Raw genomic sequence first — 230,686 nt, forward strand, 5'->3', positions numbered from 1 at the left:
GCGCAGTGCGAACCGCCGCTGGGCGGTGGATCCCGACGGTCCGGCACGGCGGACGGGCAGCGGTCCGAACTGATCGAGCACCCTTGAGGGGGGAGGGCGCAGCTGCGCCCACGTCGCGCGCAGTGCTCCGGCTTTCAGGCCGAACGCTGCGCGCGGCGTATCGCGCGATACTCGCCGGGCGTGATTCCGTAGCGCGCCCGGAACAGCCGACCGAAATGCGCGGCATCGCAAAAGCCCAGTTGCTCCGCCACGGCAGCGATCGACGCGACCGTCGCCACATCGCCGATCAGCGCATGTGCGCGGTCGAGACGCCGGTCGCGGATATGCGCCATGACTCCGCCATCCTGTGCAAACAGCCGATACAGGGTTGAGCGCGAGATACCGAGCGCCTTCGCAAGCGTGGCGGCGGTCAGCGTGGCAGAGGTGAGCCGGGCGTCGATCAGCATCTGCGCACGCTGGCGGAGCGCCCGATCGACAGCATCCGCGCCGGGCACCACCGGTCGCCCGTCCATCGCGAGCGCAACCGCGACCAGATCGACCAGGCCGCCTGCCAGCCGCCCGCCCTGGCTGACCGGAAGCCGGTCTGCCATGTGCGACAATTGCCGCAGATGCGCGCGCAGCAGCGCCGATCCCTCGGCCGAGATCACCGTTCCGTGAAGTTCGCGCACCGGCCCGAGCACCGCCTCCGCGATCGGGCGGGGGATGGTCAGCAACGCGGTCTTTGATGCCTGAGACACATGGTCGGACGCCTGGCTCATGTCGATCAGGATGGCGCTGGTGCCTGATGCCGAAAAGCCGCTGCCGCCAGCATCGCCCTGCGCAGCACCATAGTCGCGGACATTGACCGTCAACCAGTCGACCCCGTCGCGGCGCGCCCTCGCGGCGCTCCGCTCCCAGCGCTGTGCGGTAATCGTCGAATAGCCGAGCTGGAGATCGCCGAGCGCGAATCCGGTCGAGGCGACGGCAAAGGGTTCCTCGGGAGTCGTTTCAAACAGGCGACCGAGCGTCGAGACCCGATCGCACCACGCCTCACGCGCCGCGACCTCACCCAGCCCGCCGGTCGAGAAGCGCCGAACGTCGATAAATGGTCCCATCATCCGGCCTCCTTTCCGATCCTGCCACCTATCATATTGAGAAAAAACGGCTGAACCATGTTCTTCGGCATCGCAAAAGTTCGCCTTCCGCGTGCCCAAGCAACCCTCGGTTGCCGGTAACGTCACATCGGCCCATCTGCCAGTCATGGTTTCCCTTCTCGATCCCCAGGCGCGTGGGCGCGTGATTCTGGTCGGTGCCGGCCCCGGCGATCCGGGCCTGCTGACCGTCCGCGCGGTCGAGGCGCTCAAGACCGCCGATGTGCTCGTCCATGACGGGCTGGTCGATCCGCGCGTGCTCGACCTCGCGCCGCAAGCGCACCGCATCTGCGTCGCCAAGAAACGCTCCAAACACACTGTGCCGCAGGAGGGGATCAACGCCCTGATCATTGCGCATGTGAAGACCGGCGCAATCGTCGTGCGGCTGAAGGGCGGCGACCCGTTCATCTTCGGCCGCGGCGGCGAAGAGGTCGAGGCAGTTCGCGCCGAGGGTCTGCCTGTCGAGGTGATCCCGGGCGTCAGCGCGGCGCTGGGCGCGGCGGCCGAAGCGATGCTGCCGCTCACCCATCGCGACTGGTCGAGCGCGGTCAGCTTCGTCGCGGGCCAGTGCAAGGGGCTGAAGGATCAGGACTGGTCCGGCCTTGCCGGCAAGGGCCGCACCTTGGTCATCTATATGGGCGTCGCGACCTGCCCCGACATTGCCGAGAAGCTGATGGGCGACGGCGTTGCGCCGGACATGCCGGTCGCGGTGCTCGAACGCGCGACGCTGCCGGGCAGCCGCGCGATCCGCACCCTGCTCGCCGACCTTGGCCCGATGGTCGAGCGCGAGAAGGTGCAGAGCCCGGCGATCATCGTGGTGGGCGAAGTGGTCGCTTTGTCCGACGCCGAAGACAGGCTCGCCAACTGGGCGAAGAAGGCCGAACTCATGCATGGATTTGGCCTGTGAAACTGCTGACCGGAAACGATCTCGCCACCGGCGACGTCACCTGGTGGACCGGCAATGGCTGGTCGCGCCATGTCGAGGACGCCGTCGATGTCGGCGAACAGGGCGAGGCGATCGCGCAGGCCGAGGAAGGCGCGCGCCGGGTCAACGGCCCCTATGTGATCGACGCGACCGAAACGCCCGAGGGGCCGCGCCCCGCGCATATCAAGGACCGCATCCGCGCGCTCGGCCCGACCGTCCGCCCGGACCTGACGCTCAAACCCGCCGACCCCAATGCCGGCAGCTGGGTGATCTGACATGTACAAATATGACGAATATGACCACGCGATCGTCGCGGCCCGCGTCGAGGAGTTTCGCGATCAGGTGAACCGCCGCCTTGCGGGCCAGATCACCGAGGACCAGTTCAAGCCGCTGCGGCTGATGAACGGCCTGTATCTTCAGCTCCACGCGTACATGCTGCGCGTCGCCGTGCCCTATGGCACGATGGACAGCCGCCAGATGCGGATGCTCGCCCATATCGCGCGCAAGTACGACCGCGACTACGGCCATTTCACCACCCGCCAGAATATCCAGTATAACTGGATCAAGCTGGAGGACGCGCCCGACATCCTTGCCGATCTGGCGACGGTCGAGATGCATGCGATCCAGACGTCGGGCAATTGCATCCGCAACATCTCGTCCGACCAATGGGCGGGTGCGGCGGCGGACGAGCTGACCGATCCGCGTCCCTGGGCCGAATTGCTGCGCCAGTGGAGCACCTTCCACCCCGAATTCAGCTATCTGCCGCGCAAGTTCAAGATCGCGGTGATCGCGGCGGACGAGGATCGCGCGGCGATGCGGTTGCACGATATCGGGCTGCAGGTGGTCGAGCGCGACGGGCAGCACGGCGTTGCCGTCTATGTCGGCGGCGGCATGGGCCGCACCCCGATGATCGCGCCGCTGATCAACGAATTCGTGCCGTTCGACGACTTCCTGTCCTACATGGAAGCGTGCCTGCGCGTGTACAATCGCTATGGCCGCCGCGACAATATGTACAAGGCGCGGATCAAGATCCTGGTCCATGAGATCGGCGCCGACAAATACCGTGACGAGGTCGCGGCGGAGTTCATCGAGGTCAAGAAGCTCGGCATCGACCCGCCGCGCGCGGAGTTCGACCGGATCGCCGCGCATTTCGCCGATCCCGCGTTCGAGAGCGGGCTGTCGGATGAGATCGACCGCAGCGATCCCGATTTCGCCGTGTGGCTCGACCAGAATGTCGCCGCGCACAAGACGCCCGGCTATGCCATCGTCAACATCAGCCTGAAGCCGGTCGGCGGCATCCCCGGCGACGCATCCTCGGCACAGATCGACGCGATGGCCGACCTCGCCGAACGCTACAGCTTCGATGAGCTGCGCGTCACGCATGCGCAGAACATCGTGCTGCCGCATGTCCGCAAGGCGGACCTTTATGCGGTGTGGCAGAAGCTGGTCGAAGCCGAGCTCGCCGACGCCAATCTCGACCTGATCAGCGACATCATCGCCTGCCCGGGGCTGGACTATTGCAGCCTCGCCAATGCCCGCTCGATCCCGGTGGCGCAGAAGATCGCGACGCGCTTTTCCGATCTCGGGCGGCAGCGCGAACTGGGCGAACTCAAGCTCAAGATCAGCGGCTGCATCAACGCCTGCGGCCACCACCATGCCGGGCATATCGGCATCCTCGGCGTCGACCGGAAGGGCGTCGAGAATTACCAGCTGTCGCTCGGCGGATCGGGCGCGGAGGACGTGTCGCTTGGCCAGATCACCGGGCCGGGGTTCAGCGAGGACGGCATCGTCGACGCGGTCGAACGCGCGACCGACGTCTATCTGCGCGAGCGTGCCGAGGGCGAACGCTTCCTCGACACCTATCGCCGCATCGGCATGGCCCCGTTCAAGGAGGCGATTTATGGGTAAACTGGCTCCGACGCTCGCCTTCTTCGCTCCCCTCCCGCTTGCGGGAGGGGTCGGGGGAGGGCCTGTCGTGGAGAGTGCGTCGCCCGTGGACACGCCCTCCCCTAGCCCCTCCCGCAAGCGGGAGGGGGACAAGTGATCCGCTATCGCACCGATGATGCCCATGACGAACCGGCAGTGACGCTCGACGCGTTCCTCGGCCAGTCCAACGCGACCGCCGTCCGCCTCGAATCGAGCGACGATGCGCGGGCGCTGATCCCGCATCTCGACCGGCTGTCGCTGGTCGAGGTGAGCTTCCCCAAGTTCCGCGACGGGCGCGGTTATTCGGCTGGGCGCATCCTGCGCGAGGCGGGCTATACCGGCGAACTGCGCGCGCAGGGCGATGTGCTGGTCGACCAGATCCCGCTGATGCGCCGCTGCGGCTTCGACAGCTTTGCGCCGGAGGCCCCGGTGGACGAAGCGGTGCTCGCCGCGAGCCTCGCGCGCTACGACGCGGTCTATCAGATGGCAGCGGACGGGGCGGTCCCGGTCTGGAAACGGCGGCATGGCTAGCGTGACCGCCCGCAAGATCGACCGCATCGATACCGGCCCGGCCTTCACCGAGCGCGACGCGTTGCGGCTGAACAACCTGTTCCGCGGCGTGTCGACGCAGGAGATGTTGCGCACGGTGCTGGCCGAACAGATGGTCGGCGATGTCGCGCTGGTGTCCTCCTTCGGTGCGGAGAGCGCGGCGCTGCTGCATCTGGTCGCGTCGATCGACCCGAAGGTGCCGGTGCTGTTCCTCGACACCGGCAAGCATTTCCCTGAGACGCTGGCGTATCGCGACACGCTGGTCGAACGGCTCGGGCTGACCGGGCTGCGCGTGCTGACTCCCGATGCGGCGGTGCTGGCGAAGAAGGACGAGAGCGGGCTGCGCTGGTCGTATGACCCCGATGGCTGCTGCGAGATCCGCAAGGTGATCCCGCTCGACGCCGCGATGGCCGGGTTCGACGCGAGCATCACCGGGCGCAAGGCGTTCCAGGCGAGCACCCGCAACGCCCTGCCCCGGTTCGAGGTCGATGCTGCGGGCAAGCTCAAGGTCAACCCGCTAGCCGACTGGACCAAGGCGGATATCGAGGCGTATTTCGCTGCGCACGACCTGCCCCGCCATCCGCTTGAGGCACAGGGCTACCTGTCGATCGGCTGCGCGCCATGCACCAGCAAGGTCAAGCCCGGCGAAGACCCGCGCTCGGGCCGCTGGGTCGGGTGGGACAAGACCGAATGCGGCATCCATACGCCGGTCGCGGACGGCGACCCGGATCTGCCGGTCTTCTGAGGCAATCGAGACGACGATATCCCCCTCCCACTTGTGGGAGGGGGGCGGGGAGGGCCTGTCCGATCTGGCCGCACCCCTGGAGGACAGGCCCTCCCTAGCCCCTCCCGCAAGCGGGAGGGGGACTTTGCTCACTCATATGGTTCGGCCACCATGTCGCCGGCATAGTCGCTGAACTTGGTGTAGCTCGGCTCGAACTTCAGCAATGTCTTGCCGGTCGCGCCGTGGCGCTGCTTGGCGATGATCAGTTCGGCCAAGCCATAGACGCGCTCCATGTCGAGCGCCCATTTGGCGTGATCCTCGAACGTCTTGGGATCGTCGCCTTCACGCGGGCGCTTGGGTTCGCGTGCGGCGACGTAGTAATCCTCGCGGAACACGAACCACACCATGTCGGCGTCCTGCTCGATCGAGCCGGATTCGCGCAGGTCGGACAGCATCGGGCGCTTGTCCTCACGGCTTTCGACCGCGCGGCTGAGCTGCGACAGCGCGATCACGGGGACGTTGATGTCCTTGGCCAGCGTCTTCAACCCGCGGCTGATTTCCGAGATTTCCTGCACCCGGTTGCCGTCGCGGTTGTTGCCGCTTCCGGTCAGCAGCTGGAGATAGTCGATGATGACGAGGCCCAGTTCGCCGTCATGCTTGGACTGGAGCCGCCGAACGCGGCTGTGCAGCGCGCTGATCGTCAGGCCGGCAGTGTCGTCGATATAGAGCGGCAGCTGTTCGAGGTCCGCCGCCGCCTGTGCCAGCTGGCCGAATTCGGACTTGCTGATATTGCCCATGCGCAGTGATTCGGACGGGATTTTGGACTGTTCGGACAGGATGCGCAGCGCCAGCTGGTCCGCCGACATTTCGAGGCTGAAGAACGCGACCTTGGCCCCGATCGACTCCTTCGGACTGATGCCGAGGCGGATATCGTCCATCAAGCGGCGCGCGGCATTATAGGCGATGTTTGTGGCGAGCGAGGTCTTGCCCATGCCGGGTCGCCCGGCAAGGATGATGAGATCGCTGTGGTGCAGGCCGCCAATCCGGCTGTTGACCGAATCGAACCCGGTGGTGACGCCCGCGACGCCACCGCCCGCGCTTTGCGCGCGCTTGGCGTTTTCGAGCGCAATCTTGGTCGCTTCGTTGAACGATTTGACGGTGTTGGCGGTGCCGCCGTCCGCCGCGACCTTGAACAGCGCCTCTTCGGCGCGGTCGATCTGTTCGCGCGGGTTGACGTCCTCGCTGGTGTCGAGTGCTTTCTCCACCATCGTGCGGCCGACCGTCACCAGCTCGCGCAGCAAGGCGAGGTCGTAGATCTGGCGCGCGAACTGGCGCGCGCCGATCAGACCAGCACCCGACCCGGTCAGCTGGGCGAGATAGGCGGGGCCGCCCAGGCTCGCCATGCCCTCGTCCTTCTCGAACAGCGGCTTCAGCGTCACCGGGGTCGCAAGCATGTCCTGCTTGCGCAGCGTCTTGATCGCCTTGAAGATGCGGCCGTGCACCGGCTCGAAGAAATGCTGGTCCTGCAGCACTTCGACGATGTCGTCGGCCAGGCGGTTGTCGATCATCATCGCGCCGAGCAACGCCGCCTCCGCCTCCGCATTCTGGGGCAGGCGCGGGGCGGCATCCGCCGGGGCGGGGGTGAGGGTTGCTAGCGTGGCCATCTGTCCCCTTTCCCATTCCCGTCGCCGTGGCTCAAGTCACGACAGCCTGTTTATCCTGTGGACGAAAGGCCGGGCTCCCCCCTAGATGCGGCGCATGGCCGATCCCCGGATCATCGACGTCACGCTGGACGAGCGCACGATATTGTGGCGCTCGGCGGATATCGAGCAGGAACGGCGGATCGCGATCTTCGACCTGATCGAGGAAAATCGCTTCGTCCCCCAGCGCGGCTATCCCGATGGCTATGCCGGGCCGTACCGCATCGCGCTGTCGGTGCCCGAGGGGCGATTGCAGCTCGACATCAAGCGCGAAGACGACACGCCGCTCGAGACGCTGATTCTCAGCCTCGCCGCGTTCCGTCGCCAGATCCGCGACTATTTCGCGATCTGCGACAGCTATTTCCAGGCGATCCGCAGCGCGACCCCGGCGCAGATCGAGACGATCGACATGGCGCGGCGCGGCATCCATGACGATGCGGCGCGGCTGTTGATGGACCGGCTCGACGGCAAGATCGCGGTCGACCACGCCACCGCGCGGCGGCTTTTCACCCTCATCTGCGTTCTCCATATCAAGGCATGAAGGTATTGCGCATCTGGGCCGGGATCATCCTCGCGCTGGCGCTGGTCGGCGTGTGCGGGTGGATGTGGGCGATCGCCTGGGCGCCGCCGCGCAGCGATTATGCCCAGCAGGGCATCGACGTGTCGGACGAGGCGGGAAAGATCGACTGGTTCACCGCACGCGGCAGCGATCTCGACTTCGCCTATGCTCGCGCGACCGTCGGCGCGGATGTGCGCGACGCATTATTCGCGGAGAATTGGGCCGGCATTTACGAGGCCGGAATCAAGCGCGGCGCGCTCCACGCCTATTCGCTGTGCCAGCTGGCGAGCGATCAGGCGGGCAATTTCACCGCGACCGTGCCGCGCGATGCCGATGCGCTGCCAGTGGCGATCGACCTGTCGTTGCGCGACGACTGTCCCGCACGGCCCGAGCGCGACGTGGTGCTGGGCGAGATCCGCCAGCTCGCCGCGACGCTGGAAACGCATAGCGGCAAGCCGGTGATCCTGCGCGTCACCCCCGAGTTCGAGGACGCGTATCAGATCAGCGCCGCGATCGACCGCCCGCTGTGGAGCACCGGCATGTTCTTCCCGCCTGCCTATTCGGCCCGCCCCTGGCGGTTGTGGCAGGCCAGCCGCATCCGCCGCATCGAGGGGGCCGAGCGCCCCGTGAACTGGAATGTGATCGCCCCATGAGTGACATCGACGCCCCCCGCCTGATCGCTGCCGCGCGTGCGGCCGCGCGCAACGCGCACGCGCCCTATTCGAACTTCGCAGTCGGCGCCGCGCTGCTGATGACCGATGGCAGCATCGTGACGGGGTGCAATTTCGAGAACGCGAGCTACGGCCTGTCGCTCTGCGCCGAGACGGTGGCGACCGCGAAGGCGAACGCCGAAGGGCGGCTGCGCGATGTGGTCGCGGTGGGGATCATCGGCGGGATGATGACCGACGGCGTGGCGCATGGCAGCGACCCGATCCGCCCGTGCGGGCGGTGCCGTCAGGTGCTGAACGAGGCGGCGCAGTTGGGGGGCCGCGACCTCGCCGTCTATTGCGCGGGCGCGGAGGGTGAGGCGTATGAAGCGCATCGGCTGAGCGACCTGTTGCCGCATGCGTTCGGGCCGGGTGATTTGGGGATCGGATGATGCGTGCCGCGATCTTTGCTCTAGCCCTAACAGCGACCGGATGCAGTGATCGCGACCCTCATCGAAGCGGTACAATTGACGGACCATTGAGCGGTTCCCATGCGATCTCCGAACGCGCATCCGGGGGCGAAACGCTCGCGGGCGTGGGGCAGGAAGGATTGCGGGTGCTCATCGCCCCGTCATTCGGTCGATATGCCTATTATCTTTCGCTCCGCAGACTTCCCAAGGGCTGTGTGACCCCTGATGATCCGCCGAAAGAGAGCAGCGTCGGGCGCATTTGCGGGCCGAGCCGCATAGATGTTCGACGGTTCGATCAGTTCGACAGGACGGTGACAACGGCCCGGTTCTTCCTACCGCCTTGGGAAACCCACCATCTGCTGGAGGAACTCGACGCTAGACTGGACGGATGGAGCGGGAGAAATTCCGGCGGTACAGATGGCACTTGGGTGAAGCTCGAGCGCGTGCGAAACGGGCAGGTCACATCCATGTCCAGCAATGATTTGCCCGATCCGGGCAACCCGGCGGCGCAACTCAGCGGCGACCTTTTGCGTATTCTCCTATCCTACGGCCCCTCTGGTTTTGCACCGCGCTCGGGCTCGTGGGACGTCCGGGCACCGGGTGAGAGCGCGGGTCCCTGCGATGTGACTGACCTCGCCACGCCGCTCGACCGCGGCTTCGGGTCCGGGAACAGCGACTGCGACGCAACGAAGCGCTGGCCCTAGCCAAGCCCCCTTGCCCCACGCGCGCATTCCGGCGATGCCGGGCGCGCACATCAGGAGCGCCCATGTCCATTCTTTCCGACATCTGGATTCGCGAACAGGCCACGCAGCACGGCATGATCGAGCCGTTCGTCGAGGCGCAGCGGCGGGAGGGGGTGCATCTCCTACGGCCTGTCTTCTTATGGCTATGACGCGCGGGTGGCAGACGAGTTCAAGATCTTCACCAATATCGACAGCGCGGTGGTGGACCCGAAGGACTTTTCGTCGACCAGCTTCGTCGATCGCCAGACCGATGTCTGCATCATCCCGCCCAACAGCTTCGCGCTGGCGCGGACGGTGGAGTATTTCCGAGTGCCGCGCGACGTACTGGTCATCTGCCTCGGCAAATCGACCTATGCGCGGTGCGGGATCATCGTGAACGTGACGCCGCTGGAGCCCGAATGGGAGGGGCATGTCACGCTGGAGTTTTCCAACACCACGCCGCTGCCCGCGAAGATCTATGCGAACGAGGGTGCGTGCCAGTTCCTGTTCCTCAAGGGGAACGAGCCGTGCGAGACCAGCTATGCCGACCGCGCGGGCAAATATATGGGCCAGCGCGGCGTGACGCTGCCGCGGTTGTAAGAGCGCGCGGACTCATCACTGGAAACAAAAGCGGCGGCCGAGGCATCGAGCCTCGTCCGCCGCTGCACCCAGCCCTGGCCCCTCCCATCAGAGAGGGGAATTGGGCTGCTTATTCCCCTTATCGACCCGCCATCTGCGCAGCGTCGAGCAGGCGCATGCCGCGCTGCGCCACGACGTGCGACGCCGCGACCTGGCCATCGGCGACGTCCATCGCGACGGGCTTCGTCGCCAGCACGCGATGATACATTGCGCGCGCCTCGGCGACGCGGCCGGTCTTTGCATAGACCGCAGCGAGGTTCAGCATGATCTCGGGACGCGCGGGAAAGATGCGCTGTTCGGCGAGCAGCTGGCGCTCCGCGCTCGCATAGTCGCCGGCCGCGATCGCGAGATGGGCGTTGGGCTGTTCTGCAGTCTGGGCCTGCGCCGCCGGGATGAGCGCCAGCGGCGCGGCGACGGCAATCGCGGCGAGGAACTTACGCATTTGCAGGCTCTCCTAATGTTACAATTCAATGACACAGATGTGTCACTAATGTTGCATCGGAGCAAATGCGTTGATTGCAATCGAAATACTGCGGAGCAAGGTGCTGAGAACGAACAAAAAAAGGGCGACCCGAAGGCCGCCCCTTGATGTTTGCACTGGTCGCCGGAGCGATCAGAAGTCGTTGCGATACTGCTCGTTGCCGACGAAGCCGAGCTTCGTGACGGCCGACCGCTTGATCACCGCGAGCACCTCGTCGACGCGCTCATAGCGGGCCAGCGGGTTGGGCTGGAAGTGCAGCTCGGGCTCGGGGACAATCGTCACGCTCTGGTCGAGATACTGGCGCAGCGTGACGAGGTCGATCTCGCTGCCGTTCCAGTAGATCTTGCCATCGGGCTCGATCGTGATCTTGTTCTTTTGCGGCTCCACCGGAGGCGGAGTCTGCGGCCCCTGATTCTGGGGAAGGTCAACCTTCACCGCGTGGGTCTGGGGCGGGATGGTGACGATCAGCATAATGAGGAGCACGAGCATGACGTCGATCAACGGCGTCGTGTTCATCTCCATCATCGGCTCGCCATCATCTGTGCCGGCGCTCATTGCCATGATGTGTACTCCTGAACTTCGGGCTTACTGGGCGACGCCCAGCTGCGGCTGCGAGATGAAGCCGACCTTGACGAAGCCCGCATTCTGCATCGTGTAAACGACGCCACCGATGCACTTGTACGGCGTGTTCACGTCGCCGCGAATGTGCACTTCGGGAATGTCGTCCGGCTTGATGTTGTCCTGGCCGACGCGATCGACCACCGCCTGCAAATTGTCGCTCGCGCGCTTGAGCAGTTCGGTGCTGGTGATCGGCGTCATCTGCCAGAACACCTGACAGGTGCCGGCCTCGTCCGCGCGAACGGCGAGCAACACGTTCTCCGGCTTGGTTTCGGTCGGTTCGAACGCCACCTTGGGCAATTCGAGTTCGACCGACTGAATCGCGACGGGAATCGCGATCAGGAAGATGATGAGCAGAACCAGCATGACGTCCACGAGGGGCGTCGTGTTGATGTCCGACATCGGTTTTTCTTCGGCGGAGTCGCCGCCTACACTCATCGCCATTGGCGCAATCCTATCTTTCGCATCCTGTCCCCGGACCAATCTGGCCCGGCGGGTGACCGTGCGGCGCGGCGAGCCGCCACCGCACGGTCGTCAGCCGAAGCTTCAGGCCTTGGCAGTGGTCGCGACCGGCGGCGCCTTCGGGGCCGGCTTGACACCCTTCACGGCCGGACGGACGCGGCCGTCCGAAGCCAGGTAACCGAGCACATCGTTCGAGAAGCCGCTGAGCTGCTCGGCGATCGTCTTGTTGCGACGCTGCAGCCAGTTATAGGCAAGCACGGCCGGAACCGCGACAACCAGGCCGAGCGCGGTCATGATGAGCGCTTCACCGACCGGACCGGCGACGGTGCCGATCGACGCGTCACCCGCCGCACCGATCTTGATCAGCGCGCGGAAGATGCCGACGACGGTACCGAACAGACCGATGAACGGCGCGGTCGAACCGACGGTCGCGAGGAAGGCGAGGCCGGTGCCGAGCTGCGAATTGATCGAATCTTCCGAACGCTTGAGCGAGCCATGCAGCCAGTCATGCGCTTCGATCGGATCGGTCAGTTCCTTGTACTGGTCCTGGGCGAGCAGCGCGTCGTCGACGATCTGGCGATAGGCCGAGTTCTTCTCAAGCTTCGCGGCGCCTTCACGCAGGCTGCCGGACTGCCAGAAGGCGGCACGGACGCGCTTGTACTGGTTCAGGACCTTCTGCTGCTCGAATACCTTGGTGAACAGGATGTAGAGCGAGAAGAAGAGCATGACGGTCAGGATGATCGCGGTACCCCATGCGATCACGCCGCCTTCGTTCATGGCGTGCAGGATGTCGAAGTTCGCGGGCGGTGCGCCTGCTGCGGCTCCGGCGAGGATGGTGGTGAACATGTGCGGTTCTTTCCCTTGAGATAAAGATTGTGATGTCAGTATCGGGGTACGGCGCGCCAGGCGCGCCCGCCCATCAGTCTTCGAGACGCCAGGTGAACCTCAGCGACTTGTTTCCGCCCGAGACAGGGTTTCCGGCGGCGTCGAGTGCCGGTGAGTAGCGCGCACGGCGCGTCACCAGGCTGCACGTCGCGGCGTCAAGCGAGGACGAACCCGACGAGGAGGTTACCCGACAATTCTCGATGCGCCCCTGGGCGTTGATCGTGAACGTGATACCAACCGACCCTTCGTCACCAGCGCGGCGCGCGGCGGGAGGATAGTCGTCGGAGGTCACCCACGAGGCCGGGTTGCCGCGTGCTGCCGCAGCCTTGCTGATCGCAGGCGGAGGCGGAGGCGGCGGTGGCGCTGGCGGGGCCGGCGGCGCGGGCGGCGTCGGCGGCTGGCTCGGCGGGATCACGGCCGACACGCTCACCGGCGGCGGCGGCGCAGGCACCTGAACCAGCGGCTTCTGCACAACGACGGTGGTGGGCGGCGGCGGGACCGGCGAGTCCGGCGGCGGCGGCGGCGGAGGCACTTCCTCGGGTGGAGGCGGCGGTTCCTGGACGTCAAAGACATCCATCTCCTCGGCCTTTTCCTTGATATATTTGTAGGCGAGCCCGGTCACGAACACGTAACCGAGAACGGCGAGGATGATTGAGACGACTGCGATCGCCACAACCCGACTGCCTCCTACCTCACGATCTGCGTAGGCCATTCAGCAACTAAACTCCTTCATTCGCCGCGCCGTTGCCCGGCACCCTGGCATCATTATCGGCGTGGCTCATCCGGTCGGGCAATCGGAAGACCGACCGGTGGCGGCGCGAGTCCTATCGCGGCGGTTTGCGCGACGCAAACGCTTTGTCGGACGCAATAAACGTATAATCCCGACGTGGCAGAAATATTTCTGTATGCGTGTGGGACATTCCCGTAGAATGAACTGCATGTTTCGTATCCGTATCGTTTCGCTTTTCGCCGCATTTTGTGCGGCTTCCCCGGCGCTGTTGCCGCACGCCTCGGCACAGGTGGTCGCCGAATCAGGTGTGGTGCTTCCACCCTATGCTGCGGTCGCCGACCTGATCGTCGGTGCCCCCGCGATCGTCGATGCGCGCATCCGAAGCGCGACGCGAATCAAGGGACCGGAGGCGGCGAACGTCGCGGCGGGGCGGATGCGATTCTATGTCGAGGCCGATGTGCTGGCGCTGATTCGCGCCGACGCGCCGATGCCCGCCCGGGTCGGTTATGTCGTCGACGTTCCGCTCGATGCACGCGGTCGCGCACCCAAGCTCAACAAGCGGCGCGTGCTGCTGTTCGCCCGCCCCGTCGCGGGGCAGGCGTCGATGATCCAGCTGACCACGCTCGACGCCCAGCGCGACTGGAGTGCCGAGCTGGACACGCTGATTCGCCGGATCGCCCGCGAGGTGGCTGCCCCCGACGCGCCGCCTGCGGTCACCGGGCTCGGCAATGCCTTCCACGTCCCGGGAAGCCTGCCCGGCGAGGGCGAGACCCAGATCTTTGTGCAGACCGCGACCGGCGCGCCGATCTCGCTGTCGATCCTGCGGCGACCGGGCGAGCAGAAACGCTGGGCGGTGGCGCTGGGCGAGATCGTCGACGATGCTGCGGCCGCCCCGGCGCGCGACACATTGCTGTGGTATCGCCTTGCCTGTGGGCTCCCGCGCAGCCTTCCCGCGACCAGCCTGGCCGACGAGGATCCGGCGAACGTCGCGGCGGCGCGTGAGGATTACCGTTTCGTGCTGGACCAGCTGGGGCCGTGCAAGCGGTAGGGACCGGCTGGGCGAAACCGCAATTCGGCCTACTTCCGGTACCGCACCAGCGTGATCCCGATCCGCTCGTCAGCCTCGGCGATGGCGAGCTTGACGATCTCGACCTCAACCCGCCGGATGCGGGCGTCGCCGGTCATCAGCGTTTCAACGATATGGTCGGCGACGCCTTCGATCAGGGTGAAATGGACGCCCGGTGGCAATGCCCCGGTCGCGGCGTGCTTGAGGTCGAGATAGGATTTCGAGGCGCTGAGCGGCGTATCGGGCGCGAACGGGTCGCCCGGCAGCAAGTCGACCGTGATCGAGATGCGCAGCGGCTGGGGCAAATGCGTCTCTTCGGAATAGACGCCGGTAAGGACCTGGACCTCGAGATCGCGGACCTGAAGCTGAAGAAGATCGTGCAACGCAGCTGCCTCTGGGGAAAATGATCGCGCGCCAATAGGCCGCGCCCCCGGAAACGGCAATGGTGGTCAGGCCGCCGCGCTGGGCCGCGCGCTCGCCGTTTCATGCCAGCGACGCAGATTCGCGAGCTGCTCGGGCACTGCCAGCTTCGCCGCACGCGCGAAATCGATCGTCACCAATGCGGTGATGTCGGCGAAACTATACGCGTCCCCCGCGATCCACGGCCGGTCGGCGAGCCGCGCGTCGATCGCCTCGACGAACCCCTCCCACATGATCGCGCCGCGTGCCGCGAGTTCGGGAATTTGCGCGACGCTGAGCCCGGCATCGGGGATCGCGCGGTCCTTGAACGCGGGGGCCGTGTTGCGCAGCACATAGACCACGGCGGCATAGCCATCGCCCTCGATTCGCCGGGTCCAGCTCTCGATGCGCCCGATCTGGATGGGGGTGCGCCCGAACAGCGCCGGCTCGGGGTGCAGTGCCTCGAAATAGCGACAGATCGCTGCCGATTCGCACAGCACTTCGCCGTCATCCAGCTTGAGCGCCGGCACCGCGCCGCGCGGGTTGATACGCAGATAGGCGTCGGCGAGATGCTCGCCGGTGCGCAGGTCGATCGCCTCGCACGGCACCTCGATGCCCTTTTCGGCGAGGAAGATGCGTACCCGGCGCGGGCTGGGTGCCCAGGGCGCGTCATAGAGCTTCATCGCCGGTCTCCCATATTCCGCTATGCCGGGTTTCGTTTCGGGGCTAAAGGCGCGCGCCCCCGGCGTCCATCCCCCGGGCCGCTGGAGATTGCCCTGTTCGAGCTGGTGCCCCTGTGCGACGTCTATTCCGACGCGGTCGAACATCTGCTCGACCGGGTGTTCGGTGCCGACCGCCATGGCCGCACCGCCTATCGCCTGCGCGAAGGGGTGAGCGCCGTTCCCGACCTCAGTTTCGCGGCGGTCGAAGCGGGGACGCTGGTCGGCTCCATCCAGTGCTGGCCGGTCGAGCTGGCCGGCGACGATGGCGGCGTCACGCCCATGATCCTGGTCGGCCCGGTCGCGGTGTCGCCCGAACGACAGAATGTCGGCATCGGTCGCGGGCTGATGTGGCGCGCCATCGAGCAGGCAGGCGACGCCGTGCTGATGCTGATCGGCGACCTCGATTATTATGCGCAGTTCGGATTCGACGCGGCGCATACCGGGGCATGGCGACTGCCCGGCCCGTTCGAGCGCGACCGCCTGCTCGCGCGCGGACCCGCGCCGGATCGTGCCGGAATGATCGGGCCGCGCCGCTGACCCTTTACCGGGGCCGTCGAAAGCGCCTACGGGATTTCCAATGCCGATGACGCCTCCTCCCGACCTCGCCAGCCTGTCGCTCGCCGAGATCGCGCGGCTCGCCGACGAACAGAAGCTGCCCCCGGTGGACAGCTGGAACCCCGCGCATTGCGGGCATAGCGACATGCGCATCGCGCGCGACGGGACATGGTATCATCAGGGGTCGCAGATCGGACGGGCGGCGATGGTGCGGCTGTTCGCGTCGATCCTGCGGCGCGAGCCGGATGGCCGCCATGTGCTGGTCACCCCGGTCGAAAAGCTCGACATCGATGTCGAGGATGCCCCGTTTGTCGCGGTCGAGATGAAGGTCGAGGGCGCGGGCGAGACCGCACGAATCGCGTTCCGGCTCAATACGGGCGATCTGATCCCCGCCGGACCGGACCATCGGTTGCGGTTCGAGCAGCGTGACGACGGCCCCCACCCCTATCTCCATGTCCGGCGCGGGCTGGAGGCGCTGGTTGCACGGTCGGTCTATTATGAGCTGGCCGCACTGGCGCTGGACAATGGCTCGAACCCGCCGGGCATCTGGAGCGACGGCGAGTTCTTCGCGATGGCCCAGGCATGACGCTGGCTGAACGGTTGCGCGTGGCGCTCGACGCCGAGCATGACCATCGGCCCGAGCTGATCGTCGGCGATGTGCTCGACGAACCTGCGGCGGCGGGCGGCGTACCGGTGCCTGCTGCGGTGCTGGTCGCGGTGACCGACCGGCCCCGCCCGGGCCTGATCCTCACCCAGCGCACCGACACGCTGCGGCGGCATGCCGGGCAGGTCGCCTTTCCCGGCGGGCGGATCGACGCCGACGATGCCGATGCGACCGCTGCCGCGCTGCGCGAAGCGCGCGAGGAGATCGGGCTCGATCCACATTCGGTCGAACTGGTCGGGCTGGCCGACCGCTATCGCACCGTCACCGGGTTCGAGGTCCAGCCGATCGTCGCGGTGATCCCGCCCGATCTGGTACTGACGCCCCAGCCGGGCGAGGTCGCGGCGATCTTCGAAGCGCCACTCGACTATGTGCTCGACCCCGCCAACCAGCTGCAGTCGAGCGTCGAGTGGCAAGGGCGCGACCGGCATTTCTACGAGATTCTATGGCAGGATTTCCGGATCTGGGGGCGACGGCGGCGATGCTGGTCAATCTGTCGCGGCGGCTGAAATGGCTAACATGAAACCGGATGGTCTGACCCTGCCCGATGCGCCGTGGCGGCACTGGCCGGGGCTCGACCGGCTGACCGCCGCGCTCGGGACCGGCAACGCCCGCGTGGTCGGCGGCGCGGTGCGCGATACGCTGCTCGGCATCCCCGTCTCCGACCTCGACATCGCGACGCCGCTCGATCCGCAAGAGGTGATGCGGCGGCTGGAACGCGCGGGGATCAAGGTGATACCCACCGGCATCGTGCATGGCACGATTACCGCAGTCAGCAGCGGGACGGTGGTCGAGGTGACGACGCTGCGTCGCGACGTGACCACCGATGGCCGCCGCGCCACCGTCGCCTTTACCGATGACTGGAAGGAAGACGCCGCGCGGCGCGACTTCACGATCAATGCGCTGTACGCCGACCCGGATACGGGCGAAGTCTTCGATTATTTCGGCGGGCGCGCCGATCTCGCGGCGCGGCACGTCCGCTTCATCGGCGATCCGCTGCGCCGCATCGCCGAGGATCATCTGCGTATCCTGCGCTTCTTCCGATTCCTCGCACGGTTCGGGGACAGCCCCGACGCGGCGTCGCTCGATGCCTGCACCGCGCGCGCCAACGACCTGATGGCCCTGTCGCGCGAACGAATCGCCGACGAGTTGCTCAAGCTGATGGTCGCGAAGGACGCGGTGCGGGTGATCGCGCTGATGCTGGAGCGCGGCATTTTTCGACCGGTGCTACCCGAAATCGCGTCGGTTGAGCGGTTCGCACGAGTGGAAGCGCTCGAATCTGAAGCGGGAATTGAGGCGGACCCGATCCGCCGCCTCGCCGCCTTGCTCCCCGCCGACGCAAGCATCGCCGAATCGGTCGGCGGGCGGCTCAAGCTCTCGAATGCCCAGCGCAAAAGGCTGATCGCTGCGACCGACGCGGACCTGTTCGGTGCTCCCCGCGCCGCCGCCTATCGCCTCGGCCGCGACGAGGCGATCGACCGACTGTTCCTGTTCGACGCCGAGGACGCGGTGGCGGCCGCGCGCGACCTGATCGACTGGGAAATTCCGCGACTCCCGCTTGCCGGCGGTGCGCTGATCCAGCGCGGGCTGACCAAGGGGCCGGACGTCGCGCGCGCGCTGCGCGCGGTCGAGAGCCAGTGGATCGAGGAAGGCTTTCCGGATGCGGCGCGCGTCGAGCAGATCGCCGACGCGGTGACGGATCAGGCGTTGCGCTCGACCAGCAGCGAATAGGCCGCGTCGATGCAGAGCGGGCGCGAATAGAGGAAGCCCTGCCCATAGTTGCATCCCAGCGCGGCGAGCGTCTGGGCAAGTTCGTTGGTCTCGATCCCCTCGGCGGTCGTCTGCATGCCGAGCGCCTGGGCGAGGCTGAGGATCGCGCGGACGATCGCCACCTTGTCGCGGTCGGCAAGCATCCCCGACACGAAGCTGCGGTCGATCTTGAGCACGTCGATCGGCAGTTTCTGGAGATAGGCGAGGTTGGAATAGCCGGTGCCGAAATCGTCCATCGCCAGCGTGGTGCCGAGATCCTTCAGCGCCTGCATCGTCTGGGCGATCCGATCGGGATCGGTGACCAGCGCGCTTTCGGTGAGTTCGAGCGTGATCTTGCTGCCATCGACGCCATTGGCCTCGAGCGCGGCCTGCACCATCGGCGCGATCTGGTCGCGCTGGAGCTGGATCGCCGAGAGATTGACCGCGACCTTGACTCCGCAGTCGCCGCCGGCGCGCGCATCCCACACCGCCATGGCGCGGGCGGCCTCATGCATCGCCCAGCGGCCGAGCGGAACGATCAGGCCCGATTCCTCGGCAACCGGGATGAATTCGACCGGGGACAGGGCGATGCCGCTCTCGGTCGTCCAGCGCGCCAGCGCCTCGAACGACACGATCTTGCCCGACGCGAGGTCGCAAATCGGCTGGAAATTGAGGGCCAGCGCGCCGTTGTCGATCGCGCGGCGCAGCTCGGTCTCGATGCTGAATTCCTGGCGAACCACGTCAAACGCCCGGGTCTGATAGATTTCGGTGCGACCCGATTTCTTGGCGCGCTTCATCGCGAACTGGGCGTGGCGGATCAGTTCTTCGGCATCGCCGCGCTCGACCTCTCCGATCGCAATGCCGATCGCACAATCGACGCGGATCTCGAAATCCGACAGGCGGAACGGGGTGGTCAGCGCGTTCTGAATGCGCTTGGCGACATGCAGCGCGTCCTGAATCCCCTCGTCCAGCTCCAGGCGAATCGCGAATTCGTCGCCGCCGGTGCGCGCCAGCACGTCATGGCCGCGCAGCGCGCCCTTTACCCGGCGCGCGACCGAGATCAGCAGTTCGTCGCCGGCAAGGCCGCCCATGCACGCATTGATCCGGCTGAACCGGTCGAGATTGATGACGAGGATGGCGAATCGATCGATCCCGCTCTGCTCGATCTCCGACTCCAGATCCTCGCCAAATCCTGCGCGGTTGGGCAGGCCGGTGAGGCTGTCGGTCAGCATTTCTCGCCGAAGACTGCGCTGGGTGCGCAGTTCGGACGTGTGATCGATCAGCGTGACCAGGCAACGGCCGTTCTGCCGCTCGGTGCTGCGGCGCGCGAACCGCACGCGGAAGAAGCGCGCATCGACCGTGTCGCCCAGCTCCCAGTCAAACTCGCAATCATTCGTGTCCGAATCGAGGAAGTTCGCGATTCGCGCGCCAAGCTGGCGAATCACCGGGGAATGGTCGGCGGTGGTGCCCAGCCCGGCGAGGCGGAAGGGGCGATTGACCGATTCGAAGACGAGGCCGCTTGAGTTCCGCTCCACCACTGCAGCGGGAATCGGAAGCAAATTCAACGTCTGAGCGGTGCCCGATGGGCCGAGCGCGCGCGCATCCTCACCCGTCACAGGGACGGGCGCGGGGACTGGCTTGTCCTTCCGGCGGCGCGACAACAGCATCATTCAAGGGGTTAGGCGCATTTGGTTAAGCGGTGCTGAAGGGCCAGCCCCGATTCCGCGTATAGAGCGCCAATCTATTCCCGAAATTAGAAGCGGTTATCGCGCGGGAACCCGACCGGCGGCATCCGCCCGGCCGCCCCGCGCGCGGCGCGCCATGGGGCAAGGTCCGATTCGGTCCGCGTCCGCCCCTGGTCACCGCCCATCCGCCAGCTCAGGCCGTCGGCAAAGCGGAACGTGATCGCGTCCGACAGCCCGCCATCGCGATAACGTTGCAGCTGAACCCCCTGCCCGCGCGCCAGTTCGGCGAGTTCGGTCATCGGGAACACCAGCAATTTGCGATTGTCGCCGATCACCGCGACATAATCATCCTCGGCCCCGACCTGTTTGACCAGCTTGAGCATCGCACCACTGCGCGGGGTCACCACCTGCTTGCCCTTGCGCGTTTCGGCAATCACGTCCTCGGTCTTGACCAGGAAACCGCGACCGTCGGTTGCGGCGACGAGCAGCTTCGGCGCCGCGTTCGCCGGGAACAGCCCGACGATGCCGGTTCCGCCATCCAGATCGATCATCAGGCGCACGGGCTCACCGAACCCGCGCCCGCCGGGCAGCTTGTCGGCCGCCAGCGTGTAGAAGCGCCCATTCTCGGCGGCGAGCAGCAGCTTGTCCGTCGTCTGGGCGTGGAAGGCGATGAGCGGGCCGTCGCCTTCCTTGAACTTCGCAGTATCGGCGCTCGCCAGCTCGGCATGGCCCTTCATCGCGCGGATCCAGCCGCGCTGGGACAGGATCACGGTGATCGGCTCGCGCTCGATCATCGCTTCCAGCGGAATTTCGCGCGCGGGTGCCGCTTCGGCCACCAGCGTGCGCCGCGCGCCGAGCGCGGTTTCGGGACCATAGCGGTCGCGCACCCTGGTCAGGTCGCGCTTCATCCGGGTGCGCTGGCGCGCGTCGCTCGACAACAGCGCCTCAAGCTCGGCCTGTTCCTTGGCCAGCGCCTCGCGCTCCTTGCGCAGCTCCATTTCCTCCAGCTTGCGCAGCGCGCGCAGCCGCATGTTGAGGATCGCCTCGGCCTGGCGGTCGGTCAGCTCGAACTCGGCCATCATCACCGGCTTGGGCTCATCCTCGGTGCGGATGATCGCGATCACCCGGTCGAGGTTGAGGAAGGCGATGATGTACCCGTCGAGCAGCTCCATCCGGTCGGCAATCTTCTGCAGCCGGTGTTCGCTGCGGCGGCGCAGGACGATAAACTGGTGGTCGACCCAGGCGGCGATCGCCTGACGCAGGCTCATCACCCGTGGCGTGCGCGTATGGTCGAGGACGTTGAGGTTGAGCGACACGCGCACCTCAAGGTCGGACAGCCGGAACAGGCTTTCGATCAGCGTGTCGGGATCGACGGTGCGCGCGCGCGGCTCCAGCACGATGCGAATTTCGGCGTCGGATTCGTCACGGACATCGGCGAGGATCGGCAGCTTCTTGTCATTGATCAGCGCTGCGATCTGCTCGATCAGCTTGCCCTTCTGCACCCCGTACGGGATTTCGGTGACGACGATCTGCCAGGTGCCGCGCCCCTGATCTTCAAGTCCCCATTTGGCGCGCACCCGGAAGCTGCCGCGTCCGGTGGCATAGGATTCGGCGATCGCTGCCGGGGTGTCGACGACGATGCCGCCGGTCGGGAAATCGGGGCCGCGCACATGTTCCAGCACCTGCGCGTCACTCGCATTGGGCTGGTCGATCAGCAGGATCGCGGCGTCGATCAGCTCGGCGGCATTGTGCGGCGGGATGCTGGTCGCCATGCCGACCGCGATTCCGCTGGCGCCATTGGCGAGCAGGTTCGGGAACAGGCCGGGAAACAGCTCCGGCTCGTGATCCTCGCCATTATAGGTCGGGCGGAACTCGACAGCGTCCTCGTCCAGCCCGTCCATCAGGTCGATCGCGACCTGGGTCAGCCGCGCCTCGGTATAGCGGTACGCGGCGGCATTATCGCCATCGATATTGCCGAAATTCCCCTGCCCGTCGACCAGCGGATAGCGCAATGCAAAGGTCTGGGCGAGGCGGACCATCGCGTCATAGACCGACTGGTCGCCATGCGGGTGATATTTACCGATCACGTCGCCGACGACGCGCGCGCATTTCTTGTATGCTTCGTTCGGGTTGAGCCGCAGCCCGCGCATCGCCCAGAGCAGGCGACGGTGCACCGGCTTCAGCCCGTCGCGCACATCGGGCAGCGAGCGCGCGGTGATGGTCGACATCGCATAGACGAGGTAGCGTTCGGACAGAGCCGAATCGAAGGGGGCGTCGACGATGGCGTCAAAGGGATCGGGGTCGCTACGGGTGTCGCTCATGGCTGGACTTACTAGGTCACTGTGCCGGGGAAACAATAGCGGAACCATTGCAGCGCTGTTGATCGCGATACCGCCGATTTCCGGCACCGCGCTCGCGGCCCCGGTTCAGCGCTGGCCGCTCCCCGAAAATCTCGAATACGCCTATGGCAAGAGCGATCTCCAGGGTGCGCTTGCAATGGCCGCGGCAGAGATTGCGCGGTGCGAAGCCACTCGACCGACAGACGATCGCTGCTTCGACCTGCTTCGCGCCGGCGGCAAGATCGCCAACGATATTGCCGATTTCGCACGCGGCGAGGCGTTTTCACGCCGTGCGGTCCAGATCGCCGACCGCACCCCGCACCTGTCCGCAGAAGAGCGCGCCTCGGCCTATCGCAACCTCGCCGCAGCGCTGGACGGGCTGGGACGCTGGGACGAGGCCGAGCGTCTGCACGCGAGGATCCTGCCCCTGTACGTCCAGGTTTACGGCGCGGGATCGAACGAGCATCTCGTCGCGACGGTGCGATACGCCAATAATCTGCTGTTTCAGGATAAGGCGGTTGCTGCGCAGCAAGTGCTGATCCCGATGGAGCGGTTCCGCGCGAGCATTGCGCGATCGAACTTCTTCCTGGTCCGGCGGTTCGATCTGCTCTTGGGCGAAACGCTGCAGGCAACGGGCGATTTCGAGCGCGCGGACGCCGCCTTTCGCCGGTTTCTCGCGCGGCTGGAGCACGACCGGGAGGCACCGCGAACCGAGTTCGTCATCGCCTATTCCAGGATCGCCGGCGCGCAGTTCGGCATGGACGAGGTGAACGAGGCAATCCGCTTTCTCAACGCCGCCATCGCAGCGGAACGCGACCTGCACGCCCGCGATCAGATCGTTCTAGCCGAATTTCCGGACATCACCGATTCGGACATCATCCTCGCCCGTCTGGCGACGCGCATCGGCGACCATGCGCGCGCCGAACGCGTGCTGGTCCAACTGGCGCAGCGCCGCAGCCGTCGATTGGGGGCCACCCACCCCCGCACGCTGGCCGTGCATGGTGATCTTGCCGCCGCGCTGCTGGGCGCCGGACGCCGGGCCGATGCGCTGCGCGAAGGGCAACGCTGCATCAGCGGTCTCGAAAGCGGCGGTCGGATCGGCATCGCGAGCGCGCGGTGCCGCGCAATCGCCGCCGAAGCGGCACTGGTCGATGGCCGGGCAGGCCAGGCGCTCGAACTCGCCATGCCGATGCTCAAACCGCTCGACCTGCTGGAGGCCGCTGATCCCGCCCGGATCGATGGCCATGCGCTGATGACGCGAATCGTGAACGCCCAGCGCCCGCCACGGCTGGCGCAGTTGCGCTATCATTACCGGATCGCCGCGCGCGGGACCGTTGCGCGCATGGCGCGATACCGCGACTTCAGCCCGCTCGCACAGAATGAGCTGCGTCGCCGCAGGCCGGTGTTTACCGGTCAAGTCGGCGCGAACTGGGCATTGGGTGCGGGTCGGTAAGGCTCGGTGCGCGTGACAAGCGCCGCCCACTGTATTATATGAACAATACAGGAGGGTAAGCATGAGCTGGATCATGGCGGTCGCGCTGGCCGGACAAGGCGGGGCGGCAGCGGCGGGACCCGCACCCGACGAAACCGGACGCACCTTTCACTATCAGCGATCGAACATCGCGGGTGGCGAAGAGGAACAGATCTATGTCCACCGCGCCGCGCCCGACCGGATCGAGGTGTACAAGATGCGCGCGCGCTGCACCGGCGCGGCGTTCGTCACCGCCCATGTCGACCCGGTGACCGGCGAGGCGTCGAAGCTGATCGCCGGGCGCCTCGCGCCGGGCGCGACCAGCCGGACGATCGGGGTGATGACGCATGACGGCGCGGCAAAGCGGATCGCGATCAGCCTCGATCTCGGCGACCGGAAGCTCGAGCTGGGCATCGACGCGCCCGACCGGCCCTGGCACCTCTACGACTATGACCTGGCGACATTGGGCGCGGCGCTGGTCGCGCGCGGGCCGCAGCGGGCACCCTTTTCATTCGGCATGGCGCTGGTCTGGACCGATCCATCCAGGCCTGACGAATTCCTGCGCTGGCTGGGCAAGGCCGAAGCGACGTTCGTCAGCGCCGAACGCCATCTGGACCGCAACACGCTGCGTTTTGACGTCGCCGGCCCGGCATTCGGCGACAAGGGCGGCGGGCCGATCTGGATCGACGCGCGCGAAGGCCACATCGTCGATGTGCAATGGGGCCGCCCCAACCATGACGGCTATGCCGATTTTCGGCTCCAGCTAAAGGCCGAATTGCCGCGGGGCGATGCGGCGTGGAAGGCGCTGCTCACCCGGCATTTCGCGGGGTGTCCGAAGGAGTGACCCGACAGCTTCCCGATTCGGGACCACGCAGGATGCGCGCCCTTCCGGCCGTTTACCAAAAGCCCTATCGTCGGCGGAACGATTTCGCAGGGGGGATTCGAATGCGATTCGGTGCACTGATTGTCGCCGCGCTGGTGCTGGCCGGGTGCGAGGCCGCGCCCAAAAAGGATTCGGACAAGATCAGCAGCGAAGCCGTGGCCGCGCTGACCGCGACCGGCGGGGCGTTCGATTATCGCTATGCGTACAAGGTACCGGGCAACCATGTGAAGGCAGTGGTCGAATCGCACGCGGCCGGCTGCGACAAGCTCGGCCCGGCACGCTGCCGCATCCTGTCGCTGCGCTATCGCGTCGATGAGGCGAACCGGATCGCCGCGACGCTCACCTTCCGCATCGATCCCGCCGTCGCGCGCAATTTCGGCGAGGCCGCGACCAAGGTGGTGGTCGGTGCCAGCGGCGCGCTGGTCGAAACCGAGATCGCGGGGGCAGACGCAACCGCGACCGCGCGCTCCAACGCGCTGGTCGGGCGGCTGCGCGAACAGCTCGCCAATGCGCAGGCGAGCAACGATCCGGTCCAGCAGGAGCGTGCGCGGCGGCTGCAGACCGCGCTCGACGTGATCGCCGAATCGGAAGCCGATAGCGGCGAGACGATGGCGACCGCGCCGGTGCTGATCACCTATGCCTCGGGCACCCCCGCCCCCGGCCTGAACGGATCGGCGGACGCCAGCTTCCGTGACGCGGGCGACAAGCTGGTTAATTCCGCCGCAGGGATTGCCCAGGTGCTGGCGTCGGTCGGCCCCTGGCTGTTGCTGATGGTGGTCGCGGTGCTGCTGCTGCGCCTGCTGATCCACGGCACCAGTGGCGCGCCCGCCCCCGCGACCAACGAGGATGACGACCCCTATCGCGAGCAGGGCGAACCCGAGCGGCGCAACGCGATCCAGCGCTGGTTCAATCGGGACGACAATCCGGGCTGAATCGACGGCGTCAGATTGTGGCAGAAATGGGGCATTGCTCAATTCCCTCCTTCATGGTGTGATATCGCCAGCGCCGGAGTGAGGCGCCGACGTCGCTGGAGGGATGCCGATGAGCCGGATGTGGACGCGATCGCCGATGCTGCTGGGACTGGCGCTGCTCGCAGCCTGCGGACAGGCCAGTCAATCGGGTGTGGCGGAGGAGCGGATGGTTACCGCCGATGCCGCCGCCGAGCCGATGGAGGCGAAGCCGGACGCCGCCGCCTCACCCGGGGCGGCGACCGATCCGATCGCCGTCACCCTGCCCCGCATCGCCTATATCTACCGGGTCGGGTACCGCCTTCCGGGCGACGCGATCCCGGCGTTGCAACAGGCGCATGTCACGCTGTGCGACAAGATGGGGGCGGCGCGCTGTCAGGTCGGCGGGCTGCAGCGATCCGGCGGCGAGGCCGAGCGCGGCGAGGGCACGCTGAAGCTGCGCGTCGAGAGCAAGAGTGCGCGCGCCTTCCTCGATTCGCTCAACAAGGCCGCGTCGGACAAGGGCGGCCGCCCGGTCGACACCGCGATCGAGGCGGAGGACGTGTCCAAGCAAATGGTCGACGCGGAGGCGCGCATCCGCCAACGCGAATTGCTGGTCAGCCGCCTCACCGAAATCCTGCGCACACGGCAGGGCAGCGTTGCCGACCTCGTCGCCGCCGAGCGCGCGGTGGCCGAAGCGCAGGAGGAGCTGGATCAGGGCAAGGCGTGGCTCGCCGAGCTGAAAGGTCGGGTCGCCTTCTCCACTATCGAGATCGGCTACAACGCACAGGCGGCCGAAGCGGGCGGGTTCGGCGCGCAGCTTGGCGACACATTTGCGGATTCGGGAAGCCTGTTCCTGATCGGGCTACGCGGGTTGCTGACTATCGTCATCGTTCTGGCTCCATGGGTGCTGGTGTTCGGTCCGCTGATCTGGCTGGGAATGCGCTGGCGCCGACGCCGCAAACCGGTCATTCCGCCGACCAGCGATTGATTGCACGCAGGGCTGGCTTCCGATATAGGCCCGCCCCTACAGCCCCGGCGACGCGCGACCGTGCCGCCGGGGCACCGCGTTTCTGAAGGACTCCGCATGGCACGCCGCCGCCAGATCTATGAGGGCAAGGCCAAGATCCTCTATGAAGGCCCCGAACCCGGCACGCTGATCCAGTATTTCAAGGACGACGCGACCGCGTTCAACGCCCAGAAAAAGGGCACGATCAACGGCAAGGGCGTGCTCAACAACCGGATTTCCGAGCATATCTTCACGTTGCTCGGCAATATCGGCATCCCGACGCACTTCATCCGCCGCCTGAACATGCGCGAGCAGCTGATTCGGCAGGTCGAGATCGTCCCGATCGAAGTCGTGGTCCGCAACGTCGTGGCCGGATCGCTGGCCAAGAAGCTGGGGATCGAGGAGGGCACGCCGCTGCCCCGCACGATCATCGAATATTATTTCAAGGACGACGCGCTCGGCGACCCGCTGGTCACCGACGAACATATCCTGTGCTTTGGCTGGGCCGCTCAGGAAGAGCTGCACGACATGGCCGACATGGCGATCCGCGTGAACGATTTCATGTCGGGCCTGTTCGCGGGGATCGGTATCCGGCTGGTCGACTTCAAGCTCGAATTCGGGCGGATCTTCGACGAAAACGGCTATGCCCGCATCATCCTGGCCGACGAAATCAGCCCCGATGGCTGTCGTCTTTGGGACATGGCCAGCGGCGAGAAGCTCGACAAGGACCGGTTCCGCCGCGATCTGGGCGGGGAAGTCGAAGCCTATCAGGAAGTCGCGCGCCGCCTGGGACTGCTGCCCGAAGGCGCGGATTCGGCGGTGCTGGACCTCGAGACGCACCGCAAGAAGCGCGGGAAGTAAGCCTTTGCTTTGTGTTCAGCTGCGCTGAACCGGTACCGGCCCGCTCCCCCACCCGGCCACCCATTCCAGAATATCCTGCCGATGGGTGGCCGGGTGGGGGAGCGGGCCGGTACCGCCTACCAAAAAAAGGTCGCCTTACCCCTTCGCCTTCAGCCCGGCGATGATGCCGAAGATGAACGAACAGATCAGCGCGATCTGAATCTGTCCGCTCGGATCGCTCCACCCGAAATAGTCCCTGCCGAATGCCGCCAGCGCGACGAACAGGGTGATCGCCAGAAATGCCATTACGCCCTTACTCCACGCCAAGGCCCGCCCCCGCGGCGGCGACTCGGCGAGGCCGAGTGTCGCACAACGCGGTAAATGGCCGATGAAATCTTGCGGAGCCGCGCGCATCGGCCCATAGGGCGCGGCAAATCCCCCGGAGGAACACCCATGAAGCTGCGCATCGTCGTCACCCTCAAGAACGGCGTGCTGGACCCACAGGGCAAGGCGATCGAGCATGCGCTCGGCTCGCTCGGCTTTTCGGGCGTGGGCGAGGCGCGGGTCGGCAAGCTGATCGAACTCGACGTTGCCGACGATACCAGCGACGCGGACATCGACGCGATGTGCAGCAAGCTGCTCGCGAACACCGTCATCGAAAACTACCGGATCGAAAAGGCATGAAGACCGCCGTCATCGTCTTTCCCGGATCGAACTGCGACCGTGACCTGGCGGTGGCGATCGAGAGCGTGACCGGGACCAAGCCCCACATGGTGTGGCACGGCGAGAGCGACCTGCCCGACGGCCTTGGCCTGATCGCGCTGCCCGGCGGCTTTTCCTATGGCGATTACCTGCGCTGCGGCGCGATTGCGGCGCGCTCGCCAGTGGTGCGCGCGGTGGTTGATGCGGCGAATCGCGGCGTGCCGGTGATCGGTATCTGCAACGGGTTTCAGGTGCTGACCGAAACCGGTCTGCTGCCCGGCGCGCTGATGCGCAACTCCGGCCTCAACTTCGTGTGCCGCGACGTCGCGCTGACGGTCGAGAACAGCCAGTCGATCTTCACCAGCCGCTATGATGCGGGCGAGACGATCTCTATCCCCGTCGCGCATCATGACGGCAATTACTTCGCCGATGCCGAGACCCTCGACCGGATCGAAGGCGAGGGCCGCGTCGCGTTCCGCTACGCCAGCGACGTCAATGGCAGCGCACGGCAAATCGCGGGCATCGTCAACGGCGGCGGCAATGTGCTGGGCATGATGCCGCACCCCGAACGCAAGGTCGAAGCGGCGCATGGCGGCACCGACGGCCGCCGCCTGTTCGAAGGGCTGCTCGAAGCGGTGATGTAAGGGGATGAGCGGCCCGGCCCCGATCGTCTGCGACACCTGTCCGGTCGCCGATCGCGCCGTCTGCTCTGCGCTGTCGCCCGAGGATCGCGGCGAGCTTGCCCGGATCGGACACCACCGCCGTTATGCGCGCGGCGAGACGATCGTTGCGGCGGGCGACAGCGCCACGGTCTGCGCGACGCTGACCCGCGGCGCGGCGAAGATGTCGACCATCGACCGCGACGGGACCGAACGGATCGTCGCTTTGGTCCACCCCGCCGGGATGCTGGGCCAGCTGTTCGCACCGACCGCGACATTGCACGTCACCGCGCTCACCGAATGCGAGGCGTGCCTGTTCCCTGCGTCGCGGGTCGAGGCGCTAAGCGACACCCGCCCCGCGCTGGCCCGCCGCCTGCTCGCCGAAGTCAGCCGCGAGCTGAACGAGAGCCGCGCGCTGATCGACCTGATCTCCAAGCGTCAGGCCAAGGGGCGGGTCGCGGCGCTGATCCTCGCCTTTGCCCGCGCGGCCAGCCCCGCACCGTGCCATAATGCCGAGAGCTTCGACCTGCCGCTGACGCGGGGCGAGATGGCGCAGTTGCTGGGCGTGACGATCGAGACGGTGAGCCGGACGCTGACCGGACTGGAAGCTGCTGGCGTCATCATGCGACAGGGCAGCCACGGCATCGTGATCCGCGACCGCGCCGCGCTCGACGCGCTCGCTGAGGGCTGAACCGAAAAAAGCGCGGGCGAACCATCGGTTCGCCCGCTGTGAGGTGAGGGTTCGAGGTTCAGACTGCAAAGCGGAATGCAGCGACGATCAGGCCCCAGACCATCAGCATCACCGGCATGATCATGACCTGGACGATCGCGCCGCCTGCGCTGAGATGGCCGGTCCCCGTCTGCAGACCCTGCGCCATGAAATCGGCAAAGCTCGGTGCGCGCCCCTCACCCGGTGCGACGCGCGCCCACCAGGCCGGGACAATGAATGCGCCAGCAAGGAACACGGCGAAGATCGCAAAGGGGATCACCAGCCCCTTCTCCCCGAACGCCGCCCACATGATGCCGAGATAGGCGAAGAAGCCGGCGAACACCCCGATATGCAGCGCGGGATGCAGGTCGAACACATGCGCGCCCCGGGCACGGGGCAGCGCGGTCGCATCGGCGAAAGCGGTCTGGTGAAGCGGCATGTTCATCGTCGGTCTCCTTGTTGAGAGCGACGATGCGTCGGTTATCCCGCGCGCGCTTTGCGATCCGTCAAACCTTGGTGCGGAAAGGGGTAAAGTCGGTGCCCTCGTCGAACACATCCACCCCTTCGCGCTTCTTGAGGAAGCCGACTACGGCATAGGTGACCGGGGTCAGCACGACCTCCCACAACACCTTCAGCCCCCAGTTGGTGACCATCACGACCAGCACCTGTTCGGTCGTCCACACGCCCAGGAATGCGAGCGGGTAGAAGATCAGGCTGTCGACACCCTGACCGAACACGGTCGACCCGATCGTGCGCAGCCACAAATGCCGACCTTGAGTGCGCAGCTTCAGCCGTGCCAGCACATAGGAGTTGACGAATTCGCCCGCCCAGAAGGCGATCATCGATGCGCCGACGATCCGCCATACCTGGCCGAACGCGGCCTCATAGACCTCCTGCCCCTCCCAGCCGGGGGCTGGCGGCATCGCGACGATCACCCAGCACATCAGGGCGGCAAAGAAGGTCGCGGCGAATCCGGCCCAGATCACCCGGCGCGCGCGCGCATAGCCATAGATTTCGGTGAGCACGTCGCCGATCACATAGGACAAGGGGAAGAACAGGATGCCCGCGCCGAAGGTCAGGCCACCGAGCGTCGCGACCTTTGCCGCGCCCACCACGTTGGACAGGACGAGGATGACGCAGAACGCCGCCATCACATAGTCGTAGTAACGGAAATGCCCGCCCGCGACCTGACCCGCATTGATCCGTACCGGCGCCGCCCCGTCGCTCATGCCTGCCCCCCTGATTGACCGCGCGGACTATGATGCCAGTTCCCCGCCCACGCAATCCGCGCTAACGGCAGCAACACGCGCGCCCGTAGCTCAGTTGGATAGAGCACGAGCCTTCTAAGCTTGGGGCCGCAGGTTCGAATCCTGCCGGGCGCGCCATTTCGGTTCAAAGGCACGAACGCCTAGCACCGCCGCCTCTACGCCAGAGGCGGCGGTTAGCGTTCGGAGCAGCTCGCTGCGCAGGCCGCGAATACGGACCTCTTTCCGGCTGACCACCTCGACCCGCTGGGCGACCGCCCGCACCTGATCGCGGGCGAAAGTGCCGTCGCCGTTCCGCAGCTTCTTTTTCAGGGCGGCTGCAAAGGCGCGCAGGCTCTCCGGCGTGATCGCCGGGCCGATCTTCACGATATGGGCAAGTGCGCGCTCAGAATCTCCCTTGGCCTGGTCGCGCGTCGCGGTCAGCTCGGCGATGCGATCCTTGAGCGACGGATCGCTTACGTCGATGACGCCATTCTCGATCGCGTCGTAAAGCCGCTTAAGCTTGGCTTCCGCCTCGGTCGCGCGTCGCTCAAGATCGACGACATGCTCGCGGCGCTGATTCACCCACTCGTCGCGGCGTTCGAGGATCTGATTCATCAGAGCTTCGAGCCGCGCCGGGTCGAGTAGCCGCGCTTCGAGATGATCGACCACGGCCTCATTAAGCCGATCCATAGGAACGGTGATGCCGGGACAGCCGGTGGCGCCCTGCCGCGCCTTCGTCGAACAGGTATAATAGCGATACTCGCGCCCGACGCTGCTGGTGCCGGTGCGCAGCGTCATCGCGCCGCCGCAGCACGCACAGAAGCAGATGCCGGTGAGCAGCGTCGGGCCGCCCACCGCCATCGGCGCCATCATCTTTGGGCTGCGCGCCTTGAGCGAGCGCTGGACCGCCTCAAACTCGGCTTCCGAGACGATCGCCGGCACTTCCATGACGGCGTGCTCGCTTTCCGGTTTCGGCGTCCTCGTCTTGTGATCGCGAGTGTTGAAGCGATGCTGGCCGATATAGGTCGTGCGGGTGAGCACCTGATGGACCGCGCCCAAACCCCAGCGCCCGCCGTCGCGGGTGCGGATGTTGTTCTCGTTGAGCCAGCTCGCGATGGCCTTGAGGCCCATCGGTCCCCGATTATCGACGCCGTTCAGCGCCATCCGGTAGATGCGCCGCACCGTCTCGGCCTGGATCGGGTCGATCTCCAGCTTCTTCTTGATCTTCGCGCCGCGCTCGCCGGCCGCAACCACGCGATAGCCGATCGGCGCCCGCGCGCCATTCCAGAAGCCTTGCCGGGCGTTCTCCTTCATCGCCCGCAACGTGTGCTTGCCGTTCTCCTTCGACTGATACTCGTCGAACAGCGTCATGATCTGGCGCATCATGATGCTCATCGGATCGTCGCCCAGGTCTTGCGTGATCGAGACGAGCTTCACCCCGTTCTTCGCGAGCTTGCGGACGTAGAACTCGAACTGAAACTGGTCGCGGAAGAACCGTGAGAAGCTGTGAACCACGATGACGGTGAACGTCGGCGGCTTGGTTATCGCCGCGTCGATCATGGCTTGAAAGGCAGGTCGGCGATCGTCGGTCGCGGTATTGCCCGGCTCGACGAACTCGGCCGCGACTTCCCAACCTCGCGCCAAGCAATAGCCTTCAATCTGGCGGCGTTGATCGGGAATCGACAGGTCGCTCTCGGCCTGCCGGCCGGTCGAAACGCGCAGGTAGAGCGCGGCACGGGCGGTCGCCACGACCGGCGCCTCATCCTCATCTCGTCGCGGGGCGGCGCCGGTCATCACGCTTCACTCCTCCCTTCACGGCAGCGGGCCGAACAGCTTATCCAGCTCTTGCCGCATATGGCCTTCGATCGCGCGCAGCTCGGCGTCGCCGATCGGAATCTGCTCCGGCCAGTCGTCGGTGACGACGATCGGCCCGTCATCCTCGCGCGGCCGACGCGAAGCCCGGCGCGGTGCAACGCAGTTGGTGTAGTCGTGCAGGTCATCCGGGCTTTCGGCCCAGCGACGAGGCGTGCGGCGACGGACTTTGCGAGGAAGGGCCATCTCGACACGCTGCCGCGTGTCCGCACCTCGCACAAAGGTTTCATCGCGGCGTAGCGCAGATAGGGACGTGCGGCGACGGGTGTCATGCTTCGCCCCACGGATCGACGACCGTTATCCCGCACTCGGCGAAGTCGCGCACATTGCGAGTCGCCAGTCGCGCGCCGCGTGAGCGCACGATAGCGGCGATTTGCGCGTCGATCTGACTGATCGGCTTGCCGCCCTGTTTCCGCCCGGCGGCAATCTCTGGATAGGCGCTGGCCGCGTCGGTATCAAACGGCAGCACGCGCCCGGCAAGATCGACGTCAAACATGGGGCGCGCGGCGGCTAGCAGGTCCTCGCGGCGGCGTCCCTCGGGAAGCAATGCCAGGCCGTAGAAGATTTCCGCTTGCGTCAGCGTTGTCGTGAATACGCCCGCCATCGGCTGCTCGGCGATCCACGCCATGACCCTCGGGTTAGGCTCGCGCCGCATAAGCTCGGAAATGACGTTTGTGTCGAGAACGATCATTGGCCGAAGTCCACCGCCCGGATAGGCTCGCGGGACAGTTCAGGCAGATCGACGCCGCCCAGCGCGCCGAACCTTTCATGGATGGCCTGCCCCAAATTGCGAGGCCGCGGGATTTCGGTCGAGAGCGCTGAACGCAGGATGTCCCGGGCCTCATCTTCCATCGACCGGCCGTGCATCGCAGCGCGCAGGCGCAGACGATTTTTGATCGCATCGTCGATGTTTCGGATCGTCATAACTGCCATACGCATCTCCATAAGTCATTGACTGCATATTAGGCGATGAAGCGAGAAATTGCAAGATTCAGGGGTGGCGCCTCCCTGCGGGACCGCCGCTCTATCTCCGCTGCGCTCCGACCGAGCCCCTAACGGGTCTCGTCCCTGCCGGGTGACGATCAACATGGCGGAATGGCGCTCGCGCGCCGTTCGGGCAATCCGCCGCGCGGATTGTAGTCGTTCCCGTCTGCGGAGATCGGGCCAGGGCTGCGCCGGCCCGATCGCCGTTGGTCGTTTCTCTCCCCGTCGATGGGGTGGGCGACGCTTCCCTCTAGGCCCGCCGCGCCGGGCCGCAACGCGCTGTTGGCGCGTCCTCCACTGCGTTGCGGTCCTGCGGATGCTGCCCGGCTCCGCCGGCGGGCCTGCCGGTCGCTTCTTCGCCGCCCACCCCATTCCGGGGTGAGTGTGGTTTTTAGGAGAAGTGTGATGAACGCTGTTACCGAAACCGTAGCCGCCGAGCCTGTGTCGGGCGTCGAAATCTTCGTGCCGCTCGCCAAGCTCAAGAAGTCCCCGCGCAATGCCCGCAAGGTGCCGCATGGGGAGGCCGCTATCGAGGCGCTGGCCGCTTCGATCCAGCATAAGGGGCTGATCCAGAATCTCGTCGTGGAGCCGGAAACCAAGGACGACGGGACGCCGACCGGCAATTATTTCGTTACCGCTGGCGAGGGCCGCAGGCTGGCGATGCTGCTGCGCGCCAAGCGCAAGCAGTGCAAGAAATCCGAACCGGTGCGCTGCTGGCTGGACACGCAGAACGACCCGTCGGAAATCAGCCTCGACGAAAACGTGACCCGGACCCCGATGCACCCCGCCGACCAGTTCGAGCGATTCCGCGAGCTTGCGGACGGCAAGGGCTGGGGCGCGGAAGAGATCGGCGCGCGGTTCGGCGTGTCGGCTGGCGTGGTAAAGCAGCGGCTTCGCCTTGGCGCTGTTAGCCCGAAGCTGTTGCAGGTCTATCGCGAAGATGGCCTGACCTTGGACCAGTTGATGGCCTTCGCCATTGCCGAGGACCATGCCCGGCAGGAGCAGGTGTTCGAGGGGCTGCATCACAACCGCGAGCCTTGGATCATCCGCCGCGAGATGACCGCCGCCAACGTGCCCGCCGATGATCGCCGCGCGGTGTTCGTCGGGGCCGACGCCTATGTCGAGGCGGGCGGCAACATCATCCGCGATTTGTTCAGCGAGGACCGGGGCGGGTTCTTCGAGGATGCGGGCTTGCTCGACATGCTCGCCATCGAGAAGCTGCGCGAGATCGCCGGGATCGTGCTGTCCGAGGGCTGGAAATGGGCCGAGGCGCATATCGACTATCCCCACGCCCACGGGATGCGGCGCTTTTATCCGCAGACCATCGCCCTGTCCGACGAGGACGAGGCGCGGTTGGAGGCGCTGTCCACCGAGCATGACGAGCTTGCCGAAGGCTATTCGTCCTATGACGAGATGCCCGAGGACGTGGCGGCGAAGCTGGAGGCGGTGTCCGACGAGATCGATGCTATTTCGGCCAAGCGTCATGCCTACGACGCCAACGTGATCGCGCATGGCGGCGTGTTCGTGGTGCTGAACCATGACGGCGTTCCTCGTCTCGAGCGCGGTTTCGCCCGGCCCGAAGACGAGGCGCTGGCCGATCCGCAGCCCGAGGGTGTGGGTGAAGCCATCGACCCGGAGGCCGTGGAGGACGAACAGGCCGAGGATGGCGACGAGGACGAACGGGAAATCGAGGAAGAGGACGAGGAACCGGGCAAGCCGATTTCCGACAGCCTCACCCGCGACCTGTCCGCCCACCGGACGCTGGCCTTGCGCGTTGCCCTTGGCGAGCGGCCCGATCTGGCTTTGATCGCCTTGACCCACACGCTCACGGCGCAACTTTTCTACAGCTACGCCGAGGCCGGTTGCCTTGAGGTTCGTCCGACCGTGACGCCGCTTAGCAGCCATGCGGATGGGATCGAGGATACCCCGCTTGCCGCAAAGGCGAACGAGGCCCGCGAGGTTTGGGCCGAGCGGATGCCGCGTGATGTGGCCGACCTGTGGGCCTTCATCGTCGGGCTGGACGACGAGAAGCGGCTGGCGCTGCTGGCGCATTGCGCGTCGCGCACCGTCAACGCCCTGCGTCTGCCGTGGGACCGCAAGCCCCGCTCGCTACAAACCGCGGATCGGCTGGCGACCGCGCTGGCGCTGGATGTGGCGAAGGATTGGACGCCGACCGTGGACAGCTACCTTGGCCGCGTCACCAAGGCGCATATCGTGGAGGCCGTAGCCGAAGGCGTGTCGGAGGACGCCGCCCGACGCATCGCGGACATGAAGAAGCCGGACATGGCGCAAGCCGCCGAGCAGCTTCTGGCTGGGAGCGGCTGGCTTCCCGCCATACTGCGGACGACCGAGCCGGAAGCGGAGGCCGCCGATGCCGGAGCGGAGGATGGCGAAGCGTCCTATGCCGTCGCTGCCGAATAGCGGCATTGGGCCGGGGCTGCGCAAGCGGTCCCGGCCTTTTCCTTCGACCGAAAATCGCGGCGGCGCGCTGGTTGCGCGCCGCCGCTTTTCCCATGGCGAAGCGGTCGATCAGGTAGCGGCCTGAAGTTCCAGCAGGGTGCGTGCGGCCGCCTCCAGACGGTTGGGCTGTCGGCCTTCCTTCATCATCACTTCGAAATAGCGGGTGGATCGAAGCATCGCATCGAGTGCGAAGGACAGCGCCTTGGGGATCTCCAATTCGAACGGACCCAGAATATTGGTCACGCCACCCTTGCCGTTTCTCTTCTTTAGGCCATCGAGGCTGTTGCTGGACAGATGGCCGTAGAAGGCGCTGACCAGCCGATATTCGAGATAGCCCGACCGCTTCGGCATGGTCTGGGCAATCTTCTTGACGCTGAGACTCTTCCTTTTGGCGAGCTTTGCGGCGTGATGCTCCTGACGCTTCAGCGACGCCGCGATGAGGGCGGCGTCCGTGGGATGCTCCTCGCGCAAGAGCAGCTCCCGCTGGATCGCGTTGTCGTGCTCGTCGATCTCCAGCGCTTCGAGCGCTTTAAGCGGATCGGTGGCGAGCAGGCTCAGCCAGAATCCCACTTCATAGATCGCTCGCACAGCGCCCGCCGCTTCAATGGCCATGCCGCGCTCGGCCAGCATGACAGAAGCCGCGAACGCGTTCATCGCACGCCCGTACATGCGCACCGCCGTTGGAGCCTGTGCGTTGGCCGGCCCGCCATTGCCGGCATCCTGATGTTCCTGGAAAAGCCAGGTGGCGTAACGATTGACGTCCCGCGCCAGCGCGAACCACGGCGCATAGTTCTCGATGTAGATCGTCCGCCAGTCCTCGATCAGGGGCGAGAGCAATCCTTCTTCTGCCAAGCCCTCGCGAGGGTCCCGGTCTTCCTGCTGGCTGCCGTGATTCGTCATCGCACCGGCGTAGCATCTTCGCGGGAATGATGAGCGTTGATCGCCTTTGCGCTCCGCGCCGTGTGCGACGGTCGTCGCGCCTGTCCTGCTATTCGTAGCCCGGCTGCCCAACGGCCTCTCCAATGGCTGGTCTGCCGGAGCCGCTCGCCTTCCCGCAAGGGCGGAGCGCCGCTTTTTTCCGCCGCCTGCGGCTTTGCATCGCGAAGCAAAAAAGCGGCGCTCCGCCTTCCTCCGCTTCGCTGTGGCCCTTCGGGTGCGCGGACGATCGTCCCCGGCCGACGAAACGCCATCGAGGCCGCGATGGGCGCGGTCCGAGCAAGCAGGAGATTACGAAATGGCTACCATCGGCACCTTTACCGCCAACGCCAAGGGCGAGTTCACCGGCGTCATCAAGACGCTCACCCTCAGCACCAAAGCCACCCTTCGCCCGGTTGAAAAGGACGGCGAGAAGTCCCCGGACTTCCGTATCAGCGCCGGAGCGATGGACATCGGCGCCGCCTGGAAGAAGACCAGCCGCGAAGGTCGCGACTACATCTCCGTCAAGCTGGATGATCCGAGCTTCCCGGCTCCCGTCTATGCCACTCTCTCGGAGTCCGAGACTTCCGGCGAATACGCGCTGATCTGGTCCCGTTGACGCGACGTAGCGCCCCGCTCGAACGGAGCGGGGCGCTTCTCTTGTCGCCATACCGTCACTAGCCGGGCAACGAATCGAACAGCGGCAGCGGCATCCGGCGTGGCTCGTGCAGCGCTCCAGCGTCATAAGGTGCGATCGTCACCCATTCGACCGCCCAATCCAGCGTCAGCTCGCTTGGACCGATCCGCGAGATGCCGGCTCCGTCCACCACGACCCGGAAATCGACGCGCTCTTCCTCGACTTCGAGGCGGCCTTCGATCAGCGAACCGTCACTCGCCGCTAGAAGGAAGCGCCCCTCCGCCTCGTCATATGGAACTCGCAGCGTCTTGGTGATGTCGCCAGCGACCGCGATGCGCTGGCCGGGCTGTCCTGTGATCGTGATGCTCATACCGACTCCTTGCGGCTCGTTTGGATCAAAACAAGAACAAATGGCAAGAACTGTTTGCTGGCGCCTTGGCCGGCGCGGTGCTTGGGGCGCTGCCCCCAGCGCCCTTCGGAGCGCTTCCGCCCAGCTTCCTCCACGCGCGAGCGCGTTCCGTGCAGCCGGTTCCCCGCGAAGCCGCCCACTCCGGTTGCACCCCCGGTCTCGCCGACGGGCAGGGTTTCAGCGCGGCGCTCCGCTGCGCGGAAACCCAAGCCCAAGGAGGTCAGAATGCACTATCAGCTTGCCACCCGGTTCGGCCGTAATGCCCATCAGATCAGCGGGCGGGAGCCGCTCGACAATGAGGCGCTCTATCGGCACGTCCCGTCGATCTTCGCCCGCGAGGCGCACGACAGCCGTTCGGACCGCTACGTCTATGTGCCGACCATCGACATCGTCGAGGGGCTGCGCCGGGAAGGATGGTTCCCGTTCTTCGCCGTTCAGTCGGTGCCGCGCGACGGCAGCCGCCACGGCCACGCCAAGCACATGCTGCGTCTGCGCCGGGACGAGGGCATCGGCAAGCCCGAGGCCGCCGAGGTCATCGTCGTCAACAGCCACGACGGGACCAGCGCCTATCAGATGTTCGCTGGCATGCTGCGCTTCGTCTGCACCAACAGCATGATCGCAGGCGAGCGCTTCGAGGAAGTCCGCGTGCCGCACAAGGGCAACATTCAGGACGACATCATCGAGGGCGTTTATACCGTTGCCGAGGATTTCCCCGGCTGATCGACGCCAGCGAAGCGATGAAGGCTGTTCGGCTGTCCGAGGACGAGCGCCGGTTGCTCGGCGAGGTGAGCTTGGTTGCCCGCTATGGCGAGGACGAAAGCCCGTTGCGGCCCGAACAGATCATCGAGCCGCGCCGCCGCGAGGACGTTGGCGACAGCCTGTGGACCACGTTCAACGTCATTCAGGAGAATGTCGTTCGGGGCGGTTTGCAGGGTCGCAAGCGCAACGCCGAGGGTCGCATACGCCGCGCACAGACTCGCGCCATCAACGGCATCGACCAGAACGTGACGCTCAACCGCGCGCTCTGGACGCTGGCCGAGGGGATGCAGCGCCTCAAGGCCGCCTGACCATCCGCCACCGCAGGGCCGGAGCTCCGGCCCTGCGGCTTCGCCGTTCTGCGCCGATCTGCTGCGCCAGATCGGCAGCGGCCGCGCGTCCCAAGGTTCGCGCGGCCGCAATCGCGCTCGCCGGGCTGGCGCCCGGCTCGCGCTCGAGTTCGGCGAAGCTAGTCAGTCTCGGACGGGTCGACTTCGGCCACCAGATCGGCGGGCGTGACGCCAAGCGCCGAGGCCAGGTGAAACAAGGTGACAACAGTCGGGTTACGTCGGCCCCGCTCCAGATCGCTGACATATTGCTGCGTAAAGCCCGACGTCTCCGCAAAGCGCTCCTGGGTAAAGCCCTTATCCTTTCTCAGCCTGGCAAAGTTCAATCCCACGAGGCGGCGCATGTCCATGCGCGGCAAACTGGACGATACACCCTATGCGGTTTATCTCATATAAGGTGTATCGTCTTACGGGCGCTCACCATCGCGGCGATAGGTGCACTGAACGATGCGGGACTTGCGCATAACCGAAGGACGGATTTGGTCTAGGTTGGTTAACCGGGGGACATGACGGGGCACGCCATGAGCAGATGTCAATTCGAGGACCGCGTGCCGGAGGCGGCGCAACTCACACCATACGACGAAAGCCACCTTGCCGACTATCTGCGCCTCCTCGATGCCGATGCCGAAGGGGCGGATTGGCGTCAGGCGGCTGCGTCGGTGTTCGGCATCGACGTGACTGCCGAACCCGATCGGGCGAAGGCGATGCATGAGAGCCATCTTGCGCGCGCAAGGTGGATGACGGAGATCGGCTACGCGCATCTGCTCGGCTGCGAACAGCCGTTAAAAGGTTAGGATTTCAGCAGATTCGGCAGCAATTCATTGCTGACTCAGCCGCGCAGCCGACATGGCTGCGCGCAATGTTCGCGCTATCGCGGCGAAGCGACGCCGCTGATGCTCCATCCACCGAAATCCGCGCGGAGCGCGGTTGGGAGGATGAAATGCCGACGCCGCCTGGGCGTCGCCAGCGACGCGCCGGCGGTCTGTCCGACGCGCTCGGGCGCGCCGACATAGCCGCCGAGTTTCTTCGACGAAACCGCACCTATCGCGCCGAATATACGCAGATGCAGCAGCGCATCGCGAGCGGCGCCGTCGCGAAGAACGCCGCCGAGTCGGCGTTCGCGCGGCGCTGGGGGTTATCCTTTCGCCACGGCGCCCGATGACCTGACCGACCCCATCATCTGGCGTCCGGAACTGTCCGCCGTGACGGTCATTCTCGACGCGGCCCCGGACGGATTTGCGAGCGCTCAGCCGGTCGATCCGCACTCGCTCGGCGCGCTTCTCGCGGACCTGGCGGGGATCGACGGGCGCCACGTCATCGTCGCCGACGCAGCCGGCGAGCATCGGTTATGGCTGCGTGACCCGACCCCCGGCCGACCGCTCGCCGCTATCGTCCCGCTCGACCGGGACTTCGTTACCCGCATCGCCAGCCTGTTGCGCTTCCATCGCCGGTTGCTCGGCCGGGAGGCCGGACCGTTGCCGCGCGGCTGGCCGCTCACACCCTATCGCTTAGCCCGCCTAAACCTGATCCTCCGCGCCCTTGATTTGCGTGATGGTGGTGCAACCTATCGCCAGATCGCGGTCGAGCTGGGGCGCGAGGACGCGACCAAGCTCTCCGCGAGCGACTGGAAAATGTCAGCGTCCCGGTCGTTTGTGGTTCGGCTGGTCCGTGATGGCATCGCCATGATGAAAGGCGACTACCGCAAGCTGCTCCGCATCCGCTGAAACGCCCACCCGGGCACCCAGTTGCGGGGGGTGGTCACATCCGCGCAGCCGCACATCTTCATACCCCACCCGGCCGCTTCCATTCTGACAATTACGCCTCCTGCCGCCAACGTCCGCAGGAGCCGTCACTTGTCCGATACGCCCACCAACTTACCGCCCCGCTTCCTGCGCACGCCGGAAGCCGCACGCTTCCTTGGCCTTTCTGGCCGCACGCTGGAGAAGCACCGCTACTTCGGCACCGGCCCCGCCTACCGCCGGATCGGCGGTCGCGTCGTCTATTCGGTCGATGACCTGCGGGCCTGGGCCGACATCGGCATCAAGCACTCGACCTCCGATCCGGGTCAGGACGACCTCATGCCGCGCGCGGATTCGGCCATCGCCCGGAGCCGGCGATGACCGTCCCGCCGTCACCCATGCGTCACCGCCAGCCGTCCGACGACGGCATGACTCGCGTTGAACTGACCTGGATCGAGAAGCGGATCGAGCACTGGATCAGATTCGGCCGCGTCGCCGCCGACGAGATCGTCGATCGCCGCCGCCGCATCGTCCGCTTCCGGCCTGGCGCGATCTTCGCCTTCGTCCGCTGGGCGGCGAACGACTACGGCACGGTCAGCTCGCGCATCGACATCGTGCGCGCGGTCGACGCGGACGAGCCGTTCACGACGCTTCCGTTCGTGCGACCGGGCGGAGAAATCCTGCTCAAGATCGAGGGCTGGCCCAAAGTCAGTCAGGTTCTCGCCGCGATCGACGCGGCGGAGGCCGCGGGCGTCGATCCGTGCGACGCCGCACCGGATCACTGGCGACACGTCGCCAACCGCATCGCCGCCGGACATCAGCCGCGCCCCTATACGCTGGAGCGTCATCGCGCCTGGCTCAAACGCCGGGAGATCGAAGGATGACGCGCCGTGGATGGACCATCGCGACGACAGCCGCCGCGTCGCTGTTCGCCGTGTCGTTCACCGCCGTTGCGGTGCTTGACCCGCTGCCGCGCCTCATCTGGAACGCCAGCGCCAGCGCACCGCTCGGCCTCTACCGGATAGAGCCGGAACGCGATCCACCAGTCGGCGCGCTGGTCGCCGTCACGCCGCCCGAGCGGCTCGGCCAATGGCTGGCCGAGCGCGGCTATCTCGGCGAGGACGTACCGCTCTTGAAGCACGTCTCCGCCAAGGCCGGGCAGCGCGTGTGTCGGATCGGCGTGACGGTCAGCGTTGATGGACGGGCGGTTGCCGTCGCCGTGATCCGTGACCGGATCGGCCGTCCGCTGCCCGCGTGGCAAGGTTGCCGCACGCTCGCAGCAGGCGAGCTGCTGCTGCTCAATCCCGATCATCCCGACAGCCTGGACGGGCGCTACTTCGGGCCGCTGCCGGCCTCGACCGTGCTCGGCCGCGCGATCCCGATCCTCACCCGCGACGACCCCGAAGCGCCGCTGACGTGGCGTGCCGCCCGGTCCTGACCCGCATCCAACCCGCCAAACGAAAGGACATTCCCATGCAGATCGGCAGCTTTTTCCGCACCGCCAACGGCTATGAAGGCATCATCGAGACAGCGACGCTCGACATCCGCATCTCGATCGTTCCCGCCGACCCGACCGACGCCGAAAGGGCGCCGGACTGGCGCGTCCACCGCGGCGACGGGGGTGAAGGCCCCGAGATCGGCGCCGGATGGAACGAGACCGGCGAGCGCGCTGGCGATTACGTCTCGCTGCGCATCGACGACCCCGCGTTCGCGCAACCGATCCGCGCCGCGCTGTTCCAGAGCGCGAACGACAAATCGGCCTGGTCGCTGCGCTGGAACCGCCAGCCGAAGTCGCGCGAGCAGGACTGATCCGGTGCGCTTCCCCATCATCCCTTTGTTCGCGGGAAAGCCGTCTCATCCCTCCGTCCCGCTCGGTCGCAGGCCGGCCGGAGCGCGCAGCGAAGGTCAAGGGCGGCCGAAGGCCGGCGCTTCGCGCGCACCCTTTACCGCAGCGAGCACGCTGGCAGGCTGGCGGCGAAGCGGAGTCGGATCGGCCATATTGCTTACCGCCGTCCTGCTGTCCGGGGGCGCTGCGCCGGGAGCTGGTTGGGCGCAAGAAGCGCCCGTTGCCGCCCCGGCCGCTGCACATCCCTATGCCGGTCATGTCGCCGACGCCGCGCGGCGGTTCGGGATTCCCGAAGCGTGGATATGGGCGGTCATGCGCGTCGAAAGCCGGGGCAATTCGCGCGCCGTCTCGCGGGCTGGCGCGATGGGACTGATGCAGATCATGCCCGCGACCTGGGCGGGGCTGCGCGCCCGTTACGGTCTCGGCCCGGACCCGTTTGACGTGCGTGACAACATCATGGCGGGTGCGGCTTATCTGCGCGAGATGCACGACCGCTACGGCAACGCGAGCGCGATGTTGGCGGCCTATAATGCCGGACCGGGGCGTTACGACGACTATGTATCGCGAGGCCGTCCGCTGCCCGCCGAGACGGTCAGCTACCTCGCCCAGCTTACAGCCGTAGTCCGCGCGCGGGGAGCGGCCGAAACAGCGGTGAGTGCGCCGCCGGACCGCTTCGCGTGGCGTCGTGCGGCGCTATTCGTCCGCATTACCGGCAGCGGGTCCGCGCCGTCCGCCGCGCAATCGGACGACACATCCGATGCGCCGGGATCGGTCGTGGCGCGCGCCACCGAAGCGCAAGAGAGTGCGGCTTCTTCGTCACCGGACACGCAGGCGGATACGTTGTTCGTCCCCCGCGCCCGCGCGGGCCGACAGCAATGATCGGCGCTCGCTCCCGATCGGCCGCCGGATTCGAGAAGGGAACCGGGAGGGCAGGAAACAGGGGGGAAGTGCGAGGGCAAGATATAAGCCGCACCCCGTTTCGCGGAAAAGCCGGGGCTTTTCCGTGGCTTCACATGGGGGCGTCGGTCGGCGCGCGTGCCGCGCGGAAGGGAAAAGTCAGTAAAAACAGCGCGTCGAATGGCACCATAGGCCAATTTCGGCCGAAAGCGGTCTGGCCGTGAGCAAGGACAGCGATTTCCGCGTCCGGCCCGGCAAGGCCAAGCGCAGCAAGGCGCAGGGCCGCAATGCGCGCGGCCTGGTGGCCGAGGTGCTACGGGTTGCCGCGATCCATAGCGGCGGGCGGCGCAGCGGCGGCGCGTCGCGCCGGGGTGGTCAGTCCAGTTTCGGCCGGGGGCGCACGGCGTTCGCGCGCAACCGCCTGTTCGGTTCTGGCCGGCGCGTCATCGTCAAGATGCTGCCCGTCGCCACCCGAGGCCGTGGCGGGCGACGTATGGCGCCGCTGTCCGCGCACATCGCCTATCTGAAGCGCGAAGGCGTCACTCGCGACGGCTCGTCCACGCGCATGTTCGATGAACATGGCGACCGTGCCGACGATCGCGGTTTCGCCGAGCGGTGCAAGGATGACCGGCATCACTTCCGGGTCATCGTGTCGCCCGAGGACGCAGCCGAGTTGACCGACCTTCGCGAATATACCCGCGACCTCGTTCGCCAGATGGAGTCGGACCTGGGGACGCGGCTGGATTGGGTCGCGGTCGATCATTGGAACACCGACAATCCGCACGTCCATCTGCTCGTGCGCGGCGTCAACGACCAGGGCGGCGACCTCGTCATCTCCCGCGACTACATCAGCCACAACCTGCGCTCGCGCGCCGAGGAGCTGGCGTTCGCCGAGCTGGGGCCGAAGCCTGAACATGAGGTGCAACGTGCGCTGGACCGCGAGGTGACGGCCGAGCGCTGGACGCGGCTCGACGGCGAGATCGGACGCGCCGCCGACGAGCTGGGCGTGATCGACCTGCGCGCCGAGCGGCCCGGCCCGGACGACCCGCGTCTTCGCCGGCTGATGGTCGGGCGGTTGCAGCATCTGGAAACGATGGGACTCGCGGCCGAAGGGGAGCCGGGACGATGGGCGGTCGCCGAAGGCGCGGCGGCGAAGCTGCGCGACCTGGGGACGCGCGGCGACATCATCCGCACGATCGGCGCGGCGCTTAAAGAGCGCGGGCAGGATCGGCCGCTCGACAGCTATGCCGTCGTCAGCGGCGCTCCCGAGAAGCCGATCGCCGGCCGGCTCATCGACAAGGGATTGCACGACGAGCTGGCCGGCACCGCCTATGCCGTGATCGACGGCACGGATGGCCGCACCCACCATGTCCGCCTGCCCGGCATCGAGGCGCTCGAGCATAGCCCGAAGCTCGGTGGCATCGTCGAGCTTCGGGCGATCGGACGACCCGGCGAGGATAAGCCGACGCTGGTGCTCGCCACCCGCTCGGACCTCGACCTTGCCGCGCAGGTCAAGGCGCCTGGCGCGACCTGGCTGGACCATCGCTTGATCGAGCGCGGCGCCGGCGTGGTGGACGGCGGGTTCGGCGCCGAGGTGCGCCGCGCGATGGACGCGCGCACCGATCATCTCGTCAAGGAAGGGCTGGCGCGTCGCTACGGCGAACGCACCGTGTTCGAACGCGGGCTGCTCGACACGCTGCGCAAGCGCGAGCTGGATTCGGTCGGCGCGAAGATCGCCGGCGAGACCGGGCTTGCCTACCGCCCCGCCGCAGGCGGCGAGAAGATCATCGGCGTCGTCCGCCAGCGGCTTGCGCTCGCGTCCGGCCGTTTCGCCATGCTCGACGACGGCCTTGGTTTCCGGCTCGTGCCTTGGGCCAGCACCCTCGAACAGCAGCTCGGCCGGCAGGTATCCGGCGTCGTGCACGCCGGTGGCGGCATCGACTGGACGCTGGGCCGCAAGCGCGACCTCGGCCTGTAACCCCGAAAGGAAAATCCATGTCCGCGACCAAGATATTGTGGGGTCAGGTCATCACCGTGTTCCTGATCGTCCTCGCCGCCGTGTGGGGTGCAACCCAATGGACGGCCGCCGCGCTCGCATACCAGCCGGAGCTTGGCCCGCCGTGGTTCATGGCCTTCGGCTACCGCATCTATCCGCCGCCCGCTTTCTTCTGGTGGTGGTTCAGCTTCGATGCCTATGCGCCCGACATCTTCAAGACCGGCGCGTTCATCGCCGCCTCGGGCGGATTCGTGTCGATCGCCGTCGCCATTGGTATGTCGGTGTGGCGCGCGCGCGAACTGAAGAACGCCGAGACCTATGGCTCGGCGCGCTGGGCAACCGAGCGGGAGGTTCGCAGCGCTGGGCTGCTGGGGCCGAACGGCGTCGTCCTCGGCAAGCTCGCGCGCGACTATCTGCGCCATGATGGGCCTGAGCATGTGCTGTGCTTCGCCCCGACACGGAGCGGCAAGGGCGTCGGCTTGGTTGTGCCGTCGCTTTTGACCTGGCCCGCGTCGGCAATCGTCCACGACATCAAGGGCGAGAACTGGACGCTGACCGCGGGCTTTCGCGCCCGGCACGGCCGCGTGCTGCTGTTCGATCCGACCAACGCGGCGTCGGCCGCCTACAATCCGTTGCTCGAAGTGCGGCGCGGACAGTGGGAGGTGCGCGACGTGCAGAATGTCGCCGATGTGCTGGTCGATCCCGAAGGCTCGCTGGAGCGCCGAAACCATTGGGAGAAGACCTCCCATTCGCTGCTGGTCGGTGCGATCCTTCATGTCCTCTATGCCGAGCCGGATAAGACGCTGGCGGGCGTTGCGGGATTCCTGTCGGACCCATCGCGCACGATCGAGCAGACGCTGGCCGCGATGATGGCGACGCCGCACCTCGGCGAAGCCGGCGTCCATCCCGTTGTCGCCAGCGCCGCGCGCGAGCTGCTGAACAAGTCGGACAACGAACGATCCGGCGTGCTCAGCACCGCGATGTCGTTCCTCGGCCTCTATCGTGATCCCGTCGTGGCGCAGGTCACGCGCGCCTGTCATTGGCGCATATCGGATCTGGTCGAGGGCGATCGGCCGGCGACGCTCTATCTGGTCGTGCCGCCCAGCGACATATCGCGCACCAAGCCGCTCATTCGGCTCATCCTCAACCAGATCGGTCGCCGCTTGACCGAGGAGCTGACGCCGAACGGCAACCGCCATCGCGTGCTCTTGATGCTCGACGAGTTTCCGGCGCTCGGCCGCCTCGACTTCTTCGAGTCCGCTTTGGCCTTCATGGCTGGCTATGGTCTCAAGGCATTCCTGATCGCGCAGTCTCTCAACCAGATCGAGAAGGCTTACGGCCCGAACAACGCGATCCTCGACAATTGCCATGTGCGCGTGAGCTTCGCCACCAACGACGAGCGCACCGCCAAGCGCGTGTCGGATGCGCTCGGCACCGCGACCGAAATGCGGGCGATGAAGAACTACGCGGGCCACAGGCTTTCGCCCTGGCTCGGGCATCTGATGGTGTCGCGGTCAGAGACCGCGCGCCAGCTCCTCACGCCGGGCGAGGTGATGCAGCTCCCGCCCGATGACGAGATCGTCATGGTGGCGGGCGTCCATCCGATCCGGGCGAAGAAGGTCCGCTACTACCGCGACGCCCGGTTCGCCGAGCGGATCATGTCCGCACCCACCCCGGACGCCGGCCAGGTGCGGCCCGATGACTGGACGGGCCGCGCCGTCGTCGCCGATCCCGCCGCCGTGGCGCGGATCGTCCGTTCGGCAGAGGACGCGGCCAACAGTGGATTGCGCCGCGAACCCGAACTGCCGGAGCATGTCGCCATCGCGTCGGAGACTCCGCCGCCGCCCGCGCAGGAGTTTGCGATCGTGGACGACGAACCCGAAGATGCTGCGCGGCAGGCGGCCGCCGTGCGGCGCCGGATGCAGGGGCTCGCGCGGCAGGCGTCGCTCGACCCCGGCGACGGTATCGAGCTGTAGGCGGCGATCATGCGTGTCCGGCTCAATGTCTATTTTCCGCCCGCGCTCGCCAAACAAGTCGACGAGCTGGCGATACGGCGTCGAATCTCACGCTCCGCAATCGTGGAGGCGGCGGTGGCGTCCTACCTGTCGCCCGATGGTGCCGATCGTATGGAGGCGGCGTTCGCTCGCCGGCTCGACCGGCTGTCGCGCCAAGTGCAACGGTTGGAGCGGAACACCGGGCTCTCGACCGAGGCGCTGGCGCTGTTCGTCCGCTTCTGGCTGTCCGTGACGCCGCCGCTGCCCGATGAGGATCAGGCCGCAGCGCAGGTGAAGGGACGCAAGCGCTACGAAGGGTTCATCGAAACGCTCGGCCGGCGCTATGCGAGCGGTAAGAGCCTGATGGACGAAATTCCCGAGGATATATGGCCGCAGAATCAAACTGATTCGGAATAGTCGGCTCCATGCACGGCGTGGTGACAATCGGCTGATCCGCCCCACGCAAGTATATACCGCCGCCTCTACTACGCCCTCAACTAACTGTTGCAGCGGCTGAATTTCTGGCTCTCTTGATGTGCTCCTGACACCGGGCGGCGGTTCGCCCGGTCCATTGCAGGGGCCATGTCTTGACCGTCCACCCGATCCGATCCGAGGCGAGATCACGCGGCGCGCGGATGCTGCGCACGGCGCTCGGGCCGTCAATCGCGGCCTGGCTCGACGATCCCGCCGTCATCGAAGTGATGCTAAACCCGGACGGCCGATTGTGGCTCGATCGGCTCGGCGAAGGAATCAGCGACACGGGTGAGCTGCTGAGCGCCGCCGATGGCGAGCGCATCGTCCGCCTGGTCGCACACCATGTCGGCGTCGAGGTTCATGCCCGTAGCCCGCGCGTGTCGGCCGAGCTGCCGGAAGGAGGCGAGCGGTTCGAGGGGCTCTTGCCCCCGGTAGTAGCCGCGCCTGCCTTCGCGATCCGCAAACCCGCCGTCGCGGTGTTCACGCTCGATGACTATTCGGTGGCCGGCATCATGTCGGCGGCTCAATCTGAGACGCTGCGGCACGGTGTCGAAACTCGTGCCAACATTCTTGTCGCGGGAGGGACCGGGAGCGGCAAGACCACGCTGGTCAACGCGCTGTTGGCCGAAGTCGCCAAAACCGGCGACCGCATCGTCCTGATCGAAGACACGCGCGAGCTGCAATGCGCCGCGCCGAACCTCGTCGCCATGCGGACCAAGGATGGCGTCGTTTCGCTGTCCGATCTCGTCCGGTCCTCGCTGCGGCTGCGCCCCGATCGCATTCCCATCGGCGAGGTGCGCGGCGCCGAGGCGCTCGACCTCCTCAAAGCCTGGGGCACCGGACATCCCGGCGGGATCGGCACTATCCACGCCGGAACCGCGCTCGGCGCGCTGCGCCGCATGGAGCAGCTCATTCAGGAGGCCGTCGTGACGGTCCCCCGCGCGCTGCTGGCCGAGACCATCGACCTCATCGCTGTGCTGGTCCGCGACGGACACGGCCGCCGGCTCGCCGAACTGGCCCGTGTCGACGGGCTCGACCCTGCGACCGGCGACTACCGCCTCATCCCGCTTTCCCAATCCCAGCCAGGAGACCTGCCATGATCCATGCCTTCCGGCGTGGCGCACGCCGCGCCATGCTCGCCGCCACCGCCAGCGTCGTCGCGCTGACCTTCGCCGTCCCGGCCCATGCCGGCGGTTCGTCGATGCCGTGGGAAGCCCCGCTCCAGTCGATCCTCGAAAGCATCGAGGGGCCGGTGGCGAAGATCGTGGCGGTCATCATCATCATCGTGACCGGCCTAACGCTCGCGTTCGGCGACACGTCGGGCGGCTTCCGTCGGCTGATCCAGATCGTGTTCGGTCTGTCGATCGCCTTCGCCGCCAGCTCCTTCTTCCTGAGCTTCTTCAGCTTCGGCGGCGGGGCGCTGGTCTGATGCTGGACGCTGCCGAGCCGATCACGGGCTTTTACGCCCCCGTCCACCGGGCGCTGACCGAGCCGATATTGCTCGGCGGCGCACCGCGCTCGCTCGCCATCGTCAACGGGACGCTGGCGGGCGCGATCGGCCTCGGCCTGCGCCTCTGGATCGCTGGCCTGGTCATCTGGGCGATCGGCCATGCGCTGTCCGTCTGGGCCGCTCGCCGCGACCCGCAATTCGTGGACGTGGCCCGGCGCCACCTCCGTTACCCAAGCTGGATGCGGCCATGATGAACTTGCGCGAATACCGTGGGCAAGCGGCACACCTTGCCGACTTCCTGCCCTGGGCCGCGCTGGTCGGTGAAGGTGTCGTGCTCAACAAGGACGGTTCGTTCCAGCGCACCGCCCGGTTCCGCGGCCCCGATCTTGACAGCGCGACGCCGGCCGAACTGGTGGCAACGACCTCGCGGCTCAACAATTCGCTTCGCCGGCTCGGTTCGGGCTGGGCGATCTTCGTCGAAGCGCAGCGGACGCCCGCGCTCGACTATCCTGAGGACGATTTCCCCGATCCCGTGTCGGCGCTGGTCGATATGGAACGGCGGGAACAGTTCCGCGAGGAAGGCGCGCATTTCGAGAGCGCCTATTATCTGACGCTGCTGTGGATGCCGCCAGCCGCGGAAGCCGCGCGGGCTGAAGGCTGGCTCTACGAGGGCCGCTCCACCACCGGCGTCGATCCGTGGGAGCTGCTCAAAGGCTTCACCGATCGCAGCGACCGCGTGCTGAACCTGGTCGAAGGCTTCATGCCCGAGGTCCGCTGGCTCGATGACGCCGAAACGCTGACCTACCTGCACAGCACGATTTCAACACGGCTCCAGCGCGTGCGCGTGCCGGAAACCCCGATGCACCTGGATGCCTTGCTGGCGGACGAGCCGCTCACCGGCGGGCTGGAGCCGCGCCTGGGCGACCATCATCTCCGCACGCTGACGATCGTTGGATTTCCGAGCGTCACCTTTCCCGGCCTGCTCGACGAGCTGAACCGGCTCGCCTTCGAGTATCGCTGGTCCACCCGCGCGATCATGCTCGACAAGACCGACGCGACCAAGCTGCTCACGCGTATCCGCCGCCAATGGTTCGCGAAGCGCAAGTCGGTCGCGGCCATCTTGAAAGAAGTGATGACGAACGAGGCGAGCACGCTGCTCGACAGCGACGCCTCGAACAAGGCGGCCGACGCCGACACCGCCTTGCAGGAGCTGGGCGCCGACTATGCCGGCATGGCCTATGTCACCGCCAGCGTGACGGTGTGGGACCGCGATCCGGCCATCGCCGGCGAGAAGCTGCGGCTGGTCGAGAAGGTCATCCAGGGCCGCGACTTCACCGTCATTCCAGAGGGCATGAACGCGATCGAGGCATGGCTGGGGAGCCTGCCCGGCCACATCTACGCCAACGTCCGCCAGCCCCCGATTTCCACCATCAATCTCGCCCACCTGATCCCCCTGTCAGCGGTATGGGCGGGGCCGGAACGGGACGAGCATTTCGGCGCTCCCCCCTTGCTTTACGGCAAGACCGAAGGCTCGACCCCGTTCCGGTTTTCCCTTCACGTCGGCGATGTCGGCCACACGCTGATCGTCGGCCCGACCGGCGCTGGCAAATCGGTGTTGCTCGCGCTGATGGCGATGCAGTTCCGCCGCTACGAGAATGCGCAGGTTTTCGCCTTCGACTTCGGCGGCAGCATCCGCGCCGCCGCGATCGGCATGGGCGGCGACTGGCAGGATCTCGGCGGGATGCTCGCCGACGAGACCGGCGACGGCGTGCAGCTCCAGCCGCTCGCACATATCGACGATCCGGCCGAGCGCGCCTGGGCGGCGGAATGGCTGGCGGCGATCCTTGGCAGCGAAGGCGTCGCGGTCGATCCGCAGGCGAAGGAGCATCTGTGGTCGGCGCTCGGGTCGCTGGCGTCGGCGCCAGTCGCGGAGCGGACCCTGACCGGGCTTGCCGTGCTGCTCCAGAGTCAGCAGCTCAAGCAGGCGCTCGCGCCATATTGCATCGGCGGGACGTGGGGCCGGCTGCTCGACGCCGAGGCCGAACGGATCGGCGAAGCCGACGTGCAGGCATTCGAGACCGAGGGCCTGGTCGGCGCAGGATCGGCGGCTGCGGTGCTGTCCTACCTGTTCCACCGTATCGGTGATCGGCTGGACGGCTCGCCGACTCTCCTCATCATCGACGAGGGCTGGCTGGTTCTGGACAGCCCGGACTTCGCGGCCCAACTCCGCGAGTGGTTGAAGACGCTGCGCAAGAAGAACGCCAGCGTTGTCTTCGCCACGCAGAGCCTCGCCGACATCGAGACGAGTGACATCGCGCCGGCCATCATCGAGAGCTGCCCGACGCGCATCTTCCTCCCCAACGAGCGCGCGGCCGAACCGCAGATCGCCGCGATCTACGAGCGGTTCGGTCTCAATGCGCGCCAGATCGAGATACTGAGCCGGGCGACGCCGAAGCGCGACTATTACTGCCAGTCGCGGCGCGGCAACCGCCTCTTCGAGCTGGGACTTGGGGAGGTCGCGCTGGCGTTCGCCGGCGCCTCCGCCAAGACCGATCAGCTCGCCATCGCCGACATCATCGAGGCGCGGGGCCAGTCCGGCTTTGCGGCCGAATGGCTGCGGCGCCGCGGCTGCGCCTGGGCGGTCGAGCTTCTTCCCGAACCCCAACCCTATCCGCTGGCCGGCCGCCGGGAAGATACCGGCCAGCTTCCCCTAGCCTTGAAGGACATCGAACCATGAAGCCCTCCATCCTGCGCCGCGCCGTGCTGGCCGGCGCCATCGCCACGTCGAGCACGATCGGCATCACCGCCGCGACACCGGCGCACGCCCAATTCGGCGGGATCGTCTATGACCCGACGAACTACGCGCAGAACGTGCTGACGGCGGCCCGGTCGCTCCAGCAGATCAACAACCAAATTCAGCAAATCCAGCAAGCAGCGACGAGCCTCACCAACGAGGCGCGCAATCTCGCCTCGCTGCCTTTCAGTTCGCTCCAGCAGCTCCAACAGCAGGTGCAGCGCACACAGCAGCTTCTCGGCGAGGCGCAGCGGATCGCTTACGACGTGCAGAACGTCCAGCAGGCGTTCAACGGCCGCTACAGGGGCGCCGCGCTCACCGGCACCCACGCGCAGATGGTCGCCAACGCCAATGCGCGCTGGAAGGATAGCGTCGGCGCGTTCGAGGACGCGCTGCGCGTTCAGGCCGGCGTCGTCGGCAATATCGACGGCACGCGCACGGCGATGAACGGCCTCGTTTCGTCGAGCCAGTCCGCGACCGGCGCCCTTCAGGCCGCGCAGGCCGGCAACCAGCTTCTCGCCCTGCAATCGCAGCAGATCGCCGATCTCACGGCCTTGGTCGCGGCGCAGGGCCGCGCGCAGGCGCTGAATGCGGCTCGCCATACGGCGGCGGAGGAGGAAGGGCGTGAGCGGCGTCGGCGCTTCCTGACGCCATCCACCGGCTATCAGCCGGGCAACGCCCGCATGTTCCGCGACTGACGCCCGTGGACAGCAAGCTCCTCGCTCGGATCGGTGCAATCGTGTTCGTCGCCATCGCAATCACGATGACGGCGATCGAAATGGCGCGCGCACCCGAGCCGATGCCCGAGGCGCCGGGGTCCGTCGCCGAAACCCCGGCGACGGACCCGCTGCTGATCGAACTGCGCCGTTGCCAGTCACTCGGACAGGCCGGCGCGAGCGATCCCGATTGCCTCCGCGCATGGGCGGAAAATCGCCGCCGCTTCCTCGCGCCTGGTGCGCGTCCCGCCGCCCGCATCGCCGATGGGGCGAACCCGCAGGAGAACTGACATGGGCGGCACCGGCGTCGTCGATCGCTTTCTGGATGTCTTCACCCGCTACATTGACAGCGGGTTCGGTCTGCTCGGCGGCGAGGTGGCGTTCATCGCCACGACGCTGATCGTCATCGACGTGACGCTTGCCGCGCTGTTTTGGACGTGGGGCGAGGGCGACGACATCCTTGCGAGGCTTATCAAAAAGACCCTGTTCGTCGGCGTCTTCGCCTACATCATCGGCAACTGGAACAGCCTGGCGCGGATCGTCTTCGAGAGCTTCGCCGGCCTTGGATTGAAAGCGTCCGGCACCGGCTTCACGGCCGCCGAGCTGCTCCAGCCGGGCCGCGTCGCTCAGGTCGGCCTTGAGGCGGGTCAGCCCATCCTCGAATCCATCTCCGACCTGATGGGTTGGATCGCCTTCTTCGAGAATTTCATCCAGATCGCGTGCCTGCTGTTCGCTTGGGTGCTGGTCATCCTCGCCTTCTTCATCCTGGCTATCCAGCTTTTCATCACGCTGATCGAGTTCAAGCTGGCGACGCTGGCCGGCTTCGTGCTGATCCCGTTCGGCCTATTCGGCAAGACCGCCTTCATGGCCGAGCGCGTGCTGGGGCTGGTCATCTCGTCGGGCGTCAAGGTGCTGGTGCTCGCCGTCATCGTCGGCATCGGCTCCACCCTGTTCGACGAGTTCCGCGCCGGCTTTGGCGGCGCGCAGCCGACCATCGAGGATGCGATGGCGGTCGCGCTTGCCTCGCTCTGTCTGCTCGGCCTTGGCATCTTCGGCCCGTCGATCGCCAACGGCATCGTCTCAGGCGGTCCCGCACTTGGCGCTGGCGCCGCGGCCGGGACCGCACTCGCCGCCGGGGGCGCGCTGGTCGGTGGCGCTGCCGCCGCTCGCCTCGGTGCCGGCGCAGTCGCCGGTGCGGTTGGCGGCGCGGCCCGTGGCGCGGCGTTCACCTCCGGCGCAGCAAACAGCGCCTACGCGCTCGGCTCTGCCGGAAAGACCGGCGCAGCCGCCGCAGCGGGTGGCGCGGCCGGCGTCGGGCGGGCGGCCGTAGGCGCCGCGCTTTCGCCGCTCAGAAAAGCCGCCGGGTCACTCAAGGACAGCTACCGCTCCGGCGGACGCGCCGCCGTCACCGCCACGGGCGGCACGATTTCTGGCGGCGGCGCAGCGCCCGCGCCGGAGGCGTCCGGTGGCCCGCCGACCTGGGCCACCGCCATGAAGCGCCGCCAAACCATGACCCACGGCGCGACGGTCGCCGCCCATACGCTGCGCTCCGGCGACGGCGGCGGCGGCGGCGCGTCGGTCGATGTCAGCCAGAAGGATTGATCCATGTTCAAACGCCCCACCCTCCGCTACGGCCAGACGCCGGAACCGACGACCCCTTACCAGCGCGCCGCGCAAGCCTGGGACGACCGGATCGGATCGTCCCGCGTGCAGGCGAAGAACTGGCGCGTCGCCTTCTTCGGCGCGTTGGCGCTTTCTGGCGGCCTGACCGCCGGCCTCATCTGGCAATCGGCGCGCGGCCATATCGTCCCCTGGGTCGTGCAGGTCGATCGGCTCGGTGAAGCGCAGGCGGTCGCGCCGGCCGAGGCCGGCTATCGCCCGACCGATCCACAAATCGCGTTCCACCTCGCGCGCTTCATCGAGCAGGTTCGCTCGATCCCGGCCGACCCCGTGATCGTCCGCCAGAACTGGCTCCGCGCTTATGACTTCACCACCGATCGCGGCGCGGCGGCGCTCAACGACTATGCGCGCGCCAACGATCCCTTCGCCAATGTCGGAAGGGTGCAGGTCGCGGTGGACGTGTCGAGCGTCATCCGGGCTTCGCCCGACAGCTTCCGCGTCGCCTGGACCGAACGCCGCTATCAAGACGGCAGCCTCGCCACGACCGAGCGCTGGTCCGCGATCCTTACCGTCGTCGTGCAGCCCCCGCGCACGCCCGACGCCCTGCGCAAGAATCCGCTCGGCGTCTTCGTCAATGCCCTCAACTGGTCAAAGGAGCTGTCGCAATGACCGTCAGTCCACATCGCCGTGCCGCATCGGCGGCGCTGCTCGTTTCCGCCACCGCGCTCGCCGGATGCGCCACCACATCGGCGCGGTCTCCAGCCATCACCTATGACGATCCCCCGGCCGAGATCGCTGCGACGCTCGCCCCGGAAGCGCCCCGCGCCGTCGAAGTGGTGACGATCCCCGAACCGCTGCCGCTTCCGGGCCAGTTGATGCCCCTGCCCGACACACGCCGCCCGCCGGAGCCGACCGATCCTCGCCAGCGCGTCGGCGCGGCGAACGCAGCCGCCCGCGTCCAGCCGGTGCGCGACGGCTTCCTTAACGCCATCCAGCAATATCCGTGGACCGACGGCGCGCTCTATCAGGTCTATACCGCGCCGGGTCAGGTGACGGACATCGCTTTGCAGGAAGGTGAGCAACTCGTAGGGCCAGGGCCGGTCGCGGCCGGTGATACCGTGCGCTGGATCATCGGCGACACCATCAGCGGCAGCGGTCTCACCGCGCGCGTCCACATCCTCGTCAAGCCAACTCGGCCTGATCTCACCACCAATCTCGTCATCAACACCGATCGGCGCACCTATCATCTGGAACTGCGCGCCACCTCCTCGACCTACATGGCGTCGGTGAGCTGGACCTATCCACAGGACGCACTGATCGCCTTGCAGGGCCGCAACGCAGCGGCCGCAGCCGCCGCGCCTGTGGCGAGCGGCATCGACCTGTCCACGCTCAATTTCCGCTATCGCATCGACGGCGATCGCGCGCCGTGGCGACCGGCGCGCGCGTTCGACGATGGACGGCAGGTGTTCATTGAATTTCCGGCCGGGATCTCGCAGGGCGAGATGCCGCCGCTGTTCGTAAGTGGCGCATCTGGCGAAGCCGAGCTGGTCAATTACCGGGTGCAGGGCCGCTACATGGTCGTGGACCGCCTGTTCGCCGCCGCCGAACTGCGGCTGGGCGACCGGCGCAGCGCGCAGCGTGTCCGGATCGTGCGCACCGATGGACGGCGGGGGGCGGCCGTGAGCGAGCCCGTAGACACCCCGGCCGCCGCGCCCGCCGCGCCGCGCTCCGATCCGCAGGCCTTCCAGCTTCGCGGAGACCCACCGCGCGTCATGCGCCTGTCGCGCAAAGCGCTCGCCGTCGTTGGCGTCGCCGCCGGCCTCGGGATCGGCGGCTCGCTGATTTATGCGCTGCGGCCGCCCGGCGAGAAGACCGCGCAGGAACTCTACAACACCGACAGTAGGACCACGGCCGAGACTATCACCTCCGGGCCGAGCGACTATGCGCAGGCGCCCCGGCTCGGCCCGCCGCTCCCCGGCGACTTGGGCGGCCCTATTGTCTCCGCGCAGCAGCGCGGCGAGAATGTCCCCGTGCCGCCGGTCGGCGCGCAGCCAGGTCATCCCGATCCCCGCGCTCAGGCCGCCGAGGCCGCCCGCCAGCGCGCGCAACAAGAGCGCGACGCGGCGCGGACCAGTTCGGTCTTCCTCGGCAGCAGCGGCGGCGCGGCGTCATCAACGGCCCCGGCTTCCCTCGGCCTCGCAGCGCCGAACCCGGCACCTCCAGCGACAGCCGATGCAGCGGCGGAAAGCGACCAGGCCGCCAAGCGCGCCTTCATGGCGCAGGCACCCAACCAGCGCACGGTCAGCGTCGAGCGGCTGACGGCACCGGCATCGCCCAACATCGTGCAGGCCGGCAGCATCATCCCGGCTGCGCTCATCACCGGCATCCGCTCAGACCTGCCCGGCCAGATCACCGCCCAGGTGACGGCCAACGTCTATGACAGCCCGACCGGGCGCATCCTCGTCATTCCGCAGGGCGCACGGCTGATCGGCGAGTATGACAGCGAGATCGCCGCCGGGCAGACCCGCGTGCTGCTTGCATGGGACCGCCTTATCATGCCGGACGGGCGCTCGATCGTTCTCGAGCGCCAGCCCGGCGCCGACGGAGCTGGGTTCGCGGGGCTACAGGACCGCGTGAACCAGCATTGGGGTAATCTCCTCAAGGCGGCAGCCGTCTCGACGCTCCTCGGCGTCGGCGCCGAGCTGGGCGCGGACAGCGAGGACGACCTGACCCGCGCCCTCCGGCGCGGCTCGCAGGACACGATCAACCAGACCGGCCAGCAGATCGTGCGTCGCCAGCTCAATGTGCAGCCGACGCTGACAATCCGGCCAGGCCATCCGCTGCGCGTGGTCATCACCCGCGACCTCGTGCTCGAACCGATCGGAGCAACGCGATGACGAAGTTGAAGCTGGGGCCGCTCGCTGACGACCGGCCGGTGAAGCTGACCGTGGAGCTGCCCGCCGCCGTCCACCGCGATCTTGCAGCCTACGCGGCTGCGCTGGCAGCGGAGACCGGCGGCGACGCTGTGACGCCGGAGAAGCTGGTTGCGCCGATGCTCGCGCGGTTCATGGCGAGCGACCGTGGCTTTGCGCGCGGACGGCGTAGCGCGAACGGCTGAGCGCCGCGCGAGGATCAGTTGCCGAGGAAGTGCCTGCGGCGTTCAGCGGCATCGACCTTGATGATCGCTTCTTCGGCCGTGGCGCATTCGCCACCACGCACCGAACCATCACGGCATCCGGCCACGACCTGACGGGCCTCGTCGATATTCGCCATGAAATACTGCGTCCCACGCGCCTCGCTCGATACAGGGGCCGCGGGCGGAACGGCAGCGGCTAGGGCGGCTTGCTGCGCTGGCGCGATCACCGGCCGCAACAAAAATCCGCATGAGAACCCGATGACCAAGGTGACGAGCATGATAATGATTGTCTTGCCTTGACCCATGACAGTCACTCCAAGAACAGGCAGTTTAATTTACTGAAATATCTGGGCGAAATCAAAGGAGAGCGCGTAGCGTGCTTTGATGAATTCAAGGAAACGCCGCAGCGCCGGGTTGTCGTTGTCAGCGCGCCAGCAACCGGAATGGCCCGTTAAGGCCGGCCCCTGTTCGCCGTGTATCGCTCGATAGACGATATCGGGATAGCGCGCTCCGGTGGAGCCTTCGCAAACGATGCTGATGCCGGAGCTCCCACCGAGAACGCTCAGCACTGTCTCGCGGCTCGCCTGGAGCATTCGGATGTCAGGCTTTACGCTCGAAACCGCCAAACGGCCCAGCAACATATCCCGTATCTCCGGGCCGGGATCAGCGGCCGGAAGCAGAAACCGCTCGCCGCGAAGATCCGTCCAGTGAACCACGTCGCGTTCCGCGAGCGGATGCGAGAGTGGAAGCGCGGCCAACATCCGCTCGCTCCAAAGCGGCTCGCAGCGGAATCCGTTATGGCTGGCGGCACCCATGAGGATCGCAATGTCGATCTCCCCTGTATCAAGGCCGGCGAGCAGGATGCTGCGGTCCGCTTCGACGCATCCGACTTCGACGTCGGGGTGCGCGTCGCACCAACTCATCATTGTTGCACGTAAATTGCCGGCGGAAACCGAGCTGTTATGCCCCAGCACGAGACCACCCGCGCGGCCCTGGCCGGCTGCCCGCATCATCGCCACGAGCTTGTCGGCCGTTGCCACCATTGGTTTCGCGCCGCGAATGAAAGCGTTTCCGGCCAGCGTCGTCGTTACGCCGGCGCGCGAGCGCTCAAAGATCGGCATTCCGATCGAGCGCTCCAGCTTCAGGATAGCCCGACTGAGCGTCGATTGCTCGACATCGAGCGTACGCGCCGCTCGATAGAAGCTGCCGTGATCGGCGGCAGCGATTGCGTAGCGTAGTTGGCGGATGTCAAACGACATCATCCCGCTCGCTACTCTTGAATCGCGGCAACGGGGCGTCACGCGAGGCCTTGAACAGCACAATGCCCGCTTCGAGCCGGTCCAGAATGAAATGATCTTTGCTGGCTTTGGCGGATTTGATGTCCGCCTTGGAAAACACAGACAGGGACACCGCGCAGCGGTTTCCCAATTCACGAGCGATGATCGCCTTCGCACGGCACCACCGCGTTTCGTCAGCATAGAGCGTATGATTGACGACAACCCAGAATTCGTAATCCGAGAAATAGAGGGAGGCTTTGTCCTCGTACCAAGTGCGTCGGGCATAGGGACCAATAAGGACGATCTTCAGGATTTTGCCGGAGACCGGAGCCGCCACGCCCTCGAAGGAAGCGGCCGCGCGCAGGATGCGCGTGATACGTTCGATTTCTTGTTGCTTTCTCCGGATGAGGTGCCCGACGCGGGCCATGACCACCTCGCGCGCATAGACATCCTCGATAAACTGGTCCTCTCCGTGCACGTGCGCCCTCAATTGCCGGTTCACGATTTCCGGAAATAGACGGCACAAGGTGATTTCGGGCAATCCCGCTGAACAGAGGGGTGTTCTGATCAAGTCAGATAATTGAGGCTGACATAACCGTCCCGAGCGGCAGCAAGCACGAGCTGACTTCGGGTCTTCACGCCATAACGCCGGCGGGCGGCCTCAACGTATTCATGGATCGTGCTGGGGCTAAGACCGAGGATTTTACCCATTTCCCACTCAGTTTTTCCGGCGGCAATCAGCCGAAGACAGTCAATTTGGCGCGGGGTGAGGGGCGCGCCATGAGCTTTGACCGCGCGGCCTTTGACCAGTGCGCGTCCCGTCTCAAACGCTATTCCGCCAATCAGCTGTGCCGCAATTGCTTCGGAGTAGGTAAAAGGCCGATCTTTTGGGCGGGCTATGCTGAAGAAGGCGCCACGCTCACCAGGAATGCGAAAGGGTACCGTGTAACCCGTGGTCAGACCATGAGCTCGGCCGCGCTCAAGAACCGACAGCTGCGCCCGCGTAGGGGCGATCACCTCGGGAATGCGTTCCCAACAGAGGCCGGTGGGACTTCGGATGCTGGCGGCATGAACCGGATCATCCCTATACAGTCGCGCGCTGATGACCTCGTCTACCCAAGATGACGGGTAGTTGGTCAACATCATGCAGCCCGAACGGTGCTTGTACAGGTCGCCGTCATCGACGAGGGCAAACCAACGAAAACCAAATTGCTGGATTGCCTCGTCGATCACTTCAGAGAGTCGCGCACTATTCTCGGCCGCTTTACACGCCTTGTAGACTTCCTCGAAGTCTCTAAGCTGTGCCGAGTCCAAAGCGTTCGTCATAGATAATCTCACACGATAATGCGCTGTCCTTCAGCTGCAGCGCCTGTCTGATCGTGCCAGCCGGCTCTTGGCTACGCATCAGCCGTGCCTCAGCACGCGGTCAATATGGGCGATGGCTTTCGACATACGCTGCTCGACCGCTTTTACACTCAGACCAGTTTGGTTGGCGATATCCTTGTAAGTCATCCCGTCGCGACGATGGGCAAGAAAGATCGATCGGGTCTTTGGAGACAAACGGGCCAGCGAGGCTTGGAGCCGTTCGATTTGATCGCGCGCCTCAAGCGCGGCAATCGGATCGTGTCCTGCAAGCGGAATCTCGTCGATCGGAATATGCCGGGCCAGCGACCGACTTAGAGCGATCCTGGCCCTGTCCCGCAGCAGGTTGGAGGCGATCGTGCTGAGATAGGCTTCTGGCCGTTCGATCGCCGCGCACCGTTTGGCCCGTGCGCCGGCGAGCCGGGCGAAACTCTCCTGAACGAGATCAGCGGCGTCCTGCCGTGCGCCGTGGCGCGCGAAAAAGCGATGCAATCGCCCACAATGGATGCGATGAAGTTCTGCAAGCTCGATCGGCGGGGTCGTCGGCCTATTCCCACTCGAAAATGAGCGAGCGTCATCTCCGGGCGACGAAGCCGGCTGGCTGAGAGTGGGGACCATCATCATGCTCCAATCGCACCGCGGCGACGTCCGGCGGCAATTTGGCCGAATTAGAAGCGGTGGTAGTGGCGCGGGCAATCCCTCCGAAAGGAGGGATCGGCGCCAGGCTCGTGTATGGAGCTTCATACTGTGGCTTCGAAGTGGACGACCTGCCGATGTACGGCTGCTAGCGGTCGCACTTTCTCTCAATCCAACCGCCACGCCTGCAAATCGCGCTTGACCCTCTAGCGGGTAGAGGGTGCAAACCGCGAACGATTCTTAACAAGAGGCTCGTCGATGCGCCCCGGCTACCCTGCTGCCTCCATCACCGCACCCGTCGCCCGCCTGCCATTCCGGATGGCCTGGATTGTTTTTATGCTCGCGATCCTGCTCCTTTCGTTTCCCGCTCGGGCGCAGGGCAGCGCCGCTGAGGTGCAGACGACCTGGCGGCTGCTCGACTATATCGCGGTCGACTATTCGGGCGCGGTCTCGAACGGCAAAGTCATCAGCGACGCCGAATATGCCGAGATGATCGAGTTCGCCGGGCAAGTCGATGCGCGGATACAGGCCCTTGCGCCGACGTCCGCCAAGCCGGACCTGCTGCGCCGGACCGGGGCACTGCGCAGCGCGATCGGCGCCAAGGCGCCTCCCGCGGCGGTGGCCGAACAATCCCGGGCGCTCGCCTCGGCGCTGCTCGCGGCCTATCCGGTGCCGCTGGCGCCGACCGCACCGCCTGACCTGACCCGCGCCGCCGGGCTCTACGCGCAGAACTGCGCCAGCTGCCATGGTGCCAACGGCGACGGCCGCGGTCCCGATGCCGCCAAGCTCGATCCGCCGCCGATCGCCTTCACCGACAAGGCTCGCGCGGACCAGCGCAGTCTGTTCGGGCTTTATCAGGTAATCGATCAGGGCCTCGAAGGCACCGCGATGCAGAGCTTCGTAGCGCTGCCCGAAGCCGATCGTTGGGCATTGGCCTTCCATGTCGGCCAGCTCGCCTATCCCGAAGCGGCGGCGCGCGAGGGCGAACGGCTGTGGCGCGAGGATGCGGCAGTGCGTGCCAAATATCCCAACCTCGCGGCGCTGGTCGGCGCAACGCCTGCCGCGCTGGCGGCCGATCTCGGCGCCGAAAGGGCGACCGCGCTCACCGCCTTTCTGCGCCGCCATCCCGAGGCGGTGACCGCTCGCGTCGACGGCTCGCTCGCGCTGACCCGCGAGCGTCTCGACCAGAGCCTTGCCGCCTATCGCGCCGGCGATCGCAAAGGCGCGGCGGACCTTGCGCTCTCCGCCTATCTCGACGGCTTCGAGCCGGTCGAGCCGGTGCTCGCCGCGCGCGATGCCGCGCTGATGGGCAGGATCGAGCGCGCGATGGCCGAACTGCGCGCCGCGGTCGGCGAAGGCCGCCCGGTGGGCGAGGTCGAGGTCGCCAACCGGGCGCTCGCCAGCCTGTTCGCCGAGGCCGAAGCCGCGCTGGCGCCCGAGCGCGCGAGCGGCCTGTCGAGCTTCCTCGGCGCGTTCGGCGTGCTGCTTCGCGAAGGCCTAGAGGCGCTGCTGATCGTCATCGCGATGATCGCGTTCCTCAAGAAGACCGAGCGCGGCGAGGTGCTCGGCTTCGTCCATGGCGGCTGGATCGCGGCGCTTGTCGCCGGCGTCGCCACCTGGTTCGTCGCGACCTATTTCATCAGCGTGAGCGGCGCGTCGCGCGAGCTCACCGAAGGCTTCGGCTCGCTGTTCGCCGCGATCATCCTGCTCACCGTCGGCATCTGGATGCACGGTAAGAGCAACGCGGAGGCGTGGCAGCGCTATGTGAAGGAGAAGGTCAGCGCCGCGCTGTCGAGACGGTCGGGCTGGTTCCTGTTCCTCCTGTCCTTCATCGTGGTCTATCGCGAGGTGTTCGAGACGATCCTCTTCTATGCCGCGCTATGGGCGGAAGGGAACGGCGTCGCCATGCTGGCCGGAGCCGGCGTCGCCGCCGGTCTGCTCGCGCTGATCGCCTGGGTCATGCTGCGCTACAGTGCCCGGCTGCCGATCACCCAGTTCTTTTCGTGGAGCGCGATCCTGATCGCCATCCTCGCGGTCGTGCTCGCCGGCAAGGGCATCGCCGGCCTGCAGGAGGCGGGCATACTTGCTATCCGGCCGCTCGACAGCGTGCCGCGCGTCGAGATCCTCGGCCTGTTCCCGACCGTGCAGACCGTGCTCGCGCAGGTCGCGGCGATCGCCATCCTCGCGGCGGGCTTCTGGCTCAGCGGCCGCGGCGCGGCGGCCGCGCGCTCGCCGGCATCACCCTCCGACTAGGCGGCCGATCAGCAAAGCAAGCGCGGCGACATAGCAAGTGAGCGACGCCAGCGCAGTCGTCGCCATGCCGAAGGCGCGTGCCCCGGCACCGCCCGGATAGCCGCGGTAGAAGGCGAGCCGGCCGATCGCGAACAGGACGGCCGACGCGACGAGCAGCGCCAGCCAGCGTCCGCCGGCGGCCGAGGCCAGCGCCAGATGCGCGCCGACGCCGAGGAACGCCTGCTCGAGCGTGTTCTGCAGGAAGGCGGCCTTGACCGCGAGGGCTGGGCTCGGCGGTCCCTTGGCCGACCCGCCGATGTCGGCGGCCGAGCGGTAACGCCCGCTCGACACCAGGCGGACCGCCAGCAGGAGGATTACAAAATGGACGAGGCTGGTCTGGATCGCGAAGGCGAGCCGGGCGCCGATCTCCGACGGGAACGCGATCCAACGGGGAAGGAACAGGACGCATGCCGCAAACACGGCGGCGCACAGCAGAAAGGCCAGCGCGGACTGCTTCCGGATTTGGCTTTGCTCGGCCTTGAGGTCCATCGTGCCACCTCCCCCTGTCAGCCGGGCCGCTCCGCGACGATCAGCGCGATCGTACCCGTTATCGTGTGAATGCGCGCCGCTTCCCGCACGTTCCTGAACCCGGCCGCCGCGACGAGCCCGGGAAGCATGCCGTCGGCATTGGATTGGGTGTCGGCCACGCCGTCGAGTCGCTGGATAGTCAGGCGAAACAGCAGGCGCATCAGCCCGCGCTGGCGGCCATAGTCGGCGATCACGAGCCTGCCGCCGGGACGAAGCGCGGCATGCATCGCCGCCAGCCCTGTCTGCTTCTCGACCATCGGGACCTGGTGGAACATGAGGCTCGACACCACCGCGTCGGCGGATCGCGTGCCGACGTCACGCGCGAAGCCGCGTTCCCAGCGGATGGCGAGGCCGGCGGCGTCCGCCTTGGCCCGCGCAATCGCCAGCGCCTCCTCGTCGGGATCGATGCCGACCACCTCGACGCCCGGCTCGGCAGCCTTGAGCATCACGGCGAAGCTGCCGGTGCCGCACCCAACGTCGACGATGGTTTCGCCGGGCCGCGGCGCGAGCGCATCGACCATCGCGCGACGCCAGCGCATCTCGCGCGTCCAGCGCCGGATCGCGCGGTCGTAGTCCGCGGTATCGCCGGTTCCGAGCGGTGGGGTATAGGCCGCATCGTTCATGCCGCCGCACCACGACGATGCTCGGCCAGCTCCTTCCGCGCATCGCGGATGATGTCGTAGGCCGAATGCAGGAAAAGCAGGGCGATCACCGCGGCCACCACGAGATCCGGCCAGGCGCTCCCGGTCCAGGCGACAAGGCCGGCAGCCGCGATGACCGCGACGTTCGCCAGCGCGTCATTGCGCGAGAACAGCCAGATCGCCCGGGCATTGGCGTCGCCGCTGCCCCGGAACCGGGCGAGCACCAGTGCTGCGGTCACGTTGACGATCAGCGCGACCACGCCGATGCCGCCCATCAAATCGGCCTCCGGCGGAACGGCATTGAACGCCCGCCACCCCGCCGACGCGATCACGCCGATACCGAGTGCGGCCAGGAAACAGCCCTGCGTCAGGGCGGTGCGGCTGCGAGCGGTGGCCGACCAGGAGAGTGCCAGCAGGCCGACGAGCGTGATCGAGCCGTCGCCGAGGAAATCCAGCGAATCCGCCTTCAGCGCCTGCGATCCGGCGACGAACCCGCCGACGAGCTCGCAGACGCCGAATCCGAGGTTCAGCACCACGACGATCCAAAGGGCGCGGCGGTAGGCCGGATCGACGCCGGCCCGCTTGGTATCCGCCTCGCATCCGCAATCGCTCATCATCACCTCCACAGCGAGTCGCGCACACTTTTGCACCCTCTAGCCGCTATAGGGTCAACCCGGCTGTGAGGCGGCTGTGCTTCGGGCGATCGTGCCTGGCCCGAGCGCCTCGATGATCCGGCAATCGGAAATGGCTCCGTGGCGGCATTGCCCGATGATGTCGTCGAGCTCCCGCCGCAGCGCGTGCAGATCGGCGATCTTCTGGTCGATCTGCGCCAGATGCTCGCGAGCGACGACGTCGACCGCCTCGCATGACCGGTCCCTATCGTCCGCGAGTGCGAGCAGCTCGCGCACCTGATCAAGGGTGAATCCGAGGTCGCGGGCGCGACGGACGAAGGACAATCGCGCCAAGTGCGCAGGACCGTAGTCGCGATAATTCCCGCCGGTCCGGCTTGGCTCTGCAAGCAGCCCGATCTTCTCGTAGAAGCGGATCGTCTCGACCTTGGTGGACGTCGCCCTCGCCAACTCGCCAATCTTCATCCTCGCGTCCTTGACCCTAGAGCTACTAGAGGGTGCATATAGCGCCCGTACCGAGTCGGCCACGTCGGATCGGCAGGCGAGCGCACGCTCATTAAATCGCCCTCAGGAGCACCCGAATGCACCGCGTCGTCGCCGCTCTCCTGATGGTTCCGCTCTGCGCCCCTGCAGCAAGCGCCCAAACGCAGGCGGCGACGGAGCCGCTGACGCTCGAGCGGGCGCTGGAGCTGGGCGGCGCGAGCTCGCCGAACATGGCGGCTGCGTCGAGCGGCGTGCGTGCCGCCGAGGCGCAGCGCCGCGCCGCAGGACTGAGGCCCAACCCCGAGGTTTCGGTCGAGACCGAAAATGTAGTTGGTTCCGGACCCTATCGGAGCTTCGACGCGGCCGAGACCACCGCAATGATGTCGATGCCGCTCGAGCTCGGCGGAAAACGCTCGGCCAGGATCGCGGTCGCCGATGCGCAGACCGCTCGCGCCAATCTGGAGGTCGCGGTGGCGGGTGCCGATCTGAGGCTGCGCGTCACCCAGGCGTTCATCGAAGCCGTGGCGGCCGAACGGCGCGTCGGCGTTGCCCGCGACCAAGTAGGGATTTCGTCCGAAGCGCTGAGAGCCGCCCAGGTGCGCGTGCGGGCAGGCCGGGCCTCGCCGCTCGAGGAGCAGCGGGCCGAGGTCACCCGGATCAACGGGGCCGCGGCGGCGGAGCGTGCCGAGCGGGCAGCGGCGCTCGCACGCGCCAATCTCGGCCGGCTGATCGGCCGCGAGCCCGGAACGCTGGCGCTCGACTGGTTCGACCGGATCGGCGGCTTGGGGCCGAGGCTGCCGGCCCGGGCCGAAGGAACGCTTGCCCTCGCTGCGGCGCGGGCAGATGTCGCGACCGCCGACGCCCAGGTCCGGCTTGCGCGCAGCCAGAGAGTTCCCGACCTCACGATCTCGGCCGGCGCCCGCCGGCTCGAGGAGACCAACGACGTCGCCGCGGTGTTCGGGGTCAGCGTTCCCATTCAGCTCTTCAACAACGGGCGGGCTAACCTCGATGCGGCCCGCGCGCAGCGGGACCAGGCGGAGGCGCAGCGGCGCATCGCGCTCCTCGATGCCGACCAGGCCATCGCCACGGCCGAGACTGACTTGGCGAATGCGGAGACGAACGCCCGCACGGCGACGGGGCCGGCGCTGGCAGCGGCCCAGGAGGCGGCCCGCATTGCCCGGATCGGCTACCGCGAGGGCAAGTTCGGACAGCTCGACCTGCTCGAAGCGGAGCGGACCCTGGCCGAAACGCGCGCGACGGCGGTCGACGCAATTGCCGCCTATCACGACGCGCGGGCTCGGCTCGAGAGACTGGTCGCGCCCGCCCCCGACTTCGCGAAGGACTCACAATGAAGAACTTCCGGCGTCGGGCGCTCGCCTCCGCGCTCCTCCCGCTTGTCCTCGCCGCGTGCGGCGGCGCCCCCGAGAACAAGGCGGGCGAGGCGGCCGAGATGGAGGGGATGGAAAAGGGCGAGGCCGGCGAGAACGCCGAGAAGGACGTGGTCACGCTGACCCCACGTCAGATCGCCGATGCCGGCATCGAGGTGGCGAGCCCGACGGTTGGCGGGATTGCCGGCACGATCGAGGTGCCCGGCCTCATCGAGGGTGACCCCCAGGGCGTGCAAGTGGTCTCCGCCACGATCGGCGGGCGTGTCGTTTCGCTCACCCGAAATCTCGGGCAACCGGTCCGCCACGGGGACGCTCTGGCGATCATCGAAAGCCGGGAGGCCGCCTCGCTTCGGGCGGAGGTCGAGGCGGCCCGCGCACGCGCGGCGCTGGCGCAGTCGAATCTCAGGCGCGAGCAGCGCCTGTTCGCCGAGCGCGTTTCGCCGGAGCAGGATCTGATCGCCGCTCGCACGGCCGCCACGGAGGCGAACATCGCGCTGCGGCTTGCCCAGCAGCAACTTGCCGCAACTGGCGGCGGCGCCGGCGCGCTCAACCGGATCGCCATGCGATCGCCGATCTCAGGCCAGGTCATCGCCCGCCCTGCGGTGCTGGGACAGACCGTTGACGCCAACGCGGAGCTCTACCGGGTTGCCGACCTGTCGAGGATTACGGTCGCGATGTCGCTTCAACCTGCCGATGCGGGGCGCGTGCGTCCCGGCACCCGCGTGGAGATCACCGCAGCGGGGCGCCGACAGCAAGGAAGCGTGACGTTCGTCTCTCCGGTGCTCGACGAGACCACTCGCCTCGTGCGGGTCATCGCCACGCTCGACAACGCTCAGGGCGTCTGGCGCGTCGGAGAGCCGGTCACCGCGGCGATCATCCTGCCGTCGAACGGCGCAAGCGGCATCGCGGTGCCTTCGACGGCGATCCAGACGGTCGAGAACCGCACCGTCGTGTTCGTGCGAACGGCGAGCGGCTTCCGCGCCGTACCGGTCACGATCGGGCGCCCTGACGGCGACCAGGTCGTGGTGACGTCCGGCCTGACGGGGCGGGAGCGGATCGCCACGACGAACAGCTTCACGCTCAAGGCCGAGCTCGGCAAGGGCGGCGAAATGGACATGGACTGATGATCGGCCGCCTTGTCACCTTCTCGGTCGAGCGGCGCTGGCTCGTCCTGCTCTTCACGGCGATCGCGGCGCTGGCAGGGGTCTTCGCGCTCCAGCGGCTCCCGATCGACGCGGTTCCCGACATCACGAACAATCAGGTCCAGATCAACGTGATGGCGCCGTCGCTGTCGCCCGACCAGATCGAGCGGCAGGTGTCGTTCGCGATCGAGACGGCGCTGAAGGGCATTCCAGGCCTCGAACATACCCGCTCGCTCAACCGCAACGGCTTCGCCCAGATCACGGCGGTGTTCTCGGATTCGACCGACATCTATTTCGCGCGCCAGCAGGTCGCCGAACGGCTGCGCGCCGCCGAGGAGAGCCTGCCAGAAGGCGTCATGCCCGAGATGGGACCGATCGCCACGGGCCTCGGCGACATCTTCATGTGGACGGTGGAGTATCGGGAGCTCGACAGCGCCCGCCATCGCAACGGCGAGCCCGGGGTCCAGCGCGACGGCAGCTATATCACGCCGGAGGGGGAGCATCTCGTCTCCGAGCGCGACAAGGCAACCTATCTGCATACAGTGCAGGAATGGATCGTGGCCCCGCAGCTTCGCGGAACCGATGGCGTGGCCGGCATCGACTCGCTGGGCGGGTTCGACCGGCAATTTCTGGTGATCCCCGACGTGCAGCGGCTCGCTGCGCTCCGCCTGACGATCGACGATCTCGCCCGGGCGCTGGAACGCAGCAACACGAGCATCGGCGCCGGCACCGTCGATCGCAACGGCGCCGGGCTATTCGTGCGTTCCGATGCCCGTGTCCGGACCGCCGACGAGCTCGCCCGTTCGGTCGTCGCCACGCGCGAGGGCACCCCGGTTCTGCTGAGCCAGGTCGCGACGGTGCGCGCTGGGCAGGGCATTCGCACCGGATCGGCTTCGGAGAACGGCCAGGAGGTGGTCGTCGGAACCGCCGTGATGCGGATCGGGGAGAACAGCCGCACCGTGGCGATTGCCGTGCGCGGGCGACTGGAGGAGATCGGACGGTCGCTCCCGAGGGACATCGTGGTGAAGCCGGTTCTCGACCGCACCGACCTCGTCAACTCGACGATTTCGACGGTTGCGCGCAACCTTGCCGAGGGCGCGGTGCTGGTGATCGTCGTCCTGTTCCTGCTGCTCGGCAATTTCAGGGCGGCACTCATCGCCGCGCTGGTGATCCCGATCACCATGCTGCTGACCGCAACCGGCATGCTCCGCGCGGGCGTATCGGCCAACCTGATGAGCCTCGGCGCGCTCGACTTCGGTCTCATCGTCGACGGCGCTGTGATCATCGTCGAGAACGCGCTGCGGCGCCTCGGCGAGCGACAGCACGAGCTGGGAGGCCGCCTGTCTTTGCGCGAGCGGCTCGACATCGTCGCGGCGTCGGCCCGCGAGATGATCCGGCCATCGGTCTACGGCCAGGCGATCATCATCCTGGTCTATGTGCCGCTGCTCACCTTCTCCGGCGTCGAGGGCAAGATGTTCGAGCCGATGGCGCTCACGGTGATCATCGCGCTCGCCTTCGCCTTCGTGCTCTCGCTGACGTTCGTGCCGGCGGCGATCGCCGCCTGGCTCGGGGGTCGCGTCGAGGAGAAGGAAAGCCGGATCGTCGCCTGGCTGAAGCGGCGCTACGAGCCGGGTCTCGATGCCGCGATGCGCCGCCCGCGCCTCACGATCGGCGGCGCGGTCGCCGCAATCGCCGCATCCGCTCTCGCATTCACCGCGCTCGGGCAGGAGTTCCTGCCGCAGCTCGACGAGGGCAACATCCTCGTCCAGGCTTGGCGTCCGCCCGGCACGTCGGTCGAGCAGAGCCAGCAGATGCAGTTCGCGGTCGAGCGGATGATCTCACGCGAGCCCGAGGTGCGCTACGCCTTCTCGCGCACGGGCACGTCGGAGATCGCGTCCGATCCGATGCCGCCGAACGCCACCGACACGTTCGTGATCCTCAAGCCCCGCAGCGAATGGCCTGATCCCGATCTTTCCAAGGCGGAGCTCGTCGAGCGGATCGAGCGCAAGGTCTCGACCATCCCGGGCAATGCCTACGAGATCACGCAGCCGATCCAGATGCGCTTCAACGAGCTGATCGCCGGCGTGCGGGGCGATCTCGCCGTCAAGGTCTTCGGCGACGACTTCGCGCAGATGAACGCGACGGCCAACCGCATCGCCGCGGTCCTGCGCACGGTTGGCGGCGCAGCCGACGTTCGGGTCGAGCAGACCGAAGGGCTGCCGCTGCTCGACATCCGCCCCAACCGCGATGCGATGGCGCGCGTCGGCGTGACGGCGGGCGACGTGCAGGACGTCGTCGCGGCGACGGTCGGCGGCCGCGAGGCGGGGATGATCTTCGAGGGCGACCGGCGGTTCCCGGTCGTAATCCGGCTCGCCGAGAGCTCGCGCGCGGACCTGCAGGCGCTGGGGCAGATCCCGGTGCCGACCGCCGGCGGCTCGTTCGTGCCGCTCGCGAGCGTGGCCGAGATCGGCATCGGCGAAGGCCCCAACCAGATCAGCCGCGAGAACGGCAAGCGCCGCGTGGTGGTGCAAGCGAACGTGCGCGGCCGCGATGTCGCGAGCGTCGTCGAGGAGGCGCAGCAGGCGATCGCGGCGCAGGTCGAGCTGTCGCCCGGGACATATCTCGAATGGGGCGGCCAGTTCGAGAACCTGGCCTCTGCCCGGGCGCGGCTCGCCATCGTGGTGCCGGTCTGCTTCGCGGCCATCATGCTCCTCCTGTACGGCGCGCTGGGCAGCGTGCGCGACGCCGCGCTCGTCTTCACGGGCGTGCCCCTGGCGCTGGTGGGCGGCATCCTCGCCCTGCTGCTGCGAGGGATGCCGTTCTCGATCTCGGCCGCGGTCGGCTTCATCGCGCTGTCGGGCGTCGCGGTCCTAAACGGTCTGGTCATGCTCAGCTCGGTGCAGGAGCTGGTCCGGCAGGGGCGAACCAGGGCCGAGGCCGCGCGCGAGGGTGCGCTCCTGCGCTTCCGGCCGGTGGCGATGACCGCGCTGGTCGCATCGCTCGGCTTCGTCCCGATGGCGCTTGGACACGGCGCGGGCGCCGAGGTGCAAAAGCCGCTCGCGACGGTCGTTATCGGAGGGCTGATCTCCGCGACGCTGCTGACGCTGTTCGTACTGCCGACGCTGTATACCCGCTTTGGACAGCCGAGGACCAAAGCGGCGCACGATGAGGCTGTAAGCCAGTGATGCTCATAGAATCGAGATTCCCGCTCAAATCGCGCCTTTCCGGGCAGCTCCCGCCTATGCAGTAGCGATCATGGTTAGGCACGGCGGGGGAGGCGGCGTGCTACTGCCTCGGACGGTTCTAGAGTAGTGAAAACGGCGAAATGTATTCGTTATGTTTATCCTGCACGGGGCACCAAATACCGCCATAGTCCGCCGATTCTACGCTAAAGCCGCCAAGGCTACGATCATCGAAAACTGAGGATTGTCATAGTCGTAGGTACGGCGGTGCATGGCGGCGAAAAGTTCGAATCGTGTCGGGTAGAACAGCGGCTAAGCGCTTCCTTGTCGCTATCGACAGGCATCGTGTCGTCGCACGCTGGAGTTATGGATACTGGCAGGGCAGGTAATGGTCCGGGCATAGAGCTAGTGCGGACGAGTCCACTCGACGGACATCGCGTTAACGACTGCACCGACACCGGGGGATGGGGACGATGCACATCAAGTTCGTTGAGATTGCCAATTTTCGGAAGCTGTTGTCGATCCGAGTCGACCTTGCCGCAACGACGACGCTGTTTGTCGGCGCGAACAACAGCGGCAAGACCTCGGCGATGCTTGCCCTGCGACGCTTCCTATCGCCGCGGCGCTGCCCCTTCGAGATCCACGACTTTACCCTCTCCCACTGGCCGACGATCATCGGCATCGGGAAAAGCTGGGTCGAGGCGCGGGACAAGGAAGAGATTGTCGATCTCGTCGTCGAGCCGTGGGCGTCGGCCCTGCCAACGCTGGATCTTTGGCTCCATGTCGAACCCGGCGAGATGCACCATGTGCGCGACCTCATTCCGACGCTCGACTGGGAAGGCGGCAGTCTCGGCGTGCGACTCCGCTATGAGCCGAAGGACCTGAAGCTTCTCTACAAGGACTTCATGGGAGCGCTTAGCGATGCCGAGGCGATGCGGGCGGCGGCGATTGCCGCCGTAATGGCCGAGCACCCGGACGCCGATCCGCCGCCGGCGCCCCCAAGCTGACGATCTGGCCGGAAAGTCTCGTCGACTTCCTCAGTAAGCGCCTGTCGACCTACTTTACGGTTCAGGCTTACTCGCTCGATCCGGCCAAGCTCGTGGAACCGACCAAGTCCCAGGCCCAGCCCCAGGTTCTGCCGCCAACCTCCCTCCCCATCGGAAGCGATGTCTTGGCCGGGCTCATTCGCGTGCACGACATTCCGGCGCAGCGCGGTTTCGGCGAGGAGCAGCCTTCGCAGGAGGACGAAGACGCGCCAGCGGCCGCGGCGGGAAGCCGCCTTTCAGACCAGCTGAAGAGCTACTACGCCAAACACCTCGACCCGACGAAGGGACCGGACCCCAAGGACCTGGGCGCGCTGCAGGCGATCGAAGCCGCGCAGGATGCATTCGACAAGCGCCTCACCGAAAGCTTCAAGGCCGCCTTCACCGAGGTCGAGGGCATGGGCTATCCCGGCGTGACCGACCCCCGGCCGCGCGTGTCGACCCGTTTGAAGGCGATCGACGGCCTCAATCACGGCGCAGCAATCACCTTCGAGGTCGACGTGATCGCCGAGGACGGCGGAATGACGCCGATCCTACGCCTGCCCGAAGCGAACAACGGCTTGGGGTATCAGAATCTCATCTCGATGATCTTTCGCCTGATGAGCTTCCGCGATGCGTGGATGCGCGTCGGAAAGGCCTCGAAAACCATCTCAGCGGTTCATACCGAACCGCTCCACCTTGTGCTCATTGAGGAGCCGGAGGCGCACCTTCACGCGCAGGTGCAGCAGGTCTTCATCAAAAAGGCTTACGCCGTGCTGCGCGCCCATGAGGACCTTGGGGACAATTTGAAGCTGCGCACCCAGCTCGTGGTCAGCACCCACTCTAGCCACGTCGCCCACGAGACCTCGTTCTCGTGTCTCCGCTACTTTCGTCGCCTGCCGGCTGGGATGGCCGCCAAGGTGCCCGTGTCGACGGTGATCAACATGTCGGAGGTGTTCGGGGCCAATGGCGAGACGGAACGGTTCGTAACCCGATACCTTCGCGCGCAACACGCCGACCTATTCTTCGCCGACGCCGCCATTCTCGTGGAAGGGCCGGCAGAGCGTATGCTCGTCCCGAACTTCATCCGGGCGCACTATGACGAGCTGAACCAATGCTACATCACGTTGCTCGAAATCGGGGGAAGCCACGCTCACCGGCTGCGGCCCTTGATCGAGCACCTCGGCCTCCTGACGCTCGTCATCACGGACCTAGACACATTGACGGGAACCGGCGGCGCTTCGGCTCAGCCCGCGAAGGGGACCGGCCAGAAGACCAATAACGCCACACTGAAAACGTGGATTCCGGCAACGGATGACGTTGACGCGCTCATCGATGCTGATGATAAGGCGAAGACCCGGCGATCCGACGGCGATCCGCTCTTTGCAGTCCGCGTCGCTTATCAGGCGCCCGTGAAGGTAACGCCTCCCGGAACCGCAGGCGCGGACACCGCATTTCCGTACACCTTTGAAGATGCGTTTGCGTTCGAGAACATCGCGTTCTTCGCGGCGTTCGAGGGGACCGGGCTGGTGCGGAAGTTCAGGGCGGCGATCGAAGCTGGCGGTGGTGCCGCCGCGATTGGCGGCCGCATGTATCAGGCGTTGAAGGACGGCAAGAAGGCCGAGTTTGCCCTTGATGTGCTGGAGGCCGAGGGGTTCGATGACCTCGTCGTACCACGCTACATCGCCGAAGGCCTGGAATGGCTGTTGGCGCAACTGAAGAAGAAGCAGGTCGAAATCCTGCCCGAGATCGAGCTTGCCGAGCCGAACGCACCGCAGCCAGAGCAGGTCGCGTGATGAGCGGTGCGGACGATCTCCACGACGTCGCGGCCGATGAGACGATTATCGGCTGTCTAGATATCGCCAAGCCACGCAGCTTCTTCGTCTATGCGGGCGCAGGGTCAGGGAAGACGCGTTCGCTAGTCGAGGCCATTCGAACGGTTTGTGAACGGCAAGGTCGCGATCTGTCGCTGAGCGGCCAGAAGATCGGCGTGATCACCTACACCAATGCGGCCTGCGACGAGATCAAGCAGCGCTTGAGTTCGATCCGCGCGTCGAAGTGTCGACTATCCATGCTTTCGCCTGGTCTCTGATCTCCGGCTACGACAACGACATCCGGGGATGGCTAGCCGGCCGGCTGCTCCAGGACATTGCGGAGTTGGAGGAAGCGCAGGCGAAAGGGCGCGCGGCCAGCAAGGCGGCCGCCGATCGAGCCCGTTCGATCGAGAGCAAGCGACACCGACACGAGAACCTGGGGTCGATCATCCGCTTTATCTACAGCCCGACCGGCGACAACCAAACGCGCGACTCTCTGAATCACGCCGAGGTGATCGCCATGACGGCCGATTTCCTCGCCTCCAAGCCGGGCTTGCGTCGTCTTCTCGTCACGCGGTTCCCCGTGCTGTTGATTGACGAAAGTCAGGACACCAGCCGCCAACTCATGGATGTGCTGCTCGACGTCGAGGCGGCGCATCGGGACACGTTCTGCCTCGGGCTCTTCGGCGACATGATGCAAAGGATCTACGCGGACGGGAAAGAGCGCTTGGCGGAAGCCATTCCGGAGGCCTGGGCTCGGCCGCGCAAGAGCATGAACCATCGCTGCCCGACAAGGGTGGTGGAGTTGATCAACCGCGTCCGGCAAGATGACGATGGCGAAAAGCAGCTGCCGCGGAGCGATGCCGCAGCCGGCACCGTGCGCTTGTTCATCGCGCCGCAGAGGGCGGACAAGTCGGCAACGGAAGCGGCGGTCGCCGCTCGAATGCAGGCGATCACCGGCGACGAAGGTTGGTCCGAAGGCTCCGACGCCATCAAGACGCTCGCGCTCGAGCACCTAATGTCCGCTAGGCGTTTCGGGTTCGAACGGTTCTTCGGCCCCCTTTACGCCGTCGAGCGGATTAGAACGAGCTTCCTACAGGGCACGGGGGCCGGGATCGGCTTTTTCACGCGCGAGGTTCTGCCGCTCGTCGAAGCATTACGAGCTGCCGACCGGTTCGCGGTCGCATCGATCGTTCGCAAGACGTCGCCGCTCCTCGACAGCAAGGCGCTTGAGGAGGCTGGCGAAGGCCAGGCCGAGGTACTCGCCGCCGCGAAGGCGGCATGCGATGGTCTGCTGGCCTTGGTTTCGGGCCATGCCATGCCAACGGCGCGAGAGGTGCTGCGCTACATCGCCGAGACGCGGCTTTTCACGATTCCCGACGTGCTGGCCCCCTTCACGGTGCCGGACGAACCCACGGACGACGAAGGAGCCTCGGGCACGGACGAGGAGGAGCTGAATCTAAAGACTGAACTTGGGGGATGGCGTCAGGCGCTCGAAGCGCCGCTTGACGAAATCGAGCGGTACGATCGCTATGTTAGCGGCACTTCCAGATTCGACACGCATCAGGGCGTCAAGGGCTTGGAGTTCCCTCGCGTGATGGTGATCGTCAGCGATGAGGAAGCGCGGGGCTTCATGTTCGCCTATGACAAACTGTTCGGTGCCAAGGGCAAAAGCGATACCGATCTCAAGAACGAGGCGGCCGGCAAGGAGACGACGATCGACCGTACCCGGCGGTTGTTCTACGTCACCTGCAGCCGCGCCGAGGACAGCTTGGCGGTCGTCTATTACGCCGAGACTGTCGACGCCGCGCGGGCTGCGATGGTGAAGCAGGGCTGGTTCGCCGAAGAGGAGATCGAGATCGTCGCCTAGTTCATGATGCGATAGCGTTTTACGCTTCCGGCATGCTCAACTGCGATTTGTCGGCCGGACGTCCGCAAAGTCGAAAGGGCGGCATGCACTGTGTTGGCCTTCCAGCCTGTTTCCTCGATAATTTCTCGGATGGTTGCACCGCTTTTCCGCGACAGCATGGCGACCAGCAGCGCCTGTTTTGTTCCCGTACGCGGCTGGCGTTCTTGGGCGCCGTCGCTGCCCTCCACAAGACGTACGCGAGCCACGCCGTCAGCCGCCCTCGATCTGCAGCGGCTTGCCGCTGAATACGATGAGGCTGTCGGGCTCGGATGCGAACCAAGCGTAACTGCCCCAGGCCAGGTTGCTGACCGTCTTGCGGAATGTCGGTGACGCGCGATCGAGATATGCTGTCACGAACGCCACATGCTGCGGTGCAAAGCCGGCCCCCTCCGTAATCTGCAGGAGCGCCGCTTTACGTGCGTCATTGACGGGGCCGTCTGTATGCACGACTTCGACGAAGATCAGTAGCGGATGCGCTGGGCCGAGATCGACCAGCACGATGTCAGGGAGGCTCTTGTCGGACGGGATCGTCAAGCCAATCGCCTTGGCCAGTTCGTCATCCCTTGCGACCACCTTATTGCCGCTCTCGCTCAACGTGATCACGCCCGGCTTTTGCAGGAACTTGGGCGCGAAAACCTCGATTACAGCCTTGGAAATGTCGGCGCTCGGCCCCGTCGTCATGCGGCGGGTTTCGCCGTTGGGAAACGTCACAAGTTCGTACGCGCCACCGCCGGCCGCGCCCCTGCGGACAATCGCAATCCGCGCTAGCGCACCCGCGTTGAGGTGCTTTTCCCGCCAAGCGGCTGCTTTCGCAATGAACGTGGCATTATCGAGACCTGGCGACAGCAGGCCCGCGAAATCGCCCTGCAGGGCATAGCGCCCCGCCGGCGACGTGGTGGAGAGGCCGGGACGCTCAATCACGGCGCCATTCTGGATAAGCGCATACCGGATCGTGTCGTCACGGATCGATTCCCGCGTGTTCACCGCATACCAGCGGCCGGGCACGTCAGCCTTGCTTGGCTTGATGGAGAACCTCGCCCAAGCGTCGCGTGCCTCATCATCCGTCTGCGCCGCCTGTTCATCGGTCATACGCGTGACCTGATCAGGGCGAATCCAGCGGTCTGCGCCTTCGATAGCGCCAGTGTAGAGCATCACGAAGATTGTCTTGGCCGAGATTTCCCAAATCGAGTGCTCGCGGTTTTGCAAACCCTCCGGGAATATTTCGGGTAGGCGGCCGTGGATCTCATTCCAGGGCAGGAGTGCTGGCAGCGTCATGCTTTGAGGCCATAGAGACCACGCAGGGCCTTTTCGATTGCCCCGCGCGGAGAGCCATTAGCGACAAGCCGCTCAATCGGCGCCATGGCCGACGCGGGCGGTAGCGGAATGGCCTCTAACTCAAACGCCGAGACGGCGACGCTACCGCTAATGCAACGAAATACTTGATCGACCACATCGCTGTTGAGGACGGCGGCGACGGCAGCGGGCGTCACGATCGGCTTTCCGAGCGCCCGCACCATGTTCAGGTGGTTTTCGACAATCACCCCGCCGTGCGTGTCGATGAAGGCCTGCGGCAGTTCGGCCGCGATGAGACGGCGCAGTTGCTCCTTGGCCGTGGTGCGCTGCACGAGGACGCACCGTTGGTTTACTACGAGCCACTCATCCCCCGCTTCCGTCTTGAAATAGGGTGCATGATTCTTCTTCTGCGCCCGGAAGACGAAGCGCCCGTCGGCCGTCACCGCTTCCGCCCAAATCAGTGGATGCAGCCCGCGCGCCGCGCGGGTGCGCATCTGAGACTTGAACCTGTTCCACACGAGCGGGCCGGTCGAAACGCCATATCCCCAATCCGACAGGCGCGCGGCCATGCCTTCGGCCGCCTTGATCAACCCCACATGGCCGGGCTCGCGGGGCGCAAGCCAAGGCGCGCCGGCGTTGATTGGAAGGCCGACCTTGCCATTCTTGGTTAGGCGCGCTTCGCGCTCGTTATCGACATTGAGATAGTGGACTTGGAAACGATCGCGCTTTCCGCCCTTGCGGTAGAGCGCGAGCAGGGTTTCCTGCAACACATCCTCGAAGACGCCACGGCGCGCATGGACGAAATCTATCGCGACGGGCGGAGCCTCGGCGGCGAGAAGCTGACGCAATGCAGTATAATACTGCCCGCCTAGAACGCTTGTAGGCGTCAGGTAGGCGATCACACCGCCTGGCCGCGTCCATCGCAGCGCAACATCGGTGAATACGCCATACAGGTTGGCATGACCGTACAGGCTGCGTGCATAGCGGGCGCGTTGCGCGGCCGAGAGGGTCACGCGCCCGTAAGGTGGATTGCCGATCACCAAGTCATATTGCGCCACGGGCGTCTCTTCGAGCGTGTCGCAGACCTTCACGAAGATCGGCGCGGCGCGGCCGCTCGCCGTACTGAGGTCAGATAGGAAGATTTCAAGCGCGGCCTGTGAGAGCGATGCCGCGTGCGGATCAAGTTCGAGGCCCGAAAGACGAGTGCCGAGCTGCGCAAGGATAAAAGCCGGTTCGCTGCCTTCGAGCGCCCGGCGCATGCGGGACGCGGCTTCCAGAAGAAAGGCGCCGCCGCCACTCGCCGGGTCAAGCACACGCGCGCTTGACCAATCGACGCCACCTTCGCCGGCGAGATCGAGAAGGCGCTGGGTCAGCGCCGGAGGCGTGTAAAATGCCCCGAGGGCGCTACGCTCCCCCCGGCAGTAGCGTCGTGTAGAGGCTGGTCAGGAAGTGGCCACCTTCCACGATCGGCAGCATCGCAGCCTCGCGCCCGACGGATGTGGCGAGCTGGCGCGCGGTCGTGTCGAGCTTTCCGCGCACCGTCACAAAGGGCGGACTGAGGGTCAGCTGGGGCGCCACACAGGCGGCAAATGCCTCAATCGCTGCCCGTGCGAAAAGGGCTGCCTGGTCGGTGCGGCGTGTCTCCGCGATCGTTTCTGCCCAGGCCCGCGCCATGACGCGGGCGCGCGCCAGCTCGACGCGCTTGGAGTCGATGGCAACGGCCGGGTCGATCGGCGCTGGTTTTTTCAAGCGCGCGGATGATCTGGAATTTGTCATCTCTTCCTCCCCCGTCGGCGCCCTAGCCATTGTTGACTTAAAAGGCGCCACCTTGATTTCGTCGGCCCGCTTCCGGACTTCCGCGATGTCAAAGCTGGTCTGCATCTCCATCAGCTGCTCGATAGGCACGCCAAAGGCCTTCTCTATGCGGACAGCCATTTGTGGTGTCAGGTCCGCGCGGCCATTAAGCAGCGCCGAGAGCGCCGGCCGGGTCACACCGAGCACCTGTGCGGCATCCGTCACAGACAGGCCGTTGGCCTCGACTATCTCGCTTTTGACGAATCCACCAGGATGGCCGGGCTCTATCGCGCGGACTGCAGCTCGCATATGACCGCCTCCCCTACTTCTGCGGCATTTCAGCGACTGTGCCCTGTAAAGAGTCGCTTTACAAGCCTGTTGTTCCTCATTCGTTCACATTGGTTGATAGTGTCACCTGCTAGGTGCGCAGAGCGGTGCACGTAGCCGGAGGCCCGCTATTCCTCGATAGCCGCCACAACTAGCCGGTCAGCTAACGGCCTGCGTTTGCCCCTCATAGTGTCAGCGGCACCGCAATGCGGTGTAAACCGGGAACCGGCGTAGAGCGGCGACTCTATAGTAGTGCAAGGGGCGATACATATTCGTTATGTTTATCCAGAGCGGGGCGCCAAATACCGTCGACTGCCGCCGCGCCGTGCCTGAGGACCGCCGCCTCTATGCCGGCATGTTGCAAGCGGCGATCATCGCGGAATGATACTTCAATAGCCAGTTTTGGCGGCCGCTTTGCGCCAGAGACGGGCAGTGGCGGAAGTCGCGGCGAGTGCCGATAGCGGACCTCGATGGGAGCTAATGACTTCATCGAGGGATGTTCTGCAGCTTACGACCTCAACGCCTTCAGGAGCATCTCACGCGCGAAAGAAACGCGAGGGTGCCGCAGAGCGGATCTTGCCCAGACAGAATGGGATTGTTCACGGGCGGAAATCCGGGACGGTGAGGCTTAAAAGATGGTTGTCGATGCCGAACGCCGCATTACCTCGCACTAGGTCGGGAACAGCGTGACCGACTATCCGGAATGTCACCTCACCCCGCGCAATTCCAATCAGCTCAGAAGCGCTTTAACATCGCCTCGGACTCATCGCCGCCGCCTCAGCCAGTCCGCAATGGCCAGGGCCACGGAAAGCAGCGCGAGCAGCGCCGCCAGCCGCGGCTCGGAGGTAAAGACGATGGCCGCGCATATCGCGAGTGCCGCCGGATAAAGCTGCGGATTGCCGCCGCTGCCCCGCCCCCCACCGCGCAACCGCTCGAGGTCTCGGGGGGCGATGCTGATCGGGATCGTACCGGTTCGGGCGACCTTCTCAATCTGCCCCACGAGGCTCGGCGTCGATAGCGCCGCTCTCCCCAGCGCGGCGAGCAGCTTGCCCGCTTCGCCGCGTAGCCGTGCCGGGCTGGTCCGCTCCCGCATCAACTCCCTGGCAAGGGGAGCGAGTTCGCGAGTCATGTCGAACGACGGATCGATGCGCCGGACGAAGCCCTCGGCCGTAAGCAGGGTACGGAGCACCAGGGCCAGATCGGGAGGGAGGGCGAGATGAAACTCGCGCAGGAGCGCAAAAACCCGCTGGAAGATGTCGCCAAGGTCGATCTGTTCGAGCAGGACGTTGCTGAAGCGGTCGATCAACTCGGCAAGGGCCTCTTCCAGCCTGATCCGGTCGACGTCCGGATCGCCCGCCCAAAGCATGAGAATGTCGACGACTCCGGCGGTGTCCTCCGACGCGATTGCCAGCCCGAGCCGGACCAGTTCCTCGCGCCGTTTCGGAAGCAGCGTTCCCACCGCCCCGAAGTCGATGAGCCCGAGCGCTCCGTCCTCTAGGAAGAACACGTTCCCCGGATGAGGGTCGGCATGGAAGTGACCGTTGATGATGATCATGCGCAGCACCACCTGGGCATAGGTGCTGGCCAGCGCGGTGAGATCGAGATTGGCGCGGCGCGCCGCCTCCAGGTCGCTCGCCGGGATGCCGCGAAACCGCTCCTGGATATTGACGCGCCTGCCAGACAGTTCCCAGTCGAAGCGGGCGGTTCGAACGCCCAGGTCCTTGAGGAAAGCGCCGATCGAATCGCTGGAGCGAGCTTCGGCGCTGAGGTCCATCTCGCGGTCGAGGCTTTCGGCGAAGTGGCGCAGCAGCTCATCCGGCTTCAGCCGCGCGATCTCGGGAATGCGGCGCTCGGCAATGCGCGCTAGGCGCCGTAAGAGCCGCAGGTCAGCATCGACGATCCGCTCGATCCCTGGGCGGCGAACCTTGACGATGACGTCCCGCCCGTCGAGCAGAGTCGCGGCGTGGACCTGGGCGATCGAGGCCGCTGCGATCGCCTTCTCGTCGAAATGGCTGAAGCAGTTCCCAATCGGCCCGCCGATCGCTTCCTCGATGAGCGGAAGCACGGTGGCGAACGGCAGTGGTGGAACCCGGTCCTGCAGCTTCGAGAGCGCCGCGATCCATTCCGGCTCCAGCAGGTCGCCGCGCATCGCGAGGATCTGGCCGAACTTGACCGCAACCGGGCCGATGTCGCGCAGTAGCGCGACCACGGCTTCCGGGCGGGCATATTCAATCGGCTCGTCGCGGGCGGACCCCAGGCCGAGGCGCGCGGCCAAGCCCTTGAGGCCGTGGCGCCCGAACAGAACCGCGATCTGAGCGAAACGCTCCCGCTCCTTCAGCGCAGCGCTGTCAGGCTCGTTCACCAGGTCTTGATTAGCCACGGCTCTCCACCGCGCGAGTGGCGCTCGGACCCTGTCGGAAGCCGGCCTCGTCTTCGAGCCCGTCCACGATCCGGCTGAGGTGCGCGATAGCGCCGTCCAATCCCGCAAGCTCTTCCACGGTCAGGCTGCCGAAGGTCTGGGCCACAATGCCGTCGTAGAGCGGCATGCCCTGTTCCAGCATCGCCCTGCCGGCATCCGTGATCTGCACGAGCTTGGCACGACGGTCGCCGGGGACCGGCAACCGCGTGACCAGGCCAGCCTGCTCAAGCGAGTCGATCGCCTGGGTCACAGTACGTGGCGCATGATCGAAAAAGCTGGCGATGTCGGTCGATCGGCGCGGCTGCTCCACAAGGAAAGCAAGAAGCTTCAGCCGGGCCATCGATGCGCCGTGAGCGGCGAGATGCGCGTCGATCAAACGCCGCATCCTGTACCACGTCCAGCCGAAAGTCGTGGCAATCGATCGTAAACGCTGTTCGTGAGGTTCCATATAATACGGTATTGCCTTAGTTTCAGTCGGTGTGGCAAGGGCGCGCGCCTCAATCCCGGAAGTGGACGAATCCTGGCATGGCCGATCAATCGACAGTCGCGGCGGCAGAAACTGAAAACACCGGAGAGCGCCGGAGTTCCCCGCTCAAGTCGCCACGGGTGCGGCTGGCGCTGCTCATTGGCGCAGTCGCGGTCCTCGTTGCCGGCCTCATCTGGTATTCCGATCGCCAGAGCCGCGGAATATACATGCAGGGCACCGATAACGCGTACATTGCCGCAGACCTCGGTTGTCGTGGCGCCGAAGATCGCCGGCTATGTCGAGCGCGTCCTGGTTACCGAGAACCAAACGGTTCGGCAGGGCCAACCACTGGCCGAACTCGACCCGCGTGAGTATCGAGCGCAATCCGAGCAGATCACCAGCCAGATCGGCGCGGCCACAGCGACGGCCGACACCACGCGGTCCCAGATTGCGGAGCAGCAGGCCGCGATCGCACAGGCGCAGGCGCAACTCGACGCCGCACGCGCCGAAGCCGCGTTCGCGGCGCAGCAGGTCGCGCGCTACCAGCCTCTTGCCGAATCCGGCGCCGAGCCGCGCGAACGGCTCGCCCAACTCCAGACACAGGCCAGACAGGCACGCGAGCGGGCCGATGCTGCACGAGCAGGCCTGGTTGGCGCGCAGCGGCGGGTCGGCACGCTCGGCGCGCAGATCCGGCAGGCTCAATCGCAGGCCGACTCCGCGCGGGCGCAACTCGCCGCTGCTCGCCTTAACGTGGAGTCGACCCTGCTCAGGGCGGCCATCAGCGGCCGGGTCGGTGACCTCGCTGTTCGCGTCGGGCAGTTCGTCCAGCCCGGCACCCGACTGATGACCTTGGTGCCCGTCGACCGCTTGTTCATCGAGGCGAACTTCAAGGAGACCCAACTCGGCCTCATGCGGGTCGGCCAGCCGGTCAGCATCGAGGTGGATGCGCTTCCCGGCGTTGAGCTCACCGGGCGCGTGGCAAGCTTTGCTCCGGGTACCGGCGCGCAGTTCTCCGTCCTTCCGCCGCAGAACGCGACCGGCAACTTCACGAAAATCGTGCAGCGCGTGCCAGTTCGCATAGCGATCGACGCGCCTCCCGCAGTGCGGCGACTCCTCGTCCCGGGAATGTCGGTGGAAGTCACCGTCGACACACGGTCGGCCAAAGGAGAGCTGGACAGGATTCGACGGGCCACGAGCCGGGAGCGTTAAGCGGTGGCGACAGCCGCAGCTCCCGCAGGTGCAGCGCGTCCTGAGAGAGCCGACGCGACGGCGTGGATTGCCGTGGCCGCGGGCGCGCTGGGGGCGCTGCTCGCGACCCTGGACATCTCTATCGTCAACTCGGCGCTGCCCACGATCCAGGGCGAGATCGGCGCAACCGGCACCGAGGGAACCTGGATCGCGACCTCTTTTCTCGTCGCCGAGATCGTCGTCATTCCATTGAGCGCCTGGCTCGAGCGTCTTCTCGGACTGAGGACCCTGCTTCTTATCGCCGTGACTGCCTTTACCGGCTTTTCGATCCTGTGCGGCGTCGCGACGGACCTGACGACGATGATCATAGGCCGCACTGGTCAGGGCCTGATGGGAGGGTTGTTGATCCCAACCGCGATGACGATCGTTGCCAAGCGCCTTCCGCCACACCAGCAGCCAATCGGGATGGCCCTGTTCGGGATGACCGTGATCCTGGGGCCGGTTCTGGGCCCGCTTCTGGGCGGATGGCTGACCGAGAATCTAAGCTGGCATTACGCCTTCTTCGTCAACGTACCCGTTTGCGCGCTGCTGCTGCTGCTCCTGCTGCTCGGCCTTCCGCACGAACGAACGAACTGGGTATATCTGCGCGAGGCGGACTGGCTCGGCATCATCGGCATGATCCTCGGCCTGGGAGGGCTGACCGTCGTGCTTGAAGAGGGCCATCGCGAGGAATGGTTCGAGTCGCCGCTCATCGTCCAGCTGACGATTGTGACGGTGGTCGGCTTTGTGCTGTTGGGAATCGGGCAGCTCTGGGCGGCAAGGCCTGTGTTGAAGCTTCGGCTGGTCCTCAGTCGTCAGTTCGGCAGCGTCGTCGTCATGGCGCTGGCGCTGGGAATGGTGATGTACGGCTCGATGTTCGTCATTCCGCAGTTCCTGGCGCTGATCGCTGACTATAATGCCCTCCAGACAGGGCAGGTCATCTTCCTCATGGGTGTTCCTGCCTTCCTGTTGATGCCGTTCATTCCTTTCATGATCCGGCTGATCGACATCAGGATCGCTGTCGGCGCTGGGTTGGCGATCATGGCCATCAGCTGTTTCGTAAGCACCAGCTTAACAGCAGAATCAGGCGGCGAAGCTTTCACGCAAGGACAGCTGATACGCGGAGTGGGCATGATCCTGACCATGCTCTTCTTGAATCAGGCGACGATCGCGTCGGTAAGCAAGGAGGACGCAGGCGACGCATCGGGCATCTTCAATGCCGCCCGGAACCTGGGAGGGTCATTCGCCCTGGCAGCGCTGGCTTCATTCCAGGACCAGCGCATGTGGCTCCACAGCCGCCGCATCGAAGAGACGCTGCCGGCCAACCAGTGGCAGGTCCAGGACTATCTTGGAGGGCTCGCGCATTCACTCGGAAGCATGGAGGCAGCCTTTCAGTCGCTCGCCGGAACCATCCAGCAGCAGGCCTTCGTGATGACCTACAACGACATCTTTTGGGGAATGGGCTTGCTGACGCTCCTGACCGTTCCGCTCGTATTGTTCCTTCGTCCGCTGCCCAAGGGGCTGTCGCTTTCCATGCACTGAGGCTCAAATGTCCAAGTTCCGATTTCTCATCCTTTCTCCACTGCTCCTCGCCGGATGCGTCGTCGGCCCGGATTATGCTGGACCGCCGGAGCTCGGCCGCGCCACCCCCAAAGCCACGTTTGCCCGTCAGGCACCAGGTGCGGTACCGAACGAGCCGGCCGTCGCCACCTGGTGGACGACGCTTCAGGACCCGGTGCTGGACGAGCTTGAGCGGCGCGTGCTTGCGGCCAACCCTTCTTTGGAGGCCGCGCAAGCGAGAATCCGCCAGACCCGAGCGTCGGTTCGTCAGGAGCGCGGCAACCTCTTTCCGACTGCGGGCGCTCAAGGGACAGCCGTGTTCGCCGATCTCCCCGGGATCGACCTCCAGTCAGGCCAGGGAGGCACCCCAACGCCGACGCCAACGCCAGCTCCGGCTCCGGCGCCGTCGGCACAGGACCAGGACACATCCCTGCGGTTCTACAATCTGGGGCTGAACGCCAACTGGGAGATCGACCTTGCCGGCGGGCAGGTGCGAACAATCGAGGCGGCCAATGCGCTGGCCGCCGCGGCCGCCTACAACGCGGCGGACGCGCAGGTCCAGCTGACCGCGGAAGTGGCGCAAACCTACACCAACCTTCGCGACCGGCAGCAGCGCGCCGCCGCCCTGCACCGCGCCCTCGAGCTCCAGCAGCAGCAGCTCGAGCTTGCGCAGCAGCGCTTCCGGCGGGGCACGGTTCCGGCCTTCACCGTCGGCCAGGCGGACCGCGCCGTGCAGGCAACGAGCAGTGATCTCGCCGCTGCCGAAGCCGAGATCGAGATCTACCTCAACGCGCTGGCCGCGCTTGCGGGTGAGGCGCCGGGATCGCTCGATCCGCTGTTGGCGCCTCCGCGGGACATTCCGCTGCCGCCGGACAGCGTCGCCATCGGCGATCCTGTCTCGCTCCTCCGCCGCCGGCCGGACATCCGCGCTGCCGAGCGCAACCTAGCGGCCGCGACGGCGCGCATCGGAGTGGCCGAAGCGGCCCGTTTTCCCAAGATCAGCTTCATGGGAATCCTCGGTATCGGTGGAACGACGATCGGAGACCTGGTCGACCTCGGCAACATCTCGAAGATTGCCGTCCCCCAGCTCCAGTGGGGCCTGCTCGACTTCGGGCGAACGTCGGCTGCGATCGCGCAGACCCGCGCCGGCCGCGACGAGGCCGAGGCGCAGTATCGGCAGGTCGTGCTCGGCGCGCTGCAGGACGCCGAGACGTCACTCTCCCGCTTCGCACAGCAAAGGCGCACCGTCGCCGCCCTCGCCGAGATCAGTCGGTCGGCAGAGCAGTCGGCCGCGCTCATGCGGCAGCGCTACGAGCGTGGCGTCATTTCGCTGGGCGACAGCCTCGACGCCGAGCGCCAGCGTCTGCTCGCAGAGGCCAACCTGCGCAGCGCCGTCGCAGCGCTCACTGCCAGCTACGTCGCGGTTCAGAAGTCGCTTGGGCTGGGATGGAGCGAAGCCAGCGGAGCAACTTGAGAAGCTGCCGCACGAGTAAGACATCAAGGATACACTCGACAGCGACAAGCAAAACCGTCCCCACGTTGGCTTCACTCGAGGGGCAAATTCGCATTTTATTAGAGTTGGCATGCCACCTGTTGCGGGGCGGGGGCAGGTGCATGCAACTTGATTAGGGACGCCCGGGGCGCGCCCGGTCACAGCCAACGGGGTGGAAATATCCGTATAGAGGTCCGCTTCATTGCCTTGCCTTCGCAAAGCGGACGATCCGCTTGGGCCAACCTTTGCTTTTCACAGGGCCAGCGGCGCCGCAGTGCGGCGCATGTCGATAGCCGTCGCCAAGCAGCGGTTCTATGGTAGTGTAAACGGCGATCCGTATTCGTTATGTTTGTCCAGCGCGGGGCGCCAATCAGCCGGTCATCCCGTACACGCCCCCGCCCGACGGACCCTGTTGTCGCGCCGGGCCATCACCGCTCAATCGTAGATGGGCCGCAACTCGTTATCGAGGTGGTAGCGGGTCAGCGCCATGGAGGCGAGGAGATCGGGCGAGCCGTCATACTCGATCGACATCCAGCCCTTGAACGCGTGCTGCTTGAGCAGCCGGTACAGTCCCTTGAGATCGAGTTCACCCAGACCCGGCTCCCAGAACCAGCGTGTGCCATCGTCGGTAATCTCGGGATCGCGTGCGTAGCGGACGCTGTCGGGCTGGCGCGCCGAGCCGGTGTCCTTGAGGTGGAAGGTGCTGATCCGGTCGTGATAGTCATTGTAGAAGGTCAGCAGGTCTTCGCCCATGATCGAAATCTGGGCCGTGTCGATGCAATAATGCACCAGCTTCGGGTCAGTCGATCCGATCAGCTCGCGGTGGTTCTCGATGTTGATCGCACAGAAAAACTCGTTGTGCAGGCCGATCTTGACGCCGTGATCGGTGGCATAGCGACCGATCTCGTTCATCACCTTTGCGCATTGCTGCACTTCGTCCCGGCTCAGCGGCCCGGTCCCGCAATAATTCTGCGTCGGACAGGTGTTCATGTAGGTGCCGCCGAACTTGACGATCGTGTCCACCGCCTCCCGGCCGGCCCGCACGGCTTCGTCGAAATGGCCGGCGTCGTGCGAGGCATGGGCGCCATGGAACATGCCGATCACCTCGACCCCGCGTTCCTTCGCGAAGGCTGTGAACTTCTCGGGCGATCCGAACAGCGGGAGGATATCCGCCAGATCCCAGGGTGCGATCTCGATCCCCTCGAACCCCAGCGCCGACTGGTATTTCAGGATGGTGTCCCAGTCCGAATAATAGGCGGTATTCGTCTTATCCTCATAATAAAATTCGCGAAAATTGTCGATCTGCCGATACGGAATGGTCTTCCAATGGCACATGTTGGCGTAGCGGATATTGGGCATGGCGGAGGCTCCGTCCGACTTAGTTCTGCAACTGGTTGAGAAGGGCGCGGGTGCGCAGCAGCGCGCGGAAGGGATCGCGGGTCTGACGCGCGCTGCACACGACCGGGCCGGTGTAGTTCAGGCGATCGAGCAGCCGAACCACGCCGGCCAGATCGACATTGCCGGTGCCCGGATCGCGGAATACCTGCGTCGCGCGCTGCGCCGGGAATTCAGGGTTCGCGCTTTTCCACACATCGCCCGGATCGACGAATTGGGTGTCGGTGAGGTGCACACAGCCGATGCGGCCCTGCTGCGCTTCGATGAACGCCGCTGGATCGACGCCGGCGATCGTCAGGCTCGCCACATCGACGTCGAGCTTCACGCTGTCGGGCAGCGCGTCGAGCAAGGGCCGGACATCCTCGCCACGGAACAGGCTCCAATATTCATTGCGCAGCACCAGGGTGACGCCCGCTGCGTCCGCCTTTTCCGCCAAACCGCCCAGCAACTGGAGGGTCCGCTCGGTAAAGGTCGCGCGCTTAGCCTCGATATCGGGGTGATAGTGCGCGACGCGCCCGTAACAGGGCGACGGGCTGATCGCGAAATAGTCGGCCCCCAGATCGGCGGCGTGCGCCAGCGCCTCGCCCGCGAAATGTCCGCTCGCGCCGAAGAAGAAATCGAGATTGTCGTTCCGCATGAACAAATTGGGGTCGAACGTCACGCCCGCGACCTGGTCGATGCCGCTGTCGGCCAGCACGGCCCGATAGTTGGCGGCCGACTCATATTTGGTGTTGATGCAATAGCGGTTCATCGGAACGCCGCTGCGCCCGCCAAACTGCCAGACCGGCTCATAGGGGATCTCGATCGATCGAAACCCGCTCGCGCGGATCAGCGGATAGAGTTCTTCCCAGAAATAGCGGCTCTCGAACCGGTTGCGGTTCGGCTCCTGATAGTGGCGGTTGATCAGGTCCAGGCTGATCGCAATCCGATCGAGGTTCATCGCGTCGTCCATCTGAATAATGCGCCGTCGGCGACGGCGGTAGGAGGCTCGGCCCGGCGGGCGTCAGTCGGCGAGCATCCGCTGCGACTGGGCCAGCGACCGGTCCATCGGCATGGTCGGGAAATATTCGAGGCCGATGGCGCCGGTGTAGCCAATGTCGCGCAGCGTGCGCGTGACCTTGGTCCAGTCGAGGTTGCCGGTGCCCGGCTCGTTGCGGTCGGGCATGTCGGCGACCTGCACATGCGCGACGAGGTGAATGCGGCCCGCCAGCACCTCCGCCATGTCCTCGCCCATCACGGCGCTGTGCCAGACATCGTACAGCAAGCGCAGGTTCGGACTGCCCACCGCTTCGACCAGATCGAGGCCGAGCTTGGTGCTGACGAGATACATGGTGGCAAACAATTGCGTGTTGAGCGGCTCGAGCAGCAGCATGACGCCCGCCTCCTCCGCCGCATCCGCCGCCGCGCGCAGGGCGGTGACGGCATTGGCGAAATGCTCTTCCTCGCTCATCCCCTCGACCCGGAAGCCCGAGGCGACGATCAGGTTCGGCTTGCCGAGAATCTCGGTCGCGGCGATCGTTTCGCGCACCGCTGTGACCATCTCATCGCGCTGCGCCGGGTCGACGATCGAGCGGCGCGGGTCGACGCACAGGCTGGTGAGCCGCACGCCGGTTTCGTCGAGCGCGGCGGCGAGCGCATCGATCGGCTTGTCGCGCCACAGGTGGAATTCGGCCAGCGCAAAGCCGGCCGCCTTGGCCGCCCGCACGCGCGCATCGAGCGCGCCGGCGTCGGCGAACTGCCATTCGATGCAGGAGGATAGTTGATAAGCCGCAGACATAGGATCCCTTCCCATTCCACGGCCCCGTGGTGCGTCACGCACTCGTATGCCTGGCGGGCTCAATCCCGCTATTTTGTCGCTCCCCCGATACGGATCTTCGCCAAAAGATCAAGGTCGGAATGGGTGTGACTTCTAAACGTCGAGGCTTGGCGTTAGCTTCGACCCCAGCCGGGCACCAGTCATTCCGCGCGAAGCGGAAGCCCCGGGGGAGGATTCGATGCCGCATTTCGGCGACTATCAGCATGCGATCTATGGCGCGGGGTTGCAGGGCGTGGTGCCGACGATCCCGGTCGATTTCGCGACCCTTGAGAAGCGCGCCGAGGCCGCAATGGCGCCGTCCTTGCTATCCTATGTCCAGGGCGGATGCGGTGACGAGCAGACGCAGCGCGCCAATGCCGACGCCTTTCGCCATTGGGGCATCGTGCCGCGGATGATGGTCGATTGTTCGACCCGCGACCTGTCGGTCGATCTGTTCGGATTGAAGCTCCCCTCCCCGCTGTTCATGGCCCCGGTAGGCGTGGCGGGCATGTGCACGCAGGACGGGCATGGCGACATCGCCGCGGCGCGCGCCGCCGCGCTGACCGGCGTGCCGCTCACCGTCTCCACGCTGACCAACGACCCGCTGGAGGATGTCGCCGCCGCGATGGGCGACACGCCGGGGATGTTCCAACTCTACACGCCCAAGGACCCAGAACTCGCCGCGAGTCTGGTCAGCCGCGCCGAGGCGGCGGGGTACAAGGCGATCGTCGTGACGCTCGACACCTGGGTGACCGGCTGGCGGCCGCGCGACCTCAACACCGCAAACTTTCCGCAGTTGCGCGGGCATGTCCTGTCGAATTACTGGTCCGATCCGCGTTTCCGGAAGATGCTTGCCAAGCCCGCGGCGGAGGACCCGCGCGCGGCGGTGATGACCTGGGCGGCGACGTTCGGGCGGGTGCTGACCTGGGCCGACATGAAGTGGCTGCGGTCGCTGACCAAGCTCCCGATCGTGCTCAAGGGCATTTGCCACCCCGACGATGCGCGCCGCGCGATCGACGAGGGGGCGGACGGCATCTATTGCTCCAATCATGGCGGGCGGCAGGCCAATGGCGGAATCGCGGCGATCGACCTGTTGCCCGATGTGGTCGCGGCGGCGGACACTGTGCCGGTGCTGTTCGATTCAGGCATCCGCTCCGGCAGCGACGTCGCCAAGGCGCTGGCGCTGGGCGCAACTGCGGTCGGCGTGGGTCGCCCCTATTGCTACGGCCTCGCGCTCGGCGGCGCCGAGGGGGCAGCGCATGTGCTGCGATCGATCCTGGCCGAGGCTGATCTGCTGATGGCGGTCGACGGTTTTCCGAGCATCGCGGCGCTGCGTGAGGCGGGTGCCGTGCGCCTTCCGTAATATCCAAACCGTCTCATAAAAGCCCGATTGACCAGCGTTGTCTGATAGCGCTACCAATCTATTCCAATACGGCCCGCTAGTGGCCGGATCGACGAGGAGAGATGCGCATGATGGGCCCGTTGGCGCTCGCCGCCCTGTTGACCGCCACACCGCAAGCGGTTCCCGCCCGCACCGACAAATTGCCGGTCGGCGTCTGCATCAACATCGGCAACACGTTCGAGCCGCCGGCCGAATCCGCCTGGGGTGGCAAGCCGCTGGCCGATGACGATATGGCGATCATCGCCAGGGCCGGGTTCAAGACGGTGCGCCTGCCCGTCCGCTGGGACACGCATGCCGGGTCGGGGCCGGACTTCAAGATCGACGAAGCCTATATGAAGCGCATCCGCACCGCCGTCGAACAAGCGCGCGCTGCGGGGCTCAACGTCATCCTCAACAGCCATCATTTCGGCGCGATCCACAAGGATCCGCTGGGCAGCGCGCCGCAGCTGGCGGCGATGTGGCGGCAGATCGCGGCGCGCTTTGCCGACATGCCGCGCGACCATGTGTGGTTCGAGATCGAGAACGAGCCGCACGAAAAGTTCGACCACAGCAATCTGCTGGCGGTGCTGACGCCGGCGCTGAAGGCGATCCGTGAAACCAACCCGGATCGGCCGGTCATCATCGGCGGCGAACTGTGGAGCGGGATCGACAGTCTGGCGACGCTGCCGCTGCCCGACGATCCCCATATCGTCCCGACCTTCCACTACTATGAGCCGTTCGACTTCACCCATCAGGGCGCGAGCTGGGTCAACCCCGCCCCGCCGGTCGGACGCACCTATGGCACCGCAGAGGATGCGATCCGGCTGAAGCGCGATGTCGAGAAGATCCGCGCCTATATCGCGCGCACGGGCAAGACGCCGTTCATGGGCGAAACCGGGGCGCACACAACCACCAGCCTGGATCAGCGCGTCGCGTACCACCGCGCGGTCACTGCAGCGTTCGGGCCAATGGACATCGGCATGTGCGCCTGGGCGTACAGCAACACCTTCCCATTCTATGACAAGGAGAAGAAGCAATGGCTTCCCGGTCTGCGCGGCGCGATGGGGCTGCCGGAATGAAGCGGGTTCTGATCGCTGCGGTCGCCCTGGCCGCACTGCTCCCCACCGCGGTCATGGCGCAGGACCAGCCAACGGCCGAGCTTCAGGCGCTCGACGATGCGCTGCCCGGCACGCTGATCAACGATCCGTCGCGCATGGACTGGGCCTTTTACGGCGCCGAGCAGAAGACGAAGAACGTGCAGGACCCGTCGATCCCGGGTGGCGGTGCCGCCGTGCGAGTCGATGTGCCGCGCGCCGGCGCCAATATCTATGACAGCGGCGCGAACGTGCCGATCCGGCGCGGGATCGCGGCCGGGCGCGACGTGACCGTCGCCTTCTACGCCCGGACACTGAAGTCCGAGGCTCCCGGCGGCAAGGGCAAGATCGGCGTGCGCTTCCAGCAGAATGCCGCGCCCTATGCCGGCTTTGGCGACACGGTGCTCGACATCGGCAGCGAATGGGCGCTGTACGAAGTCACCGCACGATCGGACAAGGCGCTGCCGACCGGACAGGCGGTGGTCGGCCTCCAACTCGCCGGGGCCAAGCAGACCATCGAGATCGGCCAGGTGATCATCGTCGAGGGCGCGACCAGCATCCGCACGGTGAAGCGCGTCGAGACCGCCGCCGCGCCCGATCCCGAGCTGCCGCCGCAGCTCAAGGACAAGGGCAGGATGCTCAACGATCCCGCCAATCGCGACTGGGGATTCCACGGCGCGGGCCAGACGACCAAGGCGACGGTGACCAATGTCTATGGCCGCGTCGGCACGCTGTTCACCGTCGCAACCGCCGGACCCGCGCCCTATGCCTCGGGCGCGAGCATCGCGCTGAACGAGGAGATCAAGGACGGCGACGTCCTGCTCGTCGCGGTGCTCGCGCGCGCGCTGTCGGCGGGCACGGCGGACGGTCAGGGACTGTTGTCGGTGCGCATCCAGAAGAACGCCGCGCCCTATGACGGTTTCCTCGACAAGCAGGTCCAGGTCGGGCCGAACTGGCGACTCTATCAGTTCCGCACACAGGCCCCGATGGACATCGCCAAGGGTGCCGGCCAGCTGTCGCTCCACACCGGCGGTGCACGGCAGGAGATCGAGGTCGGGCCGGTCTATGTCATCCGCGAAGAGGCGGTGCTGAACCCGTCGGGCAACTGAATGTCGCGGCGGTGGCGGGAAGCTGGTAGCGCAGCGCCATGACCGATCCGGTTTCCAGCATCGTCATCGTCGGCGGCGGCACCGCCGGATGGATGGCGGCCGCCGCCGCCGCGCGCTTCCTCAATGACGGCAAGCGCCAAATCACTTTGGTCGAATCCGATGCGATCGGAACGGTGGGGGTCGGCGAGGCGACGATCCCGCCGATCCGCGAGTTCAACCATCGGCTGGGCATCGACGAACGCGAGTTCGTGCGCGCAACCGGCGCGACGATCAAGCTGGGCATCGAATTCGTCAACTGGGCGCGCAAGGGCGACCGCTACCTGCACCCGTTCGGCGAACTGGGGCATGATTTCGAGGGCGTCGCCTTCCACCAATATTGGCTGAAGCACCGCATCGGGGACCTTGAGGACTATTGGATGGCGGCCCAGGCGGCGCGGCGCGACCGCTTCGCGCATCCCGCCCCCGACCCGCGTTCACCGCTGGGCGGGCTTGCCTATGCCTATCATTTCGATGCGGGTCTCTACGCCACGTTCCTGCGCCGCCGGGCCGAAGCGGGCGGCGTCGCGCGCGTCGAGGGAAAGATCGCGTCGGTCGAGCGCCACGGCGAGACCGGCCATGTCGCGGCGGTGCTGCTCGACGATGGCCGCCGGGTCGCGGGCGATTTCTTCATCGATTGTTCCGGGTTTCGCAGCCTGTTGCTCGGCGACGCTTTGGGGGTCGGCTATCGCGACTGGTCGAACTGGCTGCCGTGCGACCGCGCGATCGCGGTGCCGTGCGAGCGTGCCGATCCGCTGACCCCGCTGACCCGCGCCACCGCGCACGACTTTGGCTGGCAATGGCGCATCCCGCTGCAGCACCGCACCGGCAACGGCATCGTCTATGCGAGCGCGTTCGGCAGCGAGGAGGCGGCGCGCGAGACGCTGCTGGCAAACCTAGACGCCCCCGCGACCGACGCACCGCGCGGCCTGTCGTTCACGGCGGGCGTGCGCGAGCGGCAATGGGAGGGGAATGTCGTCGCGCTCGGCCTGTCCGCCGGGTTCGTCGAGCCGCTCGAATCGACCAGCATCCACCTGATCCAGACCGGCATATCGAAGCTGATGTGGCTGTTCCCGGACCGGAACATGGGTTCGGCGGGGCGCAACGAATATAACCGGCTGATGCATGAAGCGTATGAATATGTGCGCGATTTCATCGTGCTACATTACAAGGCGACGGAGCGGCGCGACACCGATTTCTGGCGGCATGTCGGCGAGATGACCGTCCCCGACAGCCTCGCCGCCAAGCTCGAGCTGTGGCGCGAGCGCGGGCGCATCCGCCGGTACGACCATGACCTGTTCGGCGTGCCGAGCTGGGTCGCGGTGCTGCTCGGCCAGCGCATCATCCCCGAGGGGCACGACCCGCTGGTCGATTCGATGGACGATGCGCGAGTGACCGCCGCGATGCGCCACATCGCCGCGACCTATGCCGATGTGGCAGGACAGTTGCCCGGCCACGCCGACCAGATCGCGGCGATGGTTCGGCAGGGTTAGAGTTTCGTCACCCCGGCCTTGAGCCGGGGTGACGAGAAGGAATGGTCAGGGGCAACCGACCACCCGGTCCGCCGCCGTCCCCAGCGCGACGCGCGACAGGCTGAACGTAAACGCGCCTTCGCTGCGCAGCACGAACGGAGCCTCGACCCGGCCCAGATTCGTCCCGCCCGCGGCGAAGCATTTGAGCGGGACGCCGTAGCTCACCCAGTCTCCCGGCTTCGCCCCTTCGATCGGGGTCGCGCGGACCGCAGCATTGCCGATGCGAAAGTGAAGCGGCCCAGCGGGCTTGGCATCGACGCGCATGGTCGCGACCAGCATGACGTCGCCATTGGTCTCGCGCGTCAAATCGAGCGGTGCCTGGGTCGCGAGCGCGACATCGGCATTGCCCGATGTGATGGCAAAGCGCCGTGCGCCTTCCTGCACGACATGGTCGACTGCGGTCACGCGGACCCGCCCGCTCGCCGCGACCGATGGCACGGTGGTGATCCGCGTCGAATCCGCCGGGTCGCCATAGACGAGCAGCGACCATGACGCGGCCGGAACGCCGCCCGCGAAATAGACATGGCCGGCATCCTCATCGGCGACCCCGCTATCCTCAGACAGCGGCTTCCACGCAGCGGGGCCACCGGCCAGAGTCAGGCCATAGCCGAACGGGAACAACGTCGGACCGTCGGCGCGCGCGGTGGCGGGCCAGGCGACGGGCAGCTTGCCGGTGAAGTCATATGGCGCGCGGCGATCCTTGCGCTGGACCAGCAGGTCGGCGATGCCGCCGCCTTCCGATCCCGGCAGCCAGGCGACGACGAAGGCGTCGGCGACGTTGAGTTCCGGGTTCATGAACAGCGGGCGGCCGGTGACCATTACCGCGACCACCGGAATCCCCTGCGCCTTGAGCGCCTTCATCGTCTCATAGGGCTTGCGCAGTTCGGGGCGCAGCTGGAGCGTTTTCAGGTCGCCCTGGAACTCGGCATAGGGCGTTTCGCCGAACACGACGATCGCCACATCGGGCTTCTTGGCGAACTTGCCGTCCGCCGCCAGCTCCGCGCTGCCGCCGGTCGCGGTCACCGCACTTTGCAGCCCCTTCCAGATCGAGGTCGCTCCGGGGAATTGCTCGTTCGTAACGCCCGTGCCCTGCCAGGTCAGCGTCCAGCCGCCCGACTGACGGCCGATGTCGTCGGCGGCATCGCCGGCGACCAGCACATGCGCGCCTGCCTTCACCGGCAACAGCGCGCCACTGTTCTTGAGCAGCACCAGCGACTTGCGCACTGCGTCGCGCGCCACCGCGCGGTGATCGGCGTGACCGAGCAGCGACCAGTCGCCGGCATATTTGCGCGTCGAGGGTTTGCCGGCCTCGAACAGACCGAGCCGCATCTTGACGCGCAGGATGCGCGCTACGGCGTCGTCGAGCCGCGCCATCGGCACCTCGCCCGACTTCACCTGGGCGACCAGCGAGTTCCACAGCGGCTTCCAGCTGTCGGGTGCCATATACATGTCGAGCCCGGCATTGACCGCCTTGGGGCACGAAGCGTTGGTGCAGCCTTCGACCTGGCCGTGCGCGTTCCAGTCGGAGACGAGGAAGCCTCCGAAATTCATGCGTTTCTTCAGCACATCGGTCAGCAGCCCCTTGTGCCCGGTCATCTTGGTGCCGTTCCAGCTGGAGAAGCTGACCATCACCGTCGCCACACCCTGCTCGATCGCGGGAATATAGGGGGCGCCGTGGATGTCGCGCAGTTCCTCTTCGCTGATCCGCGCATCGCCCTGATCGCGCCCCTCATGTGTGCCGCCATCGGCGAGGAAATGCTTGGTCGATGCGAGGACATAGGGACCGCTGAGCAGGTTGGTGCCGCTGCCCGGGCCCTGCAACCCGCGCACCATCCGCTCGACATAAGAGGCGACCAGATCGGGGTCGGACGAATAGCCCTCGTACGCGCGGCCCCAGCGGAAATCGCGCGGGACGGTGACGGTGGGGGCGAAGGTCCATTCCTGACCCGTGGCGCGGATCTCCAGCGCGGTCGCCTGCGCGATCTTCTCGATCAGGTCCGGATCGCGCATCGCGCCGAGGCCGATATTGTGGGGGAACAGCGTCGCGCCGATGATGTTGCTGTGGCCGTGCACCGCATCGGTGCCCCAGATGATCGGCACACCGACGCGCCCGCCGCTCTTGTCGACCGACGCTTCGTAGAATTCATCGGCAAGCTGGAGCCATTTGGGCGCAGCGGCGAAATCGTCGCCATAGGGGCCGCTGCTGCCACCGTTGAGGACCGAGCCGAGATGATAGGTGCGCACATCCGCCGGGGTGACGCTGGCGATGTCCGCCTGGACGATCTGGCCGACCTTCTCCTCGACGCTCATCTTGGCGATCAGCGCCTTGATCTTCGCCTCGACAGCGTTGTCTGTCCGCTGCGGCCAGGTCGGGCTGGGCCAGATTTCGGGGTTCACCGGGCTTTCTTGCGCGGCCAGCGGTGCGGCCAGCGCGGCGCCGAGCGCCAGGAGCATCAAACGCTTCATCTATTCCTCTCCATGATGCGGATCAGTTGGTCGTGTGGGGACGGCGCGGGCCGTGGGATCGACGCGGGCGGGGCGAACCCCGCGCGCGAACCACCAGCCGACCCATTCGCCGGGGGGTGACGGGATCCCAGTCGCGATAGGGGACGCGCCCGCGTGCGACAAAGCCCGCGCGGAAGGCGGTGAGTTCAACGGTCGGCACGCCGCCCCAACGCTCGATGGCCCAGTCGAGCAGGCGCTGATGGGCAATGGCGGTGCGACGATTATACTCGGCGGCCTCACGCGCGCTCGGGTCGGCGTGCGGCATGAATTCGATCGCGCGCAGGATATCGGCATGGGCTGCGGACAGCGCATGACCGTCGAAACTCTCGGCGACGAGCGCCGCTTCGCCGAGTGCGATGCGGTTGCCGGTGCGTGGCGTCGGGTGACTGCCCGGGGGCAGTCCCTCGCCCCGCTCCAGCCGCCAGCCCCAGGGCGGCGCCTGCCACGCGACGGCGGCACCGGTCGCCAGCGTCTCGCCCTCGGGGCCGCCCGGCGGGATCGCTTCGGCGATCAGGCGCGGTAGCGGGGCGTCGGTCCAGTCGCTCCCCGGAGCCGTGCAGTCGAGCAGCAATTCGGCCTCATCGGCCTCCCCCGTGCGATCCCCAGCGCCGCCGCCATTTCGGCAAGCAGCGCGACATAGGCCGGCATGTCGAAACGCACCCCGAACGGCTCAGCCCCCGGCGCGGTCAGCTCCGCCCAATCGGGCGCGGCATCGAGTCGATCGGCGATGCTGCGCAGCCAGAGCTGGTGCAGCGCGACCCCCTCGACATGCGGGATCGCGCCGGGTGCGCCCAGCGCGATGCCGTCCAGCGTCACGCGACGGATCGCGACCGCACCGGTGCGGCGAATGAACAGCTGCTGGTCCAGCCCGATCGCGCGGTGGAACCCGTCGATCGCGATGGTCGCCGCGCCGATCCGGTCAAGCAGCGACCGGGGATCGGCGGGACGATCGACGAGGGTGATCCGCGCCGTCGGCAATGCACGGCGAAAGGCGATGGCGGCGGACAGCGCGACCACGCCGCTGCCCAGCACCGCGACGCTGGCCGGGCCGCTCACGCCGTCCCCCATGCGCCATGCGCACGGATCGCAGCTTCATGATCGGGCATCGCGTCGACCCGCTCGCGGATCGTGCGCGAGATATCGTCGAGCGCCTTCGCCAGTACGGGAGTCGACGGATTGTCGGCACGCGGATCGTGCCGCGCGGGCATCATACCCTGCCCCAGATAGACCGCGATCCAGCTGGGTTCGAGGAACAGCCCCTCGCCATATTGCTCGATCCGGCCGCTCTCGCGCCACAGCTCCAGCTTGCCCGCGAGACTGTCGGGCAGTTCCATCGTGCGGACATGGTTCCAGAAGTCCGAATCGTCGCGCGTCGTGGCGTGATAGTGCAGGATCAGGAAGTCGCGGACGCGGTCATATTCATAATCGACCGTCGCGTTGAACGCGGCGCGGTCGGCGGGGTCGATCTGCCGTTCGGGGAACAGCTCGATCAGCCGCATCACCGCCATTTGCGCGAGATGGATGCTGGTCGATTCGAGCGGTTCGAGGAACCCGCTGGCGAGCCCGATGCTGACGACATTGCCGACCCAGCTCTCGCGCCGCCGCCCGGCCCGGAAGCGCAGCACGCGCGGATCGACCAGCGGCGTGCCCTCGACCGCGCCCAGGATCGCGTCACACGCCGCATCCTCCGACAGGAAGCTGCTCGAAAAGACATAGCCGTTGCCGACGCGATGCTGCAGCGGGATGTGCCAGCGCCACCCCGCACCCATCGCGGTGGCGCGGGTATAGGGCTCGATCGCGCCGGGCATGCTCTGCGTCGGCAATGCGGCGGCGCGGTCGCAGGGCAGCCAGCGCGACCAATCCTCCCACGCCGCATCCATCGCCCCGCCGATCAGCAAGGCGCGGAAGCCCGAGCAGTCGATGAACAGGTCGCCCGCAACGCGCTTGCCGCTTTCCAGCACAAGTTGCGTGACGTCCCCGTTCTCTCCGTTGCGCTCGACTCCGGTCACCCGACCCTCGGTCCGCACGACACCGCGCGCCTCCGAATAGCCGCGCAGCATCGGCGCCAGCCTGGTCGCATCGAACTGATACGCCCAGCCATAGCTCGTGGCGAGAAAGTCCCCATCCGCCGGCGGAAAGGCGAAGCGATTGGCGCGCGCCGCCATGATCGGCAGCGAATAATCCTCGATGCTGTGGCGCAGGCCCTCCTCGCGCGCGCGCAGCCAATAATGGTGGAATCCGACCCCGGCGAGGTCCACACCATAGGCACCGAACGGGTGGACATAGCGCTCGCCGATCTTGCCGAAATCGCGGAAATCGATCCCCAGCTTGAAGGTCGCGTTGGTGGCGCGCATCATCTCGGCCTCGTCGATGCCGAGCCGCTGGAGGAACGCGCGCAGGTGCGGCAGCGTCGCCTCCCCCACGCCGACGATCCCGATTTCCTCGGATTCGATCAGGCGCACGTCCGCCACGCCCGGCAGGAACCGCGCAAGGGCGGATGCGGTCATCCACCCTGCGGTTCCGCCCCCGACGATGACGACGCGCACCGGATCGGTCATGGTGTTCCCGACGCCGCGTGCGGACCGACGACCAGCCCCATGAACAGCCCGGCATGGATCGTTGCGAGCCGCGACACATCGATGTCGCGCGCGATGCTGCGCCACGCGGTATCGCCGACCGGCCGCCATTCCGCCTGGGCCACGCCCCTGTCGAAGCTCAGCTTCAGATCGACCTGCGTCGCGCCGCCACGCGGGACCGATGCGACCACCACGCCATTTTCAGGCTCATCCTTGGAAATTCGCCGCCGCACGACCAGCTTGTCGCCCTCAAGCCCCGCGAACATCAAGTGATTTTCGTCCGCCACGGCGAGCAGACCCGCGCGATCGGCAGCGCTTCTGGGATCGAACGTCACCCGCGTCGTCCAGCTCGCCTTCGCGTGCCGCATGCGCTTGCCGATATAACTCGGCTGAGCGAGCGCGCCGGCGGCGACCGGGCGCGCGTCGAGCGTCAACGACCCGCTGGCGATCCGCCACCACGGCGACCCCTTGGGCGTACGCAGCATCAGCCAGTCCTGCGTGAGCTTCGGCGTATCGAACTCCTCCACCCAGGACGCGGGTTCGCCCGAGGGGGAGACGGGCAGCTTGGGTCGCGCGGCGCTGGCGGGCAGCGGGGTGCGCGGCGGCAGGATCGATGGCCAGCCATCCTTCCACGTCACCGGCAACAGGAAGGTCTCGCGACCCAGCAGCGTTTCCTGCCCACGGAACGGGCGGGTGGCGAGGAACACCGCCCACCAGCTGCCATCGTCCAGCTTCACGAAATCGGCATGGCCGGTCGCCTGGACCGGGTTCGGGCGATCCTCGGGCAGGTCGCGTTGCGTGAGAATCGGGTTGACCGGGCCGGGGGTATAGGGACCGGTCAGGTTGCGCGAGCGATAGATAGTCTGCGCATGCTGGTCGGCGGTACCGCCCTCGGCGGCGGAGAGATAATACCAGCCATCGACCTTGTAGATGTGCGGCCCCTCTGCCCAGATCGGCTTGGTCGACGGGTCGACGCCCTTGTCGACCAGCAGGTGGCGCGGCCCCTTCATCTTGAAGGTGGTCAGGTCGATTTCCTGCATCCACAGCGCGCGGTGCCCGTCATATTCGGGCCTTCCGGGCGGCGCGTCGTTATTGACGATCCACGCCCGCCCGTCCTCGAAATAGATCGACGGGTCGATCCCGCCGAAGTCGAGCCAGTGCGGCCCGCTCCACGGCCCCGCCGGGTCCTTCGCGGTCAGCACGAAATTGTCGCGGCACCCCACACAGGTGTTGAGGATGTAATAGGTGCCGTCATGATAATCGATGGTCGGCGCGAACACGCCGCGATCCAGCGCGAGTCCGGTGAAATCGAGCATCTCCGGACGGTCGATCGCATTGCCGATCTGACGCCAGTTGATCAGGTCGCGGCTGTGATAGACCGGGATGCCCGGGAACCAGGCGAAGGTCGAAGTGACGAGGTAGAAATCCTGCCCCACTTTCACGATCGACGGGTCGGGGCGGAAGCCCGGCAGCACGGGATTGGCATAATGCCCGGCAGGCAAAGGCCGCGCATCGGAGTCGCCCGAATAGGCGACGAAATCGGATCGCGCGGTGCTCTGCTGCGCAACAGCGGGCGCAGCGATTACCAACGCCAACAAGGCGGCCAAACCCTTCATCTCGCTCCTCTTCTCCTTCTCTCTGCGGCTTTCCCCGCAGCTGCATCGACGTTTTTTCCGCGCGATGCTTGACACCTTCATAGGAGCATGATGTTAGCGCTATCAAGAACAATGATGGCGGAGGGGTGAAGCGCGATGGCCGTCTCGCTTGCGGGCATATTGCCGGACGATTGGCGGACGGGTCGCTTCCTCGGGCGGGTCGATCTGGGCGACGGCCCGGTGCCGGTGCTGATCGCAGATGGCGCGCTGTTCGACCTTACCCCGCATGTCGCAACCGTCGCTGGCGCAATCGACCGTGGCCTAACCAGCCCAGAATTCGGCAAGCGCATCGCCGACCTCGATGCCGCCGATCCGCAACTGCCCGACGGCGTCGCCCTGCTTGCCCCGATCGACCTGCAATGCATCAAGGCGGCCGGCGTCACCTTCGCGGTCTCGGCGATCGAACGCGTGATCGAGGAGCGCGCGCGCGGCGATGCGAGCAAGGCCGCCGAGATTCGCGGGCGACTGGAGGAGCGGATCGGTGGCGGCATCCGGTCGGTCGTGCCGGGTTCGGCCGAAGCAGCATCGCTCAAGGCCGCGTTGATCGAGGACGGCATGTGGTCGCAATATCTGGAGGTCGCGATCGGCCCGGATGCGGAGATCTTCACCAAGTCGCCGGTCCTGTCGGCGGTCGGCCATGACGCGCCGATCGGGGTGCGGTCGGATTCGAGCTGGAACAATCCCGAGCCCGAAATCGTGCTGGCGATATCGCGCCGGGGCGAGGCAGTCGGCGCGATGCTGGGCAACGACGTCAATTTGCGCGATTTCGAAGGGCGTTCGGCGCTGCTGCTGGGCAAGGCCAAGGACAATACAGCGTCCTGCGCGCTCGGGCCCTTCATCCGGCTGTTCGATGGCGGCTTCGCCATCGACGATGTGCGCAGCGCCGATGTCGCACTGACAATCGAGGGCACTGACGGCTTCCGTCTGGAAGGCGCGAGCCGGATGAGCGAGATCAGCCGCGACCCGCTGGAAATCGCGGCCCAGGCGATGAGCGAGCATCACTATCCCGACGGCTTCGTCCTGTTCCTCGGCACCCTTTTTGCGCCGACCCAGGACCGCGATGTGCCGGGCGGCGGTTTCACCCACAAGGTCGGCGATCGCGTGACAATCTCGTCATCGCGGCTTGGTACGCTCGCGAATACGGTGACGACGTCGAAAAATGCGCCCATATGGGAAATTGGAATCGGTGTTCTTGTTCGTGACCTTGCGCGTCGCGGGCTCGCCGACCGGATCTGAACTCTGAATTGCAGGAACTGCGCATCATGAAGCTGACCCACCTGATCAATGGCGAGCGCGTCGCGGTCGACACCCCGCTGGAGAGCCGCAATCCGTCGAACACGGACGAGGTCGTCGCGACCTTTGCTGCGGGCGATGCTGCGGTAGTCGATTCTGCGGTGCAGGCCGCCCGCGCCGCGCAGCCCGGCTGGGCCGCCGCGTCGCCCGAAGTGCGCGCCGACCTGCTCGACAAGGTCGCCGCGACGATCATGGCGCGCGCCGCCGAGCTGGGCGAACTGCTCGCGCGCGAAGAGGGAAAGACCCGCGCCGAGGGCATGGGCGAAGTAATGCGCGCCGCGCGCATCTTCCGCTATTTCGGGGGTGAGGCGCTGCGCCGTCACGGCCTGACGCTCGAATCGACGCGGCCGGGACTCGACGTCGCGACCTATCGCGAGGCGGTCGGCGTGGTCGGCCTGATCACGCCGTGGAACTTCCCGATCGCGATTCCGGCGTGGAAGGCTGCGCCCGCGCTCGCCTTCGGCAACACCGTCGTGATCAAGCCGGCCAACGTCACGCCGGCGGTCGCCAGCGCGCTCGCCGACATCATCCAGGAATGCGGCGCACCTCCCGGTGTGTTCAACATGGTATTGGGTCAGGGCGGCGTCGGGCAGGCGATCGTCGATCACCCGCATGTCGACGCGATCAGCTTTACCGGGTCGCAGGGCGTCGGCGCGAAGGTCGGCATGGCCGCAATGACGCGACAGGCGCGGGTGCAGCTCGAGATGGGCGGCAAGAACCCGCTGGTCGTGCTCGCCGACGCCGATCTCGACAAGGCGGTGGCGATCGCGCTCGACGGCGGCTTCTTCCAGACCGGGCAGCGCTGCACCGCGTCGAGCCGGGTGATCGTCGAGGATGCGATCCACGACCGCTTCGTCGCCGCGCTCGCCGAGCGTGCCAAGGCGCTCAAGGTCGGCCCGTCGCTGGCGGCCGACACCCAGGTCGGCCCGGCGTCGAGCGAGAGCCAGTTCGAGCAGAATCTGCGCTATGTCCGCAAGGCGATCGAAGAAGGCGGGCGCGTCGCCAGCGGCGGACCCGATCCGCTCAAGCTCGACACGCCTGGATACTTCATGGCCCCGACGCTGATCGCCGACACCGATCCCGACATGACGATCAACCGCGAGGAAGTGTTCGGCCCGGTCGTCTCGACCGTCCGCGCGAAGGACTACGAACATGCGCTGGAAATCGCCAATCAGGGCGAGTTCGGCCTGTCGTCGGGTATCGTCACCACCAGCCACAAGTACGCCCGCGATTTCCGCAAGCGGATCCGGGCGGGCATGGTGATGGTCAATCTGCCCACCGCCGGGGTCGACTATCATGTGCCGTTCGGCGGGACCCGCAAGTCGAGCTACGGCGCGCGCGAGCAGGGGTTCGCCGCAGTTGAATTCTACACCACCGTCAAGACGGTCTATTCGGGGGATTGACGTTGTTGCAGAAGTCCACCGGATCAGCCGCGATGCGCGCGATCTATCCCAGCCTGCGTGACCGGCATGTGCTGGTCACCGGCGGCGCGTCGGGGATCGGCGAAGGGCTGGTCGAGGCGTTCGTGGCGCAGGGCGCGCGGGTCAGCTTTGTCGACGTGCAACAGGATGCTGCCGCCGAATTGGTCGCGCGGCTCACGCCCGGCGCGAACCATGCGCCGCATTTCAGCACATGCGATGTCACGGATGTTGCAGCGCTGCAGGCTTGTCTCGCATCGACCATCGCCGAACGGGGTCCGGTGGATATCCTGTTGAACAATGCTGCGAGCGACGACCGCCACGGGATAGAAGAGGTCACGCCGGCCTATTGGGACGAACGGATGGCGGTGAACCTGCGCCATTTGTTCTTCGCGACGCAGGCGGTGGTTCCGGGGATGAAGGATGCCGGCCATGGCGTCATCATCAATTTCGGGTCGATCAGCTGGCATCTCGGTCTGCCCGACCTGACGCTGTACCAGACCGCCAAGGCAGCGATCGAGGGGCTGACCCGCAGCCTGGCGCGCGAGCTTGGCCCGCACGGCATCCGCGCCTGCACCATCGTCCCCGGCAACGTCCAGACGCCACGACAGGAGAAATGGTACACGCCCGAGGGCGAGGCCGAGATCGTGTCGGCACAGGCGCTGAAAGGGCGGATTCAGCCCGCCGATATCGCGGCGATGGCGACCTTCCTCGCCAGCGACGACGCACGCATGTGCACCGCGCATAATTATTGGGTGGATGCCGGATGGCGGTAAACGAACCACGAGTCGTCGCGCGACTGGGCGCGACATTGGGCGAAGGCCCGGTCTGGGATGCGCAGCGTGGCTGCCTGTGGTTCGTCGACATCAAGGGCAAGAAGCTCCACCGCTTCGACCCCCCGTCCGGTGCGCTGAGCAGCGCCGATGCGCCCGGCGAGATCGGCTGGGCGCTGCCCGCCGATAATGGCCGATTGCTGTGCGGTCTGCAGAATGGGCTGCACTGGTTCGACACCGAGACGCGCGCCTTCACCTTCTGGCGCGTGGTCGAGCCGACCCTGCCCGGCAATCGCCTCAACGACGCCTGCACCGACGCGCAGGGCCGCGTGTGGTTCGGGTCGATGGACAATGCCGAAAGCGCTACGACCGGACATTTCTACCGCCTCGATGCCGGGCAGCTCGACCGGGTCGGGCCGGGGCCGGTGAGCATCACCAACGGCCCGGCGGTGTCGCCCGCCGGGGATCGCATTTATTTCACCGACACGATTGGGCGGCGCATCTGGGTCGCGCCGCTGCATGACGACGGATCGCTCGGCGCGGTTCAGCCCTTTCTGACCTTCACCGGCGATGAAGGCTATCCCGACGGGTCGATCACCGATGTTGAGGGAAATGTCTGGGTCGGCTTCTTCGCCGGGCATGGCGCGCGCCGCTTCGATGCCGCCGGGCGCGAGATCGAGTTCGTCCGCCTGCCGGTCGCTAATGTGACCAAGCTGGCGTTCGGGGGCGATGGGCTCAAGACGCTCTACGCCACCACCGCCGCCAAGGGTCTGAGTGCGCAGGAGCGCGCGGCCCAGCCGCATGCCGGCGACCTGTTCGCGTTCGAGGCGAGCGTTCCCGGACACAAGCTCGCGCGGGCGCACGTCGCATGAAGCGCGCGGCGGTCCTGCTCGCCGCGACAATGCTTGCCCCCCTGCCCGCCGCCGCGCAACTCACGTTCAGCCCCGCCATCGGCGATCAGGGCGTGCTCCAGCGCGACAAGCCGATCATCGTCGAGGGTGCGGCCGCGCCCGGCGCGCGCCTGACCGTTACGCTCGGCGACACGATCGCGCAGGCGAAAGCCGGCAAGGACGGCCAGTGGCGCGCGACCCTCCCCGCGATGAAGGCGGGCGGGCCGTATGTGTTGCGCGCCGCGACGCTCGACGCTGCGGTCGAGGCGAAGGGCGTGATGGTCGGCGATGTCTGGCTGTGCTCGGGCCAGTCGAACATGGAATTTCCGGTCCGCCGCGCGCTCGATTTCGACAATCAGATGAACAGCGCCGCCGATCCGATGCTGCGCATGCTGACCGTGCCCAAGGCGACGGCGACCCAGCCGCGCCGCACATTCGGCGAACCGGCCAGCTGGCAGGCATCGACGCGCGAGACGGCGCCCGAATTCTCCGCCGCCTGCTGGTATATGGCGCGCGAGCTGCGCAAGGCCGAGCCGGGGGTCGCGATCGGCCTGATCGATGCGACCTGGGGCGGCACCGCGATCCGCGCCTGGCTCGATCCGGTCGCGACGCGCGCGATCTATGGCGCGGAGGACGCGGCGTTGCTCGCGCTGTACGACCGCGACCAACTCGCCGCGAACGTGCAATTCGCGCCGCGCTGGATCGACTGGTGGCGGTCACGAGAGAAGGTTGAGCCCTGGATTATGCCCGATGCGGTCCAATGGTCGCCGGTGCCCGGAATAGGGCCGTGGGATGGCCTCGGCGAAGCACCGCTGCGCGGCTTTACCGGCTGGGTCTGGTTCCGCCGCACGGTTACGCTGACGGCGGAACAGGCGAAAAGCGGCGGCACATTGTCGCTCGGCATCATCGACGATGGCGATCAGGCGTTCGTCAACGGCAAGCCGGTCGGCAACAGCTTTGGCTGGTCTAACCCGCGCGACTACGAGGTGCCGGGCAGCTATTGGAAAGCCGGCGCCAACGAAGTGCTGGTTGCGGTTTGGAACAGCTATGGCACCGGCGGCTTCATGGGTCCGGGAGAGCGACTGAAGCTGGCCCTCGCCGACGGGTCGAGCATCCCGCTGGGCGACCAGTGGCGCTACTGGATTTCGGCGGCCAAAGGCACGCCGCCGCGCCCGCCATGGGATACCATCGCGGGCCTTGGCCTGATCGGCAACGCGATGGTCGCACCGCTGGGCGGGATCGGGCTGCGCGGCGTCGCCTGGTATCAGGGTGAGAGCGATTCAGGGCAGACCGGCTATGACGTGCGGCTGCGCGGATTGATCGACGGCTATCGTCGCCAGTCGGGTGATCCCGCGCTGCCGGTGCTGGTGGTGGGCCTTGCGGGCTATGGCGCGCCGGGGGGCGACGCCGGTCGAGAGTGGCTGGGGCCGGCTGCGCGACGAACAGCGCCGCGCGGTCGCGACAACACCGGGAACGGCGCTGGTTTCGGCGATCGACCTGGGATCGCGCACCGATATCCATCCGGGGGACAAGAATGAGCTGGGCAAGCGCCTCGCCCGCGCGGCACTCGGCAAGCCGGGACCGCAGGCGGTGTCGGCACGGCGCGACGGCGGCGATGTGGTGGTGTCGTTCAGCGGGGTCGAGGGCGCGCTCACCAGCTGGAGCGGCGCGCCGATCGGATTCGAATTGTGCGCGCAGAGCTGTCGCTTTGCGGCCGCGCGGGTCGAGGGCGGCACGGTCCGGGTGCTGCGCGATGGGCAGCCGGTGACGCGGGTGCGCTATGCCTGGGCCGATACGCCGGTGGTGAATCTGTACGACGTGGCGAACATGACGCCGACCTCGTTCGAATTGGTTGTGGAGTAGACTAAATCCTCCCCGGAACGGGGAGGTGGCAGCGCGCAGCGCTGACGGAGAGGGCCCTCCTCCAAGCGAGGCGCTTGCCTCGGGCCCCCTCCACCAGCTTCGCTGGTCCCCCTCCCCGTTCCGGGGAGGATTTTGACCCTCAATGATTATGCCGCGGCAGCGTCTTCGACGTTTGGCGATACTCCAGCGCGAACTCCAGCACGGCACCTTCGCCCAGCTGCCCGGTCTTTTCGCGCGCCAACTGTTCCCATGGTGTGTTGCTCGCCGGAACCTCCGGCAGCCCATCGCCCTTGCGCCGCTCGATCTCCTCGGGCGCGACCAGCATGTCGCAACGGCGGGTGTTGAGGTCGATGCGGATCGTGTCACCGGTGCGCAGCCACGCCAGCCCACCGCCCGCCGCGCTTTCGGGCGAGGCGTTGAGGATCGACGGGCTGTCGGACGTCCCGGACTGACGGCCATCGCCGAGCGTCGGCAGCCAGTTCACGCCAGCACGGATCAGCGCGTCGGGCGGCTGCATGTTGACCACCTCCGCCGAACCCGGCCAGCCGAGCACGCCGGATGAGCGCATCACCAATATGCAATCCGCGTCGATGTCGAGCGCGGGATCGTTGATGCGATGGTGATAATCGTCCGACCCGTCGAACACGATTGCCCGCGCCTCGAACACATTCTCCGCGCCCGGCCGCGAAAGATAGCGGCGTCGGAATTCCGGCGAGATCACCGACGTCTTCATGATCGCGAAGTCGAACAGGTTTCCGCTCAGCACGAGGAAGCCAGCATTCTCTTGCAACGGCTCCGCGAACCGGCGGATCACCTCGCGGTCGCTGGCTTCGTTATCCTTCAGGTTTTCCGCAATGCTGCGCCCGGTGACGGTCAGGCAATCGCCGTGCAGCTTCCCCCGCCTGCAGCAATTCCCACATGGCCGCGGGCACCCCGCCCGCGCGGTGGAAGCGCTCACCTAGATATTTGCCCGCTGGCTGCATGTTGACCAGCAGCGGCAGGTGATAGCCATGGTCGTACCAGACCTCCGGCTCCAGCTCGATCCCCGCATGGCGCGCCATCGCGACGATATGCGGCTGGGCATTGGACGATCCGCCGCAGACGGTGACCGTGGCGATGGCGTTGAGGAACGCCTCGCGCGTCAGGATCTTCGACGGGCGCAGGTCTTCGCGCACCATCTCGACGATGCGCTGGCCCGTGCGATAGGCGATCTGCCCGCGCTCACGATAGGGCGCCGGGATCGCCGCGCAGCCGGTGAGCGACAGGCCGAGCGCTTCGGCGACGGCGTTCATGGTCGATGCCGTGCCCATCGAATTGCAATGCCCGGCCGACGGCGCACTGCTGGTCGCGCGGCGCAGAAATTCCGCCTCGTCGATCTCGCCCGCAGCCAATGCGCGGCGGCTGCGCCATATAACGGTGCCCGACCCCACCAGCTCGCCCTCATGCCAGCCATCGAGCATCGGCCCACCCGACAGGACGATGGCGGGAATGTCGACGGTCGTCGCCGCCATCACCTGGCTCGGTGTGGTCTTGTCGCAGCCGGTGGTCAGCACCACCCCGTCGATCGGATAGCCATTGAGCAGTTCGACCAGACCGAGATAGGCAAGGTTGCGGTCGAGCGCCGCAGTCGGCCTGCGGCAATTTTCGAAGATCGGATGGACCGGAAATTCGATCGGGATGCCGCCCGCGTCGCGGATGCCATCGCGCACGCGCTTCGCAAGGTCGAGGTGGATGCGGTTGCAGGGGCTGAGGTCGCTGCCCGATTGCGCGATGCCGATGATCGGCTTGCCCGACTGGAGCTCCTCGGGGGTAACGCCATAATTCATGAATCGCTCGAGATAGAGCGCGGTCATGTCCCAGCGGTCGGGATTGTCGAACCAGTCGCGCGACCGCAGCCGCACGGGGAAATCGTCAGGCATCGGGACTCCGTTTGGGCGCGGCGCGGCGGGCCAGGGTTGGCGCCGAGTCCGAATCGCGGCGGACCAACGTATAGGGCAAGGTCTTCTGCTCGACCTCCAGCGGCTCTCCGTTGCGCTTGGCCTTGAGGATGCGCACCGCCGCAGACACCGCCCAGGCAGTCATGCCGCGGATCGGCTGGCGCACCGTGGTCAGCTCGGGCCAGATCGTGCTCGCCATCGCCGTATCGTCGAAGCCGCACACGGTGATGTCGTTGGGCACGTCGAGGTGCAGCCGGTGCGCGACTGCGACGGTCGCCGCCGCCATATCGTCGTTCGACGCGAAGATCGCGGTGGGGCGCGGATCGACCGAGATCAGCCGCTCCGACGCCTGCATGCCTGAGCGATAGGTGAAGCGGCCCTGCGCGATCAGCTCTTCGCGCACCGGGATGCCGGCAGCTTCGAGCGCGGCCTTGTAGCCGTTGAGACGGCGGCCGCTCGACACCTGTTCGGGGTTCCCGATGATGAAGCCGATGCGATTATGGCCAAGGTCGATGATGTGCCGCGTCATGTCATAGGCGGCCTGGAAATCGTCGATCAGCACTGCGGCATGCGAACCGCTCGCCTTGCCCGGCCCGACCGCGATGGCGACGGCCCCGGCGTCGGTGATCAGGTCGAGCACACTCTGGTCGTCGCACAAGGGCGGGGGCAGGATGAAGCCCTTGATCCCGCCGTCGATCAGGTGATGGACCAGCGACTTGGCCTCGGCGACATTCTCGCAATTCTGGACGACGAGGTGGATGTCGGCGCGGCTCGCCTCTTCCAGCGCGCCCATCAGGAATTCGCTGAGGTAGGACGCCGAGGGATTGTCGAACATCAGCGCGATGCGCAGCTGCTCGCCGCCCGCCAGGCTGCGCGCGGCGCGGTTGGGCGCGAAGTTCAATTTGGCGATCGCGGCCAGCACCTGTTCGCGCGTATTTTCGCGGACATTGCCCTCGCCGTTGATCACCCGGCTCACCGTCATCGGCGAGCATTGTGCCTCCGCCGCGACATCGGCGATGGTGGGAGCGCCACCACGGCGGCGCGACGAACGAGGCTTGGCGGATGCAGGTGGGGCCATGGTCACGGCACATACGCCCCGTTTGCCTCTCGCAGCAAGCGCAGCGTGACCTGATTTGGGAGCGCAATCATTCGCCCGGTGCCTCAGGGAAGCTCTGCGCCTGATACCAGCTCAGCGGATGCGGCGGCGCGGCATGGCCTGCCGGCAAGGCGCGGCCGGACGTGGCGGACCAGTAAGCGAGGCTGGCGTCGCGCCACCATTGCGCCTCCTCCACCTGGATCTTCAGGAAATCGGCGACTGGGCGATGACGTTCGGCGTCGACGTGAGGCGCGAGCGTTGCCCAGGTCGCGCGCATCCGCTCGACCGTCGCGACGCCACGGTCGTAGCGGCGTGGCAACTCCTCCCACAAGGTGCGTCCGGTGCTCAGCCGATGATCCCACGGCACCCGGCGAAACCACAGCAGCAGTTCCTCGTCCGCGAGCAGCCGCTTGGCGACATCCGGCGCATATTGGGCGAGCGCGTCGCTGCCCGTCTTCGTCCGGTCGAATCCGATCCCGTCGCGATCGGCGCGATGGAAATAGACCGGGTTCCATTCGGGCCGGGCGAGGTCGGAAACCCATGGCGCAGGGCCATAATGATGGCCGGTGCCCATGACATGCGCGAGTCCCAGCGGGGTCATGTAGTCGACCACGGCCTCACGGCTGCCCAGCATCATCGGCACCACGGCGTTCAGGAAGGCGGTATCGCGGCTGAAGGTCTGCGCCGCCCATTCGCGGGCGATGGTCTCGCTTGGCAATTGGGGGTTCCATGCCAGTCGTCCAAAGGCGTACCAGTTGGCCTGATCGAAATGGGAGCCCGTCCAGTTGCGATCGCTGCCGGTGTTGGCGACCCCGGCGATCACGCTGACCGTCTGAGCGACGCTGCCGCTGCGGCCGGTATCGGCGTCGAGCGCCTCCTCGAACAACGGCGCGAGGAAGGCGAGGTGCGAGGCGAAGCCGAGATATTCCTTTGTGATCTGCAGCTCCAGACTCAGCCGCGTCCTCGGCATCGCGCCGAACAGCGGATGGAACGGCTCGCGCGGCTGGAAGTCGATGGGGCCGTTCTTGACCTGCACCACGACATTCTGCGCGAACTTGCCGTCGAGCGGCTGGAACTCGGTGAACGCCTGTTTCGCCCGATCCTCCTTGTTCTCGGCGGCATAGACAAAGGCGCGCCAGATCACGACGCCGCGCTCGCCGATCGCCTCGGCCAGCATATTCGCGCCATCGGCATGGCTGCGGCCATAATCCTGCGGACCAGGCTGGCCTTCCGAATTGGCCTTCACCAGAAAGCCGCCGAAATCCGGGATTGCGGCGTAGATCTCGTCGGCCTTCGCCTTCCACCAGGCGCGCACCGCCGGATCGAGTGGGTCGGCGGTCTTGAGTCCACCGATGTCGCGCGGCGCGGAAAAGCGCGCGGAAAGATAGATGCGGATGCCCCAGGGCCGGAACGTGTCGGCCAGCGCCTTGACCTTCGCGATGTAGCGCGGCTCCAGCATCATCGCGCGGGCGTTGACGTTGTTGATGACAGTGGCGTTGATCCCGATCGAGGCGTTGGCGCGCGCATAATCGGTCATCCGTGCATCGACATGGCCGGGCAGATGCCACCAGTCGAAGATCGATCGCCCGGCATAGCCGCGCTCGACATGCCCGTCGGGATTGTCCCAATGGTTGAGCATGCGCAGGTCATAGGCCGGGCTTTCGTCGCGCCGGATCGCGGTAAGCGGCTTGCCCTGCCCCAGCTCGCGCAGCAGCGCGAAGGCCCCGTAGAGCAGTCCGGTGTCGCTCGCGGCGGTAATCTGCGCGCCGTTGATGCTGAATGCGCCGGCGCGCTGACCCGGTGTCGCGACCTTGCGGAGGGTGATCGCGGGTGCAAGCCGCAACTCGCCAAGGCCGCGCTGCAACTCGTCGCGCGCCAGTCGCGCAGTCGGCGAATCGCTTCCGACCAGTGTGACGCTCGCGCGTCTTTGCTGCGCAACATCGGTAAGCGGTGCGTTGCGCAGCCAGAGGCGATATCCGTCTTCCGCGCGCGCAGCACCGCCCGTCCCGAACGACGCTGCGATCAGCAACAGGGCGCATAGTCGCGCGATCATCATCCTCACCCTTTCGCCGCGCGCCGATCCGATTGCTGGTCGGTCGCGGGTTGACAAGCTCAACCGCCTCATATCATGTTAGCGCTAACAATAAAGACCGTATTGCGGTCGCGACGGGAGAGTTCGGGATGCGAAAGGCTTGGGTCGCCCTGTTGCTGGCGAGCGCATTGGTGACGCCCGCAGTGCTGGCCAACCCACCCGCCTCCACCGCTCAAGCCGGTGCGCAACGCCCCCCGACCGATGCACCCTATCGCAATGCGAAGCTCCCGCTCGAAGCGCGCGTCGCCGACCTGCTGGCGCGGATGACGCTGGAGGAGAAGATCGCCCAGATCACCTCGGTCTGGGATACCAAGGTCGAGATCCAGGATTCGCAGGACCGGTTCGACCCCGCCAAGGCAAAGGCGAAACATCCGCACGGCATCGGCCAGCTCGCCCGCCCGTCCGACCGCAAGGGGCCTGCATCGCCGCGCGTCACCCCGCCACGCAGCATCGCCGACAGCATCGCGTACGTAAACGCGATCCAGAAATGGGCCGTCGAGGATACGCGGCTCGGCATCCCGGTGCTGTTCCATGAGGAAGCGCTGCACGGCCTCGCCGCGCAGGATGCGACCAGCTACCCGCAGGCGATCGGGCTTGCCTCGACCTGGGATCCCGACCTGATCCGCGACATCAACGCCGCCATCGCGCGCGAGGTGCGGGCGCGCGGCGTGCATCTCGTGCTTTCCCCGGTCGTCGATGTCGCGCGCGACCCGCGCTGGGGGCGGATCGAGGAGACGTTCGGCGAGGACCCGCACCTCGTGTCCGAAATGGGTGTCGCGGCGGTCGAGGGGCTGCAGGGCACCAACCGCGCGCGCATACTCGGCCCGGGCAAGGTATTCGCGACGCTCAAGCACATGACGGGACACGGCCAGCCGGAGAGCGGCACCAATATCGGCCCCGCCCCGATCGCTGAACGCACGCTGCGCGAGATTTTCTTCCCGCCATTCGAAGCGGTCGTCACCCGCACCGGGGTCGAAGCGGTGATGGCGAGCTATAACGAGATCGACGGCGTGCCGAGCCATGCGAGCAAATGGCTGCTGGGCGATGTGCTGCGCGGCGAGTGGAAATTTCCCGGCGCGGTGGTCAGCGATTACTACGCGATCGAACAGATGGTCGGCATCCACCGCATCGCGGGGTCGAACGCCGAAGCGGCCAATCGTGCACTCGCCGCCGGGGTCGATAGCGAGCTGCCCAACGCGACCGCCTATTCGACGCTGATCGACGCAGTGCGCAAGGGCGAGGTCAGCCAGTCGGCGATCGACACCGCCGCCGCGCGGATGCTGAGCATCAAATTCCGTGCAGGGCTGTTCGAAAATCCCTACGCGAAGCTGGCGGATACGAAGATCAACCACAGCCCGGAATCAGTGGCACTCGCACGCAAGGCCGCGGCGAAGTCGTTCGTGCTGCTCAAGAACGAAGGCGCCGCGCTTCCGCTGTCGCTCGACGCGCCACAGACGATCGCGGTGATCGGACCCAATGCCGATGTCGCTCGCCTCGGCGGCTATTACGGCATCCCGCCCGAGACGGTCTCGCCACTCGCGGGGATCCGCGCATTGGTCGGTGACAGGGCCAGAATCGTCCATGCCGAGGGTGTGAAGATCACCGAAAATGACGATTGGTGGGCGGACGAGGTCAAGCTCGCCGACCCCGCCGCGAACCGCCAGCGCATCGCGCAGGCGGTGGAGGCGGCGCGCGGCGCGGACACGATCCTGTTGTTCATCGGCGATACCGAACAGACCAGCCGCGAGGCCTGGGCCGATGCGCATCTGGGCGACCGGGCCAGCCTCGATCTGGTCGGCGAGCAGATCGAACTGTTCGACGCGATGAAGGCGCTGGGCAAGAAGCTGGTCGTCGTGCTCGTCAACGGCCGCCCGCCTTCCTATCCGAAGATCGCCGAGCAGGCCGATGCGATCCTCGAAACCTGGTATGGCGGCGAGCAGCAGGGTCATGCCATCGCCGATACGCTGTTCGGCCGGGCCAACCCCGGCGGCAAGCTGCCGGTGACCGTCGCGCGCCATGTCGGGCAGCTGCCGATGACCTACAACGTCAAGCCGAGTGCACAGCGCGGCTATCTGTTCGACACGACCCAGCCGCTCTACCCGTTCGGCTATGGGCTCAGCTACACGCGCTTCAGCTTGTCCGCCCCGCGCCTGTCGGCCCCGTCGATCAAGGCAGGCGACAGCGTCGATGTGCTGGTCGACGTCACCAACAGCGGCGCGCGCGAGGGCGACGAGGTGGTGCAAGTCTATCTGCGCGACAAGGTCGCCAGCGTCACCCGCCCGGTCAAGGAGCTCAAGGCGTTTCGCCGCGTGACGCTCAAGCCCGGCGAGACGCGGACGGTGAAGCTGACGCTCGCTCCCGACGCCTTCCGGATCTGGAATATCGACATGAAGCGGGTGATCGAACCCGGGGAGTTCGACATCATGACCGGCGGTGATTCCGCGACGCTGCAAACCGTGACGCTGAAGGTGACCCCATGAACCGCCGCGCCGCGCTCCGCCTGCTGGGCCAAGCCTCCGCCGCCACCGTCGCGGTCAGCTTCGCCCCCGCCGCGCACGCACTCGCCGCGCCGCTCTACAAGGATGCGCGCGCGCCGGTCCCCGCGCGCGTCGCCGACCTGCTCGGACGGATGACGCTGGAGGAGAAGGTCGGCCAGATGATCGCCATCTGGGCGCGCAAGGCCGAGGTGATCGACGATCTCGCCTTCAATCCGGCCAAGGCGAGCGCCGCCTATCCCAACGGCATCGGCCATGTCACCCGCCCGTCGGACAAGCGCGGCGTGCCCGGCATCACCGGGGCGTCGGGCGGCACCGCCGCGCGCTGGCGCACCCCGCGCCAGACGGTCGAGTTCATCAACGCGGTGCAGCGCTGGGCGCTTCACGACACGCGGCTCGGCATCCCGGTGCTGTTCCATGAGGAATCGCTGCACGGCTACATGGCGACCGACGCGACGATGTTCCCGCAGGCGATCGGCCTCGCCGGTGCATTCGACCGCGATCTGATGCGGCGCGTACAATCGGTGATCGCGCGCGAGACGCGGGCGCGCGGCGTGCCTTACGTCCTCTCCCCTGTGGTCGATATCGTCCGCGACCCGCGCTGGGGGCGGATCGAGGAGACGTTCGGCGAATGCCCCTATCTGGTCGGCGAGTTGGGTGTTGCGGCGGTCGAGGGGCTGCAAGGGCCGGGCAAGTTCGACAAGCTCGCCGATGGCAAGGTCTATGCGACGCTCAAGCACATGACCGGCCATGGCCAGCCCGAGAGCGGCAACAATGTCGCCCCCGCGCAGCTGTCCGAGCGTGAGCTGCGCGAATATTTCTTCCCGCCGTTTCGCGAGATCGTGAAGCGCACGTCGATCGGCGCGGTGATGCCGAGCTATAACGAGATCGACGGGGTGCCGAGCCACGCCAACACCTGGCTGCTCGGCGATGTGCTGCGCGGCGAATGGGGCTTCGACGGGCTGATTGCGAGCGATTATGGCGCGGTCAACGAACTCGACAGCATCCATCATGTCGCGGCCGACCTCGCCGAAACCGCACGGCTGGCGCTAGCCGCGGGCGTGGACAGCGAATTGCCCGACGGCATGGCGTACCGCACGCTGGTGGACCAGGTGCGCGCGGGCAAGGTCGAGGTCAGCGCAATCGACCGCGCCGTCGCGCGCATGCTGACGCTCAAGTTCCGCGCCGGATTGTTCGAAAACCCCTATGGCGACGTTGCGCTGGCCGAACGCATCACCGGCAACGCCGAGGCCCGCGCGCTGGCACTGGAGGCCGCGCGCAAATCGCTGTGCCTGCTCACCAATGACGGCACGCTTCCGCTGGCCGAGGACAAGGTGCGCAAGTTGGCGGTGATCGGCCCCAACCACGCCATCGCGCGGCTCGGCGGCTATTCGAGCGTGCCGAAGCAGACGGTCAGCCTGATCCAGGGGCTGCGCGCATTGGTCGGCGACAAGGTCGAATTGCTCACTGCGCAGGGCGTGTTCATCACCCGCAGCGAGGATCGCTCCGAAAGCAATGTCCAGCTCGCCGATCCGGCGAAGAACCGCGAACTGATCGCGCAGGCGGTCGAGGTGGCGAAGGGCGCGGACGCGATTGTCCTCGCCATTGGCGACACCGAACAGACCAGCCGCGAGGGGTTCGCGAAAACCCATCTCGGCGACCGCACCAGCGTCGATATCGTCGGCGAGCAGAATGAACTGGTCGCGGCGATGGCGGCGCTCGGCAAGCCGCTGGTGATCGCCGCGATCAACGGTCGCCCGCCAAGCTGGCCGGCGGTGATCGGCAAGGCCAACGCCGTGCTCGAATGCTGGTATCCCGGGCAGGAGGGCGGCACCGCGATGGCCGAGGCGCTGTTCGGCCGGGTCAATCCGGGTGCCAAGCTGCCGGTCACCGTGATCCGCGACGCGGGGCAGGTTCCGTCCTTCTACAACCACAAGCCATCGGCGCGGCGCGGGTACCTGTTCGCCGACAAGTCCCCCCTGTTCCCGTTCGGTCATGGGCTGAGCTACACGACATTCGCGATCGGCGCGCCGATCCTGTCCGCCGCGACGATGAAGCGCGATGGCCAAGTCAGCGTATCGGTCGAGGTCCGCAACACCGGCGCGCGCGCGGGCGACGAGGTAGTGCAGCTCTATATCAGCCGCCGCACCGCATCGGTCACCCAGCCGGTGTTGCAGCTCAAGGGGTTTGAGCGGGTGACATTGGCCCCCGGCGAGGGCGCGGACCGTGCGGTTCGACCTGCCCGCCGAAACCTTTGTCCTGTGGGACGCGAACATGCGCGAGATCGTCGAGGTTGGCGAGGTTGACATCGGTGTCGGAAACAGCTCCGCATCGCTTCAGTCGACCCTGCTCACCATCGTCTGAGGATCATCGCAACATGCCCAGAATCGTTTCCGCGCGCGTCATCGTCACCTGCCCCGGTCGCAACTTCGTCACGCTCAAGATCGAATGCGACGATGGGACCACGGGTCTGGGCGACGCGACGCTCAACGGACGCGAGCTGTCGGTGGCGAGCTATCTGACCGATCACGTCATCCCCTGCCTGATCGGCCGCGACGCGCACCGGATCGAGGATATCTGGGAGTATCTCTACAAGGGCGCGTACTGGCGGCGCGGCCCGGTGACGATGAGCGCGATCGCTGCGGTCGATACTGCGCTCTGGGACATCAAGGGCAAGATCGCTGGCCTGCCGCTCTATCAGCTGCTCGGTGGCGCGGTTCGGGAGGGGTGCATGGTCTATGGCCATGCCAATGGCGCGACGATCGAGGAGACGGTCGAGGCAGCGCTCGACTATCAGCGTCAGGGGTACAAGGCCATCCGGCTGCAATCAGGCGTCCCTGGCCTTGCCTCGACCTATGGCGTCAGCAAGGACCGCTATTTCTACGAACCCGCCGACGCCGATCTGCCGACCGAGAATGTCTGGTCGAGCGAGAAATATCTCCGCTCGGTCCCGCCGTTATTCGCTGCGGCGCGCGAGGCGCTGGGGTGGGACGTGCATTTGCTGCACGACGTCCATCACCGGCTGACCCCGATCGAGGCGGGGCGGCTCGGCAAGGATCTGGAGCCCTATCGCCCCTTCTGGATCGAGGATTCGACCCCGGCGGAGAACCAGGCCAATTTTCGCCTGATCCGCCAGCACACCACCACCCCGCTCGCGGTGGGTGAGATCTTCAATTCGATCTGGGACTGCAAGACCCTGATCGAGGAACAGCTGATCGACTATATCCGCGCGACCGTGGTCCATGCCGGCGGCATCACCCATCTGCGCCGGATCGCTGCGTTCGCCGACCTGCACAATGTCCGCACCGGATGCCATGGCGCGACAGATTTGTCGCCGGTGTGCATGGCCGCCGCCCTGCATTTCGGCCTGTCGGTGCCCAATTTCGGGGTGCAGGAATATATGCGCCACACCGACGAGACCGATGCGGTGTTCCCGCATGCCTACAGCTTCGCCGATGGCCTGATGCACCCCGGCGATGCGCCGGGTCTGGGCGTCGAACTCGACGAGAGCCTGGCCGCCACCTTCCCCTACAAGCGTGCCTATCTGCCGGTGAACCGGCGCGAGGATGGCACGATGCACGACTGGTAACCACAAGGAGCCCCGATGACCCCGAACCGCCGCCAGACGCTCGCCGGCCTCGCCGCGCTCCCGCTCGTCGCCACGACCTCTGCGGGCGCGAGCATCCCGCCGCCGGGTATCGACGCGGTGGCACAGCGCAAGGGACGGCGGTTCGGTACTGCCGTCGCCTGGGCACCGCCGGGTGCTGACCGGGGGTCGTTCAACAATCCCGAATATGCCGCGATCGTTGAGCGCGAATGCGGTGTGATCGTCGCCGAGAATGAAATGAAATGGCAGGCGCTCCGCCCCTCGCCCAGCGAATATCGCTTCGACCGGTTCGACGCGATGGTCGCCTGGGCACGCAGCAAGAACCTGGATGTGCGCGGGCACACCTTGCTCTGGGCGCGCCCAAAATGGTTTCCGAACTGGCTCAACGACCATGACTTCGGGTCGTCGCCCAGGGCTGCGGCAGAGAAGATCCTGACCGATCACGTCCAGACGGTGATGCGCCGCTACAAGGACTCGATTTCCAGCTGGGACGTGGTCAATGAGGCGGTCGATCCCGAGACTTCAGGCCTTGTCGAAACCTCGCTGTCCAGGGCAATGGGCGGCGTCGAACCATTGCTCGATCTCGCCTTCCACACCGCGCGCGCGGAAATGCCGAACGCGGAGCTGGTCTATAACGACTATATGAGCTGGGAGCCCGGCAACGAGAAGCACCGTGCCGGCGTGCTCAAGTTGCTCGAAGGCTTCCGCAAACGGAACGTTCCGGTCGATGCGCTGGGCATCCAGAGCCATATCGAGATGTTCAAGCTCGACCCCGCCACCGGCCTCGGCCCGCGTCAGGAAACCGAATGGCGCAAGTTCGTCGATGAGGCGGTGGGCATGGGCTATCGCCTCGTGATCACCGAACTCGACGTCAAGGACAACGCGCTGCCCGGCGATCCGGCGCAGCGCGACGCGGGCGTCGTCGCGTATTTGCGTGCCTATATGGAGCTGATGCTGTCCTACCCTCAGCTGCGCGACGTGCTCGCCTGGGGCATGGTCGACAAATATAGCTGGCTGCAGGGTTTTGCGCCGCGCAAGGACGGGCTGCCGCAGCGCTGCTGCCCCTATGACAGCAGCTTCCGCGCCAAGCCAATGCGGCACGAGCTTGCGCGCCTTTACGCCGAGGCCAAGCCGATCGCGTAACGACACGAGGCGGCTCCGTTGCGGCGGGGCGCATCGCTCACCCAACCAAGAAACTGACGGCTGCGCAGCCATCGTGCTGCGCAGCATTTTTTGTCGCGCCGCACCGCCATTCCCCACCTCCGCCAGAAAAAAAAAGCCGCCGCCCTGGGAGGGGCGACGGCGGGGAGGTTGGGAAGTCTGACCCGTTAGAAGTTGAAGCGGATCATGCCGGTGACACGGCGATCGTTCATGTACCAGCCGCGCGGAACCAGTCGCACTGCGCCATTCTGGTCGGTCACCGCCGCACTCGTCTTGGTCACCGAGTTGGTCAGGTTCACGCCCTGGATGCCCAGCTTCAGCTGCGGCGTGATCGACACGGTGATCGATGCGTCGAGCTGGCCGTAATCCTCCTGGAAGATCGGATCGAACGGCGTGATCACGTCGCGCAGCGTCAGCAGATACTGCGAACGCCAGCTGTACGATGCACGCGCCGACACCGGCCCGATATCGATGAACGGGGTGATGTTGAACTGATGTTCCGACAGCCCCTGGAGCGGGAAGTTCGCGCCGGTGATCGTCGGCTGACGGCCAGCCGCGACGTCCGGATCGGTCTCCGACAGCGTGCTCTGCGGCACACCCTCGCTCGCCACATAGGTGTAGTTGGCTTGCAGACCGAGACCCTTGAGCGGTCCGGGCAGGAAGTCGAACACCTGCTGATAGGAGATTTCGAAGCCCTTGATCTTGCCCACATCCCGCGAATTGACCGGGGTGGTCACAACCGCTTCGAAGGTCTGGCCGTTGTTGGAGAAGCTCCGCCGCACCGTATCGTTGGTCAGGACGTTGTGCAGTTCCTTGTAGAACAGCGACGCCGTCAACTGCCCGACCCGCGAGAAATACCATTCTGCGGTGACGTCGAAACTGTCCGCCTCGGTCGGCAGCAATTCCGGGTTACCGGCGTTGAACGAGCCCTGGATCAGCACCTGGCCCGGCGCGATGTTACCATCTGAACCAAAGGCCCCCGTACCAGGTGCCGTCGGGGTAACCACAACCGGAATCTGGTTGCCGGTGGCGTCGACCCGCGGGGCTGCGGTGACGCTGACCGGGAAGTAGTTACGCACCAGACCCAGCGAAGGCGGCGAGACCCCCTTCGAATAGGCGGCACGGAACTGAAGCCCACCACCGACTTCCAGCTTCAGGTTGAGGCTGGGTAGCCAATAGTCATAGTCGAGATCGAAGTTGTTCGCGACGGTCGCACCGTTCAGATACGCCCCAATCTGCGTCAGCTGCGTCGGCGTCAGTGCGCACAGCGTGTTCACCGATCCACCCGCACCCGTCAGCGCGTTGTTGATCGAGTCACGGCATGTCGTCGCGTCGGGAAGGTTGGTTGCGAACGGGAATTCGACGAACCCTTCCGACTTGCGGTTGGTCGTCGTGTAACGCACGCCGACATTGCCGCTGAGCTTCATGCCGTTGCCGAACTCGTTGCCGAAGCGCAGCATGACGTAGGCAGCCTTGTTGATCTCCTGCTGCGGATTGACTTCACCCGGGGTGAAGTACGTGCCCGGGATCGCGTTGGGGCGATCCGCGAGCGAACGCCAGCCGCCGTTGATCTGACGTCCACCGGCCCCCGCCACGGTGGGTTCCCACTCGCGATTGATGCGGTTCGCATAGTCGATATAGGCGGGATAGCCCGCCGGGCTTGCCGTGTTGGCGTTATAGAACAGGCGGCACTGACCACCCAGCGGATTGCTGACCGCGTTGCCAAAGAAATTGTCGAAGCAGAAGGGCCGGACGCCCTGCAGCGGCGCGCCGCCGGTGCCGCCGGTGACGTTGTCGACGGGATCATCGGCCCAGATCGGACCGTTATTGCCCCACTGCTCGCTAAGACGACCCCAGTTGTAGGTCGAGAAGCGCGCCGTCTGGTCGCGGTCGGCATAACGACCACCGACACGAACCGATTCAAAGAAGCTGCCTTCGGGGAAGGACAGCTCGGCATCGAGACGGAAGGCGTCCGAATTGCCGTCGCTCTGCTCGATATGGTCCATCGCCGAGCGGTAGAAGCTGTTATACGGGTCGGAGAAGCTCTGGTGCGTGCCCGTATAGTAAGACGGGTAGTTGGCCGAGCTTCCCGGCGCACCCGTGCAGGGCAGCGTCGGGCAGTTCTGCGGCGGGCGGAATTCGACCGTCGGAAAGTCGCTGCCGTTCAGCCGGATCGCCGCGTCCTGGTAGGACGAGAGCCACAGGCCATTGTCGACGATGTCGACGAACGAGTCGACATGCTGATAGTCGAAGCTGACACTGAGATTGTCAGCGACCTGATAGCGGAAGTTGAACGAGTAATCGTCGGTCACCGCACGCTCGTCACGATCGCGGCGGATGTTGTTCGACTGCAGGCCCATTGCCGGGGTGCGGATGTCGCCCGCCGTATTCTGGTCGGCGCGCCAGCCGGTCGGGCCGGTGATCACGCCGCTTTCGAACAGGCCGGTCGAATCGAAGGTGATCGACGTGCCATCACGGGCGCGCGAGTCGCCGTTCGACGCGACGTTGTCGGTCGCGATCTCGATCGTGTGCTCGGTCCACGCCTGACGCGCGTCCGAGCGCAGGAACTGGAAGGTCGCTTCGGCGCGGCGGTCATTGCTGCGCCACTGCGCGGCCGCAGCATAACCGAAGCGGCGACGCTCAAACTCCTGCGTGCCCATCACGGCACCGCGCGGGAACACGCCGCTGCCACGCTGGGTCGCGGTGCCGAACGGGACCACATCAGTGCGCGTGCCGTCCGAATAGATCGGGCGGACACGGAAGCTGGAGACCTGGAAGCGATCCGCGCGCGAGAAGAGCTGCGAATAGGACAGGCTGCCGAGCAGGCCGATCTCACCGATGCCGGTGTCCCAGGTGTTGCTGACAACCAGTGCCGCAGTCGGCGAGGCCTGCTTCACGAAGTCCGAATAGTTGAGCTCGAGCGAGCCGGCGAGGACGAAGCCCTTCTTGTCGAACGGCAGGCGGGTGCGGAGGTTGACCACGCCAGCGATGCCACCCTCGATCCGGTCGGCCGAAGGGCTTTTGAACACGTCCACCCCGCCAAGAAGCTCGGACGGAACGTCGGCAAAGCTCAGTGAGCGGCCGTTATTGGCGGTGAACGCCTCACGCCCGTTGAACTCGGAGCGGACATAGGTGAGGCCGCGCACGACGACGCCCGAACCTTCGACCGAGAAGTGGTCGGGATCGACGCCCGCCGCGAAGCGGTTGATCGAGATGCCCGGGATGCGCTGAAGCGTTTCGGTCACCGACCGGTCGGGCAGCGCGCCGATATCCTCGGCGGTCACCGAATCGACGATCGTGTCCGATGTCCGCTTGCGCGTCTGAGCGCTCTGCAGCGATTCGCGGAAGCCGGTGACCACCACCGTATCCGCGTCGGTCTCCTCGGCAGCCGGCGCATCCTGCGCATATGCCGCCGTCGGCATGGCCAACGCTGTCATCAGCGCGGCGGTCGAAACTCCGAGACCCCATGCGGCGCGACCATCGGTGCGCACACGCTTCCGCCAATTCGACATCCATCCCCTCCTTGTTCGAGAGCCTTGGCGGCTCTTCTGCCAGCTGCGCCAGTAAGGTAGCGCTAACATTTCTTCGTCTTATGCCAATGTGCAGCTTTCGGCAAGAGATGTTGTGCGCTACCACAAAGAAAATGACGCAGATGTTGCAGCGATGCTGCACGGCGATTTTTTGGGGAGGGAAGCAGCGTGGCGGAACGGATCCGGTCGATCGTGATCGTGGGGGGTGGCACAGCGGGGTGGATGACCGCGGCGGCGATGGCGCGCATCCTTGGCCCCGATTATGCGACGATCACGCTGGTCGAGTCGGACGCAATCGGTACGGTCGGCGTGGGCGAGGCGACAATCCCGCAGATCGGCACATTCAACCGGCTGCTGGGTATCGACGAGAATGAGTTTCTGCGCCGGACCAAGGGCAGCTTCAAGCTGGGGATCGAATTCGTCGACTGGGGCGGACTCGGCCGCCGCTATTTCCACCCGTTCGGCAAATATGGCATCGACATGGAGGGCGTGTCCTTCCACGCCTATTGGCAGCGGCTGGCGCATGAAGCGCAATTCGCCGACATCGACGCCTTCTCCCTGATGGCAAGCGCCGGTCGCGCCAACCGCTTCATGCCGCCGATCGACGCGGGCAATTCGCCGCTGTCGGGCATCGCCTATGCCTATCATTTCGATGCGGGGCTCTACGCCCTCTATCTGCGCGAGCTGGCGGAGAAGATGGGCGTCAAACGGATCGAAGGGCGCATCGTCGATGTCGCGCGCGATGGGACAAGCGGCCATATCGCGTCGGTCGCGCTCGAATCCGGCGAACAGGTGGCGGGCGAGCTGTTCATCGACTGCTCGGGCTTTAGCGGGTTGCTGATCGGCAAGACACTGGGCGTGCCCTATGTCGACTGGTCGGCGCATCTGCCGTGCAATCGCGCGGTGGCAGTGCCGTGCGCATCGGTGCCAGGCGGCCTCACCCCTTTCACCCGATCGACCGCGCGCAGTGCCGGGTGGCAATGGCGCATCCCGCTCCAGCATCGCACCGGCAACGGCATGGTCTATTGCAGCGACTATATCAGTGACGACGAGGCGGCGGCGACCCTGCTCGCCAATCTCGATGGCGAGGCGCTGGCCGATCCGCGCTTCCTGCGCTTCACCACCGGGCATCGTACGCATTTCTGGGACGCGAACTGCGTATCGATCGGCCTGTCGGCGGGGTTCATGGAGCCGCTCGAATCAACCAGCATCTGGATGATCCAGACCGGTATCGCGCGGCTGTTGTCGAACTTCCCGGACTCGAGCTTCGCTGAGGCCGAGCGCGCGCGCTACAACCGGCTGATGATCGAGGAGAGCGAGCTGATCCGCGACTTCCTGATCCTCCACTACCACATCACCGACCGCAATGATTCGCCCTTCTGGGACTATTGCCGGACGATGGAGATCCCCGAGCGGCTGGCGGAAAAGATGCGCGTGTTCGAAAGCTCGGGCCGCTGCTTCCGCGAGCATGAGGAGCTGTTCAACGACACCAGCTGGTTCGCCGTGATGGTGGGTCAGGGGATGCGCTGGGCGCGGCACGATCCGGTCGCGGAGCTGCTGACACTGGCGGAGACGCGCGACCGGCTGGCGCATATCGCGAGCGCGGTCGCCAAATCGGTGGAGTACATGCCCGATCACGCCGAATATATCCGGCAGAACTGCGCGGCGGCTTAGGCTTGGCTGAGCTTCGCTGAGCGCGGCACCAGCCCGCTCCCCACCCGGCCGCCCATCTAGTATCCTCTGTTTGGGTGGCCGGGTGGGGGAGCGGGCTGGTGCCGCATCCCAACAAAAAGAAGGGGCGGGAGTTGCCTCCCGCCCCTGCCCCCTTTCTGGAAGGCGGTTCAGCCTTCCATTTCCTCAAGCTCGCGGCCCTTGGTTTCCTTCACATAGCGCTGGACCAGGAAGAAGCTGATCACCGCGCACACCGCGTAGAAGGTGTAGGCACCCGCCAGGCTCCACGTCGCCATGGCCGGGAAGGTCTGGGCGATGAGATAGTTGGCGAACCACTGGAAGAAGCCCGCCACCGCCAGCGCCGATCCGCGGATCTGGTTGGGGAACATCTCGCCCAGCATCACCCACATCACCGGGCCCCAGCTGACGTTGAAGAAGATGACGTACAGGTTGGCTGCGATCACCGCGAGCATGCCGAGCTGGGTCGACAACACCAGCTTGCCGTCCGCGTCGAGCGAGCCCTGGCTGAACGCATAGACCATGATGAACAAGGTCACGGCCATGCCCGCAGAACCAATCAATAACAGCGGCTTGCGTCCGATCTTGTCGATCACCGCAATCGTGATGAAGCACGCCGCGATCGACACGACGCCCGACACGATGTTGATCATCAGCGCGTCATTCTCGGTATAGCCGGCGAGCTGCCACAGCGTCGCGCCATAGTAGAAGATGACGTTGATGCCGACGAGCTGCTGGAACACCGCCAGCATGATGCCGACCCACACGATGCTGCGGATGCCGAGGAAGCCGCCCGCACCCTTCGACAAAATGTCGCTGAGGCGCGGATTATGATCGGTCGAGAAGCTTGCCTTGATCTCGCCGAGCTTGGCGGTGCCGGCGTCCGTACCGAACAACCGGTTCAGCACGGTCAGCGCCTCGGCATCGCGGCCCTTGGCGACGAGATAGCGCGGGCTTTCCGGGATGAAGAACAGCGCGACCAGGAACACCGCTGCGGGCAGTGCCTGCATCAGGTACATCCAGCGCCACGCCTCGATATCCGCCCAGAACAAGGCGAGCGACGAGCCCGCAGCCTGCGCCAGATAATAGTTGACCACGAACGCGGCGGTCAGACCGGTGATGATCATCACCTGCTGCACCGTGGTCATGCGTCCGCGAATATTCGCCGGCGCGACTTCGGAGATATAGGCGGGCGACAACACCGACGCCGCACCGACCGCCATGCCGCCGACGATGCGGGCGATGACGAAAATCGTCTGATCGTGCGCAAAACCCTGCACCAGCGCACCAACGAGAAACAGCACGGCCGCGAGCCGCATCACATTGCGGCGGCCCATCTTGTCGGCCAGCGTTCCGGCGAAGAACGCACCGATGAAACAACCGATGAGCAGCGAACCGACGGTGAAGCCCAGGCTGGTGTCGTTGAGGGCAAAGGCCGTTTTCAGGCCGTCCTGCGTGCCGTTCACGGCACCGCTGTCATATCCGAATAGCAATCCGCCGATCGTCGCCACCGCGACGATGGCGAAGACCAAGCCTGTATTGGCCTGCGCCCCCGATGTCTGGGTCACCCGATTCTCCTCTCCCCTGGCCCGGTCCATCCGCGCCTATGTTAGCGCTACCTAAACGCGAAAGCGTCTTGCGCGCAAGAGAGATGCTGCGCGGAATCTTGCGAAGGATCAACCGTGCCAGTCGAACCATTCGCCATAGGGATGGCAGGTGGCGAGCACGCGGCGAGCACCGTCAGGCCAGCAGGTCAGCGCCAGCTCGACCTTCTCGCGCCCCTCGGTCCATTCGAAGCTGAGCCAGGCGAACGGGCGCGCATCGGTGGCGCGCGCGCCTGCCGCATGGATCGCGTCGATCACCGCACTGCGGGCAGCGCGGCCGAGATACTGGATCACCATCGAGTGGAAGACGACGCGGCACACCCCTTCGCTCTGCGGCGCGGCGACCTGTTCGGGCAGCCACAGAGTCGCGTCGGCGCGGGTCAATTCGGGCGGATGTGCGCGGGCGATGCGCAAAGCGGTCTTCAGCCGTTCGATCCGGCGCGGTTGATCCGCCCAGACAAAAGCGAGCAGGCGCGCGCGCGCGCGCCGGTCGGCGGCGTCGAGCGGGTTCAGATCCACTCCGCGCGCCGCGACCACCTCGATCGGGGCCGCGACCGGTGTCATCCCGCGCCATTCGGGCGCAATCCGCACCGGCGAGGCGGGATCACCGGCAATCACGCCATCGAGATCGTAGCGATAGCGGGCCAGGTTGAGGTTGAGTCCACAGCTCGACCCGATCTCCAGCAGTTCGACCGGCATGCCCGTTCGCACCCGCAGCGCCATCAACGCAGCCGCGAAACCTGCCGCACGTGCGACTTCGTTGGTCTGGGTCGGCTCCTGCATCCAGCGAATGATGAAGTCGTCATGCGCGGCGAGTGCGCCGCCAATCGCGCGGTCGAACTCGTCATGCTCGCGCTGATAGAGCGCGCTAAGGTCCGCGACATTGCCGCCCCGCGCCAGTGCGTGCAGCGCCGCGTTGAACCGCATCGCCAGCGCCGCCGATGAGGGATCGTCGGGCCAGCCGTCGATCAGCGCTGCGGTGTGCGGCGCGCGGTGCAGCTGGCGGTCGCCGGCCTCCAGCACAGAAGCGACGAAATCGGAACCAAGGGCGCGGATGACCCGAGACTGGCGGCGTAGCTCCCCGTGGGAACCGACGCGCGTCATCATGTTCATTCGACTTCCCCCCAACCGCGCAAACGCGGCCCAACATTTCATTTGAATCGGGCCGTGGACGCCACCACGGCCCGGTTCGATCACGCCGCGTTCCACACAGCGGCACCCATCGTCTGCGCGACGCGGCTCTGCATCGCATGGACCGGACTGCGCCCGCCTTCGACGGTGAACTGCGCGGCCTGATCGGCGAGATGGGTCACCTCGTTCACCAGATCGCGCGCGGCGGCCGAGCTCTGCTCGACCATCGTGCTGGTCTGGCGGGTAGTCTGGTCCATCGTCCCGATCGCCGAACTGACTTCGGTGATCGCAAACGACTGCGCGTGATTGTCCTGCGCGATCCGGTCGAGCAGCGAGTGGACCTCGCTCACATCGGTCGAGATATCGACCAGTGCGCTGTCGACCTTCTGGACCATCTCCACTGCAGCCACGATATCGGTCTGGGTCGCGGTCAGCTGGTCACGCGCCCGGCCCGCCTCTTCCTCGGCGCGCATCGCCAGCGCGGAGACGAGGTCGGCGACGACCGCAAAGCCACGCCCGGCTTCACCGGCGCGACCCGCCTCGACCGCCGCGTTCATAGCCAGAACCCGGGTCTGGAACGCGATCTTGTCGAGTCCCTCGATCACGCTGTCGATGCCCTTGGCGCTGTCTGCCACGCGACCCATCGCCTCGACCGCCCCCCTCGGCGACCGATCGGCCATTGGCGACGGTGCCGATCGCGCCGTTCGCACGCTCGACCGTCTGGCCGGCGGCGGCTGCGGTGGTCTTGAGTCGCTGGTCCATCTGGACGATCGCGGCGGAGGTCTGCTCCAGGCTCGCGGCGTTCGCCTCGGTCCGGCGGGCAAGATCCTCTGATGCCTCGGCGATCCGGCCGGAGCCGGAATGGATCGAGGCAGTTGCCTCCATCACCGATGCGATCAATCCGCGCAGGCTGGTGACAGCGGCGTTGAAATTGGCCTTCACCGCCGCATAGTCGGCGGGGAAGTCGGCGTCGATCTGTGCCGTCAGATTGCCCCCGGCCAGCTCGGACAGCTGCGCCGAGACGATCTCGACCACCATCTTCTGCTCGGCCTCGGCCTTGGCCGCCGCCGCGTCGGTCGCCTGCTTGGCGACTGCAGCGTCGCGGAACACCAGCACCGCGCGTGCCATGTCGCCCAGTTCGTCGGCGCGCTCGGCACCCTCGACATCGACGTCGTTGCGGCCCGATGCCAGCGTGCTCATCGTATTCGTCAGCGATGCGATCGGGGTCGCAATGGCTCGGCTGAGCAGCCAGGCCAGACCGATGGCAAGGCCGATCAGCGCGATCCCGCCGACGATCAGCACCGTCGTGGCGGTGTCCATCGCCGATTCCTGCGTCTTCGCGCCCTCTTCGATGATCGCCAGTTCGGCGTCGCGCACGTCGCGCAGCGGCAGTACAGCGGCACTGACCAGCACCGCCTTGCCCGCGCCCTGCACCTCGGCCTGCGCACCCGCAAGATCTCCGCCGTCAACGCGCTTGATCAGGCGATCGCCCCATTTGGCGCGCCAGTCGAGCGTTTCCTTGCGCGACACCCGCACCGCTTCGATCAGCTTGGGATCAGTCAGTTCGGACTCGAGTTCGGCTGACGCCCTGTCATAGTCGACGCGCCCTTCCTCATAGGATTTGAGGTAGGACTTGTCGCCCGTGACGAGATAGCCGCGCATCTGGCTGTTCTGCCGCAGGAGCGCCGTTTCCAGCGCAAGCGCCTTGGCATAGCGGCTCTGCGCGGCCGTGTTCGCGTCGGTCACCGACCGGATCGCCGAAATGTTCGAGAAGAACACCGCCATCATGACCGCCGCGGACGCGCATATGATCAGGAATGAAAGGCCCAGCTTTCTCGGAATCTTCAGGGACTTCAGCATGCGTGCAGCTTCCAGCTCAATCTAGAGATAAGGTCGGTGCCGGGACGCGAACGCCCCGGCACCCCGTAGGTCAGAAAGAGAAGCGAACCGACCCGGCGACCGTGCGTCCGTTGAGCGCGCGGGCAGTGACCACACCACTCGCCGGGATCGCCGGCTGGTTGACGTCGGTCAGAGCCAGCGTGTCGAACAGGTTGTTCGCGGTCACGCCCAGCTGGACATTGTCGGTCAGGCGCACCTGCGCGAAGCCATTGACCAGCGTGTAGCCGGGCAGTCGCAGCTGGTTGCTGTCCTGCGCGAAGCTGCCCGTCGTGCCGACAACATTGGCACCGACGGTGAAACGCTTGCTCTCATATTGCGCGGTGGTCTGATAGATCAGGTCCGGCTGATGGCGCGGCGTGTTGCCCACTGCCGCGGCGTTGAACTGGTCCTTGGCGATCTCCGCCTTGGTCCAGGTCGCGCCCGCCGTCACGCTGAACGGCCCGTACTGATAGGCACCCTCGAACTCGAGGCCATAAGCCTCATAGGTGCGATAGATGCGCTCGACCTGTGTCACGCCACCTGCGCTGGTGTTGATCTGCATGTTGCGTTCGTCGGTGCTGGCCCAGAACCCCGTCAGGTTCAGGGTCAGGTTTGCCTTGCGGAACTTCACGCCACCCTCGGCCTGCTTGACCAGGTCATAGGCGTCGGCCTGATCAACCAGACCGCCCGTCACCGAGTTATGCCCCGGGTTGAACAGCGGGCCAGTCGCAGCCGCGCGCCCACCCTTGCTGTAACGGGCGAACAGCGCCATCTCTTCGGCGACGCGATAGTTCACGCCCGCCGAATAGCTCACGAAGTTATAGTCGAAATCGACCGGTGCCGGGGTGGTGAGCGGGATGATGCCGGAACGGGTTTCCGGTGCCGAAATCACGCCGTCACCATTGATGTCGAACGGCGCGATCGGGGTGCGCCCGCCGCCCAGCTCGCCGCCATAGATCGACCCCTGTGCCTTGCCGCTGTTGAAGCGGACGCTGGCACCGATGGCGACCTTGCCGATGTGGAAGTTCAGCGAGCCGTAGGGCGCGCTGGTGTCGAACTCGACGTCGTATTTGCGGCGATAGCCGGTAGTGACGAGCGCCGCGCTATAGGCAAAGACGCCGTTCTGCGTCTGCGGTACGCCGCCGGCGGTGGTCACGTTGATCAACGACGCTTCGCCATTGCCGCGCACATCGCTAATGACCGAGGTGAACAGCCAGTCGGTGTTCATCCACTGGCGCGACTTGTAGTAGCCTGCAGTGAAGGTCAGCTTGCCGCCGCTCAGGTCCCAGACCCGGCTGGCGCGCAGATCGTTGGTCATGTTGTCGAGGCTGTTGATCTGGATGTTCATCAGCAGCGACGCAGCGAGCAGACCGTTGCCGTTGAGCGCCGATGGCGTGGCAATCGCCTGGCCAGTGTTCGGACCGGAAGCGTAGCTCAGCGTCGCGCCCGGACCGCCCAGCGACTGGGCAAGCGCCGCCGCCGGCGCGACAGTCAGCGGGAAGTTCTGGAGCATCTGGCCCGAAATGTCCGCGAAACGGAACCGTTCGGTGATCGTCCAGCCGGCGATGTCGAACTGCGACTCAAGGCCGATCGCCTTGACCACCGGGTTCAGGCCGTCCTTCATGTCGAACGCGCGCACGGCGTTGTTGCCGTCGCGAGTGACCTGGGTCGGAATATAGGCCGACAGCATCGAATCCTTGCTGATGTCGAAATTGGCGACATTCTCGTAGTTCGGCTTGTCATTGGTGCCGGTCACGCGCAGCGGCGCGAAATAATAGGTCGGCACGCGATCATCGAGATATTTGGCGTGCAGACGGACATAGCCGTTCGGCAATTCCTTGGTGATGTTCGCCTTGATCTGGCCGCCGCGATATCCGGTATAGCCGGTCGCGCGCGGCCCTTCGCCCTCGCGATAGAAGCCGCCGACCTGATAGCGCAGCGTGTCGCTCAGGCGACCGCCATAGGTGAAATCGGCGCGGTACATTTCCTCGCCGATTCCGGTGGTCGCCTGAACTGCGCCACCCTCGGTTTCACCGGTTTTGGTGATGAAGTTGATCACGCCGCCCGGCGCGTTCGACGCGAAGGTCGACGACGATCCACCGCGGATCGCCTCGACCGCGTTCAGCGAGGAATCGACGCGCAGGAACATGTCGGTGCCGAGGAACGAGAAGTCGCCGAATTCGAGGATCGGCAGACCGTCTTCCTGGAACTGGAGATATTTCGAGCCGATCGACGCGAGCGGAAGACCGCGGATCGTGTAGCTGTTGTTGGCGACCCCCGACGAGGCCTCAACGCGGATGCCAGGGATGTTGCGCACGATCTGCGCGACCGAGCTCGGCTCCAGCTTGTGAACTTCCTCGCCGCGGATCGCGCTGGTCGAGGTCGCCTGATCGAGGCGATCACGGCCCTTGGCCACGCCGGTCGAGAACACTTCCTTGCGTGCCTCGGGCGCGTTCTGCGCGGCAGCCGGTTCGGCAGTGTCGGCGTCGCGTGCATGTGCCGGCGCGATCAGTGCCAGCGGCGCGGCGGCCAGGAGAAGAAAATACTTGGTCATTCGTGCGTGCCCACCCTTGAAGATCTGTGCCCGCGCCACCCGGCCGGGCATTACCCATGTTTCCGCCCACCGCAGAACTACGGAGAAGGCGTCGAGGCTATGATAGGAAGGGCGCGCGGTTTCGGTTTTCGAAGTTCAGGAATCTTTGAAGCGCTACAGGCAGATAAACTCTGAATATCGTGGTGAACGGCCGAACCATTTTGAGTAACGAACGCCGCGACTCACGCGAATTCGCCGGTTTTTCGTGCGATCGGCCAGTACGCAGCGGCGCGGGCTAACGATTGCTTGCGCCGCGCCGCCGTAATCTTCCGCAGGCGCGGGTCATCACTGCGCGAAGAGGCGCATGCGGCGCTAAACCGTGAACGTTCAGGCGGTGGCGCCGACCTCGGCCTCGTTCCAGCGCAACGCCTTCAGCACCGTCTCGACAATGTGCGGCGCATTCAGCCCCGCCTCGTCATATTGCAGCTCGGGCTTGTCCTGATCCTGGAACCGGTCGGGCAGCCGCATCGTGCGCAGCTTCAATCCCGCGTCGATCAACCCCTCGTCGCTCGCCATGGTCAGCACATGCGCGCCGAGCCCGCCAACCGCATTCTCCTCGATCGTCACCGCGACCTCGTGCGTGGTAAGCAGGCGGCGGATCAGCGCCTCGTCGAGCGGCTTGGCGAAGCGCAGATCGGCGACGGTGGTCGACAGCCCCTTGGCCTCCAGCGCATCGGCGGCCTTGAGCGCCTCGGCCAGCCGGGTGCCGAGCGACAGGATCGCGACCTTCTTGCCTTCGCGCACGATCCGGCCCTTGCCGATTTCCAGCACCTGCGGCTCGGCGGGCATTTCGACCCCGACACCGTTGCCGCGCGGATAGCGCACGGCAATCGGACCGGAATCGTGTTCGACCGCCGTTTTCGTCATATGTGCCAGTTCCGCTTCATCGGCGGCGGCCATCACCACGAAATTGGGCAAGGAGGCGAGATAGGTAACGTCGAAGCTGCCCGCATGGGTGCAGCCATCGGCACCAACCAGCCCGGCGCGGTCGATCGCGAAGCGGACGGGGAGGTTCTGGATCGCGACGTCGTGGACGACCTGATCGTATGCGCGCTGGAGGAAAGTGGAATAGATCGCGCAAAAGGGCCGCATGCCCTGTGCCGCGAGCCCTGCGGCAAAGGTGACGGCGTGCTGTTCGGCGATTCCGACATCGAAGCTACGTTCCGGGTGTGCCTTGGCGAATTTGTCGACGCCGGTGCCCGACGGCATCGCCGCGGTGATCGCGCAAATCCTCGGATCGGTCTCGGCGAGCTTCGCCAGCGTTTCGCCGAAGACATTCTGATAGGCGGGCGGCCCCGGGGGTGCCTTGGCCTGGGCACCGGTGATGACGTCGAACTTCTGGACGCCATGATATTTGTCCGCCGCCGCCTCGGCGGGCGCATAGCCCTTGCCCTTCTGGGTCACGACATGGATCAGCACCGGGCCTTCCTTGGCGTCGCGGACATTTTCCAGCACCGGGATCAGGTGATCGAGATTATGACCGTCGATCGGGCCGACATAATAAAAGCCCAGTTCCTCGAACAAGGTGCCGCCGGTCGCCATGCCGCGCGCATATTCCTCGGCCTTTGACGCCGCGTTGGTCAGGCGGCGCGAAATCTTGCCGGTGATCTTCTTGGCAAGGTTGCGCAGCCCGAGATATTCTGAGCTGGACACCACCCGCGCCAGATAGGCCGACAGCCCGCCGACCGGCGGTGCGATCGACATGTCGTTATCGTTGAGAATGACGATCAGCCGGTTTCCGGCCTGTTCGGCATTGTTCATCGCCTCATAGGCCATGCCCGCGCTCATCGCGCCATCGCCAATCACCGCGATTCCCTTGCCCGGCGTGCCGGCGAGCTTGTTCGCGACCGCAAAGCCGAGCGCGGCGGAGATCGAGGTCGAGCTGTGCGCCGCGCCGAACGGGTCGTACTCGCTCTCGGCGCGCTTGGTGAAGCCACTGAGCCCCCCGCCCATGCGCAACGTGCGGATGCGGTCCCGCCGCCCGGTCAGGATCTTGTGCGGATAGCATTGGTGGCCGACGTCCCACACCAGCCGGTCGTCAGGCGTGTTGAACACATAATGGAGCGCCACGGTCAGCTCGACCACGCCCAGCCCCGAACCGAGATGCCCGCCGGTGGTGCCCACCGCGCTGATCGTTTCGGCGCGAAGTTCGTCAGCAAGCTGGCGCAATTGCACGGACTTGAGCTTGCGCAGATCGTGGGGGAGTCGACGGTGTCGAGCAGCGGGGTCGTGGGACGTTCGGACATTCGACCGCATTTACTCCAGCGTGTTGGCCCTGTCCAACAACTGACACCGGGCACCGCGCACGGTCATGAGCAAAAACTGAGATGTGCGTGAAAGCGGCGCCGACGCAGCGTCAATCGCGTGCGAGCGTTTCGACCGCAGCCACGGCAGCGGCAAAGCGCGCGTCCCAGGTGCCGCGAATCGACACCCAGTTCACGCCAGCTTCCTCCAGCACATCGCGGGTCAGTCCGGCAAAGCGCGCGCGGCTGGTGTCCGAACCATAGACGCGGGTGCCGTCATCGACCCAGGCAACGTCCGGTTCCAGCAACAGATAGAGGTCGGCGCGGGGATGGTTGAGCAAGGCGGCGGGCGCGCTGCCCAGCATCATCCGCGCCCAGGCCGTGGTCATCAACGCATCGGTATCGGCGAACAGGAAGCGCGTCGCCCAGCGCTTCCACGCCGCGATCGTCGCGCTCTGCGCCTCCCCGATCATCGTGAGGTCGGCGGCGTCCATCTCGATCCCATGCACCTCGGCCTGTGCGCGGCCATATTCGGGCACCCAGACGCTGCCGAAATGCCGTGCCAGCCGCTCAGCCAGCACCGATTTGCCGGTGCTCTCGACCCCGTGCAGCACCACCGTGCGGGTGTAATGCGCGCGCACCGGGCCGGGGAGGAAGGCGGCATGCGCCCAGGGATCGGCGCGCACCGCGCTGCCCGACAGGCCGCCGATCCCTTCGGGGTCCGCCGCCATGATCCGCCCGCCGAGCGGGACGAACAGGCCGCCGACCTCCGCCGCTAGCCGCTTGCCATAGTCCTCGCCCGCGAAGAGCAGGTCGATCGCTTCGGGATGCACCGTGCGGACGATGTCGCGCCAGATCGGCCAGAAATCGAGGCTTTCGTCGGGCGACTGCGGCACCGGCGCGCCATGCCCGATCACCTTGCAATCGGGCAGCAGCTCACGCATCCAGGCGAGCCGCGCTTCGCCGGGGATCGGATCGTCGGGCAGCCAGCAGACCAATACCGTCAGCCGGTCGCACATCGCGCGCGCGGCACGCGCCAGCGTCAGATGCCCGGCATGCGGCGGCATGAACTTGCCGAGCAGGAAGCCGCGCTTCACCGCGCCGCGCCCAGTTTCGCGCGCCACGCAAACAGCCCCCACACCGCCATGCCGAGGAAGATCGCGTAGAGAATCGCGGTGGGATACAAGCCCCGGCTCCAGAACAGCCCGACCGCGACAACATCGACCGCGATCCACAACAGCCAGCTTTCGACGCGGCGCTGCGATTGCAGGATCTGCGCCGCGACGCTCATCCCCGCCACGGCCGCATCGGGATAGGGCGCGACGGCATCGGTAAAGCGCGCCATCATGGCACCCCATGCGATGCTTGCGAGCGCGGTCCCGACGATCCAGCCGATCCGCGCCGAATTGGTCAGCCGCCCGACCGCAACGCCATGATCGACCCGGTCGCTACGGCTCCAGTTCCACCAGCCATAGAGCTGGATGGCGAGGAAGAAGATCTGGAGCAGGGCGTCGCTGTAGAGCTTCGCATCGGCGAACACGAAGAAGTAGAGCGCGACCATCGCGATGCCGAACGGGTAGTTCCACAGGCTGCGCCGCGCCACCAGCGCGACATTGACCAGCCCCAGCGCCGCCGCGGCAAGCTCGACCGGGTTCAAATTGGTGGCTTCAGTCGCAGTCGGCGCACTTGCCGCGCACCTCGATCACCGGGCGCACGGGCGAGAAGCCAGCGCCCTTCGCCGCCGAACGGACGGTGCGGGTGATCGAATCATCGTCGAGATGCGTGGTGTTGCCGCACGAGTCGCACACCAGAAAGATGCAGTCGTGCAGACAATCGGGATGCGCGTTCGCGACATAGGCGTTGGCGCTTTCGACCCGGCGCGCCAGGTTCGACGTCACGAACAGGTCGAGGATGCGATAGACGCTGTTCGCCGCGACCCGCCGCCCTTCGCGCTTCGATACCGCCTCGGCGATGTCATAGGCGGACGCAGGCTTGTCGAACCCGGCCAGCACCTCGAAGATCGACGCGCGCATCGCTGTCCACTGCTCGCCCGCCTTTTCCAGAGTCGCCTGGGCGGCGACGGTCAGGTCGGACCCGTGATGTTCGTGATGATCGTGCGCGTGCATGAGGGAAATGTAGGCGCGTGCGGTGCGCCGGGCAAGCGCCGGACTCAGTAAGTCGCCCGGCGGTTCAGGTCATGCCCCAGCGCCAGAATCGCGACGCCGATCACCGTCCACACGATTTCCGGCCCGCCATGCTCCAACGTCAGCGCGCCGGCCATGATGCCAAGGCCGAAGGCACCGACCGCGGCGGGCATCATATAACCATGCTTCAGAATGCCCCGACCCAGCGCAATGATTCCGAACAGGATCGCCAGCACCAGCCCAACCTCATGGATCAGCGGGTGCATCAGCGATCCGGCGGCTGACGCGAGCGCGAGAAACACCGTCGTCGCCAGGCAATGCGCCAGGCACAGGCTCGACAGCCCGATCGCAAAGCGATCGAAGCGCATGTCGACCTGTTCCCAGAATCGCGGGGCGAGCACGTTGTGCATGGGCGCGATATAGAACGGGAGCGGCAAAGTTACAACATAACATCCGCGCGCGACTCTGGCTTTTACGGTTTTCGGCGCATAGACCTGCGCGGGTGTCAGAGTTCCGCCATCCTATCCGCCCGCGCGCCATCGCCAACTGGCTGACGGTCGTCGCCGCGCTCATCGTCCTGATCGTTGTGGTCGGGGGCATCACCCGTCTGACCGAATCGGGACTCTCGATCACCGAGTGGAAGGTGGTTTCGGGCATATTGCCGCCGCTGTCCGAAGCGGCGTGGCTCGCCGAGTTCGAGAAGTACAAGCAGATCCCCGAATATCAGCAGGTCAACCAGGGGATGAGCCTGGCGGCGTTCAAGTTCATCTATTTCTGGGAATATATCCACCGGCTGCTCGGACGCGTGATCGGCCTTGCCTTTGCAGCGCCGCTGGTCTGGTTCGCGTGGAAACGGGCGATCCCGCGCGGTTATGGCTGGCGACTGGTCGGCCTGTTCGCACTGGGTGGACTTCAGGGCGTGATCGGCTGGTGGATGGTCAGTTCCGGTCTCGCCGAGCGCACCGATGTCAGCCATTTCCGCCTCGCCGCGCACTTGTTGCTGGCGCTGTTCATCCTTGCCGCGCTCACCTGGACCATCCTCGACCTGCGCCTTTTGGCGCGCGACCCCGGCTATCGCCAGGCGCGATTGAACGGGTTTGGCTTCGTCGTCGCGCTGATCCTGTTCGTGCAATTGCTCTACGGCGCCTTCACCGCCGGGCTGAACGCCGGGCTGGTCACCGATCAATGGCCGCTGATGAACGGCAAGCTCTTCCCGTCCGAAGTGCTCGCCGTGCGCCCGTTCCTCGACGCCATCATCAATGACCCGGCGATGATCCACTGGATCCATCGCTGGTGGGCCTGGGTCGCGGTCGCCGCGCTGATCCTGCTCGCCCGCCGCGTCCGTTCGGCCGGAAGCCGCGCGGCTTCGGTGGCGATCCACAGCGCCTTCGGTATCCAGATTGCGCTGGGCATCGCGACGGTGATGACCGGGGTCGATATCACTTTGGGCGTGCTGCACCAGTTTGTCGGCGCATTGCTGGTCATTGCCGCCGCGTGGGGCATGCACGTCACCGGGCGGCGCGTGCGCGGCTATCGCGGATGAGCGACGTCGCGCTGATCCACGTAACCTTTGCCGACGCGGCAGAGGCGGAGCGGATCGGTCAGGCGATGGTCGCCGCGCGGCTCGCCGCCTGTGTCAACCTGCTCGGCCCGTGTACGTCAATCTATCGCTGGCAGGGCGCGGTCGAGCGGGGCGAGGAACATCGCGCGCTGTTCAAGACCACACCAGAACTCGCCCGCGAACTGGCCGATGCGATCGCGGCACAGCATAGCTATGACCTGCCGGTGATCGAGATCTGGCCGGTCGCGGCGGGCAATTCGGTGATCGATTGGGTGCGGGCCGAAACTCGGTGATCGCCGCTGCACTGCTGATCCTGGCCCAGGCCGCGCCGGTCTTCGCGCCGCCGCTCGACCGCGCGCTGACCATGACGACCGAAACAGTGCGCACCGAAGGGCCAACCTCACGCAGTTTTGTCGCCCGCCGCACGCTTCGGTTCACCGCCGCACCGGACGGCTATCGCGTGGCGGTGACTCTGGAGGATGCCGGGGCGGGCGAGGAAGAAAGCGATCCCGCCGGCCTGCTGCGCAGCGGCTTCACGCGGCTGGCGGGACGCACCGTCGTCCTGCACCTCGACCGCACAGGGACCGTGACCGGCGTCGACGATGCCGAAGCGACCTGGCGCGCCGTGGTCGAAGGGATGGCGGCGCTCGCCCCCGATGGCAACGACCCGGACACGCAACGCCGCGCCGCCCGCGTCCGCGCGATCGTCGCGGCGCTGCAGGCCCAGCCCGAAGCGGCGCGACGCAAGATGCTCGCCTCGCTCGTCGCGCCGCTGATCGCGCCCGAGCTGGTGGTCGAGGCTGCGACCCCCGCCCCACCCCGCGCGGTGCGCGTGCCCGCGACATCGGTCTATGGCCGGGCCGAACTGGATGGACTGCGCAGCGTGCGGTCCCGCCCCGACGGGGTCGAAATCTCGGTCAGCGCTACCGGTCCGATCGCGGTCGCCGGGCCAGATGGGCAAGCGAGCGCCACGATCACCCTCGAAACGCTACGCCGGGTCAATCCCGAAACCGGGCTGGTGGTCGAGAGCCGGGAGTTGGTCGAGACGCTCGGGCCGGACGGCAACCTGCGCTCCGAACGGCTGACGGTCACGCGACTTGCGCAATAGGGTATCCCAATACCCGTCAGCAATCCCGCCATTTGCTTGACTTTCGACTCCCATTTCGTCAATTGGCCGCCGTTCGCGCCGTCCTGCGCCAGTCTGGCAAGGGGCGGCGTCATTCATTTCAATCCAAGAGGTCTGGCCCCATGAAGGCGCTCATGAAGACCACCAAGTCGGTAAAGCCGGCCGAAGTGGAAAAGAAGTGGCACATCGTCGATGCCGAGAATCTGGTCGTCGGTCGCGCTGCGGTCGTCATCGCCAACGTCCTGCGCGGCAAGCACAAGACGAGCTTCACCCCGCATGTCGATTGCGGTGACAATGTCATCGTGATCAACGCGGACAAGGTGCGTTTCACCGGCAAGAAGCTGGCGGACAAGGTCTATTACAAGCACACCGGCTATGCCGGCGGCATCAAGGAAGTGACCGCGCAGAAGGTGCTGGAGGGTCGTTTCCCCGAGCGCGTTCTGGAAAAGGCGGTCGAGCGCATGATCCCGCGCGGCCCGCTGGGCCGTCAGCAGATGCGCAACCTGCGCATCTACAAGGGCGCCGAGCATCCGCATGCGGCGCAGAACCCCGAGGTCCTCGACATCGCCGGCATGAGCCGCAAGAACAAGGTGGGCGCATAATGTCCGACAATCGCCAGTCCCTTTCCGATCTGGGTGCGATCGCCGACGGCGCACCTGTTTCCGAAGCCGCCGAAGCCGGCGTTGCGACCCCGGTCGTTTCGACCACCCCGCTGCGCCAGCAGGAAATCGACAAGCTGGGCCGCGCCTATGCGACCGGCCGTCGCAAGGACGCCGTCGCCCGCGTGTGGCTGAAGCCGGGCTCGGGCAAGATCACGATCAACGGTCGCGATCAGGAAGTCTATTTCGCGCGTCCGACGCTGCGTCTTGTCATCAACCAGCCGTTCGGCGTTGCCGAGCGTGACGGCCAGTATGACGTGATCTGCACCGTCAAGGGCGGCGGGCTGTCGGGCCAGGCCGGTGCGGTCAAGCACGGCATCGCCCAGGCGCTGACCAAGTATGAGCCGGTGCTGCGCGCGCCGGTCAAGGCGGCCGGGTTCCTGACCCGCGACAGCCGCGCCGTCGAGCGCAAGAAGTACGGCAAGGCCAAGGCCCGCCGCAGCTTCCAGTTCTCGAAGCGCTGATCGGTCGACAGTCCGATCTTCGGAATGCGAAAGGGCGGCCCATCGGGCCGCCCTTTTTCGTTGTGCGCCAATGTGTTGCCCGAACGCATCGTAAAACTACGCAACGTGACGCTCGATACGATCGTCTCTTGACGCGCGTACAAAGCTGCATAGCCTTCCTCTCTGACCGCGTGCTTTGACGAGGCCCGCGACATTTTATGGGGGAAATCATGATCTTTGCTCGCACCACGCGCGCCTCGCTGCTGCTGTCGGCCGCAGGATTCGGCCTTTGCGCGATCGCCACGCCGGCGCTGGCCAATGACGGCACCGCCGCAGGGCCGCGAATCGACTCGGCCGGTTCGTCGCTGGACGCGCATAGCAGTCGCCCGGATGCGGCGATCGACGTCGCCCACGCTCCCGGCGCCCCGCTGACGAACGGCGGCTTCGTCTCGCCGGACGAAGCGGAGGAAACGCCGCAGATCACGATCAACAACAACTTCACCCCGGTCCAGGCCTATGACCCGACCAACATCACCGGCATTGGCCAGATGGTCACCGACGCCGGCGGTGGCAGTGTCGGCCTGTGCACCGGGACGCTGATCAATCCGCGCACCGTGATCTTTGCCGCGCATTGCGTAAACACCCGCGCGGCCACCGCCTATGGCGCGAACACGGGCGGCGTCGGCATTGGCGTCGGGTTCGAGACCAATACCCGCGCCAATGCGGCTGGACAGACCGACGAACTCGTGCGCTGGCTGTTCGGCACCGGTGCCACCCAGGCGGGCCGTTTCCAGAGCAACACGGCGCAGCATTTCTACAATATCAATCAGGTCTTTTACGATCCGCGCTCGCGGAACGCGGCCTCGTGCACCAGCCCGACCTCCTGCTTCCTTGAGGCCGATGTCGCGACCGCCGTGCTCGACACCCCCGCTGCCGGCGTGCCGACCTGGGCGCTGCTGTTCTCGCCGCTGCCCACCCCCGGATCGATCGATCCGGCGACCGGCACCGGCTATCATGTCAACATCGCCGGCTATGGCAGCTTCGGTACCGGAACCACGGGTGCGGCGAGCAGTGGCAATTTCCGCCGCCGCGCGGCGGAGAACATGCTGGGCGCCCTCGTCTCGATCAACACCCGCAACGAGTTTCTGTTCGGCACCGCTGGCTCGCCCTCGCGGCCGCAGCAGCTCTATTTCCTCGATTTCGACGATCCCGCGCGCGGCACCGCGACCGCCAATCCGCGTGACTTCAACGGTTTCCGCGACAATGCGTTGCCACGCGAAGGCCTGACCGGCCCCGGCGATTCGGGCGGCCCGCTGATCCTCGACCGCCATTTCTCGAAGCAGGTCGTGATCGGCGTGCTGTCGGGCGGATCGACCTTCTTCACCGGTCAGCCGGGCGGCAGCTACGGCACGCAGAGCTTCTATCAGCCGCTGTTCCTCTATTGGGACTGGATCGTCGCCAACAATCCGTATCGTTACGTCACGGCGCTCGCGGGCAACCGCAACTGGGAGGACGGCACGGCCTGGGTGACCGAAATCGATCCCAATTATCAGATCATCTCCGGCGGCCAGCTGGTGAATGGCGTACCGACGCATACCGGTGCCGCCAATTCGGGCAACGGCCCGCAGTTCGGCGAACTCTGCTTCCAGTCGCCCAGCACGTCGGCCAACCCCGCCGTCAACGAGTGCGAGAACATCGCCACGGGCGCGCCGCGCAACAACGTCCCGAACGGTCCTGCTGACGCCAGCGCACCGGCGATCGCCGACGTCACCGGCAGCTACGGCCTGACGATGGGGCTTGAAACCGCTGCCGCCGATCCCGGCTATACCGATACCGTTCGCCCGGCGCCGACCATCGCCAACGGCCTGCCTGGCGCGACCAATTTCGTGCCGAACAATGTCGATGGCGTCCGCACCACCGGGCAGATCGGCCGCTATTACGACGTAACGCTGCGCAACACCGGCGTGATCACGCTGAATTCGGCAGTGGTCGTCGATCGCTTCTCGATCGCGGGCGCGACCTCGCAGCTGAACATCGCGAGCGGCGCACGGCTGACCAGCCTGATGGAGATCCAGCAGCTCACCGGCACGATCCAGAATAATGGCCAGCTGACATCGGTCGGCGATTATCTGCTGCTGTCCGGCCTGCTGACCGGCAGCGGAACAGTCACGGCCCCGTTCACCACCAGCGTGATGGGCAGCATCGCACCTGGCACGATCGGGACGACGGGTACGCTGACCTTCCATGGCGGCCTTGTCCTCTCGTCGGGCTCTGGATATCTGGTCGACCTGGGCGCGAACGGCGTATCGGACCGGATTGTCCTGGGCAGCGGCGGCATCGCCAATATCGGCGGCAATCTGCAGATCAGCTTCTCGGCGGCGACGCTTCGGGGCGGCAACAGCTACACGATCCTGTCCGCACCGGCCGGTGTCACCGGCACCTTCAACGCGCCGGCCGCATTCAGCGCGATCCTGCGCCCGACGCTGACCTATTCGTCGAGCGCGGTGACGTTGAACGTCGTTGCTGGCAGCTATGCCAGCGTGGTCCCGGCGTCGAACCCGGTTGGCTTCGCCTGGGCGCGCATCCTCGATGCGAATCGCGGGCAGGCGGCCAATTATGACGCGCTCTACGGTCCGCTCGACCTGCAGAACGCGGCAACGATCATCAGCACGCTCAGCGGCTGGGCACCGGCGGCCGAAACCACCGCGCGGACGCTCGGCATCGCATCGACCGACTCGACGTCAACCTTCATCCGCAACCGCCTGGCCGGGCTCGATCCGGCCAATCTGGGCGGCTCGATGGCCTATTATGGCAGCCCGGTGCAGGTCGCTGCGGTCGGCTTGTCGCCGATGGGCGCGAACCCGGTGCGCGCGGATATGCCGCCGCCGATGGTTCAGGAGGGCGCGCTCCCCGAAACGATGAGCGGCTTCATCTCGGGCGGCTATCTCAAGGGTGACGGTGCCGCGATGACCGGAATGGGTGGCCGCGACAATTATGACGGCTGGTATGTCGGCGCGGGCCTCGAAGTCGCGATCGACGATACCGGGCTGGTCGGATTTGCCTTCACTTACACCGACACCGACGGCACGGCATCGTTCGGAGCGCAGACCGCACGCGGCGAAGCGTTCCAGGGTACGCTCTATGCCAAGCAGCGATTCGGCGGTGCGACGATCGACGGACAGGTAACCGCTGGTGCGCTGGGCACCACGACGCAGCGTACCGCAGCCTTCCTGGGCACCAACTACACGCTGCGCGCCAAGGACAGCGCAATGGTCGTGGGCGGTGAGGTCGGCCTGGGCTTCGACGCCGGAACCGATGCGATCGAGATCGCACCGCGCGTTGCGGCGCGGGGCACCTGGATCGACTTCGGCAGCGCACAGGAATCGGGCGGCCCTATGGCACTCGACATCAATCGTGCGGACTATAACAGCCTTCAGGGTCGTGCCGGCCTGACCGTCGCTGGCAAGTCGGACGGACTGCGGCCGTTCGTCACCGCCACCTATGTCCATGAGTTCAAGAACCGCTCGCCGATTGTCGGTGCGACGCTGATCGGCGGGATCAACGGCGACGTCGCCTTTGCGCTCAACGGGCAGGACAAGGACTGGGGCGAAGTGTCGGGCGGCATCACCTTCCGCACCGGTTCGGTCGACCTGTCGCTGTCCGCGGACACGACGATCGCGCGTTCCGACCTGTCGGCGCAGAGCTATCGCGGATCGATCACCTTCCGCTTCTGATCGATCACGTTGCCGCATGAGAAGGCCGCCCCTCGCCGGGGCGGCCTTTTTCACGACATTTCGCGAACCTGCGTCTCCAGCATGCCGTCGACGACATGGAGTTCGTTGAACGACGGTCGAGTGTCACGCACCCGCTCCGACAGCGTCCCTGCGCCGATCAGTCGCATCGGGCCGGCGGGAGTCGGGTGGGTGATATCGAAGGGGTCATGGACATGGCCGGTCAGCACGCCGTGCGCGCCCGCATCGGCCAGCGCCTCCAGCGCCGCGCGTCCGCCGCGGGTATGCGACGTGCTGCGCGTCCCCGCTTCGATCAGCGGGTGATGGCAGGCCACCAGCAACAGATGATTCGCGGGCACCTCGGCGATATGCGTCAGCGTGCGCCTGAGTGCGCGGTCGCTGACATGGCCCTTTGACCAGTTGAGCCGGAATTGCGCGCGCGCAGTGGTCTTGAGCGGGACGATCGACACCCCGCGCAGGTCGAGCGGGCGCTCGATCATGCGTTCCAGCGCCTTGAACCGGCGATACGGGGTGACGAACCGTGCCCACAGGTTGAAATAGGGCAGATCGTGATTTCCGACCTCGACAGTCACGGGCCGCCCGAGCGCCTCCAGCCATGCCTGCGCCGCCGCGAATTCATGTCGGCGCGCACGCATCGTCAGATCGCCGGTGACGATTACCGCGTCGGGTCGCTCGGCGGCGACCGTTGCGGCGAACCAGTCGAGCGCCGCGCGATCCTCCGCGCCAAAATGGATGTCGCTGACATGGAACAGCCGGGTCATGCCGCATCCCCCAGCGTCGCAAGGAATATCGGTCGCGTAACGCCGCTACCGACAGGCGTTCCCCATCCAGCGTCACCGGCTCCCCGTCGAACAAGGCAAGCACGGGGTGACGGCTCAGCGGCGCGATGCGCTTCGCCTGCCGCTGGGTGACCGCGCGTGCCGCGACCCAGTCGCCGGTCAGCCAGTTCCAGCCCAGTTCGGCAATGCTCGCCCAGTCGCGCGCGTCGATCGCATCGACTCGCAGTCCGGTGTCGGCGGGGGCTGCGAAAATCGCCTGATAGCGACCGGCCATTCCCGGAACTCCGTCCACCCGCAGCCCCCGACCGAAGGTGCGGCGCCAGGCATTGCGCGCCGCACCCGCCATCCGCGCGATTCGCCCCGCGCGCGCCGCCTCCCGTGCCCGCCCCCAATGCGCGGCAGGGCCAAGGATCAGCCCGACAAAGGCGCGATGGGCTCCGGCCTCGATATAGGGCAACGCTACCCGCTGCGCACCGCGATGCGCGGCATGGACGATAGCCGCTGGATGCGCATCGCCATGCAATATCTTCGCGAGCATGTTCATCGTGCCCCCGGGCAGGATCAGAAAGGCGCCGTCCCATTCGGCCAGCGCGCAGAGCGCCGTGTTGATCGTCCCGTCCCCCGCAAACAGTACGACCGTATCGACATCGGCGGCATCGAGCGCGGCGCGGTCGGGAATGGGGTCGCGTGGAAAGCCGGTGCGTCCGGCCAGCGCCAGCCCGCGCTCCTCGAACACTGCCTCCAGTGCTTCGCATTTCTCCTGACTCGCCGATCCGGATTGAGGATTGGTGATGAACCACAGCCGTTTCATGTCCCGCCAACGCATGAGTGTGCGATTGTTTCGTATCGCGCACGAAAAAGGGGCCGCGCGAGCGACCCCTTCCGATGATTGGACATTCCGGTCAGCGCTGCTGATCGGTCGCGCCACCCTCGTCATCGATCTCGTCCTGGCGGCGTTCGCGCTGCGAATCGGTCTGCTCGCGACGCTGCTGATTCTGCTGCTGGTCGACATTCTGGTTGCGCTGCTGGTTCTGCTGACCGCCTGGGGTCTGGTCCTGCTGACGCTCGTTCATGGCAACTCTCCTCGGATTGCCCCCGCTCATGGCCGAACAACGATCGGATGCCCCGAAACGCTCCCCCGTTCGTCGCAAAACGGACCCACCGAAACAGAAAAGGCCCACCAACTCAATGAGCTGGCGGGCCTCTATATGGTGGGCGTGGCAAGGATTGAACTTGCGACCCCTGCGATGTCAACACAGTGCTCTACCACTGAGCTACACGCCCACTCGCCTGGCGGCGAATCTCGGGAAGCGGCGCTTTAGCGGGGGTCGTCCCCCATGCAAGCGCCGGAATCGCTTGGGCATCAATTCCGGCTGGGGATCTGTTCGGACTCGAACAGCCGGTCGACCTCCAGCACCAGATCGCGCAGGTGGAACGGCTTGGACAGCACCCGCGCCTGCGGCACCTGCTTGCCCGCCTTCAGCGTCACTGCCGCAAAGCCGGTGATGAACATGACGCGCATATCGGGCGCGATCTCGGCGGCACGCTGGGCCAGCTCGATGCCATCCATCTCGGGCATCACGATATCACTGAGCAGCAGATCGAACCGCTCCGCCTCGATCAGCGGGAGCGCGGCAGTGCCACGGTCAACCGCCGTGACCGAATAGCCGGACTTTTCCAGCGCGCGCGCAAGATACTCGCGCATCACCTGGTCGTCCTCGGCCAACAAAATCCTGATCATTCGCCCCTCGCCCGCGGCCGATGCCTGCGTCTGCCCGTCGCGATGTTATGCGCGAAGCCCTTAAGAAATTCCAGCCATACGGGGCGTTGCCGCACCGGCCATGCGGGCATAGATTTGACAGGTGAGCGCGCGCCCCCCTTCGACCGTCACGGCCCCGAGCGTCCCGCGTCGCCGGTTGTCCTTTCGGTCCCGCATGCCGGGCGCGATTATCCGCTCGCATTGCGCGCCGCGCTCAGGGTTCCTGCGATCGACCTGATGCCGCTTGAAGATCGTCATGCAGACACGCTGGCGCTGGCGGCGCGCGGGATCGAGACGATGTTTTCCGCCAGCCGCCCGCGTGCGTGGATCGACCTGAATCGCGCCGAGCATGAGCGCGATCCTCGAATCGACGAGGGGGCCGAACCTGTGCCGGACGCCGCGCAATCGCTCAAGCTGCGCAGCGGCCTTGGCCTGATTCCCCGGCGCGCGGGCGGCGCGGACCTGTGGCGTCGCCGGTTCGCTGCCGAGGAGGTGCGTGCACGGATCGAGCAGGATCACCGACCCTATCATGCTGCGCTGGCCAATGCGCTTGCGGCGGCGCGGGCGCGATTCGGCGTCGCGGTACTGATCGATGTGCATTCGATGCCCCCCTTGCCAGCGGTGCCGCGCGACTGGTGATCGGCGACCGCTTCGGTCGCTCCAGCGCCGCGCGCTTTGTCGCGCGGATCGAGGCGGTGGCACATGCGGCGCGAGTACGCAGCGCGATCAACACCCCCTATGCCGGCGGCCATGTGCTTGAGCGCCATGCCAACCCGGCCAGAAACATCCATGCGATCCAGCTGGAGTTCGACCGCAGCCTCTATCTCGATCGCCGCCGCGACCAGCCGGGACCGGGGCTGGAGGCAACTGCGGCGCTACTGCGCGCGATCCTCGACGCCGTCGCGGACGAAGCATTGCCGCTGGCCAACGCCGCGCAATAGCTTGCCGGATTGCGGCACCAGGCTCCTGTGAAGTGAGGCATCGGCTGAAGGCCGCAGGCCGGTGCCGCGCGTCAGCCAGGCTGAACACACAAAGCATGCCCATAAAAAAACCGCCCGGTGTTGCCACCGGGCGGCCTAGGTTCAGGGAGGAGACACGCCCGAGGGCGTGCCACGCGGGTCCGCGAAAGGGGGGACACGAAACCGCGCTAAAAACAGTATAGTTATGCTTGACCGTGGCTTCAAGGCCACAATCCGAAATGCGATGAATGGAGGGGGTGGATGGGCTAAATCACCCATCTGCAAGCCGAAATCGGCAGAATCAGCCTCCGGAGCCGCGCCTGCGGCTCCGGAGGGAAAGGATCAGACCGCCGGAGCGATCTGCGGCTCGACCGCACCGAGCGCCATCTGGCGACCGAAAATCTCGCGGACCAGGCCCAGCGAGAAGAGGTGAGCATAGATCAGCGGCAGCATGCCGTTCTGCTGAATCTTGCGCAGCTGGTCGCCGCGCATGTCGTTGAGCTTCGCCTCATCGACCATGCGGAACCCGCGATAGATGTACGGCTGTGCAGCGCCTTCCGGCTGGATCGCGACTTCGCCATCCATCAGCAGGCCCATGTCATTGAGTTCCTTGAGGAACGCGCCGGTCTTCTGGCCCGCGATCTCGAACTCTTCGTTGAACTTGAGGACTTGCTGGACCAGTTCGGTCGGCTTGCCGTCCGCGAACAGCGGATCGCCATCGTCGAACGCGCCGATCGTGTCGGTGGTCGGGTCGAAGCACAGCGACAACTCCTCCGACTCGGGACGCAACCGCGCGAGCAGGAACGGATAGCGGCGGATATAGGCCGGGATGTACATCGGCTCGGTCCCGCGCGGCTTGCCGTCGGTGTCGAAGAAGACGTTGACCCCTTCGTTCAGGCCCATCAGCGCCAGCGGCACCGGCTCGTCGCCCGCCGAGAACACGATCGGCATGTGGCGCTGAACCAGCGGGAATTCCTCGACGGTCAGCGGCACCGCGTGCTGCTTGCCCAGGAACGGCGCGGTCGTCGCGGGACGGATGCGGAAATTGCCATGCAACTCGCTCGAGAGCGGGAGGAGGTCGTTGTAGAAAACGGGAAGACCCTGTGCTTGCGGCGCGCTGGCCATGAAATTCTCCTGGATTTAGGTGTGCGCGGTCTATTGGTCGGCGCGCGCGGGCGCAAGCGTAACCAGTTTCCCCGGATTGAACAGATTGTCCGGGTCGAACGCCCGCTTGATTGCGATGAGCGCATGCATCCGCGCGGGCGATGACAGCCGCGCCAGTTCGTCGCGCTTCATCTGGCCGATGCCATGTTCGGCGGAGATCGAGCCACCCGCCGCGACCACAAGATCATGGACGAAGGGGCTGATTCTGTCCGGAATTTTCCGCGACCCAGTTGCGATCCGCCCCGACCGGCGCGCGCACGTGGAAATGGACATTGCCGTCACCCAGATGGCCGAACGCCCCGGCGCTGGTTCCCGGAAACGCCGCCTCGACCGCCGCCGCGCCGTCGATCATGAAATCTGGCATTCCCGCCACAGGTACCGAAATATCGTGCTGCAGCGCCGGGCCGCTCGCACGCTCGGCCTCCGAAATCGAATCGCGCAGCTTCCACAGCGCCTCCGCCTGCGCCTCGCTCGTGGCGATCGTCGCGTCGCGGATCAGACCGCGTTCCAGCCCTCCGGAGAGCAGCCGTTCGAGCAGGATTGCGGGCGGCTCCGCCCCGGCATCGCTTGCCACCGCCTCGATCAGCACATGCCAGGGATGCGGCCCATTGAGCGGGTCGCGCGTCCCCGGAATATGCTCCACGACCAGCGCAAGCGAATGCGCGGGCACGATTTCGAAGCTCTCGATCCGGTCCGTCGCCGCCTCGCACAGCCGCAACAGGTCGAGCGCGGCGTGCGGCGAATCTACTCCAACCCAGCCGACCGCGCGCGCCGCAATTGCGGGGACCAGTCGCAGCGTCGCGGCGGTGACCACGCCCAGCGTCCCCTCCGCACCGACCAGCAACTGGGTAAGGTCATATCCGCGATTGTCCTTCTTCAATGGCGCAAGCCCGTCATGGACGCTGCCATCGGGCAGCACCGCTTCGACTCCCAGCACAAGGGCGCGCATCGTGCCGAAGCGCAGCACTTGGGTCCCCCCGGCATTGGTCGAGACCAGTCCACCGATCGTCGCGCTGCCCTTCGCGCCCAGGGTCAGCGGAAAGCGCCGCCCCTGCGCCAGCGCGGCATCGTGCAGGTCCGACAGGATCACCCCCGCCTCAACCACCGCCAGACCCGCATCGGCATCGATCCGCCGAACCGCGTTCATGCGCCGCAGCGACAGGATCGCGGCCGATCCGTCCTCGGGCGGAGTCGCGCCGCCGACCATCGACGTATTCCCTCCCTGTGGCACCAGCGGGACGCGATGCGCAGCGGCGAGTTGAACGATCGCCGCGACATCCGTCGTAGTACGCGGCTGAAGCAACAGCGACGACGCGCCCTGATAGCGCCCGCGCCAATCAATCAGCCACGGCGCGATGGTGTCGACATCGGTTATCACCGGATCCGCCCCGATTCGCTCCGCGACGGCAGCGGCGAACCTGTGGAGCGCGGTGGTTGGAACAGGCTCTGTCATCCGGGCGCGCTACCATGACGAAACGGCGCGGGGCAATTCATCCACTGTTCAACCCGGCCACGTATAGGGCATGATGGAATGGTGAAGCTGTTGATCGCGTCCGTGTCTGCCGCACTTCTGCTGCCCCCCGGCGCGCCGGGTCAGGGCAAGCCTTCGCCGTCGCCATCTTCGAGCGCCGCGCCGACCCGCCTCGCTCAGGTGCGGATACAACAGCACATCGTCATCCGCGTGCCCCGCCCCGATCCGGTCCGACGCGTTGCCACTCCCGCCCCGGCCCCTCTTCCCCCGATTGCCTGGGTCGAGCAGCGCGCCGACGATTGCGTTGCTGCCGACTCGTTGTCCGGCGCGGCGATCATCCGCTCCGACAGCGTCGATCTAGTCCTGGCCGGCGGGCGGCGCGTGCGCGCGAAGCTGGGCAATGAATGCCCCGCGCTCGACTTCTATACGGGCTTCTATGTGAAGCCCAACAAGGACGGAAAGGTGTGCGCCAAGCGCGACGTGTTCCGTTCGCGTTCGGGGGGCGAATGCCGGATCAAGTCGTTCCGGACGCTGACCCCTGGTCGCTGATCTGCGTTTACCTTGACTTTTTGCGCGGTTTCGCAGAGAGGCCGCGTCAGTTTGCTACAGGGGCGCGCCCCATTTTCCCGGACATCTGAATGAGCTTTGCCGATCTCGGCCTCTCTGACGAATTGCTGAAGACCGTCGAGGCGGCGGGCTATACCGATCCGACTCCGATTCAGACCCAGGCAATTCCTTCAGTCCTGATGATGCGGGACCTGATCGGCATCGCCCAGACCGGCACTGGCAAGACGGCCAGCTTCGTCCTTCCGATGATCGACATCCTGTCCGAGGGGCGCAGCCGCGCGCGCATGCCGCGCAGCCTGATCCTGGAACCGACGCGCGAACTCGCCGCACAGGTGGCGGAGAATTTTGAGAAGTACGGCAAGAACCACAAGCTTTCGATGGCGCTGCTGATCGGTGGCGTGCAGATGGGTGACCAGGTCAAGGCGCTGGAAAAGGGCGTGGACGTCCTGATCGCGACGCCGGGTCGCCTGATGGACCTGTTCGAGCGTGGCAAGATCATGCTCAACGGCTGCAATTTGCTGGTGATCGACGAGGCCGACCGGATGCTCGACATGGGGTTCATTCCCGATATCGAGACGATCTGCTCGAAGCTGCCGACCAATCGCCAGACCTTGCTGTTCTCGGCGACGATGCCGCCGCCGATCAAGAAACTGGCCGACAAGTTCCTGTCGAACCCCAAGACGATCGAGGTCGCCCGGCCCGCGTCGACCAACACCAATATCACCCAGCGCATCGTGCCCGCACCGTCGAGCGCGTTCGCCAAGCGCGACCTGCTGCGCCGCCTGCTGGGTGCAGAGGATGTCCGCACGGCGATCATCTTCTGCAACCGCAAGACGACGGTACGCGAGCTCAACAAGAGCCTTCGGTCGCACGGCTTCCGCTCCGCCGAAATCCATGGCGACATGGACCAGTCTTCACGCATCGCCGAGCTGGACCGGTTCAAGGCAGGGGACGTCAACATCCTGGTCGCGTCCGACGTCGCGGCGCGCGGACTCGACATCAAGGGCGTCAGCCACGTCTTCAACTTCGACGCGCCTTGGCACCCGGACGATTACGTCCATCGTATCGGTCGCACCGGTCGTGCGGGCGCGACGGGCACCGCCTATACGCTGGTGACCAGCGCCGACGCCGAGGCGATCGAGAATATCGAAAAGCTCCAGGGTCAGAAGATCGAACGAGTCGGCGAGCTTCCCCAGGGTGAGCCCGAAGCGGCGAAAAAGCCACGTGGCCGCGCGGCGAAACCGGCGAAGGATGAGGTCGTCGAGACCAAGGTCCGCGAGCCCAAGCCAGTCCGTGAAGCCAAGGCACCGCGCGAGGAAACGCGCCCCGCGGAGAAGACACGCGACGAGCGGCCGCGCGATGACCGCCCCCGCGACCGCCGCGACGAGCGCCCTCGCCGCGACCGCGATCGCCGCTACGAGGGACGCGATGATGGTCCCGACGAGGGCGGCTGGAACGGCCCGATCCCCGATTTCCTGAATTTCACGATTCCAGCGTGACAGCTCAGGAAGACGAGGACGATTTCCTCGCCTTCACGCCGGTCCCCGGCATCGCCAGCCCATGCATCGGCGTATGCCGGATGCGCGCCGACAATGTCTGCGAGGGCTGCCACCGCACGCTCGACGAGATCGCCGAATGGTTCACCGCCAGCGACGATCGCCGCCGCGCAATCCTGGCGCGCATCGCCACCTCGTAACCTGCTGGATCGCGCAACCTGTCGGTTGCGCAATCGGCCCAACGCTCGTTGCCAGCACCCGCAATGACTGTCATTTCGGATTGGAAACAATCACTTGTGGCCAGTGATCCGATCCGCCACAGTCGATCCAAATGCCTCCCCCCAACACCACCCGCAGCTTGTTGCGCAGCGCCACTGCGTCCGCGCACGAGCGGGTCGATCACGCCTTTGGCGGGTTCGACCTGTCCAACCGCGATGGCTATCGCGCTTTCCTGATCGCTCAGGCGCAACCACTGGTGACGGTGGAGGCGGCGGTCGACGCGTTCGATCCGCGCGCGATTCTGCCCGACTGGCCCGAACGCCGCCGCGCACCCCTGATCGCCGCAGATCTGGCCGATCTCGACGCCCCGATCCCCGCTCCCGCAGCGCTCGACCTGCCGAATAATGCTGCGGCACTTGGCGCGATCTATGTCCTTGAAGGCTCCCGTCTGGGCGGCGCGTTGCTCGCGCGTAACGTTCCGATGGACCTTCCGGGCCGGTTCATCCGTTGCCAGCCTGCGCCGAAGCGCTGGCGCAGCTTGATCGAGGTTCTGGACGGGACTCTCACAAGTGGAGACCAGCGTGATGCGGCGGTAGGCGCTGCCCGTGCCGTCTTCGACCTGTTCTGGCGAAGCGCGCGCCAGCATGGAAGGATGCCCGTCGTTGAATGATCCGAACCCCGTCGATCTTACCAATTGTGATCGCGAACCCATCCATATCCTTGGCACGATCCAGCCGATCGGGTTTCTGATCGCTCTGACCGCAGACTGGATCGTCGCACGCAGTTCGGCGAACCTGCCCGAGTATCTGAGCCTTTATCCCGAGCAGATTGTCGGCCATCCGCTCGCCGATCTGCTGCCCGCGCCGGTCATCCACGACCTGCGCAACCGTACCGCGATGCTGCGCAGTCCGGACGCAATCGAGCGGCTGTTCGACGTGGAACTGACCCCGGACGCGGGCCGGTTCGATATCGCCATTCACATGTCGGGCGGACAGATCGTGATCGAGGGCGAACGCTCGTCGGGCGAGATCGGCGACGTCACCGGCATGGTGCGATCGATGATCGCCCGGCTCGACCAGTGCGGTGACATGCTGTCCTTCTTCCGCGAAGGCGCGCGTCAGGTGCGCGCGCTGACCGGCTATGACCGGGTCATGGTCTATCGCTTTGCCGCCGATGGTTCGGGTGAGGTGGTAGCCGAAGCGTGCAAACCCGGCATCGGCCGCTTTCTCGGTCTGCACTATCCCGCGAGCGACATCCCGACGCAGGCGCGCGTCCTTTACACCCGCAACCTGTTGCGTGTGATCGCCGACGTCAACGCGACCCCGGTACCGATCGTGCCCGAGCTGGACGAGAAGGGTGAGCCGCTCGACATGTCGCTGTCGCTGCTGCGATCGGTCTCGCCGATCCATATCGAATATCTGCGCAACATGGGCGTGGACGCGTCGATGTCGATCTCGATCCTGGTCGATGGCAAATTATGGGGTCTGTTCGCCTGCCACCATTATGCTCCCCGCTGCCCCAGCTTCGAGCGGCGCTCAATCTCCGAGCTGTTCGCGCAGATGTTCTCGATGCGCCTCGAAAGCCGCGAGCGGCAGCAGACCGTGGAGTTCGAGCGACGCGCACGCGACATTTCCGACCAGCTGCTCGGCGCGGTCGCTTCCGACGAGACGCTGCTGCGCGACCCCGACTGGCTGGCCGACATCCTCACCAACGCCATCCCCGCCGATGGCGTCGGCGTGTGGCTCAACGGCAGCTACGCCTTTTCCGGGATCACGCCGCCGACCGACGATTTCCGCCGGATCATTCGCGCACTCAACGCGACGGCAGCGGGCAAGGTGTTCGCGACCGATCATATCGGATCGCTGATCGTCGATGCGGAGCCCTTCGCGGGCAGCGCCGCCGGATTGCTCGCGATCCCGATCTCGCGCTCTCCGCGCGACTATGTCGTGCTGTTTCGCAGTGAAATGGTGCGTTCGATCCGCTGGGCCGGCGATCCGCACAAGCCGGTCGATTACGGCCCCAACGGCCCGCGCCTGACCCCGCGCGAGAGTTTCGAGGAGTGGAAGGAACTGGTGCGCGGTCGATCGCGCCCCTTCACCGCGTCGGAACTGCGTGTCGCCGAAACGTTGCGCGCGACGCTGATCGAAGTGGTGCTGCGCCTTGCCGACGAAGCGTCTGCCGAACGTCAGCGCTCGGGCGCGCGTCAGGAACTGCTGATCGCCGAACTCAATCATCGCGTTCGCAACATCCTGGGCCTGATCCGCGGGCTGATCCGCCAGGCGCAGCCGGAGGAAGAAGCGGTGCGCGATTTCGTGCGGGTCGTCGATGGGCGAATCCACGCGCTGGCCCGCGCGCACAACCAGATTACCGAGGATCATTGGGGCCCGGCCTGGCTCCAGGCGCTGATCGACGCCGAAGCCGCTGCCTTTACCGAGGAAGGCGACCGGATCCTGAGCGAGGGCGAGCCGGTGATGCTCAACCCCCAGGCATATTCGACGATGGCGCTGATCCTGCACGAGCTCGTCACCAACTCGACCAAATATGGCGCGCTGTCGGTGCCGGGCGGAACGGTGAAGCTCAACTGGACATGCAATGCGCGCGGCGATCTGCTCCTCCATTGGCGCGAACTCAACGGCCCGCAAGGTGGCGCAGCCGTCGCGCAAGGGATTCGGCACCACGATCATCGAACGCTCGGTCCCCTATGACCTCGGCGGCGAGGCAGCGATGCGCTATGCTGCAGGCGGGTTCGAGGCAGATTTCTGCATTCCCGCACGCCATGTTTCAAAGCCGCGTGACGGTGGCGCACCGCGAATCCACTTTCCGCGCGCACCGCACGGCCATCGCGAGGAGCCGCCCACCGACCTGCTCAAGGGTCAACGGCTGTTGCTGGTCGAGGACAGTCTGATCATCGCGCTCGATGCCGAGGATATCGCCACCCGGCTCGGCGCGACGGATGTGATGACCGCAGCATCGGTCGATGCCGCACTGGACCTGATCGCCGCGTCGCCGCCGACGGTGGCGATCCTCGACATCAACCTTGGTAGCACCACCAGCTTCGCGATCGCGGACGCGCTGCTCGAGCGGGAAATCCCGTTCATGTTCGCGACTGGCTATGGTGAACAGGCGCAATTTCCAGACCAGCATCGCGGCCGGCCGGTGGTGCAGAAGCCTTATACGCTGGAAAATCTCGCCCGCGCGCTGGCGGAGATGCTCGGCTAGCCCAGCACCCGGCCCGCGACAGCGTCGAGCTTTGCGAGGAGTTCCGGATCGCGCACGGACGGCGCGGTGATCAGCGCGGTGTCGAGGCAGGTGTCGATCGGCGACGCCGTCCGCTCGGCGGGCAAGTCGCGGAGCAGGTTCAGCACCATCGCCCGCGCCTTGGTCGCATTGGCGCCGAGCTGCGCGATCACCTGCGCGACATCGACTGCGGCCTCCTCTTCGCGCCAGCAGTCATAGTCGGTGACCATCGCCACCATCGCGAAAGGCAGTTCCGCCTCGCGCGCCAGCTTCGCCTCGGGCATCGCGGTCATGCCGATCACGTCGCAGCCCCAGCTGCGGTAAAGGTGGCTTTCGGCCCGGGTCGAGAATTGCGGCCCCTCCATCACCAGGCAGGTGCCGCCGCGATGCACGCTCGCCCCCGCCGCCTCGGCAGCGTCCGCTGCAAGCGCAGACAGGCGCGGGCAGATCGGATCGGCCATCGAGACATGGGCGACCATGCCGGTGCCGAAGAAGCTCGACGGACGCCCCTTGGTGCGGTCGATGAACTGGTCGACGATCGTGAATGTCCCCGGCGCGCGTTCCTCCTGCAGCCCGCCGACCGACGAGACTGACAGAATATCGGTTACACCCAGCCGCTTGAGGCAATCGATATTGGCGCGCGCGTTCAGTTCCGACGGACTGATCCGATGGCCGCGCCCGTGGCGGGGCAGGAAAGACACGCGGACATGGCCCAGCCGTCCGGTGAAAATCGCGTCCGAGGGTTCACCCCAGGGCGAGGCGACATTGACCCATTCGCCGCCCTCGACGCCCTCGACTTCGTACAGCCCCGATCCGCCGATGATCCCGATATGCCAGTTGCTCATACCACGCCTTGTTTGCTCACTTTAGGGCGGGCGTAGGCGAAGTAGATGACAACCCCGAGGACGTTCCAGATCAGGAAATAGAGCTGAGTCTTGGCCGGCAGGCTGAAGAACAGATAGGCGCAGCCCAGCACCGCGATCGCGCCGACCAGCCACCAGAGTGGCGTGCGAAACATGCGCGGCGCGTCCGGCGCACGGCGGCGCAGCACCATCATGCAGATTGCGACCGCCGCGAAGGCGACCAAAGTCCCGGCATTGGCAAGCGCCGCAATCTCGTCGATCGGCAACAGCCCCGCGATCACGCTGACGATGATCGCGGTGAAGATGGTGATGCGAACCGGCGCGCCGCGCGACGACACCTTCGCCAGCGCAATCGGCAGCATCCCGTCTCGCGCCATGGTGAAGAAGATGCGGCTCTGCCCGAACAGGAAGCCGAGCAGCACCGTCGGGAGCGCGATCACCGCCGAGATGGCGAGGAAGGTGGCGAAACGCGGCTGGCCGAGTTCGCGCAGGATCAACGCCAGCGGCTCCGGGCTGTCGGCGAATTGCGTGTAGGATAGGGCGCCGACCGCCGCGACCGCGACGAGCATATAGATCGCGACGCACGCGACCATCGACCCGACGATGCCGATGGCAAGGTCACGGCCCGGATTCTTGGTCTCCTCCGCGGCGGTCGAGATCGCGTCGAAGCCGTAGAATGCGAAGAAGATGATCGCGGCGGCAGCCATCACCCCGCGCTCGACCCCGTCGGCCGACACGCTCTTGGCGAAGCCGAACGGGGCGAATGGCTCGAAATTGGCGCTGTTTAAGTAGGGCAGCGCGACCGCGACGAAGACGGCCAGCGCAACGATCTTCACGATGACGAGGCCCGCGTTGAGCGTCGCGCTTTCCCGCGTGCCGAGGCACAACAGCCCCGCGACGATCGCGATGATGACGATGGCGGGGATGTTGACGATGCCGCCCGCATGCGGCCCCTGCATCAGCTCCATCGGCACCCCGGCCCAAGATTGCAGCAGCGGCGCGGCATAGCCCGACCAACCGACCGCGACCGCGCTGACCACCAATGAATATTCGAGGATCAGCGACCAGCCGACGACCCAGGCGATAATCTCGCCAAGCACGGCATAGCTGTAGCTGTACGCGCTGCCCGACGCCGGCATCATCGTCGACATTTCGGCATAGGCGAGCGCGGCGGCGGCGCAGATCGCCCCGGCGATGACGAAGGACAGGATCACCGCTGGCCCCGCCTTCCCGGCACCGACGCCGATCAGCGTCAATATGCCGGTGCCGACGATCGCGCCGATGCCGAGTGCGATCAAATGCGGCCAGGACAGGGTCGCCGCCAGCCGATGCTCGGGGGCGTGATCTTCCGCGCCCTTCACGCTTTTCGTCCGAAAAAGTCCGTCGGCCATGCCGTCCCCCCTGATTATTGCACGTGGGTGCGACGGGATTGCCGCGTCGTCAACGGTTCATCCCGGCGACATGCGACGAGGCGCATCGTTGCGACAGCAAAACGGAGTTCGGCCATGCACCGTCGCCTGTTTCTCATCACGCTCGGCGCGACCGCAGCCACGCCTGCACTCGCCCAGCGCAAATTGCCCCAGGAGCCCAATCCGCAGATCGACTATGGCGGATTCGAACAGTTGACCGGCGACGTCCGCCGACTGCGCGCGCAGCGGCTGTTGCCCTTTGCCAAGTTCAAGGAACAGGCTGCATCGCGCGGTACGGTGTTGCTCGACGCTCGGTCCGAAACGGCGTTTCGCGAGGGGCATATTCGCGGCGCAGCCAATTTGCCACTGCCCGACTTCAATGCGGAGTCGCTCCGCAATCTCATTGGGCGCGACCGAAAACGGATGGTCCTGATCTACTGCAACAACAATTTCTCGAACCGCGTCCGCCCGGTTCCGATGAAGGCCGCGCCACTCGCTCTCAATATCCAGACGTTCATCAATCTGGTCGGCTATGGCTATTCGAACGTCTGGGAGCTGGCGGACGTGATCGATTTCGACGATCCCAAGGTGGAGTGGGTGCGCGGGTTGGCGTGACTCTCTCCGTGCTAAACGGGCGCCCGCACGCTCTTCAGCAGCGTCTTGAACCGCGTCCCGTCACCCTCGCGCACGGTGATTGTCACCGAGCCGGTCTTGCTGGTGTTCACATCCTCGACCGTCCCGGCGCGGCCCTTGTGGCGGCCATCGACCACCTCGCACGCATCGCCATTGCCGATCACCCCGGACATTTCGCCCCGCTGTCGATCCACGCCTTGGTCAGCGCGCCGAACTGTGCCTGAGTTCCCGGAGCAGGGGTCCGCCCCGGCCCCGGATTCCAGCCCCAGCCGACCAGCGTATCGCTGGCATTATGCTCGTGGATCTGCGCCAGCGTCTTGCCGCCGTTGCGCTTGCGGTCCTTCAATTGCTCGCAGATTTCGCGCAGCGACTTGCCCTCCCACGCCATCGAGGCCGGGGCGAGATGCCATAGCGGATGCCCCGGAATGCTGCCCTTGCCATCGGCGAACGCGACATTGCGCGGGCCGTGACAGGTCGAACACTCCATTCCCGCGACACCCATCCCGCCCGACCCGCGCTCGACCGGGGGCATGTGAAAGCGCATATCATCGCCCTGCAACGGGCTGTCGGTACGCGGGTGACAGTTGATGCAGCGCGGATGCGTCAGCACCTTGCCCATCTCGGTAAAGATCGCCGCCGACCGCGCCGCCGGATCGGAAATGGTCGCAAAAGCCGCGACGGGCTTCAGCCCGACCGGCGCCGCCGACTGGCTCGATGCCACCACCGCGGCGGGCAGCGCGATCGCGGCGAACCCCAGCGCGATCAGGCCGTAACGTTGCACGCTCATGCATTGTCTCCATGCGCGAAGGGCAGGCGGCGCACCGCCTTTCCGGTCAGCTTGCGCCAGGCATTGGCGACGGCGGGGGCGATCGGGGGGACGCCCGGTTCGCCGACCCCGGTCGGCTTTTCGGTCGAGGGGATGATCGCGACCTCGATATCGGGCATCTCGCCGATGCGCAGGGAGCGATAGCTGTCGAAATTGGTCTGCCGGACGACGCCGCCCTCGCCCAGCGTCACCTCGGCATAGAGCGCGTGGCCCAGGCCATAGCCGATCCCGCCCTCCATCTGCGCGCGGATGATGTCGGGGTTTACCGCGATCCCGCAATCGACCGCGCACCAGACCTTGTGCACCCTGGGCAGGCCGTCCTTGCCCTTCGAGACCTCGGCGACCTGCGCCACATAGGAGTCGAAGCTCTCATGCACCGCAATCCCTTTGGCTCGGCCCTTTTTTGGGGGCTTGGCGAAGCCGGACATCGCCGCGACCTTGGCCAGCACGCCCTTGGCCCGCTCATGCTTGAGCAGGTCCATGCGCCCCTGCACCAGATCCTTGCCGCCCAGTTCGAGCAGCTCGTCGATCAGCGTTTCCTTGACGAACGCGGTGTGGGTGTGGCCGACCGATCGCCACCACAGCACCGGGACGCCGCCCTTCATCATGTGCTGGCCCAGCCGGAAATCGCCGATCTTGTACTGGTTGGTGTCGTTCGCGCCCTCGATCATGTTGCCGTCGATGCCGTCGCGGATGCCCATCGCTTCGAACGGCGTATCCTTCATGATCGACTTGGCGGCGCACACCTGATCCCAGCCGCTGATCGCGCCGGTGGCGTCGATCCCGGCGCGGACGCGATGCACGGTCATCGGGCGATACCATCCGCCGGTCAGGTCGTTCTCGCGGCTCGCCACGACCTTCACCGGCGCGGCAAAGCCGTAGGCGCGCGCGCACGCCGCCGCCTCGCTGCCGTCGGACATCATCGGATTGACGCGGCGACCGAAACTGCCCCCGGCGAAATGCTGGACCAGTTCGCTCTTGTCGAACGGAACCCCGGCGACGCCACAGATCGCGCCCATTTCGCCGACCTGAAACTGGCTGCCGGCATGGACCGAAATCCCTTCACCCTTCTTCTCGATGACATAGTCCATCGTTTCCATCGGCGCATGCGCGAGGAACGGGAAATAATAGATCGCGTCGATCGTCTTCGCCGCGCGGCCCAGCGCCGCAGCGGCATCCCCCGCCGCCTCGACCTGCTTGCCCGGCGTGCGCGCGGCGGCGCTATATTCGGCCAGCATCTGATCCGACGAGCGCGTCTCTGCCTTCGACAAATCCCAGTCGACCTCCAGCGCGGCTGCCGCCCGCTGCGCGGTCCAGGTATCGCGGGCATAGACCGCCACCCCGCTCGGGATCGGCTTGACGTCGAGCACGCCGGGGATCGCGCGCGCCGCACTATCCTCGACTTTCTTGACCGTCGCACCGAAGGCAGGCGGACGCCGCACGGCGGCATGGACCATGCCGGGCAGGCGGACGTCCTGCGTGAACACCGCCGACCCGTCGGTCTTGGCCTTGCTGTCGACCTTCGCGACATGCTTGCCGATATAGACATAGCGGTCGGGGGTCTTGGGCACCGGCTTTTGCGGCACCGGCAGCTGTGCCGCGTCTGCGACCAGTTCGCCGAAGCCAGCCTTGTTGCCGCCAGCACTGACCACGCCCTTGGAGATCGCGACGGCGGAGGGCGCGACACCCCAGCGCTTTGCCGCCGCCTCGACCAGCATCGCGCGCGCGGCCGCACCCGCCATGCGCATCTGGTCCCAGCTTTCGCGCATCGCGGTCGATCCGCCGACGCCCATCGTGCCGAACATCAGGTTGCGATAGAGCGGGTCATTGGCCGGGGCGAAGACGACGTGCACCTGATCCCATGCCGCGTCCAGCTCGTCGGCGATAATCGTCGCCACGCCCGTGGCCGGCCCCTGGCCGAACTCGACATGCTTGGCGATGATCGTCACCCGGCTGTCGGTCCCGATGCGGACGAATGCGTTGGGGGTCAGCGTCGCGCCGCCCCCCTGTGCCTTCGCCGCCTTGACCGGCAGGGTGAAGCCGATGGTGAGCGCGGCGCTTCCAGTCAGAAAGCCGCGGCGATTGGCGACCGCGTTCATGCCTGTGCTCCCTTCACGCCCGCAGCGTCCTTGATCGCCTGACGAATGCGGACATAGGTGGCGCAGCGGCAGATATTCCCCGCCATCGCCGCGTCGATATCCTTGTCGGTCGGCTTGGGCTTGGCGGTCAGCAGGCCGATGGCCGACATCACCTGCCCCGACTGGCAAAAGCCGCATTGCGGCACGTCGATCTGGACCCAGGCGGCCTTGACCGCATCGGCGACCTTGCCACTCGCGCCCTCGATCGTGGTCACGCTCTTGCCCGCGACCATCCCGACCGGGGTCACGCAGGACCGCCGGTTCATCCCGTCGAGATGCACGGTACACGCCCCGCATTGCGCGACGCCGCAGCCATATTTGGTTCCCGTCAGCCCCAAATGGTCGCGCAGGACCCAGAGCAACGGCGTTTCGGGATCGCCGGCGAAGGTTTCGGATTTGCCGTTCAACTGGAAGGTGGTGGCCATCGATGCGCCTCCTGTCTGGGCGCAAGCTAAGCCACCACCATCGTTTCGCGAAATGAATTTATTTCACCCGCGGTTGGTCACTTGGCAACGAACCGCACTGCGGCACCGCCGCCAGGTCCCATCCAGATCGACAGGCTGTCGCCCGCCTTCACCCGCTTCTTCTCGATCACGATCGCGTGACGCTTGTCGGTGCGATAATCCGCACCCTCGCCGTCGCGATAGATGTGCGCCTCATAGCTCTTGCCCGGCTCCAGAAAGTCGAGCTGAACCGTCGTCGTCCGCGACGTGCCGTCGGTTACCGCGCCCAGAAACCACTCGCCGGTCCCCTTGGCCTTGCGCACCACGGTCACATACTCCCCGACCTCGCCGTTGAGCACGCGGGTGTCGGTCCAGTCGACCGCGACATCCTTGATGAACTGGAACGCGCCGGGATATTTGGCGTAATTCTCGGGCAGGTCGGCCGCCATCTGGATCGGTGAGTAGAGCACGATGTACTGCGCCAATTGCTTGGCGAGCGTCGACATGAACGGCGTCCCGCCCTTGCCCTCCAGGCTCAGCACGCCGGGAGTAAAGTCGAACGGCCCGGCGAGCATCCGGGTGAAGAACAGGTTCGCCTCATGCTCGGGCGGATTCTTCGGCTCGCCCCACGCATTATACTCCTGCCCGCGCGCGCCCTCACGGCTGACCCAGTTGGGATAAGTGCGGCGCAACCCGGTATCCTTGATCGGCTCGTGCGGATTGACCGCGACCTTGTACTTTGCCGCCGTCCTGACGATGTTGAGGTGGTGGCGCGACATATATTGGCCGTCATGCCATTCCTGCGTCACCCGGCCATCGGCCCAGACGCGATCGATCTGTCCGGCATCGGTTACGTATCCGGTCTTCACCACCTCGATCCCGTTTGCCGCCGCATAGCGATAGGCGTCGTCGGACTGCGCCTCATACTGCCCCGCGCCGCCGCCGGTTTCGTGATGGCCGACGATATGGACGCCCTTTTTCTTCGCATAGGCCGACAGCACCGCCATATCGAATTGCGCCACCGGCTTGTCGAAGTCCCAGTCATCGCCATTGTCGAACCAGTTGCCGTCCCAGCCGACATTCCACCCCTCGACCAGCACGCCGCGAAAGCCGTTCTTCGCGGCGAAGTCGATGTAGCGCTTCACATTCTCCGTCTTCGCGCCCAGCCGTTCGCCGGTGCCCCAAGTCGCGGTGTCGAGGTGCATTTCCCACCACACCCCGACATATTTGCTGGGCTTGAACCAGCTGACATCGCCCAGCTTGTTGGGTTCGTTTAGGTTCAGTTCGAGCTGCGACATGTACAGCTCTGCCGCGCTGTCGGCGACGCGCAGCGTGCGCCACGGCGTCGTGAATGCACCCTCACGGATCACCGCCGCACCCTGCGACGATCGCGACAGCTCGGCGCGGAAACGTGTCCCCTCCACCCGGCGCAACCACATGCCGGCGTAATCGACCAACGCCGCTTCATGAAACGCGACATGGGTGCCGTCGGCCAGCTTCATCGTCACCGGGGTATGCGCCTGGGTCATGCTGCTGACCGGCGTCTTGTTGTAGAGATATTCGTAGCGATTCCACTCGCCCGCCGGGGTCCACCAGGCGGTGCCGTCGCTGGCCAGCGCGAATTCGGTCAGCTCCTCGACGATGCGGTAGGGCTTGCCGTCAGCCTGGGCGGGCAGTTCGTAGCGGAAGCCGAACCCGTCATCGAACACGCGGAACACCACGTCCATGACCCGCGCCGTCGCAGTGCGATCCTTGAGCCGCACGCGCAATTCGGTGTGGCGGTCGCGGACGCTCTGCCACTCGCCCCAGGGCTGTTCCCAGGTCGAATCCGCGGCGGTCACCTTCTGGCTCTCGAGCGCGAAATTGCGCTCAAGCTTGGGCGCATCGCCGAGGATGAAGCCCATGCGCGACGGCTGGATCAGCGGCTTCCCGTTGCGCGTGACGCTGTAGTAGGGGCGCCCGTCGCCGTCGGTGGTGACAGTGACCTTCAGGCTGCCATCAGGCGATGCTGCGGTCGCGCCGCCCGCCTGCGCCGTCGTCGCTTGGGCCACATCCTGCGCCAGCGCCGGGCCGGCCAGCGCGATTAACGGCAGCGTCAACGCTGTCAGGGTCAAGGTTGCACGCATTTTCACTCTCCTGTCGGCGACGCCACAAGCGCGTCAGTCTGTATGTTCGAGGACCATGCCCGAATAAGGGGGCAGCATGCCGGAGGCCGCACCGTTGACAGCCGCGATCACCCGGACCCGGTCGTGGACCTCGGGATGCCACGCCAGCGCAGTCGTGCCCAGATTGAATGCACAGGTCAGGCGCTGGCCAGCGATGCTGCGGGTGAACACCAGCAGCGCCTCACCCGCCGCGACCACCGCCATCGCGCCCTCACGCAACGCCGGGTTGGCCGCGCGCGTCGCGATCAGGCCACGGGTCAGGTTGAGCAGCGAGCCATTCTCTGCGGTCTGCCGATCGACCGCCAGCGCGGCATGATCCGCCCCGACCGGCAGCCACGGCTCGCCTGCGCCAAAACCGAGATTCTCCGCATCCGCCTGCCACGGCATCGGAGTCCGCACCCCGTCGCGGCTGAGCGTCAGTGGCCAGTTTGCAATCGCCTCGGGATCCTGCAGCTTGTCGAACGGGATCTCGACCTGGTTCAGCCCCAGCTCCTCGCCCTGGAACAGGATCGCATTGCCGCGCAGGCACAGCAGCAACAGCATCTTCATCGCCGCGAATGCAGCGCGATGCTCGGGTTCCACCCAGCGCGACACCGCGCGCGGGGCATCGTGATTCTCGAACGCCCAGCTCGGCCAGCCCGTGCCCGGCGCATCGGGCCAGGTCTCGACCGCCCTCTTCACCAATGCAGGGGTCAGCTTGGGCGCGTAGAGAAAGTCGAAGCCATAGGCGCTGTTGAGCCGCGTCGTTCCCGACGTAAAGGCGTGCATCTCCGCCTCGGGCGTCGGGCCGCCGACCTCGGCGACCGTGAACGCGCCGCCATGCGCATCGGTCAGCGCGCGGTGGCGCTCGAGGAAGCCGACGATATCGGGGTGGCTCTGGTTGTAGAGATGCTGCTGGAAATCGAACGGGCGGGTGCGCGGTCTCCCATCATCGGGCGCGGGCGGATTGTCGCGCAGCTGGGGGTCGTGCATCGCGAAGTTGATCGCATCGACGCGGAAGCCATCGACCCCGCGCTCGAGCCAGAATTGCGCGGCCGCCAGCGCCGCATCCTGAACCTCCGCATTGTGGAGGTTGAGGTCAGGCTGGCTGCTCAGGAAATTGTGCAGATAATATTGCCCGCGCCGCGCGTCCCAGGTCCAGGCCGGGCCGCCGAATACCGACTGCCAGTTGGTTGGCGGCGACCCGTCCGACTTGGCATCGGCCCAGACATACCAGTCGGCGCGCGGGTTATCGCGGCTCGCCCGGCTTTCCTTGAACCATGCATGCTGGTCGGAGGTGTGCGAATAGACCTGATCGATAATGACCTTCAGCCCCAGCACATGCGCGCGGGCGACCAGCGCATCGAAATCGGCCAGCGTCCCGAAGATCGGATCGACATCGCAATAATCGGCGATGTCGTAGCCAAAATCGCGCATCGGCGAAGTGAAGAAGGGCGACAGCCAGATCGCATCCACCCCCAGCGAGGCGACATGGTCGAGCCGCGCAGTGATGCCGGGCAGATCGCCGATCCCGTCGCCATTGGAATCGGCGAAGCTGCGCGGATAGATCTGGTAGATGACCGCTCCGCGCCACCAGTCCTGCTGCGTTTCGGTGATCGTCAACGGTGCGGCCTGATTCACTTGGCAGCTCCCGTGGCGGCGCAGGCAACATAGCCGAATGCGGGGAGCGTGACGGTCAGGGTTCCGGGCGCGGCGGCGCTGGCGGGGCAGCTGCCGACAATCGCAGTGAAGCCGGTCGACCCGACACCGACCTCGACATTGCGGGTGATCGGGGTGCTGCTGGTGTTGAACGCGACCACAACCTCGGCGCCGGTGGCAGGGTCGAAGCGCGACACCGCGAACAGGCCGGGCGTCTCGTCATAGTTGCGCGTCACCTGCCGCCCCTTGCTCAGCGCGGGCGTCGCGCGGCGTGCTGCCGACAGCTTGGCAATTTCGACATAGAGCGGATGCGTCATGTCGAAATTGGAATCCGCCGTCGTCTTGCTGGTGCCGATCAGGGTGTTGTCATTGTACACCGCGACCTTGCTCGGGAACATGTCCTCGCGCGCGTCCTGATCGTTGCCGTCACCGATGAACCCCTGCTCGTCGCCCGAATAGACGGTCGGCACGCCGCGCAACAGCATCAGCATCGCGTGGCCGAGCTTCACCCGCGCGAGCAATTCGGCATCGTCCGCCTTGGGGAACGCCTTGCGCACATCGGTCGAGAAGCGGCCATGGTCGTGGTTGGAGATGAAGGTCGGCAGCTGCAGCGCGGTCGCCGCTCCGCCCTCATACAGCGCGTCGCGGTCGAACAGAGCCGCGAGCGTGTCGGTCCCCTTGCTCCCCGCCACGGTCGCCTGCACCGCTGCGCGGAACCCGAAATCGAGCACGCTGGGCAGCTGGTGGACGCGGGTGTGCAGTGCCAAGTCGCCGGCATCCCCCTCATTTGCCACTTCGCCGAAGATGTGGAAATTGGGAATGCCCTTCGCCGCCGCGCGCGCTTCCATCGCTGGCACGAATGCCTGCCAGAATTCCGGGTTTACGTGCCGCGCGGTGTCGATGCGGAAGCCGTCGATCCCGAACTGGTCGATCCAGCCGCCGTAAATGTCGATGAACCCCTGAACCACCCGCGGATTCTCGGTCATCAGATCGTCCAGTCCGACGAAATCGCCGATCGTCGAGCTTTCGTTGCGGAAGGTCGTGTTGCCGCGATTGTGATACCAGATCGGGTCGTTGAGCCATGCTGGCACCTTCACCGACTTCTCCGCCTCGGGCACGAACGGGGTGTAGGCATAAGTGGGATCGGTCAGCTTCGCGAAGTTTTCCGCGGTGCCGATGCCGTCACCGGCAAAGCCCGGATTGATGGCCTTGCCGGTGACGCCCCCTTTGCGCTGGTAGGGATAGTCGGCGCGGCTGCGATAGGCGCAGGCGCTGACCGGACACTCCCGATACTGGATCACGTCCGCCGTGTGGTTGGTGATGATGTCGAGATAGACCTTGATCCCGCGCGCATGCGCCGCGTCGACGAACGCCTTCATCTCCGCATTCGTCCCGAAATGCGGGTCGACCTGGGTGAAGTCGGTGATCCAGTAACCGTGATAGCCGGCGCTTTCCTGCCCCGGACCGCCCTGCACGGGCTTGTTCTTGTAGACCGGCCCAAGCCAGATCGCGGTCGCGCCGAGCCCCTGAATATAATCGAGCCGCGAGATCAGCCCCTTGAGGTCGCCGCCATGGAAGAACCCCTTGTGCGTCGGGTCGAAGCCATGGGTGAGCCGGTCGCCCTTGAGCCCGCCCTTGTCGTTCTTAGGGTCGCCATTCTCGAACCGGTCGGGCAGCATGAAGTAGAGTACCTCTTGCTCCGCCGTTCGATCGCGCAGTTGCGGTGCGGGGGTCTGGGCCAGCACGGGGCTGGCGAGCGCGGTGGCTAGGATCAGCGGCAACAGCTTCATACGCGGGTCACTTCCTGGGGCTGAGATTGCGGGGTCGCCACGAAGCGCGCGACGAATGCATCATGGTCGGGCATCCGCGCCGCATCGCGGGCGAAAGCGGTTGAGATGGTCGAGAGGAACTGGTCGAGCTGCGTGTCGTCGAGCTGATCAGCGAGCGGGTGCCAGCGCGCGGGCAGGATGTTCTGTCCCACCATCACCTGCAACCAGCCGGGGACGTCGAACAATTCGTCATGCTCACGCACGATGCGGCCGTCGGTGCGAAACATCGCGATGCGGTTTGCCAGCGGCTCGGGCAGCTCCATCGTGCGCAGCGCGTCCCAGAAGGGTTCACCCACTCGGCCATTGGCGGTGTAGTGAAGGATCACGAAGTCGCGAATCCGGTCGATCTCGAAATCCGCCATCCGGTTGAACCCGTCACGATCGGCATCCGCGACCGCCCCGCTCGGCAGGAAATCGAGCAGCCGGTTGATCCCGGTCTGGATCAGATGAATCGAAGTCGATTCCAGTGGCTCGATGAACCCCGACGACAGGCCGATCGCCACGACATTGCGGTTCCAGAATTTCTTCCGCTTGCCGGTGGTGAAACGCAGCATGCGCGGTTCGGCCAGCGCCTCGCCATCGAGGTTCGCCATCAGCGTCGCGGTCGCCTCATCCTCGCTGGTGTGCCGCGAGCAAAAGACATGGCCGTTGCCGGTGCGGTGCTGCAACGGGATGCGCCATTGCCACCCCGCCTTGCGCGCAGTGGCGCGGGTATAGGGCGTGAGCGGACGGGCGCTCGCGCACGGCACCGCGACCGCGCGGTCGCAGGGGAGCCAGTGGCTCCAATCCTCATAACCGGTCGCCAGCGCGCCTTCGATCAGCAGCCCGCGAAAGCCGGTGCAATCGACGAACAGCTCGCCCGCGACCCGCTCGCCGCCAACCAGCGTCAGCGCCGCGACATCGCCGCTTTCGCCGTCGCGCTCGACCTCCGCGATCCGTCCCTCGACCCGCACGACGCCGCGCGCCTCGGCGAAGCGGCGCAGGAATGCGGCGTAAAGACCCGCGTCGAAATGATAGGCATAGGGCATCGGCGGCAATGCGCTGTCCGGCGCGCGCTGAACATGCGCGAAGCGGTTTCCATAAGCCGCGACGGCGTTGAGCACATAGTCACCCAGCGGCCCCGCCCGGCCCGCAGCGCGTCCACGCAGCCAGTAATGGTGGAAGGGCAGCAGCCCCAGCCCACGCCCGACCAGCCCGAAGGCGTGGATGTAGCGATCCTCGAACCCGCCCCAGCCGGCGAATTCGATCCCCAGCTTGTAGGTGCCCTGGGTCTCACGCAGGAACTGCGCCTCGTCGATGCCCAGCGCCTGATTGAAGTTGCGGATCATCGGGATGGTGGCTTCGCCCACCCCGACGGTGCCGATTTCCTCGGATTCGACGAGCGTGATCCGCCAGCCCTTGCCGCAGAAGCGCGCGAGCGCCGCTGCGGTCATCCAGCCGGCGGTTCCGCCGCCGGCGATGACGATGCTGCGCAACATTTCAGACATCGTATCGCCTTTCCCCCGGCGGGCGAGCCGCCGGGGGATACGGGAGAGATCAGAACTTGAAGGTGAAGCCGGCCTGGAAGCGACGGCCGAAGCGCTGGTGGTTCATCACCTCGAGCGGTCGGCCCGGGTTGATCGCCACGAACGGCTCGTCGGTCAGGTTCGAACCCTGGAGGAACAGCGACAGCCCTTCGAGTGCGCTGCCCGGCTGGAAGTCGTAGCCGATCTGCGCATCGATGATCGTCTCATCCAGCGCACGGCGACGCTGACGGACCGCGCCGAGGCCGGAGAACTCACCCAGGAAGGTCGAGCGATAGCGAACGCTGCCGCGCAGGTTGAAGCCCCATTTCTCGAAATAGGCCGTGCCGTTGGCAACCCAGTCCGAATAGCCGGGGATATTCTCCGGCGGCTGGCCCGGCTCAGGCGCGATCTTGGACTTGGTGTAGGATACGCCACCCGTCACGCCGAAGCCCGATAGCGCCGAGGTAAAGGTCTCGAACGGCACGGTGCCGGCGAATTCGGCACCATAGATCTCGCCGCCCTCGCCATTGAACGGCTGGCTGATCCGACCCATCGTGCTAACCGGCGGGGTGGGCTGGATGATCGGATAGCTCGAATAATCGAACGGCCGCTCCCCGGTGTAGATGTAGTTGTGCAGCGTCTTGTGGAACAGCTGCAGCGCGACATATCCGCTCCGTCCGAAATACCGCTCGAACGTCAGGTCGAACGCGGTGGCGCGATAGGGGCGCAGCGAGGGGTTGCCGCCGCTGCCGGTCACGATGCGCTCGGCGACGTTCGGGCCATAGGAAATGTTCACCCGCATATCGTCGAGCCGCGGCCGCTGGATTTCGCGCGCCGCGCCAAAGCGGATCACGAAGTCGCTGTCGAAGCGCAGCGACAGGCTGAGGCTGGGCAGCACGTCCCAATAATCGTCGCCCAGCGTGCGCAGCTGTGGCCCGGTCGGGGTCATGATATAGCCGGTCGAGTTCTGGTTGGTGTGCTGTGCCAGCACGCCCAGATTGCCGGTCAGCCGCGCTCCGCCCAGATCGGAATCGAGGTTCAGCATCGCGAAGCCGCTCAGCACCTCTTCCTCGACGCTGAAGCTCTTGAACAGCACGTCCTGCGCGGTGTTGGCGACGCGGGTGTAAACCCCGCCATTGAGCAGGTCGAGCGGGTTGTAGCTCAGCATCGGGCCAAGGCCGAGATAGTCGAGATTGGTCGGCGTCAGGCGATATTGCGTCGGCACTTGCGCCTGCAACGCACCACCCGCGAGCTGGAGGAAATATTCATCCGGAACCAGCGACTTTTCGCGATCGACATAGTTGGCACCCAACTGCAGGCTCTTGATGAAGCCGCCGTCAAACTCCTTCTCGATCTCGGCGAGGTAGCTGAACAGCTCATCGTCGACGATACGGTCATTGTAATAGCCATGCTGGCGGCCACCCGGCGCGCCGCCGCCCCAACCAAGCGGGTCCGTCAGCACGATCGTCGTCGGATTGCTGTAGTCGAGCACATGCGACGTGAAATAGGTGCCCGTCCCGGTGGTGCGGAACGACAGCGTGTCGGTCGCGCCGACGCCGCCGCCGGGTCCGGTGCCCGCGTTGGATTCGAGGATCAGCTCGCGGCGATCGGTGCGCGACCAGCCAAAGTCGAAATTGACGTTCCAGCCGTCGTCACCGTCGTGGCGCAGATTGAAACCGCCCGAATACAGGTCCGCCTGACGCAGATAATTGTGATTGTTGACCACGCCCTCGACCCCGGTGAACGTACCCGCGGTGATGAGGTTGCCGGTCGTCTCCCGCCCGGTCGGCGAAAGCGCCGCGCCGCTCCACGCGAGCGGCAGTTCGATGCCGCGCTTGATCTGGGTATCGTCGAAATTGGAATAGAATCCGTCGAGCGTCATCATCCAGTTGCTGCCGAGATCGGCCTGGATCGTGCCCGAAATGCCGAGCCGCTTGAGCTGAGAGGTGGTGACGAACGGCTTTACGCCGCCGATCAGATTGACACCGCCGACATCCGCATAGCCCCAGGCCTCGAACTCCTCGATCTGATAGGGCTCGTCGACATAGGCCGCAGCGAGCGCGACGCCCACGCGATCGTCCATGAACTTGCCGACATAGGTCGCGTTGAGGCGATAGCCCCAGTCCTTAGACCCGCTGTTGAGCTTGCCCATGTCGGTGTAGATGCCGCGTGCACCGACCGCGAAGACTTCCTTGCCATATTCCAGCGGGCGGATCGTGCGGATGTCGACCGTGCCGACCAGTCCCTGGGAGGTCAGCGAAGCGTTCGGGGTCTTATAGACGTTGACGCCGCTGACAATTTCCGAAGGATATTGGTCGAATTCGATGCCCCGATTGTCGTTGGTCGAGGTCTGCGGACGCCCATTGAGCAGCGTCGCCGAAAAGTCCGGGCCAAAGCCACGGATCGAGATGAACGAGCTGCGGCCCGAGATGCGCTGCGAGGTCAGACCCGGCAGGCGCGCAATCGATTCCGCGATTGAGGCGTCGGGCAGCTTGCCGATATCCTCGGCCGAGACCGACCTCGACGATCTGCTCCGATTCCTTCTTGGTCGAAACGGCGCTTTCCAGTGCGGCGCGGAAGCCGGTGACGACGACTTCCTCGCTCTCGGCTGCAGGCTCAGCGTCCTGCGCTTGGGCGGGCATCGCCAGTCCGGCGACGAGGATCGCGGCGGCAATCGCCGACCCGCTGGCTCCGTTGGAAAGTCGTGCGGCCGCGCGGCCGCCAAGCATGTGACGCATCATATCCTCCCCTATGCCGGCCCCCTAATCTGGCCGGGGCGCACCCTTGCGGCGCGTTACGCATAATATTCAGGGCAAGCGCCGCGATACGCCAGCGAACGGCATACGTATTCACCGGCAAGGCCATGCTGCGTGTCCGTTGCGCAACATTGACGCCGCGCGGAAAGGCGCTCAACGTTCACGGGTCAAGCGGAGGGCACATCCGCGGACGCTTAGGGGATTGGGTGCCACTGGCCATGCAACGCAAGCCGACATCGTTCGACATCGCGCACCTTGCCGGCGTGTCGCAGCCGACCGTGTCGCGCGCGCTGCGCGGCGGGCGCGGGGTCAATGAAGCGACGCGGATGCGGATCGAGGCGATTGCCCGCCGGCTGAATTACCGCGTCGACAAGGCCGCATCGAACCTGCGCAGCCGCCATGCCGAAACGCTCGCGGTGCTGATTTTTCAGGACGAAAGCGCCGACGACAGCGCGATTAATCCCTTCTTCCTCTCGATGCTGGGCTCAATCATGCGCGCCTGCGCCGATCATGGGCAGGACATGCTGGTGTCGTTCCAGCAGCTCGGCAGCGACTGGCATCAGGATTATGAGGATTCGCGGCGCGCCGACGGGCTGATCCTGCTCGGCTATGGCGATTACGAGCTGTACCGTGCCAAGATCCGCGAACTGATCGCGCAGAACACCCATTTCGTGCGCTGGGGGTCGGTCGAGGCGGAGGGCGCGGGGCTGACCGTCGGGTGCGACAATCATGGCGGCGGGCGCGCGGCGACGCGCCATCTGGTCGAGCTGGGTCGCAAGAACATCGCGTTTCTCGGCCACGCGTCGAGCCATTATCCCGAGTTCCACGACCGCTATCGCGGTCATCTTGCCGCACTCAAGGAGGCCGGGATCGCTCACGATCCCGTGCTTCAGGTCGATGCGCTCACCTCAGAGGAAGCTGGTGCCGCCGCCGCCGAAGCGTTGATCGCGCGCGGCGCGAGAATCGATGCGATCCTCGCCGGGAGCGACCTGATCGCGATCGGCGCGATGCGCACACTTGCTGCGCGTGGCGTCCGCGTTCCCGAGGATGTCGCCGTGGTCGGGTTCGACGATATCGCCGCGGCAAGCTTCACCAACCCGCCGCTCACCACCGTGATGCAGGACACCCGCGCCGCCGGGCGGATGCTGGTCGAGACCCTGCTCGGCCGCATCCGTGAGGAGCGCGTCCACGACGTCCTGCTTCCCGCCAAACTCGTCGTCCGCCGCTCGTGCGGCGCACCGGCCTGACAGCCTTCAAGGACCTATAATGGAAAAACCGCGCCAGGGCTTTTGGGGCCTGTGGAATATCTCGTTCGGCTTCTTCGGCATCCAGATCGGATTTGCACTGCAGAATGCGAATATGAGCCGCATATTCCAGTCACTCGGCACCAGTATCGATGATCTGCCCGCGCTCTGGGTCGCGGCGCCGCTCACCGGGCTGCTGGTTCAGCCGGTGATCGGGCATATGAGCGACCGCACCTGGCTGGGCCGACTTGGCCGCCGCCGCCCCTATTTCCTCGCCGGCGCGATTCTCGCCGCGCTGTCGCTGTTCGTGATGCCGCTCGCGCCGGTCCTGCTGGTCGCGGCGGTGATGCTGTGGGTGCTCGACGCCTCGCTCAACATCTCAATGGAGCCGTTCCGCGCGTTCGTCGGCGATATGCTGCGCAAGGACCAACATAGCGCGGGCTATGCGGTGCAGACCGCGTTCATCGGCGCGGGCGCGGTGATCGGTTCGATTTTCCCTTACGCGCTCGAGCATCTTGGCGTGTCCAATGAAGCCCCGCTGGGCGCGATTCCCGACACGGTTCGCTACGCCTTCTGGTTCGGCGGCGCTGCCTTGTTCCTAGCGGTACTGTGGACGATCGTAACGACGCGCGAATACAGCCCCGAACAGATGGCGGCGTTCGACGGCGCTCGCGCCGAGGCGGCCGACGACAGCATCCGCGTCCTGGCCGCGCGCGATCCAATCGCAAGTTTGCTTTGGATCGCGGCGGGCGCGGCGGTCGCACTCGCGGTGGGATGGTTCGAGCTTGAGAAGGAAGTCTATCTGCTCGCGGCTCTGCTCGCATCCTATGGCGTCGCCAGCCTGATCGCAATCCAGCTGGCAAAATCGGGGCGCGGCACCAACATGCTCGCCAGCATCGTCGGCGATTTCGCCGGAATGCCGCCGATCATGAAGCGGCTAGCGGTGGTGCAATTCTTCAGCTGGTCGGCGCTGTTCATCATGTGGATCAACACCACGCCCGTGGTCGCCGGAGCCTTTTACGGCGCGCCCGACGCCGCCGATCCGCGCTATCAGGAGGGGGCAAATTGGGTCGGGGTGTTGTTCACCGTCTATAACGGCGTCGCTGCCATAGCAGCACTCACCCTGCTCCCGCTGCTCGCATCGCGCTTCGGCAAGGTGCGCACCCATATCATCGGCCTGATATGCGGCGCGGTGGGGTTCGCCAGCTTCTTCCTGATCCGCGATCCCCAATGGCTGATCGCCAGCGAGATCGGCATCGGCATCGCCTGGGCGTCGATCCTCGCCATGCCCTATGCGATCCTCGCGTCGAACCTTCCCCAGGCAAAGCTTGGCATTTTCATGGGGTTGTTCAACGTGTTCGTCGTCGTACCCCAGCTGTTGGTGGCTACGGTGATGGGGTCGATCATGAAGGCATTCTTCCCCGATCAGCCGATCTGGACGATGGCCTTTGCGGCGGGGACGCTGGTGCTGGCGGCGCTTGCGATGACGCGGGTGAAGGAGGGCTAAAGCGCCGCGAAATCGATCGGTCCGTGCCGGTCGAGCGCGCGTGAACGATCCTCCATCGGGTATTTCAGCCCGGTCGCGCAGTTGAACAGCACCGCAGTTTCATCCGGCGACACCCGTCCATCGGCGACCGCCGCGCGCCACGCCGCCAGCGTCGCGCCGCCCTCGGGGCACAGCAACAGCCCGTCGAGCCGCGCCGCATCCTCGATAGCCTCGAGGATTGCGGCATCGCTCACCGCCATCGCGAACCCATTCGATTCACGCACCGCGTCGAGGATCAGGAAATCGCCCACCGCCTGCGGCACGCGGATTCCAGCGGCGACGGTATGGGCGTCCTCCCACCGCGTCGCATGGCGCTCACCCGCCTCCCAGGCGCGCACCATCGGCGCGCAGCCTTCGGCCTGAACCGCAACCATGCGCGGGCGCTTCGATCCGATCCAGCCCAGCGCCTCCAGCTCGGCAAACGCCTTCCACATGCCGATCAGCCCGGTACCGCCGCCGGTGGGATAGAAAATGACGTCGGGCAATTCCCAGCCAAGCTGCTCGGCCAGTTCCAGCCCCATCGTCTTCTTGCCCTCGATCCGGTACGGCTCCTTCAGCGTCGACAGGTCGAACCAGCCATTGGCCTCCTTCCCCGCCGCGACCAGCTTGCCGCAATCGTCGATCAGGCCGTTGACGCGATAGACTCGCGCGCCCTGTGCCGCGATCTCGCGCACATTGATCTCGGGCGTGTCATCGGGGCAGAAGATCACCGCTTCGATCCCCGCCTGCGCCGCATAGGCCGCCGCCGCCGCGCCGGCATTGCCATTGGTCGGCATCGCGATGGTGGTGACGCCCAGTTCCTTCGCCATGCCGATCGCCATGACCAGCCCGCGCGCCTTGAACGATCCGGTGGGTAGCCGCCCCTCGTCCTTGACCAGCAGATGTGCCGCCCCCGCCCCCGCCGCAACTTTGCGCAGCGGGACGATCGGCGTTGCGATCTCACCCAGGCTAACGATATTCTCCGCCTTCCGCACCGGCAGCAGTTCGCGATAACGCCACAGATCCGCAGGGCGCAGCGCGAGATCCGCCGGCGTCACCGCCGCCCGCACGGCATCGAGATCGTAGCGGACCAATAGCGGCCGCCCGACCCGTGACAGGCCCTGAAGCGTGTCGGCGTCATAGCGCTCGCGAGTCAGCCCGCATTCGAGGTGGGTGACAAAGGTGGGGCGGTCGGCGGTGAGATTGGCGTCGTACAGCATCGCGCGGATGTAGGACCGGAGGCGTCGTTAGTCGATGCGCTCCGCGCGCCATCCTTCGCCAACGATCGCACGGTCGCCGACTACGCCGCGATATGCCTTCCCATCGGCGGTAAAGCTCAGCGCGGCTCCGGCCAACTGCGCACCGCCAATGGGCCGTCCGTCCAGCCTGCCCGAAATCCGGCTGCAACGCTGGTCGATGCTCATCCGCCCGATCGTGCCATCGTTGCGGACCAGCTGCCATTCTCCTGCTGCAATCGCCGGGATCGTCCAGCGATAGACGCGTTTGTCGGCGATCTCCCGAAACTCGTCATGCACCCAGTCGCCCATGTCGAACGCATGGCTCACCACCCGCGCCCCCGCCTTCATCTCATTGAGAAGCTTGGGCTTCAGTCGCTCGTTGAGCGCGGGCAGCAAATAGAGGGTGGCGACATCGACATCGCGCAGCGACACGGTGAACAGATCGTCTCGAACGAAGCGCGCGCGCTCCTCCAGCCCTTCAAGCCGGGTCAGTGACCGCGCCCGCGCGACCAGATCGGCGTCGATCTCGACCCCCAGCGCAATGGCACCCCGCCGCGCGGCCGCGCGGGGAATGCGCCCATCGCCCGACCCCAGGTCGATTAGCCGTTCACCTGCCTTCAGCCCCGCCATGTCGAGCATCCCCTCGACCACCTCCGGCGGCGTCGGGACATAGGGCACGTCCTTCGGTCGCCGCGCAAGCGTGGGAACAGGAAACACACAACAGGACCCGATCAGGATCGTTCGGCGAGACAAGAGGACCGACATGCGCGCAGCGTGGCGGAGCGCGGAGCTCGGTACAACCGCTGTGCGCCAAACCGATCTGCGCCAAACGCAAAAAAGCCGCCCGAAGGCGGCTGTTTGTGATGGTTGCGGGGGTTGGATTTGAACCAACGACCTTCAGGTTATGAGCCTGACGAGCTACCGGGCTGCTCCACCCCGCGCCATCAACGAGCGAACTACGCCCCAAAAAGCAAAACGCGCCGCGCCGATTAGCGCGACGCGCGTTTTGCGTATCTGACATTGTGAATGGGTTTTTCCAAATTCCACGGCCACCGGCTGCAATGCCTGGCGACGACCTACTCTTCCAGTGCTTGAGCAATAGTACCATCGGCGCAGTCAGGTTTCACGGCCGAGTTCGGGATGGGATCGGGTGGGTCACTGACGCTATGGTCACCAAGCAATGAAGCAGGTGGCAGTGGATTGGGTTTCAAATCGATGCGTGCACCATCTTTCGATGTAATCAAGGCATGAGGTTCACAACCCCAATGAGCAGCCAAAGCTGTCATTGATGGTGGGACTCATCAAGCGCGAATAGGACAATTAGTACTGGTTAGCTCCACACGTTACCGCGCTTCCACATCCAGTCTATCAAGGTGGTGGTCTACCACCGTCCTAAGAAATCTTATCTTGAGGGAGGCTTCCCGCTTAGATGCTTTCAGCGGTTATCCCGTCCATACATAGCTACCCAGCTGCGCTCTTGGCAGAACGACTGGTACACCAGAGGTATGTTCAACCCGGTCCTCTCGTACTAGGGTCAACTCCTCTCAAATTTCGACGCCCACGGCAGATAGGGACCAAACTGTCTCGCGACGTTCTGAACCCAGCTCACGTACCACTTTAATTGGCGAACAGCCAAACCCTTGGGACCTGCTCCAGCCCCAGGATGTGATGAGCCGACATCGAGGTGCCAAACGATTCCGTCGATATGAGCTCTTGGGAATCATCAGCCTGTTATCCCCGGCGTACCTTTTATCCGTTGAGCGATGGCCCTTCCACGAGGGACCACCGGATCACTATGACCGACTTTCGTCTCTGCTCGACTCGTCAGTCTCGCAGTCAGGCTGGCTTATGCCATTGCACTCTAACGGTCGGTTTCCAACCGACCTGAGCCAACCTTCGCACGCCTCCGTTACTCTTTAGGAGGCGACCGCCCCAGTCAAACTACCCGCCACAGAGGGTCCCTGTTCCGGATAACGGAACGAGGTTAGACATCAGAAATCAACAGGGTGGTATTTCACCGTAGGCTCCACACCAGCTGGCGCCAGTGCTTCAAAGCCTCCCACCTATGCTACACAATTAATTCCTAATGCCACTCTGAAGCTGCAGTAAAGGTGCACGGGGTCTTTCCGTCTAACCGCGGGTACTCCGCATCTTCACGGAGAATTCAATTTCGCTGAGCATGTCCTGGAGACAGTGGGGAAGTCGTTACGCCATTCGTGCAGGTCGGAACTTACCCGACAAGGAATTTCGCTACCTTAGGACCGTTATAGTTACGGCCGCCGTTTACCTGGGCTTCGTTTCGGAGCTTGCACCCCTCCACTTAACCTTCAGGCACCGGGCAGGCGTCAGGCCCTATACGTCGTCTTGAAGCCGACTTAGCAGAGCCCTGTGTTTTTGCTAAACAGTCGCTACCCCCTGGCCTGTGCCCCCTGACACTGCTTGCGCAATGCCAGGGCCTCCTTCTTCCGAAGGTACGGAGGCAATTTGCCGAGTTCCTTCAGGACACTTCTCTCAAGCGCCTTGGTATACTCTACCTGACCACCTGTGTCGGTTTCGGGTACGGTCTATACGGTGGAGCTATTTCCTGGGACTTCGTCGAAGCACGTTCAATCCGATAAGAACGTACAACACAAGAAATCCGTCACTACCACCAGGCCCACGAATATTAACGTGGTTCCCATCGACTACCCCCTTCGGGCTCGTCTTAGGGGCCGGCTCACCCTGCTCAGATTAGCTTTAAGCAGGAACCCTTGGTCTTTCGGCGAGAGGGCATCTCACCCTCTTTATCGCTACTCATGTCTGCATTCGCACTTCCGATACCTCCACGACCCATTACCAGATCGCTTCACAGGCTTACGGAACGCTCCGCTACCGCGTGTAGTAAACTACACACCCTAAGCTTCGGTGCATCACTTTAGCCCCGTTACATTTTCGCCGCAGGAACCCTTGTTTAGACCAGTGAGCTGTTACGCTTTCTTTAAAGGATGGCTGCTTCTAAGCCAACCTCCTGGCTGTTTTGGGATTCCCACATGCTTTCCCACTTAGTGATGACTTGGGGACCTTAGCTGTAGGTCAGGGCTGTTTCCCTTTTGACGACGGACCTTAGCACCCGCCGTCTGTCTGCCGAGTAGTACTCCTAGGTATTCGGAGTTTGGTTAGTATTGGTACAGCTCGCGCCGCCCGCAACCATCCAGTGCTCTACCCCCTAGGGTATTCGCTCGACGCTCTACCTCAATAGATTTCGCGGAGAACCAGCTATTTCCCGGCTTGATTGGCCTTTCACCCCTAAACACAACTCATCCGATAATTTTTCAACATTAAACGGTTCGGTCCTCCAGTGAGTGTTACCCCACCTTCAACCTGGTCATGCCTAGATCGCCGGGTTTCGGGTCTAATGCATCAAACTCAATCGCCCTATTCAGACTCGCTTTCGCTGCGCCTACACCTAACGGCTTAAGCTTGCTTGATACACTAAGTCACAGACCCATTATGCAAGAGGTACGCTGTCACCCCATAAAGAGGCTCCAACTGCTTGTAGGCGTTCGGTTTCAGGTACTGTTTCACTCCCCTCATCGGGGTGCTTTTCACCTTTCCCTCACGGTACTAGTTCGCTATCGGTCATGTACGAGTATTTAGGCTTGGAGGGTGGTCCCCCCATGTTCAGACAGGGTTTCACGTGCCCCGCCCTACTCGAGTCCTTCATCATCACTTTCGCATACGGGACTGTCACCCGCTATGGTCAGCCTTTCCAGACTGTTCTGCTAGTTGAAATGAAGGCACTGGCCTGGTCCGCGTTCGCTCGCCACTACTAACGGAATCTCGGTTGATGTCTTTTCCTCCGGGTACTGAGATGTTTCAGTTCTCCGGGTTCGCTTCACGAAGCCTATTTTATTCAGCTAAGTGATACCTGTTTCTCGATTACTCTCACTGTGGCGAACCACATTAAGAATAATCGGGATAGGTGGGTTTCCCCATTCGGAAATCGTCGGGTCACAGTTTGCTCACAACTCACCGACGCTTATCGCAGCGTGCCACGTCCTTCATCGCCTGTACATGCCAAGGCATCCACCAAACGCCCTTACCTCACGCTTGAGAGTCCACACCACCAACGACAACTCTGGGCTGGCTTGCGCCAGCACGAAACTCGGCAGAGCAGAGCAGCGTGGCTGTTTTGGTGTGGTTGTTAATCTCAGCCTTAATTGATCGGTGCTCGATATCCTGGCGGCGTCCGCCAGAAATCAAACACCTCACGGCATCGATTTGAAAAACCCATTCACAATGTCAAAGACGCAAACGATCGCCGTAGCAATCGCGCTACCGCTGCTATGAAGCAGCGGATCTGATGATCCTCATCACTGGATATCTGTTAGAAATGGTGGAGCCTATCGGGATCGAACCGATGACCTGATGCTTGCAAAGCAACCGCTCTCCCAGCTGAGCTAAGGCCCCCTACCAATCTTGCCAAGTAATCGATGCGAACATCGTTCACTCAAAGCGATGGTGGGCCGAGTAGGAGTTGAACCTACGACCTCACGCTTATCAGGCGTGCGCTCTAACCACCTGAGCTACCGGCCCATCGCCAAACCCAAGCTGACCCAAAGGGCCGCGAGGGGCGTGAGCCAGCTCAGGCGTACAGCCCCGAGGGGCTGATCCAGTGATGAAGGGACATGAGGACGGCGGCTATGTTCTTTGGAATGGGAGGAAGCTCTTCCCTGACCGTGGCCAGGGCGCTTTCCGCCGCTATCCTTAGAAAGGAGGTGATCCAGCCGCAGGTTCCCCTACGGCTACCTTGTTACGACTTCACCCCAGTCGCTAAGCCCACCGTGGTCGCCTGCCTCTCTTGCGAGTTAGCGCAACGCCTTCGGGTGAACCCAACTCCCATGGTGTGACGGGCGGTGTGTACAAGGCCTGGGAACGTATTCACCGCGGCATGCTGATCCGCGATTACTAGCGATTCCGCCTTCATGCACTCGAGTTGCAGAGTGCAATCCGAACTGAGACGACTTTTGGAGATTAGCTCACCCTCGCGGGATTGCTGCCCACTGTAGTCGCCATTGTAGCACGTGTGTAGCCCAGCGCGTAAGGGCCATGAGGACTTGACGTCATCCCCACCTTCCTCCGGCTTATCACCGGCGGTTCCTTTAGAGTACCCAACTGAATGATGGTAACTAAAGGCGAGGGTTGCGCTCGTTGCGGGACTTAACCCAACATCTCACGACACGAGCTGACGACAGCCATGCAGCACCTGTGTTCCAGTCCCCGAAGGGAAGAAATCCATCTCTGGAAATCGTCCGGACATGTCAAACGCTGGTAAGGTTCTGCGCGTTGCTTCGAATTAAACCACATGCTCCACCGCTTGTGCAGGCCCCCGTCAATTCCTTTGAGTTTTAATCTTGCGACCGTACTCCCCAGGCGGATAACTTAATGCGTTAGCTGCGCCACCCAAGCACCAAGTGCCCGGACAGCTAGTTATCATCGTTTACGGCGTGGACTACCAGGGTATCTAATCCTGTTTGCTCCCCACGCTTTCGCACCTCAGCGTCAATACCAGTCCAGTGAGCCGCCTTCGCCACTGGTGTTCTTCCGAATATCTACGAATTTCACCTCTACACTCGGAATTCCACTCACCTCTCCTGGATTCAAGCGATGCAGTCTTAAAGGCAATTCCAGAGTTGAGCTCTGGGCTTTCACCTCTAACTTACAAAGCCGCCTACGTGCGCTTTACGCCCAGTAATTCCGAATAACGCTAGCTCCCCTCGTATTACCGCGGCTGCTGGCACGAAGTTAGCCGGAGCTTATTCTCCCGGTACTGTCATTATCATCCCGGGTAAAAGAGCTTTACAACCCTAAGGCCTTCATCACTCACGCGGCATTGCTGGATCAGGCTTTCGCCCATTGTCCAATATTCCCCACTGCTGCCTCCCGTAGGAGTCTGGGCCGTGTCTCAGTCCCAGTGTGGCTGATCATCCTCTCAGACCAGCTAAGGATCGTCGCCTTGGTGAGCCTTTACCTCACCAACTAGCTAATCCTACGCGGGCTCATCCTTGGGCGATAAATCTTTGGACTTTCGTCATCATCCGGTATTAGCTCAAATTTCTCTGAGTTATTCCGAACCCAAGGGCAGATTCCCACGCGTTACGCACCCGTGCGCCACTAGACCCGAAGGTCTCGTTCGACTTGCATGTGTTAGGCATGCCGCCAGCGTTCATTCTGAGCCAGGATCAAACTCTCAAGTTTGATGTACCATACTGACGAGCCGGAATGTGCCCGACAGTACAGCTCATTTCTAGGAGCCGTTCCTGCACAAATTCTATTACGTATGGAACGTAATAGGACATGTTTGAACTCGCCACCGAAACCGAAGTCCCGTCGAGCGAAGTCCATGGAACGGCTTGGCTTTTACCGAGTATCTGACACCTAGAAGCTGTCAGACCCGGGGCCGCCGCCCACATGTCCCTTCATCAAAATCACAATTTCAAAGAGCGACAAAGACCGACGCACCGTCTAACCCCTTTTTCTCGGGGCGACCTGTGCGCCTGGTTTTTGGTGACCGTCGAAGCGTTCCGGTGAGGAGCACCGCGTCGGTGGAGTGGCTTCTATGCGCGGCTTCGGATCCGGTCAACAGCCTTTTTGCATTTTTATTGCGCTACCCCTGAAACCCGCAGAAAACTGCGGTTTACGGGGCATCAAGACGTGTCTGCGATAGGGGTTTCATGACCGAATCATCCTCCGAATCGACGAATCAGGGCCGGGAATCGCTCCGAAATCAGGTGCGCAGCGCGGTGATCTGGCGTTCGGGCACCCAGATTCTGGGGCAGATCATCGCCTGGGGTGCCACCTTCCTCGTGATTCGCCTCCTCGACCCCAGCGATTACGGCCTGTTCGCGATGACCCAGGTTGTTCTGGTGCTGCTCAACCTGCTCAACGGCTACGGTCTTGCGAGCGGCCTGATCCAGAAGGCCGAGATCGACGATCGTGCGATTCGTCAGCTGTTCGGGATGCTGCTGCTGCTCAACCTCGGATTGGGCGCGCTGCAGTTCATCGCGGCCCCGCTCGCCGCGGCCTATTATCGCCAGCCGATCGTCGCCGACCTGCTCCGCGTTCAGGCGCTCCTCTATATAGCGACGCCCTTCATCGCCTTCCCCTATGCGTTGCTCGCGCGCGCGATGGACTTTCGCAAACAGGCGCAGGTGAACCTGGTCTCTGCAGTCGCAGGTGCGCTGGCTGCGGTTGCCGGTGCCTATGCTGGCCTTGGCGTATGGACGCTGGTCCTTGCCCCCATCGTCCTGTTCGGCACGCGCGCGGTCGGGATGACCTGGGCGGCGGGGTCCCTGATGTGGCCGAGCTTCGATTTTCGCGGCGCGGGGGAGGTGGCGCGCTTTGGCGGCCTGATCGCCACGGGGCAATTCTTCTGGTTCGTGCAGAGCCAGTCGGATGTGTTCATCGCCGGGCGCAGCTTCGACCCGCATTGGCTGGGCATCTATACGACCAGCCTGTTCCTGACCCAGATCCTCGTGTCGAAGTTCATCCCCGCGCTGAACGAGGTCGCCTTCTCCGCCTATGCGCGGATGCAGGACGATGCGGCGGGGACTGCGGTCGCCTTTGCCCGCTCGGTCCGACTCATCATGGTTGTGGCCATGCCCTTCTATCTCGGGCTCGCCGCGACCGCCGAACCCTTGGTTCATGTCGCGCTGGGGCAAAAGTGGATCGAGGCGGGACCGATCGTCCATCTCCTCGCACTCGCCATGCCGTTCATGACGCTGCAAGTGCTGTTCGCCCCCCGCGACCGACGCGCGCGGTCGCCCCGGATTGGGCGCGCAGACGGCGGCGATCGGCGCGCTGCTCCTTCCCGCGGCATTCCTGATGGGGGTGAAATGGGGAGTCGAGGGACTCGCCTGGGCGTGGGTTGCAGTGTGGCCGCTGTTTCTGTTGATCACAGCCGCGCGCAGCTTGCCGGTGATCGGCCTGAGCTGGCGCGACTGGCTCGGCGCGATTCTCCCGCCGGTTTCGGCGGCGGTCGCGATGGCACTGATCGTCGGGCTGGTCGACCGGCTGCTCCCGCCGCTCGCCCCCCTGCCCCATCTGGCATTGCTCACCGCGACGGGGGGCGGCGGTCTATGGTGCCTGGCTCTGGTTCTTCGCGCGCGCGACGGTGGAGGATGCGATCCGTATGATCCGGCGGTGACGAAAGTTCGCTACCTCAATGTCCGTTTGCCCTGATGACCGGGTCGCCAAAGCCCCCGGCTTTGGCTGGAACGTCCGGGGGACGTTCCACCTGGTCATTGTCGAAGGGCGATCCCCGACAGCTGTGGCTTCGGCCCTTCGACAGGCTCAGGGCAAACGGCGCGTATATATAGTGCGCAGTTCGACCTAGGCCGTCTGGATATAGGCCCGCATCTGGTCCGCTTCGGCCTCGATCTTCTCGATCCGGTACTTCACCAGATCGCCGATCGACACGAAACCGAGGAGCGTCCCGCCCTCGACAACCGGCAGATGCCGAATCCGCCGCTGGGTCATCAGCGACAGCGCCGCCATCACCGGTTCGGCGCGGGTCACGGTGATCGCCGGCGCGGTCATCACCATCCGCACCTGCGTATCGAGCGCAGCCGGTCCATCGCGCTTCAGGCAGTGGATCACGTCGCGCTCGGAAAAGATGCCGGCCACCACGCCACCCTCGACCACCGGCACCGCGCCGATGCGCTTTTCGGCAAGCAAAGCCACCGCATCGCGCACGGTCGCGTCGCCGCCGATGGTGATGACATCCTGCCCCTTCCCGCCCAGGATTGCCGCGATCGTCATCGCCAGTCTCCTTTGTCCTGTTGAGGCGGTTGAGACTCCACGTTTCGTCCCCAAATGAAAGGGTATGGAGCCGAACCTCGACAATCCCGATTATGCCCGCCTCGCCTGGGGCCGCTACCGTCGCATCTTCGGGATCGTCGGCGCGCTTGCGCTGGTCTCGGCAATCGTCGCAGTGATCGCGCTCTATATAGCGGTCGGGGAGTTCCAGCTGCATGCCTCGATCGCAATGGCGATCGGGGTCGGCCTGTCGATCCTGCTCGGCGGCGCGCTGATGGGGCTGGTGTTCCTCAGCTCCGGCACCGGCCATGACGAACGCTCGCGCGACGCGACGGAGAAGAGACGGGACTAACGCTGCGGCTTTTGCGGGTCCGGCAAGTCCACCCGATAGGTCAGCGCCTGCGAGCCGTTCGCCGGCACCGTCACTGCCCACAGGTTTCGCCCGTCCTTCTTGCCCAGCCGGGTCGAAGCCCCGCGCATCAGTGGCGGGTCGATGTCGAACTCGCCCTCGAACTGCACCGGAAACGGATTGGCGTTGCGCACGACCAGTTCAAACGCATGGCGGCGCGGTCGGGGCTGCTGCCGCTTCAGCTCCAGCGTGACATTGGCAGTCGCCGGGAATTTGACCTCGACCTCCTCGCCCACCGCCTTGTCGTCGGTGCTCGATTCGTCGATCAGCAGCGACCGATTGCCCTGCTGCTCGAACAGCGCCACCGGCCCAGCGGGCAAAGGCAGCCCCAGCCCGTCACTCTCCTTGTTCAACGCCCGGAGCAGGATCTGCGGCTGTTCGGCACCACCGAACCCGATTTCAGCGCCATAGATGATGCGCACCGGCACCGCGTCCTTGGCCAGCATCGCCACCTGCTTCTGCGATTTTGCAGCGACGGTGGTGCGATCGGGGATGCGATAGGCTTTCAGGTCGCCCAGATCCTCCTGAACCGCCATCCTAACCCGCGCGCCGGTCACCACCACCTCATCCCGGGCTGCGGGTGCGGCCATCATCGGCGGGGGCGGCGGTGGTGGCGGTGGTGGCGGGGGCGGCGGCGGGATCCCGGCTCCTCCTTCGGGGAGATAGCATTTGAATTCAAAACTTTCGACCGTCTCGAACGGGTTGCGGGTCCGTCCGGTCGTGCGGTTGATTTTGCCGGCGATCACCATGGTTTCGGCGTCGGTGAAGCTGGTCATGTCGGTGCTGGCCAATGTCACCCAAGCGAACAAGTCGGCGGTTCTTGCGCCCGCAGCGGTGGCGCCGCCGTCGCCTTTGCCCTCGCGCAATGTCGCCACATAGTTCGCCTGCCAGTCGAAGCCCCAAGCAAGATAGGACAGCGTGATCGTCGCGGTCCCGGCCTGCGGCGAGTCGGTCTCGACCGACAATGTCGGCTTGGCCGACAGCCCCGGCGGCACGCCGTCGTAAACGATCGCATCCTCGGTCGGGCCGCAGTTCAGCACCTCGATCCCGCGCTCGGTCTCGACGATCGCCGCGCCATCGGGGCCGGAGCGGATGATCGCCCGCTCCTCCACCGTCTTGCCGTCCCGCGTGCGGCGCAACGTCACCGGTCGGGCGAAGCCGCGACTGTACAGGCTCGCCGCAGACAGCAGGTCGCCGTCGAGATTCTTCTCGCGCACCCCGGCGGGCAGACCGGTGACGATCGCGCTTTCGGGCAGAATGCCGGACGCCACCCCTTCGAAGCGGATCACCGCGCGGCCCTGCGGGATCGTCACTGTCCGGGTCTCGGTGATCAGTGCATAGCCGCCCAAATAGCTCAGACTGATCTTCTGGTCTGCACTGCGATGTGGTGCGCGATAGATCGTCACCCCGACCGAATCCGGCCCGGCCGAGGTCTGCACGTTCTGCGCCCACGCCCCACCCGTCCCGGCGAGCGTGGTCGCGATCAGCAACAGGGCGGCGCGCCGCACCGGCCGCGCCTCAGTAACGGGTTTCGAAGGTCGCGGTCAGCGTCGCCTCGCCATTGGCGGGGACGCTCACCTTCCACAGCGCCTCATCGGCGTTGATCCGCTCGCTAGCCTGGGTCTCCTCCAGGATCCGCGTGTCCTTCCACCAGCTGTCGAGCCCGCCCTGCGACAATTCGACCACGATCGCGTCGGGCCGCGCATTGGTCAGCGTATAGACCATCGTCGTGCGCCACTTGCTCGACCCCGCGCGCTCGCGCGTCTGCACCACCGACTTGACCTTCACGTCGAACGCCTCGCCGGTCTTGATCGCGAGCCGCGACCCCATCGGGGTGTGCGGGATCGCATTCTCGCCGATGAACTGCGGTGCCCCGCGCGCGTCGCGCATATAGATGCGCACCGTCCCGGCGGGCAGCGCATCGCCCAACCCGCCTTCCGCCGACGAGGAGAAGCGCAACACCGTGTCGACGCTGCGCGGCTGATCCTGCCGACCGAGCCACGGGTTGCGATAGGCATAGGCCTTCGCCGCCGGCGCGCCCGCGACGTCGAGGAAGCTGACCTGCTTTTGCTGGCGCTGGGCGATCGTGGTGCGACCGGGGATCGGATAGACATAGAAGTCGCCGATCCGCTCGCGCCCCGCAGTCTCGGTCCCCGGCACCATCGCCGACGACGCCCCGCGGTTGCTGCCGCCGACCGCCCCCGCAACCAGCAAGGTGTTGGCATTGCTATAGGTGACGCCGCTATTGTTGGTCAGCGTCAGCCAGCCCTGAACGTCGATCTTGCCCGCCTTCTCGTCGAACAGCGCCACATAATCGGACTTCCAGCCCATGCCGTAGGTCAGATAGCTCAACTTCACAGGCCGCGCGCCCGCGGCATCGGCGTCCAGCGTCACCGACAGCGTCGGCCGCGCGCGCAGGCTCGGGGGCAGCGACGGGAAGATCACCCGATCGTCCTTGCCCAGCACCTCGATCCGCCCGCCGATCTCGACCACGGTGCCGTCATTATAGGCGAGCACCTTGGCGGGCAGGCTCTGGCCGCCGCGCACCACGGTGACGTTCTGGCCGACCGCCTTTTCCATCAAGGATTCGGGCGAGAGCAGGTCGAAATCGAAATTCTGCTCGACGATGGTCGCGCCGGGGGCACCGATCGTCACCGTCTCGGGCCGGATCTGCCCGGCGACGTCCGGGAAATCCTGCTTCGACTTGCCCGCAGGCAGGCGCATGTCGCGCTTGTCCTGAACCAGCGCCAGATTGTTGTTGTAGATGGTGACCGCGACGTCGCCCTGCGCCGATTGGGCGGAGGCAGGCACTGCCAACATCGCTCCGGACATTGCGGCTCCGGCCGCAAGAGCCAAGGTCAAACGCCGCATCGCATCCCCCTATGATCTGATGCCCCAGCATCCCCAGCGGGTGCGGCCATGTCAACGGTCAAGGGTCCCGAAACGCAAAAAGACCGGCCCGTAAGTCACGGACCGGCCTTTTCTTTTTTGCAGAGAAGCGCTTATTCGGCGGCTTCCGGCTCGCCTTCTTCCTTCTTCACGCGGCGGCGGCGCGGCTTGACCTCGACCACCTCGCCCTCGACGCCCAGTGCGGGCGGAAGAACGGCTGCGATGTCGCCGCCATGGCCGGCATCGCTGCTCGCCTCGTCACGACGCGAGCGGCCACGACGCGGGCGGCGCTCCTCGGCGGGAGCCTCGTCCTCGTTCGCAGCTACCGGTGTTTCCTCGCCCTCCACGCCACGCGGCTGACGCTCGCGGCGATCATCGCGATTCCGATTGTCGCGGTCGCGGCCTTCGCGATTGTCGCGGCCATCGCGGTCGCGGCGCGGGCGGCGGTCGTTGCGCTCGCCCCGGTCGCGATTGTCGCGATTGTCGCGGTCGCTGCGCGCCTGACGCTCACCCTGCTCGTCGCCCTCATCGGCGAACTCGCCGTCCTGGCTGCGATTGCCCTCTTCGCCCTCGAACTCGTCCTCGTCGCCGTCGAACTCGTCGCGCGGGCGGCGTTGTTGCGGATTCTGTTCCTCGAAGCGCGAACGCGTTTCGGCCAGCACGCGGAAATAGTGATCGGCGAACTGGAGATAATATTCGGTGTTCACCCGGTCGCCCGCCATCTGGGCGTCGCGCGCGAGGTTCTTGTATTTCTCAAGCAGCTGCGCGGCATTGCCGCGTGCGCGATTGTCGATGCGGTTGCCCGAATTGGGGTTGTTGCCGCCGCCCTGCTGGCGCTGGCCACCACGGCCGCGACGGCGACCGTTGTTCGCCTGACGATTGTTGATCAACGTCTGTGTGTCCTGTCCTTACTCAATCCGCCATCGGTCAAACAGCGATCCCGGATGCGTGTTACACCGCGCGCCGCGCCGGTTCTGCGAACCGGAACGGCTCCCGCATGGCTGCCGGACAATCAGCAGCGCACATGCCTTGATTTGGGTCGGCGAACCTTTTCAACGATTTAGGTTGCTGGTGCCTGCCCCGAGCCAATCCTTAGCCCGCGCGGCAACAATCTCCAAGCCTTATATTGGTGCTACGCAGCGATAGTTCAACTTCGCGGCATTTTTGCCGCAACCGCGCGCGGACGTCCGCCAAGGTCGTGGTGGAGGATGGGGTCGAGCCCCGCCGCCCGCATCAGCGCCGACACGGGGTCTGCCTGCGTCCAGCCGATCTCGATCACCGCGATTCCGCCCGGCGCGAGCAGGCGGGGGAGGTCGGGGACGATGCGGCGGTAATCGTCGAGGCCGTCGGCTCCGGCGAACAGCGCGGCGGGCGGTTCGTGGTCGCGTACCTCCGGCCCCAGTTCCTCGGCGGTGCCGATGTAAGGCGGGTTGCACAGGATCAGGTCGAACTGGCCGGCAAGACCCTCGCTCCAGTCGCCGAGCTTGAAGCGCGCTCGCTCGTCCATCCCCAGATCGATCGCATTGTCCTGAGCGTATTGAAGCGCGCGCTCGGAGGCATCGATGCCCAACCCGTGCGCCTCGGGCCATTCAGCCAACGCCGCCAGCAACAACGTCCCCGGCCCGGTACCGAGGTCGAGCACCCGTTTCGGCCCCGACGTTCCAGCGAAATGCGCCACCGCCGCTTCGATCAAGGTCTCGCTGTCCGCGCGCGGCACCAAGACGCCGGGACCGACGCCGATCTCCACCGTCCAGAAGCCGCGTGAACCGGTGATATAGGCGACGGGTTCATGGCCCAGCCGGCGTTCGACCAGCCCCGCGAACCCGTCCGGCTCGGGATCGCCCAGATGCTTCAACAGCAAATCCTGATGCGACACGCCGAGGGCATGCGCCATCAACAACTCGGCATCGAGGCGGGACGTCGCCGACGCAATCCGCGCAGCTGCATCGGCAATCGCCGCCCTAACTCCCCTCCCGCTTGCGGGAGGGGTCGGGGGAGGGCCTGTCACCATAGGAAGCGGCCCGAATGGACAGGCCCTCCCCTAGCCCCTCCCGCAAGCGGGAGGGGAATCATGAGTCGAGTGCCGCCAGCCGCTCCGCCTCATCCTCGGCAACCAGCGCGCCGATCAGTTCGTCCATCTCGCCCTCCAGGATTTCGGGCAGGCGGTGCAGCGTCAGGTTGATGCGGTGATCGGTCACCCGCCCCTGCGGGAAGTTGTAGGTGCGGATCCGCTCCGACCGGTCGCCCGATCCGACCATCGACTTGCGCGCGCCCGAGCGCTCGGTCGCCAGCCGCTCGCGCTCCAGCTCATAGAGCCGCGTGCGGAGCACCTGCATCGCCTTGTCGCGATTCTTGTGCTGCGACCTTTGATCTTGCTGGATCACCACAAGCCCCGTCGGGATATGCGTCAGTCGCACCGCCGAATCGGTGGTATTCACGTGCTGCCCGCCCGCGCCGGACGCGCGATAGATGTCGATGCGCAGGTCCTCGTTGCGGATCTCGACATCGACCTCTTCGGCCTCGGGCAGCACCGCGACGGTCGCGGCGCTGGTGTGGATGCGCCCGCCGCTCTCGGTCACTGGCACGCGCTGGACGCGGTGCACGCCGCTTTCGAACTTAAATCTGGCGAACACGCCCTTGCCCGCGACGCTGGCGACGACTTCCTTATAGCCCCCGGCTTCGGAGGTGCTGGCGGAGATCAACTCGACCTTCCACCCCTGCCGCTCGGCATAGCGGGTGTACATGCGCAGCAGATCACCCGCGAACAGCCCCGCCTCGTCCCCGCCGGTCCCGGCGCGGATTTCGAGCATCGCCGCGCGCTCGTCCGCCGCATCGCGCGGCAACAGCGCCAGCGCGAGGGCGTGATCGGCCTGCGCCAGCGCCGCCTCGTTCGCGCGCAATTCCTCGGCCGCCATCGCGCGCAGCTCGGCATCCGCCTCGCGCGTCATCGCCGCCAGGCTCACCGCCTCGGCGCGCAGCCGCCGCACCTCGCCCGCCGCCGCCGCGACCGGCTCCAGCTCGGCGTATTCCTTGGAAACCGCGACGAACTTGTCCGACGGCAGGTCGCCGGTCGCCATCATCGCCGACAGCTCATCCCGCCGCGCCTCGATCTGCGCGATCCGCTCGGGGGAGATGCGGGTCATCCGTTGCCGATCTCATACATCGATCGCGTCCCACCAGCGAGCAACCCAGCTGGGTCGTCAAAGCGATACCCCGTCCGCAAGGCGCCATCGACCCGTCGCTGAAGATCGCCGGTGTCGGGCGAGGTGAACGAAAGTCGAGCCAGTGAGTGACCGTCAGGCGGCGATACAGCCTGATCAATCGAAATGATAAGTAGGGGTTCCGCCGCCTTGGCTTTGGGGAAACGCTTGCGCTCACTACCCGAGAGAAAAATTTCGGTGCGAACTCCATGACGGCGCAGGGTCGCTGTCGCGCGAATAGCAACATCGTTCACCGCGTTCTTTTCAGCGACGATAGCTACCTCAATCTGCTCGCCCATTGGAGGCTCCAGCAACATCCCCAACCGCTCGATCCCCGCGGCCCAGCCCACGCCAGGCGTCTCCGGCCCGCCCAGATTGCCGATCAGCCCGTCATAGCGCCCGCCGGCCAGCACCGTGCCCTGCGCGCCCAGGCGGTCGGTGACGAACTCGAACGCGGTGTGGCGGTAATAGTCGAGCCCGCGCACCAGCCGCGCGTTGCGCGTCCACGCCACGCCCGCCGCGTCCAGCCCGCTGGTCACTGCGTCGAAGAACGCGCGCGCTTCATCGGTCAGATAGGCATCGATATCCGGCGCCAGATCCGCAATCGGCCGGTCGCGCGGGTCCTTCGGATCCAGAATCCGCATCGGATTCTTCTCGAGCCGCGTCAGGCTGTCCTCGCTCAACTCCTCACGGTGCGCCTCGAAATGCGCGACCAGCGCCGCGCGCCATGCCTCGCGCGTCTCCGCATCGCCCAGCGTATTGAGCTGCAGCGTCACGCCCTCGGATATCCCCAGCTCCTTGAGCAGCTGGTCGGCCATGGTCAGCAGCTCGACATCGGCCTGCGGCTCCGCCGCGCCGATGATCTCGGCGTCGATCTGGTGGAACTGGCGATAGCGCCCCTTTTGCGGCCGCTCATAGCGAAACACGGGCCCGTGCGTGGTCAGCTTGAGCGGGGCATATTGCTGCCACCCCTCGGTGATATACGCCCGGCAAATCCCCGCCGTGAATTCGGGCCGCAGCGTCAGCAGATCGTCGCCGCGATCGGGGAAGGTGTACATCTCCTTCGACACCACGTCCGACGTCTCGCCCATCGAGCGGGCGAACACCGCGGTGGATTCGAACACCGGCACCTGGACCTGCTGGAAGCAATAGAGCCGCCGCACATGTTCGAACGCCTCGACCACGCGGGCGAAGCGGCGCTGTTCGTCGCCAAAGATGTCCTGCGTGCCACGCACGCGTCTGGGGGTTTCTATCCGTGCCATTTGGAGCGGGTCTCTATTGGCTAGGGGGCCGGAAGGGAAGATTGTTCACGCACCGCCCCCTTTCGACTATAGGCCCGCGCCATGAGCGCCACCCCCAAGACCTATCACGTCAAATCCTTCGGCTGTCAGATGAACGTCTATGACGGCGAGCGCATGGCCGAGCTGATGGCGGCACAGGGCATGACCGCTGCCGCCGACGCCGACAGCGCCGACCTGATCGTCCTCAACACCTGCCACATCCGCGAAAAGGCGACCGAGAAGGTCTATTCGGACATTGGCCGCGTGCGGAAGAATGCGCGCCTTGCCGATCGCGCCGCGCCAATGATCGCCGTCGCTGGCTGCGTTGCGCAGGCGGAGGGGGAAGAGATCGCCCACCGCGCCAAGGTCGATATCGTGGTCGGGCCCCAGGCCTATCACAACCTTCCCGATCTGGTGCGCCAGGCCTCGGCGCAGGGCCGCGCGATCGACACCGACATGCCCGCCATCGCCAAGTTCGGCGCGCTCCCCGCCCGGCGCAAGACCGGGCCGACGGCGTTCCTGACGGTGCAGGAAGGGTGCGACAAATTCTGCACCTATTGCGTCGTCCCCTATACGCGCGGCGCCGAGGTCAGCCGACCGTTCGCGGCGATCGTCGATGAGGCCAAGTCGCTGGTGGATGCCGGCGCGCGGGAGATCACGCTGCTCGGCCAGAACGTCAATGCATGGGACGATGACGCCGGCACCGGCCTGCACGGCCTGATCGCCGCGCTCGACAGGATCGATGGACTGGCGCGTATCCGCTACACCACCAGCCACCCCAACGACATGAAGGAAGGCCTGATCCGCGCGCATGCGGAGGTCGAGAAGCTGATGCCCTTCCTCCATCTGCCGGTGCAGGCGGGCAATGACCGCATCCTGAAAGCGATGAACCGCAGCCACAGCCGCGATTCGTACCTGCGCATCCTCGACCGCGTCCGCGCGGCGCGACCCGATATCGCGCTGTCGGGCGACTTCATCGTCGGCTTCCCCGGCGAAAGTGAGGAAGAGTTCCGCGATACACTCAGCCTCGTCGATGCGGTCGGCTATGCCCAGTGCTTCAGCTTCAAATACTCCCCCCGCCCCGGCACCCCGGCGGCGGAGATGGGCGGCGCAGTTCCGGAAGAAGTGATGGACGACCGCCTCCAGCGCCTGCAGGCCGCGCTCAACCGCGATCAGGCCGCGTTCAACGCCGCCAGCGTCGGCAAGACCTGTGACGTGCTGGTCGAACGCAAGGGCAAGCTGCCCGGCCAGATGCTGGGCAAGTCGCCCTGGCTGCAATCGGTGCATCTGATGACCGACGCCGCGATCGGCGATCTGGTGACGGTGCGACTCGAGAGTGCGGGACCGAACTCGCTGGCGGGGACGGTCGTCTGACTCCATCGTCACCCCGACCTTGTGCCGGGGTGACGGAGGTGCTGGACACTCCCGGCCCGCTCGGCCACCTTCCGGCGATGAACCTGACCTCGACCGCGCGCCTGTTCGCGCTCGCCACCCCCGCTCCTCCTCGCCACCACCGCGCTCGCACAGCAGGCCAAGGACCCCGGCCCGAACGCCCCGGTTTCCTACGAGCTGAGCTTCGACAACGCCGCGCATCGCGAGGCGCGGATTGCGGTGACCTATCGCCAGCTCAAGCCCGGCGCGGTCGAGTTCCGCATGGCGCGCTCCTCCCCCCGGTCGCTACGCGATCCATGAATTCGCCAAGAACGTCTATTCGGTCTCGGCAAAGGACGGCGCGGGCCGCGAGCTGAAGATCGATCGCAGCGATCCCTATAGCTGGCGGGTCAGCGGCCATGATGGCACGGTCACCTTCGCCTACACTCTCTATGGCGACCGCGGCGACGGCACCTACAGCCAGATCGACCAGACCCACGCGCATCTCAACATGCCCGCGACGCTGATCTGGGCGAAGGGTTATGACGAGCGCCCGATCCGCGTCACCTTCCGCCCTGCCGACCCGAAGTGGAAGATCGCGACCCAACTTGCGCCTGTGGCCGGCAGCGCGACCACCTTCTGGGCGCCGCACCTCCAGTATCTGCTCGACAGCCCGACCGAGCTGTCCGACCATCACCTGCGCGAATGGACGATCACTTCAGGCGGCAGGACCCAGACGATCCGCCTCGCCGTGCACAGCGCCGACTCGCCCGAAACAATCGACGCCTATGCCGAAAAGGCGAAGAAAGTCGTCGCCGAACAGATCCGCATCTTCGGCACCGCGCCCGAATTCGACTTCGGCACCTACACCTTCATCGCCGATTATGTGCCGCAGATCAGCGGCGACGGGATGGAGCACCGCAACTCCACCATCATCAGCCAGCCGCGGACATTGGAGGCGGGCAAGTTCGCGCAGCTCGGCACGCTCAGCCACGAATTCATCCACGCCTGGAATGTCGAGCGGCTGCGTCCAGCGGAGCTGGAACCGTTCGACTTCACTCAGGCGGACCCCAGCCCGTCCTTGTGGTTCGCGGAAGGCTTCACCCAATATTACGGCCCGCTGGCGATCCTGCGCGCGAAAGAGGCCACGCTGGACGCGACGCTCGTCGGCCTCGCCGCCACGCTCGACCATATCGTCAACAATCCCGGTCGCCGCTACGGATCGCCGCAGGAGATGAGCCTGCGCGCACCGTTCGTCGACGCCGCGACCTCGATCGACCCCGTGAACGAGCGGATCTTCACCTCCTACTACCCCTATGGCGCGGTGATCGCGCTCGCGCTCGACCTCACCCTGCGCCAGCGCTTCGGCAACGATCTCGACGCCTATATGCGCCACCTGTGGAAGCGACATGGCGAAGCGCAGCGCAACTTCGCGCCGGTCAAACCCTATACGACCGCCGATCTTGAAGCCGGGCTTGCCGAACTCACCCGTGACCCCGGTTTCGCGAAGCGGTTCTTCGACGCGCATATCCGCAGCAGCGACCTGCCCGATTTCGCGCCTTTGCTCGCCCAGGCCGGGCTGGTGCTGCGCCCGGCCGACGCGAACAAGGCGTGGATCGGCGCGGCCAACATCACCGGCGGCGGCGATGACCCCGTCCGCCTCGGTGAAATTCCGGTCCCGGGCAGCCCGCTCTATGCCGCCGGGCTCGATCGCGGCGACACGATCGTGGCGGTCGATGGCAAGCCGATCGCGAGCCTCGCCGACTGGCGGGCCGCCCTGAGCGCGATGAAGCCGGGTCAGCCGATGGCCATCGCCTATGCCACCCGGACCGGACCCGGCAGCGCGACGATCACCCCGGTCGCCGATCCGAAGCTGACCATCGTCACGCTCGAAAAGGCGGGTGGCTCGCCGAGCGCGGCCCAGCTCGCCTTTCGCCGCGCCTGGCTCGGGACCGACTGAGCGCGCCAGTGTTGCTTCGCTGCGTCACCCCTGCGCCAATTGGCGCGGGGGTCGATTTGGGCTGTCCTACCTGCCGGGGCTCTGCCATCCTCGCGCTACGACATGCGATACGGAACCTCCGCTCTGGAAACCGGTTCGGCCCATCATGGCCCGCTGTCGTCCGCACACGCACATTTATGTCAGGTTCGTCGGCTCGCGTTCGCGTCGATGACCGCAAGGCCCCGTGACCTTTGTGACCTTCCAGCCCCCGAAAGGACCGCATGAGCCGCAAGCCAGTCCCCGCCCAACATGGTCAGCGCGCCCGCGTCGAGGTCAATTTCGACCGCCCCCAGCTGCTCCCGCAACTGTTCGGCGAATATGACAGCAACATCCTCGCACTCGAGGAACGGCTCGGCGTCTATATCCATGCCCGGGGACAGCGCGTGGTGATCGAGGGGGAGCGCCGAGGCCGTGGCGCATGCGCGCGAAGTCCTGATCGAGCTGCACAGCCGCGTTATCCGGGGTGAGGCGATCGACACCGGCCTGATCGATGCGGTGATCGCCATGTCGACCGAGCCGATGCTGACCGGCATCGTCCGCGCCGAGAATGACGAATCGGGCACCGCGCCGCCGATCATGATCCGGACGCGCAACAAGACGATCGTCCCGCGCTCGCTGACCCAGACGACGTACATGCGCGCGCTGGTCTCGAACGACATCATCTTCGCGCTCGGCCCGGCGGGCACCGGCAAGACCTATCTGGCGGTGGCGCAGGCGGTGGCCCAGCTCATCACCGGATCGGTCAAGCGCCTGATCCTGTCGCGCCCGGCGGTCGAGGCCGGCGAGCGACTCGGCTTCCTGCCCGGCGACATGAAGGACAAGGTCGATCCCTATCTGCGCCCGCTCTACGACGCGCTCTACGACTGTTTGCCCGCCGAGCAGGTCGAGCGGCGCATCGCCAGCGGCGAGATCGAGATCGCCCCGATCGCGTTCATGCGCGGCCGCACGCTGGCCGACGCCTTCGTGATTCTCGACGAGGCGCAAAACACCACGCCGATGCAGATGAAGATGTTCCTCACCCGCTTCGGCCGGAACAGCCGGATGGTGGTGTGCGGCGACCCCAAACAGACCGACCTGCCCGGCGGCCCGTCAGCGAGCGGCCTCAACGACGCGGTCGGCAAGCTCGAGGGGATCGAGGGCATGGCGTTCGTCCGCTTCGGCATCGGCGATGTCGTGCGCCACCCGATCGTCGGGCGCATCGTTGAGGCCTATGAGGGCGGGGACAATTCTCCAAGGGCGATGATTTTGCCAGAACGGACCTCGCCTGATGCTTGATGTCGCAGTCCAGGCCGAACCTGGTTGGCCCGAACTCGACTGGGATGCGCTGGGCGCGCAGGCGGCTGCGGCGGCGGTCGCGCAGACGCCGTTCGGCTATCTCGCCGCCAACGAGGCGATGATCGAGATTGCAGTCCGGCTGACCGACGATGCCGAGGTGCATCAGCTCAATGCGCAATATCGGCAGAAGGACAAGCCGACCAACGTCCTGTCCTTTCCGATGATCGAACCCGACCTGATCGAATCGCTGACCCAGAATAGCGACGATGGCGAGGTGATTCTGGGCGACATCATCCTTGCGCACGGTGTCTGCGCGCGCGAGGCAGCGGAAAAGGGCATTTCGGCCGAACAGCATGCCACGCACCTGATTGTCCATGGGGTGCTGCATTTGCTAGGCTATGATCATCAGGGGGATTCGAAGCCGAGGCGATGGAGTCGATGGAGCGCGCCGCGCTCGCAACCTTGGGGCTCCCTGACCCCTATCTGATACGCGAGGATTGAGCTCCAAGATGACGGACGGCCCCAGTAGCAACGGGAACGGCGACAGTAGCGGCGAAGGCGGAATATGGCGCGGCCTTCGTTCCCTGCTCTTCGGCGAAGAGCATGAGGAAACACTGCGCGAGCGTATCGAGGATGCAATCGACGAGGCGGAAGAAGGCAAGGACGGCAAGCCCGCAAAGGGCGACCTTTCCCCGCTTGAGCGCAAGATGCTCCGCAATCTCCTCCATTTCGGTGAGCGCGACGCGGGCGATGTCGGCGTGCCGCGTGCCGACGTCATCGCGGTGGACGAAGCCACGAGCTTTGCCGAACTGGTCCAGATCTTTGCCGAAGCTGGCCATAGCCGCCTGCCGGTCTATCGCGAGAAGCTCGACCGCGTCATCGGCATGATCCATATCAAGGACGTGTTCGCGGTCCTTGCCGCCGGCGCCGGACCGCCGTCGAAGATCACCGACCTGATGCGCCAGCCGCTGTACGTCCCCCAGTCGATGGGCACGCTCGACCTGCTCGCCCAGATGCAGGCCAGCCGCACCCATCTCGCCATCGTGCTCGACGAATACTCGGGGACCGAGGGGCTGATCACGATCGAGGATCTGGTCGAGGAAATCGTCGGCGAGATCGACGACGAACATGACGACGCGCCCGAAGCCCTATGGGTGCCGCTCGACAATGGCGGCTGGGATGCCGATGCCCGCGCCGAGCTGGAGGATGTCGCCGCGGCGATCGACCCCCGGCTGGGTGAGGTCGAAGAGGATATCGAGACGCTCGGCGGGCTCGCCTTCATCCTGGCCGGACACGTTCCCGAAGCGGGCGAGTGCCTCAGGCACCCGAGCGGGTGGACGCTCGAAGTCCTGGAGGCCGACGCCACCCGCGTCCGCCGCCTGCGCCTGCATCCGCCCGAAGAACTAGTCGAAGCCGAGGACTGACCATTGCGCCGCAAACTTCTGATCGCCACCGCAGCAATCGTCGTGATCGGCGGCGGCATCTACTGGGTGGCCTCGCGCCCCGATGTCGCGCAGCTGAGCGTCGAGGCGGCAAGTGGAGTGCGGCCCAAGCTGATCGCCCCGCGCGCCGAAACCGTCCCGACGGTCAAGATCGCCGACGCGGTCGGCTGGCCCACCGGAGCCGCGCCGGTCGCGGCCAAGGGGCTGAAGGTCAACGCCTTTGCCACCGGGCTCGATCATCCGCGCTGGCTCTATCGCCTGCCCAATGGCGACGTGCTGGTCGCCGAAAGCAACTCGCCGCCGCGCGGGGGGCGGGATCACCAACTGGGTGATGAAGCGCCTGATGGGCCGCGCCGGTGCCGGCGGCGCGTCGGCCAATCGCATCACCCTGTTGCGCGACGCGAATGGCGACGGGGTGGCAGAGGCGCGGTCGGTGCTGCTGAGCGCCGACAACGGCCTCGATTCGCCGTTCGGCATGGTACTGGTCGGCGAGACGCTCTACGTCGCCAACCACAATGCGCTGATCCGCTTCCCGTTCAAGCCGGGCGAGACCAAGATCACGGGCAAGGGCGAGAAGGTCGTCGACCTGCCCGGCGGCGGCAATCACTGGACCCGCGACGTGATCGCCGGGCCGGAGGGCAAGCTGCTGGTCAGCGTGGGCTCCGCGTCGAACATCGCCGAAAAGGGCCTTGAGGTCGAAAAGAACCGCGCGACGATCCTAGAGGTCGATCCGGAGGCAAAGCGCTCCCGCATCTACGCCGCCGGCTTGCGCAACCCGGTCGGCCTCGCGCTCCATCCCGAAACCGAGCGCGTGTGGACCGTCGTCAATGAGCGCGACATGCTCGGTTCCGATGGACCGCCCGATTATCTGACCCAGGTTACGATGGGCCAGTTCTTCGGGTGGCCGTGGAATTACTGGGGCGGCTATGTCGATGAGCGTGTCCAGCCCGAACGGCCCGATCTGCGGGAATATAGCGCTCGGCCGAGCTATTCCATGGGGCCGCACACCGCGCCGTTGGGCCTGACCTTCGCAACCGATGTGAAGCTGGGCGGCGGGTTCGCCAAGGGGGCGTTCGTCGGGCTGCACGGGTCGTGGAACCGCGTTCCGGCGTCAGGCTACAAGGTCGTGTTCGTGCCGTTCGGTGAACGCGGGCTGCCGGTTCCCGACGCCAAGCCGGTCGATGTCCTGACCGGTTTTCTCGATGCCAAGGGCAGGGCGCAGGGCCGTCCGGTCGGGGTGACTGCCGACCGCACCGGCGCGCTGCTGGTCGCGGACGATGTCGGCAACACGATCTGGCGGGTCAGCGCCCCGGCTCAGTAATCCGCGGCGGCGTAGGACAGGTCGGAATAGCTCGCATCCTCGCCCCAGCTGGTGCTGGCGGGCGCGACGGCATCGCGGGCGCGTAGTTCGGCCTGATACTCCGGGACTCCGCCCGATGGCGCGAGCGGCAGCATCCCGGTGACGGTATAATGCGCGGCCACGGTGCCGGCACAGCTGCCCAGCCCGCCCGTGGCGAGCAGGGCGACGGCAATCAGCGGCCAGGGGCGGGGCGATCGATTCATCGCGTGTCTCCTCGCCGCGTTCAACGGCATAGGCGAAACGCGGTTCCCTATTTCAGCAGCTTGGGCGCTTCCTGCATCAGCTTCTCGCGGATCTTTCCGGCGAACAGCGCCAGCATCGGCGGCAGATCGACTTCGGCATGGACATGGGCATCGTGGATTTCGAGCCGGCTGGCGACGCGCTGCCCCAGCGCCGCGACGGTGAAGTGGAGCGTGTCGCCCTCCCACCGCTCGTCCACCGTCCCCCCGCCGGGGAACATCGACCCGATCTTGCCGACGCCGCCCGCGATCCGCGCCCGCGCGACATCGCGGCCAAGCTTGTGGGGGATATCGACGATCACGGGTTCGGGCATGATGCTTCCTCTGGTGTAATGGGGACATAATACGCACCGTGCTTGTATCTGTCACGGTCCGGGGCGATAGCGTGGCTCCGATGATCCTGCCCCGTCCCCGCCTGCTCGCGCTGCTGACCGGCGCCGTTTCCGCCACCGCCTTTGCCCCGCTCGATTGGTGGGTCGCGGGGCTGGTGTGTTTCGCCATCCTGTTGCGACTCACGCATGAGGCGTCGAGCCTGAAACAGGCGCTGTTGCGCGGCTGGCTGTTCGGCCTTGGCCATTTCACCGTCGGCAACAACTGGATCCAGCACGCCTTTACCTATCAGGACAAGATGCCCGCTGAACTGGGCTATGTCGCGGTGGTCCTGTTGTCGCTCTACCTTGCCATCTACCCGGCACTGGCCATGGGGCTGGCGTGGCGGTTCGGACAGGGACGCAAGCTCGACCTGGCCTTCGTGCTGGTCGCGGGCGCGGCGTGGATCGTCGCAGAGTATCTGCGTGGCGTGCTGTTCACCGGCTATCCGTGGAACCCGCTCGGCGTGATCTGGCTTCCGGTGCCGGGGGTGGCGCAGGTCGCGAGCTGGGTCGGCACCTATGCGCTCTCCGGGCTCACCATCCTTGTCGCAGGCTCACTTCTCCTCGCGAGCCAGCGACACTGGCGTTTTCCGGCGGGCGCTGCCACGGCGATCGTCTTGCTGGCGTTGACCCCGATCCTGTTCCGCCCGACCCCGCCAGACATCCAGTCGGTCCGCCCGATCGTCCGCGTGCTCCAGCCGAACGTCGGGCAGGAAACCGTGCTCGACGGCAGCTACGCGCAAAAGGCGCTTAGCGAGCTGCTGCGCCTGTCAAACGACACCGCCACCATCCTCCCGGGCGGCCCGGTGCCGCGCCTGATCGTGTGGCCGGAGGGGACGGTCGATTACTGGATCGAGGAGGGCTATCCCGCCGCCTGGTACAGCAAGAACGATCCCCGCACCGTGCGCGCGATGATCGCTCAGACACTGGGGCCGAAAGACATCGCGCTGGTCGGGGCCACGGGCCTGTTGTTCAAGGGTGACACCCAACTCGACGCCGCGACCAATTCGGTATTCGCGATCGACGCCAGCGGCGCAATCCTCGGCCGTTACGACAAGGCGCATCTCGTCCCCTATGGCGAGTATCTGCCGATGCGCACGATCCTCCAGCCGCTCGGCCTGTCGCGGCTGGTGGCGGGGGAGATCGATTACGAGCCCGGCCCCGGCCCGCGCACGCTGAACGTCCCCGGCTTTGGCGATATCGGGATGCAGATCTGTTACGAGATCATCTTCTCCGGCCAGACGGTCGATCCGGCGAAGCGCCCGGCGATCCTGTTCAACCCCTCCAACGACGCCTGGTTCGGCGGCTGGGGTCCGCCCCAGCACCTGGCGCAGGCACGGATGCGCGCGATCGAGGAGGGGCTGCCGATCCTGCGCGCCACGCCCACGGGCATCTCCGCGATCATCGACGCGCGCGGCAAGGTCGTCTCGGCGGCGGGAATGGGCGACGCGAAGGCGATCGAGGCACCAATGCCGACGGCGCTCCCGCCCACCCTGTTCGCCCGGCTCGGCAACCTCGCGGCGGCACTCGTCGCGGCATTGCTGCTCGCCATCGCCATTGCCTTCCGCCGCTTCGCTCGCTAGGGCGGCGTCATATAAGGGAAGCTTTATATCTCCCCTTACCCCCAGCCGGGCATGGCAACGGCCCGGCCTTTTTGAGGAAAACCATGCGTTCCAGCTATGTCTTCACGTCCGAATCGGTTTCCGAAGGCCATCCGGACAAGGTTTCCGACCAGATTTCCGACGCGATCGTCGACCTGTTCCTGTCCAAGGACCCCGAAGCGCGCATCGCGTGCGAAACGCTGACCACCACCCAGCTGGTCGTGCTCGCCGGTGAAATCCGGGGCAAGGGCATCATGGACGAAGCCGGCAACTGGGCTCCGGGCGTCAAGGACGAGGTCGAAAAGGCCGTCCGCGATACCGTGAAGCGCATCGGATACGAGCAGGCGGGCTTCCACTGGGAGACGCTGCGCTTCGAGAACAACCTGCACCCGCAGTCGGCGCATATCGCGCAGGGCGTGGACGCCAGCGGCAACAAGGACGAAGGCGCGGGCGACCAGGGCATCATGTTCGGCTATGCCGCGAACGACACCCCGGACCTGATGCCGGCGACGCTCGACTACAGCCACAAGATCCTCGAGCGCATGGCCGCCGACCGCCATTCGGGCGCGGCCCCTTTCCTGGAGCCGGACGCGAAGAGCCAGGTCACGCTGCGCTACGAGGGCAGCAAGGCCGTCGCCTGCACCGCGATCGTCGTCTCGACCCAGCACGCCAAGGGCTATGACCAGGGCGAGAAGGAAGCCGAGCTCAAGGCCTATGTGAAGTCGGTCGTGGCGGACGTGATCCCGGCCGAGTTGCTCAGCGACGCGACCGAGTACCACATCAACCCGACCGGCAGCTTCGAGATCGGCGGCCCTGACGGCGACGCCGGCCTGACCGGTCGCAAGATCATCGTCGACACCTATGGCGGCGCGGCTCCGCACGGTGGCGGCGCGTTCAGCGGCAAGGATCCGACCAAGGTCGATCGCTCGGCGGCGTACATCACGCGCTACCTCGCCAAGAACATCGTCGCCGCCGGGCTTGCCCAGCGCTGCACGATCCAGCTTGCCTACGCGATCGGCGTGAGCAAGCCGCTGTCGCTCTATGTCGACACGCACGGCACCGGCACGGTCGGCGACGACAAGATCGAGGAAGCGATCGCGTCGATTGAGAAGCTGGGCGGCCTGACCCCGCGCGGCATCCGCACGCATCTCGGCCTCAACAAGCCGATCTACGGCCCGACCGCGGCCTATGGTCACTTCGGCCGCAAGGCGGACGGCGACTTCTTCCCGTGGGAGCGCACCGACCTGGTCGAGGATCTCAAGGCCGCGCTGGCCTGATCCGGCGCGCCTGACGGCATCAAATGGGGCGGCGGTCTGCGGATCGCCGCCCTTTTTGATTCGGACAGGCGCGGCTAGCATCGGCGCATGAAGACCCTCGCCGACCCCTCCCAAATTCTGACCCGCGAGCTGGCGGCGATCCGCAGCGAATTTCAGGTTCCGGAGGAGTTCCCGCCAGAGGTCCTGATCGCGGCGGAGCGGGCGGCGCGGCGCGCGCCCAGCGATCATGCCGACTGGACGCGCCATCCCTTCGTCACGCTCGACCCGGCGCACTCGACGGACCTGGACCAGGCATTTGCGATCGAGTCGGCGGGGGACGCGCATCTCCTCCATTATGCGATCGCCGATATCGGCTGGTTCGTCGATCCCGACGGGCGGATCGATGCCGAGGCGTGGCGGCGTGGCGAGACGCTCTATCTCCCTGACGGCAAGGCGAGCCTCTACCCCCCGCTACTCTCCCAGGGCGCTGCCAGTCTGCTGCCCGACGGCCCCCGCCCCGCGGTCGTCTTCAGCGTGCGCGTCGATGCGGAAGGCACGGTCGCGCTGGACGCGGTGACCCGCGCCGTGATCCGCAGCCGCGCCAAGCTCGCATATGCGACCGTGACCGAGGCGGACTTGCCGCCCGGCTTCACCACCCTCACCGACCGGCTGATCCGCGCCGAGGCAGCACGCGGTGCCGCGCAGAATCGACCCGCCAGAGCAGGAGGTGGCCGAGGGCGCGGACGGGCGGCTCACCCTCGCCTTTCGCGCGCGCCATCCCAGCGAGGATCGCAACGCGGCGCTCTCGCTCGCCTGCAACATGGCGGTGGCGCAGCTGCTGATGGCGCATGGCACGGGGTTGTTCCGTGTGATGGACGAGCCTGATGACCGCGCCGTCGCGCGGCTGCGCCTGACCGCACGCGCGTTGGGGATTGACTGGCCGAGCACCGCGACGCTCACTCAGTTCGAGCGCGGACTCGACCCCGCCGACCCGCGCCACGCCACGCTGATGCTGTCGATCCGCCGCGCCGGCAATGGCGCAGGCTATCGCGCCTTCGCGTCGGACGAGACGCCATGGCACGCGGCGGTTGCCGCCCCCTATGTCCATGCCACCGCACCGCTGCGACGGCTGGCCGACCGCTATGTCGTCGAGGCTGCATTGGCCGTCGCCAATGCCCGGAACTTGCCGGAATATGTCGACGCAGCCTTTGCGCGGCTCCCCAAGGTCATGGCCCGTGCCGACAGCCGCGCGGGCCAGATCGACCGCGCGGTGATCGCGATGGCCGAAGCGGTAATGCTCGCAGGACGGGAAGGCGAGCGGTTCGACGCGGTGGTGACCGCCATCGACGAACGCGGCGCAGCGATCCAGCTCTGCACCCTCCCCATCACCGCCCGGATCGACGCCGCCGGCCTTACGCCCGGCGACGCGGTCGTGCTGACGCTGGCCAGGGCAGACCCCGCCCAGCGCAGAATCGACTTCGAACCCGTTGGCTGACGCCTGCCTGTGCAAGAATCCTGAGCACGATTAACCATCCGCCCTTTCGCCGTCCTAGAAGAAACGGGTGGAGATGCTGATGCAGACTGTTTCGACCCTGACCTCGGCCAAGGCCGAGCCCGATTTCAACCTGACGATGGCGTTCCAGCCGGTCTGGGACGCCCGGCTTGGCGAAGTCTATGCCTATGAGGCGCTGGTGCGTGGGCCAAATGGCGAATCCGCGCGCGAGGTGATCGACGCGATCAAGCCCGAGGACCGCTATGCCTTCGATCAGCAGTGCCGCGTCGCCGCGATCAAACAGTCGGTGGCGGCGGGCATCCTCAAGGTTCCCGCGTTGCTCTCGATCAACTTTTTCCCCGACGTGATCACCGATCCCTTTGCCGACAGCGAGCGGACGATGCGCGTCGCCAAGGAGACCGGCCTGCCGCCCGAACGGCTGATGTTCGAATTTGCCGAGCATGACCGGCTGGACGGTTGCCGCATGGCCGAAACGATCGAGGCGCATCGCAAGATGCACATGCAGACCGCGTTCGACGATTTCGGATCGGGCGATGTCGGCCTCGCCCTGCTGTCGCGCTTTACCCCCGATGCGATCAAGCTCGATCCCGGCCTCATCCGCGGTCTGTCGTCCAGCTGGTCGCGCCGACTGCTCGTCGAAAAGATGATCGAAATGGCACGGTTGCGGGCGGTGCGGTTGATCGCGGAGGGCGTCGAGACCCGCGCCGATTACGACAAGCTGCTGGCGCTCGGCGTGCGCTATTTTCAGGGCTATTATATCGCCCATCCGCGGATCGGCGTGCTCGAACAGCCCAGGCTGCGTCCCGCAGCCTGAGCCTCCCCCTTGCCCGGCGGGCTATCACCGGCCAAGGGGCTGGCGATGAACGATCCCAGCACGATCCGCCGCCTCTATGGCCGCGCCAAGGGGCACAAGCTGCGCGCTGGCCAGCAGGCGCTGGTCGACGAAACCCTGCCCCGTTTCGCAGTCCCCGACGAAGGGGCGATCGACGCCGCGCGCCTGTTCGGCGATGATCGCCCGCTCGAGATCGAGATCGGCTTTGGCGCGGGCGAGCATCTTGCGGGGCAAGCCGCGATGCGACCCGGCCACGGCTTCATCGGCTGCGAGCCGTTTCTCAATGGCATGGTCGGCGCGCTCGGCCATATCCGCGACGGCGACCTCAAGAATGTGCGGCTGCACATGGGCGACGCGCTCGACGTGATTGAGCGGCTGCCCGACGCCAGCCTCGACCGCGTCTATCTGCTCCACCCCGATCCGTGGCGAAAGGCGCGTCATGCCAAGCGGCGCATGGTCAATCACGGTCCGCTCGACCTGATCGCGGCCAAGCTCAAACCCGGGGCGGAGTTTCGGCTCGGGACCGATGATCCCACCTATTGCCGCTGGTCGATGATGGTGATGAACCAGCGCCGCGATTTCGCCTGGCAGGCGAAGGAGGCAAAGGACTTCCTCACCCGCCCCGCCGACTGGCCCGAGACGCGCTACGAGCGCAAGGCGCGGCGGCAGGGGCATGAGGTGTGGTACTTCCGCTATCTGCGAGTTTGATTGTCGGCGAGTGCATTTGACCGGCCCGCTTGACCGGCGGCGTCCAGTCATGGCAGTGCGCGCGTTCACCCGGCTTGTCCGGGCGCCTTCGACGGCGGCCATGTGGCCAGAGCGGGCGGGTATAGCACAATGGTAGTGCAGCAGCCTTCCAAGCTGAATACGCGGGTTCGATTCCCGCTACCCGCTCCAGCCGCCCTTTCCCAAATCGACCGAATGAGGCGCAAGTCTCTCTAAATTCGAGCGTTTTCGCTTTCGATCATGGCCCCTCCCAGACTCAATGTCGGGGAAGGCCGTAGTTTCGCGATCTTATGACAAGCGGACGCCATGGGCATGATCCCCGGGTTTCAAGGAGAGGATCCGGGGCCATGAGCGGTCAACTGCAACGCAACGAGGCTGCGCCCAGTGTCGCGATCATACCGCAAGCTGCGGCAGAGCAGCGTGGGAGCAAGCGTCTGCGCACCGTCTATCGCGTTGCGCGGGTTGCCTGTGGCGGGGTCTATGGACTGGCGCGGGTGTTCAACCTGTCCGACCTGGGGATGATGATGTCGACCCCGCTCGACCTGTGTTCCGGCGACCAGGTGACGGTCGATCTTTCCGACAGCTGTACCCTTACCGGCACCATCATGTGGCACGACAGCAAACGCTGCGGTGTCAGGTTCGCGACGCCGGTCGACGGTGCCGCGATGCTCAAGCGCCTGTTCGAGGAACGGCATAGTCGGCGCTGGCGCCCGATGCGCGTGCCGTTGTCGAGGGCGGCGATCGTGCGCAGCGAATTTGGCATCCAGATGGTCCGGATCGAGGATATCTCACAGTCGGGCATGAAGCTGGCGCATGATGGCCGCTTCCGGCCCGGCCTGGCGATCGTGGCGCGGCTTTCGCCCGAGATCGAGTGTCGCGGCGTGGTGCGGTGGTCGCAGGACGGCAAGGCGGGAATCATGCTGAGCGATCCGTTGAGCGTCGAGCAACTCGCGGACATCCGTCGTGCTGCTGGCTTGTAAAGACCGTAGTTTCTCGGTCGAGGCGACGCTTGCCGCGTCGGACCCGGTCCCGCATCATCGCAACATGGACCATGAATTCGAAATGCTGCACGCGGCGATCGACCGCGCAGGCGATGCATTCGTGGTCTCGCATCTCGATTATTCGGAAGAGGTCCGCGGGCGCGCGATCGTCTATATGAATTCGGCGTTCACCCGCATCTTCGGTTATTCGCGCGAAGAGGCGATCGGACGGACGCCCGCCGAACTGATATTCGGTCCCCTGACCGACGCGCAGCAGGTTCGGGACGTGCAGCACCGCGCGATCGAGGGCATGGGCACGAAGGGGGAGGCGATCCTTTACCATCGCGACGGGCATCCGGTGGATGTCGAGTATGAAATGGTGCCCGTCCGCCAGACCGGCGACGCCATCCTGTTATGGATGACGGTGTTCCGGGACATTTCCGCCCGAAAGCGGCAGGAGGCGGAGACCGCCGCCCAGTTCGAGCGACTGCGGCTGATTACCCAGGTCTCGACCGACCTTGTCTGGGATCTCGACGTCGCATCCGGCGCGATCTGGTGGGGCAGCAACTTTGTCGAGCAGATGCGCTGCCCGGGGCAGGAGCCACCTGCCTCGCTCGCTGAGTGGCTCGATTTCGTGGTCGAAGACGACCGCGCCGCCGTCGCCGCCGGGGTCGAGGATTTTCTGGAGAGTGGTACGGACCGTTTCCGCGCCGAGTTCCGTGTCCGGCGCGGTGACGGCGAGATCCGGACATTGCTCCAGCGCGCGTTGCTTGTGCGCGATTCCGACCGCGCACCGGCGCGGGTCGTCGGCAGCCTGGTCGACATCTCCGAGCAGCGGCAATTGGAAGAGCATGTCCGGCGCAGCCAGCGCATGGAGGCGCTCGGCAAGCTGACCGGCGGCATCGCGCACGATTTCAACAATCTGCTCGCGATCGTGCTGGGCAACGCCGAAGTACTCAAGGACGCGCTGGAGCACGACGCCGAGCTGGCCGAACTGGCCGAACTGACGATGGAGGCGGCCGAGCGCGGTGCGCAGCTGACCAATCGCCTGCTCGCCTTTGCCGGGCGGCAGGTACTCAAGCCGGCGGCGGTCGATCCGGATGCGCTGATCGAGGGGTTCGCGCCGCTGCTGCGCCGGACGCTGCGTCCCGACATCGCGCTCGCCTTCGACCGACAGGGTGATGGCTGGCGCGTGATGGCCGATCGCAGCCAGCTTGAACTCGTCCTGCTGAATCTCGCGCTCAACGCGCAGGACGCGATGGCCGATGGCGGCAGCATTCACATCGCCACCGCGCGCCATGTCGTACCGAGCGACGCACCGGCATCCGAAGTGCTCACGAGTGGCGATTATCTGTGCATCACACTCAGCGATACCGGGACAGGCATGAGTGCGGAGGTGCTGCGCCGCGCCTGTGAACCGTTTTTCACCACGCGTGACGGACAACGGCGGGCTGGGCTGGGCCTTGCCACTGCCTATGGTTTCGCCGCGCAGTCGGGCGGCGACCTGCGAATCGTGTCCGCGCCGGGTGAAGGAACCCAGGTCCGCCTGATCCTGCCCCGCACCGACCCGGCTATCGACGCGCGCCCTTCCGCCGGGGCGGGTATCGGTCATCGTCTGCGGGTACTCGCCGTCGACGACGAGCATGCCGTCAGGCGGCACGTCGCCTTGCTGCTGCGCGGTCTTGGCTTCGACGTTGAGGAGGCCGAGTCCGGACCCGCGGCGCTGGAGCGGATCGAGTCCGGCGCGCGATTCGACCTGCTGATGACCGATATCGTGATGCCCGGCGGGATGAACGGTTTCGATCTGGCGCGGCAGGCGCTGGTGCGATGCCCGCAACTGTCCGTCCTGTACATGTCAGGCTTCGCGGTCGATGCGCGCGAACGAACGCCGGATATGCCCGAGGCGCCGGTGCTGGCGAAGCCGTTCCGCCGGGCACAGCTGGTCGAGGCGGTCCGGTCGGTAATTCCCGCTGCCTTCGACGATACCGGGATACGGTAATAGCACTAGCTATCCACAGTCCGGCATCCGCGCGATGATGTACATGCAATCGGCGCCGGGTCGGACATCCCCCCGTACCACAGCCTGGCGGATTGCCGGTTCGCTTAGGCGCCCCCGTCGGTCGGGCGCTACCCCTGCCGGGCGGCGACATCCCTCCGCCGCCCGGCCCCCCTCACCGGCTTGCCCGGAATATCGTTATCGGCTTAGGTTGCCGACGCGCGCCATTCGGTCGCGGGGGCGGTGCCATCATGAAGTCTGACAGCCACCGGTTGGAACGTGATTTATCGACGGACCACGCGCGCGACCTGTTCGCCCGCTTTCCCTATGACCATCCGCAAGGGCAGTTGCGCGAGCGGGTCAAGGAACTGCGCTGTTTGTATGAGGTTCTGGCGGTTGCGTCGGACTCCGCCGAGTCAATCCCCCTCAATCTGTTCCCGTATCGTCGATATCCTGATGCGCAGCTTTCTGCACGAGGACGCGACGATGGTTCGCATCATCCTCGACAGCGGGGTCATCGAATCAGCCAACTGGTCGTCGCCCGCAGTCTGGATCCGCGAACCCGTCACGGTGGAAGGACGGGAAATCGGCAGCGTCGCGGTTGCCTATCCTCCAGGGCTTGCAGCCGATGACGGCTTCCTGCCCGAGGAACATGAACTGGTCGCAGCGGTGGCCGGGAGAATCGCGCGTCTGGTTCGCCGTCGCGCGATGGTGGATGAACTGACCCGGGCCGAGCGGCTCAATGCGATGGGGCAGATGACCGTCGGGCTGGTCCATGACTTCAACAATTTGCTGACGGTGATCCTTGGTTCTGCCGAAGCGATCCGCGACACAAGAACGAATGACGAAATCCACGATCAGGCGCGACTGATTCTTGAGGCGGCAGAGCGCAGGTCGGGGATAATCGCGCAGCTGCTCGCCTTTTCGCGCCGTCAGCCGCTCGAGTCCCGCTCGATCGCCATAGCACCGCTGATGCGGGACTTTACGCCGCTGCTCATCCGCGCGCTGGGTGCCGACATCGCGCTCGATGTTGCGGTGGCGGTGGACGTCTGGCCGGTCCAGGCCGACCTCGCACAGCTTGAAAGTGCGCTGCTCAACCTGACCGTCAATGCCCGTGATGCGATACGCGCCACCGGCAAGGGTGGAGGGCGAGTGGCGATCGCGGTCGACAATGTGGCGACCGAGTCCGGAGACCATGTTCGTTTCACCGTGACCGATACCGGCCCGGGCATGACTCCTGAAGTCGCCGCACGGGTATTCGAGCCCTTTTTCACGACCAAGGAGACGCGCGGCACCGGGCTTGGCCTGGCGGGGGTGGACGGCTTCGTTCGCCAGTCGGGAGGACAGGTTCAGCTGTCCACGCGCCTGGGCGAGGGCTCCTGCTTCACCATCCTGCTCCCGCGCGCGGCCGATGCGCCGACCCGGGGTGTTGCCACATCGCGCGCGACGGAGACGGCGGGTGCCAGCGAACGCATCCTGCTCGTCGAGGACGAAGCGCTGGTGCGCCAGCATGTGACCGCGATGCTGACCCGGCTCGGCTATCGCGTCGATGCGGTCGAGAGCGCCGAACAGGCCGAAGCCGCGCTCGCGGCGGAACCCGGCTATGCGCTGTTGTTCAGCGATGTCCTGCTGCCGGGCGGGCGCAGCGGGGATCGAGCTGGGGCGCGCGGCACAGTCGCGCCATCCCGATCTCGCCGTGCTGTTGACGTCGGGCTATGTCGAGGACGCAATCGACTTTGACGGCTTGCCATTCGAGTTCATCGGAAAACCCTATCGTCGCGCCGAAATCGCGCGCAAGATCGCCGGCGTGCTGGAACAGCGGGGCAGTCACTGAAGTCGGGGGTGGGGATGCAAGTCTATCTGGTCGATGACGAGAGCGATCTTCTCGCCTCGCTGGCGATCACGCTCAAACGCGCCGGATATGAGACGCAATCCTTCAATAACCCGCAGGCCTTTCTGTCGGTCGCGCTGGACCTGACGATCGGCTGCGTGCTGCTCGATTACAACATGCCCGGCCTCAACGGCCTGCAGGTGCAGGAGCAGTTGCGGACGATGAAGGCCGGCCATGCGGTCGTTCTGCTCACCGGCGTGGGCGAAGTGCCCGAAGCCGTGGCGGCGATGCGCGAGGGGGCGGTCGATTTTCTGCGCAAGCCGTTCCGCAACGCCGACCTGCTCGCCGCGCTCGAACGCGCGCAGAGTGTGGTCGAGGCGGAACTGGCGGCGCGCGAGCGCGCGGCGGAATTCGGCGCGCTCAAGCCGCTGACGCCGCGCGAGCGCGAGATCCTGGAGTCGCTGGCCAAGGGGCTCCAGAACAAACAGGTCGCCTATGACTTGGGGATCAGCGTGCGCACGGTCGAAATGCACCGCACCCGCCTGATGAAAAAGCTCAAGGCGCAGACCATCGGCGGCGCGGTCGCATTTGCCAAGGAAGCTGGATTGCTCTGAACCCTACCCCGCCGCGTCGCGTCGCATCTGGCGGGGCGGACGGCCGAAGGTCTGGCTGTGCCAGCGCGTGAATGCGCCGATCGAGCTGTAGCCCAGCATGATCGCGATATCGGTGACGCGCATCCGCGGATTCGCGAGATATTGCACCGCCAGCTGCATCCGCGCGGTGTTGAGCAGGTCGCTGAAGCTTGCCCCTTCGGCGTCCAGCATCCGCTGCAGGGTGCGAACCGTCACCCCCATCGACGCGGCGCACGCCTGAATCGTCACCCGGCCCGACGGCATCATCAGCTTGATCAGGTGCCGCACCTCGTCGGTCGCGCTGCGCTCGGCGGGGCTCATCACCGCTTCGAGCAGCTGGCGTGCATGGCCGGCCAGCTGATCGTCGATACCGGAACGCGGCATGTCGAGGTCGCTCGACCGCACCAGCAACCCGTTGAAGTCGCAGTCATACTGCGCGGGGCAGCGGAACAGCCGCGCGACGATCGCACTGTCGGCGACGGGCGGCGGCGGGTGCGCGAAACAGATCGCCAGCGGCTGCCACCGATCCGCCAGCACTTCGCCGCACAGCCGCGCCAGCACCCCCATCGCCAAGTCCGATGCCTGACGTGACGGCTCGGGGCGCTCGAACGAGAAATCCTCGCGCAGGACCGCCTCGCCATCGTGCTCCTCGATGCTCAGCACCAATGTCGAATTGATCCGTTCGCGAAACTCGGCAACTGCGGCGAGCGCGCGGCGCAGCGTCGGCTGAAGCGCGATCAACAGGCTCGGCGCACCCAGATTGGCGATCGCGCGCCCCTCCGCCATGCGCAGGCCAAAGGTCATGCAGCCGGTCGCCTGCGCGCTGCGTTCGAGCAGGCGGACGACGGCGCGCGCGGGGATCAGCTGTTCGGGGTTGGTCAGCAGGCGCGCGTCGAGCCCCTGTTCGCGCAGCAACGGGCGCGGCTCGATCCCGAAGCTCGTCATCACCTCGAAATAGCCCGCCAGCGCGGCGACGCGCACCAGTTCGCTCAAATGCTTCTCCTCCCCCGGCGCTGGCGTCGAATGGGAAAAGAATGTCACGAAATGCAAAAAGGCAACGCCCCCGTCGCTATGCCCTGGGCAAGGAACATGGAGAGGAATGCGGCGATGGCAAAAGCTGTCCGCTTTTACGAGGCTGGCGGGCCGGAGGTGCTTCGGCTGGAGGAGGTTGCGGTCGGCGATCCCGGGCCGGGCGAAGTCCGCGTGCGCCATGCCGCCGTGGGATGCAATTTCGCCGACACCTATTTCCGCTCGGGCTACTACCCTGCGTCTTTGCCCGCCGGGATCGGCGTCGAGGCGGCCGGGACGATCGAGGCGGTGGGCTACGGCGTCACCGCCTTCGCGCCGGGCGACCGCGTTTCCTATAATGGCAGCCCGCTCGGTGCGTATAGCGATGTGCGGGTGATGCCGGCGGACTCGCTGTTCAAGCTGCCCGACAGCGTCTCGTTCGAGGATGCGGCGGCATCGACGATGCGCGGGCTGTCGGCGACCTATTGGCTGGCGCGCGCCAACCCGATGATGCAGCCGGGCGACACGATCTTGCTCCACGCCGCTGCGGGCGGGGTCGGGCTGCTTGCGGTTCAGCTCGCCAAGCTGATGGGGCTGCGCGTGATCGGGACCGTGTCGTCCGAGGCCAAGGCGGAGCGCGCGCGGGCGCTGGGGTGCGACGAGATCATCCTCTACCGGCACGAGGACGTCGCCGCGCGGGTGATGGAGCTGACCGAGGGCAAGGGTGTCGCGACGGTGTTCGACAGCGTCGGCAAGGACACGTTCGAAGGCTCGCTCAAATCGCTGCGGCGGCGCGGGGTGCTGGTCGGATGCGGCACCGCATCGGGGCCGTTCCCGCCGATCGACGCATTCCAGCTGATGATGCAGGGGTCGGTCTATTTCATCCGCCCGGCCTTCGCGCATTTCTACGCCGATCCGGCCGAGCGTGCCGAACTGTCGGCATTGTGGTTCGGGCATCTGTCGTCGGGACGGGTCAAGGTCGAGATCGGCCAGCGCTACACGCTCGACCAGTGCGTCGAGGCGCATCGCGACCTGGAGGCGGGGCGCACCATCGGCTCGTCCATCTTCACCGTCTGAGGGAGTGGGCGTCATGCGGATCGAGAAGCTCACCACGCATATCGGCGCCGAGCTGATCGGCGTGAACCTGGCGGATGCGGCGCGCGACGACGATCTGTTTGCGCAGATTCGGGCCGCCTTGCTCGACCACAAGGTGCTGTTCCTGCGCGATCAGCATATCGACCGCGCTGACCATGTCGCCTTTGCCGAACGCTTCGGGTCGCTCGAGGACCATCCCGTAGCAGGCAGCGATCCCGATCATCCAGGGCTGGTGCGGATCTACAAGGACGCGGACTCGCCGCCCGACTATTACGAAAACTCCTGGCATTGCGACGCCACCTGGCGCGACGCGCCGCCGATGGGCTGCGTCCTGCGCTGTGTCGCCTGTCCGCCGGTCGGCGGCGATACGATGTGGGCGAACATGGGCAAGGCCTATGCCGATCTGCCCGAGCACATCAAACAGACCATCGCCCCGCTCAAGGCACGCCATTCGATCGAGGCGACGTTCGGTGCGCGGATGGACGAGGGCAAGCGCCACGCGCTGAAGGCGCAGTTTCCCGATGCCGAGCATCCGGTGGTGCGCACCCATCCGGAGACGGGGGAGAAAATCCTCTACGTCAACGCCTTCACCACGCACTTCACCAACTACCACACGGTCGAGAACGTTCGGTACGGGCAGGATTATGCGCCCGGCGGCGCACAGCTGCTCCACTATCTGATCGGGCGCGCGGCGATCCCGGAATATCAGGTGCGTTGGCGCTGGCAGCCCAATTCGGTCGCGATCTGGGATAACCGCGCGACCCAGCATTACGCCGTGATGGATTACGCCCCCACCGTCCGCCGCATGGAGCGGGCGGGGATCATCGGCGACCGACCCTATTGACCCTGGCGGCACCGACCGCACCCGATCACTGGAGAGCCAAGATGCAGTTTCTCGACGACTCCCTGCTTCCGCGGAACCAGGAAAAGCTGGTCATTACCGTCGCCCCCTATGGCCCCGAATGGATGCCGGAGGATTTCCCCGAGGATATCCCGGTAACGATCGACGAGCAGGTGCAGAAGGCGGTCGATTGCTACAATGCCGGCGCCACCGTGCTGCACCTTCATTGCCGCGAGCCCGATGGTCACGGGTCGAAGCGGCTGTCGGTGTTCAACGAGGTGATCGACCGCATCCGCACCGCGGTGCCCGACATGATCATTCAGGTCGGCGGATCGATCTCCTTTGCGCCGGAGAGCGAGGAGGATGGTGCGCAGGCCAAGTGGCTGACCGACGAGGTGCGCCATATGCTCGCCGACCTCACCCCTGCACCCGAACAGGTCACCATCGCGGTCAACACGACCCAGATGAACATCATGGACCTGATGCATGACGAGGAATATCGCCAGACTACGCTCGGCAATCCCGCACTCTATCACGCCTATCGCGAGATGGTGGTGCCGGCGGGTCCCGAGTGGGTGGAGGAGCATCTGCGCCGCCTGACCGCCAGCGGCATCCAGCCGCATTTCCAGCTGACCTGCATGCCCGACCTCGAAACGGTCGAGCGGCTGGTGCGGCGCGGCCATTACAAGGGGCCGCTCAACCTGACCTGGGTCGGCATCGGTGGCGGTTTCGACGGGCCGAACCCGGCGAACTTCATGGAATTCATCCGCCGCGCGCCCGATGGATCCACGATCACGCTGGAAAGCGTGATGGGCAATGTCCTGCCGATCAACACGATCGCCATGGCGCTCGGCATGCACTGCCGCTGCGGGAACGAGGACAATATCTACGACACCAAGGGCAACAAGATGGGGTCGATCGCCCAGGTCGAGCAGCTCGTCCGCATCGCCCGCGAACTGGGCCGCGACGTCGCCAACGGACAGGAAGCGCGCGCGATCTACAAGATCGGCACCCAGTATAACTCGACCGAAGAGACGCTCGCCCGGCTCGGCATGGCACCCAATCGCGAGCGCGGGACGCTCGCGGTGCCGATCCGCGAGATGGCGTAACCCGGCATGTCGGCACTGAACAATGTCACCGTCCTGTTCGTCCCCGGCCTGCGCGATCATGTCGAGGACCATTGGCAGACCCATGCCGCCCGCGCGCTGCCGGGATCGCGCACGGTTCCGCCGATGGAGACCAACGGCCTGTGTCGCGCGCTGCGAGTGGCCGCGCTCGATCGCGCCATTGCAGCCATCGACGGCGACATCATCCTTGCCGCGCACAGCGCCGGATGCCTGATGGTCGCACATTGGGCCGCGACCGCTGCGGCGCGCAGGATCCGCGCGGCACTGCTAGTGACCCCGGCCGATGTCGAACATCCATTGCCCTGGGGTTATCCTGAGCAGGATAAGCTGGCCGCGAACGGATGGCTGCCGATCCCGCGCGTGCCGTTGCCCTTTCCCGCACTGGTCGTCGCAAGCCGCAACGATCCGCTCGCGGCGTTCGACCGCGTCGCAGCATTCGCGCAGAGCTGGCAGGTTCCGCTATATGACGCCGGGGAGGTCGGGCACCTCAACCCCGCTGCGGGCTATGGTCCCTGGCCGGTGGCACTGGAGTTGCTCGAAGGGCTGGCGGAGGAGAGCGCGGTCGCCTGACCGCGCTTGGAACAGGGGGAACGCAGCATGGCAGGTCCGATCCCGTCCGCCGATGACAGCGCCCCCGGTCCTGCGCGCGCCACCCTTTATGGCTGGCTGGTGTTCGCGCTCACCTTCGGGCTGCTGATCTCCGACTATATGGCGCGGCAGGTGCTGAATGCCGTATTCCCGCTGATCAAGGCCGAATGGGCACTGACCGACGGCCAGCTCGGGCTGCTGTCGGGCATCGTCGCGGTGATGGTCGGGCTGCTGACCTTCCCGCTCTCGCTCGCCGCCGACCGCTGGGGGCGGGTGCGCAGCCTGGCGCTGATGGCGGTACTGTGGAGCCTCGCCACCCTGCTCTGCGCTGCGGCAAACGGCTTTGGCATGATGCTGCTCGGGCGCGCCCTGGTCGGGGTGGGTGAGGCCGCCTATGGCAGCGTCGGGATCGCCGTTGTCATCAGCGTTTTCCCCACCCGGTTGCGCGCGACCCTCTCCGCCGCCTTCATGGCCGGCGGGCTGTTCGGTCAGGTGCTCGGCGTCGCGCTGGGGGGTGAGATCGCCGCGAGCCATGGCTGGCGCATGGCCTTTGTCGCGATCGGCGTATCGGGGCTGGTGCTCGGCCTCCTCTATCCGATTTTGGTGCGGGAGCGCCGCGTGCGCGCGCTTGCTGGTCTCGACGCGCCGCATGACGTCGCCCAGCCAATCGCGCCGCTGCGCAGCCTGATCGCGTCGCGTTCGGTGCGGCTCGCCTATCTGGGCAGCGGGCTGCAACTGCTCGCGGCGGGCGCCCTGCCCGCCTGGCTGCCCAGCTATCTCAACCGCTATTACGACCTGTCTGTCGACCGCGCGGGTCGGCTCGCGGCGCTGCTGCTGCTGGTATGCGGCGTCGGCATGATCCTGTGCGGGATGCTCAGCGACCGCCTGTCGCGCGACCGGCCCGACCGCAAGATCGCGCTGGCCGCGATCTACAGTCTCGGCACCGGCGTCAACCTGACGCTCGCGCTGCTCCTGCCTGCGGGACCCGCCCAGCTGGTGCTGCTCGGCGTCGTGATGTTCCTAGTCGCGGGGACGGTTGGGCCGAGCGGCGCGATGGTCGCCAACCTCACCCCGCGCGCGATTCACGGTTCGGCCTTTGCCACGCTGACGCTTGCCAACAATCTCATCGGCCTGGCACCCGGGCCGATCCTGACCGGGCGCATCGCGGATGCGATCGGGCTGCTCGACGCCTTCCGCTTCCTGCCGATCGCCTGCCTCGCCGCGGCGTTGGTCTTCTTCCTGATGCGCCGAAGCTACCTCGCCGATCTCGATACCGGCCGGGCGGAGCGCTGAGCATGGCCAGCGTCGCGGATCGTGCCCGCGCCGTCGCGCCGGGGCTGGGCGTCGCGCTGGTCGTGGCGGCGGCGGCGACCTTCATGTCCGAACATTATTCGGCACCGGTGATGCTCTATGCGCTGCTGCTCGGCATGGGCCTCAACTTCCTGACCGAGGCGGAGCGCACCCGCGCGGGAATCGACTTCGCCGCGCGCACCGTGCTGCGCATCGGCGTCGGGCTGCTCGGGCTGCGGATCGGGTGGGATCAGGTCACCGCGCTCGGCTGGGGGCCGGTTGGGATGGTGGTGGCTTTGGTCGCGGTAACGATCGGCGTGTCGATCGTCATGGCGCGGCTGATGGGGTTCAACCCGCTGTTCGGATTTCTGTCGGGCGGCGCGACCGCGATCTGCGGCGCGTCGGCGGCGCTGGCGCTGTCGGCGGCGCTCCCCGCGCATGAGCGCAAGGAACAGGCGACGCTCTATACCGTGGTCGGCGTGTCGGCGATGTCGACGCTGGCGATGATCCTCTACCCGATGATCGCGCATGCGCTGGGGCTGGACGATCGCGCCGCCGGGCTGTTCATCGGCGCGACGATCCACGATGTCGCGCAGGTGGTCGGCGCGGGCTATGCGATCTCGCCCGAGGCGGGCGACACCGCGACCATCGTCAAGCTGCTGCGCGTCGCGATGCTGTTGCCGGTGATCCTGGTCGCCGGTCAGATCACGCGCGGCCGCACCCCGGCCGGAGCGGCGCGGCCGCCACTGCTCCCGTGGTTCGTTCTGCTGTTCGTCGCGCTGGTCGCGCTCAACAGCATCGTCGCGCTGCCCGCCCCGGCGGTTGCGTTCGGCACCGACATCTCGCGCTGGTGCCTGGTGGTCTCGCTCGCCGCGATCGGGATGAAGACGCGGATCGGCGACATGGTGAAACTCGGCCTGCGCCCGGTGCTGCTGATGATCGCGGAGACGGTCCTGCTCGCCGCGCTCGTGCTCGGATTGCTCGCAACCGGGCTGATCTGACGCGGATTGCAAAATCGCTGTCGTCAAATGTGAAAACTTGTGTCGGTCGCAGCGGTAGCACGACCGTAACGATAAAGAAGTGTTGGGAGAGGATGTCATGAAGTTCATGCCCCAGTTGCGTCTGTGCGTCAGTGGTGTCGCGTTGGTCGCCGCTTGCCTCGGCGCACCCGCATTCGCGCAGGACAGCGCGTCAGCTACAGCGGAAGAGCGCGACAGCGACGAGATCGTCGTCACCGCGCAAAAGCGCTCCGAAAGCGTGCAGACCGTCCCGATCTCGATCGCCGCTTTCAATGAAGAGACGCTGGAACAGGCGAGCGTCACCACGGTGCTCGACCTGGGTCGCGTCGCCACCAACTTCCAGACGGTGCGCTCGTCCAACACCGGATCGACCCGCATCGGCATCCGTGGCGTCGGCTCGCTCGCCAACACGCTGATCGAACCGAGCGTCGCGGTATTCGTCGACGGCGTCTATGTGCCGCGTTCGGGATCGGTGCTCGGCGCGTTCCTCGACATTGACGGGGTCGAGGTGCTGCGCGGACCGCAGGGCACGTTGTTCGGCCGCAACGCCAGCGTTGGCGCGCTCTCGCTGCGCAGCGCGCTGCCCGAGGACAGTTTTTCCGGCCAGGTTTCGGGCGAGATCGGCTCGTTCGACCGCTACAAGCTGAGCGGCCATGTCAACATTCCGCTCGGCCAGAATGTCGCGATGCGCCTCGCCGGCATGGGGCAATGGTATCAGGGGCCGTGGGTCAACCGGCTCGACGGCAAGCGCTATGGCGGGTCGGACGACATGTCGTTCCGCGGCACGATCAAGGCCGATCTCGGCAATGTCGAATGGATCGTGCGCGGCGATTACACCCGCCTCGACGGCGACGGCGTGGCCAATTTCGATTTCGACGCCAATTCGGTCAGCGCCGCGCGACTCGCCTTCATCCAGGCCGCCTTTGCCGGCGGGCCCGACACCAATCTCGACGACCGCAACATGAACCAGTTCATGGCGACCGGACTGATCGACACCAACTGGGGCGTGTCGAGCACCGCATCGCTCGACATCGGCGGATCGACGCTCAAGCTGATCAACAGCTATCGCGTATGGACCAACGACCAGCTCGACGGCGACATCATCTATTTCCCGGTGTCGCTCGCCAATCGACGCAGCCTGTTCGATTCGAAGAGCCACAATCACGAGCTTCAGTTCATCTCGCCCGAGCGCGGCTGGATGGGCGGCATGTTCGACATGGTCGCGGGCCTGTATTTCTTCCAGGAGGATTTCGCGCTGAGCGAGGTGCTCAATCTCGGCAGCAGCTTCTGCAACGTGCTGGTCCCGGCCGGGCCGGGGGCGGACGGCGTGCACTGGTTACTACACGAGCACCGGCGGCATCGGCGCGACCGATCAGGACGTGTTCCAGAAGGTGACGAGCATCGCCGCCTATGCGCAGGGCAATCTGCACCTCAGCGATCAGCTGACGCTGACGCTGGGCGGGCGCTGGACCAAGGATGAGAAGGAAGGGACCTATACCCAGACCTCCAGCCCCTTCACCCAGACGCTGCGCGCGCCCGAGGCGCTGACCTTCCCCGGCATCAGCGAGAGCCGCTTCACCTATCGCGTCAGCCTCAACTACAAGCCGAGCGCGGACGTGCTGATCTTTGCCAACCATTCGACCGGCTACAAGTCGGGCGGGTACAATTCGGGCGGTGGCACGCCGTCGCTGTCGACCTTCGATGGCAGCGGCAACCTGATCTCGACCAAGCGGCTATTCGACCGCGAGACGGTGAAGAATTACGAACTGGGCATCAAATCGACCTGGCTCGACCGCGCGCTCAAGGCGAATCTGACGCTCTATCGGATGGATATCGGCGGGTTCCAGGACCGCGCGTTCGACGGGGTCAGCTTCATCGTGCGCAACGCCGGCAATCTGCGCCAACAGGGGTTCGAGTTCGACACGGTGATCGCGCCGACCCGCGACTTTTCGTTCAGCGCGTCGCTGGCCTATCTCGACTCGACCTTCACCTCCTTCACCACCGCGTCGAACCTGCCGGGCCTGACCGGAACGCAGGACCTGACCGGCAAGCCCAACACCTTCTCGCCCGAATGGGTGGGCAATTTCGCAATCAACTGGACCGGGGACCTCGGCACCGGAGGGATGAGCTGGGAGGCAAACGCCAATCTATCGCTCGTGTCCGACCAGTTCGTCGGCACGGTCAACGACAACAACCCGCAATCGCTGGCGGATGGCTATGCGCTGCTCGGCGCGCGCCTGACGCTTTATGGGCGTGACGATCGCTGGTCGCTGGCGGTGTTCGCCCGCAACCTGACCGATACCAAATACCGGCCGCTGTCGGTCTATCAGCCGCTCGGCGCTGCACTCGGACTCAACAATACGGTGTTCCCTGGCAGCACCGCGAACCGCGTGATGGCGAGCGAGCCGCGGACCTTCGGGGTTTCGGGTACGATCCGCTTCTGATCGCGCGACACTGCCGCCCTATCAGCCTCCTGGCGCGTGCCTCCGCGCCGGGAGGTTTCCTTTGGGAGACAGTGGGTGCCAAGGCCCGAACACCCCGCCAGGGATCGCTTCTGTTCCAGCGGCCGAAGGGATGGTGGAAGGGACTGGATTCGAACCAGTGTACGCTCACGCGGGCAGATTTACAGTCTGCTGCCTTTAACCACTCGGCCACCCTTCCATGCGGCACGCCGAAGCGAGTGCGCGCCAATGCCGAAGCGGCGCGGCGCTGTCAACGCCTTGCGCGCGCGGGTTGTGGCTTCTAAGTCGTTTCAAAGTTGCTGAAGCGTTGCGGCACCGGCCCGCGCCCGGTTCCGCGCCAGCGGAACCTAGAGTGAGCTATGAGCCAGAGGCCAAGACGGGGGCATCGTCCCCAATCCGGATCGAACAGCAACCGCCCCCGCTTCTGGGGCCGCCACGCCGTGACCGCGGCGCTGGCCAATCCCGAGCGGCGGGTACGCAAGGTGTGGGGGACGCGCGAGGCGCTGGGCGCGCTCGACCTGCCCCCGATCCTGCCGATCACTTATGCCGACGTGGCCGATCTTGCCCGGATGGTCCCGTCCGACGCGCCGCACCAGGGCATCGTGATCGAGGTCGATCCGCTGGAGGAGATCTGGCTGGGAGATCTGCTGGAGCAGGGCGCGGACGATCGTCGCCCGCTGCTGGTGCTCGATCATGTCACCGACCCGCATAATGTCGGCGCGATCCTGCGCTCGGCGGCAGCATTCGACGCGCTCGGCATCGTCACGCAGGACCGTCACGCGCCGCCCGAATCGGGATCGCTCGCGCGCGCCGCATCGGGGGCGCTGGAGCTGGTGCCGTGGGTCCGTGTGGTCAATCTTGCCCGCGCGCTCGACGAGATTGGCGAAGCGGGATTCTGGCGCATCGGCCTGGCGGGCGAGGCCAAGGGCACGCTGGGCGAGGTGATGGGCGATACGCGCCCCGCATTGGTGCTGGGCGCCGAGGGCGAGGGGATGCGGCATAACACCGCCGCGCATTGCGACGAGCTGGCACGCCTGCCGATCTCGCCTCGCGTCGAGAGCCTGAACGTATCCAACGCCGCAGCCATCGCGCTGTACGCAGCTATCTCGCGCTGACCCACCGGTCCGCGCCAACGGGGGAATGACGCCATGTTCGATCGGTTCAAGGGGATTGCGCTCGCGGTCCTTGCCCCCGTGCTGCTGGTCGGATGTGCGTTCAGTCCGGGCAAGTTCGTCTCCACCCTCACCATCCTCGCCGATCGCAGCTTTACCTTCAGCTATCAGGGTGAGGTGATCGCGGTCGATATCGCTGGCGAAATGGCCAAGGGTATGGGCGACGCCTTCAAGGGGATGGGAGACGAGGACGACAAGACGAAGACCACGACCAGCCTGCTCCGCGATGCCACCTGGCAGGAGGACGAGGATGCCCCCGCCGCCGCCGAGGAAGACTCGACCAAGGACGATGCCGAGGAGGCCGCCAAGAAGGAGGCAAAGTTCAAGGCGATCGCCGAGGCGCTGACCAAGGAGGCGGGATATCGTTCGGTCACCTACAAGGGCGACGGCGTGTTTGTGGTGGATTACCAGATCGGCGGCAAGCTGACCCACAATTTCCTGTGGCCGTACAATATCGACGCGGAGGTGATCTTTCCCTTCGTCGTGCTCGAACTGCGCGGGGCGGACACCGTCCGGGTCAAGGCACCCGCGTTCGGCGACAGCGATTCGCCCGGCAAGGGCAAGTCGGACGACGCCAAGACCAAGCTGGACGGCACCTTCACTTTGGTCACCGACGGCGAGATCGTCAGCCAGAATAACGAGGATGGCGCGAAGACCGATGGCACCCGCCGCACCGTCACCTGGAAGGCGACCCCTCTGAGCAAGGACGCCCCGATGGCGGTGGTCAAGGTCGCGCCGCGCTCCTGAACGGATCGCAGCGCGCCCTGCTTAGTCCTCGGCCGCGATCGTCACCTTGAGGCCGTCGAGCGCGGCGGTAAACTGGAGCTGGCACGACAAGCGCGACCTCTCGTTGCGGTCCGACGAGCTGTCGAGCAGGTCGTTCTCGTCCTCGCTCATCGGCGGAATTTTGGCCGCAAATTCCGGATCGACATGAACGTGGCAGGTCGCGCACGAGCAGCAGCCGCCACACAAAGCGAGCAGTTCGTCGAACCCGTTGTCGCGGATCACTTCCATGACGCTCAGGCCCACTTCGCCTTCGACTTCGCGTTCTTCTCCTTCGCGTGTGACGACGATAAGCTTGGGCATGATCTTCTCCTGTGTGTTCCGCGCCCATGCCGGGGAATGCCGCCGCTTTCAAGGATCCGAACGATGGGACTGACTGCCGAACAGCTGCGCGAATCGCTGGATGCGATCGCGGCAGACGAGCCGTTGATGGCCGCAGCGGTCGCGCGGGTCGGCTATCCCGAGCCGCGCATCCGCGAACCGGGTTATGAGACTCTGCTGCGCACCATCGTCGGGCAGCAGGTGAGTGTCGCCGCGGCGGCATCGATCTGGAGCAAGCTGGCAGCGGGGATCGGCGATCTGACCCGGCCCGATATCGTCGCCGCCGCTCCCGACGATGCATTGCGCGCCGCCGGGCTCTCCCGGCAAAAGGCGAGCTATGCCAGGAGCCTGGCCGAAGAGGTGTCGAGCGGCCGGATCGACCTGACCGCGCTGCCCGCAGATGACGAGGAAGCGATCGCTCAGCTGGTCCGGATCAAGGGGATCGGGCGCTGGTCGGCGGAAATCTATCTGCTGTTCGCAGAGGGGCGACGCGACATCTGGCCGGCGGGCGACCTGGCGGTGCAGATCGAGATCGGCCGAATCATGGGCCATGCCGAGCGTCCGTCGGAAAAGCAGACCCGCGAGATCGCCGAAGCGTGGCGGCCGCATCGCGGTGCCGCGGCGATCCTGGCCTGGCACCATTACAAGGCGGACATGGCGGCGATCTGAACTGTAAGTTTCACATACAATCGGTTCGGGCTGGCGCGGAGTGCGATCCCTTGCCAAAAGCGCAGCGAAGCAAGGAGCATTGAAACCATGAAGACCCGCGCCGCCGTTGCGTTCGAGGCGAAGAAGCCGCTGGAGATCGTCGAGCTGGACCTGGAGGGTCCCAAGGCGGGCGAAGTGCTGGTCGAGATCATGGCGACCGGCATCTGCCACACCGATGCCTATACGCTCGACGGGCTCGACAGCGAGGGGGATTTTCCCCAGCGTGCTGGGGCATGAGGGCGCGGGGGTGGTGCGCGAGGTCGGCGCAGGCGTCACCAGCGTCACCCCGGGCGATCATGTCATCCCGCTCTACACGCCCGAATGCCGCCAGTGTAAGTCGTGCCTCAGCGGCAAGACCAATTTGTGCACCGCGATCCGCGCGACGCAGGGCAAGGGGCTGATGCCCGACGGCACCACGCGCTTCAGCTACAGGGGCCAGCCGATCTATCACTACATGGGCTGCTCGACCTTCTCGAACTTCACCGTGCTGCCCGAGATCGCCGTCGCAAAGATCCGCGAGGACGCGCCCTTCCAGACCAGCTGCTATATCGGCTGTGGCGTCACCACCGGGGTCGGCGCGGTGATCAACACGGCCAAGGTGCAGGTCGGCGACAATGTCGTCGTGTTCGGACTCGGCGGCATCGGCCTCAACGTGATCCAGGGCGCGCGGCTCGCCGGCGCGAACCAGATCATCGGCGTCGATATCAATCCCGACCGTGAGGAATGGGGCCGCCGCTTCGGGATGACCGACTTCCTCAATTCGCGCGGCATGAGCCGTGAGGATGTCGTGGCCCGGATCGTCGCGATGACCGATGGCGGCGCCGACTATACCTTCGACGCGACCGGCAACACCGACGTGATGCGCATCGCGCTTGAGGCCTGCCATCGCGGCTGGGGCACCAGCATCATCATTGGCGTGGCCGAAGCGGGCAAGGAGATCGCCACACGCCCGTTCCAGCTGGTCACCGGTCGCAACTGGCGCGGCACCGCATTTGGCGGCGCCAAGGGCCGCACCGATGTTCCGAAGATCGTCGACATGTACATGACCAGCAAGATCGAGATCGACCCGATGATCACCCATGTCATGGGTCTGGAGGACATCAACAAGGGGTTCGACCTGATGCATGCGGGGGAGAGCATTCGCAGCGTCGTGGTGTTCTGAAACTAAACAAGGGGAGAGGAAGCCATGTTCAGCCATATCATGCTCGGCGCCAACGACGTCGCGGCGTCCAAGGCATTTTATGACGCCACGCTCGGCGCGCTCGGTGCCCGCGCGGGCAGTGTCGATCCCAAGGGCCGCGCCTTCTACATGCACAATGGCGGCATCTTCATGCTGAGCCAGCCGATCGACGGCCAGCCCGCGTGCCACGCCAATGGCGGCACGGTCGGCTTTGCTGCAGAGAGCCCGGAAATGGTCGACGCCTGGCACGCTGCCGGTCTCGCGCATGGCGGTACCGCGATCGAGGATCCGCCGGGCATCCGCGAAAATGCGTTCGGCGCGCTCTACCTTGCCTATCTGCGCGATCCGGCGGGGAACAAGGTCTGCGCGATGTATCGCGTCCCGAAGTGAGTGCGGGCTGGATCCTGACGCTGACCTGCACCGACCGGGTGGGCATCGTCGCGGGGGTGAGCGGATTCCTGGCCGAGCAGGACGGGTTCATCCTCGACAGCCAGCAATATGCCGACCTGGAGACCGGCCGCTTTTTCATGCGGGTGGTATTCACATCGGGCGGGCCGCGCTTTCCGGTCGATCGGGACGCGCTGGTCGCCGCCTTCACCCCGGTGGCGACGCGCTTTGAGCTCGACTGGGGGTTGTCGGCCAGCGACGAAAAGCCGGCATTGGTGGTTGCAGTGTCGAAGGGGTCGCACTGCCTCAACGACCTGCTCCACCGGCAACAGGCGGGGACGCTGTCGGCGCGGATCGTCGCGGTTGTATCGAACCATGAGAAGCTGCGCGGCCTGACCGAATGGCATGGCGTGCCGTATCATTACCTTCCGGTCGAGGCCGGCGGCAACGCGGCACAGGAACACGCGATCGAAGCAGTGATGGAATCCGCGGGTGCCCCCTATCTGGTGCTCGCCCGCTACATGCAGGTGCTGACCCCCGAGTTTGCCGATCGGCTGGCGGGGCGGTGCATCAACATCCATCACAGCTTCCTGCCGGGGTTCAAGGGCGCAAAGCCCTATCACCGGGCGCATGATCGCGGGGTCAAGCTGATCGGAGCGACCGCGCATTTCGTGACCAGCGACCTCGACGAAGGGCCGATCATCGACCAGGCGGTGGAGCGGGTCGACCATCGCGACAGCGTCGACGACCTGATCCGCATCGGCCGCGATATCGAGGCGCAGGTGCTGGCGCGCGCGGTCGATGCGATCGGAGCGCGACGGGTATTCCTCAACGGCAATCGCACGGTGGTGTTCAGATGAGCTTCGAGACGGTCTCGACCAACAAGGCGCATGGCGGAGTGCAGGGCGTGTACCGCCATTCATCGACCGCGACCGGCACGCCGATGACGTTCTCGGTGTTCGTTCCGGATCATGCCGAAGGCGCGAAGCTGCCGGTGCTCTGGTACCTTTCGGGGCTGACCTGCACCCATGCCAATGTCACCGAAAAGGGCGAGTATCGTGCGGCCTGCGCCGAGCATGGCGTGATCTTCATTGCCCCGGACACCTCGCCGCGCGGCGATGATGTGGCGGATGACGAAGCCTATGACTTTGGCAAGGGCGCTGGTTTCTATGTCGATGCGACGCAGGCGCCGTGGTCGGCGAGCTACCGGATGCGCTCTTATATCGAGGATGAGTTGCCCGGGCTGATCCTGCGGGAGTTTCCGATGGCTGATCTCAGCCGTCAGGGGATCACGGGCCATTCGATGGGTGGGCATGGCGCGCTGACGATCGGGTTGCGCAACCCCGACCGGTTCCGGTCGATCAGCGCATTCGCCCCGATCGTCGCACCGTCGCTGTGCCCGTGGGGGGCAGAAGGCGCTGACCGGATATCTGGGCGATGATCGCGAGGCATGGCGGCGGTATGATGCGGTTGCAATGATCGAGGATGGGCTGCGCGTTGCCGAATTGCTGGTCGATCAGGGGGATGCCGATGCGTTTCTGACCGAACAGCTCAAGCCCGAATTGCTGGCCGCGGCGTGCCGCGATGCGGGGATCGACCTCACACTGCGGATGCAGCCCGGCTATGACCACAGCTATTATTTCATCTCCAGCTTCATGAGCGACCATGTTGCCTGGCACGCGGAGCGGCTGAAGGCATGACCCAAAGGTTTGACGCGGTCATCATAGGGGCGGGGCATAATGGGCTGACCTGTGCCTTCTACCTCGCCCGCGCCGGCCTCGAGGTCTGTGTGATCGAGCGGCGCGATGTGGTCGGCGGGGCGGCGGTGACCGAGGAGTTTCACCCCGGGTTCCGCAACTCCGCGGCGAGCTACACCGTCAGCCTGCTCCAGCCCAAGGTCATTGCTGACATGAAGCTGGTCGACCGGGGTTACCGGGTGATCGAGCGGCCAGTGTCGAACTTCTTTCCGCTGGACGGGGATTATCTGAAGCTGGGCGGCGGGGCGGAGCGGACAAGGGCGGAGTTTGCCCGCTTCTCGACAAAGGATGCCGCGGCGCTGGACGGTTACGAGGCCGCGCTGGAGCGGGTGGCGGACCTGTTGCGGAGCATGGCGCTCAAGACCCCGCCCAATGCCGGGGGTGGGATTGCGGCGCTGGTGGCGGCGGCGGCACAGGGGCGGCAGGTCGCTTCCCTGCCGATCGAGGGGCAGCGGGATGCCCTCGCCCTGTTCGTCCAGTCGGCTCGGGAGTTTCTCGACGGGTGGTTCGAGAATGAACACGTCAAGGCGGCATTCGCGTTCGATGCGGTGGTAGGCAATTTTGCCGGGCCGGCGGCGCCGGGGTCGGCCTATGTCCTGCTGCACCATGTCTTTGGCGAGGTGAACGGCAAGAAGGGTGCCTGGGGCCATCCGGTCGGGGGATGGGCGCCATCACCGGAATGATGGCCGATGCGGTCCGGGAGGCCGGGGCGGTGATCCGCCTGGAGGCTCCGGTCGACCGGGTGCTGGTCGATGGTGGTCGGGCCGCCGGGGTGCGCCTTGCCAGTGGCGAGGAGATTGCGGCGAAGACGGTCGTCGCCAATGTCGGCCCTGCCCTGCTGTTCCGCCAGTTGGTCGATTCCAGCGAGCTGCCCGCCGATTTCAACCGGCGGATTGCGGGGTTCAAGACCGGATCGGGCAGTTTCCGGATGAATGTCGCGCTCTCACAACTCCCTGATTTCACGGTGCTTCCCGGCAGCGATGCCGAGCATCATCGCAGCGGCATCATCATCGCGCCGACCATGGACTATATGGACAAGGCCCATGAGGACGCGGTCCGCTATGGCTGGTCGAACGCGCCGGTGGTGGAGATGACCATCCCCTCCACCGTCGACGACAGCCTGGCCCCGGCGGGCTGCCATGTCGCCAGCCTGTTCTGCCAGCAATTCGCCCCCGTCCTGCCCAACGGGCGGAGCTGGGACGATGAACGCGAGGCGGCGGCGGACGACATTATCGACACGGTGACGCAGCACGCCCCCAATTTCCGCGACGCCATCATCGCCCGCCAGATCCACTCCCCCACCGACCTCGAACGCAAGTTCGGGCTGGTCGATGGCGACATCTTCCACGGCCGCATGTCGCTCGACCAGCTCTGGGCGGCGCGGCCGGTGCTGGGGCATGGCGATTATCGCGGGCCGATCGGCGGCCTGTACCTTTGCGGCGCTGGCACCCATCCGGGCGGCGGGGTGACCGGTGCGCCGGGGCATAATGCCGCGCGGGAAATCCTGAAGGACCGAAGCGTGTTCGGGCGTCTTTTGCGCCGCTAGCGTTGTCAGTCGAACACAGCCTCGTAGCGCACCGCGCCGGTGCGGGGTTCGCGGCTGCGGGGGATGAGGAACAGGCACATCCGGCCGAAATGATGGTGCGAGACCCAGTAGAGGCCCTGGGGCAGCGATGCGCCGGGGGCGCCGCGCAGGAACATCGAATAGGGCATGCGCCACGCGGTCGACGAGGTGCGCGGACGCTCGGCCCGGACCTCTTCGAGCGTCAGGACATGCGCCGAACCGACGATCCCGCCGACGAGAAATTCGTCGCCGATCGCCGCACAGGCGTCCTGCGAACTGGGCAGCGAGAACAGGGGGCGGGTGTTCGACATCAGCGGCTGAATCCCGAACGAACGGGATGTGAGGACGATACGCGTGTCATCACCCGGAGGCTCCATAAAGTGTTGAAGCCCGGACACACCCCTCCGGACATGGGCAGGATTATGCGCGATTTGTGCAGGGGTACAAGCCGGGGCTTTTGCGGATCGGCCAATTAACCACGCGGTCTGTCGCACGTGCGGGGCGGGTCGTGGGTCGTCGCGGACACCATATTGTGCTGCGAGCGAAAGGAAGCCGGTTTCCGTAACGTCATCCGCCATAGCCGATCGAACCACCCCGCCAGGGCGTGGTATGGGGCGGTCGCGAAAAGGTGAATGACCATTCGACTTCGGCGACGGGCGCTGTCCGACGATGCTGACAAACATGGGGGGTATGTACGGGAGAAGCGACCGGTTCGGGACGGCAAGCGGGCGG

Annotated in this window: 199 protein-coding genes, 7 tRNA genes, 3 rRNA genes and 17 pseudogenes (1 of these 226 only partly in view); 129 read left to right on the forward strand and 97 right to left on the reverse strand. The window is 65.9% G+C overall.

Annotated features, from left to right (window positions below):
* Positions 1–73: the 3' portion of a hypothetical protein gene (locus LRS12_RS03980; RefSeq protein ID WP_257843418.1), read on the forward strand. It extends 110 nt beyond the left edge of the window; the window shows 73 of its 183 coding nt (coding positions 111–183); its start codon lies off the left edge, out of view; its stop codon occupies positions 71–73.
* 61 nt (positions 74–134) lie between these two features.
* Here LRS12_RS03980 and LRS12_RS03985 read toward each other — a convergent pair whose 3' ends face one another.
* Complete coding sequence (locus tag LRS12_RS03985) at positions 135–1,097, reverse strand: helix-turn-helix domain-containing protein (protein ID WP_257843419.1); 963 nt, start codon at positions 1,095–1,097, stop codon at positions 135–137.
* A 142-nt stretch (positions 1,098–1,239) separates the two neighbouring features.
* Between LRS12_RS03985 and cobA the strand changes: the two genes are divergently transcribed.
* The 5 genes from cobA to LRS12_RS04010 all read left to right on the forward strand — a co-directional run bounded on the left by cobA (position 1,240) and on the right by LRS12_RS04010 (position 5,275).
* A complete protein-coding gene (cobA, locus tag LRS12_RS03990; RefSeq protein WP_257843421.1) occupies positions 1,240–2,037 on the forward strand; it encodes a uroporphyrinogen-III C-methyltransferase in 798 nt (265 codons plus the stop codon).
* Positions 2,034–2,330: a DUF2849 domain-containing protein gene (locus LRS12_RS03995; RefSeq protein ID WP_257843422.1), complete on the forward strand. Its 297-nt coding sequence runs from the start codon at positions 2,034–2,036 to the stop codon at positions 2,328–2,330. Before cobA ends, LRS12_RS03995 begins: the two co-directional genes overlap by 4 nt.
* A gap of 1 nt (position 2,331) precedes the next feature.
* A complete protein-coding gene (locus LRS12_RS04000; protein WP_257843423.1) occupies positions 2,332–3,963 on the forward strand; it encodes a nitrite/sulfite reductase in 1,632 nt (543 codons plus the stop codon).
* A 132-nt stretch (positions 3,964–4,095) separates the two neighbouring features.
* Positions 4,096–4,512: a DUF934 domain-containing protein gene (locus LRS12_RS04005; RefSeq protein ID WP_257843424.1), complete on the forward strand. Its 417-nt coding sequence runs from the start codon at positions 4,096–4,098 to the stop codon at positions 4,510–4,512.
* Complete coding sequence (locus LRS12_RS04010) at positions 4,505–5,275, forward strand: phosphoadenylyl-sulfate reductase (RefSeq protein ID WP_257843425.1); 771 nt, start codon at positions 4,505–4,507, stop codon at positions 5,273–5,275. The genes LRS12_RS04005 and LRS12_RS04010 overlap by 8 nt, the downstream gene beginning before the upstream one ends.
* Before the next feature lie 128 nt (positions 5,276–5,403).
* Here LRS12_RS04010 and LRS12_RS04015 read toward each other — a convergent pair whose 3' ends face one another.
* Positions 5,404–6,918: a replicative DNA helicase gene (locus LRS12_RS04015; RefSeq protein WP_257843426.1), complete on the reverse strand. Its 1,515-nt coding sequence runs from the start codon at positions 6,916–6,918 to the stop codon at positions 5,404–5,406.
* A 94-nt stretch (positions 6,919–7,012) separates the two neighbouring features.
* Between LRS12_RS04015 and LRS12_RS04020 the strand changes: the two genes are divergently transcribed.
* The 5 genes and pseudogenes from LRS12_RS04020 to dcd all read left to right on the forward strand — a co-directional run bounded on the left by LRS12_RS04020 (position 7,013) and on the right by dcd (position 9,952).
* On the forward strand, positions 7,013–7,495 hold the full coding sequence (locus tag LRS12_RS04020) for a UPF0262 family protein (RefSeq protein ID WP_257843427.1): 483 nt from the start codon (positions 7,013–7,015) through the stop codon (positions 7,493–7,495).
* Positions 7,492–8,166 (forward strand): GH25 family lysozyme, encoded by a 675-nt coding sequence (locus tag LRS12_RS04025; protein ID WP_257843428.1) that lies wholly within the window; start codon positions 7,492–7,494, stop codon positions 8,164–8,166. The genes LRS12_RS04020 and LRS12_RS04025 overlap by 4 nt, the downstream gene beginning before the upstream one ends.
* On the forward strand, positions 8,163–8,612 hold the full coding sequence (locus LRS12_RS04030) for a cytidine deaminase (RefSeq protein ID WP_257843429.1): 450 nt from the start codon (positions 8,163–8,165) through the stop codon (positions 8,610–8,612). The genes LRS12_RS04025 and LRS12_RS04030 overlap by 4 nt, the downstream gene beginning before the upstream one ends.
* The gene (locus LRS12_RS04035) at positions 8,612–9,334 is read left to right on the forward strand and encodes a hypothetical protein (RefSeq protein WP_257843431.1); all 723 of its coding nucleotides are present in this window, start codon (positions 8,612–8,614) and stop codon (positions 9,332–9,334) included. Before LRS12_RS04030 ends, LRS12_RS04035 begins: the two co-directional genes overlap by 1 nt.
* A gap of 62 nt (positions 9,335–9,396) precedes the next feature.
* Positions 9,397–9,952 (forward strand): annotated as a pseudogene (gene dcd, locus LRS12_RS04040) (dCTP deaminase).
* Between the two features lie 118 nt (positions 9,953–10,070).
* Here dcd and LRS12_RS04045 read toward each other — a convergent pair.
* From LRS12_RS04045 to LRS12_RS04065, 5 genes are all read right to left on the reverse strand, one after another.
* Positions 10,071–10,433, reverse strand: a complete 363-nt coding sequence (locus LRS12_RS04045; protein ID WP_257843432.1) for a tetratricopeptide repeat protein — start codon at positions 10,431–10,433, stop codon at positions 10,071–10,073.
* A gap of 171 nt (positions 10,434–10,604) precedes the next feature.
* Entirely contained in the window at positions 10,605–11,033 is a 429-nt protein-coding gene (locus LRS12_RS04050; protein ID WP_257843433.1) for a biopolymer transporter ExbD, read from the reverse strand.
* 24 nt (positions 11,034–11,057) lie between these two features.
* The gene (locus LRS12_RS04055; protein WP_257843434.1) at positions 11,058–11,534 is read right to left on the reverse strand and encodes a biopolymer transporter ExbD; all 477 of its coding nucleotides are present in this window, start codon (positions 11,532–11,534) and stop codon (positions 11,058–11,060) included.
* A gap of 102 nt (positions 11,535–11,636) precedes the next feature.
* Positions 11,637–12,398, reverse strand: a complete 762-nt coding sequence (locus LRS12_RS04060) for a MotA/TolQ/ExbB proton channel family protein (RefSeq protein WP_257843435.1) — start codon at positions 12,396–12,398, stop codon at positions 11,637–11,639.
* 73 nt (positions 12,399–12,471) lie between these two features.
* Positions 12,472–13,149, reverse strand: a complete 678-nt coding sequence (locus LRS12_RS04065) for an energy transducer TonB (RefSeq protein ID WP_257843436.1) — start codon at positions 13,147–13,149, stop codon at positions 12,472–12,474.
* Positions 13,150–13,375: 226 nt separating this feature from the next.
* On the opposite strand from LRS12_RS04065, the gene LRS12_RS04070 reads away from it, so the two are divergent.
* Positions 13,376–14,215, forward strand: coding sequence for a hypothetical protein (locus tag LRS12_RS04070; RefSeq protein WP_257843437.1), 840 nt, complete (start codon positions 13,376–13,378; stop codon positions 14,213–14,215).
* 29 nt (positions 14,216–14,244) lie between these two features.
* Here LRS12_RS04070 and LRS12_RS04075 read toward each other — a convergent pair whose 3' ends face one another.
* Together LRS12_RS04075 and LRS12_RS04080 are read right to left on the reverse strand one after the other, a co-directional pair.
* Positions 14,245–14,616 carry a dihydroneopterin aldolase gene (locus tag LRS12_RS04075; protein ID WP_257843438.1) on the reverse strand — a complete coding sequence of 124 codons (372 nt, stop codon included), beginning with the start codon at positions 14,614–14,616 and terminating at the stop codon, positions 14,245–14,247.
* Between the two features lie 66 nt (positions 14,617–14,682).
* A complete protein-coding gene (locus tag LRS12_RS04080) occupies positions 14,683–15,315 on the reverse strand; it encodes a glutathione S-transferase family protein (protein WP_257843439.1) in 633 nt (210 codons plus the stop codon).
* A gap of 93 nt (positions 15,316–15,408) precedes the next feature.
* On the opposite strand from LRS12_RS04080, the gene LRS12_RS04085 reads away from it, so the two are divergent.
* The 4 genes and pseudogenes from LRS12_RS04085 (at position 15,409) to LRS12_RS04100 (ending at position 18,301) form a co-directional block, all read left to right on the forward strand.
* Positions 15,409–15,891: a GNAT family N-acetyltransferase gene (locus LRS12_RS04085; RefSeq protein WP_257845422.1), complete on the forward strand. Its 483-nt coding sequence runs from the start codon at positions 15,409–15,411 to the stop codon at positions 15,889–15,891.
* Between the two features lie 40 nt (positions 15,892–15,931).
* Positions 15,932–16,495, forward strand: a complete 564-nt coding sequence (locus LRS12_RS04090) for a DUF1285 domain-containing protein (protein WP_257843440.1) — start codon at positions 15,932–15,934, stop codon at positions 16,493–16,495.
* Positions 16,492–17,093, forward strand: a pseudogene (locus LRS12_RS04095) (CoA pyrophosphatase). Before LRS12_RS04090 ends, LRS12_RS04095 begins: the two are co-directional and overlap by 4 nt.
* Complete coding sequence (locus tag LRS12_RS04100; protein WP_257843441.1) at positions 17,090–18,301, forward strand: CCA tRNA nucleotidyltransferase; 1,212 nt, start codon at positions 17,090–17,092, stop codon at positions 18,299–18,301. Before LRS12_RS04095 ends, LRS12_RS04100 begins: the two are co-directional and overlap by 4 nt.
* Here LRS12_RS04100 and LRS12_RS04105 read toward each other — a convergent pair.
* A complete protein-coding gene (locus LRS12_RS04105; RefSeq protein WP_257843442.1) occupies positions 18,271–19,989 on the reverse strand; it encodes a bifunctional diguanylate cyclase/phosphodiesterase in 1,719 nt (572 codons plus the stop codon). The genes LRS12_RS04100 and LRS12_RS04105 overlap by 31 nt on opposite strands.
* Before the next feature lie 83 nt (positions 19,990–20,072).
* The gene (gene parC / locus LRS12_RS04110; RefSeq protein WP_257843443.1) at positions 20,073–22,325 is read right to left on the reverse strand and encodes a DNA topoisomerase IV subunit A; all 2,253 of its coding nucleotides are present in this window, start codon (positions 22,323–22,325) and stop codon (positions 20,073–20,075) included.
* Between the two features lie 58 nt (positions 22,326–22,383).
* Here parC and LRS12_RS04115 point away from each other — a divergent pair, with 58 nt between their 5' ends.
* The 5 genes from LRS12_RS04115 (at position 22,384) to purC (ending at position 27,514) form a co-directional block, all read left to right on the forward strand.
* A complete protein-coding gene (locus LRS12_RS04115) occupies positions 22,384–23,796 on the forward strand; it encodes a tetratricopeptide repeat-containing protein (protein ID WP_257843444.1) in 1,413 nt (470 codons plus the stop codon).
* 61 nt (positions 23,797–23,857) lie between these two features.
* Entirely contained in the window at positions 23,858–24,658 is an 801-nt protein-coding gene (locus tag LRS12_RS04120; RefSeq protein WP_257843446.1) for a hypothetical protein, read from the forward strand.
* Positions 24,659–24,759: 101 nt separating this feature from the next.
* Positions 24,760–25,629, forward strand: coding sequence for a hypothetical protein (locus LRS12_RS04125; RefSeq protein ID WP_257843448.1), 870 nt, complete (start codon positions 24,760–24,762; stop codon positions 25,627–25,629).
* Between the two features lie 109 nt (positions 25,630–25,738).
* Positions 25,739–26,635, forward strand: a complete 897-nt coding sequence (locus tag LRS12_RS04130; RefSeq protein WP_257843449.1) for a DUF4349 domain-containing protein — start codon at positions 25,739–25,741, stop codon at positions 26,633–26,635.
* A 96-nt stretch (positions 26,636–26,731) separates the two neighbouring features.
* Positions 26,732–27,514 (forward strand): phosphoribosylaminoimidazolesuccinocarboxamide synthase, encoded by a 783-nt coding sequence (gene purC / locus LRS12_RS04135; protein WP_257843451.1) that lies wholly within the window; start codon positions 26,732–26,734, stop codon positions 27,512–27,514.
* Between the two features lie 135 nt (positions 27,515–27,649).
* Here purC and LRS12_RS04140 read toward each other — a convergent pair whose 3' ends face one another.
* The gene (locus LRS12_RS04140) at positions 27,650–27,799 is read right to left on the reverse strand and encodes a hypothetical protein (RefSeq protein ID WP_257843452.1); all 150 of its coding nucleotides are present in this window, start codon (positions 27,797–27,799) and stop codon (positions 27,650–27,652) included.
* Positions 27,800–27,946: 147 nt separating this feature from the next.
* Between LRS12_RS04140 and purS the strand changes: the two genes are divergently transcribed.
* From purS to LRS12_RS04155, 3 genes are read left to right on the forward strand one after another with little or no spacing between them, the layout of a single operon-like run.
* Positions 27,947–28,177: a phosphoribosylformylglycinamidine synthase subunit PurS gene (gene purS / locus LRS12_RS04145; RefSeq protein ID WP_257843453.1), complete on the forward strand. Its 231-nt coding sequence runs from the start codon at positions 27,947–27,949 to the stop codon at positions 28,175–28,177.
* On the forward strand, positions 28,174–28,839 hold the full coding sequence (purQ, locus tag LRS12_RS04150) for a phosphoribosylformylglycinamidine synthase subunit PurQ (RefSeq protein ID WP_257843454.1): 666 nt from the start codon (positions 28,174–28,176) through the stop codon (positions 28,837–28,839). Before purS ends, purQ begins: the two co-directional genes overlap by 4 nt.
* 4 nt (positions 28,840–28,843) lie before the next feature.
* On the forward strand, positions 28,844–29,545 hold the full coding sequence (locus LRS12_RS04155; RefSeq protein ID WP_257843455.1) for a Crp/Fnr family transcriptional regulator: 702 nt from the start codon (positions 28,844–28,846) through the stop codon (positions 29,543–29,545).
* Between the two features lie 58 nt (positions 29,546–29,603).
* On the opposite strand, the gene LRS12_RS04160 is transcribed toward LRS12_RS04155, so the two are convergent.
* On the reverse strand, positions 29,604–30,008 hold the full coding sequence (locus LRS12_RS04160; protein WP_257843457.1) for a hypothetical protein: 405 nt from the start codon (positions 30,006–30,008) through the stop codon (positions 29,604–29,606).
* Between the two features lie 61 nt (positions 30,009–30,069).
* Complete coding sequence (locus tag LRS12_RS04165; protein ID WP_257843458.1) at positions 30,070–30,792, reverse strand: queuosine precursor transporter; 723 nt, start codon at positions 30,790–30,792, stop codon at positions 30,070–30,072.
* 79 nt (positions 30,793–30,871) lie between these two features.
* Between LRS12_RS04165 and LRS12_RS04170 the strand changes: the two genes are divergently transcribed.
* Positions 30,872–30,948: transfer RNA gene (locus LRS12_RS04170), tRNA-Arg, on the forward strand.
* Positions 30,949–31,197: 249 nt separating this feature from the next.
* Positions 31,198–31,455: a hypothetical protein gene (locus LRS12_RS04175; RefSeq protein ID WP_257843459.1), complete on the forward strand. Its 258-nt coding sequence runs from the start codon at positions 31,198–31,200 to the stop codon at positions 31,453–31,455.
* 69 nt (positions 31,456–31,524) lie between these two features.
* On the opposite strand, the pseudogene LRS12_RS04180 reads toward LRS12_RS04175, so the two are convergent.
* From LRS12_RS04180 to LRS12_RS04195, 4 genes and pseudogenes are all read right to left on the reverse strand, one after another.
* Positions 31,525–32,604 (reverse strand): annotated as a pseudogene (locus tag LRS12_RS04180) (recombinase family protein); the annotation flags it as partial.
* An 18-nt stretch (positions 32,605–32,622) separates the two neighbouring features.
* Positions 32,623–32,868: a hypothetical protein gene (locus LRS12_RS04185; protein ID WP_257843460.1), complete on the reverse strand. Its 246-nt coding sequence runs from the start codon at positions 32,866–32,868 to the stop codon at positions 32,623–32,625.
* Between the two features lie 82 nt (positions 32,869–32,950).
* Positions 32,951–33,373, reverse strand: coding sequence for a type II toxin-antitoxin system VapC family toxin (locus LRS12_RS04190; protein WP_257843461.1), 423 nt, complete (start codon positions 33,371–33,373; stop codon positions 32,951–32,953).
* Complete coding sequence (locus LRS12_RS04195) at positions 33,370–33,615, reverse strand: plasmid stabilization protein (RefSeq protein WP_257843462.1); 246 nt, start codon at positions 33,613–33,615, stop codon at positions 33,370–33,372. The genes LRS12_RS04190 and LRS12_RS04195 overlap by 4 nt, the downstream gene beginning before the upstream one ends.
* Before the next feature lie 456 nt (positions 33,616–34,071).
* Between LRS12_RS04195 and LRS12_RS04200 the strand changes: the two genes are divergently transcribed.
* Entirely contained in the window at positions 34,072–36,087 is a 2,016-nt protein-coding gene (locus LRS12_RS04200; protein ID WP_257843464.1) for a ParB/RepB/Spo0J family partition protein, read from the forward strand.
* 108 nt (positions 36,088–36,195) lie between these two features.
* Here LRS12_RS04200 and LRS12_RS04205 read toward each other — a convergent pair whose 3' ends face one another.
* Positions 36,196–37,026 carry a DUF5677 domain-containing protein gene (locus LRS12_RS04205; RefSeq protein WP_257843465.1) on the reverse strand — a complete coding sequence of 277 codons (831 nt, stop codon included), beginning with the start codon at positions 37,024–37,026 and terminating at the stop codon, positions 36,196–36,198.
* Positions 37,027–37,360: 334 nt separating this feature from the next.
* On the opposite strand from LRS12_RS04205, the gene LRS12_RS04210 reads away from it, so the two are divergent.
* Positions 37,361–37,660 carry a DUF736 domain-containing protein gene (locus LRS12_RS04210; RefSeq protein ID WP_257843466.1) on the forward strand — a complete coding sequence of 100 codons (300 nt, stop codon included), beginning with the start codon at positions 37,361–37,363 and terminating at the stop codon, positions 37,658–37,660.
* A 58-nt stretch (positions 37,661–37,718) separates the two neighbouring features.
* On the opposite strand, the gene LRS12_RS04215 is transcribed toward LRS12_RS04210, so the two are convergent.
* Positions 37,719–38,048: a hypothetical protein gene (locus LRS12_RS04215; protein WP_257843467.1), complete on the reverse strand. Its 330-nt coding sequence runs from the start codon at positions 38,046–38,048 to the stop codon at positions 37,719–37,721.
* Positions 38,049–38,312: 264 nt separating this feature from the next.
* Between LRS12_RS04215 and LRS12_RS04220 the strand changes: the two are divergent.
* A pseudogene (locus LRS12_RS04220) lies at positions 38,313–39,154 on the forward strand (DUF932 domain-containing protein).
* Positions 39,155–39,312: 158 nt separating this feature from the next.
* Here the strand turns inward: LRS12_RS04220 and LRS12_RS04225 are convergent.
* Positions 39,313–39,540 (reverse strand): helix-turn-helix domain-containing protein, encoded by a 228-nt coding sequence (locus LRS12_RS04225; RefSeq protein WP_053555789.1) that lies wholly within the window; start codon positions 39,538–39,540, stop codon positions 39,313–39,315.
* A gap of 171 nt (positions 39,541–39,711) precedes the next feature.
* On the opposite strand from LRS12_RS04225, the gene LRS12_RS04230 reads away from it, so the two are divergent.
* The 21 genes from LRS12_RS04230 (at position 39,712) to LRS12_RS04335 (ending at position 57,834) form a co-directional block, all read left to right on the forward strand.
* Complete coding sequence (locus LRS12_RS04230) at positions 39,712–39,984, forward strand: DNA -binding domain-containing protein (protein WP_053555788.1); 273 nt, start codon at positions 39,712–39,714, stop codon at positions 39,982–39,984.
* A 146-nt stretch (positions 39,985–40,130) separates the two neighbouring features.
* Positions 40,131–40,352, forward strand: coding sequence for a transcriptional regulator domain-containing protein (locus LRS12_RS04235; protein WP_141383962.1), 222 nt, complete (start codon positions 40,131–40,133; stop codon positions 40,350–40,352).
* 40 nt (positions 40,353–40,392) lie between these two features.
* Positions 40,393–40,914 (forward strand): DUF2285 domain-containing protein, encoded by a 522-nt coding sequence (locus tag LRS12_RS04240; RefSeq protein WP_257843468.1) that lies wholly within the window; start codon positions 40,393–40,395, stop codon positions 40,912–40,914.
* A 129-nt stretch (positions 40,915–41,043) separates the two neighbouring features.
* The gene (locus LRS12_RS04245; RefSeq protein WP_015459426.1) at positions 41,044–41,310 is read left to right on the forward strand and encodes an AlpA family transcriptional regulator; all 267 of its coding nucleotides are present in this window, start codon (positions 41,044–41,046) and stop codon (positions 41,308–41,310) included.
* On the forward strand, positions 41,307–41,813 hold the full coding sequence (locus LRS12_RS04250; RefSeq protein ID WP_141383961.1) for a DUF2840 domain-containing protein: 507 nt from the start codon (positions 41,307–41,309) through the stop codon (positions 41,811–41,813). Before LRS12_RS04245 ends, LRS12_RS04250 begins: the two co-directional genes overlap by 4 nt.
* Complete coding sequence (locus tag LRS12_RS04255; RefSeq protein WP_257843472.1) at positions 41,810–42,367, forward strand: S26 family signal peptidase; 558 nt, start codon at positions 41,810–41,812, stop codon at positions 42,365–42,367. Before LRS12_RS04250 ends, LRS12_RS04255 begins: the two co-directional genes overlap by 4 nt.
* A gap of 35 nt (positions 42,368–42,402) precedes the next feature.
* Complete coding sequence (locus tag LRS12_RS04260) at positions 42,403–42,738, forward strand: DUF736 domain-containing protein (RefSeq protein WP_257843474.1); 336 nt, start codon at positions 42,403–42,405, stop codon at positions 42,736–42,738.
* Between the two features lie 4 nt (positions 42,739–42,742).
* The gene (locus tag LRS12_RS04265) at positions 42,743–43,654 is read left to right on the forward strand and encodes a lytic transglycosylase domain-containing protein (RefSeq protein ID WP_374580286.1); all 912 of its coding nucleotides are present in this window, start codon (positions 42,743–42,745) and stop codon (positions 43,652–43,654) included.
* A 238-nt stretch (positions 43,655–43,892) separates the two neighbouring features.
* The gene (locus tag LRS12_RS04270; RefSeq protein WP_257843476.1) at positions 43,893–45,650 is read left to right on the forward strand and encodes a DUF3363 domain-containing protein; all 1,758 of its coding nucleotides are present in this window, start codon (positions 43,893–43,895) and stop codon (positions 45,648–45,650) included.
* Positions 45,651–45,667: 17 nt separating this feature from the next.
* The gene (locus LRS12_RS04275; RefSeq protein WP_257843479.1) at positions 45,668–47,644 is read left to right on the forward strand and encodes a conjugal transfer protein TraG; all 1,977 of its coding nucleotides are present in this window, start codon (positions 45,668–45,670) and stop codon (positions 47,642–47,644) included.
* A gap of 9 nt (positions 47,645–47,653) precedes the next feature.
* Positions 47,654–48,079 (forward strand): CopG family transcriptional regulator, encoded by a 426-nt coding sequence (locus LRS12_RS04280; RefSeq protein WP_257843480.1) that lies wholly within the window; start codon positions 47,654–47,656, stop codon positions 48,077–48,079.
* 170 nt (positions 48,080–48,249) lie between these two features.
* The gene (trbB, locus tag LRS12_RS04285) at positions 48,250–49,236 is read left to right on the forward strand and encodes a P-type conjugative transfer ATPase TrbB (protein ID WP_257843482.1); all 987 of its coding nucleotides are present in this window, start codon (positions 48,250–48,252) and stop codon (positions 49,234–49,236) included.
* On the forward strand, positions 49,233–49,565 hold the full coding sequence (locus LRS12_RS04290) for a TrbC/VirB2 family protein (protein ID WP_141383954.1): 333 nt from the start codon (positions 49,233–49,235) through the stop codon (positions 49,563–49,565). Before trbB ends, LRS12_RS04290 begins: the two co-directional genes overlap by 4 nt.
* On the forward strand, positions 49,565–49,837 hold the full coding sequence (locus tag LRS12_RS04295) for a VirB3 family type IV secretion system protein (protein WP_257843484.1): 273 nt from the start codon (positions 49,565–49,567) through the stop codon (positions 49,835–49,837). The genes LRS12_RS04290 and LRS12_RS04295 overlap by 1 nt, the downstream gene beginning before the upstream one ends.
* Positions 49,834–52,323 carry a conjugal transfer protein TrbE gene (trbE, locus tag LRS12_RS04300; RefSeq protein WP_257843485.1) on the forward strand — a complete coding sequence of 830 codons (2,490 nt, stop codon included), beginning with the start codon at positions 49,834–49,836 and terminating at the stop codon, positions 52,321–52,323. Before LRS12_RS04295 ends, trbE begins: the two co-directional genes overlap by 4 nt.
* Positions 52,320–53,078: a P-type conjugative transfer protein TrbJ gene (gene trbJ / locus LRS12_RS04305; RefSeq protein WP_257843486.1), complete on the forward strand. Its 759-nt coding sequence runs from the start codon at positions 52,320–52,322 to the stop codon at positions 53,076–53,078. Before trbE ends, trbJ begins: the two co-directional genes overlap by 4 nt.
* A 5-nt stretch (positions 53,079–53,083) precedes the next feature.
* Positions 53,084–53,386 carry a putative entry exclusion protein TrbK-alt gene (gene trbK-alt, locus LRS12_RS04310; RefSeq protein ID WP_141383950.1) on the forward strand — a complete coding sequence of 101 codons (303 nt, stop codon included), beginning with the start codon at positions 53,084–53,086 and terminating at the stop codon, positions 53,384–53,386.
* 1 nt (position 53,387) lies between these two features.
* Positions 53,388–54,698: a P-type conjugative transfer protein TrbL gene (trbL, locus tag LRS12_RS04315; protein ID WP_257843487.1), complete on the forward strand. Its 1,311-nt coding sequence runs from the start codon at positions 53,388–53,390 to the stop codon at positions 54,696–54,698.
* A 3-nt stretch (positions 54,699–54,701) separates the two neighbouring features.
* Positions 54,702–55,385, forward strand: coding sequence for a conjugal transfer protein TrbF (trbF, locus tag LRS12_RS04320; RefSeq protein ID WP_257843488.1), 684 nt, complete (start codon positions 54,702–54,704; stop codon positions 55,383–55,385).
* A 206-nt stretch (positions 55,386–55,591) separates the two neighbouring features.
* Positions 55,592–57,613 (forward strand): P-type conjugative transfer protein TrbG, encoded by a 2,022-nt coding sequence (gene trbG / locus LRS12_RS20240; protein ID WP_374581244.1) that lies wholly within the window; start codon positions 55,592–55,594, stop codon positions 57,611–57,613.
* Positions 57,610–57,834, forward strand: a complete 225-nt coding sequence (locus LRS12_RS04335) for a DUF2274 domain-containing protein (protein ID WP_141383945.1) — start codon at positions 57,610–57,612, stop codon at positions 57,832–57,834. Before trbG ends, LRS12_RS04335 begins: the two co-directional genes overlap by 4 nt.
* A gap of 14 nt (positions 57,835–57,848) precedes the next feature.
* On the opposite strand, the gene LRS12_RS04340 is transcribed toward LRS12_RS04335, so the two are convergent.
* From LRS12_RS04340 to LRS12_RS04360, 5 genes are all read right to left on the reverse strand, one after another.
* Complete coding sequence (locus LRS12_RS04340; protein WP_257843489.1) at positions 57,849–58,157, reverse strand: hypothetical protein; 309 nt, start codon at positions 58,155–58,157, stop codon at positions 57,849–57,851.
* 30 nt (positions 58,158–58,187) lie between these two features.
* Positions 58,188–59,111: a LysR family transcriptional regulator gene (locus LRS12_RS04345; protein WP_257843490.1), complete on the reverse strand. Its 924-nt coding sequence runs from the start codon at positions 59,109–59,111 to the stop codon at positions 58,188–58,190.
* Positions 59,101–59,670 carry a hypothetical protein gene (locus LRS12_RS04350; RefSeq protein WP_257843491.1) on the reverse strand — a complete coding sequence of 190 codons (570 nt, stop codon included), beginning with the start codon at positions 59,668–59,670 and terminating at the stop codon, positions 59,101–59,103. The genes LRS12_RS04345 and LRS12_RS04350 overlap by 11 nt, the downstream gene beginning before the upstream one ends.
* A 26-nt stretch (positions 59,671–59,696) precedes the next feature.
* Positions 59,697–60,455 carry a LuxR family transcriptional regulator gene (locus tag LRS12_RS04355; RefSeq protein WP_257843492.1) on the reverse strand — a complete coding sequence of 253 codons (759 nt, stop codon included), beginning with the start codon at positions 60,453–60,455 and terminating at the stop codon, positions 59,697–59,699.
* Positions 60,456–60,533: 78 nt separating this feature from the next.
* The gene (locus LRS12_RS04360) at positions 60,534–60,983 is read right to left on the reverse strand and encodes an RNA polymerase sigma factor (protein ID WP_374580295.1); all 450 of its coding nucleotides are present in this window, start codon (positions 60,981–60,983) and stop codon (positions 60,534–60,536) included.
* 480 nt (positions 60,984–61,463) lie between these two features.
* On the opposite strand from LRS12_RS04360, the gene LRS12_RS04365 reads away from it, so the two are divergent.
* Entirely contained in the window at positions 61,464–63,380 is a 1,917-nt protein-coding gene (locus LRS12_RS04365; RefSeq protein ID WP_257843493.1) for a cytochrome c/FTR1 family iron permease, read from the forward strand.
* Here the strand turns inward: LRS12_RS04365 and LRS12_RS04370 are convergent.
* Genes LRS12_RS04370 through LRS12_RS04385 form a run of 4 tightly spaced genes read right to left on the reverse strand, consistent with a single transcriptional unit; the run spans position 63,366 to position 65,682 of the window.
* Positions 63,366–63,908 carry an MAPEG family protein gene (locus LRS12_RS04370; RefSeq protein WP_257843494.1) on the reverse strand — a complete coding sequence of 181 codons (543 nt, stop codon included), beginning with the start codon at positions 63,906–63,908 and terminating at the stop codon, positions 63,366–63,368. The genes LRS12_RS04365 and LRS12_RS04370 overlap by 15 nt on opposite strands.
* Before the next feature lie 17 nt (positions 63,909–63,925).
* A complete protein-coding gene (locus tag LRS12_RS04375; protein ID WP_257843495.1) occupies positions 63,926–64,570 on the reverse strand; it encodes a class I SAM-dependent methyltransferase in 645 nt (214 codons plus the stop codon).
* Complete coding sequence (locus LRS12_RS04380; RefSeq protein WP_257843496.1) at positions 64,567–65,202, reverse strand: cation diffusion facilitator family transporter; 636 nt, start codon at positions 65,200–65,202, stop codon at positions 64,567–64,569. The genes LRS12_RS04375 and LRS12_RS04380 overlap by 4 nt, the downstream gene beginning before the upstream one ends.
* A 54-nt stretch (positions 65,203–65,256) precedes the next feature.
* Positions 65,257–65,682 (reverse strand): helix-turn-helix domain-containing protein, encoded by a 426-nt coding sequence (locus LRS12_RS04385; protein WP_257843497.1) that lies wholly within the window; start codon positions 65,680–65,682, stop codon positions 65,257–65,259.
* Between the two features lie 116 nt (positions 65,683–65,798).
* Between LRS12_RS04385 and LRS12_RS04390 the strand changes: the two genes are divergently transcribed.
* The 7 genes from LRS12_RS04390 to LRS12_RS04420 all read left to right on the forward strand — a co-directional run bounded on the left by LRS12_RS04390 (position 65,799) and on the right by LRS12_RS04420 (position 76,118).
* A complete protein-coding gene (locus tag LRS12_RS04390; protein WP_257843498.1) occupies positions 65,799–67,052 on the forward strand; it encodes a TolC family protein in 1,254 nt (417 codons plus the stop codon).
* A complete protein-coding gene (locus tag LRS12_RS04395) occupies positions 67,049–68,212 on the forward strand; it encodes an efflux RND transporter periplasmic adaptor subunit (RefSeq protein ID WP_257843499.1) in 1,164 nt (387 codons plus the stop codon). Before LRS12_RS04390 ends, LRS12_RS04395 begins: the two co-directional genes overlap by 4 nt.
* The gene (locus tag LRS12_RS04400) at positions 68,212–71,415 is read left to right on the forward strand and encodes an efflux RND transporter permease subunit (protein WP_257843500.1); all 3,204 of its coding nucleotides are present in this window, start codon (positions 68,212–68,214) and stop codon (positions 71,413–71,415) included. The genes LRS12_RS04395 and LRS12_RS04400 overlap by 1 nt, the downstream gene beginning before the upstream one ends.
* 470 nt (positions 71,416–71,885) lie before the next feature.
* Positions 71,886–72,419 carry an ATP-binding protein gene (locus LRS12_RS04405; protein WP_257843501.1) on the forward strand — a complete coding sequence of 178 codons (534 nt, stop codon included), beginning with the start codon at positions 71,886–71,888 and terminating at the stop codon, positions 72,417–72,419.
* A 164-nt stretch (positions 72,420–72,583) separates the two neighbouring features.
* Positions 72,584–74,230 carry an ATP-dependent endonuclease gene (locus LRS12_RS04410; RefSeq protein ID WP_374580301.1) on the forward strand — a complete coding sequence of 549 codons (1,647 nt, stop codon included), beginning with the start codon at positions 72,584–72,586 and terminating at the stop codon, positions 74,228–74,230.
* Complete coding sequence (locus tag LRS12_RS04415) at positions 74,230–74,526, forward strand: UvrD-helicase domain-containing protein (RefSeq protein ID WP_257845426.1); 297 nt, start codon at positions 74,230–74,232, stop codon at positions 74,524–74,526. The genes LRS12_RS04410 and LRS12_RS04415 overlap by 1 nt, the downstream gene beginning before the upstream one ends.
* Entirely contained in the window at positions 74,493–76,118 is a 1,626-nt protein-coding gene (locus LRS12_RS04420; protein WP_257843503.1) for a UvrD-helicase domain-containing protein, read from the forward strand. Before LRS12_RS04415 ends, LRS12_RS04420 begins: the two co-directional genes overlap by 34 nt.
* On the opposite strand, the gene LRS12_RS04425 is transcribed toward LRS12_RS04420, so the two are convergent.
* From LRS12_RS04425 to LRS12_RS04450, 6 genes are all read right to left on the reverse strand, one after another.
* The gene (locus LRS12_RS04425; RefSeq protein ID WP_257843504.1) at positions 76,115–76,363 is read right to left on the reverse strand and encodes a DUF3489 domain-containing protein; all 249 of its coding nucleotides are present in this window, start codon (positions 76,361–76,363) and stop codon (positions 76,115–76,117) included. The two genes, LRS12_RS04420 and LRS12_RS04425, sit on opposite strands and share 4 nt — an antisense overlap.
* A gap of 4 nt (positions 76,364–76,367) precedes the next feature.
* Entirely contained in the window at positions 76,368–77,432 is a 1,065-nt protein-coding gene (locus LRS12_RS04430) for a BsuBI/PstI family type II restriction endonuclease (RefSeq protein WP_257843505.1), read from the reverse strand.
* Positions 77,429–78,823 carry an Eco57I restriction-modification methylase domain-containing protein gene (locus LRS12_RS04435; RefSeq protein WP_257845427.1) on the reverse strand — a complete coding sequence of 465 codons (1,395 nt, stop codon included), beginning with the start codon at positions 78,821–78,823 and terminating at the stop codon, positions 77,429–77,431. Before LRS12_RS04435 ends, LRS12_RS04430 begins: the two co-directional genes overlap by 4 nt.
* Positions 78,824–78,854: 31 nt before the next feature.
* A complete protein-coding gene (locus LRS12_RS19895) occupies positions 78,855–79,553 on the reverse strand; it encodes a HigA family addiction module antitoxin (RefSeq protein WP_308222969.1) in 699 nt (232 codons plus the stop codon).
* Positions 79,554–80,334: 781 nt separating this feature from the next.
* Complete coding sequence (locus tag LRS12_RS04445) at positions 80,335–81,933, reverse strand: AarF/ABC1/UbiB kinase family protein (RefSeq protein WP_257843507.1); 1,599 nt, start codon at positions 81,931–81,933, stop codon at positions 80,335–80,337.
* A 10-nt stretch (positions 81,934–81,943) separates the two neighbouring features.
* A complete protein-coding gene (locus tag LRS12_RS04450) occupies positions 81,944–82,375 on the reverse strand; it encodes a MarR family winged helix-turn-helix transcriptional regulator (RefSeq protein WP_257843508.1) in 432 nt (143 codons plus the stop codon).
* Positions 82,376–82,515: 140 nt separating this feature from the next.
* Between LRS12_RS04450 and LRS12_RS04455 the strand changes: the two are divergent.
* The 3 genes and pseudogenes from LRS12_RS04455 to LRS12_RS04465 all read left to right on the forward strand — a co-directional run bounded on the left by LRS12_RS04455 (position 82,516) and on the right by LRS12_RS04465 (position 86,717).
* A pseudogene (locus LRS12_RS04455) lies at positions 82,516–83,665 on the forward strand (HlyD family secretion protein).
* Between the two features lie 3 nt (positions 83,666–83,668).
* Entirely contained in the window at positions 83,669–85,225 is a 1,557-nt protein-coding gene (locus LRS12_RS04460; protein ID WP_374580306.1) for a DHA2 family efflux MFS transporter permease subunit, read from the forward strand.
* 7 nt (positions 85,226–85,232) lie between these two features.
* Positions 85,233–86,717 carry an efflux transporter outer membrane subunit gene (locus LRS12_RS04465; protein WP_257843511.1) on the forward strand — a complete coding sequence of 495 codons (1,485 nt, stop codon included), beginning with the start codon at positions 85,233–85,235 and terminating at the stop codon, positions 86,715–86,717.
* A 453-nt stretch (positions 86,718–87,170) separates the two neighbouring features.
* Here the strand turns inward: LRS12_RS04465 and LRS12_RS04470 are convergent, their stop codons facing one another.
* The 3 genes from LRS12_RS04470 to LRS12_RS04480 all read right to left on the reverse strand — a co-directional run bounded on the left by LRS12_RS04470 (position 87,171) and on the right by LRS12_RS04480 (position 89,907).
* A complete protein-coding gene (locus tag LRS12_RS04470) occupies positions 87,171–88,094 on the reverse strand; it encodes a sugar phosphate isomerase/epimerase (RefSeq protein ID WP_257843513.1) in 924 nt (307 codons plus the stop codon).
* Positions 88,095–88,113: 19 nt separating this feature from the next.
* Positions 88,114–89,070: a sugar phosphate isomerase/epimerase gene (locus LRS12_RS04475; RefSeq protein ID WP_257843514.1), complete on the reverse strand. Its 957-nt coding sequence runs from the start codon at positions 89,068–89,070 to the stop codon at positions 88,114–88,116.
* A gap of 63 nt (positions 89,071–89,133) precedes the next feature.
* On the reverse strand, positions 89,134–89,907 hold the full coding sequence (locus LRS12_RS04480) for a sugar phosphate isomerase/epimerase family protein (RefSeq protein ID WP_257843515.1): 774 nt from the start codon (positions 89,905–89,907) through the stop codon (positions 89,134–89,136).
* 217 nt (positions 89,908–90,124) lie between these two features.
* Between LRS12_RS04480 and LRS12_RS04485 the strand changes: the two genes are divergently transcribed.
* The 4 genes from LRS12_RS04485 (at position 90,125) to LRS12_RS04500 (ending at position 95,038) form a co-directional block, all read left to right on the forward strand.
* Positions 90,125–91,288 carry an alpha-hydroxy-acid oxidizing protein gene (locus tag LRS12_RS04485; protein WP_257843516.1) on the forward strand — a complete coding sequence of 388 codons (1,164 nt, stop codon included), beginning with the start codon at positions 90,125–90,127 and terminating at the stop codon, positions 91,286–91,288.
* Between the two features lie 107 nt (positions 91,289–91,395).
* Positions 91,396–92,385, forward strand: a complete 990-nt coding sequence (locus tag LRS12_RS04490; protein WP_257843517.1) for a glycoside hydrolase family 5 protein — start codon at positions 91,396–91,398, stop codon at positions 92,383–92,385.
* Entirely contained in the window at positions 92,382–93,509 is a 1,128-nt protein-coding gene (locus LRS12_RS04495) for a hypothetical protein (protein WP_257843518.1), read from the forward strand. The genes LRS12_RS04490 and LRS12_RS04495 overlap by 4 nt, the downstream gene beginning before the upstream one ends.
* Before the next feature lie 38 nt (positions 93,510–93,547).
* On the forward strand, positions 93,548–95,038 hold the full coding sequence (locus LRS12_RS04500; protein WP_257843519.1) for a tryptophan halogenase family protein: 1,491 nt from the start codon (positions 93,548–93,550) through the stop codon (positions 95,036–95,038).
* Positions 95,039–95,083: 45 nt separating this feature from the next.
* On the opposite strand, the gene LRS12_RS04505 is transcribed toward LRS12_RS04500, so the two are convergent.
* The 5 genes from LRS12_RS04505 to LRS12_RS04525 are packed head-to-tail and all read right to left on the reverse strand — an operon-like array spanning position 95,084 to position 101,774.
* Positions 95,084–97,543 carry a glycoside hydrolase family 3 protein gene (locus tag LRS12_RS04505; protein ID WP_257843520.1) on the reverse strand — a complete coding sequence of 820 codons (2,460 nt, stop codon included), beginning with the start codon at positions 97,541–97,543 and terminating at the stop codon, positions 95,084–95,086.
* Between the two features lie 22 nt (positions 97,544–97,565).
* Positions 97,566–98,153, reverse strand: coding sequence for a hypothetical protein (locus LRS12_RS04510; protein ID WP_257843521.1), 588 nt, complete (start codon positions 98,151–98,153; stop codon positions 97,566–97,568).
* Positions 98,093–98,638 carry a tryptophan 7-halogenase gene (locus tag LRS12_RS04515; RefSeq protein WP_257843522.1) on the reverse strand — a complete coding sequence of 182 codons (546 nt, stop codon included), beginning with the start codon at positions 98,636–98,638 and terminating at the stop codon, positions 98,093–98,095. The genes LRS12_RS04510 and LRS12_RS04515 overlap by 61 nt, the downstream gene beginning before the upstream one ends.
* The gene (locus LRS12_RS04520; protein WP_257843523.1) at positions 98,635–100,140 is read right to left on the reverse strand and encodes a tryptophan halogenase family protein; all 1,506 of its coding nucleotides are present in this window, start codon (positions 100,138–100,140) and stop codon (positions 98,635–98,637) included. Before LRS12_RS04520 ends, LRS12_RS04515 begins: the two co-directional genes overlap by 4 nt.
* Positions 100,137–101,774, reverse strand: coding sequence for a glycoside hydrolase family 43 protein (locus LRS12_RS04525; RefSeq protein ID WP_257843524.1), 1,638 nt, complete (start codon positions 101,772–101,774; stop codon positions 100,137–100,139). Before LRS12_RS04525 ends, LRS12_RS04520 begins: the two co-directional genes overlap by 4 nt.
* A gap of 135 nt (positions 101,775–101,909) precedes the next feature.
* Here LRS12_RS04525 and LRS12_RS04530 point away from each other — a divergent pair, with 135 nt between their 5' ends.
* From LRS12_RS04530 to LRS12_RS04555, 6 genes are read left to right on the forward strand one after another with little or no spacing between them, the layout of a single operon-like run.
* Entirely contained in the window at positions 101,910–103,049 is a 1,140-nt protein-coding gene (locus LRS12_RS04530; protein ID WP_257843525.1) for a fumarylacetoacetate hydrolase family protein, read from the forward strand.
* Positions 103,050–103,075: 26 nt separating this feature from the next.
* Positions 103,076–104,509, forward strand: a complete 1,434-nt coding sequence (locus tag LRS12_RS04535; RefSeq protein WP_257843526.1) for an aldehyde dehydrogenase family protein — start codon at positions 103,076–103,078, stop codon at positions 104,507–104,509.
* A 32-nt stretch (positions 104,510–104,541) separates the two neighbouring features.
* On the forward strand, positions 104,542–105,300 hold the full coding sequence (locus tag LRS12_RS04540; protein ID WP_257843527.1) for an SDR family NAD(P)-dependent oxidoreductase: 759 nt from the start codon (positions 104,542–104,544) through the stop codon (positions 105,298–105,300).
* Positions 105,291–106,169 (forward strand): SMP-30/gluconolactonase/LRE family protein, encoded by an 879-nt coding sequence (locus tag LRS12_RS04545; RefSeq protein WP_257843528.1) that lies wholly within the window; start codon positions 105,291–105,293, stop codon positions 106,167–106,169. The genes LRS12_RS04540 and LRS12_RS04545 overlap by 10 nt, the downstream gene beginning before the upstream one ends.
* Positions 106,166–107,725 carry a sialate O-acetylesterase gene (locus tag LRS12_RS04550; protein ID WP_257843529.1) on the forward strand — a complete coding sequence of 520 codons (1,560 nt, stop codon included), beginning with the start codon at positions 106,166–106,168 and terminating at the stop codon, positions 107,723–107,725. The genes LRS12_RS04545 and LRS12_RS04550 overlap by 4 nt, the downstream gene beginning before the upstream one ends.
* A gap of 52 nt (positions 107,726–107,777) precedes the next feature.
* Positions 107,778–108,050 carry a hypothetical protein gene (locus tag LRS12_RS04555; RefSeq protein ID WP_257843530.1) on the forward strand — a complete coding sequence of 91 codons (273 nt, stop codon included), beginning with the start codon at positions 107,778–107,780 and terminating at the stop codon, positions 108,048–108,050.
* A gap of 139 nt (positions 108,051–108,189) precedes the next feature.
* Here the strand turns inward: LRS12_RS04555 and LRS12_RS04560 are convergent.
* The 3 genes and pseudogenes from LRS12_RS04560 to LRS12_RS04570 all read right to left on the reverse strand — a co-directional run bounded on the left by LRS12_RS04560 (position 108,190) and on the right by LRS12_RS04570 (position 113,136).
* Positions 108,190–109,969 (reverse strand): annotated as a pseudogene (locus LRS12_RS04560) (IlvD/Edd family dehydratase).
* Positions 109,962–111,065 (reverse strand): LacI family DNA-binding transcriptional regulator, encoded by a 1,104-nt coding sequence (locus LRS12_RS04565; protein WP_257843531.1) that lies wholly within the window; start codon positions 111,063–111,065, stop codon positions 109,962–109,964. Before LRS12_RS04565 ends, LRS12_RS04560 begins: the two are co-directional and overlap by 8 nt.
* A 67-nt stretch (positions 111,066–111,132) precedes the next feature.
* Positions 111,133–113,136 (reverse strand): alpha-glucuronidase, encoded by a 2,004-nt coding sequence (locus tag LRS12_RS04570; RefSeq protein ID WP_257845428.1) that lies wholly within the window; start codon positions 113,134–113,136, stop codon positions 111,133–111,135.
* A gap of 128 nt (positions 113,137–113,264) precedes the next feature.
* On the opposite strand from LRS12_RS04570, the gene LRS12_RS04575 reads away from it, so the two are divergent.
* The 4 genes and pseudogenes from LRS12_RS04575 (at position 113,265) to LRS12_RS04590 (ending at position 120,420) form a co-directional block, all read left to right on the forward strand.
* On the forward strand, positions 113,265–115,655 hold the full coding sequence (locus tag LRS12_RS04575; protein WP_257843532.1) for a glycoside hydrolase family 3 N-terminal domain-containing protein: 2,391 nt from the start codon (positions 113,265–113,267) through the stop codon (positions 115,653–115,655).
* Positions 115,652–118,034: pseudogene (locus LRS12_RS04580) on the forward strand (glycoside hydrolase family 3 N-terminal domain-containing protein). The gene LRS12_RS04575 and the pseudogene LRS12_RS04580 overlap by 4 nt, the downstream one beginning before the upstream one ends.
* A gap of 13 nt (positions 118,035–118,047) precedes the next feature.
* Entirely contained in the window at positions 118,048–119,259 is a 1,212-nt protein-coding gene (gene manD, locus LRS12_RS04585) for a D-mannonate dehydratase ManD (RefSeq protein ID WP_257843533.1), read from the forward strand.
* A gap of 15 nt (positions 119,260–119,274) precedes the next feature.
* Positions 119,275–120,420, forward strand: coding sequence for an endo-1,4-beta-xylanase (locus LRS12_RS04590; RefSeq protein ID WP_257843534.1), 1,146 nt, complete (start codon positions 119,275–119,277; stop codon positions 120,418–120,420).
* Between the two features lie 185 nt (positions 120,421–120,605).
* Here LRS12_RS04590 and LRS12_RS04595 read toward each other — a convergent pair whose 3' ends face one another.
* Positions 120,606–123,950 carry a TonB-dependent receptor gene (locus LRS12_RS04595; RefSeq protein ID WP_257843535.1) on the reverse strand — a complete coding sequence of 1,115 codons (3,345 nt, stop codon included), beginning with the start codon at positions 123,948–123,950 and terminating at the stop codon, positions 120,606–120,608.
* Positions 123,951–124,136: 186 nt separating this feature from the next.
* Between LRS12_RS04595 and LRS12_RS04600 the strand changes: the two genes are divergently transcribed.
* Positions 124,137–125,642 (forward strand): tryptophan halogenase family protein, encoded by a 1,506-nt coding sequence (locus tag LRS12_RS04600; protein ID WP_257843536.1) that lies wholly within the window; start codon positions 124,137–124,139, stop codon positions 125,640–125,642.
* Between the two features lie 167 nt (positions 125,643–125,809).
* Here the strand turns inward: LRS12_RS04600 and LRS12_RS04605 are convergent, their stop codons facing one another.
* The 10 genes and pseudogenes from LRS12_RS04605 to LRS12_RS04645 form a co-directional block, all read right to left on the reverse strand.
* On the reverse strand, positions 125,810–127,255 hold the full coding sequence (locus tag LRS12_RS04605) for a sugar porter family MFS transporter (protein ID WP_257843537.1): 1,446 nt from the start codon (positions 127,253–127,255) through the stop codon (positions 125,810–125,812).
* Between the two features lie 78 nt (positions 127,256–127,333).
* Positions 127,334–128,416, reverse strand: a complete 1,083-nt coding sequence (locus tag LRS12_RS04610; protein WP_308222970.1) for a DUF2332 family protein — start codon at positions 128,414–128,416, stop codon at positions 127,334–127,336.
* Positions 128,417–128,454: 38 nt separating this feature from the next.
* Complete coding sequence (locus tag LRS12_RS19900; protein WP_308223032.1) at positions 128,455–129,027, reverse strand: methyl-accepting chemotaxis protein; 573 nt, start codon at positions 129,025–129,027, stop codon at positions 128,455–128,457.
* A complete protein-coding gene (locus LRS12_RS04615) occupies positions 128,915–130,180 on the reverse strand; it encodes a CHASE3 domain-containing protein (RefSeq protein ID WP_308223033.1) in 1,266 nt (421 codons plus the stop codon). Before LRS12_RS04615 ends, LRS12_RS19900 begins: the two co-directional genes overlap by 113 nt.
* Positions 130,181–130,322: 142 nt before the next feature.
* The gene (locus LRS12_RS04620) at positions 130,323–132,824 is read right to left on the reverse strand and encodes a TonB-dependent receptor (protein WP_257843539.1); all 2,502 of its coding nucleotides are present in this window, start codon (positions 132,822–132,824) and stop codon (positions 130,323–130,325) included.
* Between the two features lie 366 nt (positions 132,825–133,190).
* Positions 133,191–135,109, reverse strand: a pseudogene (gene dxs / locus LRS12_RS04625) (1-deoxy-D-xylulose-5-phosphate synthase).
* Between the two features lie 110 nt (positions 135,110–135,219).
* Positions 135,220–136,230 (reverse strand): AAA family ATPase, encoded by a 1,011-nt coding sequence (locus LRS12_RS04630; RefSeq protein WP_257843540.1) that lies wholly within the window; start codon positions 136,228–136,230, stop codon positions 135,220–135,222.
* Positions 136,200–136,763, reverse strand: a complete 564-nt coding sequence (gene pnuC, locus LRS12_RS04635; RefSeq protein WP_257843541.1) for a nicotinamide riboside transporter PnuC — start codon at positions 136,761–136,763, stop codon at positions 136,200–136,202. The genes LRS12_RS04630 and pnuC overlap by 31 nt, the downstream gene beginning before the upstream one ends.
* 10 nt (positions 136,764–136,773) lie before the next feature.
* Positions 136,774–137,232 carry a Fur family transcriptional regulator gene (locus LRS12_RS04640; RefSeq protein WP_257843542.1) on the reverse strand — a complete coding sequence of 153 codons (459 nt, stop codon included), beginning with the start codon at positions 137,230–137,232 and terminating at the stop codon, positions 136,774–136,776.
* 44 nt (positions 137,233–137,276) lie between these two features.
* Positions 137,277–137,660 (reverse strand): MerC domain-containing protein, encoded by a 384-nt coding sequence (locus LRS12_RS04645; RefSeq protein WP_257843543.1) that lies wholly within the window; start codon positions 137,658–137,660, stop codon positions 137,277–137,279.
* A 92-nt stretch (positions 137,661–137,752) separates the two neighbouring features.
* Between LRS12_RS04645 and LRS12_RS04650 the strand changes: the two genes are divergently transcribed.
* From LRS12_RS04650 to LRS12_RS04675, 6 genes are all read left to right on the forward strand, one after another.
* A complete protein-coding gene (locus tag LRS12_RS04650; protein ID WP_257843544.1) occupies positions 137,753–138,793 on the forward strand; it encodes a COX15/CtaA family protein in 1,041 nt (346 codons plus the stop codon).
* The gene (gene cutA, locus LRS12_RS04655) at positions 138,790–139,104 is read left to right on the forward strand and encodes a divalent-cation tolerance protein CutA (RefSeq protein WP_257843545.1); all 315 of its coding nucleotides are present in this window, start codon (positions 138,790–138,792) and stop codon (positions 139,102–139,104) included. The genes LRS12_RS04650 and cutA overlap by 4 nt, the downstream gene beginning before the upstream one ends.
* Positions 139,101–139,919, forward strand: a complete 819-nt coding sequence (locus LRS12_RS04660; RefSeq protein WP_257843546.1) for a hypothetical protein — start codon at positions 139,101–139,103, stop codon at positions 139,917–139,919. The genes cutA and LRS12_RS04660 overlap by 4 nt, the downstream gene beginning before the upstream one ends.
* 140 nt (positions 139,920–140,059) lie before the next feature.
* The gene (gene rplM, locus LRS12_RS04665; protein ID WP_257843548.1) at positions 140,060–140,539 is read left to right on the forward strand and encodes a 50S ribosomal protein L13; all 480 of its coding nucleotides are present in this window, start codon (positions 140,060–140,062) and stop codon (positions 140,537–140,539) included.
* Positions 140,539–141,060: a 30S ribosomal protein S9 gene (rpsI, locus tag LRS12_RS04670; protein WP_257843549.1), complete on the forward strand. Its 522-nt coding sequence runs from the start codon at positions 140,539–140,541 to the stop codon at positions 141,058–141,060. The genes rplM and rpsI overlap by 1 nt, the downstream gene beginning before the upstream one ends.
* 209 nt (positions 141,061–141,269) lie before the next feature.
* Positions 141,270–144,773, forward strand: a complete 3,504-nt coding sequence (locus LRS12_RS04675; RefSeq protein ID WP_257843550.1) for an autotransporter domain-containing protein — start codon at positions 141,270–141,272, stop codon at positions 144,771–144,773.
* Between the two features lie 50 nt (positions 144,774–144,823).
* On the opposite strand, the gene LRS12_RS04680 is transcribed toward LRS12_RS04675, so the two are convergent.
* The 5 genes from LRS12_RS04680 to cpdR all read right to left on the reverse strand — a co-directional run bounded on the left by LRS12_RS04680 (position 144,824) and on the right by cpdR (position 147,311).
* Positions 144,824–145,525, reverse strand: a complete 702-nt coding sequence (locus LRS12_RS04680; protein WP_257845429.1) for a metallophosphoesterase — start codon at positions 145,523–145,525, stop codon at positions 144,824–144,826.
* Positions 145,407–146,381, reverse strand: coding sequence for a diacylglycerol kinase family protein (locus LRS12_RS04685; protein ID WP_257843552.1), 975 nt, complete (start codon positions 146,379–146,381; stop codon positions 145,407–145,409). Before LRS12_RS04685 ends, LRS12_RS04680 begins: the two co-directional genes overlap by 119 nt.
* A gap of 91 nt (positions 146,382–146,472) precedes the next feature.
* Entirely contained in the window at positions 146,473–146,643 is a 171-nt protein-coding gene (locus tag LRS12_RS04690) for a hypothetical protein (protein ID WP_257843553.1), read from the reverse strand.
* 136 nt (positions 146,644–146,779) lie between these two features.
* Positions 146,780–146,854 (reverse strand) — tRNA-Val (locus LRS12_RS04695).
* Between the two features lie 79 nt (positions 146,855–146,933).
* A complete protein-coding gene (cpdR, locus tag LRS12_RS04700) occupies positions 146,934–147,311 on the reverse strand; it encodes a cell cycle two-component system response regulator CpdR (protein ID WP_257843554.1) in 378 nt (125 codons plus the stop codon).
* 114 nt (positions 147,312–147,425) lie between these two features.
* Here cpdR and LRS12_RS20245 point away from each other — a divergent pair, with 114 nt between their 5' ends.
* Positions 147,426–147,968, forward strand: a complete 543-nt coding sequence (locus LRS12_RS20245; protein ID WP_374580326.1) for an N-formylglutamate amidohydrolase — start codon at positions 147,426–147,428, stop codon at positions 147,966–147,968.
* Complete coding sequence (locus LRS12_RS20250) at positions 147,965–148,270, forward strand: N-formylglutamate amidohydrolase (RefSeq protein WP_374580328.1); 306 nt, start codon at positions 147,965–147,967, stop codon at positions 148,268–148,270. Before LRS12_RS20245 ends, LRS12_RS20250 begins: the two co-directional genes overlap by 4 nt.
* Positions 148,271–148,630: 360 nt before the next feature.
* On the opposite strand, the gene LRS12_RS04710 is transcribed toward LRS12_RS20250, so the two are convergent.
* Positions 148,631–149,413, reverse strand: a complete 783-nt coding sequence (locus LRS12_RS04710) for a SapC family protein (protein ID WP_257843555.1) — start codon at positions 149,411–149,413, stop codon at positions 148,631–148,633.
* A 30-nt stretch (positions 149,414–149,443) separates the two neighbouring features.
* Positions 149,444–150,905: pseudogene (locus tag LRS12_RS04715) on the reverse strand (FAD-binding oxidoreductase).
* 81 nt (positions 150,906–150,986) lie between these two features.
* Between LRS12_RS04715 and LRS12_RS04720 the strand changes: the two are divergent.
* The 5 genes and pseudogenes from LRS12_RS04720 (at position 150,987) to LRS12_RS04740 (ending at position 156,424) form a co-directional block, all read left to right on the forward strand.
* Positions 150,987–151,472, forward strand: a complete 486-nt coding sequence (locus LRS12_RS04720) for a hypothetical protein (RefSeq protein ID WP_257843556.1) — start codon at positions 150,987–150,989, stop codon at positions 151,470–151,472.
* Positions 151,473–151,561: 89 nt separating this feature from the next.
* Positions 151,562–152,989, forward strand: a complete 1,428-nt coding sequence (locus LRS12_RS04725) for a DEAD/DEAH box helicase (protein WP_257843557.1) — start codon at positions 151,562–151,564, stop codon at positions 152,987–152,989.
* Positions 152,986–153,186: a DUF1289 domain-containing protein gene (locus LRS12_RS04730; protein WP_257843558.1), complete on the forward strand. Its 201-nt coding sequence runs from the start codon at positions 152,986–152,988 to the stop codon at positions 153,184–153,186. The genes LRS12_RS04725 and LRS12_RS04730 overlap by 4 nt, the downstream gene beginning before the upstream one ends.
* A 131-nt stretch (positions 153,187–153,317) precedes the next feature.
* Positions 153,318–153,875 carry a biliverdin-producing heme oxygenase gene (locus tag LRS12_RS04735; protein WP_257843559.1) on the forward strand — a complete coding sequence of 186 codons (558 nt, stop codon included), beginning with the start codon at positions 153,318–153,320 and terminating at the stop codon, positions 153,873–153,875.
* Positions 153,850–156,424 (forward strand): annotated as a pseudogene (locus LRS12_RS04740) (HWE histidine kinase domain-containing protein). The gene LRS12_RS04735 and the pseudogene LRS12_RS04740 overlap by 26 nt, the downstream one beginning before the upstream one ends.
* Here the strand turns inward: LRS12_RS04740 and LRS12_RS04745 are convergent.
* Together LRS12_RS04745 and LRS12_RS04750 are read right to left on the reverse strand one after the other, a co-directional pair.
* The gene (locus tag LRS12_RS04745; RefSeq protein WP_257843560.1) at positions 156,421–157,287 is read right to left on the reverse strand and encodes an S-methyl-5'-thioadenosine phosphorylase; all 867 of its coding nucleotides are present in this window, start codon (positions 157,285–157,287) and stop codon (positions 156,421–156,423) included. The pseudogene LRS12_RS04740 and the gene LRS12_RS04745 sit on opposite strands and share 4 nt — an antisense overlap.
* Positions 157,284–158,696, reverse strand: coding sequence for an amino acid permease (locus LRS12_RS04750; RefSeq protein ID WP_257843561.1), 1,413 nt, complete (start codon positions 158,694–158,696; stop codon positions 157,284–157,286). Before LRS12_RS04750 ends, LRS12_RS04745 begins: the two co-directional genes overlap by 4 nt.
* 114 nt (positions 158,697–158,810) lie before the next feature.
* On the opposite strand from LRS12_RS04750, the gene LRS12_RS04755 reads away from it, so the two are divergent.
* The gene (locus tag LRS12_RS04755) at positions 158,811–159,329 is read left to right on the forward strand and encodes a rhodanese-like domain-containing protein (protein ID WP_257843566.1); all 519 of its coding nucleotides are present in this window, start codon (positions 158,811–158,813) and stop codon (positions 159,327–159,329) included.
* 11 nt (positions 159,330–159,340) lie between these two features.
* On the opposite strand, the gene LRS12_RS04760 is transcribed toward LRS12_RS04755, so the two are convergent.
* The 9 genes from LRS12_RS04760 to LRS12_RS04800 form a co-directional block, all read right to left on the reverse strand.
* Positions 159,341–159,520 (reverse strand): KOW motif-containing protein, encoded by a 180-nt coding sequence (locus tag LRS12_RS04760; RefSeq protein WP_257843567.1) that lies wholly within the window; start codon positions 159,518–159,520, stop codon positions 159,341–159,343.
* Positions 159,508–160,134 carry an Isoquinoline 1-oxidoreductase subunit gene (locus LRS12_RS04765; protein WP_257843568.1) on the reverse strand — a complete coding sequence of 209 codons (627 nt, stop codon included), beginning with the start codon at positions 160,132–160,134 and terminating at the stop codon, positions 159,508–159,510. Before LRS12_RS04765 ends, LRS12_RS04760 begins: the two co-directional genes overlap by 13 nt.
* Positions 160,131–162,272 (reverse strand): molybdopterin cofactor-binding domain-containing protein, encoded by a 2,142-nt coding sequence (locus LRS12_RS04770; RefSeq protein WP_257843569.1) that lies wholly within the window; start codon positions 162,270–162,272, stop codon positions 160,131–160,133. Before LRS12_RS04770 ends, LRS12_RS04765 begins: the two co-directional genes overlap by 4 nt.
* Complete coding sequence (locus LRS12_RS04775) at positions 162,269–162,736, reverse strand: (2Fe-2S)-binding protein (RefSeq protein ID WP_257843570.1); 468 nt, start codon at positions 162,734–162,736, stop codon at positions 162,269–162,271. Before LRS12_RS04775 ends, LRS12_RS04770 begins: the two co-directional genes overlap by 4 nt.
* A gap of 77 nt (positions 162,737–162,813) precedes the next feature.
* Complete coding sequence (locus LRS12_RS04780) at positions 162,814–164,880, reverse strand: glycoside hydrolase family 97 protein (RefSeq protein WP_257843571.1); 2,067 nt, start codon at positions 164,878–164,880, stop codon at positions 162,814–162,816.
* A 33-nt stretch (positions 164,881–164,913) separates the two neighbouring features.
* Positions 164,914–166,539, reverse strand: a complete 1,626-nt coding sequence (locus LRS12_RS04785; RefSeq protein ID WP_257843572.1) for an alpha-amylase family glycosyl hydrolase — start codon at positions 166,537–166,539, stop codon at positions 164,914–164,916.
* A complete protein-coding gene (locus LRS12_RS04790) occupies positions 166,536–168,347 on the reverse strand; it encodes an alpha-amylase family glycosyl hydrolase (protein ID WP_257843573.1) in 1,812 nt (603 codons plus the stop codon). The genes LRS12_RS04785 and LRS12_RS04790 overlap by 4 nt, the downstream gene beginning before the upstream one ends.
* A complete protein-coding gene (locus LRS12_RS04795; protein WP_257843574.1) occupies positions 168,344–169,873 on the reverse strand; it encodes a tryptophan halogenase family protein in 1,530 nt (509 codons plus the stop codon). Before LRS12_RS04795 ends, LRS12_RS04790 begins: the two co-directional genes overlap by 4 nt.
* A gap of 49 nt (positions 169,874–169,922) precedes the next feature.
* On the reverse strand, positions 169,923–172,565 hold the full coding sequence (locus LRS12_RS04800; protein WP_257843575.1) for a TonB-dependent receptor: 2,643 nt from the start codon (positions 172,563–172,565) through the stop codon (positions 169,923–169,925).
* A gap of 294 nt (positions 172,566–172,859) precedes the next feature.
* Between LRS12_RS04800 and LRS12_RS04805 the strand changes: the two genes are divergently transcribed.
* Positions 172,860–173,894: a LacI family DNA-binding transcriptional regulator gene (locus LRS12_RS04805; protein ID WP_374581246.1), complete on the forward strand. Its 1,035-nt coding sequence runs from the start codon at positions 172,860–172,862 to the stop codon at positions 173,892–173,894.
* Positions 173,895–173,913: 19 nt separating this feature from the next.
* Positions 173,914–175,398 carry an MFS transporter gene (locus tag LRS12_RS04810; RefSeq protein WP_257843577.1) on the forward strand — a complete coding sequence of 495 codons (1,485 nt, stop codon included), beginning with the start codon at positions 173,914–173,916 and terminating at the stop codon, positions 175,396–175,398.
* Here the strand turns inward: LRS12_RS04810 and LRS12_RS04815 are convergent.
* The 8 genes from LRS12_RS04815 to LRS12_RS04850 form a co-directional block, all read right to left on the reverse strand.
* Positions 175,395–176,636 carry a threonine synthase gene (locus tag LRS12_RS04815; protein WP_257843578.1) on the reverse strand — a complete coding sequence of 414 codons (1,242 nt, stop codon included), beginning with the start codon at positions 176,634–176,636 and terminating at the stop codon, positions 175,395–175,397. The two genes, LRS12_RS04810 and LRS12_RS04815, sit on opposite strands and share 4 nt — an antisense overlap.
* A 27-nt stretch (positions 176,637–176,663) precedes the next feature.
* Positions 176,664–177,371: a methyltransferase domain-containing protein gene (locus tag LRS12_RS04820; protein ID WP_257843579.1), complete on the reverse strand. Its 708-nt coding sequence runs from the start codon at positions 177,369–177,371 to the stop codon at positions 176,664–176,666.
* Between the two features lie 147 nt (positions 177,372–177,518).
* Positions 177,519–177,595: transfer RNA gene (locus LRS12_RS04825), tRNA-Met, on the reverse strand.
* 122 nt (positions 177,596–177,717) lie between these two features.
* Positions 177,718–177,832 (reverse strand): 5S ribosomal RNA (gene rrf / locus LRS12_RS04830).
* Between the two features lie 122 nt (positions 177,833–177,954).
* A 23S ribosomal RNA gene (locus tag LRS12_RS04835) occupies positions 177,955–180,746 on the reverse strand.
* Positions 180,747–181,027: 281 nt separating this feature from the next.
* Positions 181,028–181,103 (reverse strand) — tRNA-Ala (locus LRS12_RS04840).
* Positions 181,104–181,152: 49 nt separating this feature from the next.
* A tRNA-Ile gene (locus tag LRS12_RS04845) sits at positions 181,153–181,229 on the reverse strand.
* A gap of 175 nt (positions 181,230–181,404) precedes the next feature.
* A 16S ribosomal RNA gene (locus LRS12_RS04850) occupies positions 181,405–182,891 on the reverse strand.
* The 16S, 23S and 5S rRNA genes sit together here with 3 tRNA genes alongside, the layout of an rRNA operon.
* 476 nt (positions 182,892–183,367) lie before the next feature.
* Between LRS12_RS04850 and LRS12_RS19905 the strand changes: the two are divergent.
* Positions 183,368–184,309, forward strand: a pseudogene (locus LRS12_RS19905) (oligosaccharide flippase family protein); the annotation flags it as partial.
* Positions 184,310–184,463: 154 nt separating this feature from the next.
* Entirely contained in the window at positions 184,464–184,874 is a 411-nt protein-coding gene (locus LRS12_RS19910; RefSeq protein ID WP_308223034.1) for a polysaccharide biosynthesis C-terminal domain-containing protein, read from the forward strand.
* A 150-nt stretch (positions 184,875–185,024) separates the two neighbouring features.
* Here the strand turns inward: LRS12_RS19910 and LRS12_RS04860 are convergent, their stop codons facing one another.
* Complete coding sequence (locus LRS12_RS04860) at positions 185,025–185,453, reverse strand: CBS domain-containing protein (RefSeq protein WP_257843580.1); 429 nt, start codon at positions 185,451–185,453, stop codon at positions 185,025–185,027.
* 64 nt (positions 185,454–185,517) lie between these two features.
* Here LRS12_RS04860 and LRS12_RS04865 point away from each other — a divergent pair, with 64 nt between their 5' ends.
* A complete protein-coding gene (locus LRS12_RS04865; protein WP_257843581.1) occupies positions 185,518–185,802 on the forward strand; it encodes a hypothetical protein in 285 nt (94 codons plus the stop codon).
* Here LRS12_RS04865 and LRS12_RS04870 read toward each other — a convergent pair.
* The 6 genes from LRS12_RS04870 to hisS all read right to left on the reverse strand — a co-directional run bounded on the left by LRS12_RS04870 (position 185,799) and on the right by hisS (position 193,210).
* A complete protein-coding gene (locus tag LRS12_RS04870; RefSeq protein WP_257843582.1) occupies positions 185,799–187,367 on the reverse strand; it encodes a DUF4139 domain-containing protein in 1,569 nt (522 codons plus the stop codon). The two genes, LRS12_RS04865 and LRS12_RS04870, sit on opposite strands and share 4 nt — an antisense overlap.
* A 10-nt stretch (positions 187,368–187,377) precedes the next feature.
* Positions 187,378–188,691 carry a DUF4139 domain-containing protein gene (locus LRS12_RS04875; RefSeq protein WP_257843583.1) on the reverse strand — a complete coding sequence of 438 codons (1,314 nt, stop codon included), beginning with the start codon at positions 188,689–188,691 and terminating at the stop codon, positions 187,378–187,380.
* A 170-nt stretch (positions 188,692–188,861) separates the two neighbouring features.
* Positions 188,862–189,638, reverse strand: coding sequence for a DUF4167 domain-containing protein (locus LRS12_RS04880; protein WP_257843585.1), 777 nt, complete (start codon positions 189,636–189,638; stop codon positions 188,862–188,864).
* 257 nt (positions 189,639–189,895) lie between these two features.
* On the reverse strand, positions 189,896–190,759 hold the full coding sequence (gene prmC, locus LRS12_RS04885) for a peptide chain release factor N(5)-glutamine methyltransferase (protein ID WP_257843586.1): 864 nt from the start codon (positions 190,757–190,759) through the stop codon (positions 189,896–189,898).
* A gap of 58 nt (positions 190,760–190,817) precedes the next feature.
* Positions 190,818–191,891: a peptide chain release factor 1 gene (gene prfA / locus LRS12_RS04890; RefSeq protein WP_257843587.1), complete on the reverse strand. Its 1,074-nt coding sequence runs from the start codon at positions 191,889–191,891 to the stop codon at positions 190,818–190,820.
* Entirely contained in the window at positions 191,888–193,210 is a 1,323-nt protein-coding gene (gene hisS / locus LRS12_RS04895) for a histidine--tRNA ligase (RefSeq protein ID WP_257843588.1), read from the reverse strand. The genes prfA and hisS overlap by 4 nt, the downstream gene beginning before the upstream one ends.
* 81 nt (positions 193,211–193,291) lie before the next feature.
* Here hisS and miaB point away from each other — a divergent pair, with 81 nt between their 5' ends.
* The 6 genes and pseudogenes from miaB to LRS12_RS04925 all read left to right on the forward strand — a co-directional run bounded on the left by miaB (position 193,292) and on the right by LRS12_RS04925 (position 200,636).
* Positions 193,292–194,602, forward strand: a complete 1,311-nt coding sequence (miaB, locus tag LRS12_RS04900) for a tRNA (N6-isopentenyl adenosine(37)-C2)-methylthiotransferase MiaB (RefSeq protein ID WP_257843589.1) — start codon at positions 193,292–193,294, stop codon at positions 194,600–194,602.
* Between the two features lie 310 nt (positions 194,603–194,912).
* Positions 194,913–196,559 carry a M61 family metallopeptidase gene (locus LRS12_RS04905; protein WP_257845431.1) on the forward strand — a complete coding sequence of 549 codons (1,647 nt, stop codon included), beginning with the start codon at positions 194,913–194,915 and terminating at the stop codon, positions 196,557–196,559.
* 260 nt (positions 196,560–196,819) lie between these two features.
* Positions 196,820–197,873, forward strand: a pseudogene (locus LRS12_RS04910) (PhoH family protein).
* Positions 197,866–198,374 (forward strand): annotated as a pseudogene (gene ybeY / locus LRS12_RS04915) (rRNA maturation RNase YbeY). The pseudogenes LRS12_RS04910 and ybeY overlap by 8 nt, the downstream one beginning before the upstream one ends.
* A gap of 8 nt (positions 198,375–198,382) precedes the next feature.
* Positions 198,383–199,297, forward strand: coding sequence for a hemolysin family protein (locus LRS12_RS04920; RefSeq protein WP_257843590.1), 915 nt, complete (start codon positions 198,383–198,385; stop codon positions 199,295–199,297).
* Positions 199,298–199,300: 3 nt separating this feature from the next.
* A pseudogene (locus LRS12_RS04925) lies at positions 199,301–200,636 on the forward strand (sorbosone dehydrogenase family protein).
* On the opposite strand, the gene LRS12_RS04930 reads toward LRS12_RS04925, so the two are convergent.
* Together LRS12_RS04930 and LRS12_RS04935 are read right to left on the reverse strand one after the other, a co-directional pair.
* On the reverse strand, positions 200,630–200,878 hold the full coding sequence (locus LRS12_RS04930) for a hypothetical protein (protein WP_257843591.1): 249 nt from the start codon (positions 200,876–200,878) through the stop codon (positions 200,630–200,632). The pseudogene LRS12_RS04925 and the gene LRS12_RS04930 overlap by 7 nt on opposite strands.
* Positions 200,879–200,925: 47 nt before the next feature.
* Positions 200,926–201,228, reverse strand: coding sequence for a polyhydroxyalkanoic acid system family protein (locus LRS12_RS04935; protein ID WP_257843592.1), 303 nt, complete (start codon positions 201,226–201,228; stop codon positions 200,926–200,928).
* Between the two features lie 80 nt (positions 201,229–201,308).
* Here LRS12_RS04935 and lnt point away from each other — a divergent pair, with 80 nt between their 5' ends.
* From lnt to LRS12_RS04995, 12 genes are all read left to right on the forward strand, one after another.
* On the forward strand, positions 201,309–202,868 hold the full coding sequence (gene lnt / locus LRS12_RS04940) for an apolipoprotein N-acyltransferase (protein WP_257843593.1): 1,560 nt from the start codon (positions 201,309–201,311) through the stop codon (positions 202,866–202,868).
* Between the two features lie 83 nt (positions 202,869–202,951).
* Positions 202,952–204,163, forward strand: coding sequence for a methionine adenosyltransferase (gene metK, locus LRS12_RS04945; protein ID WP_257843594.1), 1,212 nt, complete (start codon positions 202,952–202,954; stop codon positions 204,161–204,163).
* An 87-nt stretch (positions 204,164–204,250) separates the two neighbouring features.
* On the forward strand, positions 204,251–205,027 hold the full coding sequence (locus tag LRS12_RS04950; protein ID WP_257843595.1) for an RNB domain-containing ribonuclease: 777 nt from the start codon (positions 204,251–204,253) through the stop codon (positions 205,025–205,027).
* A complete protein-coding gene (locus tag LRS12_RS04955) occupies positions 204,969–205,637 on the forward strand; it encodes a hypothetical protein (protein ID WP_257843596.1) in 669 nt (222 codons plus the stop codon). Before LRS12_RS04950 ends, LRS12_RS04955 begins: the two co-directional genes overlap by 59 nt.
* 79 nt (positions 205,638–205,716) lie before the next feature.
* The gene (locus tag LRS12_RS04960) at positions 205,717–206,469 is read left to right on the forward strand and encodes an EAL domain-containing protein (RefSeq protein WP_257843597.1); all 753 of its coding nucleotides are present in this window, start codon (positions 205,717–205,719) and stop codon (positions 206,467–206,469) included.
* A gap of 45 nt (positions 206,470–206,514) precedes the next feature.
* Positions 206,515–207,195 (forward strand): tRNA (guanosine(46)-N(7))-methyltransferase TrmB, encoded by a 681-nt coding sequence (locus LRS12_RS04965; RefSeq protein WP_257843598.1) that lies wholly within the window; start codon positions 206,515–206,517, stop codon positions 207,193–207,195.
* Between the two features lie 115 nt (positions 207,196–207,310).
* Positions 207,311–207,384, forward strand: a tRNA-Gly gene (locus tag LRS12_RS04970).
* A 176-nt stretch (positions 207,385–207,560) separates the two neighbouring features.
* A complete protein-coding gene (locus LRS12_RS04975) occupies positions 207,561–208,193 on the forward strand; it encodes a PilZ domain-containing protein (RefSeq protein WP_257843599.1) in 633 nt (210 codons plus the stop codon).
* Positions 208,177–210,192, forward strand: a complete 2,016-nt coding sequence (locus LRS12_RS04980; RefSeq protein WP_257843600.1) for a PAS domain-containing sensor histidine kinase — start codon at positions 208,177–208,179, stop codon at positions 210,190–210,192. Before LRS12_RS04975 ends, LRS12_RS04980 begins: the two co-directional genes overlap by 17 nt.
* A 453-nt stretch (positions 210,193–210,645) precedes the next feature.
* On the forward strand, positions 210,646–211,929 hold the full coding sequence (locus tag LRS12_RS04985) for an ATP-binding protein (protein ID WP_257843602.1): 1,284 nt from the start codon (positions 210,646–210,648) through the stop codon (positions 211,927–211,929).
* Entirely contained in the window at positions 211,892–212,023 is a 132-nt protein-coding gene (locus tag LRS12_RS04990) for a hypothetical protein (RefSeq protein ID WP_257843603.1), read from the forward strand. The genes LRS12_RS04985 and LRS12_RS04990 overlap by 38 nt, the downstream gene beginning before the upstream one ends.
* Positions 212,024–212,037: 14 nt before the next feature.
* On the forward strand, positions 212,038–212,634 hold the full coding sequence (locus LRS12_RS04995) for a response regulator transcription factor (RefSeq protein ID WP_257843604.1): 597 nt from the start codon (positions 212,038–212,040) through the stop codon (positions 212,632–212,634).
* Positions 212,635–212,637: 3 nt separating this feature from the next.
* Here LRS12_RS04995 and LRS12_RS05000 read toward each other — a convergent pair whose 3' ends face one another.
* Complete coding sequence (locus LRS12_RS05000) at positions 212,638–213,693, reverse strand: AraC family transcriptional regulator (RefSeq protein WP_257843605.1); 1,056 nt, start codon at positions 213,691–213,693, stop codon at positions 212,638–212,640.
* A gap of 66 nt (positions 213,694–213,759) precedes the next feature.
* Between LRS12_RS05000 and LRS12_RS05005 the strand changes: the two genes are divergently transcribed.
* From LRS12_RS05005 to LRS12_RS05040, 8 genes are all read left to right on the forward strand, one after another.
* Positions 213,760–214,737, forward strand: a complete 978-nt coding sequence (locus LRS12_RS05005) for a quinone oxidoreductase (protein WP_257843606.1) — start codon at positions 213,760–213,762, stop codon at positions 214,735–214,737.
* Between the two features lie 13 nt (positions 214,738–214,750).
* On the forward strand, positions 214,751–215,599 hold the full coding sequence (locus LRS12_RS05010; protein WP_257843607.1) for a TauD/TfdA family dioxygenase: 849 nt from the start codon (positions 214,751–214,753) through the stop codon (positions 215,597–215,599).
* A 41-nt stretch (positions 215,600–215,640) separates the two neighbouring features.
* Positions 215,641–216,705 (forward strand): 3-keto-5-aminohexanoate cleavage protein, encoded by a 1,065-nt coding sequence (locus LRS12_RS05015; RefSeq protein ID WP_257843608.1) that lies wholly within the window; start codon positions 215,641–215,643, stop codon positions 216,703–216,705.
* A gap of 6 nt (positions 216,706–216,711) precedes the next feature.
* Positions 216,712–217,293 carry an alpha/beta hydrolase gene (locus LRS12_RS05020; RefSeq protein ID WP_257843609.1) on the forward strand — a complete coding sequence of 194 codons (582 nt, stop codon included), beginning with the start codon at positions 216,712–216,714 and terminating at the stop codon, positions 217,291–217,293.
* Positions 217,294–217,320: 27 nt separating this feature from the next.
* Entirely contained in the window at positions 217,321–218,604 is a 1,284-nt protein-coding gene (locus LRS12_RS05025) for an MFS transporter (RefSeq protein ID WP_257843610.1), read from the forward strand.
* A 2-nt stretch (positions 218,605–218,606) separates the two neighbouring features.
* A complete protein-coding gene (locus tag LRS12_RS05030) occupies positions 218,607–219,602 on the forward strand; it encodes a YeiH family protein (protein WP_257843611.1) in 996 nt (331 codons plus the stop codon).
* A 97-nt stretch (positions 219,603–219,699) separates the two neighbouring features.
* Positions 219,700–221,100: a TonB-dependent receptor gene (locus LRS12_RS05035; protein ID WP_257843612.1), complete on the forward strand. Its 1,401-nt coding sequence runs from the start codon at positions 219,700–219,702 to the stop codon at positions 221,098–221,100.
* Positions 221,012–222,064, forward strand: a complete 1,053-nt coding sequence (locus tag LRS12_RS05040) for a TonB-dependent receptor (protein ID WP_257843613.1) — start codon at positions 221,012–221,014, stop codon at positions 222,062–222,064. The genes LRS12_RS05035 and LRS12_RS05040 overlap by 89 nt, the downstream gene beginning before the upstream one ends.
* A 131-nt stretch (positions 222,065–222,195) precedes the next feature.
* On the opposite strand, the gene LRS12_RS05045 is transcribed toward LRS12_RS05040, so the two are convergent.
* Positions 222,196–222,281, reverse strand: a tRNA-Tyr gene (locus LRS12_RS05045).
* Positions 222,282–222,441: 160 nt separating this feature from the next.
* On the opposite strand from LRS12_RS05045, the gene rlmB reads away from it, so the two are divergent.
* Together rlmB and LRS12_RS05055 are read left to right on the forward strand one after the other, a co-directional pair.
* Positions 222,442–223,197, forward strand: a complete 756-nt coding sequence (rlmB, locus tag LRS12_RS05050; protein ID WP_257843614.1) for a 23S rRNA (guanosine(2251)-2'-O)-methyltransferase RlmB — start codon at positions 222,442–222,444, stop codon at positions 223,195–223,197.
* A gap of 33 nt (positions 223,198–223,230) precedes the next feature.
* Complete coding sequence (locus LRS12_RS05055; protein ID WP_257843615.1) at positions 223,231–224,001, forward strand: hypothetical protein; 771 nt, start codon at positions 223,231–223,233, stop codon at positions 223,999–224,001.
* A 21-nt stretch (positions 224,002–224,022) separates the two neighbouring features.
* Here LRS12_RS05055 and LRS12_RS05060 read toward each other — a convergent pair whose 3' ends face one another.
* Complete coding sequence (locus LRS12_RS05060) at positions 224,023–224,340, reverse strand: 2Fe-2S iron-sulfur cluster-binding protein (RefSeq protein ID WP_257843617.1); 318 nt, start codon at positions 224,338–224,340, stop codon at positions 224,023–224,025.
* Positions 224,341–224,403: 63 nt separating this feature from the next.
* On the opposite strand from LRS12_RS05060, the gene LRS12_RS05065 reads away from it, so the two are divergent.
* The 6 genes and pseudogenes from LRS12_RS05065 to LRS12_RS05090 all read left to right on the forward strand — a co-directional run bounded on the left by LRS12_RS05065 (position 224,404) and on the right by LRS12_RS05090 (position 229,936).
* Positions 224,404–225,027 carry a DNA-3-methyladenine glycosylase gene (locus LRS12_RS05065; protein WP_257843618.1) on the forward strand — a complete coding sequence of 208 codons (624 nt, stop codon included), beginning with the start codon at positions 224,404–224,406 and terminating at the stop codon, positions 225,025–225,027.
* An 87-nt stretch (positions 225,028–225,114) separates the two neighbouring features.
* Positions 225,115–226,228 (forward strand): annotated as a pseudogene (locus LRS12_RS05070) (S-(hydroxymethyl)glutathione dehydrogenase/class III alcohol dehydrogenase).
* 24 nt (positions 226,229–226,252) lie between these two features.
* Positions 226,253–226,636 carry a VOC family protein gene (locus LRS12_RS05075; RefSeq protein ID WP_257843619.1) on the forward strand — a complete coding sequence of 128 codons (384 nt, stop codon included), beginning with the start codon at positions 226,253–226,255 and terminating at the stop codon, positions 226,634–226,636.
* Positions 226,637–226,647: 11 nt separating this feature from the next.
* Positions 226,648–227,493, forward strand: coding sequence for a formyltetrahydrofolate deformylase (gene purU / locus LRS12_RS05080; RefSeq protein WP_257845432.1), 846 nt, complete (start codon positions 226,648–226,650; stop codon positions 227,491–227,493).
* A pseudogene (gene fghA, locus LRS12_RS05085) lies at positions 227,490–228,333 on the forward strand (S-formylglutathione hydrolase). Before purU ends, fghA begins: the two are co-directional and overlap by 4 nt.
* A pseudogene (locus LRS12_RS05090) lies at positions 228,330–229,936 on the forward strand (phytoene desaturase family protein). Before fghA ends, LRS12_RS05090 begins: the two co-directional pseudogenes overlap by 4 nt.
* A 5-nt stretch (positions 229,937–229,941) precedes the next feature.
* Here LRS12_RS05090 and LRS12_RS05095 read toward each other — a convergent pair.
* Positions 229,942–230,265, reverse strand: a complete 324-nt coding sequence (locus LRS12_RS05095) for a hypothetical protein (RefSeq protein ID WP_257843620.1) — start codon at positions 230,263–230,265, stop codon at positions 229,942–229,944.
* Positions 230,266–230,686 lie beyond the last annotated feature (421 nt).

The organism is Sphingomonas sp. J344 (assembly GCF_024700005.1).
In the GTDB taxonomy this organism is placed as follows: domain Bacteria; phylum Pseudomonadota; class Alphaproteobacteria; order Sphingomonadales; family Sphingomonadaceae; genus Sphingomonas.

Coding starts and splice junctions, on each gene's coding strand:
- LRS12_RS04620 (WP_257843539.1), bottom strand. CDS start 132,824: ATGACCAAGTATTTTCTTCTCCTGGCCGCCGCGCCGCTGGCACTGATC.
- LRS12_RS05065 (WP_257843618.1), top strand. CDS start 224,404: ATGGGACTGACTGCCGAACAGCTGCGCGAATCGCTGGATGCGATCGCG.
- LRS12_RS04430 (WP_257843505.1), bottom strand. CDS start 77,432: ATGACGCTGCCAGCACTCCTGCCCTGGAATGAGATCCACGGCCGCCTA.
- trbJ (WP_257843486.1), top strand. CDS start 52,320: ATGAAGCCCTCCATCCTGCGCCGCGCCGTGCTGGCCGGCGCCATCGCC.
- LRS12_RS04130 (WP_257843449.1), top strand. CDS start 25,739: ATGAGCCGGATGTGGACGCGATCGCCGATGCTGCTGGGACTGGCGCTG.
- LRS12_RS04405 (WP_257843501.1), top strand. CDS start 71,886: ATGCACATCAAGTTCGTTGAGATTGCCAATTTTCGGAAGCTGTTGTCG.
- LRS12_RS04690 (WP_257843553.1), bottom strand. CDS start 146,643: ATGAACGAGCGTCAGCAGGACCAGACCCCAGGCGGTCAGCAGAACCAG.
- LRS12_RS04815 (WP_257843578.1), bottom strand. CDS start 176,636: ATGCTGTACGACGCCAATCTCACCGCCGACCGCCCCACCTTTGTCACC.
- LRS12_RS04465 (WP_257843511.1), top strand. CDS start 85,233: ATGTCCAAGTTCCGATTTCTCATCCTTTCTCCACTGCTCCTCGCCGGA.
- LRS12_RS04340 (WP_257843489.1), bottom strand. CDS start 58,157: ATGGGTCAAGGCAAGACAATCATTATCATGCTCGTCACCTTGGTCATC.
- LRS12_RS04770 (WP_257843569.1), bottom strand. CDS start 162,272: ATGAACGCGGTCGCCAATCGCCGCGGCTTTCTGACTGGAAGCGCCGCG.
- prmC (WP_257843586.1), bottom strand. CDS start 190,759: ATGGTGACAGGCCCTCCCCCGACCCCTCCCGCAAGCGGGAGGGGAGTT.
- LRS12_RS04380 (WP_257843496.1), bottom strand. CDS start 65,202: ATGAGCGATTGCGGATGCGAGGCGGATACCAAGCGGGCCGGCGTCGAT.
- LRS12_RS04605 (WP_257843537.1), bottom strand. CDS start 127,255: ATGGACCGGGCCAGGGGAGAGGAGAATCGGGTGACCCAGACATCGGGG.
- LRS12_RS04045 (WP_257843432.1), bottom strand. CDS start 10,433: ATGCGTAAGTTCCTCGCCGCGATTGCCGTCGCCGCGCCGCTGGCGCTC.
- LRS12_RS04535 (WP_257843526.1), top strand. CDS start 103,076: ATGAAGCTGACCCACCTGATCAATGGCGAGCGCGTCGCGGTCGACACC.
- hisS (WP_257843588.1), bottom strand. CDS start 193,210: ATGGCACGGATAGAAACCCCCAGACGCGTGCGTGGCACGCAGGACATC.
- LRS12_RS04225 (WP_053555789.1), bottom strand. CDS start 39,540: ATGGACATGCGCCGCCTCGTGGGATTGAACTTTGCCAGGCTGAGAAAG.
- LRS12_RS04575 (WP_257843532.1), top strand. CDS start 113,265: ATGCGAAAGGCTTGGGTCGCCCTGTTGCTGGCGAGCGCATTGGTGACG.
- LRS12_RS04335 (WP_141383945.1), top strand. CDS start 57,610: ATGACGAAGTTGAAGCTGGGGCCGCTCGCTGACGACCGGCCGGTGAAG.
- parC (WP_257843443.1), bottom strand. CDS start 22,325: ATGAGCGACACCCGTAGCGACCCCGATCCCTTTGACGCCATCGTCGAC.
- LRS12_RS04280 (WP_257843480.1), top strand. CDS start 47,654: ATGCGTGTCCGGCTCAATGTCTATTTTCCGCCCGCGCTCGCCAAACAA.
- LRS12_RS04710 (WP_257843555.1), bottom strand. CDS start 149,413: ATGGCCAGCGCGCCGCAAGCACAGGGTCTTCCCGTTTTCTACAACGAC.
- LRS12_RS04375 (WP_257843495.1), bottom strand. CDS start 64,570: ATGAACGATGCGGCCTATACCCCACCGCTCGGAACCGGCGATACCGCG.
- LRS12_RS04370 (WP_257843494.1), bottom strand. CDS start 63,908: ATGGACCTCAAGGCCGAGCAAAGCCAAATCCGGAAGCAGTCCGCGCTG.
- manD (WP_257843533.1), top strand. CDS start 118,048: ATGCCCAGAATCGTTTCCGCGCGCGTCATCGTCACCTGCCCCGGTCGC.
- LRS12_RS04985 (WP_257843602.1), top strand. CDS start 210,646: ATGCGCAGCTTTCTGCACGAGGACGCGACGATGGTTCGCATCATCCTC.
- LRS12_RS04000 (WP_257843423.1), top strand. CDS start 2,332: ATGTACAAATATGACGAATATGACCACGCGATCGTCGCGGCCCGCGTC.
- LRS12_RS04345 (WP_257843490.1), bottom strand. CDS start 59,111: ATGTCGTTTGACATCCGCCAACTACGCTACGCAATCGCTGCCGCCGAT.
- LRS12_RS04995 (WP_257843604.1), top strand. CDS start 212,038: ATGCAAGTCTATCTGGTCGATGACGAGAGCGATCTTCTCGCCTCGCTG.
- LRS12_RS04975 (WP_257843599.1), top strand. CDS start 207,561: ATGAGCGGTCAACTGCAACGCAACGAGGCTGCGCCCAGTGTCGCGATC.
- LRS12_RS04030 (WP_257843429.1), top strand. CDS start 8,163: ATGAGTGACATCGACGCCCCCCGCCTGATCGCTGCCGCGCGTGCGGCC.
- LRS12_RS04215 (WP_257843467.1), bottom strand. CDS start 38,048: ATGAGCATCACGATCACAGGACAGCCCGGCCAGCGCATCGCGGTCGCT.
- LRS12_RS04450 (WP_257843508.1), bottom strand. CDS start 82,375: ATGCGGCGTTTGATCGACGCGCATCTCGCCGCTCACGGCGCATCGATG.
- LRS12_RS04790 (WP_257843573.1), bottom strand. CDS start 168,347: ATGAAGCTGTTGCCGCTGATCCTAGCCACCGCGCTCGCCAGCCCCGTG.
- LRS12_RS04120 (WP_257843446.1), top strand. CDS start 23,858: ATGAGCTGGATCATGGCGGTCGCGCTGGCCGGACAAGGCGGGGCGGCA.
- LRS12_RS04745 (WP_257843560.1), bottom strand. CDS start 157,287: ATGAGCAACTGGCATATCGGGATCATCGGCGGATCGGGGCTGTACGAA.
- LRS12_RS04550 (WP_257843529.1), top strand. CDS start 106,166: ATGAAGCGCGCGGCGGTCCTGCTCGCCGCGACAATGCTTGCCCCCCTG.
- LRS12_RS03985 (WP_257843419.1), bottom strand. CDS start 1,097: ATGATGGGACCATTTATCGACGTTCGGCGCTTCTCGACCGGCGGGCTG.
- LRS12_RS04475 (WP_257843514.1), bottom strand. CDS start 89,070: ATGAACCTCGATCGGATTGCGATCAGCCTGGACCTGATCAACCGCCAC.
- LRS12_RS04780 (WP_257843571.1), bottom strand. CDS start 164,880: ATGCGTGCAACCTTGACCCTGACAGCGTTGACGCTGCCGTTAATCGCG.
- LRS12_RS04015 (WP_257843426.1), bottom strand. CDS start 6,918: ATGGCCACGCTAGCAACCCTCACCCCCGCCCCGGCGGATGCCGCCCCG.
- LRS12_RS04155 (WP_257843455.1), top strand. CDS start 28,844: ATGAGCGGCCCGGCCCCGATCGTCTGCGACACCTGTCCGGTCGCCGAT.
- LRS12_RS04755 (WP_257843566.1), top strand. CDS start 158,811: ATGCACCGTCGCCTGTTTCTCATCACGCTCGGCGCGACCGCAGCCACG.
- LRS12_RS05055 (WP_257843615.1), top strand. CDS start 223,231: ATGTTCGATCGGTTCAAGGGGATTGCGCTCGCGGTCCTTGCCCCCGTG.
- LRS12_RS04175 (WP_257843459.1), top strand. CDS start 31,198: ATGGGCAAGTGCGCGCTCAGAATCTCCCTTGGCCTGGTCGCGCGTCGC.
- LRS12_RS04480 (WP_257843515.1), bottom strand. CDS start 89,907: ATGTCTGCGGCTTATCAACTATCCTCCTGCATCGAATGGCAGTTCGCC.
- LRS12_RS04070 (WP_257843437.1), top strand. CDS start 13,376: ATGTTTCGTATCCGTATCGTTTCGCTTTTCGCCGCATTTTGTGCGGCT.
- LRS12_RS04930 (WP_257843591.1), bottom strand. CDS start 200,878: ATGAATCGATCGCCCCGCCCCTGGCCGCTGATTGCCGTCGCCCTGCTC.
- LRS12_RS05035 (WP_257843612.1), top strand. CDS start 219,700: ATGAAGTTCATGCCCCAGTTGCGTCTGTGCGTCAGTGGTGTCGCGTTG.
- LRS12_RS04080 (WP_257843439.1), bottom strand. CDS start 15,315: ATGAAGCTCTATGACGCGCCCTGGGCACCCAGCCCGCGCCGGGTACGC.
- LRS12_RS04875 (WP_257843583.1), bottom strand. CDS start 188,691: ATGTCCGGAGCGATGTTGGCAGTGCCTGCCTCCGCCCAATCGGCGCAG.
- trbG (WP_374581244.1), top strand. CDS start 55,592: ATGCCCCTGCCCGACACACGCCGCCCGCCGGAGCCGACCGATCCTCGC.
- LRS12_RS04760 (WP_257843567.1), bottom strand. CDS start 159,520: ATGTCCGGGGTGATCGGCAATGGCGATGCGTGCGAGGTGGTCGATGGC.
- LRS12_RS04485 (WP_257843516.1), top strand. CDS start 90,125: ATGCCGCATTTCGGCGACTATCAGCATGCGATCTATGGCGCGGGGTTG.
- trbF (WP_257843488.1), top strand. CDS start 54,702: ATGTTCAAACGCCCCACCCTCCGCTACGGCCAGACGCCGGAACCGACG.
- LRS12_RS04500 (WP_257843519.1), top strand. CDS start 93,548: ATGACCGATCCGGTTTCCAGCATCGTCATCGTCGGCGGCGGCACCGCC.
- purC (WP_257843451.1), top strand. CDS start 26,732: ATGGCACGCCGCCGCCAGATCTATGAGGGCAAGGCCAAGATCCTCTAT.
- LRS12_RS04185 (WP_257843460.1), bottom strand. CDS start 32,868: ATGGCCCTTCCTCGCAAAGTCCGTCGCCGCACGCCTCGTCGCTGGGCC.
- LRS12_RS04965 (WP_257843598.1), top strand. CDS start 206,515: ATGAACGATCCCAGCACGATCCGCCGCCTCTATGGCCGCGCCAAGGGG.
- LRS12_RS04565 (WP_257843531.1), bottom strand. CDS start 111,065: ATGGCCCCACCTGCATCCGCCAAGCCTCGTTCGTCGCGCCGCCGTGGT.
- LRS12_RS04685 (WP_257843552.1), bottom strand. CDS start 146,381: ATGAAACGGCTGTGGTTCATCACCAATCCTCAATCCGGATCGGCGAGT.
- LRS12_RS05025 (WP_257843610.1), top strand. CDS start 217,321: ATGGCAGGTCCGATCCCGTCCGCCGATGACAGCGCCCCCGGTCCTGCG.
- cobA (WP_257843421.1), top strand. CDS start 1,240: ATGGTTTCCCTTCTCGATCCCCAGGCGCGTGGGCGCGTGATTCTGGTC.
- LRS12_RS04205 (WP_257843465.1), bottom strand. CDS start 37,026: ATGACGAATCACGGCAGCCAGCAGGAAGACCGGGACCCTCGCGAGGGC.
- LRS12_RS04100 (WP_257843441.1), top strand. CDS start 17,090: ATGAAACCGGATGGTCTGACCCTGCCCGATGCGCCGTGGCGGCACTGG.
- LRS12_RS04795 (WP_257843574.1), bottom strand. CDS start 169,873: ATGTCTGAAATGTTGCGCAGCATCGTCATCGCCGGCGGCGGAACCGCC.
- LRS12_RS04595 (WP_257843535.1), bottom strand. CDS start 123,950: ATGTCGAATTGGCGGAAGCGTGTGCGCACCGATGGTCGCGCCGCATGG.
- metK (WP_257843594.1), top strand. CDS start 202,952: ATGCGTTCCAGCTATGTCTTCACGTCCGAATCGGTTTCCGAAGGCCAT.
- LRS12_RS04525 (WP_257843524.1), bottom strand. CDS start 101,774: ATGAAGGGTTTGGCCGCCTTGTTGGCGTTGGTAATCGCTGCGCCCGCT.
- LRS12_RS04140 (WP_257843452.1), bottom strand. CDS start 27,799: ATGGCATTTCTGGCGATCACCCTGTTCGTCGCGCTGGCGGCATTCGGC.
- LRS12_RS04025 (WP_257843428.1), top strand. CDS start 7,492: ATGAAGGTATTGCGCATCTGGGCCGGGATCATCCTCGCGCTGGCGCTG.
- LRS12_RS04530 (WP_257843525.1), top strand. CDS start 101,910: ATGGCCGTCTCGCTTGCGGGCATATTGCCGGACGATTGGCGGACGGGT.
- LRS12_RS04065 (WP_257843436.1), bottom strand. CDS start 13,149: ATGGCCTACGCAGATCGTGAGGTAGGAGGCAGTCGGGTTGTGGCGATC.
- LRS12_RS04395 (WP_257843499.1), top strand. CDS start 67,049: ATGAAGAACTTCCGGCGTCGGGCGCTCGCCTCCGCGCTCCTCCCGCTT.
- LRS12_RS04545 (WP_257843528.1), top strand. CDS start 105,291: ATGGCGGTAAACGAACCACGAGTCGTCGCGCGACTGGGCGCGACATTG.
- cpdR (WP_257843554.1), bottom strand. CDS start 147,311: ATGATCAGGATTTTGTTGGCCGAGGACGACCAGGTGATGCGCGAGTAT.
- LRS12_RS05075 (WP_257843619.1), top strand. CDS start 226,253: ATGTTCAGCCATATCATGCTCGGCGCCAACGACGTCGCGGCGTCCAAG.
- LRS12_RS04195 (WP_257843462.1), bottom strand. CDS start 33,615: ATGGCAGTTATGACGATCCGAAACATCGACGATGCGATCAAAAATCGT.
- LRS12_RS04540 (WP_257843527.1), top strand. CDS start 104,542: ATGCGCGCGATCTATCCCAGCCTGCGTGACCGGCATGTGCTGGTCACC.
- LRS12_RS04570 (WP_257845428.1), bottom strand. CDS start 113,136: ATGATCGCGCGACTATGCGCCCTGTTGCTGATCGCAGCGTCGTTCGGG.
- lnt (WP_257843593.1), top strand. CDS start 201,309: ATGATCCTGCCCCGTCCCCGCCTGCTCGCGCTGCTGACCGGCGCCGTT.
- LRS12_RS05030 (WP_257843611.1), top strand. CDS start 218,607: ATGGCCAGCGTCGCGGATCGTGCCCGCGCCGTCGCGCCGGGGCTGGGC.
- LRS12_RS04645 (WP_257843543.1), bottom strand. CDS start 137,660: ATGCACAACGTGCTCGCCCCGCGATTCTGGGAACAGGTCGACATGCGC.
- LRS12_RS04295 (WP_257843484.1), top strand. CDS start 49,565: ATGCTGGACGCTGCCGAGCCGATCACGGGCTTTTACGCCCCCGTCCAC.
- LRS12_RS04960 (WP_257843597.1), top strand. CDS start 205,717: ATGCAGACTGTTTCGACCCTGACCTCGGCCAAGGCCGAGCCCGATTTC.
- LRS12_RS04610 (WP_308222970.1), bottom strand. CDS start 128,416: ATGAAATGTTGGGCCGCGTTTGCGCGGTTGGGGGGAAGTCGAATGAAC.
- LRS12_RS04675 (WP_257843550.1), top strand. CDS start 141,270: ATGATCTTTGCTCGCACCACGCGCGCCTCGCTGCTGCTGTCGGCCGCA.
- trbL (WP_257843487.1), top strand. CDS start 53,388: ATGGGCGGCACCGGCGTCGTCGATCGCTTTCTGGATGTCTTCACCCGC.
- LRS12_RS04035 (WP_257843431.1), top strand. CDS start 8,612: ATGCGTGCCGCGATCTTTGCTCTAGCCCTAACAGCGACCGGATGCAGT.
- LRS12_RS04935 (WP_257843592.1), bottom strand. CDS start 201,228: ATGCCCGAACCCGTGATCGTCGATATCCCCCACAAGCTTGGCCGCGAT.
- LRS12_RS04750 (WP_257843561.1), bottom strand. CDS start 158,696: ATGGCCGACGGACTTTTTCGGACGAAAAGCGTGAAGGGCGCGGAAGAT.
- LRS12_RS04200 (WP_257843464.1), top strand. CDS start 34,072: ATGAACGCTGTTACCGAAACCGTAGCCGCCGAGCCTGTGTCGGGCGTC.
- LRS12_RS19895 (WP_308222969.1), bottom strand. CDS start 79,553: ATGCGAGCTGCAGTCCGCGCGATAGAGCCCGGCCATCCTGGTGGATTC.
- LRS12_RS04250 (WP_141383961.1), top strand. CDS start 41,307: ATGACCGTCCCGCCGTCACCCATGCGTCACCGCCAGCCGTCCGACGAC.
- LRS12_RS04390 (WP_257843498.1), top strand. CDS start 65,799: ATGCACCGCGTCGTCGCCGCTCTCCTGATGGTTCCGCTCTGCGCCCCT.
- LRS12_RS04060 (WP_257843435.1), bottom strand. CDS start 12,398: ATGTTCACCACCATCCTCGCCGGAGCCGCAGCAGGCGCACCGCCCGCG.
- LRS12_RS04495 (WP_257843518.1), top strand. CDS start 92,382: ATGAAGCGGGTTCTGATCGCTGCGGTCGCCCTGGCCGCACTGCTCCCC.
- LRS12_RS04415 (WP_257845426.1), top strand. CDS start 74,230: ATGAGCGGTGCGGACGATCTCCACGACGTCGCGGCCGATGAGACGATT.
- LRS12_RS04290 (WP_141383954.1), top strand. CDS start 49,233: ATGATCCATGCCTTCCGGCGTGGCGCACGCCGCGCCATGCTCGCCGCC.
- LRS12_RS04640 (WP_257843542.1), bottom strand. CDS start 137,232: ATGCACGCGCACGATCATCACGAACATCACGGGTCCGACCTGACCGTC.
- LRS12_RS04050 (WP_257843433.1), bottom strand. CDS start 11,033: ATGGCAATGAGCGCCGGCACAGATGATGGCGAGCCGATGATGGAGATG.
- LRS12_RS04230 (WP_053555788.1), top strand. CDS start 39,712: ATGAGCAGATGTCAATTCGAGGACCGCGTGCCGGAGGCGGCGCAACTC.
- cutA (WP_257843545.1), top strand. CDS start 138,790: ATGAGCGACGTCGCGCTGATCCACGTAACCTTTGCCGACGCGGCAGAG.
- LRS12_RS05095 (WP_257843620.1), bottom strand. CDS start 230,265: ATGTCGAACACCCGCCCCCTGTTCTCGCTGCCCAGTTCGCAGGACGCC.
- LRS12_RS04615 (WP_308223033.1), bottom strand. CDS start 130,180: ATGATGGCGGTGTTCTTCTCGAACATTTCGGCGATCCGGTCGGTGACC.
- LRS12_RS04735 (WP_257843559.1), top strand. CDS start 153,318: ATGCCTCCCCCCAACACCACCCGCAGCTTGTTGCGCAGCGCCACTGCG.
- prfA (WP_257843587.1), bottom strand. CDS start 191,891: ATGACCCGCATCTCCCCCGAGCGGATCGCGCAGATCGAGGCGCGGCGG.
- rpsI (WP_257843549.1), top strand. CDS start 140,539: ATGTCCGACAATCGCCAGTCCCTTTCCGATCTGGGTGCGATCGCCGAC.
- LRS12_RS04165 (WP_257843458.1), bottom strand. CDS start 30,792: ATGAGCGACGGGGCGGCGCCGGTACGGATCAATGCGGGTCAGGTCGCG.
- LRS12_RS04020 (WP_257843427.1), top strand. CDS start 7,013: ATGGCCGATCCCCGGATCATCGACGTCACGCTGGACGAGCGCACGATA.
- LRS12_RS05010 (WP_257843607.1), top strand. CDS start 214,751: ATGCGGATCGAGAAGCTCACCACGCATATCGGCGCCGAGCTGATCGGC.
- LRS12_RS04355 (WP_257843492.1), bottom strand. CDS start 60,455: ATGACGAACGCTTTGGACTCGGCACAGCTTAGAGACTTCGAGGAAGTC.
- LRS12_RS05005 (WP_257843606.1), top strand. CDS start 213,760: ATGGCAAAAGCTGTCCGCTTTTACGAGGCTGGCGGGCCGGAGGTGCTT.
- LRS12_RS04275 (WP_257843479.1), top strand. CDS start 45,668: ATGTCCGCGACCAAGATATTGTGGGGTCAGGTCATCACCGTGTTCCTG.
- LRS12_RS05015 (WP_257843608.1), top strand. CDS start 215,641: ATGCAGTTTCTCGACGACTCCCTGCTTCCGCGGAACCAGGAAAAGCTG.
- LRS12_RS05060 (WP_257843617.1), bottom strand. CDS start 224,340: ATGCCCAAGCTTATCGTCGTCACACGCGAAGGAGAAGAACGCGAAGTC.
- LRS12_RS04775 (WP_257843570.1), bottom strand. CDS start 162,736: ATGGCCACCACCTTCCAGTTGAACGGCAAATCCGAAACCTTCGCCGGC.
- LRS12_RS04055 (WP_257843434.1), bottom strand. CDS start 11,534: ATGGCGATGAGTGTAGGCGGCGACTCCGCCGAAGAAAAACCGATGTCG.
- LRS12_RS04490 (WP_257843517.1), top strand. CDS start 91,396: ATGATGGGCCCGTTGGCGCTCGCCGCCCTGTTGACCGCCACACCGCAA.
- LRS12_RS04470 (WP_257843513.1), bottom strand. CDS start 88,094: ATGCCCAATATCCGCTACGCCAACATGTGCCATTGGAAGACCATTCCG.
- LRS12_RS04160 (WP_257843457.1), bottom strand. CDS start 30,008: ATGAACATGCCGCTTCACCAGACCGCTTTCGCCGATGCGACCGCGCTG.
- LRS12_RS04235 (WP_141383962.1), top strand. CDS start 40,131: ATGCCGACGCCGCCTGGGCGTCGCCAGCGACGCGCCGGCGGTCTGTCC.
- LRS12_RS04400 (WP_257843500.1), top strand. CDS start 68,212: ATGATCGGCCGCCTTGTCACCTTCTCGGTCGAGCGGCGCTGGCTCGTC.
- purS (WP_257843453.1), top strand. CDS start 27,947: ATGAAGCTGCGCATCGTCGTCACCCTCAAGAACGGCGTGCTGGACCCA.
- miaB (WP_257843589.1), top strand. CDS start 193,292: ATGAGCGCCACCCCCAAGACCTATCACGTCAAATCCTTCGGCTGTCAG.
- LRS12_RS04860 (WP_257843580.1), bottom strand. CDS start 185,453: ATGACGATCGCGGCAATCCTGGGCGGGAAGGGGCAGGATGTCATCACC.
- LRS12_RS04255 (WP_257843472.1), top strand. CDS start 41,810: ATGACGCGCCGTGGATGGACCATCGCGACGACAGCCGCCGCGTCGCTG.
- LRS12_RS05020 (WP_257843609.1), top strand. CDS start 216,712: ATGTCGGCACTGAACAATGTCACCGTCCTGTTCGTCCCCGGCCTGCGC.
- LRS12_RS04590 (WP_257843534.1), top strand. CDS start 119,275: ATGACCCCGAACCGCCGCCAGACGCTCGCCGGCCTCGCCGCGCTCCCG.
- rlmB (WP_257843614.1), top strand. CDS start 222,442: ATGAGCCAGAGGCCAAGACGGGGGCATCGTCCCCAATCCGGATCGAAC.
- LRS12_RS04950 (WP_257843595.1), top strand. CDS start 204,251: ATGAAGACCCTCGCCGACCCCTCCCAAATTCTGACCCGCGAGCTGGCG.
- LRS12_RS04520 (WP_257843523.1), bottom strand. CDS start 100,140: ATGACCGATCCGGTGCGCGTCGTCATCGTCGGGGGCGGAACCGCAGGG.
- LRS12_RS04090 (WP_257843440.1), top strand. CDS start 15,932: ATGCCGATGACGCCTCCTCCCGACCTCGCCAGCCTGTCGCTCGCCGAG.
- LRS12_RS04920 (WP_257843590.1), top strand. CDS start 198,383: ATGACGGACGGCCCCAGTAGCAACGGGAACGGCGACAGTAGCGGCGAA.
- LRS12_RS04385 (WP_257843497.1), bottom strand. CDS start 65,682: ATGAAGATTGGCGAGTTGGCGAGGGCGACGTCCACCAAGGTCGAGACG.
- LRS12_RS04190 (WP_257843461.1), bottom strand. CDS start 33,373: ATGATCGTTCTCGACACAAACGTCATTTCCGAGCTTATGCGGCGCGAG.
- LRS12_RS04365 (WP_257843493.1), top strand. CDS start 61,464: ATGCTCGCGATCCTGCTCCTTTCGTTTCCCGCTCGGGCGCAGGGCAGC.
- LRS12_RS04260 (WP_257843474.1), top strand. CDS start 42,403: ATGCAGATCGGCAGCTTTTTCCGCACCGCCAACGGCTATGAAGGCATC.
- LRS12_RS04865 (WP_257843581.1), top strand. CDS start 185,518: ATGGAGCCGAACCTCGACAATCCCGATTATGCCCGCCTCGCCTGGGGC.
- LRS12_RS04725 (WP_257843557.1), top strand. CDS start 151,562: ATGAGCTTTGCCGATCTCGGCCTCTCTGACGAATTGCTGAAGACCGTC.
- trbE (WP_257843485.1), top strand. CDS start 49,834: ATGATGAACTTGCGCGAATACCGTGGGCAAGCGGCACACCTTGCCGAC.
- LRS12_RS04210 (WP_257843466.1), top strand. CDS start 37,361: ATGGCTACCATCGGCACCTTTACCGCCAACGCCAAGGGCGAGTTCACC.
- purQ (WP_257843454.1), top strand. CDS start 28,174: ATGAAGACCGCCGTCATCGTCTTTCCCGGATCGAACTGCGACCGTGAC.
- LRS12_RS04810 (WP_257843577.1), top strand. CDS start 173,914: ATGGAAAAACCGCGCCAGGGCTTTTGGGGCCTGTGGAATATCTCGTTC.
- LRS12_RS04125 (WP_257843448.1), top strand. CDS start 24,760: ATGCGATTCGGTGCACTGATTGTCGCCGCGCTGGTGCTGGCCGGGTGC.
- rplM (WP_257843548.1), top strand. CDS start 140,060: ATGAAGGCGCTCATGAAGACCACCAAGTCGGTAAAGCCGGCCGAAGTG.
- LRS12_RS04505 (WP_257843520.1), bottom strand. CDS start 97,543: ATGAAGCGTTTGATGCTCCTGGCGCTCGGCGCCGCGCTGGCCGCACCG.
- LRS12_RS04105 (WP_257843442.1), bottom strand. CDS start 19,989: ATGATGCTGTTGTCGCGCCGCCGGAAGGACAAGCCAGTCCCCGCGCCC.
- LRS12_RS04010 (WP_257843425.1), top strand. CDS start 4,505: ATGGCTAGCGTGACCGCCCGCAAGATCGACCGCATCGATACCGGCCCG.
- LRS12_RS04765 (WP_257843568.1), bottom strand. CDS start 160,134: ATGAGCGTGCAACGTTACGGCCTGATCGCGCTGGGGTTCGCCGCGATC.